The following is a 230,686-nucleotide window of genomic DNA, read 5'->3' on the forward strand; positions in this document are numbered from 1 at the left end:
CACCTGTGAATGATAAACCACAGCTTCCTTGTTCGCTATATAAATCTGCCACTTGTTCACGGTGAGATGTCGGAATAACGAAGCGATCTTTATATTTCGCGATGGCAAGAAGACGATACATATCTTCTACATCCTGTTTCGTTAAACCAAGTTCTTTTAATACAGCTTCATTTGGCTCTTTATTAATTTGAAGTGCTCTCATATGCGTTCGCATAACAGCCATTTTCTTCAATGTAAGACGAATGTGTGATTCATCCCCCGCAGTGAGTAAATTCGCTAAATATTGAATTGGAATACGCATATTATCAATAGCAGGGAAAATCTCTTCTGCTTGCCAGTTACTACCTTTTCCCTCCACCATATTCATAATCGGGCTAAGCGGCGGGATATACCAAACCATTGGCATTGTACGATACTCTGGGTGAAGAGGTAGAGCAATTTTCCAATCGATAATCATTTTATAAATTGGCGATTGTTGCGCCGCTTTAATCCATTCTTCAGGAATTCCTTGTTTTTTCGCTTCAGCTGCCACTTCTGGATCATTTGGATCTAGAAAAACAGTAAGCTGAGATTCATATAAATCTTTTTCGTCTTCAACAGAAGCTGCTTCTTTTACTTTGTCAGCGTCATATAGCATTACCCCAATATACCGAATACGTCCTACACATGTTTCCGAACAAATCGTTGGCATACCCGCTTCAATACGTGGGAAACACATTGTACATTTTTCAGCTTTATTCGTTTGCCAGTTAAAATACACTTTTTTATATGGACAAGATGATACGCAGAATCTCCATGCGCGACATGCATTTTGATCGACAAGAACAATCCCATCTTCTTCACGTTTATACATCGCACCAGATGGACAAGATGATACGCACGAGGGATTCATACAATGTTCGCATATGCGTGGTAAATACATCATAAAGACGTTTTCAAAATCTGTTTTAATTTCTTCTTCCATTTTCTTTACGTTCGGATCTTGCAATCCTGTTATATGTCCGCCTGCTAAATCATCTTCCCAGTTTGGACCCCATTCAATTTTGTCGATAAATTCGCCTGTAATTGCTGATTTCGGACGAGCAACTGGTTGATGCTTACGTTGCGGACTATTTGTTAACGTTTCATAATCATAATTCCAAGGTTCAAAATAATCATCAATTGTTGGTTGATCTGGATTGTGGAAAATGTTCATAAGACGTTTCATTTTCGAACCAGATTTCAGCTGAATTTCACCATTTTTCAATTCCCAACCGCCTTTATATTTCTCCTGATCTTCCCATTGTTTCGGATAACCAATTCCAGGCTTCGTTTCTACGTTATTGAAGTACATATATTCAGCACCTGGACGATTTGTCCAGGTGTTTTTGCACGTTACGCTACAAGTATGGCAGCCGATGCATTTATCTAGATTCATTATCATTCCGACTTGTGCTTTAATCTTCAAGCCAATCTACCTCCTTCAGTTTGCGAATTACAACGTTTAAGTCACGCTGGTTCCCAGTCGGACCGTAATAGTTAAATCCATAACTTAATTGACCATATCCACCAATCATATGTGTCGGTTTTACGTGAATTCGAGTTGGACTATTATGCGTTCCCCCGCGGTTACTTGTTAATTTCGTACCAGGTACGTTAATGTGACGATCTTGTGCATGGTGCATAAACGCCATTCCTCTCGGTATACGATGCGTTACAACAGCACGGGCTACAACAACACCGTTACGATTAAAGCACTCAATCCAATCATTATCTGCTACCCCAGCTTCTTCAGCATCCTCTTTATTCATCCAAACAGTTGGACCACCTCTAAACAGTGTTAACATCGGTAATGAATCGAAATACATACTATGAATGGACCACTTATTATGCGGCGTTAAATAATTTAACGTAATCTCTTTTCCTTCTACTTCAGGTCGTGATTTACGGAACGGTTTATGTTGCAGAATCGGTTTAAACGTTGCCATCGTTTCACCAAATTCTTTCATCATGTCATGATCTAAGTAGAAAGATTGTCGTCCAGTGATTGTTCTCCAAGGGATGAGGCGTTCCACATTTGTTGTAAACGGTGAGTAACGACGTCCACCTTTTTCAGAACCTGTAAAGGCCGGAGAAGTAATTACTGTTTTTGGCTGCGCTGTAATTTGTTCAAATGTGAAGCATTCTTCTTCACGTTCTTCTGCTAAATCACGTAATTTTAAATCCGTTTGTTTTTCAAGTGCTTCCCATGCTTTTACAGCCATATGACCATTTGTTGTAGAAGAAAGTGTTAATACCGCTTCAGCAGCATTGATTGCTTCTTTTATGTCTGGGCAACCTTTTGCAATAGAATCCGTTCGAACAACTCCTAATCGGCTCTTTAATTGCTCATACTCTTTTTCTGCGGACCAAGAAATCCCTTTCGTACCAATCGGTTGTTTTCCCGCATTTGGTCCTAGCGAAGTCATTTTGTCATAAATTGTTTTATAATCTCTTTCAACAACATGAATTTGTGGCATTGTTTTACCTGGTATTGGCTCACACTCACCTTTGCTCCAATCTTTAATCTTGCCAAGTGGTTGCGCTAATTCTTGCGGTGTATCGTGAAGAAGTGGCGTTGCAACAACTTCTTTCATTGGTTCAAGATCAATTTTCTTCGCTAAATCTGACACAGCTTTAGAAAGTGAAGTGAAAATATCCCAGTCAGAGCGCGCTTCCCACGGTGAACCGATTGCTGGATTAAATGGATGCACAAATGGATGCATATCTGTACTACTTAAATCATGTTTTTCGTACCAAGTTGAAGCAGGTAAGACGATATCAGAATAAAGCGCTGTTCCAGCCATACGGAAATCTAAGTTAATGAGTAAATCTAACTTCCCTTCTGGTGCTTCTTCATGCCATTTAATTTCTTCTGGTCGTAATGAATCACTATCGTCATTCATTAACCCGTTTGTTGTACCTAATAAATGTTTTAAGAAATATTCGTGTCCTTTACCAGAACTTGAAATTAAGTTCGCACGCCATACGAATAAGTTGCGCGGGAAGTTGTTTTTGTTATCTGGATCTTCAATCGCAAATTTTAGTCCTTTTTCTTTTAATCTTTGTGCAACATATTTTCCGATTTCTTCTTGCGTTGTTGCACCAGCAGCAACAGCTTCTTTATATAATTCAATCCCATTTTTCTCGAATGTCGGATACGAAGGTAGCCAGCCAAGTCGTGCCGCTAATACGTTGTAATCACCGTGATGTTGATAACGAGAGTTGCCTTCTACTGGTGATGCTAGATGTCCAACCGGTGTATCTTCATAGCGCCATTGATCTGTTACGAAATAGAAGAAAGATGTACCATTTTGTAATTTCGGTGGCCCTTGCCAATCTTTTGCCATCGCGATTGTTTGCCATCCTTCTGCTGGTCGTAATTTTTCTTGCCCAACATAATGCGCCCATCCCCCGCCGTTTACTCCTTGTGCTCCAACTAGAAGAACAAGATTTAAAACTGCGCGATAAATCGTATCAGAATTAAACCAATGGTTAATACCAGCTCCAACAATAATCATCGAGCGACCATTTGTATCAACGGCATTTTGTGCGAACTCACGAGCGATTTGAATAATTAGTTCTCGTTTCACTCCTGTCATTTTCTCTTGCCATGCAGGTGTAAACGGTACATCATCATTGAAGTCTTTCGGCTCTTGTCCGCCAAGCCCTCGGTTCACGCCGTAATTTGCTAACGTTAAGTCGTATACAGTTGTAACGAACACTTCGCCTTCTTCTGTCATAACCTTTTTCACTGGAATTGTACGTTCTAATACTTTGTTTCCATCATCAGAGAAGTACGGAATTTGTACAGTTCCAATCGATTCTTCCATTCCAAGTAAAGAAAGACGTGGGTCAATCTTTTCACCTGTTTCTTCATCTTCTAAACGCAAGTTCCATTTCTTTTCGTTATCCCAACGTGAGCCCATTGTGCCTTGAGGTGTTGCAAAATCATTCGTATTCTCGTTCCAAAGAACAGGCTTCCATTCTCCTAACTTCGTTTCGCGTCCAATATCAGAAGCGTTTAAGAAACGATCAGCAACGAATTGATCTCCTTTTTGTTTCAATGTGACAAAGAAAGGAAAATCAGTATATTGCTTCGCATACTTTGTGAAATATTCCACTTGATTATCTACGTAAAACTCTTGTAAGATCACATGCCCCATTGCCATCGCAAGTGCACCATCTGTACCTTGTTTTACACTAATCCAATCATCGGCAAACTTTGTAGATTCAGCGAGGTCAGGACTGACAGAAACGACTTTCGTTCCTTTATATCGAACCTCTGCTAAAAAGTGAGCATCTGGTGTTCTCGTCATCGGTACATTTGAACCCCATGTCATAATGTAACCAGAGTTATACCAGTCACTACTTTCTGGTACATCTGTTTGATCGCCCCAAATTTGAGGAGAAGCTGGTGGTAAATCTGCGTACCAATCATAGAAACTAAGCATTGGCCCGCCCATAAGTTGCATAAAACGACTACCAGCAGCATGACTTAACATCGACATAGCTGGAATTGGTGAAAAACCAACATTTCGGTCTGGACCGTATTTCATTACTGTGTAGAGTAATGAAGCAGAAACAAGTTGTAACACTTCATCCCAATTCGCACGAATGAATCCCCCTTTACCACGTGCCTGCTTATACTTGCGTGCTTTTTCAGGGTTTTCCACAATGCTTTTCCAAGCATCTAGTGGTGACTTGTTATTTTGTAATTCCTCTTGCCACATACTCCAAAGAACACCACGTACATACGGATATTTCACACGAAGTGGACTATAAATATACCAAGAAAAACTCGCTCCACGCGGACATCCTCGTGGTTCAAAATCAGGCATATCTGGACCTGTAGTTGGATAGTTAAGCTCCTGTCCTTCCCAAGTTACGATTCCATCTTTCACATATATATTCCAGCTACATGAACCAGTACAGTTCACACCATGTGTAGAACGAATTACTTTATCATGCTGCCAACGCTTTCTGTACACATTCTCCCATTCACGATCTTCATATGTTTCTTGAGTATGATTATCGTTATAACGATCTATTGGTGAAAAATATTTTAAACGTCTCATTAGTGCTGAAGGTTTCTTCTTCATACTGTTCACTCCTTTAATACGTCTCTCTTACATACCCTTACTATAAGAGAGGTTGTAAAATACAGATGTGACATTTCGCACAGTTCAAGAGATTGTCAAAAATTCAGTAGAAAATAAGTTTGTGAGAAAATCTTTTATTCCGTTTTGAAGGGTTATGATTAATCGTGATTATTAGGAGAATGGTATTTTGAGGTATCGACTATTTTGCAAAAGAAAAACGCAGGAGAAATTCCTACGTTTTTCTTTATAAATATATAAAAAAGAGTTTTGATATTATTTCAAAACTGCCATAAGAAAGAGTTTAGAAATTGTATATAAGGAATTTTTTCTTTAACAATACTATTTTATATCCAGACATATTTTACATAAAACTACAAATCATTATTTACTGTATTGCCCTTAGTTACGGAAACAATTATACTAGATGTAATCGAAATAAATATTCTGAATATTCTTAGAATTAATAACAAAATTTTTACTACCTGCAAATATAATTATAAATTTGTCCACTAAATAGATTAGAAAACGATAATAAAATTAGGAGGATTACGATGCCCCAGCTTGATTCATTACATCCCACTGTAGAAAAAATAATCAATAATATTGAAAAAATAATGGTCGGAAAACGAAAAGAAACAATCTTAGCTTTGACAGCTCTCTTAGCTGAAGGTCATGTGCTATTAGAAGATGTTCCTGGTGTCGGCAAAACAATGCTAGTACGTGCTCTTTCTAAATCCATTGATGCGGATTACAAGCGAATTCAATTTACACCTGATTTACTGCCATCAGATGTAACAGGAGTTTCTATTTATAATCCGAAAGAGCTCCAATTTGAGTTCAAGCCTGGACCAATTATGGGGAATTTTGTACTTGCTGATGAAATTAATCGTACATCTCCTAAGACACAATCTGCTTTACTTGAATGTATGGAAGAAGGCAATATTACAATAGATGGCATTACAAGGCCTTTACCAAAGCCGTTCTTTGTCATGGCTACACAAAATCCGGTCGAATATGAAGGAACATATTCTCTACCAGAAGCTCAGCTCGATCGTTTCTTATTGAAACTAAAAATGGGATATCCTACACCAGAAGAAGAATTTGAAATTTTAAACCGGATGGAAAAAACAAATCCACTCTCTCAATTACAGGCCATTACTACAATAGAAGAATTACTTTATTTACAACAAAGCGTACGGGTAGTAAGTATGGACAAAGCAATTAAGCATTACATTGTAAAGCTTGTTAATCAGACTCGTACGTATAGCTCTATACAGCTAGGAGCAAGTCCACGTGGCTCAATTGCTTTAATGAAAGCTTCACAAGCTTATGCATTTATCCATGGCAGAAATTATGTTATTCCAGACGATGTTAAATTTTTAGCTCCTTACGTTTTAGCGCATAGGCTCATTCTAAAAATGGAAGCAAAATTTGAAGGGATAACAGGAGAACAAGTTATCGCAAAAATCGTTGCACGAACTACCGTGCCGACTCAAAGGACGATGAACCCTTGATGAAACAAATGCTGCGAGCGCTATATCACGTTATGAAGTTATTGCTACTCCCTTTATGCCTAGTCTTAACATTTGTGTACGCTATGTTTCAAGGAGGGTTTGTAAGTTGGTTTTTATTTTACAGCACAATTCCCATTGCTCTTTATTCACTACTACTCCCCTTCTACGCTTTACGGGACGCTGAAGTAAAACGAACAACAAACCAAAATGGATATGTAGTAGGAGAACAATTTGTAAGCACGATTACAATAAAAAGAAAATTTCCTTTTCCCTTACTTTATTTAGTTATAGAAGATGAACTGCCACCACAATTTATAAGTTGTAAACAAACAAAGATGAATAAGGTAGTACTCTTCCCAGGATTGAAACGAAATATTTCGTTTCAATATGTTATTGACACAATCCCTAGAGGCGAGCACACTTTTTCAAGCGTCCGTGTCAAAACTGGCGATTTATTCGGCATGATGGAGAAAGAAGTAACTTTTTCAGTTCCAGATACATTTTTAGTCTATCCCCAGTATGTAGATATAGCGTATCGACAATTGGAAAATCATTTCGAACAAGGAGCGCTTTCAGCAAATATAAATTCTGCAAAAGACTCTACAATCTCTGTCGGTGTCAGAGACTATAAACCTGGAGATCGCTTTTCATGGATTGATTGGAAAGCAACTGCACGAACAAACAATATTATGACAAAAGAGTTTGAACAACAGCGCAGCCATAATATCATGATATTCATAGACAGAACCGAGTCTCCTCTATTCGAATCAGTCGTCACATTTACTGCCTCTATCGTAAGGGCTGTCTTGAAACAAAATTCACCAGCATCATTCGTGTCTATCGGAAAAGAACAAACTATTTTCCCTTTAGATAATGGAGATACGCAGTTACAACAAATCCTTTGTCATTTAGCAAAAGTACAAGCAGACAGTGTATTCCCGCTCTCCCAAAGTGTAGAAATAGAACTAAGAAAAATTTATGAGCCCGTCACGGTTATACTCGTGACAAGTAATCTTTCTCCCGATATTCAAAAGGCGGCTGATTGTGCTGCTATAAGAAATAGAAAATGTATGATTTTTGTCGTGAAAGAAAAAGCGAATCAACTTTCACACCGAGAACTCAGTATATTAGAAACTCTAAAAAAACGACAAATATTTGTAAACACGGTTTATGAAAACCGGTATACAAACGTGTTTTTTGAGGTGAGCAAATGATAACATTACAAGCAAAATACAAGTGGGATACGAACAAATTCTTCATGCATGCATGTGTATTTCTTCTTTTACTAGAATGGATAAGACCTCTTATAGGTATTACAAATGTAGGTAGATTAGATATTTTCGTAACATTTATAGGAATTTGCTTCGCTCTCTCTTTTTTTCAAACGAGGTGGCAGATTCCAATAAAAATTGTCACAGTCCTATTTATCATTCATTCCCTATATTATAAAAATGCTTTTATAAATCCATCTTGGCTAACAACACTCTTTTCTGATATGTCTCGAAATTCCTCCCTATTTTTCCAAGGGAATTTACTAGATATTTCTCCAGTTTTTCCGACGGTTTTATTTTTTCTCTCATTTTGGTTTTTGAGTTCTTTCACTTCATTTTGGATTATTCATAAAAAACGTGGGTTTTTATTTCTTGTATTGACTATTATTTATATCGCAACTTTTCATAACTTACATTTATACAATGCAAACTACGCTATTATTCGTACTGTTGTCATCGGCTTTTTTATGCTTAGTCTTCTTCAAGTAGAACGAATAAAAGAGCGCGAACACTTACAAAATTATGCTAGGGAAATCTCAAAATTACTTAGACCACTTACAATATTTATTGTATTATTAGCAACCATCGCATACTTTGCTCCAAAATTTGGCCCTCAATGGCCAAACCCAATGGATTTTTTAAAATTCAACACATCTGAAGCAAGTAAAGAACAAAAAGTTTCTACAATTGGTTATGGTTTAGATGACTCGCGATTAGGTGGTCCTTTTAAGGCGGATCCTACAATTGTTTTCACAGCACGAACGCAAAACAAACAATATTGGCGAGTAGAAACAAAAGATTTTTATACAGGAAAAGGCTGGGAAATTTCTGAAAATCCGAAAAAGGTTTCTTTTAAAAATAAAAACGACGTCGTAAGCTGGTACGAACAAAATACAAAAACGGAAACGACTGAGGCAACAATTACCATGCTAAAAAGTTATCCTCACCTTACCTATCCAGCAGGATTAGTATCAGTTGAGGCTTCTTCTGATGTATCATACAGTGTTAACTCGTTTTCAGAAAAAATTTATACAATGAATGGAGACTCTTCTACTACTTTACATTCGTATAAAGTAACATATGAGATCCCTGAGTTTTCCATAGAAAACTTGAAAGCTGTAAAAACAAATGAAGGTCAAGAAACAAATCCTTATTTTATGACAAAGTACACACAACTTCCCGAGTCATTACCACAGCGCGTAAAAGACTTGGCTGCCAATCTTACAAATGATAAAGACAACCGATATGATAAAGTATTAGCTATTGAAAATTACTTCACAGACAACTCTTTTACATACGAATCAACGAATGTCTTATTTCCTGCCAAAAGCCAAGATTATGTAGATCAATTCCTTTTCGATACAAAAAGCGGCTACTGTAATAATTTTTCGACGTCTATGATTGTACTACTTCGTTCTGCCGGGATTCCTGCTCGCTGGGTAAAAGGCTATACAGAAGGAACTCTTGACAATACACTTGCCTCTGCAGAAGGTGCGGATGTTTATACAATCACGAACGATAACGCACACTCTTGGGTCGAAGTATATTTCCCAGGATACGGATGGATTCCATTCGAACCAACAAAAGGATTTACCAATCCCTATAATTTTATAAATAATACGCCTGCTCCTATTTCACAAAATAGCGAAGCAAATAATTCTAATAACGAGCAAATACACCAACGAAATAATGAAGCAAAACTTAAAAGTTTAATAGAACATACAGAAGAAGCTTCTACTAAAAAGGTCACAAATTCTAAAACTAGTTTTTCTTGGTGGTACGTATTCCTCTCTACGATACTAATTAGTATTATGGGATACATTCTCTTCATCACTAGAATGAAATGGATGACATTTCTTATTATTCATTTCTATAGATACCGAAAAGATGATGCTGTTTATCAAAAAGCTTACGGTGCACTTTTAAAACAATTTGCGAGAATTGGCATACCACGGGGTGAAAGTCAAACATTCCGAGAATACGCTCTCCATATCGATACACTTTACAAATCGGCCGATATGCAACAACTTACTGCCAGTTATGAGAACGCTATATATCAACAGGGGCAGGCTGCAGCAGAATGGAAGACATCCGTACACTTATGGGAAGTGCTTATGAAAAAAGCAGGTTCTCTACCTAAATCAGATGGCTTTGATACAGTTATTTAATCTTGAAAATGTGAGTTTAAAGAAAACGTCTCAAAGAACTACATTGTTCTTTGAGACGTTTTTTAATAAAGTGAAACTCCTAATTATTCTCCAAGTACCTTCTCAATCTCAACCTCTAAATCTACCGGCTTCGTCTGCGGCGCAAAACGCCCTACTACTTTCCCGTCTTTTCCGATTAAAAACTTCGTAAAATTCCATTTCACTGCTTTCATACCGAGTAAACCTGGTGCTTGTTCTGTCATGTATGTATATAAAGGATGAGCCTTATCACCTTTCACATCAACCTTTGCAAACATTGGGAAGTTTACACCGTAGTTTAATTCACAAAAACTAGTAATGTCCGCTTCTGTACCTGGTTCTTGTCCCCCGAATTGGTTACAAGGAAACCCGAGTATTTCGAGTCCTTGGTCTTTATATTTATCATACACCTCTTGTAATCCTTTATATTGCGGTGTGAAACCACATTTACTAGCTACATTTACAATAAGAAGTGCTTTTCCTTCGTAATCTTTTAACGATTTTTCTTCACCTGTAATTGTTTTAGCTGAAAAATCATAAACTGTCATTGTCTTTGCCCCTCTCTTCACTATCATTCTATGTTTATACTATACTACATTCGTGAATATACAGCTCTTATTACGTACTTATACGCTATAATGATAGCGCTTTATTTCCGTTCGAAAATTCGGCACAAACTACTAGACTTTTATGATGGAAAGTTTTACAATCGAAATGTGAACAAAATGTGACAGTTTATATTCCATTATAAAAGAAAAGGATGGTGTTCATTATGAAAACTGCACAACATGAAACGATTTCAAATCGCGAGTTTTATTTCGTACTATATATGATGTTATTGTATGTTACTGGCTGGGTAATCGATGTAAATGGTTTATTCTTAAGCTCCTACTTTAATTTAGCAGGAGAAATTATGCTTCCATTAGTTGGTGGGATTGTTGGACTGTTCATTATGTCTATTAATAAACAACAAACGAAATAATAGTATTACAAAAGGCAGAAGACGAGCTTTCGTTTTCTGCCTTTTTTCTATTTTAGCGTATAATAGAAACATGTAATATATAAGGAGTGGTAAATATGAAAAAAGTAGAGCAATTATCTTCTCACCTATATCTTATTGATGATTTCGATTTACAGCATAATGAACGAACAGGTACGTACGTTTTATTAGGTGACGATATTACTTTAATTGAAACTTGTGCAGCCCCTTCTCTTCCGTATATTTTAGACGGCTTACAACAATTACATATTGATTTAAACGAAGTTAAAAACATTATCGTTACACATGTTCATTTAGATCACGCCGGTGCTGCTGGTTTAATGATGGAAAAATGCCCAAATGCTACGTTATATGTGCATTCTCGTGGTGCTCGTCATATGATTGATCCAACAAAACTTATTTTAGGTGCAAAAGCTGTGTACAAAGAAGATTTCGATAAACTCTTTGATCCAATTCTTCCAATTGAAGAAGAACGTGTTCATATTGTACAACATGGTGATACGTTAAAAATTGCAGAAGACCGCATCCTTACATTTTATGATACACCAGGGCATGCGAAGCACCATATTAGCATTCACGATTCATTAACAAACGGGATTTTTACTGGCGATACAATTGGAATTTATTATAGAGAACTCGCAGACGTTGATGTAGAGTTATATCTACCATCAACGTCCCCTTCACAATTCCAACCAGATGCGATGATTGCTTCTAAAAATCACATTCAAAGCATGAATGTAGATACTATTTATTTCGGTCATTACGGCGCATCCTCTCATGTTACAGAAATATATAATCAACTGGAACATTGGCTACCTATTTTCGTTCATACTGGTAAGGAAGTCTTTGAACAGTATAATGATTTCGATGAAGCGACTAAAGCTTTACAAACTTTATTAATGCATAAAATCTCTTCTCATCTTACAAAGTTAAACGTTCCAGCAGATCATTCCGTTTATAACATTTTACATCTAGATATAGAAATTAGTGCGATGGGCATTATTGATTATTTCACGAAGCAAGAAAAAGCAAACTCCACTATTAACTAACAGTAAAAGAAGAGATATACAACAGTAGTTATTGTATATCTCTTCTTTTTTTGAATATATTTTGAGTAAAGGATGGTGGAATATAATGCAAAGAGTAATGCTATACCTCTGCTTCACATTATTTATCGTCTTATTATTATTTGTTGGAGTGAAGATTCAATTTTATTTAGATACAGACGCGCAAGTGAACTTTAACGTTTATCCAAGATTATTCTACTTTACACTCTTTCCTCTTTTGGTCGGCATTTTATTACGATTCCTTCAATCCATTAATCACGAAACAAGTAAACAAAACTGGCGTTTTCAACCGGATAAGTTTATCGCTATTACAGTGCCTACAATATTAATTTCCTTTTCTCCAGCACTACTTTTCTCACCACTTGGCGAATACCTACCTTATTTAGCTAATGTTATTCTTATAAATACAACTTTTGTTACGATAATTAGTTTAATAGCTGGTTATTCACTATTAGATTGTTTTATACAAAAGGACAATGCAACGATGAAAAAATATAATTGAATGCTCTATTTAATCGTGCAAGTCAAGGATTGTACCTCCTTGGCTTGTTTTTAGAATAATTATATTCCTGTATAATACAGTTATCGAATAAAATTCGGAGGAATGATACAATGTTTTTTCAATTTTTTCTACTAGCAATCATTATGTCTTTTATTAGTGGTCGACTAATTGGTACAAAACTAAATCTTTTCAAACAAGCAAGTGCAGCAACTTTAGGTGTTTCACTTACGTCAGCTCTGTATTGGTTTTTATATTTACGATATCAAGATGAATCGGTTGTCGGTGTTGATAGATATTTTTGGCTAGGAAGCTCATTAATTGTATCCATGCTTTGTTACCTAGTTTTTGAATTATTTGATCCTATTAGACGGGGCGAAATGGATGACGTAGTAACGGAAAGCCGAAATCCTATTTCAAAATTCTTCGCAAAGGTTGGTAGACAAAAAAGATATATGCGTGTCTCTTCTATTGCAATAAAACACGGAATGGGTAAATATTTAGCTTTAAAGCGCTCGCCAGAAGCAGATCGTAAGCTCGCCACTTCACTTCGAAATACACTAGAAGAATGCGGCGGTGTATTTATTAAATTCGGACAAGTTTTATCAACTCGCTCTGATTTATTACCACCTGCTTTTATTCACGAGTTATCAAACCTTCAGGAAAATGTAACGCGTTTATCACAAAAACAAGTTGAAGAAATATTAAAAAAGGAACTACATATACCAAAAGATGAAATTTTCAGCTCCTTTGAAATGGAACCGTTAGCTGCCGCCTCTATTGGCCAAGTACATAAAGCGAAGTTGAAAGAAAACGACCAGGATGTCGTCGTTAAACTACTACGTCCTAATATTTCTGAGACAATTAAACGTGACTTAGATATTTTAATTCATTTTTCTTTATGGATTTCCAACAAATCAACTTGGGCTAAAAATATCGGATTTCTTGATTTAGCACATGGCTTCTCCATCGCAATGAAAGAAGAAATTGATTTCAAAATTGAGGCTCGTAACTTCGAACAAGTGTCTGATTCACTAAAAAATAGCGAAACGAAAGTAAAAATACCGAAAGTATATAAAGAATACAGTAATTCAAAAATACTTGTGCTTGAATTTTTAGATGGAGTAAGTGTTAAAAGTGGGTCAGCATTATTAAATGAATTACAAATTGATACGAAAAAAGTACAACGACAACTCTTTGATTGTATTTTAGAGCAAATTTTCTTTAAAGGTATTTTCCATGCAGACCCTCATCCAGGTAATGTGTATATTCTTCGTGATGGCACACCTGCATTACTTGATTTCGGTTCCGTCGGGCGATTAGGAACACTACAACAAGATGCATTCAAGCGACTACTTATCGGCTTTGAGCGCAAAAATTCTTATGTCTTGCTTGATGGACTGCTTCAATTAGTTGAAAAGAAGCCAAATGTTGATAAAGAGGCATTAGAACAATCTATCAGTCAATTATTAATCCAAAGTACGTATGGTTCTACAAATGGTTCTGAAGAATTCATTCAGGGGCTATTTCAAATAATCGCTGAGTTTGAATTAGCATTTTATCCAATGGTTGCAGGGGCTTTCCGTTCTCTAATTACGCTAGAAGGAACGATGCTGCAACTAAATCCCGAATTCAATTTAATGGACGAAGCGAAACGCTTTGCGAAAGATCATGCAGCTAGTTTCATGTCAGTTAACAATTATTCTAGTTTAAAAGAAGCTGCAACAAACGAATTACTCGCTATGTTACCTGCCATGCGACGCATTCCTAGAAAACTAGATGATTTAAGTTCAAAACTAGAAAACGGAGAACTATCCGTTAAGGTTGGCTTTTTCTCTGACGAAACAAATGCATCGTTTATTACTACATTTATCTCACAATTCCTCATTGCATTTATTGGAACTGCATTTGGTGGGATTTCGGTAGGCGTATTGCATTTAGCAAACAGTGCGACAGAGCCAAATGATCAATTTTTAAGTGTCGTTGGTTACGGTGGTTTATTTATAAGTGCGATATTACTTGTAAGAGTCGCTATTCATGCGGTAAGGAAATTTAAGTAATAATAAAATGAGTATACAATCACGTAGATTGTATACTCATTTTTTATTGTTTACATATTCAATATGTAATAGTTAAACGAAAGAAAGCTTTGAGCTTTTTTACTTATCTCACCTTTTCATCTACATACTCCATAAACTGCTCCGCTTTAATAAATCTTTCTTTGTACGCCTCAGGTACTTCTTCTACTGTTATCCCGCCACTCGATTTCGTTTTTACTAACACAGTTTGATATGACATTAATGCCTCCATATATTGTTCATACTCTTCAGGAGTTAGTACTTCTTTACTAGATTTATGGCCATTTAATTTATCAAAATACGGATGAAGCTCCATTACTACCTTTTTCAATTCCTCTTTTTTAGCTGGTGATAATTGATCGTAATCTATATTACCGTTCGAATCTCCGTACGCAAGCTTTGCACTAGTTAATTTTTTCATTTCTTTTGTAAACTCTTCATATTCCTTCGTACCCATTTCATCTTTCGCTTCTGATAATTTTGCATTAAAACGCATATACGTTTCTAATGTCATTGCTCCGGCATGTTTTTTTAAATTCTCAAAAGATCCGTATATACCATCCGCCATAATAGATTGATACGCAAAACCAGTCGTCGGGATTAAAAGAGCTGCTGCAAGCACTCCTGCAATAAGATGTTTCTTTCTCTTACGCCCTCCTTGATTCATTTTAATTTGAACGATTACTTTTTCTTTTAACTCCGGCGGGGCAACAATCCCCTTCGCTTCTTCTCGTATAGATTCTCTAACTCTACAATCTAAACTCATTTCACATTCCCTACCTCTCCTAAAAAGATTTCTTCTACTTGCTCTTTTTGACGTAGTTTCTTTAATGCCGAATGAATTCTAGATTTCACAGTACCAATTGGAATATGTAATATTTGTGCTACTTCTTCTTGTGAATAATCGTGTAAGTATCTTAAGATAATAACTTGTTTCAATTTATACGGTAATTTATGAATGAGTTCAATTAGTTTTTTGTTTGATATTTTACTTACAACATCGTTAGAAAAATCAATTTGTACTGGTTTTCTTTGCTCTTCTGCTTTTTTTATAATGCGTAGTCGCATCCACCTCTTTCTTCTATAAGAGTGAATTTGTTTAATCGCAAGTCCAATTAGCCAAGGACGAAATGGCTTCTCACTATCATACTTACGAAGCGATTCATATAGTTGTATGTATATTTCTTGAACGACATCATCTACATCTGTTTTATCTTCAATTAAAAAATGTGCTGTTTTATATACTTCTTGAATCGTTTTATCATACAATTCGCTATACGCTTCTTTATTTCCTGATAAAGTCAATTGGATTAAATTTGTATACACTGTTTCATCCTTCACATACCATCCCTCCTTTGTCCTACACTATATATTGGCAAGTAATTACTATTTCGTTCGATTTTTTAATTTTTTTATATAGATTAATATAATGATTCAATATGTACATAAGCTTCACTTATAAAGTCGCATAACTATTATATAATTTCCCAATTTCTAATGAACATTTAAAATGTTTTATATAGTCAAATTTAGGAGGACATATAATGAAAGCTATCGTTGTAACGTCGTTCGGTGGTCCTGAAGTGATGAAATATACAGATGTGGATATACCCGCTATTTCAGAAGATCAAGTTTTAATTCGTGTTGTTGCTACTAGTGTGAATTTCGCCGATATTAAATCCCGTTATGGTAAAAAAGGAAATAAAGCACTACCTTTTATACCAGGGATAGATGCCGCTGGTATTGTAGAACGTGTCGGTTCTCAAGTGAAAAATATTCATCCTGGACAACGTGTCATTGCTTTTCCTCAAAATGGATCTTACGCAGAATACGTTGTCGCAAACGAAAACCTTACTTTCGTTTTACCTGATGAAGTCGATTTTCAAACTGCAGCTGCTTGTCCGATTGTATCTTTTACAAGCTATAATTTACTCGCAAATGTTGCAAGGCTTCAACAAGGCGAGTCTGTACTCATTCATGCTGCGGCTGGCGGAATTGGTACAACAGCTATTCAACTTGCAAAACGATTAGGGGCTGGAACCGTTATTGGTACTGTCGGAAGTGAAGTAAAAAGAAAAATAGCTTTAAATGCTGGAGCTGATTATGTTATTTGTCACCAAGATGAGGATTTTGTAAAGAAAGTCAACGAACTGACAAACGGTGAAGGGGTTGATGTAATTTTAGACTCTATTTCTGGAACGGTTTCAGAAAAAAGTTTAAATTGTCTCGCTTATTATGGTCGCCTCATTCATTTCGGTAATGCTAGCGGTGAAATTGGTAATTTCCAAACGAAAGATTTACACGCAAGTTGTCGCTCTATACTCGGTTTTAGCTTTGGCACTACACGAAAAAAACGTCCTGAACTACTCCAAGAAACTGCAAATGAAGTTTTCCGTTATTTACGTGATGGCAGTCTAAAAGTAAAAGCAACGAAATCTTTTCCGCTTCAAGATGCAGGGAAAGCACATGAATGGGTCGAAAGTAGAAAAAGTACAGGGAAAGTAATACTAACTGTTCAGTCCTCTTCCTGAAATGAATACTTGAAACCGAGGTGTCATTCATGGGATCACGAATTATGCATGCTATTATCGCTATCAAGATTGCCGAAAAACTATATATCCAAGATAAAACTTCTTTCATACTTGGAGGTGTAGCCCCTGATGCGGTTCATTCAGCAGAAGAAAAAGGAACTTCACACTTTTACGCTGGTACAACGAAAAACTATACGAGAAGGATAGATTTCAATTCTTTTTTTCAAAAATATAAAGCTCATATGGATTCCCCTTTTCTCTTAGGCTATTACACCCATCTCATTGCCGATGACAATTGGCTAAGCGGCTTTTTTCTACCTTGGCTAAAAAATAGAATCGAAAATGACGAAACGATCGCACCCCTGTACTATAACGATTTTAAATTATTAAATGCAAAGTTGCTTCATCATTACGATACAGAACAGCAACTCTTCTCTCTTCTCAACCAAGAGGCTCACATCATGGATATTGAAGAAGTTTCTAAAGAAAACGTTTTTTCTTTTCGAAAGTATCTTTTTGAAGATATGTTGTATCCGGAGCAAAATTTGCATGAAGACTTACAAGTGTTTACGTTTGACCAAATCGTTGGTTATATTGAGACAGCCATTGAAAAAGGCGTATTTTATATTAATCAATTCTCTAATGAAAAATCCACTTCAAACATGTAATCCCCCTCAATATATTTGAGGGGGATTTTCACATAGTAATATTACTATTTGTTCTTTTCCATAACCGCAAAATAATTCCCTTCGCTATCAGCAAAGTTAAATACTTTACCAGAAGGCATAGTTACCATTTCTCCAACAGTAACATTTTTATTTTTTAAATCTGCATATAATTGATCCAGATTTTCTGAGAAGAACATTAAGGACGGTGTACCAAGATTTAATTCTGGGCTCATTTTCGAAATAACTTCTTTATTATGTAGTATAATGCTCGTTTCAGCACCATTAGTCGGAGCGATTTCAATCCATCTCATTCCTTGCTTGTTATCTTCCTCTGCTACTACATGAAACCCTACCTTTTCCGTCCAAAAATTTACTGCCTCATCTTGATTATTTACATACAGCATAATTTGTCCAACTTTATGGATCATTTCATTTCCCCCTAATGGTTTTTTATATTCTATGTAGGTTTCCACAGGTGCTATCGTTATTCCTTTTGAGTTGGTATGTACTTCTTTGCAAAATTTATCGACTGACTCATCCCATCCAGTTCGTCAAAATAATCATTTCTTTCAATCATGTTATATCCGTCGAATCCAATTTCATCTAATACTTTGAAAAATATATCGAAATCCACTTCACCATTTCCTACTGCTACTTCTATATACTTACTTGAACGATCGCTTTTCACTTCTTTACAATCTTTAATATGAGTTTGTACTATATAATCTTTTAATAGTAATAAACTTTCTTCCGGATTTTCATTTACATCACTTATTAAATTTGCTGGGTCAAAGTTAACAGCTAGTCCTTTCGAGTTTACAGTTTCTAAAAATTGTTTTAATACTATTGTTTTTTCAGATCCCGTCTCAATAGCAAAGACTCCCCCAAGTTTGAATGCTAATTCCCCTATCTCATAACAAACCCGTATCATTTTATCATAGTACTCACTTTTTTCATCATCTGGAACTTTCCCAATATGAGCTGTTATTATCTTTGCTCCCAGCTCCAAACCTCTGTCAGTAATATATTTAATCTGATCTATTGCACTGTCAACTTCTGTTCCTGTAATTCCATTTTCTCCAAAACTAATTGCTAATGATGGAATCTTTATTCCATTAAAAGATAAGCTTTTCTTTAAAGCAGTCCATTCTACCACTGGAATATTAGCTAAGTTGAAGTTTTTATTCATAGCATATAATTGAATATATTCTAAATCCCATTCCCTTGCTTTTTGTATTCCTTCGTTTACTTCAATATGTTTCGTATTCAAAAACATTCCTAATTTCCTATCCATATATGTACCTTCTTTTTATTATTTCGCATCAATTTAATATTCGACTTTTTTTATATTACTTCCTTTTACATATGTTGATTTAAAAAATGATGATAGATACATTTTAATAACCATTAATAAACCTCCTTGTATTATTCAATTGCAAATAAAAAAAGACGTAACTACAAATAGTTACGCCTTCCCCATTATTTATCTAGGCTTTTTCTTCCCAGTAAATGCTGGTTTCTTTTTCTTTGGTGCTTTCGGTTTCGTTTCTACGAATGATCCGTTGAACATTTCTTGCTTCGTAAATACGATGCCTAGTTTTTTCGCAAATTGCAGTAATTTACGTTCTTCTTGTTCTGTTACAAGAGAAACTACTGTTCCTTCTTTACCCATACGTCCAGTACGTCCTGAGCGGTGAATGTATTGGTCTACTGTGTCTGGTAACTCTAAGTGAATTACATGTGTTAAATCATCAATATCGATACCGCGTGCTGCAATATCAGTAGCAAGGAGAATCTCTAGTTTCCCACCACGGAATGCACGCATCGTCGCTTCACGCTCTTGCTTACTTGCTTCTGCATGAAGAGCTGCTGCTTTCATTTTACGGAATTGCAATTTCTGAGTAATTTCATCTAAACGGAATGGGTCATTTAAGAAAGCAACTGCTTTTACATCGCCCATATGCATAATTCTTCTTACGTAATCATTTTTTTCGCGTCGCTCACAAATGATATACGTATGTTCAACTAAGCTTTTTGACTCTGCACGTGTTATACGCACTAATTGTGGTTCAACTGCTAAATCGCGTGCAGCATCTTCTGCCGCTTTTGTAATTGTCGCCGAGAAGAATACTAATTGACGATCTCGCATTGTAGATTTAATTACATCTTGTACTGCGCCCATCATCTTTTGTTTTACAATTTGATCAAACTCATCAAATACAATCGTTTTTACTTCATGCATCTTTAACTTTTTCATTCGAATTAATTCTAAAATACGTCCTGGTGAACCGACAATTACTCTCGGGTGTTTCTTTAATTTTTCAACTTGGCGCTTAATATCTGCACCACCAATTAAAGATGCCCCTGAAATTTCAGTTCCTGCTGTAAACTTTTGAACCTCTTCATGAATTTGCATGACAAGTTCACGTGTTGGTGCTAAAACAACAACTTGTGGCTGTTTTACTTCAGGATTAATTTTATGTAAAAGGGGTAATAAGTACGCTAATGTTTTTCCTGTTCCAGTTGGAGATTCAGCTATAACGTCTTGTCCTTCTAAAATAGTTGGAATCGCTTGTTTTTGAATTTCAGTTAATTCTTTAAAACCAGCCTTCTCCCAAGCTTCTTGTAAAAATGGTTGCATATCTTTTATCATTTGTTTTTCTCCTTTATCTCTATTTTTGAAGAAAATGCTGTATTGTTCGCACCGTTTCTATCATGTGTGAAATAACAGCTATTAAATCATCAACATGGTCTTCTGTAATCGCTTTTTGAAATAGAACCTCTACCTTATTATGATATGAAATCGCTTGCTTATTATATTCGTATGAAACTTTCTGCATAATCATTCTTTCTTTTCCCCATATAGAACGCATTAAAGTTTCAATTTCTTCGCATCCTACTTCTGGTTGTTCTAACGGGAATGAAAATGCTAGCTTCATTTCACAACCTGGTGTAAACTGAGGCACTTCTAGTATTTCACCAGACAAGTTCTTTGCATCCACAGATAATGAAAATGTTGCTTCTACTAATGGTTCAAACGGTTCTGTTAATTGAAATGAGATATGATATATACGACTTAATGAAGCAAGGTCCATCATATCTTTTCGATCTGTTACAAGAATATCTCCATGTAGATCAAAATCATACACAGCACCTTCTACGATTACTTTTAAATTGTCAAAAGCAGTTGGATCAAACATAATTTCCTCCAAAAAACAGGCGCCTTTCGATGGAAAGGCGCCACTTGATGTATATATAGTTTACAGATAAACGAGATGAATTACAACCTTTTAGAATAAACCTACTGCTTTTCCATCTTCATTTACATCCATTTGAAGTGCTGCTGGTTGTTTTGGAAGACCTGGCATTGTTAACATTGTACCTGTTAACGCAACGATAAAGCCTGCACCGATAGATGGTTTTAACTCACGAATTGTAACGATAAAGTCAGATGGACGACCTAATTTTGTTGCATCGTCAGAAAGAGAGTATTGAGTTTTCGCCATACAAACTGGTAGGTTACTCCAACCTTCTCCTTCATATTGAGCTAATTGCTTACGTGCTTTCGGAGCAAATTCAATATCTTTTGCGCCATATACTTTTTGAGCAATTGTACGAATTTTTTCTTCTAAGGGTAATTCTAATTCATAAAGTGGTGCGTAGTTGTTTTCACCTTTTTCGATTTCTTTTAGTACTTTTTCAGCAAGATCAACTCCGCCTTGGCCACCTTTCTCCCAAACTTCTGTTAAGGATACTGCATAGCCACGCTCATTACACCACTCTTGTAAGTATGTAACTTCTGCATCTGTATCTGTAATGAATTTATTAATTGCAATTACGAAAGGCACACCGAAGCTTTGAATTGTTTCAACATGCTTCTGTAAGTTTTCCATACCTTTTGCTAATGCATCTACATTTTCTTCTTTTAATTGATCTTTTGCAACGCCGCCATGCATTTTAAGCGCACGAATAGTCGCAACAATAACAACTGCTTCTGGTTTAATACCAGCTGCACGGGCTTTAATATCTAAAAACTTTTCAGCGCCTAAATCAGCACCGAATCCAGCTTCTGTAATAACATAATCACCTAATTTTGCTGCCATTGTCGTAGCGATAACACTGTTACAACCGTGAGCAATATTCGCAAATGGTCCACCATGAATAATAGCTGGTGTATTTTCTAACGTTTGTACTAAGTTTGGCTTTAATGCGTCTTTTAATAATAGCGTTAACGCACCTTCTACACCTAAATCTTTAACCGTCACAGGTTGATTTGCAAAGTTATAAGCAACTACGATGCGAGATAGACGTGCTTTTAAGTCTTGAATATCTGTTGCAAGGCAGAACACGGCCATAATTTCAGATGCTACTGTAATGTCAAAACCGTCTTCACGTGGTACACCTTGTACAGGTCCACCAAGACCAATTACTACATTACGAAGGGCACGATCATTTAAGTCAACACAGCGTTTCCAAACGATTTTACGCGTATCAATTCCAAGTGTGTTTCCTTGTTGGATATGATTATCAATAAACGCTGCTAATGCGTTATTGGCAGTTGTGATCGCATGGATATCTCCAGTAAAGTGAAGGTTAATGTCTTCCATTGGTACGACTTGTGAAAAACCGCCACCTGCTGCTCCACCTTTTAATCCCATCGTTGGTCCAAGAGATGGTTCACGAAGTGCAATTACTGTTTTCTTACCAATTTTATTAAAAGCTTGACCTAAACCAACTGTTACTGTTGATTTACCTTCTCCAGCTGGAGTTGGGTTAATCGCTGTTACTAAAACAACTTTACCGTCTTTCTCATCTTGTAAGCGCTTAAAAATATCAAGAGATAACTTACCTTTATAATGCCCGTATGGCTCTAATTCATCTTCTAAAATATTTAAATCAGCTGCAATTTCTTGGATCTTCTTCATACTCGCTTCTTGTGCGATTTCAATATCGGATTTCACTGTTGTAGTAGTTGTCATATACCCTAGTCCCCCTTTAATTGGTTCTGATGATATTGTATCAGTTTTTTGTATTTTCTGCACTTATTTACCTCCTAAAAATTCTTTCATTTCTTTATACGTTTTTTAACATAAATACCCATAAGAATGTTAACGATTGTTGTAACTCTGTAGGTAGTTGACCTAGCATCTTCTCATTTACTCCGCGCTTATATACGCCGATGCCATCTACAACTTCAAAACCTTGTTCTTTCGCTAACTGTTCAAATTCCCAAGGCATCATCGTATTACAAACAACGTCTTTTCCATACAAGCGAGGATAACTGTTCTCTCGTGGCTTTGCTGTCGGTCCTAAAATTGCAATACATGCATATCCATCTTTCTTTAACACACGCTTTATTTCATTTAACGCTCGTAATGGCTCTTCCGTCCATTCTAAAGAATTAATTGCCATAATTGATTCAAATTGCTCATTTTCAAATGGTAATGCAGAAAGATCTCCTTTTATAAAAGATAAATTTGGTCCTTCTCCGCGCTCCTTACCTTTTTGAATCATCACTTCCGATAAATCTACTCCCACTGCTTTATAGCCTGCGCGACTTAATTTATATGTACCGTACCCATCACCACAACCAACATCGAGCACTTGTGCTTCTTTCTTCACGTATTGTTCAAAAAACGGAATAATTGTGCTCCTACTCCCGCTATCCCACATTTCCTGACTATTTTGATTCCAAAACTCCGCACTACTATCCCATTTCTTCTCTGCTGATTCATGCCAATTAAATGTTGTCATACATTCCCCTACCTTCACGTATTATCATTCATTTCATTCTACATCATTTTCCAAAATTCCTGTTTTATCCCGCTTGCAGTAAGACACCTACCCCAAAATTCAATGGATGCGGACCAGTTAATGGGAGAGAATTGCTCATAAAAATCCAATTGTCGCTGGCTGATAATCAGTCCTAGTGGAAAAAATTCCACACTTTATCTTCAATAGGAGATGGATATGTTAACGATGGAATGCGTATTCTCCAATTTTTGCTTTACTTGGGTTTAACTCATACTCATGCTCTTCTCATTTTGAAAGATACTATAGATACACCCAATTGAAAGAGAGGGATGTACATGCGAAGAAAGAGAAATCATCATTTTAAAAGTGGTGAAAAAAACGAAGAGTATGCTGCTGAAATATCACCAGCTGGCATTCCAATTAGACATAAGCGTAAAGAAATTGCAAATGAGATAGAAGGTACAAATACCGGCGCAATGGTAGGCTATGTCGCCTTATTTCTTTCGTTATTCTCCATTGCTTTTTATCCCGTTACGCTTGGCTCCCTAGCAATTTTAGTTGGCCTATTAGCTGTCAATTTCGGAGCAAGAACACTTGGATATACAGCAATTGGCTTTGGTAGTTTTTCTGTTTTATTTACTTTACTTTATCCGCTTGCTTTGTCAGCGTTTTAAAAAAACACACCAAGTTATACTTGGTGTGTTCATTCATGATACAACATAATATGACCGCATCCACAACAATGTTTCGCTGTAATTTCTTGAAACACTGGATAATTTTCTTCATCTCGATGCTCAATAAATACTTTTTCAAATCGATACATGTTTGGTGCATATGCCCAATCTTGTTTCGTACGTGCATATAACGTTGAGGAAAAAAACTCCTCACCACCGCAAACGATACATGTGTTCTTCATCGCTATCCCTCCTATGCTTGTCTTACTTCATCTATATGAACATAAGCATAAAAAAAAGACCTTCTATTACTAGAAAGTCTTCTCTGAAACAAAAAGAAATGTACCAAACATTCCTACTCCGCTATATTCTTTTGAAACACCAGCTTCTGTTTTAAATGTTTGCTTTACAGTCATAAAGAATACACCATTTCGTGCATCTGTACTTTCAAATTGTAGTTTTTCTTTTTTACCATCTACATTTTGCGTGCATTCAAAACTACTCTCATTACAATTCAGCGCATACTTATCCTCTACATACACTTTAAAATCTGATTCTTTCGGACAAGTTATAAGTAATATTGCCACGAGAATAATACTTATAATACCCACAATTGTATAATATTTCTTCATTTGTACTCCTTTCAAATGACAAGAAAACTTGACTTCATACGCCAAGTTTTCTTAGTCAACAACCCATTGCCACTCTTGTTCTTTCTTATCAAAAATGAGCCAACCTGTTTCTGTTGCTTCCTCTTTCAATTCATCGATATTATCTAACACCTCATCCGTACTTTCATACGAACCAACTACATATACCGGAATTTCAAGACCTCTTCTTGACTCAATCTTCCCTGCCAGATCTATGTAAAGACCATCTTCCATTAGTGGAATCAGCCCCATGATCAATTCTTTTGAAATTGCTGGGAAAATTTTTGATTTTTGGAAGAAAGAAAAACGTTTCTTACCGAAAGCACCGAGTTTATACGGAATGACTTTACTTAACATTCCTACAAAATCAGCAATTCTACGATAATACACTTTGTTGTACCATCCGTCATCATGTGAAAAATAAACAAATCGATTTTTCAACAGCGGAAAGAATGTTCTTGCAAGTGGTTCTTTTTTGTGAGCCAAATATAATAATTCTGCAATTTCTTTCGGCTCTAATTCATCTAAATCGCTTGCATCATCAAAATCTACCCAACAAAATTCATCAAATTCATCAATCTCTGCTTGAATTAACTTATGTATATTTTCTTCCTCAACATATTCAAATAAAGTATGATAATGAAAATCCGTCCATTCAAAGTTGTGCTTCAAAAGCAACACTTGATGAAGCGGTGAAGGGATGTTACTCGCAAACTCTTTAAACGTAATTCCTGATGTAATAAAACAATGACCTCGACGATTACCATTAATATATATCATATTCTTTACTTGGTCAGATCCTCCAGACAAAGCACCTAGCCACCTTCGTTTTATATGTTTCAATTCTATAGCATATTTTAACATGAAAAATTTTAGAAACATAGAAAAAACTTCAAAAACTATTTACAATTTCATGTGTTTTATTACATAGTGATTACAAGAAAAAACGCCTGCTCATAAGCAGGCGTTTTTAAAGGATTTCATCAGGGTTTTGAGGATGATGATTTCCCTCTTTCTTTTCTTCTTTTTGGAACATCGATTGAATTTTATCAATTGTTTGCGGAGCTAATTCAATCATTTTTTCTGCTAAATGTGTCGCATTTTGTAAATGAAGAATATTTACTCCATCTTTATTCACCACAAGAAATGCTACTGGTGTAATCGAAACACCACCCGCGCTACCGCCACCAAATGCAGCGTTACCGTTCGCTCTTTGTCCATCATTCGTTTGGAAATCAGAACCTCCTGCTCCAAAACCGAACGCTACTTTAGAAACCGTTAACACCACACCACCGTCAGCCGTTTGAACAGGCTCTCCAACAATCGTATTTACATCAACCATTTCTTTTAAATTTTCCATTGCTGCTTTCATTAACCCTTGAATTGGATGATCCACCGTTCATAACCTCCTTTGTCATATCTTTCCTAGTTTTTCCGAAAGTTTGTGAACTAAACATAAAATTTTATATTGATTTCAAAAAACTTAAGTTGTAATATTTAGAAAAATAAAAAAGAGGTCGATTCGTTATGATGCGAAAATTAACAAAGAAAGATCATGAACAAGTATTCGCTTATCTAAAAGAAGAAGCAGCCCTTAACTTGTTTATTATTGGAGATATTGAAGCTTTCGGTTATGACACAGATTTTCAAGAATTATGGGGAGTATTTAAAGAGAATGGAACATTAAAATCAATTCTACTCCGATTCCACGATTCATTTATACCCTATAGTAAAGAAGAATTTATTACCACTGATTATGAGGCACTTCTTTCCGCATATAAGCCACTTAAACTCTCTGGTAAGTCGACTATCGTAGAACAATTTGAAACTGCTTCAAATATACAACTAGGTACTAAAAATGAAATGTATTTTTGCGAATGTCTAAATGACAACAACTTACCTAGCACACCAATTCATGAAACAATTAAACTTGCCTCACTCGATGATATAGAACGAATTATGAAATTACGAAGTGACATCGCTGAATTCCCGACTGCTAATGAATCAGAGAAAATATTAAGACAAGCTCTCGAAACCAATACAGGACGTACATATTATATTGAAAAAGATGGCGCAATCATCGCATCCGCCTCAACTTCCGCTGAAAATTCATTATCCGCTATGGTAGTTGGCGTATGCACACATCCGAATTATCGCGGAAATGGATATGCTTCACTCATACTACAAAAAATGATTCAAGAATTTACGAAAGAAGGCCGAACACTTTGTTTATTTTATAACAATCCAGCTGCTGGACGAATTTATAAACGTCTAGGGTTTAAAGACATCGGGATGTGGACGATGTATCGATAATAAGAGGTACTCTATAAGCGAAAATAGTTGTAACTTTGCAATAAAAGCTGATTACACAAAACTTCACACCATTATTATGAAGATAAAGAAACTACTTGCGAACCATGACTTTAACTAAAAATTGTTATGTATTCAAACTAAATTTAGACAGATAAACGCCCCAATTGTTATATCTACTCTAGCAATTGGGGTGGCATGTTTATTCTCAAATCCTTTCCACTACTAATAGAAATATTTATCACACTTATGTCACTATTATGATAGTAATCATTTTAGAAACCCTTTTTTGTTCATTTCATCATCACACTACCCACTCTACATTTTCGATCAGATAACCTACTAATCACTTTAATCACCTTACATAATTAAATTTTCTTTTAGAAGTTAAAATACTCTCCTGTAAATTCTTACTTTTCTATCATCAAAACTTACAGTACTCACTTTCTATATGCCTTACGTTTCGATTTACTTTTTTTATTTTTCTTTTGATATCTTGGAGTTTCTCTTTTATGTTGCTCCCATGTTTTATTAAATGACGTAAATTTAAACCTGCAATATGCTAATAGCTGAAATTCAGCTGCTCCGATTGCTATCGTATACATTAAAAAGGTCCCTACTATATACATAAATAAATCATCAAACCCATAATCGTTATGAAAATATATCAAAATAAGAATAGTTACTGCGTATAGTGTAGCCCACTTCATCATCTTTCCTTTTGTTTCACTAAAGAAAGAAGTAGACCTTTCATCCATACTAAACGCACCTTTACTCGCTTGTTTAAATGTATCAATTGTTGTCAAAACATGAAAAATTACTGCTCCTAAAAGCAATAAACCCGCATACAGTATTGTAATCCAATCAATTGAATTATTAGCCATTTTAGTAACAGTCAAAGCAATAGGAGCTATTGTTGCCAATTGGAATGAACATAATAATACGACAAGGGTTTGTAGTTTTTGAAATTTAAATTGAGCTATCGGAAATGAATAAATGACGAAAAGAATTATTTGTATAATATATAAGAATACTTCTAACTTAACAATTCCTATATTAAAGAGAAGCATGCAGTAATCCCACCCAGCTGATAAAACAATAGAAAAAATTGTTATTGAACTAAATAGTATTCCTCCAAAGATAAACCCTGTAGCACCCTCAGGACTTAAACGATCATTACATGTCATCCTAAACTTATCTAAATCTTCTTCTTTTATATTCCACATCCTGGCCCTTCACCTTCTATACGTTTCAATTATTTTTCGAGCACTAAAATTCTATTAATATATTATTTATTTTTCGTTTTGAATTTCTTATTTCGCTTTCGAATTCTCCCACGCATTCTCTCATTCTCTTCCCACGTTATATTTAATGGCAGACATTTAAATTTATTCTGCCATTTCCCTTTATGCCTTACGTTTCGATTTACTTTTTTTATTTTTCTTTCGATATCTTGGAGTTTCTCTTTTATGTTGCTCCCACGTTTTATTAAATGACGGAAATTTAAACCTGCAATATGCTAATAGCTGAAATTCAGCTGCACCTATGGCTATCGTATACATTAAAACAGTACCTATTACATATCCAATAAAAGTATCAAACGCATAATCATTATGAAAATAAATCAAAATAAGAAGGATTAATGCGTATATTGAAGCAACTTTCATCATAGTTCCTTTTGCTTTACTAAAAAAGGAAGCGGATCTTTCATCCATACTAAATGCACCTTCACTTGCCAATTTAAATGTATCTATTGTTGCTACAATATGAAAAATTACTGCTCCTAAATATAGCAAACATACATAATTCAACGTAATACGATCCATTGAATTATTAGCTATTTCAGAAACAACTAAAACTGTAAGTAATATAGTAGCCATTTGAAATGCGTATAATAATACAACAATTGTTTGTAGCTTTTGAAATTTAAATTGAGCTTTTGGAAATAAATATAGAATGAAAAAAATTACTTGCAGAGCATATAACAACACTTCCAGCTTAACAATTCCTATATTAAGGAGAACCATACAGTAATCCCAATCACCTGATACAATAATAGAAAAAACGGCTATTGAACTATAAAGTATTCCTCCAAACATAAATCCTGTAGCACCTTCAGGACTTAAACGATCATTACATGTCATCCTAAACTTATCTAAATATTCTTCTTTTATATTCCACATCCTGGCTCTTCACCTTCTATACAGTTTAAATAATTTTCATTCACTAAATTCCCATTACATTCCTAATTTTCCAAGTACATTCATCTTTGTGTAACTAAATTTAGATAATCTTTTAAGTATATCATCGCTACATTAATTACCGTACATAATCAGAATGCTTTTGATAGTTCAAATAGCCTTCTTTCTCCTCAAAAGCTCTAAATATTCTTCTCTCTTTCACTTAAGCATATCCCTCATACTCTATTTTTGTTTCTCTGAAATTGCACTCACTTAGTAAAAACGTTACTGTTATCACAATTGTATCTTCAGAAAGTTGATAACCTCCCATCGACAATATGCTAGGAGGTTATTACAGTTATTTAAAATTTGTTTTTTATTTTAATGGATTCGATTTTTGCAAATAATAATGTTATTTAATTTGAGAGAAGCGAATACTAAAAACATACTGCTTAATAACTCGTAATTAAGTCTTCACCCTCATATCTAGGGTCTTTCTCAACTTTACCATCTTTTGTTTTGATGACTTTTAGTCTACCTAACCACTCTGCTCCGTTATATGTCTCTTCACTTACCCATACATTATGCTTTTTACCATCTACCTCAACTACTAGTGTGGGGTGTGTAAATATAAATTCCTCCTCTACGTGCCTACCTACAATTTCTGCATGTAACGATGTACCTTCTTCAACTAGTTTACTATTTTGATACCCTTCGATAATAGGTAATCCAATAAATACAAAGAATATGAGTCCAAATACGATTACTTTCTTCTTTGTACTCCATTTATTCTTTTCTTTCAATTCCTTCTGTCTCGCTTCTCTTTCTTCGCGTTCATCCAAACTCTCATTTAAAGCATCTTCCCATGCCTTAATTTCCGCTTCGATTTCTGCTTCAGCTCTTGCTAGTTTTTCTAATTGTTTATCGGTTGCTACCATCTCATATGACTTATCTCTAACCAAACGAATTTCAGCACCATTTTCTTTTACTTTTTGCAAGTCTTTTTCTGTACAATTAAACTCTCGAATGATTTCCCCTTGTATGTTTACCAATCTAACGTAAATGTTTTTTTTCTCCTTCTTCTTAAACATCTGAACTCCCCCTTATTTGTTTCCTATCATAGATAACCCTATTGTAATTAAGAGAAAGAAAACGATAATAAGGAAAGTCTTCCCTTTGCTTACTTGTGTTGTACAACCTTCCAAGACAGCCCATATAAGAATTGGAAAAAGAAGAATACCTAGGAGAATATCGACCAACTTGTTGCTACTCTTCTTTAGTGGTTTTTCTTCTACTATCGGTTTTATCTGAACAGCTTCTTTTCTTATTTGTTTCGGTTTCTTTTTCTTACGTCTATGATTCACCCAACTTACTCCTTTTAGAATAACTTTTTTCTAACTATAAAAATACCGAAATATCCCCATTTCCATTTTATAAACCTGTCCAGGTATTACAAAATCTGTGGCTTTAATGGCGCCATCCAAAGGACCATATTCATTTATAAGACTGCGGCAATTCTTCATATTGGTCCCGTATACGTACTTAACCACATCCTTATTTAAAACAGGCGCAGGATTTAAAGCTAATACGTTTATATTATCTTCTTGATGTCTTAATGCAACTGTATTCGCTGCTCCGCCACCTAAAGAGTGCCCTAGTAAAGTTATCTTCTTTCCTTTATTACCCGCCTTGACTTTTTCATAAAATTTTTCTGCTTGACTATACTGAAATTCCGCTAATGACCCCAATATAGGTGAATTAGTTAAATTATGCAGCCAAATTGCTCCATCGGTTGCAAATAGCCTATTTGGCTCGGTTGGTTTCCAACGTATACAATGAAAATTTCATACGTGTTTCTATCCTCTAAAGCATATGCCCCAAATCCAGTTACTGAATGAATATCATCAGAAACTATAAGATTAGCATTAAAGTTTTCTTGTAATTTCTATTTATTTATTATTGGATCAGAATTATTATATTTTTTCTTGTGCATTATAATCATAAATATCTCTTGCCGATAATCTTAATTTTACTACATCACTACTTAATTTATAATCTTCCTCGTTCGCCATATTCTCCCCCTTATATATATTAATGGCTTTCTTTAAATTTCTTTTCATATTGTAAATAATCTTTTTTTGATTTCCGATTATTTTCTTCTTTATTACGTAAATATGTTGTTATTTCTTGATCATGCCTAATCATATTATTTTCTTCATTTCTTTGTTTATAGCCTATCGAAATTGTTATCTCTGTTATTTTCATCGGATTTTCCTTTGTATCCTTAGCAGAATTAAATTCAATTAGTAGTGTTGCATAACTAAACTTCTCATACTTTAATTCTAAATTCCCATTAAATATCTCTTTAAATTGAGTTTCTGATAAATTATAGCTTATCGTAGTTGGTTGGCTGAAGCTTTTTTTATTCACATTTGGTTTCAATTCATTTATTCCTTGCACTCTATTGAGCATTAATTTTATATTAGACATATCTTTCCCTCGATTTGAAGCTTCTAGCTGTCCATTTTTGTATCTTATATCTGACTTGAATACAAATTCTTCTTTATATTGTGGGTTGTCACTATGTTTTTCATCCTCAACTGGAGTATTGACTTTCTTTTGTGTCTCACCAAAAAGAATATTATCTTTAATGCTATAAATACCTTGCGTTGTTTGATAAACTACTCCTATTTGCTTATTATTATCCTCAATAAAAGTACTATCCCTAACCTCTTCTTTCACATACGCATACCCTTCATCACTCGCAGACATAACCGTCTTCATATCACCTTCATCCAATGCCTTTACTAATCTCTCATACTCTATCTTCGTCTCCCCAAAACCACATCCACTTAACAAACTTAATATTATTGACAGAACTATCATCATCTTAGCTTTCTTCTTGAACTTCATACTGACACCCTTATTCAATCAAAATAAGCTTTCCTCTTTCCATTTTGGAAGAGGAAAGCTTATTTCCTTTTAAGTTTATTTTTTTCTCTTTATTTCTAACTCTTGTGCTTGTTGTTTCTTTTTATTTTTTTCAATTACTTTTTCAACAAACTCATTCCGCCACATTTTAAATTTAGCTGCAAATTGACCTTCAATTTTATTTCGATACCCTTCAAATTTAACCTCTGCAATATCCGCGTGATTAAATAATTTATATGTCTCTCCGGTTAAACCCACTGGATGCAACACTCCGCCATAATCATAGAATGTGTTTTCATCAAGTAATAAACCTCTCGTAGTGATTACATACTCCACATCTTCCTCTTCTTTAAGACCCAATCTCACAACACTGCCTAAAGGTAATACTTTATCCATATAGTCTTTCATATTAATTCACTGTCCCTTTTAGTACGCTAATTTTCTCTTCTATTTTTTGTCTTTTTTTCTCTAATTGACGGATCCGGTCAATAAATGCCTCACGTGTTTTTCCTTGTAATGTACTATCAATACTACTCTCTAACCTTCTAATTTCCCCTGTTAAAGATGCAGCTGCTTTTTCCAATTGCACTACAACGTTTATAATTTGTTCTCGTCCACCACTAGCTGGAAATGTACTATGAACCCTTGACATTATCGTATGTAAATCCACCTTCATACCCCTCTCTTTTAAATTTATAAACTTGGAGTTTTAATAATATGAAACTGCTCCTAATTCTTCGTCTTTTGCAAACATAGAAAATACCGCTTCTGAAACATCGTCGTTTAATTGCTTTAAATCTTTTGATAACTCCTTCACATCTTTAGCAATTTCACCTAATAAAGAACGGTTTATCCCCCTGCTGTTGTCATTCATAAAGAGATTTAACAATGAGTGACGATGACTCAATATATGTTCAGATACAATTGCAGCTACATTTGTATCAACTACAAAATCTCCTTTAAACAAATCTAGTAAATCTTGCACGTAAGAAGCTGCAACTTCTTTTGCAATTTCTAAAATTTCACTTGTAGCTAAATATACTACAACACTTCCAGCTAAAAAATTTATAGCAGTATTAAATACAGACTCTAATACTTCTAAAACTTTTTCCTTACATTTCGCTAAAGTTGTTTCAATCCATTCTACAGCGATATCTACCGCTCCTTTAATTTCAACTGTAGCCATTATACTAAATTGGATTGCTTCTGCTGTAATTTGAGATTTTAGTCCTTCATACTTTTTATTGAGGTTATAAATACTTTCTGTCACTTGACCCTTTATTTTTCTATACTCTCTCCCAGCTTGTACAGCATCTGAATAGGTAAGTGCCACCCATAAAATCGATGAAATCGGTGTTCCTTGTATGATAAAGTTTATTCCTATACCTGCGACTTGTTCTTCCGCTAAAGAAACTTTTCTATCAAATTTTTTATTTATAAGACCTGTATAAAAACCACCTGCCGATTGGGTAAACTCTACAAAACCTGGAATTATATCCCCTCCAGTATCATTAGTACTGGGTAATTTATCAAACCATATTAACTTGCCATTATTATCATAATCTTTCATAGAGAAAACGTAAGAATGCCATGCTTGGTTTGGAATTATATACATCCTCCCAGGTATTGTAAAATCCGCCATTTTTATTCCGAGATGTAATGGATCCTTTTCATTAATAACATTCCTAATATTTTTCATATCAAATCCATTACCAAATTTATCAACATCTCGATTTAATATAGGTGCTGGATTTAATGTTAATGATTCAATATTATCTTCTTGGTGCCTTAACGATACCGTATTAGCTAAACCACCACCTAATGAATGCCCTGTTACACTAATTTTGGCAGCAGGGTTATCATGTTTAACCTTCAAATAAAATTCTTCTCCTTGATCATACTGTTTGACTGTAAAATCGTGTTCCCAATTACCTAACACTATTTTATTTGCACCAGTTATATTATGTCCCCCAATTTCACCATCTGTTATTGCATCCGTTGCATCTTCCGTTCCTACGTATGTTATAACAATTTCTCCTGTAGAGTTATCTTTAAAAGCGTATGCAGCAAATCCTGTATTCTCATCAACTTGTCGATCTACAATTGTTGCATTAAATCTTTTTTCTAATCTCGTTATATTATCTATTTTTGATTTATCATATGGAGGCTTACCAGCTTTAAATTTATAGATATCCTCACCTGCTAGCTCTAATTTCCCCCAATCAGAACTTATTTTTAACTTATTATCTAGTTTCACTTCCTTACCCATTTTCTCCCTCTCTCCTAATCATTTATTATTTTGTGTAATCTTCCTTATAATTTAAATATTCTTTTTTCCCATCATGAATATTATTTTGTTTCTTATCAAAATATGTTATTATTTGGACCATATTTTTCACTATTTTTCCATCTTCATTTTTTGTTTTATAATCTATATCAATACTTAATTGTAATATCTGTTTGGGATTTTTTGCAGAGTCAAAACTTAGTGAAATTGTTGATCCATCATATTCATCATAATTTATTTTTAACTTACCATTAATAATACTCTGGAATTCGGATTCAGTTAGTCGATATCCCACTGAATTAGGTTGATCAAACTTTTTTATATCATCTCCAGGTTTTATCTTTAGTTTCCCTATTCCTTTTAAACGATCTACAATTAAGTTCACGTATGAAACATCTAGATTTGAATCCGGACTTTGCACCTTTTCATTTTTATACATAATATTTGTACTATAATTAACTTCTTCTTTATAATTTTTATCATCTACTTCCGAGGTAATTTCTTGTGTTGTATTCCCATATAAACTTTTATCTTTTATATTATATACGCCTGTCGAAGTTTGGTAGATTGTTTTACTATGCTCTCCATCTTCCTTTTGTTCAAATGTACTATATATACCTCTTTGGGTTACATACGCATACCCATCATCACTCGCAGACATAACAGTCTTCATGTCCCCTTCATCCAACGCCTTTACTAATCTCTCATACTCTATCTTCGTCTCCCCAAAACCACATCCACTTAATAAACTTGCCACTATTGACACGACTATCATCACCTTAACTTTCTTCTTTAATTTCATACTGTCACCTCGTTAGTTACTCTAGGCATTTTTAGTTTCATTATGTTCCCTTTTTGATAGTAATACACTTCATCTTTACCTAATGGCGCTTCGTTGCTTATATATTTTATGTTGAAGATACTTTGATCATTTAATGGCATTGCGATAATTGCTGCTGTTAGCTTACTTCTCATTTTCATAGGTAGAGCTTCACGATTTCGGTCCATGTAGTCGTGGTGACCTGCTAATACAAAGTAAATGCCTACTGTACGAGATAGATCAATTAAAGTTGCTGCATCTTCCATTTCTAAATAAACAAATTTACTAAACTCTTCAACATTTGTCATGATAATGAGTTGTTTTGTGAATGCAGGAATTTCTCTACCTTCTTGTCTTGCTTGTGCTAATTCAAGAGCTCGTTCACGAATTACTTCCATCCAATACTTTGCATGCATATTTATTTCATTTTCGTCTACAATGTAGTGCGTCACATCGTCTTTATATTGAACGAAACTATACTCTGCTGTATCCACCAACGTCACACTTTCAAAATAATCTTTATTCAATTGAGATAGGATGCTAGATACAATTTGTTTTCTCATACTATCATCTACACTATAAATCATTAAATGATCATTCACTGCAATATCATGAGCTACAACTTCTACGTTTGTAAAATCAAGCCCCATTGGAATTCTTGCTGCTTGTAGAGCTTTTGTAACGTCTTTATTTTTACGATAAGTAGCAATATCAATCACTTCTGGCATCATTGGAATTGCCTTCGGACGTTCTCCATCCCATTCTCGATCCATATCATTTGCTTCTTGTTGTAATAATTGAATTTGCTGTAATTCATCTTCTGCTTTCGTAGGTAATGCAACCTGGAATAATGTAGGAGATTCTAGTTTTATTAACGCTCTTCCTGCTGTTTCTTCCACTTTTATATCAGATCTCCCTACAATACTAGCTACTTCACTTTGATCAATCATATATAGGCAAGTTTGAATTTTAATATTATTGTACAATTGAATTCTAAGTGCATTTTGTCGCCCTGCACTAATTAAGGTATGAATTCCTAAACTTGCACCATCTCGGACAATTTGCATAATTAGCATTTCAAAGCTTTCATAGAACTTCGCTTCTTTTACTGCATCATAATTGTCGATCGCAATAATAATATGTGGTATTTCTTTCCCACTTGCCTTTTCATACATTTCAATATTTGCAACGTCATATTCACTTAATAATCGTTTACGATTTTTCATTTCTTGAGTTAATCTTTCAACAAACTTTAAACATTTTTCAGATTCATCAATCGTAATCGTATCCGCTACATGAGGTAATCCTTTCAAAGGTAGAAGACCATTTGTTCCAAGGTCCACTAAATACACATGCAAATGCTCCGGACTATGCTGACGAGCTACATCCATAATGACTGATTGTAAGAATGTTGATTTTCCGTAGCCTGGACTTGAGAAGACCGCTACGTGTCCGTCTTTACTAATATCTAGTGTTAATGGTGTTTGTGATTGTAATTCAGGCTGATCTAGTAGACCAATTGTTGCTTGTAATGGTTTCTTTTCTTTCGTCCATGCTTCTTTGAACTGAATAGCATGTAAGTCTTGTAAATATACGCTTTCTGGAAGTGGTGGTAACCACGGTCTTGCTAATGCTTCAATTTCATTTATTTCTGCGTAATCGTGAATGTAGTCAATAACAGCATCCAGTTCAGATGGTACGCTTATTACTTCTTTACTGCTACCAAGTCCACTTAAGTCTTCACTTAATATTTCATATTGTCCTAGATCATTTATTGCATAGATTGTTGCGTCTAAATGTTCTTTATCCTCTTTGTTTTCTACATAGTCTGCTCCGCTCCAAGCTGATTGGAATAGTTCATAAATTTCATTATTCCCAACTTGTAAGTAAGCACGTCCTGGTAATGTAATTTCAGCAGCATCCGGTGTTTTTAAAATTTCATTACTATCTGACGTATTTTGAACTTTTAGTGCTAGTTTGAATTTCGAGTTACTCCAAATTTGATCATCTACAACACCACTCGGTTTTTGCGTAGCTAATATTAAATGGATTCCGAGTGAACGACCGATACGCGCTGTTGAAACTAACTCTTTCATAAATTCTGGTTGTTCTGACTTCAGTTCCGCGAATTCATCACTAATTAAAAATAGATGTGGCATCGGTTCACTTACTAAGCCTTCTTTATACAGTTTTTGATACTGATTAATATGGTTTACATCATTTTCCCCAAATAATCGTTGTCTTTTTTGTAATTCAGCTTTAATTGATGCGAGCGCTCTCATACTTTGTGCTCCATCTAAGTTCGTAATTGTTCCTAATAAATGCGGTAAGTTTTTGAATAAATTCGCCATACCGCCGCCTTTATAGTCAATTAGTAAAAAGGCTACTTCGTACGGATGGAAATTAACTGCTAGAGATAAAATGTACGATTGTATAATTTCTGATTTACCTGAACCTGTTGTACCTGCTATTAACCCGTGTGGTCCGTGTGCTTTTTCGTGTAAGTTTAAGTTTACGATATCTTCTTTCCCACGTAATCCAAGTGGTACAGCTAAAGATTTATGCGCTGCATTTTTCTCCCAGCGACTTGTAATATTCAGTTCTTTTACTTTTTCAACGCCGTACATTTCTAAAAATGTTACGCTTTCTGGAATACTATTTTTTAAGTTTTGCAAATGATTTAATGGTGCTAATGCCCTTGAAATATCTTCTAAATTGAACCCTTTTGGCACATGATTTAGTTTAAATTGACGGTTAACAAGCTCTCCTTGCTCTAAGATGATGTTCCCTTGTTTTGCATCTCTTATATCTATTACCGTTTTCACATGCTCCGGTAAACTTTGCATAACATCTTGTACAAATACAAGTGATACACCTAATTGACTCGGATCATCATTAAAGAATTCCATAACAACATGGTCTAATATTAGTTTTTCATCTGTAATGAGAACGACATAGTGCGGTGCAAAGTACATTTTTTCATTAGTAGAACTTTTTTCATCTAGTTTTAATTTTCGTTCTTTCAATATTTGATACAAACTATTTAACACTTGATCACGGCTACGATCATGGTATACAAATCCACGTACATTTATATCGCGAACACTTCCATGAGGTAACCAGCGCATCCAATCCCATTTTTCTTTTTCTTCTTCCGGAAAAATAGTAATAAACTGCAAGTCATAATAACTATGGAATAAAGCCGTTTGTGCAACTAATAATTGTAATTGCTCTAACACTAAAGAGCGTTGACCAATATAACCGACTGGTCCATTCATTAAATCTGTTACAACTGGTACATCTTCCAATGATAGATAACGCTGTCTTAGTTCACGTGCTATATCAATTAATTCATCTTTCGTTTGACTAAATTCTTCTTCATTAAATTGAATTTCAAAACTCGTATTAGCTTGTCCTGTTCCAACGCTAAATGTTAAGAAATCATGATGTAACATTGTTTTTTCATAAATTCGAGGATTTACTTGAACTGCCATATTACGTATTACTTCTACATTTGGATTGTGATAATGTAATGCGTGACGCTGTTTTTCACTTTCTGCATGTAAATCTTTCGTTTTTTGTTTTATATACTCTCTATAGCTTTTATCTCGTTCAACAATGTCGACTTTATATTGCTTCAAATTTTTAATATACGATGTGACAGAAACAATGATTGTTACTAATGTCATCGCAATCGATGCGATAATAAACATTCCATATTTCATGAAAATAGCAAGTAATACAGTTACGACAATCATGACAAGTGAAGGTGCAATGATTCTTGCTAAATGCTCCGTTGGTTTTGATGGCATACTTGAAGGCTTTGCAATTGTCATTTTCTCTTCTGGTTCACGGTAAATAATACGTGGTGAACGATGATAGTCTGGATAACCACTTTGATAATTCGTTTCTGATTCTACTAAAATAGGTAACGCAGATTTCACTTTATCTTCTGAAGAAAGTACTTGAATGTCTTCACTACCAATCTCCAATAAAATACCATCAAAATATAATACGTCTCCTGATTCCAACATAACGCTATCTTTTAACTTCGTATAATTATGAAATACATCCCCGCCATACACGTTCACTTTAAAAGAATCGTACAACGTTTCGCGAGATAGCATTAAATCTACACTAGTCCCGGTAATAGAAATATCATCGTAATCGTTTCGACTCACTGTAAGAGAAAGTTTCGTTCCGATATCAAACACTTTAGTTGTGCCAATAATAGATATAAAGATTTTCAAGCTCACATCTCTTGTTTTTCCAATCTCAACTTCCTTATTGAATTCTATTAATTGATCCTGTACCATCCAAGCATTTACTTCATTATTCCACTTTAACTCTATTTCTTGTTCTAAACTTGGATTCGTAATATCATTTGTCCACTCTTTTCCAATCGACACTATTGATTGCTCATTTGGATGTAATGTGCACTTATATATTTTGTCTCCATAAGTCAATACTAATAGTTGCTCCATCCGTGTTCACTGCTCCTTTTCAACTGTCTCATCAAGTGCTTACTCTTTTTTCTCTGTGTCCGACAAATTTTTATCGCTTGATGAATTGCCATATTTCTTTTTATATTCATCTAATTGTTGCTCATATGTTTTTAACTTTTGATCACGTTCTTCTCCTGATAAATCCGGATTATTTTTCAGTGATTCAATTTGTTTAACAAGGCCGTACATAATAAGCTGAGGATCATCAAGTGTCTTAGCTAAATCTAATGATTTATCAAAATTACCTTTTCCGTTATACATCCAATACAGCAAATACTTTTCATCACTTTTCAAACTAATGTTTTTCATAATCGATTTCTTTTGAGCTTCACCTAGTTTTTCAGCTGTAATGTATGCAAATGCTAACTCATATTTAGATGCAATCGGTAATGATTCAAATTCCTCTTCATTTAATTGCGTAATGACTTTGTCATAATCAGTTGCTATGAAACTTGCATTTGCTTCTAACAATTTATTTTGATAAGGAAATTTTATAAAAGTGAAATATATTAAAGGAGCAGCTAAAATAACTGTCGCCGCTATGAAGGAAAAAGCTAAGTATTTAAACGATTTATAGCTTTTTTTAGGTACTAACTGCATATTTTTCTCTGTTTTTGTTTGTTCCTTCTCAAAGCTGTCATCAAGAAACTGCAGTAATGCATCTAAGCTTTCCATTTGAGCAACGGTCTGTTCAAATGTTGTTTCTTTTGCATCTTTTAGTAACCCAGCATACAAATCATCAAAGTTATGTTTTTGGGAGAATAAAGCAATAATTAGACACTTATATTGTGTTAAAAATTGCTCTTCTGATAACGGGGTTGGTGGAACAATATCTCGAATTCCTCTATGTATAATACTTGGTATTAAATTAGCATTAAAAACTATATTGTCTGGATGTAAAAAGAACGTGATTCGTTTATTTAAATATTTACGAAACTGCGCAACATTCCGAAGTAGTCTTAATTTCTCATTTCTTCCAAAACGGCTAAGATTGTCCCACTTATATAATTTTTTATCTACTTGATATAGAAACGTAAACATATCATCCGCTTCTTCTATTGTTAATGGTACAAATTCAGATGATACGCCCGTAATTATATCGAATTGACGGAAGTCTTTTATACGTGTTTGAGATTTGGTCATCTCCAATTTCCAATTTTCTTTTTCTATTTGAAATTGATAGTTCATTGCATCAATTTGAATTATTTTTTCCGTCATGTTTATCCTCTTCTCCTTTTCTTTATAACCCGTAATAACTTATTTTCAAATAACTAAAAGTAAAAAATATTCTTTATAAAACTTGCAAAATATCTCCATCTGTTATTTGGTGATCAATTAAACGATCATTATCTGTTAAAACAATTGACTTATTTTTCACTTTAATTACAAAATGTGAACCTTCATGATTATCAATCTTTAGCGTATCTAATAAGTTTTTCAATAAATATTTAATAGATTGGTGATTCGGAATACGCAAATCGTATGTATTTCCATTCCATTTATTAAAATCTACTGTGACATTAATATGTGTTTGTATTGCCATCGCTTTACCTCCAACTTTTACGAAGAACCGTATAAATACCGATGCAAATAAGTAGAATGCCACCGCCAAATAATAATATTATTGTTATACTAATTGGCTCTTCATTCATTGTTTCATTACTCGCTACTTCATCTGCACTTTTTCTGACAATGTATTCACTGCTAAACAAACTATTTTTCGTATCTTTAACACTATTATTCTCTTTTTGTTTTATAAAAAGAGAATCTCGCAGAGCTTCCATATCTTTTTGTTCTTTCTTTTTCTTTTTCTCAATTTCTTCTTCTATATCTTGGTTAAATAACTCAATTGATGCTTTATCTAATTCTGTTTCCTTATGTTCCTTTTTATTTTTTTCTTGGTCGCTTTCTTCAAGTCGATCCACTTTAAACTTAATCTTCCCATCATCACCAAGATAACTGTCAGCCGCGCTCCTTATCGGTAGCGCGACAAACAGTAAAAGGATAGAGAGAAATGATAACTTAGCCACTATGCTCCATTGTTTGATCATTTACTTCTTTTTCCTCCCATTTCTTATGCCATACAAATAGATTACTAACCAATCCAATAATGGCAATTACAAACAATACGACAAAAATAACTTTCCCAGTATCTTTACCACTAATAAAATCATTTAGAAAACTTTCTATATACTGAAGCGGTGAGAATTGACGTATCTTTCCGACAGAAGACATTTGATCTACTTTACTTCCAACTGCCTCAGTTAAAAATAGGTACATGCTTAAAAATACTAATAGTATAAACATTCCTACCATTTTTATTTGTCGTAATAAGTAGGTTGAGACCAATACAAACGCCATCATAATAAATGTGATGAACGCAATCCATAGTAAACTTTGATCCTGACCGAACTTTAAAAGACGCCCAGAAATGATACCTATACTAATTCCTTCCACAATTGATATACCGAAAGCTACTACTGTAGTTGGTACATTCATATCAATTAATGAGAATTTCTCTTCAAAATGATCCGATTGCATTCGTTTCTTTTCTTGATTCGCAATTGCGTATGCTGTAAATAATGCAACAATGAAACAAGTTAATACAATTAAGTACGGTGTAAAAGCATTACCTGCTACAATTACTCCATCATTTTGCTTTTGAACTGGACTAGCTAAAAAGTCATATAGCATTTCATTTTGACGATCTCCAATACGACTATTCGCTAAAATTTTCGTAAAGTTTTTGGAGAATGATTTATCATCTTCCATTTTCTTTGTAAAGTCATTTAATAATAAATCAGCTTTTGAAACAATTGTCGTTCCGCTGTCTTGAATTTCTTTTGCTTGTCCATTAATTTGATCAAATGTTTTATATACATCGTCTGAAGTTGCTAAACTATGCTTCGAACTTTCGACCAATGACTGACTTTGCATCATTAATGATTTAATACCAGAATCTAACGATAAAACAGCCGTTTGCTCACCAGCATGATTTGTTGTTACTACTTGCTGCTCTTCAACTAGCTTTAAGCTATTCTCACGCCATTTCGCTAAACCTTTTACATACTCTCCTAAATTTTCATTCATACTAGTTGCTTGTTGCGTCGTTCCATTTAATTTCTCCGCTAGTAGCATAGAATTTTGATCCGCACTAGTAATGGATTGTTGGTAAGAGTTTATTTTTTGTTTTAAACCTGACATATCTTGCTTTATTTCTGTAGTAATACTTGATGAAACAAGATTTGAAATTAAATCGATTAAGCTTTGTTTATTTAATACGTAGTACAAAGATTGGTCCGTCGCAATTGCATCTAAACTTCCCTCTTCTAACTTAGGACCTACATCTTTCGTTCTTAAATCAATCCCATAATACATTTCGTAAAGGCTCATTAAACCTTGATAACTTTCAACTGTATCTACTGCTTCTTTTATTAATACACTAGAAGTAATATCTGGTATTTTTTCTGTTTTTTGATGTATAACTTGATTCGTTGTACTTTCAATAACTTTACCGTTATCTGTTCCCGTTTCGCCTCCTGGATTTCCTCCGGTTCCGTTATCTGTTCCCGTTCCGCCTCCTGGGTTTCCTCCGGTTCCGTTGTCTGTTCCCGTTCCGCCTCCTGGGTTTCCTCCAGTTCCGTTATCTGTTCCCGTTCCGCCTCCTGGGTTTCCTCCAGTTCCGTTATCTGTTCCCGTTCCGCCTCCTGGGTTTCCTCCAGTTCCGTTATCTTTCCCTGTTCCGCCTCCTTGGCTTCCTTCATTATTGCCTGTTGTGTTTTCCATTTTTTTGATAATAGGTTTTTTAGCATTGTGTACTAACGGCATTATGCCATACTGTGATTTATGAACCACATTTTCCACCTTGCTATTTTCCGTTTGTGTTCCTTTATCTTCTTTATTAGGTTCTTCTTTATTAGGTTCTTCTTTCTCAGGACTAGTTTCTTTTGTATGAGTCCCACTCAATTCCCATTGCCACATTACAGGAGAGAAAACATCTATATTGATGTTTGGATCTTTTAACTTCACATGCAGATCAATCTTTATATCCCCTTCATTACGAGGAGCTATTGTAATTTCTCCTGCTTCGCTTTGTAGAAAGTCACTTGTACGATCCACATCATCAATATATAAAGCTTCTGTACTTCCATCTAATTTAAATTCTTCTGGAATCTTTATCTTCAAAATTTGCGGCGATTCCATTTTAATTACTTTCGCAGTATCACTAAATGTAATTCTCTCTGTATAAAGTCTATCCTTCACTTCTTTAATTGCGTTTCCTAAAGATATTTTATTTACAGGATCATAATAAAAATTATTTTCTTTATTATATTTTTTTGTAAATTGAATTACATTTTGCAGTTGTAATTTCGTTGCATCTGGTAAATCACTTTGACCGATTTCTTCCATGTTTAAACTAGGTAATTTCGCAATTAAATTCTCGATTTGTTTCTTTATTCGAGCATCTGGTTGTTTCATTAATGTATTTATGAAGATTTCTTGCTTTCCATCATTCGACATAGATTGCTTTAACTTCTTAATTACCGTCTCTTGAATATCACTTTCTAACTTTCCAGCAAGTTCTGTATCATATTCAGATACTTGTTTTTTTACATCTGCTAAATATTTTTGAACTGCTGAAGCATCAGTTAAAATATTTGGTTCTTTCTCTGAAAACGTAAATTGATTTGAAATACTTTTATTAGCTGATTCCAATGCACTTAATTGCTTTAAAGCATCGCCTGTATTCATATCATTCATATATTGATTGAATTGATTTGTGAAATTATTCGCTAACAAATTGTTATCAGTTTGCATTTTTTGAAAGTTATTAAAACCATCTAAGTACGTACTGTTAGATTTATTCCCTTCATCTAACGCTTGACCGAAACCTTTTAAAACATCCTGAAATCCTTTGAAACTATTAACAGAAACACCTGTATAATCTTGTACTGTTTTAAATTGATTTGTGTAATTTGCTAACGGACTATGTATATCTTTTTTATACATAGTTGTTTGAACGTTTCCTTTTTCAATTATTTTACCTATATTATCTTGTGCACCTTGTAGCTTACCGATAATACTCGCAAAATAAACGTCGATTATTTGCTTATTGAAATCTTCTAAAATAACAGAAGCTGTATTTTCTGCCTCAGCTTTCAAATCCTTATTCCCAGTTGCATTTACTTTGTAGTTTAACGTTAATTTCTCCGGAATCTCTGAATCAATCGCAACTGCTTTCCTAGAAAAATCATTTGGAATAACAATCATCATATTGTAATTATTATTTTTCAATCCATTTTCTGCTACCCCGCGACTAACTACGTACCATTCTTGTTTCGTATTTTTATTTACATTTTTAACAAATTGATCTCCAAACGCTATTTTATTGCCCTCAAAAACAGTGCCCTGATCTTCATTTACCAACGCAACTGTCATTTTTGGTGTAGTATTCTCATTAGCTTTCTTAACATTTTGATTTAATGCTAAATAGGAGACCCCTGTTGATAGTACAAGAGCTAAAATAATAAACAACAAGATGCTCCATTTGAACTTTTTCACAACTTATCACTCCTGCGACTGCGAGTCTATCTAATGAAAGACTTCGTATCTTACTCTAGTTTTAAAGTAATTTAGCCATACAACGTATGGTTGCATGGCTAAATTATATATTTCTTTTTATCTGTCTTATTGTAGACCGAAATTACGAGAAAGATCTTCGTCATGTCTAGCAACAGCTTCTGCAGTTTTATTAAGCTGCATATTAATTTCTTGTAATAACTGTGCGAAGTTTTGTACTTTTGGCTTTAATTGATTGAACTGTTGGTCAAAACCTTCGAAAGCACGACCTTCCCATTCTCCTCTTAATTCATTTTGTAAGTTTTGTAGTTGACGTAAAATGTCCTCAATTTGATTTGCACCCTGTCCATATCGAGTAGCTTTCGATTTAAGTTCCTCTGGTGACATACGAATTTGTCCTGCCATTATTAAATCCCCCTTAAAATTTAAAAATAGTAAAATTAACCAATAATCAATTCTACAAATTGATTATATCAATAATTTAAAAATTTCTAAACAAAAAAATGATATTTTTCCAAAATTTATCTTTTACTATAATAACGATATATTGTATAATAGTAATTTATTTATTTTTTAAGCATACTCTATCAATCTACTATAAAATAAAGGCAAACCATCTATTTTATATATTTATAAAGACTTATTGGCTTTAAATTCCAGCGATAAAGTAGCCACTAAATCATTATTTTCTCTTCTCCCATTCCGACTATAATACTCACTTCAAAGTCATAATTACCTGCCTTTCAACAAACCCAAACTCTTCGTACATCTCTTTTGCAAAATTCCCAGCAAATACATTCAACCTAATTTCTGAATACTTTTCCTTTAATTCCTTAATACCAGCTTCCATCAGTTCTCGCGATAATCCTCTCCCGCGATATTCTGGGAAAACGTACAATTCATATATAAATCCAAGTTTTTCACGAGAAAAATAGTCTGTATTTTCCCCTATTAATATCCATCCCATTACTTTATTTTCTTCTTTAATGATTAAATAGTATGCTCCTTTTTCTACAATCGGCTTTGTAATTTCAATCGCTTTCTCGGTACTTAATTGACAATTCCCTCTCGTCCCTTCAAAAAGCGATTGAGCCGCATATTTTAATATTTCATTGGTATCTTCTTGATTCGCCTTAATTATCATTTTTCACAACTCCCCTTGAATAATAGGCATTACTATCCCTTGTTCAAGATTCTCCGCTTCCATAACAATTGCCATTAATCCTTGTTCTGTACTTGTTTCATGAAGCTCTCCCTTCTCCCAAAACACAGCTTGTCCCGCCTCTATCTTTACCTTTTCCTTATTTGCCCCACACACATATCCTACTCCGTCCACAATAAGAAGCAGTTGAGATACAACTGCTTCATGACATCCGATTATTCCATTGGCTTGTAAATGCATAGCACCGATATGTACATTTCCTTGATGGTTTACTATTTTCGACATGATGAAATTAGATTGAAATACTGATAAGTGCTTTCCTACTTTTTCACTAAAATCAAAAGTTTTCATTACTAGTCCTCCTTATACGTATAAAACCATCCTTACTGTCTGCATCATATGTCCTTCAAAGTCTTCTTCAAATTGCTCTAATTCAGCAAAACCTTTCGCTTCATAAAAGCGTTTTCCTTTTTCATTTGCAGCTTCTACATGTATGTACAATTTCCGTATCCCATTTAATGCCTTAATCCCTCTTTGTAATAAAGCACTTCCGATCCCTTTTCCTTGCTGATCTGGTAACAAATAAATTGCCCCTAATTCTGCTTCGTTTTGTAGTCTAACAGGTGAAAAGTTCGCAAATCCTATTACTTCTCCCTCTTCTTCCGCAACGAATAAATGTGTATTTTTAAGGCGATATTTCATTTTTTCATCAGAATATGCCTCGTCTAAAAAACTATCTTGAATCTCTCTCGGGATAATGCCTTCATATGTATCATGCCAAGCTATTTTCGCTACTGATTGTACAGCCTGAATATCTTCTTGCTTCATTTCTCTAATTATATATGTCATCTCGATGTCTCCATTCTCTTTAAATTATATTCTGCTAATATACTAGAAGAAACGGCAGAACCATTTTCATAATTGACCTTAATTAATTTTAACTTTTCAATCGAAGCTGTTGTAACATCAAAATTCTCATATATATACTCCATCACACTTAAAAAATGAGTTGAATTCAAATGATTCGCAATCGTGCAATGCGGAACCCATTTTCCTGGTACATAATATGAATTTGAATTATCATGAAAAGTTTTGAAATGATCATGATAAAAATGATGAAGTCTCAATAAATCATCGGTAACAGTCGGCGCTAGAAAAACCGTACCGTTAGTAGGAAAAGTTCCAACAGAAGGAAAAGTGACTGCAGACATGTTTTCTTGAATAGCTACAAATTCCTTTAATTTTTCAATATACAAATTAACATCCAACTCATTATAATCCGCAATCGTTATATGAGGTTCTACTCCAGCTAATTGATTTGTTCCAATTACATTTGTTAATTTATTTTGTAATTCTGTAATTTTATTAGTAAACACACGATCAAATGTAGCAATGATAGCGTACAATCTTTCTCACCCCTTCGTTACACATAGCGCTTCCCATTCTTCACGAATCATGCCCATTCGAATAGAATCATAGTATGTTCCGTTATAATAACGACACTTTCGCATTCTACCTTCTAAGCTCATTCCTATTTTCTCTGCTACTTTCATCATTCGTTCATTGCCAGACCAAGTCGTGATTCCTACTCTACCAATCTCCATTTTTTCAAATAGCAAATCTCTATATAATTTCAATGCTTCTGTACCATATCCACCATTCCAGTATGTTGGCTCATAAATCACAACTCCCATCTCTAACCAACGCGTCATTTTATATTCCCAATAAAACCCGACTGTCCCAATGATTTGACCGTTATTTTCTATAATTAAATTTGACAGTGGTTCTTCTTTCAAACGATTTTGCATCTTCTCTTTATAAGAAGAGTATTCTTGCATTGAGAACGGGAAATATGGCGCATCCCATTTCTTCCATTCTGGGCTTTCTTCTTTAAATATGATATTCCATAATGTTTTTATATCCGATTCTTCTATTGTACGAATTGTAACTTTCTTCCCCTTTAATACAACGTTTTGCATAATTCCCTCCTGCATTCCTCTTTATTTCATATATAATTATAATGTTTTTTCAGAAAAATCAAAACTAATATCATATATTATATTGTATAATTTTGTTATTAGATACCAATTATTGATTTAGAAAGCTGGTGATTCAGTGAATAATCGATTTAGTATTGCTTTATTTCTCACTATTGTTACCACAAATATTATTCTATATTTCTTCTTACCATCAAATATTGTTACGAAATGGGACTTCAATGGAACGCCTACATCAACAATGGATAAAAGCACTTTTGTAATCGTAAATATAATTATATATTCCTTCTTATTCTTTATATTTTTAGCTTTATCTAAAGCAGCGAGTAACCAGAAATTTCTCCATTGGATCGGCAACACAATATTACTATTCTTATTTTTTGTCGATATTGTCATCGCCCTCATTGCTCTTGGCTTTTCACTCCCTCTTGATCATTTCATATTTTTAGCATTAGGGCTTTTATTTATATTAATAGGTTATTTCAGTTCCAAAATTGATACGACTAAATCAACCGTTTCATTAGAATGGAATGATAAGCACCTTGAAAAAAGAGCTTTAAATATTAGTAGTATTTCAATGATGATAGCAGGGATTTTTTTAGCGATACTTCCTTTTATCGTTTCTGCTCCCTATAGTGGTTATGGCATACTAGCAATTCTTTTAGGAATGACGCTTATCATTCTGCCGACTACGATTTATTTACTTATTAAAGACAGCAAGCAGTCCACTAATTTAAAAGGTTAATTGAAATATGTGATTGTAAAATAGGTAATAAAAAATAGGAGGTTATCCCCTCCTATTTCAGCTCAATATATTATTTCCCTTTTTATTCACCTCAAGCAAAATCCCTTTCTCTATCCAACCCTCTACGCCATCTTTTTTAATTAAATCATATCCTGAACAGCTATCATCAATGAGAGAAACGATATCTCCCTTCCTAACGCTTATTTGCGCACAAGAAATATCGGTTTTCACTGTATATTCACCTGACTCAAGTTGTTTCATATATTCATTTTTTACAGTGAGCAAATTATTCGTTTCCTTTTGCTTACATACGGTGTAATCTTGCATCTTCTCGATAGGCTCTATGTAATAATACGGATATGTCACTCCGCCCTGCATTTCTGAATTCGCATTAAAATCCGCTATTACTTCATACTGTGGGAAATAGTCTACATATGTATAAGAAAATGTATCGCCCGTTTGTTTCCTCTGAATAATAAATGCATTTAATTGTCCTGCTTCTTTAATTGCATTTCCTCCATCAATTGCAATAATTTTTTTCTCCTCATCAATAACTGGATTGTTAGACGGTGCTTCTTCAGAATAGTTCACGACTGGCCAATGACCAACTATTACATACTTATTTGCTTTATGTGATTTATAAAAAAACTCCGGCATTGCTATCGCATTTTTGCGCTCTGTTTCTTTCCAATCTACTCTATCTTCTAGCCCTGCATGCACAAAAATATAATCTTCTGTTTCAATCGCTGTTGGCAACTCCGTTAGCCAATATAGTTCTTGTGAAAATTCACTTAGCAATGCTTCTTTCACTTCACGAATTGAAGTACCTTCATGAACTGAAAAATCCAATTGCTCTAGCCATTCATTAAAAATTGAATGCTTCCTCGTACATAAATAATTAATAAGACGAGGATTTTCATTTAGAAGAGCATCAACTAAAACTTCACAATTCCCTTCAACAACGTGAACCTTTGAATTGTTCTTTACAAGATTCATAACGTAGTTTACTACACCTACGCTATCTCGTCCTTTCTCGCAAAGATCTCCATTAATAATTAAATAATCTTCATCTTTAAAGTTAACTTTATGTAGTGCTTCTTTTAAAAGATTTAATTCTCCATGAATATCCGATATGACAATAACTCTAGCATCATTAGGGATTGATAGTTTCTTTATTTTTTTCAAGTATAAGCGCTCCAATCATTCTCTTTATTATTACTTAAAACAATTCGATACAATAACACTATATAACCTTTTCAAATACATATACCATAACTTACAACCTATTTACGGTTCAATAATAACTTGAGAAATAATAATAAGAAGAAGCTGTTCCCAACTTTTCGAGACAGCTTCTTCTTATTATTTATAATTCTTTATGAAAAGAATAACTCACCTTATCATACCCTTCTCTTTCATAAAAACGATGAGCATCAATTCTTGAAAATGCTGACGTGAGGGTGATAGACTCACATCCGTTTTCCTTTCCCCAGTTCTCTATATACGAAAGTAATACATTTCCATGTCCTTTTGAACGATGTGCGTCTGCCGTTACAAGGTCATATACGAAAACGTGCTTCTTATTATAAAAGTTCGTACAAATCGCTACACCTGCAAGGCTAACAACTTCATCATCTTCATTACGCAGCGAGAATAGTTTATAATTTTCTTCTTTCATATTTCGAAATAAAGTGCCTGTTTCCTCTTTTGAAAGTTGTGTTCGTAATTGCTGTAAAACAGGTAATACTTCATGTAATTGCTCTTCTGTTACTACTTCTTTAACATTCATTTTTAACTCTCCCTTAACTATTTATTCAATTTTCTAAATGTTATATCATTATTATAGAAAGTGACTGCCCTTTACTTAAGTGGCAGTTTCAGTATTTTTTATAAGGTCAGTTTTAAAGGAGAGTTTTATATGGATTTTACTATCCCATTGCAATTACAAAGTAACACACCTATTTACTTGCAAATTTACGAATATATAAAAGCTGAAATTATACAAGGGACTATTTCTGTTGGCACACGTCTACCCTCACACAGAAATTTAGCATCACAACTTAATATTAGCCGCATTACTGTTGAATCAGCTTATCAACAATTATTAGCTGAAGGTTATGTAGAAAGTAAACCGAAACGTGGTATTTTTGTAGCAAATTTCGATATTGACGTTATCCCAAATAAAAAACGAAATGCAGCAAAGAAGACGAGCAATTTGATAGACGAAAAATTCGAATACGATTGTAGCCAAGGGCTTATTGATCAAAATAAATTTCCGATTACAAATTGGAAACGGGCATTACAAGAATCCATACTTACATACGAAAATGCACTATTTGCCAAAGAAGACCCTCAAGGTGAATTCGCTCTTCGAGAGCATATATCAACATATTTATATCATTCTCGCGGTGTACATTCTTCACCTGATCAAATTGTGATCGGTGCCGGAACGCAGCCACTTCTCTGGTTACTACTTCAACTGCTTGGCCCTACAAAAGAATACGGCATTGAAAACCCTGGATTTCACCGTATACACGCAATCATTAAAAGCTGTGATAGACAAATCCATCCCATACCATTGGATGAAAAAGGGATTAATATTTCTAGCTTATACAATACAAATGCCAATGTCGCATACGTTACACCATCACACCAATTTCCACTTGGGATTATTATGCCTTTACCTAGAAGGTTAGAATTGTTAAAGTGGGCTAATGATTGCAATGGATACATTATTGAAGATGACTATGACGGAGAGTTTCGCTACGCTGGTAAGCCGATTCCTTCTTTACAAAGTCTTGATTCAAATGAACGCGTTATTTATATGGGGACTTTCTCAAAATCTTTTTTACCTTCTTTACGAATGGGATATGTTGTTTTACCACCACATCTTTTAAAAATATATCAAGAACTGTATGGAATTTTTAAACAAACAGTGGCTACAATACAACAACTTGCTTTTGCTAACTTTATACAAAGCGGGAATTGGGAACGTCACCTTAATCGGAGTCGTACACTATATAAAAGAAAACATCATGCGTTAGTAAAATCCATTATGAAAGAAATGGGGGCTAATGTTCAAATTCTTGGCGAACAGTCCGGACTTCATATTGTTTTATGTGTACATAACAGTATGAATGAAAATGAACTGATTGAATCCGCTAAAAAACAAAGCGTTAAATTATACCCACTTTCTCCATATGATTTCATGAATGATTTACGCAAGGAATCATATGTATTACTCGGTTTTGGTAGTATTCCGGAAAATAAAATTGAGACGTTGGCTACATTATTGAAAGACGCTTGGTTCCCTAGTTGCAAGGAAACTTGTTAACAGTGGGTTTAACTTGTAACATACTAACAATTCAACAAAATAAAAAAGAAGGTTGTTCCAAAATAACTTTTTGGACAGCCTTCTTCTAGTTACTCACCTGACCTAGCTTTCCTTCCCGGACGTTTCACACCAGTCGTTTCTGTTGAATAGGAAGCTTCAATTATAGCGGTTGGATCTACAGAGAGAACGAGATCTTTCATTTTCGGATAAATGAATCGGTTTGTAATGCAATAAATGATTCTCTTATGCTCCCCTAAAAAACCACCTTCTCCATGTAGATACGTAACAGATAGTTGCAATTCTTTCATAAGTAAATCGCCTATTTCTTTATTCTTACCAGAAATAATCATAACGCTCTTACCTTGATTAATACCATCTAATATAAAATCAATCATCTTCGTAACAATATAGAAAATTGCTAATGAGAACATCGCTTGTTCGATTGAAAATAAAATTGCAACAAAGATGAAAATAACTGCATTTACTGCAAGTAAAAATGTACTAATTGGTACATTAAAGTGTTTATTCATCCAAACTGCTAACATTTCCGAACCGTCAATTGCTCCACCCATTTTAACAACAATCCCAACACCAATTCCGAACAGCACTCCACCATAAAGTACAATTAATAACTCAGAAGTCGTAATTGCTGGAAATGGTTTTAAATAAATTAATCCGAGTGTTGTAACTACATTCGCATAAGATGTACGGATAAAAAATTTCTTTCCCATTACTTTTGCAGTAAATAATAAAATTGGGATATTAATTCCTAAGAAAACGCCATAAAGCGGCAATCCTGCAACTTTATTTGCCATAATAGCAATAGCCGTTACCCCGCCATCTACTAATCCATTAGGTGCTAAAATAAGCTCTAATGAACCTGCTACTATAATTGAGCCAATTGTTAATAATACGTATTCAAATACTTTCTTCATTCATTACCCCCAAAGCTTATATATTTTCTTAGTATTATTTTAACGTAATTTTTCTGCTAAGACAAAGATATCAGTTTATATACACAAAAGTTTCACCTTTATCGCTATTTTTATGTAACACATTTAGCGCGTAATACTAGAAACACACTTACCAATTAAAAGTAAGTGTGTTTTTAACATCTATTTAATCTTTACGTACGGCTTCATTTTTAATTCAAGTATTTCCTCAACTGCCCTTTGATATCCACCAGCATTTCTAAGCGACTCTCCCACTTTACGACTATTTTCCTTAAACGTCACATCATCCATTACTTTCTTTACAGTCTCACATAACAATTCAGAAGTTAACTCGTTACGATTAAGTCTTATGCCTGCCCCTACTTCAGTCAATCGTTTTGCAACGAATGGCTGATCTCCTGTTACCGGAATTACAACTAATGGAACACCGTAATATAACGCTTCACTCGAACTATTCATACCACCATGTGTCACGAATACATCAGCATGCTGTAAAACTTCTAATTGCGGGACATAATTATACAACTTAAAGTTTTTCGGGATATTTTCAAATTGACTTATATTTATCTTCTTACCAACGACTAATACGACTGTGGCATCTACATCTTTAAACGCTTCAAAACACTTTTCATACAGAGCAGGTTGCTCATTAAAAACTGTTCCCATAGAAATGAAAATTACTTTTTCATTTTTTAAATCTTCAGTAGGAAAACTCCCCACTTCTTTTCGAGTAGCAATTGATGGACCTACAAATTTATACGATTCATCAAATACATCTGAACGCGGCTGATGTTCTTTTGAAGTATATACAATCGTAATATCACCAGGATGGTTCATAATATCATACATACTATTACATTTCATTCCATACTGCTTATTCCATCTTTCCATTCCCGCTAAACAAGATTGATATAATGGATTCATTTCATCTACTTGTCTCGATTCTTGCCCATCATGAAAATTAATGTACTGATTAACAGCAAACGTTGTACAAGATGAAACGCTTGGTAATTGTAAAATATTCGCTATAATACGTCCTACTGGAAAATGATTATCATATATTAAATAATCGTATTTTTCCTCTTTTGTTTCCTCTACAATTTGAGTAACAATACGCTCTGATGCTTCAATCATATGAGATAGCATCGTCAAAGGGCTCCCACCTTCATTTACTCGTTCCATAATATTAATTTGAGAGAGAAAATTCTCAAACACTCGGAATTCCGCACCTGTTGCTTCAACCTTCTTTCTATAATCTTCAATACAATAAGAAACAACTGTTTCCCCTCGCTGAATTAACTCACTTACAATAGCTAAAGTCGGATTAATATGACCTTCCCCAGGGAAATTTATTACGAGTACATTTGCCATAATATTCTCTCCTATCCATTTAATATAATAAAATTAACAATTAATTATATTAATTAATTTAAATCTATTATAAATGAATGCATTCTACTTCTTCATGCTTTTCTCTTCATTTTATTATTGAGAAATATTTTCAATAGTCTACATTATTATGATTCACAATCTTATAAACGAATGCTTAATTCTACTTTTACTCTTCATAGCTTTAAAGATACGAGCTTTACATTCAAATACTATCACTCTGTTTTTTTTGACAATTCACACAAAAATGGAGAAATATAATATTTTTAATAAGTTCTCACTATAAATGTAACTATGATTTCAATTTTTTATCTTTATCCCCATAACACATCACCTGTTATATAATAAATTTATAGAATTTACAGAAAAAGAGGTCTTTTCATGTTACAACAACTATTCAATTCACCTATTCTATCCGTTCAAGCCTTGCACCCAGGTTATGAAGATCATGCAAGTGATGTTTTTCTCGTTCAAACAGAAGATACAGAAGTTATCGTTCGTGCTTCTAAAATGAATGAAGAACCAAATAATGATTTTTGGTGGGGATGTAAAAATTTATTTGGAATTGATCCAAGGAACGTCCATCATTTAGAAACGGTACATACATTGCTGCAAGAACATACGAATCTTCCTATCCCAACAATATTAGAAAAACATGTTTTAAATGGCCGTGAATTTGTGGTGGTTGAAAAGTTAGTAGGTAACACAGTTCAATCTTTTATCGAGCAACCAGATTCTATTTTATTCAGCCTAGGAAAAGGACTTGCAGAAATACATAAATTTAAAGCCGATTTCATAGGAAATCCGTCAGGCACGTTCCAAGTTCCACTAGATGAATTCCAATCACATATTTTAAACGTAAGTAAAGAGCTTGTGAATATGTTTTATTCTGATGATGAAAGCATACAAAATGCATTCCCTACCTTTGAATCACAACTTTCTTCCCTGTCCGTACCAAAGGAATCTACACTCGTCTTAATTGATATGGATCCTACTCAATTTTTATCTGACGGTACAACTATTACGGGTTTAGTAGATACTGAAGCTTACGCTGTTGCTCCGCGAGAGCTTGATTTTATCGGACTAGAATATGTACTTACCGAAAAAGAAGCACATGCCTTTCAAAGTGGTTACGAAACAATTATGTCTATTCCTCACTTAGAAGAATATAGACAGCCTTATCGTTATTTATACCGACTGTTATCTGTGCAAGGTAATGTGGAATTAAAGAAATGGTTAAGTCACCCATCCTATTTTTAAATACGAATGAGAGGGATTATACAATGGATATTCGGAAAAAGCGTTCTGTAACAGAAAGTGAAATACAGCAAATGAAGGATTTGGCTTATATTTGTGGGCAACAAGACAACCTTGATTACTCTTCAGATTTACATATCAACTTTTTAAAAAATCGAAATGAAGATTATATAAACGATTTTCTTCTTTATAACAGCACTCAATTAATTGGCGCTTTAAATATGTATGATTTTGAAAGACCAACAAAGCTTGAACTAATAGGCTTTGTACATCCTCATTTTAGAAAACAACGTTTCGGAACTATCCTTTTACAAACTGCAATGAAAGAAATACAAAATAGAGAGACAGATGAAGCTCTTCTTATTATCAATGGGGATTCTATTTCTGGGAATGAATTTGTAAAACATATGAAGTTACCATATTTATATAGTGAATATAGTATGGAGTTCAAGACAAACGAACTTCAAAAAACAACAGATAATAATATACAGCTTACTCTTGCAACTTCAGAATCACTTCTTGATCTTATTGAAATTTCTAGTAAAGCTTTTGGTGATTCAGTAGAAAATACGGCTACATGGTTACAAAAAATGATGACTTCACCTTCTCATAAAGTTTACAGTGCTCTTGTCGATAAAAAAATGATAGGAACGATTACAGTTACTGAGCAAGATCATTCTACTATATTATCAGGATTCGCTGTCCACCCTTCCTATCAAGGTAAAGGCTACGGTAAAGCTATTTTAAACTATATGACACATAAGCTCTTCACAAATGGTGCTACAACAATTGAATTACAAGTTGAAACAAAGAATAACAATGCTTTGAAGCTTTATACACAATGCGGTTTTGAAATTATGATGAAGCATGATTATTATAATTTAATGAATAGCAAGGAGAATATTTATGTCTAAAAAACTTATTTATTCTAATTATGATATTTTCGCATCTATTTATAATAAACATTGGGGACATTTTTCTGAACACTCCTATCCAGCTTTTGAACAACTCGTTTTACAATATGCACAACCACGTTCTCATATTTTAGATCTTTGTTGCGGGACTGGTCATCTTACTAGGAAACTACTTGATCATAATTTTGTAGTAACTGGTATAGATGGTTCTACTCAAATGATTGAGTATGCACGTAAAAATGCGCCAGATGCAACCTTTATCGTCGATGACGCTCGCTATTTCAATATAAATGAGCAATTCCACTACGTCATCTCTGCCGGTGATAGTTTAAACCATATTATGAATTTAGATGAACTAAAAAGTGTGTTTCAGAAAGTTTACTCCGTATTACATAACGAGGGTATATTCGCATTTGATATGAATATGGAAAAAGGATTTCTTAAAAACTGGATTGCTTCGTTTCATATTTCAGAGAAAGAATATGTTTGTACGATTGATTCTACATATAATAATGAAAATAAAAAAGCAGAAATGAACTTTATACTATTTCACCATGACATAGATAATAATTGGACAAGAAGTGACTTTTCTTTTGAAGAAGCTTGTTATTCCAATGAAGAAATAATTTCTTCATTGGAATCTGTAGGTTTTAAGAACATTCAATTCCACGGTACAAATAGAGCATTTTTCACTTGCCAAAAATAAAAAAACTGAATCGAAATGATTCAGTTTTTTCTTAATATATTTACAACTGCAGTTGTTTCGTCATTTTCTTTATAGACACGCGGAATTCTTCTATCTAGCATACATGTAACTTCATAGTTTATTGTACCTAACATATCCGCTATTTCTTCTACTGCGATATTTTCTTCACCTTGTTTACCGTAGAATACTACTTCGTCTCCTACTTGTATTGGCATCGCTTTTGAAACATCCAGCATTAACTGATCCATACAAACACGGCCGATAACAGGTACTCGAATCCCGTTAATTAACGCATAGCCTTTATTAGATAATTGACGATTATAACCATCAGCATAACCAATTGGTACAGTCGCAATCCATTCTTCACCAGTTGTTACATACGTATTCCCATAACTTACACCGCGATTCTTCTTCGCATGTTTAATATGAGCTACTTTTGATTTTAACGACAACGCAGGCTGTAAAGAAACGATTGTATGATCCACTTCTTTTGACGGATACATACCGTATACTCCTATTCCAACGCGTACCATATTTTGAAATGTGTTACTTAATTCCATTGATCCTGCACTATTTGAACTATGAATATATGGTATTTGAATTCCTAATTCTCTCGCTGTATTAACAGCTTTTTCAAATAAACTTGTTTGCATATTCGTATATGATTTATCGATTTCATCTGCCGTAGAGTAATGCGTAAATATCCCTACTACCTCTACATACTCCATACGGTTTAATTCTTCTAAAAATGGTTTAACCTCTTCTTCTTGTAAACCGATACGACTCATTCCTGTATCAATTTTCACTTGAATTTGTACTTTCTTTTGAAGACGGTTTGCAATTTCATTTATACCATGTAAATCTTCTACTCTATAAACAGTCATCATAACGTCATATTGAATTACATCTTCTACAGCCGCAACTGGTGTGTATCCTAAAATTAAAATCGGCACAGTAATTCCTGCTTCTCTTAATTCTATCGCTTCATCTACAAATGCAACTGCAAGTTGATTTATTCCTGCTTCAATTGCAGCTTTGGCAACTTCAACTGCCCCATGGCCATACCCATTCGCTTTTACAGCAGCCATCATCTTAATTTTTTCATCATTTACATGTTTTTTAAATTCGTTTACATTATGTTTTACAGCATTTAAGTCAATTTCTACAATTGTATCTCTTCCATATTTCAAACTCATTGGTCTAACTCCTAACTCAATAATTGCATTCCATTCTATTTCACGTTTCATATGACCTTTTACAATATAATACTTTTCATTATGCTAGTCAAACTACTAGAATTTTCGGAATTTTGAGTATGATATAATATCCTCAAGAAACTATTATATACGGAGACGAGGAGAATTACAATGTTTGTTCAATCTGCATTACATCAACTAAAAGTTGCTATTGATACTTCTATTGATATGCTTAACCAATATAGTGAAAACGATTTAAAAATACAACCGATTCACTCAAAACGATCATTATTTGAAATGTATGCACATCTTTCTCTTATTTGTCATGCTGATTTACTCATTTTAAATGGTATTTCAGAAAAAGAATTACATACCTTTTATATAGAACATACGCCCGTAACAGTTGCTCACATGCAACAAACGATGATTGAAGGATACAACCTTCTCTCTAAAACATTTCTTTCCTACTCCCAAATAGAATTAGCAGAAGTTATGACTGCCTATTGGGGGATTTCTTATTCGCGCTTTGAATGGTTACTTGAAATCGTTGCACACTTTTATCATCATCGTGGACAAATTCATATTTTATTATGCGAGCATATGAAAGATCCTCGCATTCCTTTATTTGAGTGATTTTCCACTCATTCATTAATTATAAATAGAGAAGCTACAAAACCAATAAAAAGTATCATTCCTAATAAAATAAATGTTTGAGCATAACCTCCTATTTTCATAAGATAAATAGAAATGATAGGCCCTATACTAGTACCTAAAAATAAAATAAAAGTATAAATAGATACCGCTATTCCCCTTGCTTTCCCTCCTAATTGACCTACAAGAGAAACTAAAGACGGAACGGATATAGCAATACCTATTACAAAACAGACACTCATCATTACAAGTAGAAATAGATACGAAACAAAGCCCATTGAACTTAGACTAAAAATAGCAATCAACAATCCTCCTTGAAGAACTTTCCTTATTTCAAACCTCTTTGTTAAACGACCTGCAAGTGGTGACAGCAACATACCAAACAGCCCTGCTAAGCGAAAATAAAGGATTTGTTCCGCAGTTAAATTGTAAGTAGGAGAGCTCAAATAATTCCCTAAAACAGTATACATATTAACAAAAGCCATTAATAAAACGAATGCAATTATATAGCTTAATACTAAGCTTTTATTTGTAAAAACTTTACCCATCTGTTTAATTGGTCCCAAAATATCAGTATAGGATTGAGACGTCTCTCCTTTCGGAAGAGAATAATAAACCCATATAGCAGTACTTATATAGACAATGCTAAGAAGAAAGAAAACCATATGCCATCCAAAATGCTGACTAACAGCAGTACTTATTACCTGCCCTACAATTCCAGCTACTAAAAAACCGGTACTAACAAACCCTATTGTTGTAACCCTTTTTTCTACTGGGAACATTTCTACAACGTAGGCTAACGCTACTGGAGAAAATGTAGCTGCGGCTATCCCCTGTATACCTCTAAAAATAACAAGCCAAAATAAACTATCTACAAACCCTAAGCAAAAAGAAACTATCGACAGTGCAAGCAATCCAATAAAAATCACTTTTTTTCGTCCATATTTATCAGAGATTGCCCCAAATAACAAACACCCTATAGCAAAGCCAACAGAAAATATACTTCCTGTAGCTGCCGAGTGTGTTAATGACGTATTAAAAATGTTTGAAAATAGAGAGATTAAAGGTATTGTTACATATAGGCTAGACATAACTACCATACCCGACCAACATAATACAGCTGTCATTATTGTATAATTCTTTTCACTATTTACTTCCTTTCCTATTTCCATCATAAACTCTCTCCCTTATTACCATTTATTTTTATTAGTTTAAAACCTCTAGATCACTAAAATAGCATTCCTTTAACTCTTATTTATTTTAATTACATAGCAAAAATTATCACCGTACAAAAAGTTAGTTAAACATATAATAAGACAAGCTAATTATATGTCCAAATAAATAAGTTGATCTTCATAATCAACTTATTTACCTACCTTCTCCTAATTTCACCTGCATAGTTGCTTGCATTTTATTTAATAGCTTTTCTAAAACTTGACGCTCTTCTTGATTAAAGCCATCAACTAACGAAGCGCAAGATAACCAAAAAGTTGGTAAAGAATGTGTAACTAGTTCTTTTCCTTTCGGAGTAATTTTCACCTTTAATCTTCTTCGATCTTTAGAATGGTGGAATCTTACGATTAACTCTCGTTTCTCCATCCAATCTAATAAGCCAGTGACAGAAGCACGTGTAATCCCTAATCGACTCGCAATATCCGAAGGACTCATGTTCACTTCTTCCCCATTCGCTTCCATTTCACGCAAAATAAACAATAGTAAAAAATCTAATTTACTCTCTGAAATACCAAGTGGAGCTAAATCTACGTCAACAGCATCAAGAACATTATCAGACGTCCATAACATTAACAAACCAAGTTTTGCTGCGATTGGATCCGTTTCCGCTGATGCTGTCTTTTTGATTAACTCTGCGTACGGCTCAATCCCTAAAGGAAGAGAATCTTTTCTTGAATCCATTCATCTTCACTCTCCTTTCTCATTAAATAATTAGCTTACCTAATTACTTTCTCATTATACTCATATTTTTCCTTTTATCGCAAGCACATTGTTGAACAAAAAAATCCTATTATTAAAACAGGATTTTTCACACTGACTAGCTATCAGTTTTAAATAATGCGTAACTTCTTTAAGGCATAAGAAATTCCGCCTTCACTCGCCTTCGTTGTAACGAAATCAGCCCTTCTCTTCAACTCCTCTCCACCATTTCCCATCGCAACTCCTAATCCTACATACTGCAACATCTCAATATCATTTCCACCATCACCAAAAGCAATGGCTTCTGATTTACTAATATTTAAATGTTCCAATACTTTTTGAATTGCAGTTAGCTTCGATACTTTACTATCTTCCAATACATTTATAACGTAACCATGAAAACGGTCAAACGTAAGTGCTGGATATCTTTCAATGAATTTTTGAGCTTCTGCTTCATCGGCATACAGACATATGCAATACATCTCATCTGACAAGTTTTTAACTTTGTCAGGATACCGCTCTAAATTTAAAGTTTCATTTAACGCTCGTATGACACGTTCATCTTTGGAGGCAATATCATTCATTGCAAATTCTTCTGTAAAGTAAGAAACACTGTGACCATGTAATTAAGCAAAATTTGAAATATCATGAACGATTTCGCTTGAAAGTACTGATTTATGTATAACTTCTTCCCCACATTTTATATGTGCACCATTTGCAGAAATATACGTATTTATGCCTAACCCCTTAAATTGTGAGCATAAACTATATGGTCTCCCTGTTGTAACAACTACGTGAATCCCCTTATCTATTAATCTTTGTACCGCTTCTTTTGTACTTTCGTGCATACTTCTATCAATCTCGCTTAAAAGCGTACCGTCAACATCAAAAAATGCAACTTTGTACATAAGTCTTTACATCCCGTCCAAATGATTCGTATCATTAATGAAATGCACCGTTTTTTGTTCACCCTCAATTTCAATTAAACTTATTCCCGTATCTCCCATTTTGAAATAGTAGTCCATTGAAATTGGCATATTGAAAAATGCACGTAATAGACTATTAATTACGCCTCCATGGGCAACAATCGCAATTCGATCATATGTATTCTCTGTCACAATTTTAGAAAAAATCCCTTCTATTCTCATTCGAAACTCAATAAATGACTCTCCGTTTTCAAAACGGTCATGAAGAAACTTTGGTTCTGGATATTTCTTTGCTTCTTCAAATGATAAGCCAGCTTGTATTCCATTATTAAACTCCATTAATTCCTCTTCTAATTGAATTGGACAACCAATTACTTCTGCTAATGTTTCACCCGTTTCACGAGCGCGTTTTAATGTGCTTGCCCAAATGAAATCTGGTGCAAAATCTTTTTTCACTTTCTGTACAAGTTTTTGTACTTGTTGTCTCCCTTTTTCAGTTAACTCAAAATCAGCTCGTCCTTCATGCACATGTAAAATATCAGCTTCTGATTCTCCGTGGCGTATTAGTAGTATTTGCATGTTTCTCTCTCCCTTTATTTAACATTCATAAAATTCCATTATATCACATTTTAAGATTTCAAAATAAAAAAGGAACGGTCTCCCGTCCCTCATCCATTCACTTTTTCCGCATCATTCCAATAATATTTACTAAACGCTTCTGTTAACACATCAATTGTGTTATATAATTCATCTAACGTATTATCAACACCACCAACTTCAATTAACATCGCATTTTTCGATAAATCTTGGTTATAAACGCCATTTCCATCTTTTTTATACTTTGGAAAAATCCCTCTACTTAATCCGTAGTAGTTTTCATCTAAATAACTATTGATTGCTCTTGCAATTTTTTCATTTTCAGCACGCCTTTCATTTTCCATCCCAATTATAAAATATAATCTTGCATACGATTTCCCGTTAATTACTTTTGTTGTTACTTTCTTACGCTGGTCATCACGATGTATATCAATCGGAAACGCAATTTTATTATTTTGTGCTAATGCTTCTTTTACATATTCATGAGACGCTTTATATGACTGATACCATACCCACTTTTTACTCGCTAATAAATCACCCATATTCGTTTTATCGTGAATTACTGGAATTCCTTGCCCCTCAAGTTGTTCCTTCATACGTTTTCCTAGTAAGGACACATTTACATCTGGGCTAGATGGATCAGTTGCCCCTGGTAATAATGGAAAGAAGGATTCCCAGCTATGTGTATGATAAATATATACTGCACTCTCACCTTTTTTCGCTCCGTTCTTTTTCTGAACCGGATTATTCTTTTCCGCTTCTGTAACTTTATCTTTTGCTACTTTCCGCTCTTTCGTTACTTCTTCAATCGGTACACTAGATTCATTTGGGATATTCGTCAAGTTTGTCCCTTCCCCAGCTACGATAATGTTAGAATAATACTTTGACATACCAGGTACTTCTTTACCGACAAATGTTCTTAAATCTTTAATCTTCAAATCTGTCGCAATAGAGAACATTAAATTCCCAACTGACTCTCGTTTATTCTGCTTAAAATAATCAAATCCATAATAGCGATTCTCACTTTCTATCATTTGAACAAAACCTTGCATCGATACTTTTCCAAACCATTGATTTGCATAATTCGATTTCATTGTATGTAAAAGTGACGTCAGAATCGACGCTATCATAATTACTATTAGCGCATATAAAAGGAGTAACGAAATTAGTTTCTTCCCATGTATTCGAGTTGCATACTTTTTCACTGCATCACCTTCTTTATACATGGATATGTACAAGCTTTTCGGAATATACGCACAAAAAAAGAGAAATGGTATCCCATTTCTCTTCCTCACTTTTATTGTTCTTTTCCTGTATCATTTGAAGGTAGTTTCTTCGCTTGTTTTTCTTTAAATATTTCTCCAATTGCCCCAAGAGTACCAAGTGTTTCAATTGCATTAGACGGAATAAAGACTTTATTTGCTGGTCCTTTTGCAACTTCTTCTAATGATTCAAATGATTTATAAGCAAGTATACGTTCATCTATATTCGCTTCACGAAGCAATTCAATACGGTTTTGTTCTGCTTTTGCGATTTCTTCAATTGCTCTTGCTTCCCCTTGCGCTTCTAATTCTTTCGCTTCTTTTAAACCTTCAGCTTCGCGAATACGCGCTTCTTTATCCCCTTCAGCCATCAAGATTTTACTTTGCTTTTCCCCTTCAGCGCGAAGAACTTTATCTTGTTTTGCTGCTTCAGCTTCTAAAATAATCGCACGTTTATTACGCTCAGCCTTCATTTGTTTTTCCATTGATGCTTGCACATCTTTTGGCGGGTTAATATCAACAACTTCGACACGTTCAATACGTACGCCCCATTTTTCTGTTGCTTCATCAAGCGCTAAGCGGATTTCTGTTGAAATTTTTTCACGACCAGATAACGTTTCATCTAGTTCCATTTTACCGATGATTTGACGCATCGTTGCTGAAGTAATATTACGAACACCATATTCATAGTTTGAAATACCATATGTCGCAAGTTCTGGTTCAACAATTTGATAGAAAATAATTGTATCAATTTCTACTTGAACATTATCTTTCGTAATTACCTTTTGCGGTGGTACATTCGTTTGTTGAATACGTAAGTCATGATATACACGGACACGATCTACAATTGGTATTAAAATATTTAACCCAGGGTGCATGATACGTTGAAACTTACCAAATCTTTCAACAACCCCAACTTTTTGCTGAGGAATAATTTTAATTGTTAATGCGATAAATGTAACTACAATTAGTGCGAATATAATCGTTAACGTTAATGCTACCATATTTATTCACTCTCCTTTTTCACTTGTAATATAGTACTATGCCTCTTTATAACAACGACTTTTTCTCCAGCATCAATTGAAGAATCTGCAATAGCTGTCCAAGTATCTCCATCCACCTTTACAATACCATTCGCTTCATTTGTAATCGCTTGCATAACAATCCCTTTTTTACCAACAAGCATATCTACTGTATCAGTAAAACCTTTTGCTTCTCGAAAGTTTTTTGAAATTCTTTTCGTAAAGAATGTCAAAGTTAAACTTACAATTGCACCAACAGTAACTTGTAACAGTAGTGCATCAGGAGCAAACAAAGCAATAAGACCTCCGACAACAGCCCCAATTCCAAGCCAAAGCATGTAAAATGTAATCGACAACATTTCTGCGATAAATAAAATACCAGCTATTATAAACCAAATTACCCAAGCAGCCATATGCAACCCTCACTTTCTTTCTCATTTTCTATATGTATATGAAGAAAAGAATGGTTTATCCGCCCTTTCTTACACTTGGGCGTTTGCTACAAGCTATTGTACATACTCACTGTTACAATGATTATTAATATAATACTATATCAATATATTCTTCATTATACATGAAAATTCCTTTCAAAAAGTGACAAAAAATGAAATTCTTTAAAAATTTTAATTTTTAAACTACAATTATTCTAATTACTAAATACTATTTTTTAGAGGTGGTATTCTTATTGAAAAACCAGTCACTAACTTACTACTTAGGTTCCAAAATATGCATTACTCTTGCTGACATCGTATATGTAATGATTATTACAACTCATATTTATATAGCAACTAAATCAGCTACTATTACTGCTCTTTTTCCACTATTACAAGTTATCACAAATCTAATTGCTAACATCTCTGCACCTCTTATAGTAAATCGTTTTCCACCTTATACGTTGTTATATACGCTACAATGGCTAAAAACAGTCTTTTTACTATTATTAATGATTTTATTTCCGGTCTTATCCACAAATATTATAGCTCTATTAACTTTTATTTTTTTCATTTCATTATGTAGTGGATGGAGTGCTCCATTACTATACAGCATTCTTCCGCGCCTTACACCAAAAGAAAAATTAGTAAAAGTAAATAGTATCTTTTCCTTTTCAACACAAATTGCGCAAGCCGCCGCTTATTCATTTACGAGTGTTATCGTTCTTCTCATTGGCGCTACATCTACACTCATGATTAATAACATGTTGATGATTTTTGGATGCATTGCATTACACTTTTCATTACATACCATACATACTGAACGAATAGCAGACCCTCCCTCTTCAAAAAGTACTGCTTTATCGGAAGGTTGGAAACTCTTATTTCAAAATCCTTCTCTCCGTACCGTTACATATATGGACTTAATTGAAACTTTCGCAGGGACAATATGGATTGGTGCTATTACAATGGCATATGTTACGTCTATTCTTCATAAAAGCGAAGAATGGTGGGGATATATTAATACAAGTTATTATGTTGGTACGTTAATCGGTGGTCTATTAGCATGGAAAATGAGTTCCTATATTCAAAACAATTTAATACGATCCATGTCGATTGGCTCTCTTATGTTTAGCATTCTTACATTTTTATATGGTATGACGAGCAGCGGATTTATTGCGCTTTTTCTATGTGTTCTAATGGGACCATGTTATCAAATTAGAGATATTTCTCAAACGACAGTTTTACAATCAAGTGTCGCCCCTTCTTTATTATCAAAAATGTATACGGTACATGGCGCCCTTCTTTCAACAACTTCTGGTCTTTCTATGCTTAGCGTTGGCATTATTACTGATATGTTCGGTGTCCGTACAATTTATATAATCGCTTCTATTCTTATTTTATGTTCCGCTTGTTTATCTTTCAGTTTATTAAAATATTATAAACCAGAGTAGAATAATCTATCACTGTAGTCAACACAGCAAAAAGGACAGGAATTCCCTGTCCTTTTTGTTTATTCTGTTCATGACAAGTTCGGGATTTTTCTATGTTTTGTCGCCTGTTCAAAAGCGTAAGCTAGCTTAATTAATATCCCTTCACTAAAGGCAGTACTTGCAATCGTAATTCCAAAAGGTCTCCCGCTTTCCATATACCCTGCTGGTATTGCTATAGACGGATAACCCGCTTTCGCACATATAGTAGAACCTATATAGGAAGGAAACAGTATCGCATCAAGATTATATTTTTCCAATGCAAAATCAATGCCTTGTTCTTGAGAAAAATATATATCTTCTAATCTCGCATTTAAATATTCTGGATTTCGTAACGTATTAGGAAAATCTTTTCTTCCCTCTAACTTAGTTTGTCCATATTTTAAAGCTCTTTCTGCCATGTTTTTATTAAACTCCATTAACTCCGAAATAGAATGTACCGGAATAATAGAACGTAATTTAGAAAGATAGTTATCTAAACTATGCTTCAGTTCATAAAGCGGAACTCCCCAACTCCATTCTCTATGAAAAGAATGAATATCAATATTCTCTACTACTGCCGCTCCTTCATTACGTAATACTTGGATCGTTTCTTTAAACAATTTTTCATCATACTCACCATTTTCGTAATAATCTTTTGGTGCGTCGTTAAACACACCAATTTTCGCTCCATTTAAACCATTAGCATCAAGGTAAGATGTATAATCCTGATATGCCCTACCTTCACTTTTACGAGTTGCTACATCTTTCTCATCCACTCCAGTTAAGCTCCCTAGTAAAATAGCGGCATCTGTTACTGTTCTAGCAAATGGTCCAGCTGTATCTTGCGAATAAGTGAATGGAATAATTCCTCTACGACTAATTAGACCGACAGTCGGTTTAATGCCAACTACAGAGTTTTGAACAGCGGGGCTCAAAATAGAAGCATCGGTTTCTGTCCCAATAGATACTACTGTAAAGTTAGCGGCAACTGCTATCGCAGAGCCTGTACTTGAGCCCCCAACAAACATACCATCCTTACCCGTTCCGTATGGATTAATTGTTTGACCACCTCTTGCACTATATCCAGCCCACATTTTAAAAGACATTGCATTTGCTAATTCTGTCATATTCGTTTTTCCTATTATCACGGCCCCTGCTTCTCGCAGTTTAGTAACGAGAAATGCATCTTCACTACTTATATTTTGTTCTAGAGCAATCGTACCTGCACTTGTATGCATGGAGTCATTCGTTTCAATATTATCCTTAACCAAAACAGGTATACCATGTAGCGGACCCCTTACACCCTTTGTCTTTCTTTCATGATCTAACGCTTCTGCAATAAAAATAGCATCTGGATTGATTTCTAAAATTGAATTGATTTTCGGTCCGTCTTGATCATACTTTGCGATTCTATAGAGATAATACATCACTAGCTCTTTTGAAGTTAACTTTCCAGATTCCATTTCATTTTGAATATCTTGAATTGTTAGTTCCGTTTTTAAGATTGGATTAAACTGAATTTCCATTTATATTCTCCCTTATATGAACTTTTTTAGCGTATACCCCTTACTTTTTCATTTTTTCACCTCAACACATCCTAAATTAATATCCCTTTAAAGAAATTCAATTTCCTTATTTAAACACCTTTAATTTCCCGAAAAATAAAAAAAGTCTGAAACGGATTAACCTTCGCTTCAGACTCTTACATTACTGTGCGTATACTTCATCTAACAAATGTAAAAACTCACCTTGTTTCCCAGCTAATTCAGGGCATTTTGCAATATTAATCCATTCGTAGCAAAATACTAATCCTTTATCTTCCTCACCAGCACTTACAATATGTTCCCAAGTATCCTTTACATCTGTTAGTAAAGTTACATGGAAAAAGTGGCGTTTTTCATATTCCTGTTTTTCTTTCATATGTATAATGTAATCTGCTAAAAAACGCTCTATGCATAAATGACGCAATCCGGATTCTTCCTGTACTTCACGCAATATAGCCGCTTCTAACGTTTCACCTTCATCAACCGTTCCCCCTGGCACTTGAATACCAGCTTCATGTATATCACGATGTTTAAAAACAAGTAATTGCATAACCCCCTCTTTTTCTCTTGTAATATATGCATGTACTTTTTTCTTATATAACATCGTCATTGTACGCCTCTCCCCTCAATTGTTCACTCTGTTACTTCTTCAAGCGTCAGTTGATTATCATACAAATATGTAGCTTGTGGATTTCCCACATACCTTACGTGCCATGGTTCATACCGATAGCCCGTAATCGTCTCTTTCGCTTTTGTGTATCGAATCACAAAACCAAATTTATGGGCATTTTCAGAAAGCCACTGACCTTCTTTCGTTTCCCCAAAAACCGTCTCTAACTGAAATTTAGCAGATTGAGACGTAATATCCATAGCTAGTCCAGTTTGATGCTCACTTGTACCAGGAACCGCGCTAGACATTGCTGTTTTTGCTTCTCCATCTTGTTTTTTATACATCGTATTTAATGCTTTTTGTCGATCAAAAGATCTAAATCCAGAAACTGCAAACAGGAAAATACGCTCGTTGTCAGCCTGCTGAAACATATCCTCAAGCGCCCTCGCTGCCTCTTTTCTCATCTTTTTCTTTTCTTGATCACCTTCACTAGAGTAGCGCACTTTCGGAATAACTAAATCTGGCGGTCTATACCCATCTGGTAAACGCCTACTTTTATTCACAAGTACAAGCATTGAATTCGGATTATTAATTACCGCAATATCCCCATCCATATTAGCAATCGTTTCTTTTGCTTTCGGAAATATGCTATTTACACTTACTTCCCGCGCCTGCTTATCCTTATACATTTTATAATTGATTCCTGCTACTCCAACAATAATTATTGCAGCTATGATACCAAGTAGTGCCCATCTTTTTTTCATATAACGACCTCTTATTTTAATAATTTGGCCATTTCATACTCATCGATGCCCTTTCCATCGATAATAAGAGCAGCTTTTTTGACACCTTCTTTCTCAAATCCAGCTTTTTTATATAGTGCCTGAGCTCTTGTATTGTGGGCCATTACTGTTAATTCTAAACGCCATACATCATGTAATTTTGCCCACTTCTCAACCTCTTTAAACAATCTCGTCCCAATACCTCGCCCGTTATACTCTTGCAAAATACCAATTACAATGGTTGCTACATGCCTCTTTCTTTGAATGTTATTTCCATTCACTAATATAAAACCTACTATCCTCTCATCTTCAACTGCTACAAATATTGTTGCATATTCATTTTCTATAAAGCGATGGATCATTTTTTCTTGTTGCTCAGCTGTAGTTTTTCTTTCTCCTGGTTCATATAACATAAACTTCGTTTCTTCATCTAATTGCTTACTTAATTGCAAAAATGATGCTGCATCTTCTATTTCGATTTCCCTAATCACTTCAATCACCCTACCAGTTTCATAATAAAAAGTTTTCCTTATAAAAAGATTTTCTCTACTTTCCCGAAAATCCCTTTGTAAATCTCCTACTATAAATTGACAAATTTCGATATTACTATAACAACGACAAATTATGTCTATTCTGTGACGTCTCATCATTACAAAGAAAAAACGCAAGCATTACACTTACGTTTTTTCAAAAATACTGTGAACTCATCTTCATCAGGTGAGGTCTCTCACCAATTTAAATTTCACTTTATCCATTCACTTTTTCTGCCTGCCAAAAATATTCACCAAATGCTTTAGCAAGTGCATCAATTGATCGATTCAATTCTTCCTCTTTATTATCTACACCGCCAACTTCTATTAATATCGCTTGTCCTGATAGGTCTTGATTATAGATTCCATTTCCTGTCTGGAACCCTTTTTGAATGACCCCACGACTCACTCCTGGATATTTCTTATTAATCGCCTCATGTAAAGCTGTCGCTAATTGTAAGTTTTTTTCATAGTTTTTATTTCCTTTCCCTACTACAAATGCAAGCTTTGCATATGATTTATCTCCAATTGTTTTTGTCGTTACATTCTTTCGGGCACTATCACGATGCAAATCAAAAAAGTATTGAAGATCTTTATTTCCAGCCATAGCTTGCTGCACAATTTCTCGTGACATCTTATACGAACTATTACTGTTTAAACCTTTACTTATTAACTTTTGACCAACATCACTCTTATCGTTAGTGGCGCCAATTCCTTCACCTTCTAGTTGTTCACGGAAACGGTCTCCTAATATAGAAATATTCGATACAGAACTCGTTGCTTTATTCGGATTCGGGTCATTCGTTAAGTTAAGTAAAGGTAAATAGGATTCCCAGCTATGTGTATGATAAATAAACGCAACTTGTCTTTTCCCGGTCGTTTGGGACGGCTGTTTTTTCTCTTTACTCGTATCTTGTTTAGGTGCTTGTCCAGTTCCACTAGTCCGTTCCTTCACTACTTCTTCAAGAGGGACACTCGACTCTATCGGTAAGTTAGAATAATTTGTACCCTCACCCGCAATAACAATTTCTGTATCGTACTTACCAAACCCAGGGAGCTCTTTCCCGACAAAACTGCGTACATCATTAAAGCGAATATTTGTAGCCATAGAAAAGAGAAAAGAAGAAATTGAAAAATCTTGATTCAAATTTCGATACTCCTGTGTAAAATAATGATTCTCTTTTCCAAGTACATACATGTAACCATTCATCGATAACTCATTTAACCAATTATATAAATACGTTGACTTCGTCTCTTTCATAGAGGTTACCATCATACTAATAAGAAAAAAAGTCGCTAGCACTGTAGTAATAACAAATAAAACTAACTTACGCATGCTTGTAAACTTCATAAAAAAAAAGCCCCGATTCATACTATCACCTCTCTATTTCAAGTTATGTACAAGCCCTAGAGAATAGACCGTTAAAATTTCGGCTATATTGTTAATGAGGTGAAATGAATTGAAGCTATTAATAGGAATATTACCAATCGCTCTATCATTCATTTTTTATTTGTCCGCTAAGCATCCAAAAGTCTCTATTGTGCTACATATTTCTGCGTACTTGGCACTGTATGTACTCGGTACAATTATTTCCATTAATATATACGATGTTTTAATACAAGATTTAGTTTTCATGACAAGCATTCATGGAATTTTACTGAATCCATTTTTCCTTATTGCAGGAGCGTATATAGGAACATACACTTTGTACCTACTTTTGTCTCACATTATTATGAAAATAAAAAATGGAGGGTAATGAAATGCAACCACCATTTATCTGTCATACATGCAAAAAAAGAATTGTAAGAAAGAAAGATCTTATTATAGCCACATGGTGCTTCCGCTTTTATTTATTTCACAGTGATTGTTTTAAACGACAGCAAGTGTTCATCTCACGGTTTCTCCCTGTGAATACACTTTTCAATTTCTTTCTTATTGTATATGGACTTATTTTTGGCAGTATTCTTATGATTACAGAACCATCTATTATTTGGCTGACTTTCTTTTTCCCCATTTTTTATCGGTTTCTTTCTTATTATTATGTTGAACGTTTTTTCTCTACATAACGAGTTGACTGTCCTTTAGGAATGCTTAAACATAGCCACTCATTTTCTTTTAACATTTTACCGATGTAAATAATCTGTCCAATATGCAATGCATAATGAGAAATTTGCCTTTCAATTGCTTGCAGGACCGTATGAGCTTCACCACGAATGTATACCGTCTTCAATAGATGTTCCGGCAATATCGTATTCATCGTATTAAAAACGTATTCCCATCCTTCTTGCCACGCTGCAAGGGCTTCCTTCTTTGAAGAATAGCCTCCTTCAAATTCACCATCTCGGTCACGATCAACTTTTTCACCATCAGATGTTAAAAAATCCGTCCATCTAGAACGCATATTACCATGCAGATGCTTTATAATAATCGCTATACTATTTGTTTCTTCATGAGAAGACCATTGTATTTGTTCGTATGATAATTGAGAAAGTGCCCGTTCCCCTTGCTTCTTTGTTGCTTTAAAGTTCGAAATCGCACATTGTAAATATTCTCGTCCGATATCCATATTAGTCCCTGCCTTCACCCTAGCTAATTTTTGTTCCATTTGGCAATTCCATATTAGGCTGAAGCAACACAACATCATCAGCTTCAGGAACGCCGCCAAGCACAAGCACTTCTGATTTAAATCCAGCTACACGCTTTGGCGGAAAATTTACAACAGCAACAATTTGTTGACCGACTAAACCTTCTGGACTATACCTTTTCGTAATTTGAGCACTTGACTGCTTTATCCCAATTTCTCCAAAATCAATTTCTAGTTTAATCGCTGGAACTCTCGCTTCTTTAAATTCCTCTGCATGTATTACAGTTCCAATTCGCAAATCCAAATTTAAAAAATCTTCAAAATTAGCCATTTTATCATTCCTCCCAATTATTACTTAGACAAAATATAAAAATCCCCTTCAAAAAAAGAAAGGTGCCTAAGCACCTTTCTTTTGTAATTCACTTGATTCATTTGATTTATAGAGGAAGAAACCGAGAATCCCGCCAATACATGATGGAATTAACCATCCGATTCCTTCGTTATATAACGGTAACATTTGTAGTACATTAGAAATCACGTCAATTTTAATGTTCGCACTTTCTAAACCGTTAAAGAAACTAATTAACAATGCACCTAAAATAGCTCCAATATAAATTGTATTACGCTTCCCAATCCACTTATGGAAATACGAAAGTACGATTAATACAATTGCAACTGGATAAATGATCATTAACACAGGTAATGTTACGGCGATTAATTGTGTTAAACCTAGGTTAGATACAATTAAACTAAATACACATACCATTGTTACAATCGTTTTATGTGAAAGTTTTGGGAATAAGTTTGTAAAGAAACCCGCACACGCAGATGTTAACCCAACAGAAGTTGTTAAACAAGCGAGTATAATAACAAGCCCCAATAAAATTTTACCACTCGTCCCATATAGCTCATTTACAACATTCGTTAAAATAAGACCACCGTTTTCTGAGACACCAAGTGATGTACTTGTTGAACCAAGATAAGCAAGTGATAAATAAATTAACGTTAAACCAAGTACAGCAATAATACCTGATACGACTGTTATTTTTGCAATTTGACTACTCTCTTTTATCCCTTTAGAGCGAATAACTTGTACAACGACAATTCCAAATACGAGAGCACTAATTGCATCCATCGTTAAATATCCTTGAATAAATCCACCAAAGAAAGCATTTTCTTTGTAAGCAGCTAACGGCGCAGCCGGCTCTCCAATTGGATCAATAATTGCCTTTCCGACAATAACAGCGACAATTAATACCAATAGTGGTGTAAGAAACTTTCCGAACCAATCCACTAATTTAGATGGATTTAATGATAAATACCACGTTATTCCGAAGAAAACTATCGTGAAAAGAAATAGCATGTACCACTCTGAAACCATTGCCTCTGATAAAAAAGGCTTCATACCCATTTCAAACGAAACAGCTCCAGTACGCGGAATTGCGAAAAATGGTCCAATTGCTAAATAACTAATCAATGGGAAAATAAACGCAAATATAGGGTGGACTCTAGAAGACAGCGCTTTCAAGTCCCCCTCTACAAACGCGACAGCTGTTACAGCTAGTAGGGGTAATCCGACTCCCGTTACAAGGAATCCTATTGTAGCAATCCAAACATTCTCTCCTGCTTGTTGACCTAAAACTGGCGGAAAAATTAAATTTCCTGCTCCTAAAAATAATGCAAATAGCATTAAACCAATTGCTACCGTATCACCTGGCCTTAAACGTCCCTTCATGCTCTTCATTTGCATAGCACTTTTCCATTGTTTATCTCTATATTTTACAATATGCTATGCATCCTCCTCTCTGCTCAAGATGATAAAATATGCCCCTTACAAAGCAGTGTCTTTCTCCATAATTTCTCCATTCCCCTTATTTTTACTCTAATCATTAATACAATTGTTATTTTCGAATTTTGATTTTTTTGAATTTTCAAATCATTAGAGTGTTATTACGTGGAGTATAGTTGTCAGACCTCTTTGTTTTTATCACACATATAGTAACATATTTAGTTGCAAAATAAAAACATATTTTCAAATTGATTTTTTTGAAAATCGAAATTATCTACAATTTTTATTCTCTTACACAAATATTGTTACAATCTCTCCTATTATCCTATCGTTATTTTCAAATAACTTTACACACGTAACATAACAAAAGCCATCCAAGATAATTAGATGGCTTTTGTATGTTACTCTATCGTTTCAACTTCACGTGGATTTTTCATCTCTTCCACATACACAACTCTAAATCCGTGATCTTCTAAATCTTTCAATAATGTCTCTAATTCACCGTCGTTAAACTCTTCTCCTAATGTAAACATAATTCTACGAACTAATAAGGCATCATTATCAAAAGTCATCAAACTTTGAATACCAGTGTATTTCTTTAAAACTGTCGATAACTTTTGAATTGCTCCATTATAGTCTTGCGTTCCAATCATGACAGAGTATTTACTAGAGTGAACGCCCCATGCATCCTCTAATAACTCAAAAACTTTTTTATGCGTTAAAATTCCAAGGAAAATCCCTTTTTCGTCAACTACTGATAAATATGGCAATTTTTTTATTGTAAAAAATACTTTAAAGAAAGATGAATCTTCTCTCACAAATCCTTCTTTATCGTTTAATAATTGTATCACACTCTCATCAAGCGATCCTTTATATTCTAAAATATCTACTTTATATATATTCCCTAAAAATTTCTCTTTTTTTTCATCTAAAACTGGTACACAACGATACCCCGTTTTATTTAAATGCTCTAACGCTTCCCCTATCGTAATCGAACTTGAGCACAGTAAAACTTCCCTTTTCGGCACGTAATTCCCTTTAATCCTCATAAAAAACCTCCTTATGTTAAAATACTTTCTGTGCCATAACTATATTATATTTTCAGAAAAAAATAAATAATTTATTTTATTTTTCTGAAAATTATTCATTTTCTTGTCATAATTTATTCATGAATCCTTCACTTGCACTTTCTTCAGCATCTAAAACCCTTCCTCTGAATTCTAAATCACTTCAATGTATCATTTGTACGGACCTAGTTGCTTTTTAGAAAAGTAATGATTTGTCTCCTTACTTTTCATTAATATATTTCCTTTTATAATTAAAAAATAGGTAGCTATTAGAAAGTAGATCACCCCAAATAACCAATCCAAATTTGTAGCCAGATTGTGTAAAAGAATATATCTCATATATACATAACCAATTGGAACATGTAGTAATACAACCGCACCTAATCCCGGATTATATATTGTTTTAGCTTTTATATTCGCAAAAATACCATGCCATATGAATTGAAAAAATCCCATTAAAATAGGTGCCAACCCAAGCCATATTATATTTTGAAAGAAAACCGGGAGTAAATAAAAAACATACGTAATCAAAATATTTATTACCATAGCAGATTGCGTATTTAATGGATAGCGATCTGGTATATCACTTTTAAATATAACTACATTAAATAGACCAGCAAAATAACCTGGCCAACGATACTCTTCAAATTGATGCACTAAAATGGCCACAAAACTTAACCATAACAGTACTTTTATTTCACTCATTTCTCCCAAATTCGCGACTAAACAAACTACGACAACAATAGCGACCACTAATCCTATATCACACCAATGCTTTCTAAAGAAACTAGCCATCTCTATCACCCACTATCTCAATTTTTATAAAAATAGCGTTCAAATAGGAAATCAATCTGTTTTTCTACAGATGGTACTTTTATATCTGCCCCTGATTCGAGAATTGGCATCATTAATGTGGGAAGAAAAATAGATCCAAATATTTGTACTGTCATCATCATTAAAATTTCCTGATCCGTTTCATTCGTTATTTCGCTCAAAATATTCTTCACTTTACTAAAACCTAGCCTCTTCAAAAAATCCCCATATTCGTATTGAGATGTAAATGCCGTAGTTCCCATTGCAATAATCTTCCTAACTAACTCCGGATATTGCCGAATTACTAGTACATAATCCAATAAAAATATTTTTAATCTTTCTTTTGCTGGCACTGTAATATTATCTAAAATAGAAAAAGTGCCTTGAAAGCTAATTAATAAGACTCTAATCGTCTCACTAATCAACTTTTCTTTTGAACCAAAATGGTAATTTACAAGTGCGATATTTACATCTGACAATGCTGCAATTTTTCTTATCGTTACCTTTTCAAAACCTTCTTTTTTAATTAATTCCAATGTTGTATTTAAAATCTTTTCTTTCGTTGATACGTTTTCATTTCCCTCCAATTTATATCCCCCCTCTAGAATTTATTAGTTAAACAAAGATTTAAACACCGTTTAATTACATGGTATCACTTTCAAATTAAAAAAATCTATTTAATCCTTTCGACACTTCCCTACATTTCTCTTCATTCCATACAAAAAGTGTGAAAATGCAAAACTGTTCACGCTTTTTGTATTCGTACTGTTACATACCCGTTTCTGCTTTATATTTCATACATAAAATAGATTTCTAAAAAGAATTTAAAACTATCCATCTACCGATACTTAAAGAAAAATATATTGTAACTTGCTCCAAAAACGGCTAAAATAAGAATAAGAATTTTCTGAATATTCCAAGAGTAGGTGGTTATATGTCCTTATTACGCTCACATATATACAAATTAATAATTGGTATTATTGTTATTTTTGCCATAAGTCCAATTCCAGCTCTTTTTATTACACACAATTACTCTTATCAAAATGGATTTATTAGCATTTTTCAAAACTTCGCACAGCTTTCTTCTATATCAATTCCAAAGGTTGATTGGATGCATGAATCTATCTTTTTCTCAGCAAATCAAATGATACATACTTCTAATCATTCAACACCATTATTCCCTTACATATGGGAAATATATTTTATATCGATTGTTCGTTTTACTTTTACCCTTGCGATCGGATTTTTCATAAGTTTGGGTATCGGCCATTTATTTTTCAAAGTACCTAACTCGTTTAAAAAGTTTACTACTGTATTGAATTGGATACCTTACTCTTTTTGCACTGTAGTATTACAATGTTCAGTCTTATTACTACTTCTATACGTCGCACAATTTATAAACCTTCCTTACTACTCATCTTTTATCATCGTATGTAGTACTTCCATGATTATCGTTATGCAAGCAATAAAAAAATGGATTCCTTTCTTGAAAAACACAAATGAATATGAAATAAAACATGATTCTTTTCTTGTGGATACATTGTTTTTGGCGCTTACTTCGAATCATAAATCAATTTTAGGTTCCATTATTCTTTCATTCGTTTTTATGGAATGCGTTTTTCATACAAGTGGACTGTTACAATTTATCGTTCAATTTGGCGGAAATTCACCCATAATTGTTACAATAGGCTTATTACTACTCTATATCCCATATAGCATACTTTCTTTTCTTCAAACACTATGGACCACAAACTACTCCAAGCAACAGTCATATACTTTAACAAGAAGTGTTCCAAAACCTTAATTTGAAATTACCCTCTATAATCTAAAAGTAAGGGGTTATTCCTTTTGTATAGCGGACAAAATAACAGCAAATTCAAAAACTATTACAGAAACATACCAATATTTACCCTTTTCCTTTGACTATTCTTTTCATTTGGATTTATTATAAAAGTATAACATAATTGCAGGAGGTGACATCTTTATTCCAAACCTTGGAATAGAGAACACACTTGGACATATTAAATATTTTTCTCATATTTGTACTTATTCTTATTTCTGGCTTTTTCGTCGCATCAGAATTCGCTGTTGTAAAAGTACGTAAAAGTCGAATTGACCAACTTGCAAATGAAGGTAATAAACAAGCTTTAGCTGCAAGAAGTGTCCTATCTAATTTAGATGTTTATTTATCAGCTTGTCAACTCGGCATTACGATCACTTCTTTAGGGCTTGGTTGGCTTGGTGAACCGACTGTGGAGCATATACTACGACCGCTCTTTGAAAAAATTAATATTACTGGAACAATGGCTAACACTTTATCTTTTGTTATTGCTTTTAGTGTTATTACATTTTTCCACGTTGTATTAGGTGAGTTAGTTCCAAAGTCTTTCGCAATTCAAAAAGCAGAAGCAATCACACTCAAATTTGCAAGACCACTTATTTTATTTGATAAAATTATGTATCCATTCATTTGGCTACTAAATAGTGCAGCTATATTTTTCACAAAACTACTCGGATTAGAACCTGCGAAAGAAAATGAACTTGCTCATTCTGAAGAGGAATTGCGACTCATTTTAGGTGAAAGTTTTAAAAGCGGTGAAATAAACCAAACCGAATATAAATATGTAAATAACATTTTTGAATTTGATGATCGAGTTGCGAAAGAAATTATGGTTCCTCGTACCGAAATGATTTGCTTATCTACTGAAAATACGTTAGAAGAAAATATGGATATCGTCGCTACTGAGAAATATACACGCTATCCAATCATTGAAAAAGATAAAGATGATATCATTGGGATGATCAATACGAAAGAAGTATTCCATGATCAAACGAAAGGTATTTATAAACCACTTGAATCTTATATACATCCTGTTCTAACTGTATTTGAAACAGTTCCAATTCGTAAAACGTTAGTCCACCTTCAAAAAAATCGCGTTCAGATGGCAATCGTTATGGATGAATATGGTGGCACTGCCGGACTTTTAACGATGGAAGATATTCTTGAAGAAATCATTGGAGAAATTCAAGATGAATTCGATGCGGATGAACCACCTATGATTGAAAAACGTACACCTAAGCTTACTGTTGTAGATGGAAAGGTACTTATTTCTGAAGTAAATGATATGTTTGGCCTACATATTGATGATAGTGATTTAGATACAATCGGAGGGTGGATTCTCTCTCAAGCAGTTGACTTAAATATTGAAGCTGGCTATTCCATTGAATATGCTGGTTTTCAATTTAAAGTATTAGAACTTGATGGACATCAAGTCAAAAAAGTTGCTGTACATAAACTAGATATTAAAAAGGAGCTATAAAGTGACTGTTTTATTAACAATTTGTATCATTGCCTGTTTCATTGTTTCATTTCTCGCCTTTATTTATCCCATTATCCCTGGCATACTAGCTGTCTGGGCTGGATATTTGATTTACCATTTCGGTATAAATGGAGGAGAATTAACAACTTCTTTTTGGATTATTCAAGTCATTTTCACTCTTTTCATTTTCGTTGCTGATTTTATTGCAAATGGATATTTCTTAAAAAAATACGGTAGTTCTAAATGGGGCGAACGTGTCGGAATGATTTCTATCATTGTTGGATCGTTTTTCTTCCCACCATTCGGACTTATTATCATACCGTTCTTATCAGTATTTATAACAGAACTAGTGCATAAAAAAGCGCCAAAAGATGCCTTTCTAGTTGGAGTCGCTACTGTAGTTGGTTTTTTAAGCAGTACAGTAGCGAAAGCAATTCTCCAAATCATTATGATTATCATCTTCGTATGTTATATCATCTTTTAACCATCCCGACTTCGGGATGGTTTTTTAATATGCAATACCTACTCGGCTATTTTCATATATGTTTTTCTTACATAGATCCCATGCAAAGTGTGCCGTATCACCCACTGTAATTTTTGATCCACCTTCTGGCAATATATCTTTTTCAGTTCGATATACCTCTGTCGCCTCACCATCTATTAAATGTGTCGGACAAACAACTGTCCAACATAAATTATTACTATTACTTAGTACCTTATATGCAGCCAAATGATCTTCTGCTGCTGTTGTCGTTTTCCTTTTGGATTCCGTTGATTGGAAACGATATAAATTTGGATTTGTTCTTGCTTGTAAAATACCGGCTGTTCCTACTGTAATAATTTTATGAACCCCTGCTTCTTCCATTTGCTTTATAATTTGTGGCATACTCTTCGCTAATGTTCTATTTTGATCCGTTCCAAGTGCACTAATTACTATATCACTTCCTTCTATCGCTTTCTTTATATCCTTTTCGTTCAATACATTACCTTCTATAACTCGTAACCTTTCATGTTGTATTTCTATTCTATTTAAATCACGCGCTAATGCAGTCACTTCAGCTGAATCCTTTAATGCTAAATTAATTATATTTGAACCTACTCGTCCTGTTGCTCCCAATATACATACTTTCATTTGTTTTCCCCCTCTTTCATTCTCTTTCTATTTTTCAATAATCTCAATCAATTTACAACAAAAAAGCTTCCTCATATAAAAGAGGAAGCTCTATTATTACATTATTTCTTTTCTTTAGAATCCGTAGACTTCTCAGTTCCGCTTGTTTCTTTATCCTTTTTGTCCTCTTGTTGTGTAGTTGTTTCGTCTTCTTTCTTCTTGTCCTCACCTTTACTACAACCTACCATTAATAAAGAACTTGCAAGTGCCATAGCAGTTAATGATTTAACCCATTTATTCATTTGCGTTTCCCCCTTGTGATAGAATATGTACAACCTCATATTACTCTCTATTTTTAAAGAAGAGATTGAAAAACAGTAAATATACGGTAAATTTTTGTAAATTTTCTGATAACAAAACCTAATTTAAATTTATATATTTCATTTCCAATTGATACACAATAAAACTAGTTTTTCCCTCTCAATGGACGTAAAAAAACTAAGGCGCATACCATTCCGCCTTAGTTTCTCATGCAAACTTTTCATTTTCATATAGATGTGTAATCTTATATTCCTTCTTCATAACATATTGCCACACACTATAAGCGTAACGGTTCATTTTCAAGAAACAATTTTCCAAAAATGAGCGAAACTCCGGATTAGCAACCTCCACTGCAACTTGAGCAAACTTTAAAGCTAATCGTTTCAAGTGCGCAATATAACAGGTTGCAATATGAATATCCCCTGTATATTTACTAACTGTTTCCTTTTCCATTTCATGCAAACCAAACTCCGTTGTTTCACAGGTTATATGCTGCACATTCTCTCCTTCTTGAAAATTTACTTGTTCATTATATGCTTGTAACATATATGGTAAATGGTGCTGTAATAGATTTTTTAATTCTTCGTCTCTGACCTTTCCAGCATACTCTCCAACCTTGTATATTAGCATATAACTATATCTCATTAATTCTTTCATACAGTCCATTAAAGCGCCTCCCTTCTCTTTTGTCCATATGCTATAAATATGATGCTAAAACATTCGCTATTCTTGCTAAAAACCAATCCCATCCACTAATTTTCTCAAAATCTTCTTCAGAAAATCGTTTTGATTTATGAAAGTCTACCTGTAATCGACTCCATACTTCATCAACAACTGTTTTATCATATATGATACAGTTAGACTCGCAATTTAAATAAAAACTTCTATTATCAAAATTCGCTGTCCCAATATCAACAATTTCTCCATCAATGATTGTTACTTTCCCATGAAAGAATCCATTTCGATATTGATAAATCTCCGCTCCAGCATGTAACATATCTTTCAAATATGGATAGGCAGCTTGTTTTAACAATATGGCATCACTTTTAAATGGCACGAGAATTTTTACATTAACACCACGATTTAATGCAGCTTTTAACTCTTTCACCATTTCTTTACTTGGTACAAAATATGGTGTAGCGATAATTAAAGACTTTTTAGCCTTTTTTAAAAGTGCCCCATACTTTTCCCATAAGCCTTTTCCATTTGAAAATAAATATTGATATTTCACATTCCCTAATGTAGGTATACTTTCATGTATAGGCATTTTTTCTCCTGTATCTTCTTTCCAATCTTCGGCGAACTTTCTTTCCATATCCGCTGCACCATCACCATGGATGCGCACGTGATAATCACGCCATGGCCCAAACTTCGGATCTTGTCCAAGGTACTCCTTTCCGATATTAAAGCCACCGACGTATGATATCTTTCCATCTATGGTAACAATGCGTCTATGATTCCGTTGATGCAAAGAATAGAACACATTTTTCAGTTTCAGTTTTTTACTAAATGTAAACTTCACACCGTTTTCCTTTAATCGGCTAATTACCTTTTTCTTCAACTTATATCCGCCTATCCGATCGACTGACAATTTCACTTCTACTCCGCTAGATGCTTTTTTCTCTAATAACTGTAAAAACTCTTGGCTTATTTCATCTTTTCCTACAATATAAAAATGGATATATATATACTTTTCTGCATCGTTTATATCGTCAAATAATTTTCTATATAACTCTTCACCGTTCGTATATAGTTGAAATTCACCTAATCGAACTTGTCCTAATTCATATTCACTAGCCATTTCCTTCCCCATTTCCACATCGATGTTCATCCAAATGAATACACCTATTAAACAAAGAATTATAGCGAAAAAGTGCTTCATGGATAAATTCCTTTCTCCACTTACTGTTATTTCTATATCTTCCCTTTTTTATTACATTATCATTCAAGAAAATATGTCATTGCATGATATATGTCCATATCAAACAATAGCTCATTTGCATATTGTATGTTGTATCTTAAAATAAAAGGAGGAAATAACAATGGGCTTCGCACATGGTAATGGATTTGCGCTACTAGTCGTATTATTTATCCTCTTAATCATCGTCGGTGCTGCTTGCTTCTGCTAAGTAGCTACTGTCATATGATATGTGGATGAAAAAACTATAAAAGCGGACACCTATTTTTAGGTGTCCGCTTTTCATTTTAAAACCATTTCCGCCTACTATAGTAAATTAAATGGCTAAATATTCATCTCAAAAGGTTAACAATGTGGCTACTTTCTTACTCTCTGCCTTACGTATATGACGCTGTTCTGCACGTAACACAGCAATACGATGTAATTCTTTCTCTTCTTCTGTTTCAGGGATAACACGCGGTACAGGAACTGGATTATTTTCCTTACTAAGTGCCACAAAAGTAACGAATGACGTTGCCGCTATACGCTTCTCACCTGAGATTAAATCTTCAGCCACTACCTTCACAAACACTTCCATTGAAGTTCTTCCCGTCCAAATTACGAAAGATTCATAACTAACACAATCTGAAGAACGAACAGGATGTAAGAAATCGACCCAGTCCATAGATGCTGTGACACATTCCTTTCTCGAATGTCTGGATGCTGAAATAGAAGCAACCATATCCATCTCCGCTAATATCTTCCCACCAAATAGCGTGTTATGATCATTTAAATCTGTTGGGAATACTCGGCTCGTTTTGAACACCCTTGACTCATTGGCTGTTTTCCCCTTTACTTCTGTCATTGTTATCACCCCTTTAATGATTTATCCCTAATATTTCAATAATCACTATACGAAATGAACTACACGTTTAATATTAACAACATTCAGAACTTTTAGTCCACAAAAAAGAACCGATCTTATCAATCGGCCCCTCTAAATACATATTGTTCTTTCGGCTGTTCAACTTTATTCCATTTCGTTACTTCTAATACAGGAATATTCGCATGAAACGGCTGATAAAATTCAGTAGAAATTTCTCCCTCTATTTGAATCCAATCATCATTTTTCCATTCTACACCTTCTGGTTTTTTCACTAACATACCATACACACCAGAATCTGCTACACAATGTATAATACCGAAACGGAATAAGAAGTATTGTTCTTTTTTAGAAGAATCATCTCTAAAAACAAACCCTTTAAAAGATAATTTTTTCCCAGTAAACTCGCCAGGATAATTATAAATTGTTTCCATACCCTTTAGGAAGTCTTCATCTTTCAAATTAATATTGTCTTTCGTAACAAACTCTTTCTTCCCTTTTTCCATTACACCGCGGTATCCTTCTTTCCCGTAATAAATGCTCGTATCAGGTCTTAGAAATTGTCTTGTCATAAATGGATCCTTACTTTCTGCTTGTGCAACAGGAAAATGAAATCCTTTCGCCTTAACAATATCTGAATCTAACGTTGCAATCGGGAAAAATAAGCCTGAGATAATTGGAAAACAAAACAATGAGTACGAAAATGCTTTTTTCCACCATGTATTCTCATCTTTTGAATGATCATGCCCGCAATGGCTATGGTCACAACTGCAATCATTTTTCTCTTTTTCCTTTTGGTGCTCTTTTTGGAAAACGACGATAATTTGTACAATCGTTAAGAAACCTAAAATAATTGCTGCTGTTGTTGATAAATAAGCATACTTCATATTGATATACTTCGTAATGTTACCCGAAATATGAAGCTGCGCAATTAATATTGTAAAACCTAATAATATATACGCTCGAAACATAACCTACCACCCCATCGCATAAATGAGTAGTGAGCTTGCATAAACAACAAGTGTAACTGTAACTGTAACGACAATTACAAATTTCGTTTTAAATGTCGCAAGCATCATAAACATATTTTTAATATCCACCATCGGTCCGTAAACAAGGAACGCGACAAGTGATGCTGTTGAAAATGTACTTTGGAATGATGAAGCAATAAACGCATCCGCTTCTGAACAAAGTGATAATATGTAAGCAAGTCCCATCATAACAGCTGGTGAAGAGAACGGCCCTTGTCCTATAGCAAGAAGTGTTGAAGTTTGTACGAACGTTTGAACTGCAGCTGCAATTAACGCACCTAATACTAAATATTTTCCCATCGAGAAAAATTCCTCAACAGCATGCGTACATACATCCCACATTTTTTTACGTAATGGACGCTTATGATTCACTTCTGGGAAGTGATCATCTCTTAATTGATGTTCTCTAAACATAAATGATAATATAATTCCAACGATAATTGCTACGATAATCGCTACAATAGAACGATACCATACCATGTGCATACTACTTCCAAAGGCAACGTATGTTGCAAATAAAACAACTGGATTAATAATTGGCCCAGTTAACATAAATGCAATCCCCGCATATGGCGGAACCCCTTTTCCGATTAATCGTCTTACAATCGGAACAATTCCACATTCACAACCTGGAAACAACATCCCTAAAAAAGTAGCTACTAAAACAGACAGAAATCGGTTTTTCGGCATCCATTTTGCTACCATATCTTCTGTCACGAACATTTGAATGAATCCTGAAATAAATACACCAATGAGCACGAAAGGAAGTGCTTCGATCAATATGGAGATAAAAATTGTATTCATTTGCAGGAATGCTTTCGGTAATTGAAACAATTCCATGATGTATTTCCTCCAACTTTTCATTAACAATATGTAATTTTAACCCCATTTCATTAATTGGACAAGGTTTATATGGAATACATACCCTTTATATACATTACATTGTACAAGTTATATTCTATTCAAAATTTGAGATTTCATAGCAAAAAAGCTGCTCTAGCGTAGTTATATAACTATGCTAGAGCAGCTTTTTTATCGTTAAAAGTAACGTTTCTTCCAAAAAACAAAAGCTAACGTGAAAGATAGTGTTACACATATGATGAGTACAATTACAAAACCGTGGGCTTCCCCTTCAAACGGAACCTTTACGTTCATTCCAAAGAAACTAGAAACCATCGTCGGTAAAGATAAAATGATCGTAATTGACGTTAACAGTTTCATAACACTATTTAAATTATTTGATATAACGGAGCTAAAAGTATTCATCATTCCACTTAAAATGTGACTATATATTTCCGCCATTTCAATAGCCTGTTTATTTTCAATTAATACATCTTCTAATAAATCTTGATCGTCTTCATACATTTTTAAAAATGTACTATTACGCATTAACTTTTGAATCACAATTTTATTAGCCTTTAATGACGTTGTAAAGTATACTAAACTTTTCTCAAGGCCTAATAATGTGAAAATCTCTTTATTTTTCATTGACTGATTTAATTGATGCTCTAAATCAATTGTTTTTCGATTTATTTGCTTTAAGTATCTTAAATAATAAGTAGAAATCGTATATAAGAGCTGAAGTGCAAAGCGCGTCTTCTTAAACGTATAAAATTCTTTAATACGTTGATTAATAAAACGTTCAAAAATTGGGTTTTCTTCTAAACAAATTGTTACAAAGCAATCTGGCATCACAATCATACCTATTGGAATCGTGTCATAAATCGAATTTCCTTCTTCGTCATGTCTAACTGTCGGAATATCCACGATAATTAAAGTATTATTGTCTTCCTTTTCAATACGAGAGCGTTCTTCATCATCCAAAGGGTCTTTAATGAAATCTAAGTCTACATTTAAAGTTTGTACTAGATATTGAATTTCTTCTTCTGTTGGATGAAGTACATTAATCCAGCACCCCTTTTGCATTTCCTCAATCTCTTGTAGTTTTCCGTTTCGGTCTGTTAAATATATATTTAACATACTATCACCCCGATTCTTTTTACATGTAGGAATCTACCTCTCTTAAATCACAGTTTTTAAACCGCCATTCTCAGCATATGAAACATACGTTTAAATTTCAATAGAAAAATTATTTTGAAAACGTTTTTATAAGAAAAATATTATAAACATAGAAAAAGACAGAGTGCTCTCTGCCTTAAAAGCTTATGTTGCCTTTATAACATATTTAGAAAGCATCCACAAGTTAAACCCAACTGAAATCGTATAGCCCGCGTATGTTGAAATAATAAAACTTACATAATCGAAATACGGAAGCAATACAATATTTAAAACTATTTTCACAATAATTCCAATCACTAGTCCTAGCACCGTCTTCTGCTGTTGATTGATTCCTTGTAGCATAGCAGCCGTTACTGTAAAAAGAGAAAATAGTATGCAAGCAGGAGCATAATACTGTAAAATGATTCTCCCCATCTCTGGATCATTTCCAGCACCGAATAAAAGAGTATATACAGGCTTGGCTAACACAATCATTCCAATTGCAGCCGGCACCGTAATCGCTACTACTAATACATTTGTTCTCGTAAAATGTTTGTACAATAGCTTCGTATTTCCTGCTGTGTAAGCTTTCGTCATCTCTGGTACGAGAGACATACTAAAAGCTGTCGCAACGGATACCGGGATGAGCACAACCATTTGAACAAGACCAATTATCGCATTAATTTTTTCCGCTTCTCCTTGCATATACCCTATTTGTATAAGTAGTTTATTAATTGTAAATGTATCAATAGTCTGATACAACGGAATTGCTAAGCCCACCACAACAAAAGGAATAGAATATGTAAAGAGCTCCTTATACAATGAGAAAAAGGATTTTGTTGTTTGTGGTATACTTGCCATCTCTTTTTTCTTTAAGTGCCTTCTCCTTCTTATATAATATGCACTTAAAACAGTTAATCCACCTACAGCTCCCATAAATGCACCGAACGTTGAAATACCAACCGCTAATGAAACAGACGCTTTTAAAACATATAAAACGACAAAGCTTCCTATTAAAATGGTTAAAACCCGAAAAAATTGCTCTACAACTACACTTAATGCAGAAGGCCCCATCGATTGGAATCCTTGAAAGAAGCCCCTTAATAAACTCATTACTGGCACAAGTATTAACGCAAAACTTACAATTCGAATATTAGTAGTAACCGCTCCTACACTATTCCCCGTTTGATCATTTCCATCGATGACAAGCTTAGCTAAATGCGGAGCTAGCATATATAACGTAAAACACGAAATGACTCCCATTATAAACATAAACACGATTCCACTTTTCAACACTCTCTTAACCGTATGATAATCATTCAGTTGATCATATTTTGATACCATTTTTGAAACTGCAAGTGGTAATCCCATTGTCGCAATGCTGAGCATAATTGTATAGGGGCGATATGCATACGTATATAAAACGTACCCACTCGTACCGACCATTGCTGTAAATGGTATAACATATATAAACCCTAACATTTTTGATATCATCGTTGCCATCGTTAAAAATATCGTTCCACGTATAAACGGTGACCCTTTCATCACATTCCTCCGCTACGCTTTATTATTATACATTATGGACAACTCTTTTTTTTTAGAACCGAACCGAAACAAATAAAAAAAGCCAATGAATTATCATTGACTTTAGCGTGTTGTTTTTTTCTTTTTCAAATATTTTAAACCGAAGTATAGAGCAATAAAAAGAACAGCTCCTATAATTATGTAATGTGTGTAATCAGATGCATACTCTTTAATTTGTCGCCAATTCCCACCAAGTTTTTCACCTAAGTATATAAATAGAATTGACCATGGAATGATCGCTACAACCGTATAAAGCGTAAATAGTTTTAATGGCATCTTAGCTAGTCCTGCTGGAATAGAGATTGCATGACGTACTACTGGGATAAAGCGCGCAGAAAATATTACGCCAGCTCCATAACGCTTAAACCAACCTTCCGCTATGTCTAAATGGTGTTTATTAATAAGCAGATATTTCCCATATTTCTCTACAACCGGACGCCCTCCGTAGTATCCAAGCCAGTATAAAAAGATTTGGGCTAAAGTACCACCAATCGTTCCGGCGATAACTGCACCCACAAAACTAATTTTACCATCCGCTACTAAAAAGCCAGCATACGAAAGTACAATTTCACTTGGGATTACTTCAATCATTAAAGCAAGAGCTACTCCAAAGTAACCTAAGCTTGCAAAAAATTGCAATAACTGATCTATTATGTTTGCTAACATGTTCTTTTTTATCTCCTTTTTTCTTCACATACCATCCCATTATTACATAAAGGCTGCAATCTGCCAATATCTTCATTTTAACAATATGTACAATTCAAGCAGGATTAATCTATTAATTTCTCTTTCTGCGGGTCTTTCATGTAGGCAAACATCTCTTTAATTTGGTCTTCTGTATTTCTAGCAATTGATAAATTAGGCAATTCATTTTCACCAAAAAACTCCACCTCTTCTGTTTCAATGCTAGTTTTCTTTTCTCCACCAATAATCTCGCATCCAATGAAAATCTTATATACATGCGTCGCCGATGGAGATGGTTGATGTTTTTCTTTATCAAATATAGCTAGTAACTTAAAATGATCTACCTCATAACCCGTCTCTTCGACAACCTCTTTTGCTGCAACTTCGGTTGGCGTATAACCGACATCAGCCCATCCACCTGGCAATGCCCATTTCCCATCGCTTTTTTCTTTCACAAATAATAACTTTTCATTTTGAAAAACAACTGCTCTTATATCAACTTTAGGTGTTTGATAGCCTGTCTCACTTGCAAATAATTTCTCTACAACTTCCCAATCAGTTTTTGTGTAATGTGACATCATCGAAATCGAAATGTCTCGTAATTGTTGGAAGCGTTCTATATCGTACACATCCTTAGAATACGTTAAACCTGCTTGGGTTATAGATTGTATTTGTTTTACCCAATCAATCCATTTAATCGTCATATATCCGCATCCCCATTCTCTTTCAAATATATTACTTCACTTTTATTGATACATCTTTATTATACAAAAAAAAGAGATTGATAACGTTTCAATCTCTTTCAAAATTAATCCAATTCATATAAGTGGTCTTGTATATACTTTCTTCTTTTATTTATATATTCATAAATCATATCAGCCTCTTGATCAAATGTTTCTAATTTTTCTTTCATATATGGATCTTGTAGTAAATATGGACGAATCAATTCACACAATCCTTCTACTTTCGGCCTCATAAACGAAACTGTAAATTGGTCTTCTAATATTTCTTCTAAAATACTTCGATACTGCTTTCTAAACACAGGTATGTCTAACAATCTTGCACTTAGCGTGTTATACCCTTGAATGCGGATATATTCATGATTAAGCGGTCTCCCTTGTACATCTCGCCCCCAAGTCGCATCATAATCCCACGGTATAACTTCAAATAAATTTGTTTCATCGTTATGATATAGTGCATAGTTATGGACAAAACCATCAAAGTTTTGCGTAAAAATAACTCCTGCTAACCATCGTAAATATTTATCTACATGTAGAAACTTCCCAATCTCTTTTTCATAGGCTTCCCTCGTCAAAGTATTCGCTTGAAATACAAATTCACTCAGTTGTTCTTCACTATTTTCATTCGAATATTTAAATTCATAACCCGCAAAGAGCTCCGTCTTAACATCTTTATCTCGTTCACTCATTAATGAAAAATTCGCATCATCATCTATCGCATAATAAATAGAACCACTCGGTAATCCTCTATTTTTCAAAAAGTTTTCATCAACTGATTCTAACTGTAAATACACACCTTGAATTTGACCATTAATTTTTATAAATACATGTTGTGATTTTGGCGAAAGTACACCAATGTTATGAAAAAAGTCTAGCGATAGTTTATTTCGTATGAGAGACGGATCCATAAACTCAGAATTCAAATGAAACTCTTTCGCACCTTGAAATTTTTTTGGTTTATAAAACATAACATGATAAGATTTTTTCTCAAACTCACGAATATGAGCTCCTCGGTATACGATATCAATGTCATATTTCTTTTTTCCATAAGTTAATTTTGCTGGCACTGGACTATCTGACCAAATGTCTTTTTTCAATTCCACTAAGTACATTGGATGAACAAAAAAATCATATGAAGGTAACATATTTTCTCATCCCTTCTCAGTTCTCTTCATTCAATGTATGCGCCTTGTCTTGTCCATACATCCGCTATCATCTATTTATAGAAAATTACACTCTTGTCCTGTTCAGAAAGACGTCATCTCTCATATCATGTTAAGGAAAAAGAATACCTTTTCAACTTAATACATGATAAGGAGGATTTCTATGAAACGTGATATTAGAAAAGCTGTTGAAGAAATCAAAAGTGCTGGGATGGAGGATTTCTTACACCAAGATCCAAGCACATTCGAATGTGATGACGATTGCTCTTCAAAAATTGAGTGTAGCGACGATTGTAAATGCCCAAGAACAAGATGTACTCGTGTGAAACATTGTACATTTGTTACAAAATGTACTCACGTTAAAAAGTGGACATTTGTTACGAAATGTACTCGTGTACGCGTTCAAAAATGGACGTTCGTTACGAAAGTAACACGTAGAAAAGAATGCGTTTTAGTTACAAAACGTACGCGTAGAAAACATTGTACTTTCGTTACAAAATGTGTACGTTTTGAAAAGAAATTTTACTGGACTAAACGATGTTACTGTAAAAAATGCGAATTCTTCCCTCACGGACACGGCGGCTCTTGCGATGATTCATGTGATCGTGGTAAAGACTGTCACGATGATGGGCACAAATGGAATGATTGCAAAGGCGGACATAAATTCCCATCTTGCAAAAATAAGAAATTTGATCACTTCTGGTATAAAAAACGTAACTGCTAGTTTTTATACCACCAAAAAAAGGCCGTTTTGCGGCCTTTTTTACATTTATTGAAAGTGACTTATATCTGCAAATTGTTTCACTTTACCAATACCCTCTTCAAATTCTATTATGCTCAAACTAGCACTATGCATAAATGGATCATCCCACACATTTTCTATTTCAATTCCCGCGAAATGCCCTACAAGTAATTTTGCTGCTGCCGCATGAGAAACAATCAATATGCTTTGTCCCTTATGCTTCTCTAAAAGAAGCTGCATCCCTTCAATTACTCTTTCATAAACGGCCTCAAAATTTTCGCCTGATGTTGACTGAAAAAGATGTGGCTCATTCCAAAACAGATGTACTTCTTCTGGAAATTGCTTTTCTATATCCGCGATTGTTTGTCCTTCCCATATACCCATGTTGATTTCATAGAAATGCTCATCCGCTATAATAGGTATATCACGTTCCCCCTTTATTAACTCTGCCGTATGAAGTGTTCTTTCGCTCGGACTACTATAGATCGCATGGATTGGTAAATCTTTCATTCGATTCCCTAATTGTTTCGCCTGAACTATACCATTTTCAGTTAAAGCAGAATTTTTCCGTCCCTGCATTCGCTTCGCTACATTCCACTCTGTTTCACCATGCCTTGTTACATATATAGTTGTTTTCATTTCTTACTCCCCCTCACCATGTTGGTCGTAATTCCCACGGTTCAACTCTCCCTACAATCCACTCCGCTCGTTTACTTTCAATCCCTTTTATAACTCCATCAGCTATCTCTTCATGAGTAAGCCATCTTCCATATGTATCTTCTAAAATAAAACCTAAAATAATTCTATGATAAATACATCGCGTACTCCCTATTTTTTGTGCAGGCATACGTGATGCTTTACTACCTAAAATATGAAATAAACTATATGTTTTAGACGACAAATCTAGTTCTTTACAAATATTTGATAGTGCATGCTTTGCACTTGTGTGTACCCATGCAACAACTAATGTGATCGGGCCATTTTTCTTAATTGTACTTTTAATAGCTAGCTTTACATCTTCATCATTATGATAATCTAACGAAAGGCATGTAATATTTTCTGGTGCAGAACTCATTCGCTTAACATTTTCTAATTTCACTTCATCTCGCCCGATAATAGAAACATAAAATCCTTTCTCACAAAGCCACATAGAAACTTTCTTTAGCATTCCTGTTCCACCAATTACAAGTGCATGCAAATGCTATCCCTCCCTAATAAAATGTCATATGAGGTTTCTCATCTCTATAATAATTTAAACGGTCTTGCAGTGTCCCTGAGTGAAACTCAAATTTATGACCGTCAGGATCAACAAAGTATATAGATTCGCAATCTCTTACATCACGTTCTCTTCCTTGTAAAATATGAACATCATTTTCTTCTAATCGCTGTATTAGACATTTAAAGTCTTCTTGTTCAACAGAAAATGCAATGTGCGTATAAGATTGATGAATCTCATTTCTCGGAATATGCGTCTCTTCATTAAGCGCTATCCATACTCCACATATGTTAAAATAAGCTAATTTTCTTCCTTTAACTAGTAATTCTCCTTCTAATACTTTTTCATAAAACATAATAGAGTTTTCTAAATTAGATACCGAAAAACAAATGTGATTGATTCCCCTTAACAACTATAATTCCTCCTTATACAAATAAAAGATGAGCGAAAATTCACTCATCTTTTATTATACTATTTTTTTGTAATATATGCCCATTTATAACTGAAGTCCCCGCCAAACGTATGGTTAGCAATGCCTTTTACAAATGGCTTCTCTAAATAAGCTGTACTTTGTTGGTACGTAGGAGAAATTGCTGCGTCTTGACCAATTAAGATTTTTTCAGCTTCCGCAAGTGCATTCCAGCGTGCTTTATCATCTTTTAATAGCTCTCCTTTTGATTTCGCTACTAAATCATCATACTTCGGATTAGAATAATCCATTTCATTAAATGAGCTTCCAGTAACAAACATATCAATATAAGTCATTGGATCCGGATAATCAGGGCTCCATGCAGATAATGAGAATTCATATTGGAATTTCTTTTCTAAATCTAGCTTCTGCTTGTATGGTTGCTGTTTCAAATTCACTTTAATACCAGGCAAGTTTTTCTCTAGTTCTTCCTTAATAAAGTCGCCTACTTTTTTACGGCTACCGTTATCATCGTTTAGTAATTCAACCGTAATTGTATCTTGACCAAGCTCTTTCTTCGCTTCTTCCCATAATTTTTTTGCTTTCTCTGCGTTATCTTTACTATCACGGAAGTTTTTATTTACAGAGCGGAAATCTTTTCCATCCGGACCTGTCGTGAATTTTTCAGGTACTAAGAAATATGCTGGCAATGAACCGTCATTTAAAATGACATCAGCAATTCCTTTTTTATCGTATGCTAAATCAATCGCTTCACGTACTTTTTGGTTTTTAAATGTTGCATTTTTTTGGTTAAAACGTAAGAAATATATGCGTGGATCTAACTTCGTTTTAAATTCATCTGGTTTATTCTTTTTATATTTATCAACAAATTCAGAAGTTAAAATAACTCGATCTGCTTGATCACTATCATATAAATTTACTCCCGTGCTTGTTTCCTTCACAATACTTACATTAATTTCGTCTAACTTTACAGTATCTTTATCCCAATAATTAGGATTTTTCTTTAACTGATAATTTTGTTCATGTTTCCATTGACTCATTGTAAATGGTCCATTATATACTAATTTATCTGCTTCTAATCCGTATTTATCTCCTTGCTCTTTCACATATTTTTCATTTAATGGGAAAAATGTAGGGAACGACGTAAGCTCAAGAAAATAAGGTGCTGGTTGCTCTAATTCTACTACCAACGTTTTATCATCCTTCGCTTTAACACCCAATTGATCTGCTGGTAATTCACCTTTATTTACTTTCTGTGCATTTTTCACATCAAATAAAATGAATGCATATTCTGCCGCTATTGCTTTATCTAATGTACGTTGCCATGCATATACAAAATCTTGTGCTCGAACTGGATCACCATTTGACCATTTCGCATCACGTAATTCAAATGTATATGTCTTTTTATCTTCACTAATCTTCACATCTTTTGCCATACCTGGTGTTGGTTTATTATCTTTATCTAGACGATATAAACCTTCCATTGCATTTACAAATACACGGAAAGATACAGAATCCGTTGATTTAGATGTATCCATTGAAGGAATTTCAGCTGTTTCTAGCAAATTTAAAACTTGTTTATCGGCCATTCCCTTATTCGATTCTTTCTTCGTTGTCGAAGCCTTCTCACCATTCCCACATCCTGCAACCAATACACTCGTCGTTAACGCAAGTGCAGCAATTGTTGTTGTCTTTCTCTTCATTCTTCCTTCCCCCAATCTATATGTATAAGTTAAATCCTATATAATATATTTTATTATACAAAAGATTCTGATTATTTTAAATATTTATTTTAACAAACATAGAAAAAAGCGATCGGAAATTTCTTTCCAGCCGCTTCCTTGAATAGCATTTACTTGTAATCCATCCTCTATATCAAATGGATTTTGAACTTTAAATATTTCTTCCATCAGCTTCAAAAACTCTTCTTCAGTTTTAGATTCACCATTAACCATAAGTGAGTATGGTTCCACTTCACCTAATTTATAATCGACAACAAATTGAATCTTCACCTTTTGTCTTGGCGTTCCGGTGTTATATCCTTGGAATTCTACTAATTCTAACCCTTCCGTTCCACGATAATATATCCAACCTGAATTTTGAAAATAATTTTCGAAAGATTCACCTATTGAAAAGAAAGGATATTCATAAAGCGAGCTTGTACGAACCTTTTGAATAACGTCTCGATCAGTCGGAAAAAAGAAATGACTAAAAAATATGCTAGCAACTGCTAAAATAGTAACAATTGTCGCTCCCATTTTGCTCGTTCCGCCGCTATCATTGATTAGATAGTTTTCAACTGATTTATCTTTTATTTCTCTTGCTTTTATTCGGTATATACGTCTTTCCGCAAATTGATAGTATAATCCATTTGCAAAAATCCCCATTCCAAACAGAATAAAAATGAGTAATAAAAACGTAAGAGGTACCATATTAATGATTGGCAACGCTACATTAAATCCCATATAATACGAAAATGCATCACACGCTACTAATAACAACATAAATAAAGCAGCTGGTACATAATACTTACGATATCCTAGCCAGCCTATATTGAAAATAGCAGCCCAACCATTCCAACTCCACCTAGCAATCCGCTTATTCTCAAGTTCCCATTTCCTTTTGTAATACGGATATTGTCTCCCTACATATACTTCTAGTTCTTTATCTATTAACGAGCTACCTTCCTCTTGTTCATTATCCAAGTTTCGCTGACAACTTGCACAATTTAACTGTTCCTCCTCGCAAGATTGCCCACAATTTATACATTTCAAAACAATCCCTCTTCCCATACATACGTCATTTCAAAATACCTTCGTGTTTTAATAACCACTCTTTCCTCCATAAACCACCAGCATATCCAACAAGCTTCCCACTCTTTCCTATTACACGGTGACATGGAACAATTATTGAAATTGGATTCCGACTATTTGCCCCTCCTATTGCCCGTACAGCTTTTGTATTTCCAACTTTCTCTGCAATATCTAAATATGAAGCACTTACGCCGTATGGAATAGTATAAAGTGCATCCCATACATTTTTTTGAAATGCTGTTCCCTCCGCAGACAGCGGGACCGTAAACTCTTTTCTTTTCCCTTTAAAATATTCATCTAACTCATTTATACATTGTTCTATCATTTCATTTTTATTTTCTTCTTGTCGTTCATCAACAAATATAACAGACGTAATTCCTTCTTGATTCGCTGTAATTTCAAGCAAACCTACTTCGCTTTCATAATAAGCCTGGTACATATGCCATCCTCCAATTCAGTTCATATTAGTCATTGTAACACGAATATACAAAATTTTTCGTATAAGCGTTTTATTAGAGAAACAAAAAAGAGAATGATACAATGTAAGAAAATTCAATCTAGGAGGCTATTGGATGAATTCCGAACTTTTTTCACCTTATACAATTAAGGACGTTACATTAAAAAACCGGATTGTTATGTCACCTATGTGCATGTATTCATCGGAAAACGGGGATGGCCAAGTAACGAATTTCCATCTCATTCATTATGGAACAAGAGCTGCCGGTCAAGTTGGTTTAGTTATGATTGAAGCAACAGCCGTGTTACCTGAAGGTCGAATTTCAAATAAAGACTTAGGCATTTGGGATGACAACCTAATTGAAGGCTTACATAAAACGACTACTTTTATACATGATAACGGTGCAAAAGCTGCCATTCAACTCGCTCACGCCGGAAGAAAAGCTGAATTAGATACGAATGCTTTCGCTCCTTCTGCAATTCCTTTTAATGATACGATGAAAATACCAGTAGAAATGAATATACAGCAAATCAAAGAGACTATATTAGCTTTTCAGAGGGCCGCGTTACGTTCAAAACAAGCCGGATTTGATGTTATCGAACTACATGGCGCTCACGGTTACCTTATCAATGAATTCCTATCACCACTTACTAATAAACGAACGGATGAATACGGCGGCTCACCTGAAAACCGCTATCGCTTCTTACGCGAAATCATCGACTCTGTAAATAAAGTTTGGGACGGACCAATATTCGTTCGTATTTCAGCAAATGATTATCATCCTGACGGGTTAACAGTTCAAGATTATGTTCAGTATACAAAATGGATGAAAGAACAAGGAGTAGATTTAATTGATTGTAGCTCTGGGGCTGTTGTCCCTGCACGCATCGATGTTTATCCTGGGTATCAAGTACAATATGCTAAACATATTAAAGAGCATGCTAACATTGCAACTGGTGCAGTTGGATTGATTACGACTGGATCTCAAGCAGAGCAAATTTTAAATGATAACGAAGCAGATTTAATTTTCATCGGACGTGAGTTACTTCGCAACCCGTACTTCCCGAGAATAGCAGCCAATGAACTTGGCTTTGAATTGCAAGAACCTCACCAATATAAGCGAGCACCAGGAAAAATTCATACGAATAAATAAAACCGAGAAGTCATTCTTCTCGGTTTTATTTATTCTATCGTTGGAATTTCATTTGAATTATAAGTATGGATACCCGATTCTTCGCGCAGCGCGGTTATATACATCCCTTTCGCCACATCTTTAGCTGAAATTGGTTTATACTTTTTGAAAGCCCCTTTAAAGATAAAAGGAATAATACGAGATAACTTTTCAGCCATTCGTTCGCCGAAACGAAATTCTTGTCGATTTCCTACTAATAATGATGGTCTAAAAATGTGAATACCACCGATCACTAACTTTTGCAATTCTTCTTCCATTCTTCCTTTCACTTGTGAATAAAAGAAAAATGATTTAGGATTCGCTCCCATAGAAGACACAACAAGGAAATTTTGTACCCCTTGTTTTTCAGCTAAACAAGCAGCTCGTAACGTATATTCATAATCTACTTTTTTAAAATTTGCTTTTGTTTTTGCTTTTTTTATTGTTGTTCCTAAGCAACTAAAAACATCATCCACAGCAAAGAACTCTTTATATTCCTCTAATACCGAAAAATCAACTTGTTTCTGCTGTAACTTTTCATGTTGCCATTGCATTGGATCTCTTACAAAAATAGTAACCGAATCATAGTAATCTGATTCAAGTAATAGACGCGTTATCTCTTGTCCAACTAAACCACTTGCACCAAGTATTAACGCTGTTCGCTTATTCATATATGCATATACCTCTTATTTTACTTTTCTCTCCTTCAGTAAAATACAACCTTTAGGAGTTTCCTGATCTTATTTTACCACAAGTAAAACACTATGCGTACGCATAGTGTTTTACTTACTCTTTTTTCTCATCTCTCTCTTGTAATTTCGTTATTGTTGTAGCGTCCCCTAAATTACTTATTAATCTTCTTAAAAAAATTAATACAAAAGATAATGGCAATACTACCGCTAATATTAATAAAATAGCTTCCATTAAGTAACCCAAACGCTCACCCCCCTCTTTAACCTCCTTTTCAATATATGAAAACAGCGTTGTCACATATGCATGCATTTGCAAAAATAATACACTTATATTTGACAACTTTATAACAAAAACAAATCGGAATGATTATTATTTATTGCAACTTTATTAAAGATGTATTATACTAAGTTCGCAAACTAAAACGTAATTATTCCGTTTTGTATTAAAATGATATTTTTCTTCTATAATTGGGGAAAATATATCAGTAAAAAAGAAAAGAGGAGAACTTCATGCCTAAAAGATTGACTATATTTTCATTCTTACTTATTTTCACCTTAATTTTCGCTGGCTGCTCAAATAAAAAAGAAAGTAATGCCAAGAAAGATGGAAAGCTAACAGTTTATACAACGATTTTCCCACTTGCTGATTTCGCAAAGAAAATCGGTGGCGACTATGTAAATGTTGAAGCAATTTACCCACCTGGTGCAGATTCACATACATTTGAACCAAGTCAAAAACAAACAGTACAAGTTGCAAAAGCTAATTTATTCGTTTATAACGGCGCTGAATTAGAACCATTTGCTGAAAAAATGGAAAAAACATTACAAAAAGAAAATGTTAAAATTGTAAATGCATCTAAAGGTATTGAGCTTCGTGCTTCTACTGAAGAAGAGCATCATGATCATGGAGATGGCCATAAAGAAGATGAACATCATCACGATAAAGACCCGCATGTTTGGTTAGATCCTACTCTAGCAATGAAACAGGCGGAAAAAATTAAAAATGCACTTGTAGAATTACAACCTGAACATAAACAAGAATTCGAAAAAAACTTCGCCGCACTTCAAACTAAATTTACTGATTTAGACGATCAATTTAAGGCAGCTGTAGCGAACGCAAAAACGAAAGAAATTTTAGTTTCTCATGCTGCCTATGGTTACTGGGAACAACGATACGGCCTAAAACAAATTCCTATCGCTGGAATTTCAGCTTCTGATGAACCATCTCAAAAGCAGCTTGCTGACATTACAAAAACAGTAAAAGAACATAGTCTAAAATATATTTTATTCGAAACGTTCTCTACTCCAAAAGTAGCATCCGTAATTCAAAAAGAAACTGGTACAAAAGTTTTACGCTTAAATCACTTAGCTACTATTTCTGAAGATGATGCGAAAAATAATAAAGATTACTTCACTTTAATGGAAGAAAACGTAAACACATTGAAAGAAGCAACAAACTAATCCATTATATTTTCTAGGCAGCTGAATCTGGTATTCAGCTGCCTTTTTATGTATTTATCCTTGACTTGACCAAAATAACAAGTAAAATTATCCATATTAGCTTTAAAGCTATATTAATTTAGAAGGTGAGTTGGAATTATGAATCTTCACATTTGTGAAGTAACAGCAAAAAATTGGCGTTCAGTAGTTGCTTTAAACGTCACAAAAGATCAGCAACAATTTATTGAAAGTAACGCGTTTTCTTTAGCAGAATCATTATATGAAGGAAACGGAACGTCAGTAGGTTTATATGATGGAGAAACACTTGTAGGATACGCAATGTATGGATGGTATTCAGAAAAACATAAAAGCGTATGGCTCGATCGCTTTATGATTGACCAACAATATCAAGGAAAAGGATACGCAAAACGTTTCCTTCGCTTACTCATTCAATTCTTACAAGAAAAATTCGAATGTAAAATAATTTACTTAAGTTTACATCCAGACAACAAACTTGCAATGGGACTATATGAATCATTTGGTTTCCGCTTAAATGGTGATATTGATGATGAAGGTCCAGTTGTAGGTGTTGTAATGGAGTTACTAATAGACGAAAACATAAGCCTGTGAAAACAGGCTTTTTATTATACATTTATCCCGCTATTTGCGGACAGTAAGACCCCCATCTCAAAATTCAGCGGAAGCAAAGAAGTTAGGCCGGGGTCCCTGTTGCCCGTAAAAGCCCGATTGGTGAGGGCTGATAATCAGTTGGGGATGAACAAAACCCCCACTGATTAAAGTTTCACTTTATCAATTTTTAGTTTCTTTTCCTTATTTAATTCTGTTTTGCAATCTAATAGAATGTTCATAAAAAATAAGCCTGCAATTTACGCAGACTTATTTCACACACTCCTGAAAATGTTCTTGGAACCACTCTTTATTAATATCTCTTCCGATAAAAACTACTTCACTTACTCGCTCTTCGCCCTCTTGCCACTCTCTATCGTACGAAGCGGCAAATAAAGTATGTACACCTTGGAAAACGATACGTTTATCTACTCCATCTATCGATAAAATTCCTTTGTAACGATATAAATATTCCCCTAGCTCTTGAACGACAGCTGACATCCACTCATTAAGCTTTTGTAAATCTAGCGGACGTTCTTCACGTAATACAAATGATTTCACACCTTCTAAGTGGTTATGTTCTTTATGAGGGTAAATTTGCAACGTATCTTTCGTTTTAAACGTTTGAATTTGTAATAAAGATGGTATATCTACCTCACAGTTAGTCGCCTCGATTAACTTTGCAGTCGGATTAATTCCTTGAATTTCATGCAAGAGATTTTCTTTCTCACTCTCTTCAATTAAGTCTAATTTATTTACTAAAACGACATCAGCAAACGCAATTTGCTCTTTTGCTTCTAATCCTTTTTCAAAATGTTTATGTATATGATAACTATCTACCACCGTTACAACACCATTAATTTGGTATGCAGATTGAATGACTGGATCTAAAAAGAATGTTTGAATAATCGGCCCTGGATTTGCAAGGCCAGTCGTTTCAATTACTAAACCATCAAAATCCATTTTCCCTTCTGCTTTTACGTCCAGTAACTGTTTTAAAGCAACAAGTAAATCTTCACGTACAGTACAACATAGACAACCGTTTGTCATTTCCATAATTTCTTCTTCCACATTCATAATCAACTGATTATCAATGCCAATTTGTCCTATTTCATTTACAATCACCGCTAATTTCTTACCGTGATTTTCTGATAAAATACGATTTAATAAAGTCGTTTTCCCTGATCCAAGAAAACCAGTTAATATTGTTACTGGAATCATTCCTTACATCTCCTTATAGCTATATGTTTCTACATTATAGCATATAGAGAAAATCATTTTTTTAGCAAAACATATTTATTGTATGTACGCCCCCCAAACTATATAATAATACGTAGTAAGAAAGCCTTTTCAAAATAATAATCATTCATCAAGGGGGTACTTATAATGGAACGAGTTCAAATGAATGAAACGCTAGAATTCTCTCGTATTATTCAAGGATTTTGGCGTTTAGCAGAATGGAATATGACGAAACAAGAATTACTTTCTTTCATTGAAGATTGTATGGATATGGGAATTACTACTTTTGATCACGCTGACATTTACGGCGGATATACGTGTGAAGGGTTATTTGGCGAAGCTTTACAATTAAAGCCTTCCTTACGAGAAAACATGCAAATTATTACAAAGTGTGGAATCGCTCCCCCATCACCAAAATTTCCAGAGCGATATGTTGCTCACTACAATACTAGTGCAGAGCACATTATTCAAAGTGCAGAAGCATCACTAAAAAATTTACATACAGATTATATTGACGTATTACTTATTCATCGTCCCGACCCTTTTATGGATCCAAATGAAGTGGCAAAGGCATTTTCACAATTAAAACAAGAAGGAAAAGTTCGTCACTTCGGTGTATCTAACTTCTTACCTTCACAATTTAATATGTTAAGTTCTTACTTAGATTTCCCGCTTATTACGAACCAAATTGAAGTTTCTGCATTGCAGCTTGAGCACTTTGAAAAAGGGACAATTGATTTATGCCAAGAAAAACGAATCAATCCAATGATTTGGTCACCTCTTGCTGGTGGGGAAATCTTTACTGGTCAATCAGAACGCGCCGTACGTGTACGTGAAACTGTGCAAAAAGTTGCTACTGAGCTAGGTGTTACTAGTATCGATACGGTTATGTATGCTTGGTTACTTGCGCATCCAGCTAACATGATGCCAATCGTTGGATCTGGTAAATTAGATCGTGTAAAAACGGCCGCTCTTGCTACAAACGTTAAATTAGATCGTCAACAATGGTTTACAATTTTCGAAAGCTCTAATGGACATCCTGTACCATAATACACAAAAAGAAGAGCTGTTTCTTTACAGCTCTTCTTTTTCATATGTATTTCTAGTCATGGCAAATACACACATATCCCTTAATCCGTTTCCATCTACCGCAACACTCGCACTTTCTAACGTACCTTCTAACTTAAAGCCTAATTTCTCAGGTATCGCTCTACTCTTCTTATTGAAAGAATCACAACGAATTTCTACACGGTTTGCTTTCAATTCAGAAAAAGCGTAATCCGTTATACCTTTCGCAGCCTCTACCATATAGCCTTTTCCGCTAAACCTTGTATCAATCCAATATCCGATTTCAAATTGAGGTATATCCCAATTAATACGATGTAATCCGGCTGAAGCAATAAATTCACCTGTTTCTTTCGAAAATACTAGTAATCTTAAATCTTCACGTTGCAAAAATTGAATATGTGATTTTCTAATACTTTCTTCTATTTCTTGCTCTGTTTGCTCTTTTTGTGCAAACACCATCCAAGGTTTTAGTTCTTGTATTGAAGCCTGAATTGCATCATATACAACTTTACCATCTCCTGGTTTCGGCATTCGAATAAAAAGCCTGTCAGTATAAAATTCAGAAGGAAAATCGAATAATAACGGATTCACTGTAAACACTCCCCATAATTCTTTTATATATAATAATATCCATCTCAAGTTATATAGTAAAGAATTTTCTGAATTGAAAACCTTTTACTCATTCACTTCCGCCGCTACACGAATTCCAGATTCAATCGCACCTTGAATCCATCCGTGATATAGCGTTGTATGATCTCCAGCGAAGAATATTCTCCCCTCTGGTTTGACAATCGCTGGTTGTAGCTCAGATTCTTGACCTGCTTGAAAAAGCGCAAATCCTCCAAGCGCATACGGATCCAATGTCCAGCTTTTTGATATTCCAGATATGAACTCATCATACACTTGACCACCTAATATTGTTGCTAAGTTGTGTAAGGCGTAATAAATACGATCGCCTTTTGATAAACCATCCCATAACAATGCATCGTAAGACCATGTATAGCTACCTAACATCATAGCAGGTCCTTTTTCTCCAATTCCATGACTTGGATAATAGGCATAACGAATTGGCAAATCTGTTATAATTCTGCCACCTAATTGCCCTTGTTCTTCCCAAAATCTGCTTTTAAATTGAATTCCTATTTTCGTCGCAGGCATGTAATGCAATTCACGAATTGCTTTCCATTTTTCATGAGATATAGAATCAAACGGATCTACTTCTACAAAACGCATTGTCGAAAACGGGATAGTAACAATAACTAAATCTCCTGTAATACTACTATATTCAAAAGTTTCCTCGTTCCGATAGAAAGCTGTCACACCATTATCGTGTTGATGTAACTTCATTAATTTTTGATTATATATAATATTTTCTTCTAATTGCGGTAAAAATGACTTTGGTAATCTATCATTCCCGCCCATAATTTCACAAAATCCGCTCTCCTCTTGCATAATGTATAGAAATCGTAAAGTCTCTACAAACGACCGCTCTAAAAAACCTTCTAAATCTAATAGAACACCGATCATCTCAATTGTTACTGGCGAAAAGTAAGTATTATACTGATAAGGATGATACTTTAAAAATTGTCCTGTGGAATATCTCCCAAAATCCTTCACTACAACATCCCAATTTTTCTCTGGATTTCTTTTAATAAAATTTATTATCGGCTGTACTGCTAATAACAATAGTTCTTCAGACGTTTTTCCCACTTCGTTCATTTCCACAGGATACCTTAAAATACTCGGATCCTTTTCATATTGTTTCAACGTCATTTTCCGTCCATTTACATAAATAATATCCGTCTCATTCCTATTAATAAAAGGACTCACCTGTAGCCCAAATTTTCTTATATATGCCATCGTTAACCTATGTGTATACGGAATTCTCATTGCTCCCACATCTAAATATAATCCGGTATCTTCCATTCTAACTGTCTCTATACGGCCACCTACCCGGTTGTTTGCTTCAAAAATTTTCACATCATGTCCTGCAGCCTTTAATAAAGATGCTGAAACTAATCCAGCCATACCAGCTCCCACTACAATAATTTGTTTTGGACTTATCGTCTTCTTCAATCCTTTATCTATAACTTTTAACGCTTCATCCATTTCAGTGTTATACATTATATCTTTCTGCACAATTCCACCCCTTATTTCATCAAATGGACGTTAGTGGTTTAGTGCATTTTATTCATAGATCTCCATAAACATAACACCATTGCAATTTGAATATTCACTAAAAATACATAAGAGACAGATTTCATATTTCTTTATGCTTCGTATAATATAGCAACTGCAAAGAAGGAGTGGTTAAAAATGAAACATACTTATGACTACCATGCTACAAAAAAACATTTAGAATTAAAGAAACAAAACTTATGTAAAAAACTTAGCAATATGACACTATCTGCAAAAGAACGTGAACAGCTAAAACGTGAAATTGACAACTATGAATATATTTTAAATCTAGTCGAAATGAATCATTATGAACGCGGATTTTCTCATTAAAAGCGGAAATAAGATTATCCGCTTTTCATTTTGAGCATTTCGCTACGCATTTTTCATAAGTAAATATATAATAGGATGTACATTAAGATTGAGAGGTATATTCTATGATCAAGTTAAGTGTATTAGACCAATCACCTATTTCAGATGGTAGCACAGCAGCCCAAGCTTTTTCACATACAGTTACGCTTGCACAAGAAGTTGAAAAACTCGGATTCACACGTTTTTGGGTATCCGAACATCATAATTCCGTAGGCTTAGCTGGTTCAAGTCCAGAAATACTTATTTCTCATATTGCCGCAAAAACGGACCATATTAGAGTCGGTTCAGGTGGTGTTATGTTACCGCATTATAGCCCATATAAAGTCGCTGAGAATTTCCGTGTTTTAGAAGCACTGTATCCAAATCGTATCGATCTCGGTGTTGGTAGAGCCCCTGGTGGTATGCCAATAGCAACTCGCGCACTTCAAGAAGGGAAAATGGTCTCACTTGATCAATATCCAGAACAAATTGCAGACGTTGCAATGTACATACATGATCAAGTACCAGAAAACCATCACTATGCAAACTTAAAAGCCACTCCAGTTATCCCAACATCTCCTGAAATGTGGATGCTCGGTTCTAGTGGAGAGAGCGCTAAAATTGCTGCAAACAACGGAGCTTCTTTCGCATTTGCACAATTTATTAATGGCTTTGGAGGCCCTGAAGTTATGAGGGCTTACCAAGAACAATATCAGCCCTCATTTTTAGGAGATAAACCAAAGTCAATCGTTGCTATTTTTGTTATTTGCGGAGAAACAAATGAAGAAGCAGAAAAAATTGCTTCTAGTTTAGATTTATCAATCTTATTATTAGAGCAAGGAAAACGAACTACTGGTACACCTTCTATTGAAACTGCTCAAAATTATTCATACAGCGCTTATGATTTATTCCGTATAAAAGAAAATCGTCAACGTATGATTGTTGGTGATCCGTCTTCTGTAAAAGAAAAAATAATAAACTTAAGCAAAGCATACAATACTGACGAATTTATGATTGTCACGATTACTCATCAATTCGAACATAAATTAAAGTCTTATCGCTTACTAGCAAATGCTTTTAATTTATAATTCTAAAAAGAGATGCATCACATATGATGCATCTCTTTTTCTTACTACTTATTGTTTTCATTTCCTATATATTCAATAGCTTCTTTTAATAGCTCATCAAAGTTAATAGGATAATTATGATCTAAGTCAGGCACAACTTTATACTTATGTTCTATATTCTTATCTCTTAATAGTTGCACAAATTGCTGCACGGATTCGAAACAATCTTCATCTTGATCCCCGCATACTATATATCCTTTTATATGTTTATCCTGCAGCACACTCAACAACTCATCCCATTCTTCAATCTTGGGAAGCCAGGGTGCCATAAAAACAAAACCATCTACATCTATATCTTTTTGTAAAATCGTATATAAAGCTACTCTTGCTCCTGCAGAAAAACCACCAATTATTACATTTTCTACTGTATGATTTTCTATAAACTTATTGTAATGCTCTTTTAATTCCCCTTTCCCTCTCTCTAGATCATCCCAAACAAATCCATCTGAAAACTGAATTTGTGAAGACTGTGGTAAAGCTAACGTGTAATCTTGTGTCAAAACTGATTTCCAATATGGCTCTACTATTAGAATATTTTCTTGGTCACCATGTAATGTAAGTAGTAGATTTCCCTCTTTCTTGCTGTATATATATTTCACGTCTGGTCTTTCCGTTTTATGTGCTAATCCTTCTCTTTCTTTACATAATTGAACCATTGTATGAAATTCTTCAAATTTATGTAGTGATTTTAAATCATCGTCCGAAATTAAATACTCATTTCCATACCAGAATCCCTTTTCTATAATGGCCTCTCTCATTAAATGTAATGCTTCTTTTTCAAGTCCCGATGCACTTGCGAGCGCATACTTAAAATTATATATTTGCGCCTCATTCCCTATTACACCTGTAGCATTTTCCATTATATAATTGTACGCTTCAAAACTTCCTTTATTTGCATAACAACGTAACGTTTCATTTAATAATTGAATGTAAGTCATACTATTTTTCATGTACCAATTCCCCCGAAACCTTTTATAATATTTTTTTGCGAATCTTTATACCACTTTGTATAACCTACGCTAACAATATCTTATTCTCAGAATGATGCTTAATAGTTACTCTTCCCTGTCCAATGCATTTAGTATAAATGAAAATAGACTGAAAAATCAATATTTTAACAAACAAAAAAAGACAACAATATATGTATTGTTGTTTTCATTACATCTACCCGCTCTTTTGTTTTTTTCTATCTGGTTTACTTGAAACTAAATAATGTTTTTCTGAAATATATAAGTCTCTTTTTAAGCTACGATTTAAGTAAGGTCCTAGTTTCATTCCGCATATGAGGCGATCTTCGCTACCTTCAACAATTGGGAACATTTCTTTTTCTGTTACGTATTGATCTACTGCTTTTTGTACGACATCAATTTCTTTCACTAGGTTTAAATTTTCTGCTGTATGTTCAAATACCTCAAGCGTTTCCTTCGTTATGAGAAAATCATTTGTTGGAAATGCAGGTAAATACGGTTTTAACAAATCATAATTCACTGTATAATCGTCATTTACTAATACTGTATAAACAATATTAGCATTCGTTTCTAAAAACTGAGCCATCGCTTGTTCTAATTCATCTTTCGTAATTTCCCGCTCTTCTTTTCCAGTTCTGAAAAAGCGAAACATCGCATCGCCTCCTTTTTACTATATTATAGCATAAAAGAAAACTGAAAAATCATAAAAAAACCCATTGAAATAATTTTTCAATGGGCTTCTATATATTTATCGTTATTTTAAGAATGCACTTAGCATCCATACATGTTGTTCTAATGTTGTATGAATTGCTAACAACATGTCAGCTGATGTTTCATCGCCAGCTTCGCCCGCAACTTCCATACCTTCTTTTAATTCTTGAATAAGTGCAGAATAATCATTCACTAATGTTTGCACCATTTCTTCTGCAGATTCTTTGCTTGTCCCTTCGCTGACACTAGATGTTGCGAGATATTCTTTCATTGTCGCTAATGGTTTACCTTCTAAAGCTAAAATACGTTCTGCTAACTCATCAATATACGTTCCAGCTTCATTATAAAACTCTTCAAATTTCTCATGTAATGTAAAGAAGTGTGGCCCTGTCACATACCAGTGATAATTATGTAGTTTCACATATAACACATTCCAGTTTGCTACCTGCTTGTTTAATACTTCAACAACATTTGTTTTCGTACTCATACAACCCACTCCTCTTATCATTTTGTAATGTTTATCTTTTAATAACCTAATTACATTTTACCATACATTCCCTTTCCTTTCGAACAATCGGCTTATATGTAACAAAGTTTTAACACCTTTAATACTTCCCTAATATCATTTAATTCATGTATTTTTTCAAACACTTCATACGTCTAATTGTCCAAGCTCATACATATGCATAATAGTACATCAAGCTCATCATAGTAGAAAGAGGGATAACATGGACAATCAACAATGGCAAGTAGCAAAGAAAGTAGCTGCTACTTATATCGGAACTGTCGTTGGAGCTGGATTTGCTACTGGACGAGAAATTGTTGAATTTTTCACAGTGAATGGATTATATGGGACAATTGGCATATGTGTAAGTGGATTTTTTTTTATTTGGCTCGGCACAAAGATGATGTTACTTTCATCGCAAATTGGGGCATTTTCAGCGCAAGAATTTAACAAATATTTATTTGGGGATGTATTTGGGAATGTTGTAAACACATTATTATTACTCGTTTTATTCGGCGTAACGAGCGTTATGTTATCAGGGGCTGGTGCAGTATTTGAAGAGCAACTTCGCTTACCAAGACAACTCGGTATTCTCATTACAGTTATCGCTTGTCTCATTATAAGTAGCCGCGGATTACAAGGTGTTTTTGAAGTAAATACACTTGTCGTACCTATTATGATGATTTTTATTATCGGACTTGCTATTACAACCTTTTTTCACGGTACACCTTCCATTAATAACACTATTCCTGCAGAGAGTTGGAATATGAAATGGATTACTAGCCCTATTACATATGTCGCCTTAAATCTTTCTCTCGCCCAAAGTGTTCTCGTCCCATTAGCCAGTGAAGTTAAGGATCGAAAAGCCATTTTTTGGGGTGGGATTTTAGGTGGTGCTGGACTTTCTTTAATTTTATTATGCAGCCATTTAGCAATCTTATCAGTCGATCAATTTTATCAATATAACATCCCAATGGCTGAAGTCATAAGAAGATTTAATGCAACTTTTCACTTCTTCTTCGTTCTCATTATTTTCGGTGAAGTTTTCACAACTTTAGTTGGTAATGTGTTCGGAATGACAAAACAGATGCAATCTATTACTGGGTGGAAAAATAACAATATTATTTTCTTTATTTTACTAATTAGTTATTGCTTTAGTTACATCGGTTACAGTGACTTACTTCACATTCTATATCCTATCATCGGATGGGTAAGTATTGTTATACTTCCAATCATTGCATTTAAACAACTTCAAAAAACATAAAAAAGCATCCATGTTATTGGATGCTTTTTTATGTTCATTCACAATCATCACATACTTCCCAGTACGGCCCCATTTCTAATGCTAAATATGGCTTTAATTGCAACCGAATCATTCGACTAGGCATGCGCTCTAAAACAAATTGAATACCCTCTTCATCTTCGTCTAATTCAACTTTTGAAATCACAATTCTTTGCATAGTCGTAATGGGAATTCCATCTTTATATAAAGTGATTTTCACCTCATCGTATTCATTAAAATACAATTCGACACTCATTTGATTTTTCAGAATTTCATCAACAATTTTATATGTATCATTTTGTTCTTGGATTATATATTTCCATCCGCCTCTATCTTCTTTCGGAGCTGTTTGAAATAATGTCTCCAAATCCTCGTATAGCATAAGATAACCCCTCTCTTACTAAAAACGATGAGTATTTTATATACCCTTTATCTCTATCACTATCCATAGCTATTGTACCATATATCACCGTTCTTACCTTATTCATTTGCTTCATACATACTTATAAAACAACTAATTCTATCTCCATTATTATGTATATTACCTCATTACTCCATACTCTCTTACAAGTTCAAATAACATCAGACTTTAATCAATGCAAATATTCTCTACTGTCCGCTTTTATTAGCTTACAGCATTCACACTTTTACATATAGTAAGACTAACACAAATAAAAAAGGAGAGTGACTTATACCACTCCCCTTAAAAGAACTTCCCTATAGCTGCTAAAACTAATACGATTATTAAAATTGCGAATAATAATGAGACAATGAAACTAAAAATAGGTAACGCTTTCTTTTCATTCTTCTTAAATAGTAACTTTAAACTAAGAAAAATATTTACTGGTACAAGTATAAAATAAAAATATTTAACAATTTGCACCGAGCTATTCGAAAGTGTTTTTAATATAAACACTTCAATTAGAAAAACAATAAAAAATGAAATACTTAGCCAAAATGAAACGTAACTAAGCCAAGAATGTCTTTTTGTCCCCCAGTACACTCCCATAATACTCTCCTTTTATTTGTATTCTATAGGTTAACAATTATACACAAAGCTAACAAATACCTCTATTTTTCGACAAATATTATGCAAAATACCATTTTAAACGTCATAAGAGGACTCTACATCCCACATTTAAATTTACATAATAAAACAGACTCTCCCAATACATACTTCTATTTTAGGGACAGCCTGTTCTCTGTTAAACTTTAAATCTGTCAATTAGTCCTTGTAACTCTTCAGCCATTTGAGATAACGTGCCCGCTGCGGATCCAATTTCCTCCATCGAAGCTAGCTGTTCTTCAGCTGAAGCCGCAACATTTTGTGTGCTTGTTGCATTATTTTGTGCTGTCATTGCAATTTGTCCTACCGAAATAGATACTTCATTTGCCCCTTTTGACATTCCATTAGCCGTTTCAACCATCGTCTTAATTTGATTAGCTATTTCATTTGTAGATTGTAAAATTTCAGCAAAGTTTTGCTTCGTTTCATTTGCGATAACAAGTCCAGATTGAACTTCCTCATTTACATGATTCATAGATTTGACTGTCTTACCCATATCATCTTGTATTTCACATATTAATTTACTAATTTCACTAGAAGATACGCTAGACTGCTCTGCCAATTTACGTACTTCATCTGCAACAATCGCAAAACCTCTTCCATGCTCACCGGCTCTTGCAGCTTCAATCGCCGCATTTAGAGCTAGAAGGTTTGTTTGATCTGCAATATTTTGAATTACTTCTAAAATATCACCAATTTGTTTTGATTTATTATTTAGTAATTGTATAACTGTATCTGATTGTGACACAGATTCTGCAATAGACTGCATCTGGTTTACTGTTCTTCCTACTAGTTTCCCACCATCTTCTGCTTTTTCACGAGTATGTGCGGAAGCCGTATTAATAGATGATGAACTATTTGCTACATGCTGAATTCCTTCCGTTACATCAAATAGCAACATAGCACCATTTTCTACGCTTGTTGTTTGCGTCGTTGCCCCACTTGATATTTCATCCATTGCGATTGTGATTTGCTCAGTCGCTTCACTTGCTTGCCTTACACTTGCAGTTAGCTCTTCTGATGCCGCTGCAACATGCCCAGCTGAATCGTTAATTCTTCCGATTAACGTCCGTAACGAATTCGTCATCTCATTAAAGCCTTTAGCAAGTTGGCCGATTTCATCATTAGAATGAATTTCAATTGTTTGCGTTAAATCCCCTTCACTTATTTCTTTAGAGGTAACAACTAATCTCTTTAAAGGCTTCGTAATTGAAAGTGTTACAAAATAAATAAGTGCTCCACCTATTACTAATGAGATAAGCATAACAATTAACATATTATAAAATACAGGTTGAGCAGCTTCAATTACTTCACTTGAGTACATAGTCCCACCAATTTTCCAACCTGTTTTTACATTTGTAGCAAATACCATATTCTTTTCACTACCACCATAAGAATATGAAAAAGCACCGTGATTATCTTCATAAATTTTCTTTGCCCAAGAATCAGCCGCTTTTTCTCCTGATTTTTCTTGTGGATGAGCAATTATTTTTTGCTTTCCATCTAAAATGAAGGCATATCCTTTTTTACCAATATTAATTAACTTTGATGTTTTTAATAAATTATCTAAACTTAAATCTAGCGCAACAACCCCATTTTTATCTTCTGTTTGTTTTGCGATTGTTACGACAATATGTCCATTTCCTTTTGCCTTATACGGCTCAGTAACAACAATACCACCTTGTTTTGCCACTGCATCTTTATACCAAGGTCGTGCTGTTGGATCATAATCTGCTGCCATTTGTATATTTGGTTCTTGCACAAATTTTTTATCATTTCCGGCAACATATACTTGTTCAACATCTTTATTTAAATTTATATATTGAGATAATATTTTTCTTAATTCATCCTGATTATCTCCTTGATACATATTCCCCTGAATCACCCGTGCAAAATTATTCACATCATTAAATTTTGCATCAATCATTTGATTGATTAAATTATCCAGTATTTTTATATTGTCGTTGGCACTACTCTTAATTTGTGATTCAAAATTCTTTTTGGCTGTTTGATAAGACATGCCTCCGATAATAGACACAGCCGCAATTAAAATTACAAAGAATGAAATTAATAGCTTTTTTGCTACTTTCATATCACGAAACAAATTTAATAGTTTACCCATTATGAACCTCCTAATTTTCAAATTTAAAAGTTAAATTGAGTTAATTATTAATATTTCCCAATCCCTAATTATTATTTTCATAACCTATTATGATGAATACTTTGTAAAGTTTAAACAATTAATTTCTCTTTGTCTATATATATAAATAATATTATTATAAAATTTACAAATAGAAAAAACCAAAGGGCACCCTTTGGTTTTTACATTTTTTTATGTTGTTTAGAAAGCTTTTTCCACTTATCACGCTCTGCTCTGGCAAGGATTGCATCTTGTTTTCTCATAAAATACGCCAGTTCTCTTTGTAATTTTTTATAGCTTTTCAAACGATCTATCGTAATAAGTCCGTTATCAATTGCACTATGCACCGCGCATCCTGGTTCATTCTCATGCTTACAATCACGAAAACGGCATGTTGTCGCGAGTTTTTCAATATCAGAGAATGTTGTTTGAATCGCTTCGCTTCCTTCCCAAAGTTGCAATTCCCTCATGCCGGGAGTATCAATAACTAAACTACCACTCGATAATCGGAACAATTCACGATGAGTTGTCGTATGTCTTCCTTTACTATCTTCCTCACGAATATCTCCCGTTTTTGCTACTTCAATTCCTATAAGTGCATTTAACAAAGTGGATTTCCCAACACCGGATGATCCGACTAAAGCAATTGTTTTCCCTGAAGAAACAAATTGCTGCAACGATTCAATACCAGTATGCTCTAAACTATCAACGACGAAGATTGGAACACCAATTGCCACAGCTTCCGTTTCAACAATTTTCTGTTCCATGTCCTCACATAAACTACTCTTTGTTAAAACAATTACAGGCATTGCACCGCTTTCATACGCTAAAAGTAAATAACGTTCCATTCTTCTTACATTAAAATCATGGTTAAGTGCATTCACTAAAAATAGATAATCTACATTCGCTGCTATTACTTGTTCTTCCGTTCGAGTACCAGCCTCTTGTCTAGAAAAAGAGCTTCTTCTCGGAAAAATACTATGAATGATAGCTTTCTTTTCATTCTCTATTTTCTTTATATACACCCAATCACCAACAGCTGGATAATCTCCCTTCGTTACTGCTTCATGCCGAAACTTCCCAGACAGTTCTGCCATATATTCACCATCGTTACAAATAATGCGATATATATGCTTATGCTCAAGTAAAATACGACCTACTTCAAATTTCTCTACAGCTTGTTCCTCAAAAAAAGAATCCCAGCCATACGATTCTAAAATATTTTGATTCAAATTGATATCCTCCCTAGTTTTAGCTAAGTGGAAGGATAGTGCGCTCACTTATATCGTTTCGCCCTTTCCATCCACCTTTGTATTTGGTTTATTATTCATATAAGTTATTTTCGCCATAACACATCACCCCGTTCTTATTTTAATTACTCTCATTATATGGAATTCTCCTATAAAAAGCCACATCATTTAACGTAATTTTCAAATAACTTGTTTTTGAGCATTCTAATTTGTCCTCGGTGACTAATTTCATCTTCTAGCACATGAAACCAAAGATAGTGCTGGTTATATACTACACCGTTAGGCCACTTTCTTTCTGACATGAGCCACTTATCACCTTGTTCACTTAAATACTTCAGAGATTCTTCTCGAACACTTTGTAGAAGTTGTACATAATACTGTATTTCATGACCACGGATCGCTCTATCCGCTTCCCCTAAATACAGTGCATCTTCCCATATTTCTAATTCTTCTTTTGTAAAGTCACGATCTTGAAATGAAATAAGCTGATGAACTTTTTCAATAGCTGCTATATGTTTTAATAAGGCACCAATTGAATTCCCGCTACTCTGCATAATTAAATCTAATTGCTCAACTGATAAATTTCTTACTTCGCCTAATGTTACAGCTCTCGTATGCTCAAGCATGCTTACTAATTCCCCTATTTTTTTTGTATAACCATCTACACTTCTTATTCGATAATCTATATTCATATCACGCACCCCTTTCTGCATTCATATTATTGTAAAAATGATTCATATAATAGACTGAAATATATCTGAATTTTCCGTTATAATTAAATTGAATACAAAATATACCCAAACAAACTTTCTCAATATGCTTATATGAAATATTAAAAGGAATCAATATAAAATAATCGAATCTTATTCACTAAAAGGAGTGGATTCGATGGAAATGTATCAATGGCTAACCGCTGTTCTCGTTGGTGGCATTACTGGCTTCGTTTCCCATCTAATCAATAACCAAGGTAAGTTATTGCTTCCACGCCGTTTGAAAACATTTTTTCATTTTGGATTTTTAACTGATATTTTTACGGGTAGCCTAGCCGCACTTCTCGGACTCGTTTTATTCGATGTCACCGCAATAAAAGAAATTATAAAAGTATCCATTGTAACTGCTATTTCCGGTCAAACTTTCTTACTACATCAAGCTCTTGGTGGCGAACAGGCTAAAAATACGCAAATTGGGAAAGCTGATGAGAAGATTCAAGAAATTGACAAATTATTGCGACGTTAGTGTATACTTTCTTTTAAAATTATTGTTATAATGAGAAATAAATATTTTCTATTGCGTCGTTTGTCAGGAGAAAGGGTGTTTCGTATGACAAAAAAGAAAATAGAAGATTTCTTAACAAACTCCGAAAAAGAGGAACTGCTAGAAAACTATAAATGTTTACGAGAAGCCCGCACAAAAAGCGAAGCTAACTATTTTGGTGAAGCAGTGAACCATCTATTAAATAAAGCAAAACAACGAATTATTAAAGATGCAGGTATACATGATGAAAATGCAGCAACTGTTCAATCAAAAAGAAAAGCACTGTTTTAGTTACATTAGCTAAAACAGTGCTTTTTGTTACAATATTTTTCACATTACTTTCACATCTATTTCACAAATATAAGTACTTCTATATGTTAAACTAGGTATATCCTTTTCCGAGGAGCTATATGCCGATATATAAATCCCTATCACCATAGGGATTTTTTATTTCCCCATAATTTTATTACAATTCTTTTTCAATAATATAGCTGAACAACGAATTATTAAAGATGCAGGTATACATAATGAAAATGCAGCAACTATGCAATCAAAAAGAAAAGTACCTTTTAGACTTAACCAAAAAAGTGCTTTTTGATTTACTAAAACTTTATGATGCAATTCCTTTTTCATTATCTTTATTAATGTTTTCACTTTTTCTAAACAGAAATAAAGCTAAAACATATAATAACGCAGTAAAGCTACCTACTAATATAAAATTATGAGATGTTGCAAATAACATTCCTGCTATTGCCGCACCAATCATTTGGCCAATGTACATCGAGGCATTTGCAAGAGCAGCACCTGTTCCTCTTGCTATAGTAGACATGTTTTGTAAGTGTCCCATCATTAATACAAACAAAATTCCTGTCACAAAAAATAAAACAAAGAAAAATAATTCAACAAATATAATACTCTTTAAATAAGGGAGTATTACATATAACACTGCTGTAAATACAATTCCACCATAGAAAGAAAAATTGTAACCAATTTTATTTACGAGTCTAGGGCCCAAAATATTACCAGCTAAATTTCCTAATCCTAGTACAAGCATAGCCGTACCTACTTCATGAACCTGTAACCCAAATTGAACGAAAAGCCATACACCAAAGAATGAAAATGCAGCAAAATTTCCGGTTTGAAAAATAAAGTAGGCAAAATAGGAAAGTGAAACCTTTGAATCTGTAAGTAATTGTTTATAACGCTTTAAGATAGATTTTTTATTTCCACTTATATAAACAGAGGGTACTATCCCTCTGTTTCACTAATCTTCTAAAATAGATTGGATTTCTTTCATGACTCTTTTATTCAATGCAACGTCTACCGCTTTCACACTTTCTCTTATTTGCTCTGCCCGCTTTCCACCAGGTATAACTGTATCAATTCCTTCTTTATTTAATAACCATGCTAACGCTAAATGAGACACTTCAATATCATTTTCTTTAGCTAGCCCTTTTAACTTTTCCACTTTCTTAAAATTACTCTTATATGTATTTTCTTCAAATAGATTTACATTTTGGCGCCAATCGACTTCGTTCAATTTAAAATCTTCTGTATATTTTCCGCCTAATATTCCAAAAGCAAGAGGCCCATATGGAATAAATGAAATACCCGCTTCTATACAATACGGCAACAGTTCTTCCTCAGCCGTACGTTCTAACATATTGTACGGAGATTGTACAACATCTATATGACCATGTTGGTTCGCTTCTTTTAATTGTTCTATGTTTACGTTCGATATTCCAATTGAACGAATTTTCCCTTCTTCTTTTAAACGAGTAAGCTCTCCGATTGAATCTATGTAACTTGTTTCAGAATTTGTAAAATGCAAATAATATAAATCAATATAATCAGTCTGTAACCTTCTTAAGCTATTCTCCACAGCATTTCTTAAATAACTTGGTTCATTGTTAATATAAGTTTCTCCATTTAATAACGGTTGAATTCCACCTTTTGTAGCAAGTATAAGCTTATGGCGTTTTCCCTTTAATACTTCTCCTACCATTTCCTCAGATCTACCGACACCATATGAATCTGCTGTATCAAAAAATGTAATCCCTTGCTGAATAGCTTCTTCTACTAATTGCTTTCCTTCTTCTTCATTCACATCAGCATATAAATTATGTCCCCCTACTGCATTTGTACCTAAACCCAACTTTGAAATATTTAATCCTGCCTTTTGCAATTTTGTATACTTCATTTTTTCTCCCCCTATATTTCTATTATTCGAATATATTCGAACAATAGAAATATACCACTTTATATGTTATAGTGCAAATATCTCAACTTATACAAGCAGGTGAAATATGCGTACACTCTATCATCCAAATCGAGAAGAAATTCAATTTTCTTCTGTCTTATATGCACTTAGCGATCAAATTCGTTTACAAATTGTAAATATGTTACTAGAGAAAAACGAACAATCTTGTGGCGCTTTAAACATTCCTATTGCGAAATCAACTTTATCTCACCATTTCAAAGTTTTACGTGAGTCAGGTGTTATGTACACGCGCCTTGAAGGAACACAACGTTTCATTTCAATTCGTGAAGAAGATTTAAATGCTAGATTCCCAGGTTTGTTACAAGTTGTATTACATGCGACAGAGCCATATTAAAAAACATCTCATATGAATATGAGATGTTTTTTAATATGGCTATTCTTTTAATAAATCTATTAATCCATTTCCTTCAGATGTACGTTCGTACCCTAAAGGTACAGTTCTTTTAATGAGTTGTGCATATATTTCCGGCTCCGATAACTTTCGACCATATTCTTTCTCACACTGTTTAATGAGCAAGGCGAGCGCTCCAGCAACATGCGGCGTCGCCATGGAAGTTCCACTTAACACAGCATATTTCCCATCTGGATACGTAGATAATATTTCATCACCTGGCGCTACTAGATCAATTTCTTGATTTGAATTACTAAAACATGTAATCTTCCGCTCTAAATTAACAGCACCAACTTCAATTACCTCAGAATAAGCACCTGGGAAATCTAATTCCTCTGTTTCATCATCGCAATCTCCATTATTTCCAGCAGCACATACAACGAGAACATCCTGATTTACCGCATTTTGAATTGCTTCATGTAATTCTGGAACATCTTGCGGACCACCAAGTGACATTGAAATAATTCTCACTTTCTCTTGATTCGGCCCTCTCCAATTTACAGCATAATGAATTGCCTCAATAATTTGCTCATAACTTCCAGAACCATCTCCCGCTAAAACTTTTAATACTAACATTTTAGCAAGTGGTGCAACTCCTAATACACCGACACCATTTTCAGTCGCGGCAATCGTGCCCGCTACATGAGTACCATGTCCGTTATTATCAAGATACACATTTGGATCAGCTTCATAATCTTTTGTGAAATTTCTTCCGCCGATAATACGATCCTTTAAATCTATATGATTGGTATCACACCCTGTATCTAATACGGCAACGACTACATCTTGCCCCTTCACACTCTTTTCCCATACTTGTGGAGCGTGAATCAGTTGTACACCTGGTGGAATTTCATTTACTTGCTCTACCACCTTATTTACGGTAAACGGAATCAATTGTATACCTTTTTGCTTATTCACTGTACTACTCATCGTAATCCCTCCTGAAAATGTATTATTTTCATTTCAGACCACTTTTGAATACTTGTAAATGTAACATTCGTTTTATTCTTTTTGTTTTCCTTCTTTTCAAATATTTCTCAACATCATTAACTAACTCTATACTACTTTTTTATTTCCCCTATGATTTGTAGGAAGTAACAGCCCGTGTCGTTCAACTAATAACCAAAATAAGAGGACCAATTAATGGTCCTCTTACAGTCTTTTAAAAAAATGATATGTAATTTGAAAAATAATATAAATTAAGACTAAACCTCACTCTTGTTTAAAAACTTTTCTATTTCTTTTACTAAATATTCCGCTCCCTCTATCCCAACAGTAATATTTCCATTTGCTAATGATATGTTCTGTTCTGAAACATCACCTGTGATTTGGCAAGCATTATAAGGTTGATATTTTTGCAAAATGATTTTATCTGCTTCTACAAAAATTTCAAGCGGTGATTTGATTTGTATTCCCAATACATCGCGTAATTCTTTAGGGATAACAATTCGTCCTAATTCGTCTACTTTTCGAATAACTCCTGTTGCTTTCATAGTTCTCCCCCCTTACTCTCTATTAATTTTTCCACCTCGCTTTTTCCATTTTATCACTTTTTGACAATACTTGCCTCTTTTTAGAAAATTTTGTACTCGAGTTAAAAAAACACATTTAATGCATACGTAATCTCTCTTTCAATTGTTTTACATAACGGGATCTTATAAGTAAGAAGTATACAACTTGAATACCTATGAAAATACTTAATACAACTGTATTTTCTTTAAACAATGAGTACTCAAACATTTGCCCTAACGCCGTTAAGGCTACTGCCCCATGTAATGTTGCAACACCAATTGGAACGAAGAATAAAAGCGCCAATCGAATTGTAACTACCTTCGATAATTCCCCACTCGTCAATCCAACTTTTCGAATCATTTCGAACAAGCGAACATCATCCTCCAAATCGGAGAATAAACGGAAGTAAAGGAAACTTCCTGCGCAAACGAAAAATACTATACCAATAAAGAAACCTACAAATAAAATCGGTCCTGCAATTTGTAAACTTTGGTTTTGTTCGTACTCTTCCGCACTAAACGTTGAATGTTCTTGATGCGGTTTAATTTGATGCGTAAGCTCTTTACCAATTTCAATCTCATCTTTCATTCTTTCAGTTTTATACATATAATCTTTTGTCTCTATAAATCCATCTTGTAATGAATCATATTGATTATTAGAGATTACATAAACATTTCCTCTTAATATTTTCCCCAATGAAGATGAAGTAACTTTTTTCACCTTTAAATGTTCATTCATATTGGGTAAAGTAATTTCTTTTCTTTCTTTCATCGCCGGCCCTGGTATATTAGCTGACAAAAATACAACCTCTTTATTTGCTACAGTATTAAATGGTTCTCCTGTTAACTTTGCATATTCCTTATAGTCTGATTCTTTTATAAAAGTGGCGCTTCTTAACGACTGTTCCTCCGTTTTCTTTGTCGAAATATTAGTTTTTGAAGCTGCTATATTATGTTTCTTTAATCCTTTGTCAATCATTTGTATATGTTGTGATTCGTTACTATTCCCTTGCTTAGAATGGTAATGAAACGCAATTGGTCTCTCCATTATCCCTTTCGTCATGGATGCGAAGCCAACTAATGTCCCTATTGCTGAAAATGCTACAGTAGAAATAATGGTTACAATAAAGAACATTCTTGCGTTATCTCTCATGCGATACGCTAAATCTGATAACGTAATAATATTAGTCTGTGTCCAATAGAAACGTTTACTTTTTTTACATAATCGAATAATAAAGACACTCAGCTGCTTGTACAACAAATACGTCCCAATAGTAACTACCGTTGTAACAGGAATCATCATAATAAATACCATTGCGCCATGCGATAGAAGAGCTCCTACATAGCCAGCACTAAGCAACACTACTGCTAATATTGAAGAAATGATTGATGCTTTCGGTTCCGGTTTTGCCTCTGCTGATCCTCTAAACAACTTCATAATTTTATTTTTACGAATCATTCCTGCACTAAACAATGATATGATCATAAATAATATGAAAAACATAATACTCGTTACAACAATTGCTTTCATCGGTATGTAATAGGATAAGGAGATATCTAGTTTTAATATCATCGGGGCGGCAAATATTAATACCCCTGAAAATAACATACCTGAAAGAATACCAAAAATAATTGCCCCTATTCCAATCATAATATTTTCAAAAAAGATAAGACGCTTTAATTGATATTTCGTCATACCTAGCATCATTAAAATTCCTAGCTCACGCTTTCTCGTTTTTAAAAACATTCCCATCGAATATAAAATAAAGAAGAATGTAAATAAGTAAATAATAGACTGTGCAAAAGACATACTTACGAATACGTACTGCCCCAATTCTCCTGCACTTAATGCCGGATGAAACGCAAAAAATGAATACACAAAAAAGGCCATAATTGCAAATGCACTACTTAAAAAATAGGCTGAGTATGTCCGTCTATTTCGCGTTACATTCCGATATGCGAGTTCTCTAATGTTCATATTACTTCTCCGCCCTTCTTTCTACTAACTATGTTTTTATATTAGTAAAGTACGGAAATACCTTCCATCGATTCAAATGACAAAAACCTTACAGTTTTGAAAGGTTTAAAAAAATTGATTATGCGTAGTACTTTATTTATAATGACTACATTCATATTCATACACACATCCTATTGTATATTCGTTAGTTTTGCGAAATAATAAAGGATAGAAGTATGTACCAATATAATACATAATTTTTTTACCGCTTTAATATGAATAGGAGGAAAATATAATGACATTACAAGAACAGATTATGAAAGCATTACATGTTCAGCCTGTAATTGATCCAAAAGTTGAAATTCGTAAACGAGTTGATTTCTTAAAAGATTATGTAAAAAAAACAGGTGCAAAAGGATTTGTACTTGGGATTAGCGGCGGCCAAGACTCTACATTAGCAGGACGCTTAGCACAACTTGCAGTTGAAGAAATTCGTAACGAAGGTGGTAACGCAACGTTTATCGCTGTACGTCTTCCTTATAAAGTACAAAAGGATGAAGATGACGCACAATTAGCGTTACAATTTATTCAAGCTGATCAATCAACTGCATTTGATATCGCTTCAACCGTTGATGCTTTTTCAAATCAATACGAGAACTTATTAGGTGAATCATTAACTGATTTCAATAAAGGTAACGTGAAAGCTCGTATCCGTATGGTTACACAATATGCAATTGGTGGACAAAAAGGGCTACTTGTTATCGGAACAGATCACGCTGCAGAAGCTGTAACAGGGTTCTTTACAAAATTCGGAGATGGTGGTGCAGATTTATTACCATTAACGGGATTAACGAAGCGCCAGGGACGTGCATTATTACAAGAGTTAGGTGCAGACGAGCGACTGTACTTAAAAATGCCAACAGCTGATTTATTAGATGAAAAACCGGGTCAAGCTGATGAAACAGAGTTAGGTATTACTTATGATCAATTAGATGATTATTTAGAAGGTAAAGCAGTTCCAGCTGACGTTGCAGAGAAAATTGAAAAACGTTACACAGTAAGTGAGCATAAAAGACAAGTACCAGCGTCAATGTTTGATGATTGGTGGAAATAGAACATAAAAAAAGAAGCTAATCTTTTAGCTTCTTTTTTTATGTTAGCGATATACCCCTACTCTTTTCTCCAATAAATCTTGCAAGCAATCTTCATGTTGTTTACAAAATAACGGTGGCATGTCGTCTAACGGGAAAAACTTCAAATCTAACGTTTCATCACCATCTACTTTTTTGTCGCCTCCAACTATTGAGCATGAAAAACACATCACAATTGACTGTGCCTTATCTCCATTTGGATATGATTGAAAATATTTTGTATACACTCCAATAAGCTCATTTATTTCTACATCATACCCGGTTTCTTCTTTTATTTCTCGAATCGCAGTTTCCGCAGCCGATTCTCCTATCTCCATTGCGCCACCTGGAAATCCCCAAGCGTTAAAGTCTCCTCTTTTTTGCAATAATACTTCTCCCTCTTTATTAAATACACAACCACCGGCAAAATTTAAGAAAACATAATCATGCCCTACTTTTTCACGTAATTCTTTTATATAGTTGGCCATTCTCTTTCCCCTTTTCATACTTCTATCACTATTTCTTATCTTTTTCAAGCAACTCAATAATTCGATCTAGCTTCTGGTTCATATTAATTACATAGTGTTTCTTTGCAGCGCTGCTTTGTAATACTCTTCTAATAAACAAAGTAAATGATATGAAAAACAAAATGATAAGTCTGATTACTAAACAAGTATATATCAATGTAAATATATTACTTTCGAACAAGTTCATTCAGCATTCACATCTTCTCCTTTTTATTTTATCACATAATTAACAATTTTTTAAATTAAACAACAAATATAAAAAGAGCATCTTTTACAGATGCTCTTTCTCATTACTTAATACGTAAATGTAATTGTCGCTAATGAATAACCGGCCATTGCACTATATGGTGCTACTTGATAAGACACACGCTTTGCACCTTTTGGCCAATTTATTTCATTTAATACTTTCTTTATATCTTGCATCGCTCCATCCATGGACTGCTTATATCGTACTTCTACTTTTTCTGGTTTGGCTGCAAACTGTTGCTGTAACTTTTTCTTAAATTCATTATAATTTTCTGCTCCGTATTCCGCAGATAAGTATTGTAAATTTGTTTCTTTTAACATTTGCTCATATACGACAGTTTTTGAGCTACCAGCTTTTATTTTATTTGTTAATTCACCAAAATAACTTGTAGTTGCTGCTGGATATTTACTACGATCCCAGTCGTGATCTTTACTTAACTGTTCGTCAGACATATTAAAATATGAGTAAGTTACACGCCCTGCTTTATCTGGTACTGGATCATCAAATGTAGTATCTAGGTGATACCATTTGTTTTCAATGTTTACTAAATTCCACGCGTGAGCTTGTCCGTTTCCTGTGCCTGTTACAATATGATTTTGAATACCTGCCTCTTTTAACAACTCATACGTTAATAGTGTATATCCTTGGCAAACGGCAGAACGATTCGCTAATGCTTCATATGCCGTATACGCTTGATAAGACGTATCATAAGACACATGCTTAACAACGTAATCGTGAATAGCTTTTACTTTCTCATGCTCATCCATCCCTGGTTTTACAATTGATCCAACAATTGCTTTCGCCTGAGCTTTTACATATTGAGTTTGTTCTTTTGATTCACGGTATTTTACTTGCAGTGTAAACGTATAGTCCCCTGGCATTCCTTTAATAGAATATCTAGTAGACGCTACATTATATTTTACATACTCATCAGCATCTACAATTTTATTAAACTCACCATACAATTGATCCATAATATTTCTAGCATTTCTATCTTTTGTTTTATATGTGATTGTAATATTTTCTTCTCGATTATCAATCTGTTTTTTTAATTCTTTTCTGAAATCATCTAATAACTTTACATCTGATTGTGCTGTCACTGTAGTCGGATTTGTAGCTGCATAAGATACAGATGACGCTTGTAAGCCTCCCATTACTATAGTTGAACAAAGTGCGGCAGCTGTCACATACTTACTTGTCTTTCCCATCTTGTCACTCCTTATATTCTATAACTATACGAAAAAGTATCGTATAGTTTCAGAGTATACAATACTTTTTCGTATAGGTCATATGAGATTATGCATATTAACTAATTCACATAAAAAGGTTGTTCTTTTAAAAAGAACAACCTTTTTTCATTAGCAAGTTTGTAATACGCAGCATGTATTTTCAAAACGTCGATTTTTCAAATCTTCATTACTAATGCAGAAATATAGCATTCCTAGTTCTCCCCAAACCATATTACAATTTTTATGATCTGAATCAATTTGGAATAAAAGAGTCATTTGCTGCGGGTCTACTCCCATATATTCTCCTGTCTCATATAACACTTCTTCTTGTACAGAGAATGGCTCACCAAACATTTGATGGTTATCGTAGTTATCCGGAATTAGCTCTTCAAGTAATTGCAAGAAATGATCTGAATCAGCCTCATCTTCAATGAAAAGTTCTGGTAATTTGTATGTCAGTTCAAAAGTAATTGCACACTGGTTATATTTCGCTTGTATTTGATTTTCTCTTCGTAATTGCTCTACAGGAATATCATAATAAAGTACATGCCCAGCTTCTGTTAGGTTCACATTTTCTTCAAAATAATTTTCAATGCAAAAGAAATACAGCATCCCCGTTTTAGGAAGATTGTGATCCATACCAACATTTTGTAAATCACTTAAGTTAAATTGCGCGATAAATTGTAGTGGATTTCCTTTATGCTTTGGATATTCAAATAAAGCTGGTAAATCTGGAAATCCCCCCATTTTCGAACTACCTATCGCAACAGTTTCCTGCTGCTTTGGCACAACTTTTATACAAGGAAATATAGTATTAATAAGTTCCTCTTTCAAGTGTGTTAGTTCATATTTATCAATTAATACTTCAATTTTTTTATTCATAAATTCTCCTTACATTTACATACTTATTTGTATCTTAGTACAAAGATTATACTTCATTCTTTACAAAATCAACAAGCCTCCAAAAAACGGGCTTATCCTTCGTACGCGAACAAGTTTAAATAAGCATACTATACATTGTTCCTACAAACACGATAATTCTTTAGTTCTTCCAGTACATTTTCCCCTCGTTCATTTTTAAATATAAGGAGGAATTCCACATGGGTTACGGATATAGTTGCTGTGGTTACGGATACGGTGGTGGCGGCGGTTGTGGTTACGGAGGTTTCGCTTTATTAATCGTTTTATTTATCCTTCTAATCATCATCGGAGCTAGTTGTTGGGGCGGCTTTGTAGGCTGCTAGTAAACTTAAAAACTATTGCAAAAAAGCACGTACAATACGTGCTTTTTTGCAATTTCCAAATCTTTTATTCGAAAGGAAGTATGTTTAATGAAGATTGATGGTGTTTTTGAAGGAGGCGGTGTGCGCGGTATTGCGCATGTTGGGGCAATTTGCGCGTTAGCCGAAAAAGGTTATGAATGGGAACGTGTAGCTGGTACATCGGCTGGTTCGATTATTGCAGCGCTCCTAGCGGCAGGATATTCTTGTTCAGAGTTAAAAACGATTATAACTGATATTGATTATAATAAATTTATGAAAAGAACTTTTATTGATAGAATTCCTTTTATCGGTAAGGGACTAAGTGCATGGACTACTCTAGGTATATACTCTAATGTATTTATAGAAGAATGGATTGAAGAATTACTTCGAAAAAAAGGTGTTCATTTATTTACTGATTTACCAGATCTAAACAAACTCAAAATCATCGCCTCTGATATTAGTAATGGTAAAATGGTTGTCTTTCCTGACGACTTACCAAACTACGGATTTTTAAATTATCGCTTCTCTATTGCTAAAGCGGTAAGAATGAGTAGTACAATCCCCTTCTTCTTTGAACCCGTAAAATGGAGAACTCCAAAATGGAAGCAGCCTTGTTATATGGTTGATGGAGGAATTCTAAGTAATTATCCAATTTGGATCTTCGATTCACCTACCGCTCCTCGCTGGCCGACTTTCGGATTTCATTTTGTAAAGGATGAAATTCAAGCTGACCCTGCTCGCTATAACGAGCCTATTTCCATGTTCAAAGGATTATTTAAAACAATGATGCAAGCCCATGATTTACGTCATTTAGATAAGGAATCAAAAGCAAGAACCATTACAATTCCAACAGGAACGATTACAAGTACTAATTTTGAACTGACAAAGGAAGAAAAAGAATGGCTTTACAATTCTGGTTATAACTCTGCTAATAAATTTTTACAAGCTTGGAACTTTAGGCAATATATTGATGAATATAGAAAAGGGAATCAAGACCGAAAGACAAATCGATTTTTCCGTCAACTTGACTCATAATATTATTACTTTGCATATAAATACGAGAACGTTTAACAACCTAATAGTAAATAAGCCTAGTAATTTCTTATATTACTAGGCTTATTTACTTCCTATATAATCTCGTACATTGTTTAAGGATACGTTAACCCTTCGGCTTCTTCTGCAGTAATAACTATGTAACGATTTCCCGTTCTTAATCCTAACAGTTCTGCTTTTTCAATCGCCTCTTGCTTCGTCTCCGCATAAGCAGCTAAGTATTTATGTCCACCAATCATTTGGCAAATTACATATTGTTTCATGACTTTCTCCTCTTACTTTTTCATTAGTTGTGCAAGTTTTTTTATACCTATTTCAATTTCTTCTAACGTTGCATATGAATATGATAGGCGCAAAAATTGATTTGCACTTCTATCATACAAAGTACCTGGGTTTAATAAAACCTTTTCTCGCAGAGCTTTATCAAATAAACTACGATATGAAATGGGTACTTTTATATGTACCCATATATAAAACCCACCTGTTGGTTCATGCCAAGTTGCTATTTCACGAAGATATTTATCTAACATTAGTAACATAAAATCTCTTCGTTTTTTCAATTCACTTCTTACAAATCGTAAATGCTCATCATATAGACCATTTGTAAACCACTCTGCTGCAATTTGCTGGGATATAGAGCTTGAACCATAATCTGTTTGCATTTTTATGTCTGACAATCTTTGAATTACTGGCTCGGGTCCAACAATCCATCCAATTCTTAAACCTGGACTAATTACTTTGGACATGCTTCCAATATGTAATACGATTCCATTTTTATCATAGGCTTTTAAAGGTTTTGAACAAGGTGCATCAAACCATAAGTCTTGATACACTGCGTCCTCTATAATAGGTAATCCAATTTCATTACATACTTCCATTATTTCTTTTCGCCTCTTAGTATCCATACTAAAATTCGTCGGATTATGAAAAGACGGAATTGTATATAAAATAGAGGCATTAAATTGCTTCTTATATTTCTCAATAAATGATGGATGTAAGCCACTCTCATCCATTGGGATTCCAATTAAACGTATTCCTGCTGATTGAAAAACATTAAGTGAATATAAATAGGATGGTTTCTCTAATAAGATTGATGCCCCTTTCGAAAGAAGCCCCATAGAAATAAGTTGCAGCGCTTGAATTGCTCCCGAAACAATTAATATAGAGTCAGGAGATACATATACACCATGCCCCTTTAAGTATTCGGAAATCTTTTCCCTTAAATAAAGATTTCCTTTCGGCTCTTCATACCCAAGCGTCACATTTGACTTTAAAAGCTTATTCATAATTTCTTTCATCTTTGTCTCAGGTAAGAGACTCGGCGCGAGCTCACCTGTTCCTAACCGAATTACATGTGGATAAAATTCAGCTTGATTAATCTCTTGAATAGCTGGGAGATTCGGATAATGAACTCCTGTTTCTACATAAGACTGCCAATTAGGCGGAGGTGCGTAAGTTGAAGCATTCTCATTATTATTTACAACAATTGTTCCTTTCCTGCCATTCCCTTCAATATATCCCTTCGCAACTAGTTCATCGAAAGCCATTACAATTGTGCTTCGATTCACACCAAATGTATGGGCCAAATCTCTTTGTGAAGGTAATTTTGTTCCAACGGTCCATTCTCCATTAACGATCCTTTCTTTTATATACGTTTCTATTTGTTTATACAGCGGCGTCGCTAGAGACATATTCGGTTTCCAAACGAATCTTTCCATCATATCACCTTATATTCTTTTTGGTTGGTAACCTCCCCAACCATATGGATGGATACAAATTTTCATTTCTTCTATACAATATACACTATCATAATGAATTAAAATAGGAGGTAATATGATGAGTGAAGCAATTATTCATGGTATCATTCTTGCATTTGGACTTATCATTCCATTAGGTGTACAAAATGTTTTTGTCTTTAACCAAGGTGCGAGCCAACCAAACATTTGGAGGGCAGCCCCTGTAGTATTAACTGCCTCTATATGTGATACGTTACTCATATTGATTGCGGTGCAAGGTGTCTCCCTTGTACTCCTTACTTTTTCTTGGCTAACTAACTCGTTATATATAATTGGATTTTTCTTTCTCCTATATATGGGCTTTGTTATTTGGAGAAGTAACCCTTCCAACGATGTAAAACAAGAAAAAAGTATGCCCTTAAAAAAGCAAATCCTTTTCGCAGCATCAGTCTCATTATTAAATCCACATGCAATTTTAGACACAATCGGTGTAATTGGAACAAATTCTATTCAATACATAGGAAGTGAAAAATGGGCTTTCACACTTGCAACTATTATCGTTTCTTGGATTTGGTTTATAAGCTTAGCTTTAGCGGGGAAATTTCTAAAAAGACTAGACTCAACCGGAAAGGCAATCTTATTATTAAATAAATTTTCTGGTCTCATCATATGGGGTGTCGCGCTTTATATGTTAAAACAAGTTATTTATTCTTAATGAACGTAAGAGAATTGCATGTTACTGAAAACATCATGCAATTCTCTTATAAATTATGAAGTAGGTTCCGGTTTCTGTTTTACCGTCTTTTCATCTTTTGCTGGTTTAATCCAAATGATTGCTATAACAGCACCAATGGCAGCAAAAATACTTGTCAAATAAAACACTTCATGGTCCGCCCCTTTCATAAAAAAAGAATATAAAGGTGGTCCAGCTGCTACACCGATAAATCGCATTGAACTATAAAATGACGTAACCGTTCCCCTTTGCTCCTTTTCAATTCCTTGTGTAATGAGGGCATCTAAACATGGGAGTGCCATACCAATTCCTATCCCCATAATAACAAGACAAAGAAGTAGTAAATAAATCCCTTTTATAAATAAAGGAATGATGACTGATGCAGCTGCCATTAAAAAACCAATATAAATACACTTCTTCATAACATTTTGATTATCTCCAATTTTTTTACCGGCCATATATGAACTAAGTGACAGTACAAGTAACGGGATAGCAAGCACACACCCTTTCCATATACCATGAATGTCATACTTTGATTCCAGTATAGTCGACAAATAAAAGAGAATTCCGAATAAAATAAGCATAATAATTGCACCTAATGCAAAAATGGCAATTAACCATCTTCCCTTTTCTCGAAACGTAGAGATAATAGATTGAATAAACTCTTTTAGTGGTGGTACTTCCCCTTCTTGTTCTTTTGCCTTTACTAATACCAGCAATAAAACAATTGATACGACACATAAAACTGGAATCGCCCAAAATGGTAAGAACCATACAATGGCAGCAAGAGCAGATCCTAAAATAGGGCTCAGCACTTTTCCAAATGTATTGGATGTCTCAATGATTCCCAAACCTGTACTAACTTGTTTTTCATCTTTGTATAAATCACCAACACACGGTATAACAACCGGCATTGCACCAGCAGCACCAATACCTTGAATCGCTCTACCCATTAGTATCCAAATGTAGGGATTATCAACTTTCCAAGATACCCAGCCAGTTATCGCTCCTCCTATAGCCGCAATCAGCAAACTCGGAACCATTACCATCTTTCGTCCCCATCTATCTGATAAATAACCAGCAATCGGTATAAGTAAAATGGCTACGATAGAGTAAATTGTAATAATCATGGATACTTGAAACGATGAAATATGTAATTTCTTTTCAATTGTCGGCAAGATTGGAATAAGCATTGAATTCCCTAATGTCATGACAAGTGGAACTGATGCAAGCGCAATTAAACAACAGTTTTCTTTTTTTAACATGTTGATTTCGGAACCTTTCATCATATATTTCTTACCATATAATAGCCCTGCTGGAACATAATTTTCATTCCACCAGGGCTATTACATCTTTAATACTTCCCATTCACAACAAAAGAAATTGGGTAAAATATAGTATTACTTCTATTCTTTGAATTCTGTTCGCTATATATCCATACCAATTAATTGAAAAAAAAAGAAAGGAAGAATCCTTCCTTTCTCCTATAACCTTCTACATTTAGCGAGTATATCCGCCACCAAGCTGTTGTTCTGCCATCGCTACTAGGCGTTTTGTGATTTCACCGCCTACAGAACCGTTTGCACGTGAAGAAGTATCAGCTCCCAGTTGTACACCGAACTCTTGTGCAATTTCATACTTCATTTGATCTAAAGCCGCTTGTGCTCCATGTGATGCTAATTGATTAGAATTACGATTTCTAGCCATTACCAATCACCTCCTTATTTATATATAAATTGTGTAAAATTCAAATTAAAATACATGGAAATTTTTGGTTATTATTTCACGATAAAAAAAGAGCCTCTAAACGAGACTCTCACATCATTTCACATTATGAAGTTACTACTTCTAAATTTCTATTTATTAATACTTTCATTTCTTCTTTTAATATCTCCTTTGAGTTATGTCCAAACCATTCTAAAGAAGCAAAAAGATTCGTATCCCTCACTTCCTGAATAATCTCATCATAATTTACAATACCTTCAAATAACGGAACCATACCAATACGACTTCCTGCTGCAGCATATACATTATTAGGTTCAAACACATGCAAATAATTCGCTGAAGATATATTCTTAAAATGGTAATGTAATGTCCACGGCTTTAATTGATGGAAACTGTCTATTGGATCTGCGCCAGACTCCCATATATGAAGAAAATCAAGATTTATTTTTAAATTCGGATGATTTACTTCTTCTAATAGTTCTATAGTAGCAGGCAATGTGTCCGTTAGTGTATTGGGATGTGTTTCTAACAGCACATACATATTGTGCTGAGCAAACACATCACAAATCTTATGTATTCGCTTCACATACTCTTTTCTCTCTTGTTCCGAGAAGTCCTCGCTCCCTTTTTGCCCAGCAAACGTGCGAATTTTATTCGTATTAAACCAATTAGCTAGTACTACAAGTTGTTCACTTTTCTCTATCGTTTTTTCAAAATCTGCTGATAATGATATATCTAAGTAATCACTTATCATCGTAATTTCTAAGTTTTTATCCTTTAGAAAATTCAATTCTCGTTCTGTCGTTTCACGTTCTTGCATGTACAAATTTTGTGCATGCGTCCCCCATAATTCAATTCCTTCAAAACCGTTTTCATATGCAAATTGAACAATATCAGTAAATGAAATTAATTGATGACGAAATGAAATGGTACATAGCGAATATTTCATAGCATTAAACTCCCCTATCTTAAATTCAGTTAGCTTATTAAAGAGTTACGACAGACTGATTTGTTTTCATACCTTTCCATGATAGAAACTGTCTCTCTAATTCCTTCTTAATTTGCAGTTCAATTGCATTCATTTCATCCAGTTTTTCAATAATCGATACTAGCATACCTTTATTATTCGTCATTGCCATTTTAATTGCACGATACTGTACATTTGTAAATCCTTGTACAATATCCTCTACCCGATCACACCAATAATCAAATTCTTGCTCCGAATATTGCAACGTTTCACGGAAGTATGCAAAGGCATGCTCATAACTATATTTACGAATTGCAAGTACTGGTATTTGTTTTACTGCTGCTACAAGTCCAGAAAGCGTATACCCTTCTTCCTCATTTGCCATTTTTACAATTACATTTTTTAGTTCCATAGTCAGTTCATTGTCGTTCTTTTTGAATGTTTCTGTGAAATAACTAGCTACTGTTTCTTGCGTTGGCTCCCCAATTCTTTCTATATCAATGAAATACCCTCCACCAAATGGGTTATCTTGAACAGAGTGAAGTACTTTTTCTCTTTCCATACTCCCTTCCCAACGAAAATCAGGATCCAGCATGAACCACTCTTCTTCTTTCTCTGTTTTTGATATCATTAAATAATGCGGAAACGGTTTTTGATGAAATTTATTTTCCCTCTCTGGCAATAAAGACATATCAACCATTACAATGATATAACGATTTTCCGGCTTGTTTTCTACTAATTCTAAAAACATTTCTACATTGCTATCTTTATCTTTTGCATGATCATACCATTCGTTTACTTTAATACCGTACAATTTTTCAAACCAAAGTAAATAATGATCATGGTTAATGTTTTCAGAGTGATATGAAATAATTCCGCCTTCTGTTATATCAAAATCTCCATCCCATAGTCCAAAATAAAATGGACGAAAATCAATGTCGCTACGCCTTTTTATAATTTCACAAAAACAACTCACTAAACAGTGCACTTTAATTGAAGTCATACTCTCATCCACTTTCCTAAAGGTTAGTTATTCACATTTACTTCCTGTAACGGCTGTAACTCCTCCATAAAATCAAGCAAAGATCCTACAGTAAGAAATGCTTTTGGATCTACCTCATCCTCTGGAACGCATAGCTTTAAATCCATTTCTATGTATACAATAAGCTGTAACATCATTACCGAATCTATATATAAATCTTGATTTAAGCGCATCGTTTCTTCTAAATGCGTTACATTTTTCAGTTCCATTTTTTCTATCATAATTTTTAACACGGCATTCTTTAACGCTTCCCGTCTCATGTTGTAACCTCTCCCATCTCTAGTAACTTTCTACTTACTTTTCCCGTTTTATTTTTAGGAATTTCATTTACACTTTCAATTTCATGCGGAACTTTATAAGAAGGTAAGTGCTGAATACACCATCCTCTTATTTGCACTGGATCAACATGAGAGATCACTTTCGCTTTAACTATTTCGCCCATCACAGGATGTTTCCCTCGATATACAATTGCCTCTTGAACACCTTCCAATCGAAGCATTGTTTCTTCTATCTCTATAGGAAAGACTTTTAATCCTGAAACGTTAATTACATCATCCATACGCCCCATAAAATGAATGCCACGCTCAGATTTATACCCTAAATCTTTCGTGAAAATTTCCTTATCGTTCATTTTCACGACGATTTCTTCCGGTGCATTTTCATCTGAACCTATGCTTATACTCGCATGAGGTAGAGGGTTCCCTAAATCTAAATGGCTTGTCATATCATGACATATACTAATACAACCTGCTTCAGAACAACCATATTGCTGCATCATAAATGTTGTCATTTTTTTTAGTTTATAAAATAGTGCTTCTGGCAAAGGCGATCCGGATGTCATAATTTTATGAAACCGAAACGTTCCTAATGGAAAACTCCCCATAATGTGTAACATAAGTGGCACTGCATATATGATATGTTTTTCTGTATTACGAACTATATTTAATGCGAATTTAGGATTTTTGTTCGTAATGATTACAGGCTTGCTCCCCCTCTTAATTGCTGATAACGTACCACATATTAGTCCGTATGAATGTGAAACAGGAGCCATAACGATTGGCACTTCATCTACTCCACAGTTTAAAGCTTCATTATAAGCGGTAATTTCCGTATCAACTTCTGTCCATGCTCTACGAATCAATTTCGGTTCCCCTGTAGTTCCAGAACTATATTGCAATAAAGAAGGCTCTTCTAGTAAAAAGTTCCCTACTTCTAATTTTGTAAAATCCCCATATTCTCCATATAAAATTCCTACACAATTTGCACGCTTTGCCATTTCAATAGCTGTTTCTTTTGGCGTATCTTCATGTATAAGTAATACTGATGATTTCTTTTCTTTTAAGAAAAACACAAGCGTAATAATATCGAATGGATCTTTCAGACAAAGTGCAAATCTATTTCCTTCTGCTTTTTGAAATTGTTCCATTTCCGCATAAACTTGTAATCTCAATTCAAAATCACTTTTGCTATACTCTTGTTTATTAACGATTAGCATAATTTCCCCCTGTAACAACTGATTTTTGTTTCATAAGTTGTCTTACTCTATACAATGGATTTGGAACTTCATGAACAAGCGATTCCACATCCATATATAATCGACGTTTCGTTAATTGTTCAGCATAGAATGTAGGTGCATATAATTGAATATTTTCAAATCTACCTTTCAAATGTGGATATATTCTTAAATGATTTTCAATTTCTTCAACAACCATTATCCAAAAACGTTCTTCTTTCAATCCATATTCATCCGCAAGTACGAACGCTAATTCTCCTAAATTAAACAGGAAAAGTGCATCTAATACCATCTCTTGCAAACATTCGATGCGATCCATTTCAAAGAAATCATTCATTTTTCCATTCGCATATGTTCTATGCATTTTAGTAAAGTCGGGACATTTATCAACTTCTTTCAAATATGGACGATAAAACTCAAGCCCTTCATGAAAATCCTTTAACGCAATACGAACAGGCACCCCTTCTTTATGGACTAGAATCATATTTTGTCCATGTGATTCCAGTGCGATGCCATGCTCTACAACAAGATGTATAACTGGTATTATCGCTTTTTGAATAAGTAATTGTAGCCAATCCTTCATTCCATATTTGTTCAACCATGCATCAATAATTGGTGTACCATCTTTCTCTTTAGCGTATAAACCATTAAAAGGAATTGCGTCCTCTTGTGCATCTAAATACTTGTGAACGCTTTCGCGCCAAATACATCCTAATGAACCATATATAGCTTTCTTATTCGTGTCATACGTTACACTGGAAAACTCCTTTAACAAGATTAAACGTGCTTCATCGCTTAAATAGGCGTCATTACTTACAACATCACTTAACCAATTTGATATTGCTGGTGCACTCACAACAGAATACGGTTTCAACGTACGGAGTGTTGAAGTGTTGAGTAAATTCATCGATAATTTAACGTACGGTTTCTTTGGATTCGTAATATTTCTTACCGTTCTCATTGACTGTTGTGCGCAATACTCATCCTCTGATGTTCCTAAATAAATAATAAATTTACCCTGTATATGATCCGCATAATTTGAAATGATGAAATTCTCCCACTGCCAAGGATGAACAGGTATAAACACGTACTGTTTTGGATTACATCCCCGATTACAAATTCGCTCCATAAACTCTTCTAATTTACGCTCACCAATCTCCTCTATTAAAATTTCGTCATAAATTACTTCATTCTCATACCCTACACTGGAGTATTTTTTATGCGCTGCAATCCATATGAGTTTTATTGGCTGCATAAATTCATATCCATATTGAAAATTGTCACGATATTGAAATCCAATACGAGCTTTATAACTAGGGTGATATGGATGGCCGTCTATTAAATGGCTTTCAAACTCATCGTAAGATTTTTGATTGTATTCTTTCTTATTATTTCTTTCATATTGTGCAATCGTGTCTTTAAATATTGTTTGTTCTAATTCGTGCATAAAAGAATCTAATTTGGCTTGTTCTACACTAGCAACTCGAAAAACTTCTTCTAGAAATTGCGAGACAGATTGTATTTCTTGCTGTTCATCTTGGACTCTTACTATTAATGAGTCTAAAGAAATACGTCCAAATGTCATCCGTTCCCTGCCATAGCATTTGTACGTGACACTTTTGTCTTCTTCATCAAGTCCTTGTATTATAAAAAGAATTTGTTCTTCTTTTTCTATGCGAACCGGTGTAATAATCCCCTCATAAATTAACGATTCTACTAATTGACGTAGCACTCTTCTTCGTACTGAAATGTAATCTTCTGATTCGAGCGCCTTCAATACTTTCGTATGATACATGTCCACTCTCATAAAACCCTCCACCTTATGACAAAATACCATTATTTGTATTACGTGAAATTTTAACGCTATTTATGAACGAACAGCCACTTCTCTAACGAGCGGATTATGTACTTGCACATAAATTGCTTGCTCTAATGGATTACTTAACTCATCGACATCGAAAAATCTCGTTAGTAAATTTGCTTTACACGCTAACTTATCTTCGTCCAATAATTCTCTTAAAAATGTTGAAGGTTCCCGGTTATACGGAAGGAATGATTCAAGTACAGACCTTAATTCCGAGAGAAGAATTTCCTCCTTAATTAATCCTGCTGTGCCAAAACCATTAATGAGGCCAAACATATGATTGAAAATTAAGTAGTAACGAAATCTCTCATCCACAATATAGTCGTCATATAAATTTCCAGTACGTTCTCCAATACCAGCTAATTCATTATTAAGCATCTCTTTCATTGAATTACAGAAATAAAATCCTTGATTATCACGGAAATAATATTTGACCGGATAACCATCTTTTAGCTGAACAACGCTATTTTGCTGATGAGCTTCTAATGCAACACCATACTGTAAATACATCCATACCATTGGCTTTAAAGAAATATTCATATATCTTCTAAACCACTCTAAGCTTACTTCTTCACAGCTTTTACTTTCTAAATCTGCTAGGCGATGAATAATATTCGATAACCGCGTACGCTCCCCAGGTATAGCATCTTGAACTAGCCCAGCAATTAATGTTGCGTCGTTTGCATGTTCACTATAAAAAGGGTTCTCGCGAATAATCACTTCAAATCCAGATTCTTGTGTTCCATAATTTAATGTAATATAGGCTGGATCACAAATAAAATCAAAGCCTGGAAATCTTTCTCGTACTTCACCAATAGCCGTATTTAACATTTCCTTCCCTTCAAGACCACTCTCAAGTTCTTTCAGTTTATTAATACGCATTGAATTCGTTACTTTCACCGGAAATGAAAACTTAAGCATATACTTCGAATCGGGATGATACAGCGTCCTTAGTGATGATGTTGCCATAAAATACTTACCTACAGGTCCAATATACTCAAGCAATTCTTGAACTATCCAATCCTGTACGTAAGCTTGATGCAAGAGCCATTCTGCCTGAAGCGGATGAATTGGAATTAATGCATATTGATCTTCCTTACAGTACTTCGCTATAAATTCCTTACTAACCATCTCATCATTACTTAATTCTTCTTTTATAATCGTTGTTGTAGAAGCTGATAATAATGATTTTTCATTTACTATACTTTTATGTGCCCGAAAATAATGAAGCTGACATTCTCCTTTTAATTCTGGAGAATACATTTCACTTTTCCAATCCAATATCCCCTGTCTACTCTTTGGTGTAGGATGAGTTAAATGCCCAAATAATAAAGACTGCTCCGCTTCTATAAAAGTTGTATGGAAACCGTATAATGCGGATGTATCTTCTATTCTCTCTTTTATAAATTCCTCAATATTTTGACAACTACGAATGACTCGAAGCATAAGTTCCGCAGGATTCGTTCCTTCTCCGTAGTTGATAGACATCTCTTTTATTAAAAATGTAATAACTGTAACGTAATCTGCTTTAATAACAGAATTACTATCTCCAATTTGATAATAAAATTTTTCTCCAAACAAATGGCGATCTGTTGATGATTTATATATAACTTCTCCATACAAAGTAACGTTCTGTGCCGATAGCCGACAACATAAATATGTGGGGACTGTATCTCTATTCAACGTATTACTGAAGATACTCTTCATTCTTTCATCCTCTGTAATCCATTCTCCACTCCCTGTTTCTCTTAAATAACAGTTTAAAAAGCTTTGTAATGTTGCATGTTCTGCGATTTGTTTCGCATGCTGCATGTTGGTCCTCCTCTTTATATTAAAGCTATCGAAATTTTATATAATAAACGATAATTGAATGTCGTTATCAATTATGATTCTAATTGATAATGATATTCAATTCAAGAGTATATTTCAGAATTTTTTATCAAATAAAATTTTTCTTTTTTTCTTTCTTTTCTTTAATCTAGTTAAAAGTACACTAGAAAAATTCTTGTTTTCAAACTAATTACCTACTTTTATTAATCCATTTTTTGATGGATTAATAAAAAGGTACACCAAATGAGGTATACCTTTCCCTATGATATGTTTACATAATACTATGATATGTTTACATAATACTATTATATGCATCAATCTATATAGCTGTTTGTTTTTGTAACAAATTCAAATCTCTCCAACAATACGCTGTTTCTTCTACCTTTACTCTCTCTAAAAATTTCGTATCAATTTTTTCAGGGTTGAATTTTTCATAAAACTTTTTAGAAGGATTATTCGTAACGACCCAAACTAAAAGAGATTGCATATCATTCTTTACACATTCTGATAGTAACGCTTGAAATAACTTTTGGCCTATTTTCAATCCTTGATACTGTTGTAAAAGATAGATTGCATATAATTCCCCATCACAATTATATGCACCGCTTCTTTCAACTCCCCCATCAATAAATCCGACTATCGTTCCATTTAACGTCTCTGCTACAAATCTATATTGGCATGTATCTTCTTGTTGAAAAATGTTTTCCCATTGTTTTTCTCGTTGCTCATATGTTATATTTTCTAAAAATTCGTCAGCAAATATACCTTTATACGTTGTTTTCCAGCTATCAACATGCACCTTTGCTATACCTCGTATATCATCTTTTATAGCTCTTCTAATATGTATTTCCATCATTTCTCCCCCTTGTTATTCATCATTATATCAATTTATTTCCTTAAAAATCCAAATAAAAAAAAGAGCGAATGCACTTCACTCTTTTTTATCATAATTATCTACTTTCCACTTCCACTGAAACAACACGATCAATCTCTTTCAGGGAGCTATATAACTCTGTTGTATATAAATCTTCTGGAGCTAAAATAACCATTTCCAATTGCTGAAATGCTCCACTATCTATATCTTTAATTTTCACTCGTTTCACATGCATACCTAAATTTTTAATTTGCTTAAATATACCATCTAACTCATGATGCTCTTTTACAGTAATTTTTATAGATAAATCCTTTTGTCTTAATGAATACGGACCTGCAATTTTCACAAGTTGTGGAAGTACGTTAATTGCTAAAATAATTAAAATCATAGCAACCGTCGCTTGTAAATAAAAGCCTGCCCCAATTGCTATACCTAAAGCTGAAGCAGCCCACACCATAGAAGCTGTCGTTAATCCAGAAATAACATCATTACTTCTTCGTAAAATAACACCTGCCCCAAGAAAACCAATCCCACTCACAATTTGAGCAGCTAGACGCATTGGATCCATATTTGTATGCCCTGGAACAGAATATACATGTACGGCTTCAATTGAAACCATCGTAATTAAACAACTTGCTACAGAAATAACCATACTTGTTTTCACACCAAGCGGTTTATTCTTTAGCTGCCTATCTATCCCGATGAATAATCCTAAAAAGAGTGCTAAACCTAATTTGAGTAAAAATTCATATGACATATTTCCATTCTCCTTACTTTACAATATTTCCCTTGGAATAATTCACTATAACTCTTTTATGATATCAATTCCAGTCTTTTCTATTCATTCAACATAAAAAACCGAAAAAACATTTGTAACGATGTTTCTCCGGCTTTTTATTATGCTTAAGATTCTTCTTTATTTCTGATCTTTAATCTTAATCTCTGCATCTTTGTAGAATGCTAATTTACTGTCATTATACTCTTTTGTAAATTTGTTAAACTGCTCTTTCGATTTTTGTGCTTCCACATTTAATTCATTAACAGTTTTAACTTTTTCACCGATTTCTTTTAATTTCGTTTCTTTTACTTTTAATTTTTCATACAGTTCTTTTTCAGTCGCTAATACTTTCGTGTAATTTTCATTCATCTTTTTGAATGCATCATAACGATTTTTATACGACTCTTCTACTGCTTTTGCTTGTTTTTGTAACTTCTTATCTTCAATCTTCTCTATATTACTTTGAACAGATTTCGTTTCCTTCTGTGCTTTTTCTAGCATTTCTTTTTCACTTTTCAATACTTTTTCACGGTCATCTACATTTGCAGTAGCTTGCTCTATTTTCTTCACAACTGCTTCATTATGATCTTTACCTTCTTGCAAAATTTGAGCATATAATTCTTGCCCTTGTTTCTCTAACTGCTCTAATTTTTTTGCTTCATCCACTAAAGATTTTTCTTGTGTTGCTGCTGTTTCAAAAGCTGTATATAGATTTTCTTCTGGCTTTTCACCGAAACAACCTGTTAAAAGCCCTACTGATAATGCTCCAACTACTGCTACTTTTCCATACTTCAACGTTCATTCCTCCATTACATACGGTTATCATGCCAGAAGTTCACTGGAAAGTGACTCTCTTCATGATAAGCTTCAAACTCATAACCCTTTTCTTTTAGCCCCTTTAAAATTGCTGGCACAGCAGCAACTGATTGCGGGTGAATATCATGCATTAAAATTACTTCTTGTGGTTTTGTTGCGTTTGTTAAGACATTTTGAGCAATTTGTGCTGCAGCTGCATCAACTGGCATTTTATTGTATTTCCAATCTAATGAATCAATTGTCCAATCCCATACTTTAAATCCGCCTTCTACCACTTTATTTCGAAGACCTTCATTCAATCCAGGCATCGAACCATATGGAGGACGTGTTAATTTAGGTGATTTCCCAATAATATTAGCGATTAAACCTTGATCTTCTTTCATTTCATTTACATACTCGCCATTTTTATATAACTTTGCGAAATTATGTGTCATACTATGCATGCCTACATAATGACCCTCAGCATTTTCACGTTTCACTAAATCAGGAAATTCTTTTACATTCGCTCCAATTAAAAAGAACGTCGCCTTCGCATCATGTTGTTTTAGCGTATTTAATAATTCAGCCGTATATTTCCCTGGCCCATCGTCAAATGTAAGATAAGCAACTTTTCTTTCTTTTCCATTAAAACGACTTGGTGCCGTTTTATTCATTTCAACTTTCGGCTGTTCACTTGCAAGCTGCACTACATTTTCTTGTTTTGCAACAGCTTTTGCTGGTGAAGTAATTGATTGGAACATGTAATACCCAATAGCTACTGCGGCAATCGCTATTAAAACGACTACTATTTGTTTAATTTTTAAAGCTTTTTCCATTCTATCGAATTCCTCTCCCTATTAATCTTATATATAAATCGCCCAATATAATTATACATCTATTTATTTTTATTTCACCATGTAAACAGATTTTTTTGTATTATACTGGGAGTTTTATCAAAAGTATTGTTCCATGTGCTTATAAGACTCAACGTATCTCCATGAAGATCCACCATTTTTTGACGATAGCTAAACCATATTTTCACCTATTACATAATTATTAATCTGGCAAAATAGCTGGTCAATATATGATAAATGATCTTTCGCAATTACTATCTCTTCATCTTTCACCTTAATCGCTTCAATGTGTATGAATATGTAATTGCATTTTGAACAGTCTTTCTTTAACCTGTTTCAATTTCCACCAATTCAATTGTTCTATAAATAGTGATAAATTGAATTTCCTTTCCTTCAACTTTAGGAGCTAATTTCCAAATAGTTCCCTCTAGTATATCGTATAATTACACCTTTTGTTTATATAAATTAAAATGATTTTAGTATAATTTTTCTAGAACAAAAAAACGTTATTAAAAAGTTGCTAATCCACTTCAAAAAAAAGATTGGCAAAAGCCAATCTTTTTTTATTATTCGTTTCGAACTGATTTTGGCGTTACACCTAAATGATCATTTAATTTTTTTGAAATATCTTTTATATTTTTTTCATTTGGAATGTAATAATAAATACCACCGATACGTTTATCTGTACCTTCTATTTGCATTTTTTCCATTTCCAAATTAGTTCCTGCCATATTTTTTGTAATGGCAAGCATATCGTCAAATGTTAAGTTCGTTTTCATGTTTTTATCAACCGCATCTAGTAAAGAGCCCATTTTGCTAATTGATTGAACAGACATCGCTTTTTTGGCAATTGCTTCTATTACAAGTTGCTGTCTCTGTCCACGCATTGCGTCACTATCAATTTTACGCGTTCTTGCAAGTGCAAGTGCTTGTTCTCCATTTAAATGTTGGTAACCTTTTTCTAAATGGATCATACCAGCTTGGTCTTTACTATCTTGTTCAGTGAAAGTAACTGGTACATCAATATCAATACCACCAATTGAATCGACAATTTGTACGAATGATTCAAAGTTAAACTTCACATAATAATCAACAGGGACATTTAAAAATCTTTCCACTGTATCGCGTGTGCTTTCTACGCCACCAAATACGTGAGCATGAGTAATTTTATCTAATTTTTTTCTAGTTGGAATATAAACACGTGAATCACGTGGAATACTTACTAGCTTAACAGACTTATCATCTTTATTAATTGTTGCTAATAAAAGTGCATCTGTTCGAACTGCTTCGCCATATTGGCTTTTTCTCATTTCACTTCCATCTACACCCATGATTAATATTGAAATATTATCCTTTAAAGGTTCAACTTCTTTATCACGCTTTGATGACTTTTCAATTTTTGCATATGCATCATTTACAACTGCTTTTGCTTTATTATATATAAACGAACCATATCCTACTCCTCCAAAAATAAGTAGGAAAAATGGAATTAATATGAACCATTTTATTGACTTTCTTTTAGAACGCTTTTTATTACTTCTCGTATTTTGTTCTAATTCAGAGCTCATACCCATTCGCCTCTCTTTCTCTTTACCAAGTATAATGTAAGTCTATTTATCTTCATATTGAATTTCCTTTCATTAACCTTACAATTTTGTAAGGTTACTACTTAAACCCAATATGTATTCCATTTCACATTATACTCTCGTACTTATTTTTGGCAAGTCACTATTTACCAATTTCAAAAATTTAGCACTTCGCAACATGCAAATTTATAAATTCATTAACTCTTTCATTTTAAATTAGGATATCTTTTTCCAGATAAACGATATGAATAAAGAGTCCAGCTAATAATAAAACCTCTATGAATACAGTATATTTCACGTTATTATTTCTCAAACGGCGTATACATGCTTTTCTTCCCCTGATTATCAATAAAAGCCGACTTTGCTTTTATTTTCGTTTTTTCTACTTCCATGTCTTCATTTGAGAAGTTCACAATGATTTTAATATCTTTTCCATAAGAAACAGATTGTACTAGCTTATCTTCTGACAAATACGCAAAATTCGTCATCTCTTCTTTTACTGCTTTTTCATGAACTTCATTCCAAACTTTTAGATGCTCTGTAATTTCTTTTTTATGTTTATTCCACTCTACTTCATCTAAATGGTACAACGGAGGAACATTATACAATAATTCAGACAGCATTCGATTTCCAACTTCATCTTTTACCTTTAAACTTCCCCATTCCCAATGATGCGTTGTAATAACGGAATCATTGTATACTAATTTATATAATGGTACCGAATATACTGGATTTAAATATACTTGTTTATATTCTTCTTTCAATGGTACTTGTTTTGCATATTTTTCGGGAACATTTTGATTTGGTGACCAATATCCACCGACATAATACGGACTTGTTTTATTTTTCCGCATATCTTCATCGTCCCATTTAATAACAGGTGTTTCAATTCCGTGTGCAAATGCAATCGTACTACTAGCAAAATCATTTCCACCTTCAGAACCAACGACCATACCCTTTTCTTGTGCAATGTAGTCCATTCGTTTTAAACGTGCTTTTAAATCTTGCTCTTGTGTCGTTATATGTTTCGCTGAATAGTCATCGTAAATTTCACCTGTCGCATCACAATCAATAAACCATGAATTATATTTAGGACCATTTTGTAATATATCATTCATGCGTTCCTTTACACTAGGCAGCGATAAAGTCGGGTTTAACTTGCGACCTCTGCCTAAAAAGCCTTGCACCTTTTCTCCGTTTTTCTTCGTTACAGTAGCCTCTTCGTATAATGATGGGTCATTAAAGGATGCTGTGTTCCAATTTTTATCACTTTTTTCGTGAATGGAATGATATGAATCATACGGACCAACTAAATACCCCATTTCCTTCGCTTTTGCCACGAAATTCGGTTGCATAAATCCTTGTTCCCAGTTCGGCAGACCAATCCACGCTTTTTCTATTCCGGCCTCTGTCATTTCCTTTAGTATGTCCGTTCCATCTGCATTACCCCATTTACTTACCTCTTCAACCGCATCGCCAAGTAGCGACTTTAATAAATGCTTATTTAAGCTATACAATTCTGTATTCGTTAAGTGACCTACACCTTTCTTTAATAGCACACTAGCTTCCTGGTCAACGTTTTGAAAAATATCCTCTTTATAAAATTCCTTCATGGATAATACTTCGTTTATATAACGTAAAATAACATTTTTTTGATACTTATCAATGAAATCTTGTTTACTTACTTGATCTAATACATTCAGTTCCCCAGGCTCTGAACTATTCTTTTGAATAAGTTCTTTTATATGACTAAACAGCGGGCTATTTATTTGCTCCCTTAGTTTTGGCCAATTTATATTATTTTCTGATAAACCATTTTGATTCCAAAAATAAAAATGCGCCGCTCCATATAACTTTTCGATTTCTTTATTTTTTCTAGCCTTTTCTTGTAATGTTTTAAATTCACCTTTTCGAACAATATCATCCTTATACAGTTTAGCAATGCTTACCGCATCATTATTTGTCACATATAATTGAAATCCATATGTTTTATTTTTATTTATGCTCGGAAATTCATGTGTAAAATCAAATCCTATTTTCGGATCCGAATGAAATTTCAATTCATTATTAAACATATTGTTTGCAATATATACAATTGAATATTTCGAACCATTTAATGCGAAAAACTTCATAGAAAATGATTCAGCAAATGAATATGCATCATCCTTTAAAAACTTCTTCCAATTCTCATCATTGCTCGGAATTTGCTTACCCTCCCATAACGGAAGTGTATAATTTTCAGCTTCTACTTTCGGCCATGTAAAACTTTCTGCACCAGTCGATTCCACTTCAATGTTTAAGTGGTCTTTTTTCTTTTCTAATTTTATTTTTACTTTTTGATCTGGATATTCCCACGATGTACGATCCTTTTCTTTTTTTACATTCGATACCTTCATTTTCGGTAGGGGTTGTGATGCTTGTTCCTTTACACCGTCATGTTCTACAGTTACTGTGAATGTTTCTGGATTTACATCATAAGTAAAATCTTTATACGTCGCTTTCTTTATTTTAGACTCTTGTACAGCATTACTACCTTTTACGTCACAACCGACTAAAGTCGAAAATGGCATAGTTGTTAGAAGACATATCGCTATCATTTTTTTCATCCTCTGCACCTCCACCAATGAATATACAGGTGGTTTGTTACAGAAATGTGGCAAAAAATAATAGAGCTAGCATTTTGCTAGCTCTATTTGGAGTATTAAAAGTTGATATGAACAACTATAATTCGCTTAGAAGATATGTAATACAGTAACTGCATTTTTTCTCAACAATTATGAAACTAAACAAATCAAAATTTTAACAAGCATTCTTTAACTGAAAAAATAAGTGTATACAATGTATCCTAAAAGTAGTACTAAAATGATTATCCCTGTACCTTTCCAATTCATACCGCCGGCTATATCAACTAGACTACCTGCTTCCGCTCTATTGAGTCCGTCATGTAAAGAACCCGTAGGATTACTTTTTAATTCACTTTGTCTCATACGCTCTCTTTTTTCTTCTGGTGACTCTTTATTCATTTAATCACCTCCAAAATGAATGCACTCTTTACTTACATTATTCAAAATCAACATTTGTTTTATATTTTTTTCCGAAAAAACCCAATTTAAAATAGGTTTGCAACGTAAAGAAAGCTAGCCATGCCAGCTTTCTTTATAATCCAATATGCTCTTCCTTATTTACAATAATACCTTTATGGTCGATTTCAAGCTCACATACTTTCATATCTGTAAATACTCTCGCTAATTGCTCAGCGATTTCTTGACGTTTCTCATATGGCGTTAATATAAAAATAGATGGTCCCGCACCGCTAAGTGCTGTGCCGTACGCACCAAATTCTTTTGCGCATTTACGAATAGATGGTAATAACGGTACGAGTTCTAAACGATATGGCTCGTGAAAATGGTCTCTCTCCATCATTTCACCTACAACTTCCCACCGCTTTTGACATAATGCAGCTACTAATACGTTACTTATCGCACTAGCTTTAACTGCCTCATGAAACGGAAACATCTTTGGTAATACAGATCGACTTTCATCTGTATTTAATTCTTCATTCGGAATAAGAGAAATTACCCCTAATTCCTTGCTCTCAATTCTTACGACGGAAATATCCTTTCCATCAAGTGCTCCGATTACAGTTCCACCTAATATAGAAGCAGCAACATTATCAGGATGTCCTTCAAAATTTGTAGCAATTTGAACTTTTTGATCAGCAGTTAAGTTCAAATCACCTAGTTGATTCGCAACCTCTATCCCAGCTACAATCGCTGATGCACTACTTCCTAGCCCTCTCGTTAATGGGATATTGCTAGTAACTTCTATTATATGGGGTGATATAGAAGGACATACTTTACATGCCGTGCTAACGATTAAATTTTTATCGTCTGTCGGAATTGATTCTTCAAAGGAATGGATTACTTGCCACTTATCAGCTTTTTCTTTAACCACCACATCTAAATACAATGACAAAGCTATTCCAACTGAATCAAATCCAGGACCAACATTCGCCGTACTAGCAGGGACACGAACGCTTAATGGTATCACGACATAATCACCCCTTTAATATGATCTTTAATTTGTTCTATATTATTTGACAAACTTGCGATGTCTAGTTGATTTGAAGAAATAGCGATATCAGGATCCTTCAAACCATTTCCAGTTAATACTGCAACAACTGTTTCTCCCTCTTTGATTTTTCCAGATTGAACATGTTTAATTACGCCGGCTAATGAAGCATTTGATCCTGGTTCAGCGAAAACTCCTTCAGTTTTTGCTAATAACCTATACGCATATAAAATTTCTTCATCTGATACCATATCTATTTCACCACAAGACTGCTCGGCAGCCTCTACTGCATACGACCAACTTGCTGGGTTACCAATGCGAATTGCTGTTGCAATTGTTTCAGGCTCTTCAATTACATGCCCTTTTACAATTGCAGCTGCTCCTTCTGCTTCAAAGCCATGAATTCTTGGCTTCTTATAACCTTTTTCTTTCTCATATTCACAGAAACCTTTCCAATATGCTGTAATATTTCCTGCGTTCCCAACAGGGATAGCTAGAACATCTGGTGCATTTTGCAATTGGTCACAAATTTCAAATGCTGCCGTTTTTTGCCCCTCAATTCGATAAGGATTTACTGAGTTTACTAACGTAATCGGCTCTTCTGCAGCAATATTTCTTACAGCCTTAAGTGCATCATCGAAATTCCCTTCTATTGAAATAATTTCAGCTCCATAAGCGACCGCTTGCGCTAATTTCCCATGTGCAATCTTTCCTTCAGGTATGACGATTATACATTTCATCCCAAGACGTGCCGCATATGCTGCAGCTGATGCTGATGTATTACCTGTTGATGCACAAATGATTGCTTCTGAACCTTCTTCTTTCGCCTTAGCAACTGCCATCACCATACCACGATCTTTAAAAGAACCTGTCGGATTCGCTCCTTCGTACTTACCATATAGCTGAACCCCTAATTGCTTTGATATATTTAATAACGGAATAAGAGGTGTGTTTCCTTCCATTAAGCTCACATCAGGTGTTTTTTCATTCACCGGTAAATAAGAAGCATACTGTTTTAATAGTCCTTTATACATATTGTTTTTCCTCCTCAATAATGTAGTAACTGTTTATTTCACTTGCGACAGCTTCTATCGCTCCTAAAACTCGTTCGAATTGATACTTGGAAGTTCGATGTGTCACAACAACAACTTCTGCCAGTTCACGGTTTAAAGGTAATTGAATAACTTCTTTTAAACTTACAGAATAATTAACGAAACATTCTGTTATTTTTTGCAACATCCCAGGCTCATCTCGTAATGAAATACGCAAGAAATATTTCGAAACTACTTCTTCATCACCTTGTAATTCATAAGGAACTGGTTCTTTTAACGCACTTTTATTTTTCGGCACTTGATTCATATTTTTAACGATGGAAATAATATCACTTACTACAGCAGAACCAGTTGGCAACTTTCCAGCTCCAGGTCCGTAAAACATTACTTCTCCTACCGCTTGACCGTGAACATATACTGCATTAAATTCATTATTTACATTCGATAATGGATGACGACTTGGTAAAAGTGTCGGTTCTACACTTAAATGAATGGCTGATCCTTGTTTTTCTGCTTTCCCAATTAACTTCATAGTAAATCCTAACTTTTCAGCCATTTGTAAATCTTCTTTTTCGACCTTTCGAATCCCTCTTACTTGCACATCATCTAATGAAACATTCATCGAAAAACCTAAGTTTGCAAGAATTGCTACCTTTCTCGCCGCATCTAGTCCATCTACATCTGCTGTCGGATCCGATTCTGCAAAACCTAATTTTTGCGCTTCCTGTAAAGCCTCTTCATAAGACCACCCATTTTGACTCATTTTTGTTAACATATAATTTGTTGTACCATTTACAATTCCCATTATTTTTTCAATTTGATCTGATGCTAGCCCGTCAGTTAGTCCTCTTAACACTGGAATACCGCCTGCTACGCTCGCTTCATAACATAAATCACAATCATTATCATTTGCCAGTTGAAGAAGCTCTGCACCATATACAGCCATTAAATCTTTATTTGCTGTTACGACATGTTTTTTATTTTCTAAAGCCTTAACAATATGCTGTTTTGCTTCTTCAATTCCGCCCATTACCTCTACTACAATATCAATATTTGAATCATTTAGAACTTCATCTGCATGACTTGTGACTGCAATTCCGTCAATACAAACATCGCGTTCTTTTTCCAAATCACGTACAACGACTGTTTTCACTTTCACTTCGTATCCTGTATCAAGAGCGATTTTTTTATAATGTTCTTTCAAAATATGAACAACACCACTTCCGACCGTACCTAAACCTAATACCCCAACATTTATAACGTTATTCATCTTCTAATCTCCTCCTAAAAGTTTAATTGTTACACCTATAAATCACCTTATTCTGCTCTTTGGCCATGCAGGTGGTGGTTATTTCCGTACGTACAAATTGTTTCATGTTACAAGCACCTCCTTTCAAAGTAATAAAAAAACACACTCATCCCTAGGAAAGGGACGAATGTGTTTTCGTGGTTCCACCCTTGTTCCAATCTAGACGTATCTCCTTCTAGATTGCTCAAGTTCAGATAACGGCTGATACCGTCAATAATTACTAGATTACTCGTTCACTATTGAAGTTCAAAGGTGGTAAAATCATTTCTCGTGTTAGGAAGCTCACACCCTTGGCTTCCCTCTCTGTAAACCGTAAAAATGATTTCTTGTCCTTATCGTTACTTTTTCGTTCATGTCTATTTGTTAACTTATTATAGTTATCAACTTTTTAAAAAGCAAGCCTATTTTTACTAACTATTTTCAAGAACTTTTTTTATTATATTTTACAATAGCATTATGCAACCGCCACTCAATTTACCTATTTTGTTATTTCTCCAGTTTATAAATCAACGGTTCATATATAAAGTGAAACTTTAATCAGTGGGGATTTTGTTCATCCCCACTGATTATTAGTTGAACCAATCGGGCTTTTACGGGCAGTTGATACCCACCTAACTTCTTTACTTACGCTGAATTTTAAGGTAGGGGTCTTACTGCCCGTTAATGCGGGATAAGTTCCCCATTCTAAAACCCGTACATATCCACCTTACAAAACTATATCAATAAAATTTTCAATACAATCTTTTTGTATAACTTTCTTCTAAAGAACGTGCAACATCTTCTTCTGAAGTATTCACTTTCGCATGCTCCAGCAACATTTTTGCTGCTGAAGGTAACTCTTTTTTATTTAACCAAGATTCTGGATCCCACATCTTAGAACGAATAAAAGCTTTTGCACAATGAATATAACACTCTTCTATTTCAACAACAATTCCAAGCAACGGATTACGTCCATTCGCCTGCATTTCTTTCAAAACTTCTTCGTCGTTTGTAATATACGCTCGGCCATTTATCCGGAGTGTCTCCCCAAGACCTGGAATAAAAAAGATTAGTCCTACACGTGGATTTGAAATAATATTCAAAATGGAGTCTATACGAAGATTGCCCGGTCTTTCTGGAATGATAATTTTATTATTATTTAATACGTATACAAATCCAGGTGCATCTCCTCTCGGCGAAGCATCACACTCTCCTAATTTATTTGCAGTAGATAATACTAGAAAAGGAGATTTAGACAGAAAATCTACGCAATGGTGGTCTAATGATGAAATAACTTTCTTTAACGCTCGCTCACTTGGTTGCCCCAATATTTTCCGTAACTCTTCCTCTGTTGAAATAATCGATTTTATTTCCATACGCTCTATCTCCACTTATAACTACTCCTTTTTCTTTATTTTCCCAAAATTCAATACAAATATTGTATAATAAAATTTGAGGAAAGGGGAATTAAAATGACAGAGTGGTTAACAATATTTGATCCTGAAAGAAATACACTTGGGAAGAAATTACGTGACGAAGTGCATCGTGACGGTGATTGGCACGAAACATTTCATTGTTGGTTTGTAGAAAAAGATGCTGAAGATATGTTCTTATATTTCCAATTACGCTCTAAAAATAAAAAAGAAGCTCCATGTATATGGGATATTACTTCAGCTGGACATATTATGCATGATGAAGATGTACAAATTGGTGGCCTTCGTGAAATCGAAGAAGAATTGGGGCTTTCCTTTCAAACTACTGATTTAATATACAAAGGCATCTTTAAAATAGATTATGAAATTTCAAATCTTACTGATCGTGAATTTTGTCATATGTATTTTCACAATGTCAACAATCCACTTCCATTCGCACCAGGTGAAGAAGTAGACGATGTGATGAAAGTACATACAACTCCTTTTCTACAACTATTAAAAGGAGAGATTTCATCTTTAACGACGATTTCAGTCCTAAACAATAAACCGATTACGATAACATTTGAAGATATTTATCCGTATGATCTTGCATACTATGAATTTGTTGTTGAACAAGGAAAAGAACTACTAAAAAATAATAGTTTGTAAATATAATAGGACTCCTATCTATCGTTGACTGAGAGTCCTATTTTCCTTATCATCATTGTTCAATTGTCTTTAATCTCTTCTCTACTCGCCTAAATAAGTGAATGATTAACAATACCATGACCGCCATAATCACTGCTGTTGTATGTGGATATCTAAACAGTATACTAATAATACTTCCAATTAACATCATGATGAATCCGTTTTGCTTCATCACTTCTGCACTATACCTATTACCCGCATCCCATAATTCCTTATTTTTCATGGATCGTTTCGTACGATAACCATATGCTGCGTTAATATCCGTTGGTGGATTTTTTTGAAGGATAATTGCAGCAAGTATAAATATAACACCGATCAATATGCTTATTCCTACGTTTACTAATGCATAGATCAATTATACCCCCCCTAACTTACACCCTCATTATACGACACGACCCCTTTTTTTCCAATTTATAACGCATTCAATTTCTTTCTTTTGATGTCTGGAACATACTCGGAAGTGTTACAAAACGTGCCCCTTTCGTTTTTAACTGCGGAATGATTTTGTCTAGTGCATCTACAGATCCTTGTAGATGCCCACCCGGTGTTGAATGCTGAAGGATGACACTTCCTGGAAATGAATTCCCTAATACATTATTTGTAATCGTATCAGCGCTTACACCTTTCCAATCAACTGTATCAACACTCCACTGTACAATCATAAAATTTTGCTCTGTCGCCCACTTCAATTGATTTTCAAGTATTTCACCGTATGGCGGACGTATAAACTTTGGTGCATAACCAGCTAAACGATTTAATATTTCTTCTGTTTTTATAATTTGATTACGGTACTCATCCTCATTTACTTTCGCTAAATTTGGATGACTATACGTATGATTACCAATTACATGCCCTTCATTTGCAATACGCTTTACTACGTTCGGAAATTTTTCTGCGTTTTCACCAAGTAAGAAAAAAGTAGCTTTTACATTATGTTGTTTTAACTTATCTAATATTTTTGGCGTGAATTCTGAATCTGGTCCATCATCAAATGTAAGAGCTACTTCCGCTTTATTATACGGTCCTGAAAATGCGTACGCATATTTTTCAACCCATGAAAATGGTGTCCACGATCCACGATCATCTACTTTCATTTGTACTTCATAGCTTTGAGGGATATATGCGTATGGCAATGCGCTTATATATTTTCCATAATAAAGTGAGTTATATGGCATATAAGCATACGAAACATCTCGTTCTAGTCCCCATTGATATGGAGCAAACATTTCTGGCGAATAAAAATAATACATGATAAAAAACCTCCCTAAATTTTCATATGTGATTCATCTGCACTTTGTTAGAGAAATTGTTATTCATAAACAAAAATAAGACTGTCCTTAATTAGGACAGTCTTACTGCTTTATATTATTAATAAATTGATGTACTATCTTTTGGCAAAGCTTTCACATGTTTTAAATAGTTCGTCACTTTATCATCATCTTGCGGATATTGATATTCATATGTGTTAGCAATTTCGTTCGCCACTTCTCTAAATAAATCACCCATAACAAAGAATGACTCCCACATATTTTCATATTCTGCATTAGAAAATGTCCTTTTAAATTGCTCCCACATATCTTCTTCAATATATTGCTCGAAATGCTTTCCAAACTTCCCTGTATTAACTGTAAAGTCTGTTTTCATACCAATATACCATTCTAGCATTACGATGAACATATCTCGCACTGGTCCTTCAAGCATTCCTTTTGCATAAGAAAGTTCCTCTCGCCATAACCCTTTTGCGATATTCGTACTACACCACCAAAATTCATTACAACAATCTAAAAACTCTTTTTCTGTAGGCTTTTTTACTAAGTAATCTTTATCACTTGCTGGTGGGAATTCTTCCAGACAATTATCTTTATCAAGAAGCAGTTTACTTAAACTATCTTGTCCAACGAACTTTTTTATTAACTCAACTGGAACTAGCGTTAAATCAATCCGATTCCCATCCATGAACTGCATTAAATACGGAAACTTTCCATCTTCATCTGGTTGAACTAACGACATTTCTTCTGGCATTTGTACTATCATTATTTCTCCAAATCTATGAACCCAATTATGATTAGACGTAAAAGATTGTATATCATTTACAACATACATAATATCATAGTCTTGAAAACAATCTCTTTTCACATTTGGATTTACACGCGATCCATTCATGATAACTGCTCGAATTCTTTCATCCTCTATTGCTGTATTTATAATTACGTCTAACATTTCTTTTTCAGTTCTCATCTACTCACAACCTCCAATTTTTTAATATATAATATAGTGCTATACTGGAGGGCCACGAGCTAATCTCGTTATACACGATACATGTTATAATTTTTCAAACATCTTTTTCATTCCACCTGTCTCCTTACATCATTCTTTTACGATTGCCATTACAAATCCATCGTATCCCTTACTTCCGACAGTTTGAAGCGCTGTAGCACTAACACGTGGCTCTGCAGCTATTAATTCATAGAAACGACGTATCCCTTGTACACGAGGATCGTTACTAGTATCATTAATAACTTCTCCTTCACGTACTACATTATCTCCAATAATTACGGTACCAGGGCGTGATAGTTTCAGTGCCCATTCAAAAATAAGTCGGATTATTTTGTTTATCAGCATCTATGAAAATAAAGTGAAACTTTAATCAGTGGGGGGTTCATCCCCACTGATTATTAGTTGAACCAATCGGGCATTAACGGGCAGTTGATCTCCCACCTAACTTCTTTGCTCCAGCCGACCTTTGAGGTGGGAGTCTTACTGCCCGTTAATGCGGGATAAAATCAAAAGGTTCATGCTTCTCATTTTCTATTTGTTGTAAAGAATCTAACGCTAATCCTGTTCGTATTTCAATTTTATCATTCAAATTAGCACGTTCAATATTGCTACGTGCAATTTCTGCATGTTTTTCATTTGCTTCCAATGTAACAACTTGGCCTCCAGATGGTAAGCCCCTTGCAATCCATATCGTGCTATATCCGCCTGGAGTACCAATTTCCAAAATGTTTCGAGCTCCTTGAATTTGTACTAATAGTTGTAAAAACTTCCCTTGCGTTGGCGATACATCATGTGCCGGTAAATTAGCTGCAGCATTCGCTTGAAGGACCCTTTCTAATGTAGAATCTTTCGGTATTAATACATCACTCATATATTGATCAACAGCCGTCCATTTCTCAATTGTACTCATGTAAATACCATCCCTTTCAATTTCCCAACGCTTTCTACCATTCACTTTTAATTATACCGAAAATTCTGTCTCAAATACAAAAAATAAAGAAGGGACATCTCCCCCTTACAGAATAGATATCCCTTCTTTTAAAGTTAAATTTAATTCCTATGGATTAGTAGACCAAAGCCCAGCAGATTTAATAAATGTACGTTTATTTAATTTTAGCTGCGCTACGATAAATTCTGCAATATCTTCTGCTTGCATTACTTTATCAGGGTTTCCATCAGTTAATCCTAAATCTACAGCCATATCAGTTGCTACTGTACTTGGTGTTAAAGCTGTTACACGAATGTTATGCTTACGAACTTCCATCGCTAACGATTCAGTTAAACCAAGAACACCAAATTTAGAAGCACTATATGCACTTGTTACAGGTGCACCTTTTTGTCCTGCTGTAGATGAAATGTTAATGATATCACCAGATTGTTGTTCAATCATGCTCGGTAAAGCAGCACGAGTTGCATAGTATACACCCATTAAGTTTACTTGAATGATTTTTTCCCAATCAGCAACGTCTAGTTCTAAAAACTTACCAAACTTAGAAATACCAGCGTTATTAATTAAAATATCGATAGATCCTAAACCATTTTTTAACGTTTCAATCGCAGTAGTCACTTCTTCGTATGAAGAAACATCAGCAGTTGCAATAACAGCTTTTACGCCTTCTGCTTCTACTTCTTTCGCTACAGCTTTTAAGTTTTCTTCTGAACGAGCTAATAGGCCTACATTTACGCCTTCTTTCGCTAATGCAATTGCGACAGCGCGACCAATCCCTCTACCTGCTCCTGTAATTAAAGCATTTTTGCCTTGTAATAATTCTGCCAAGTATAACACTCCTTAATCATCTCAGTTATGTATTATATTAAAATTGTATCTATGTTTATGTAAAAAGGCAATGATGCACTTTCATGTGCGTAGGTTACTTGTAGGTAACTATAGAAAATTACTATGCATTCATTGCACGTATTTATCATTATTCATGCAAAATAAAGACACCCTCCTCATAAAAGAGTGTCTGCGTATGAAATAAAAAATGGTTCTTTATCACTACACTATTTTTCTTCATAATTAGGAATACGCACAATAAATTCAGTACCTTTTCCTTCCTCACTCTCCACTTTTATCTCTCCTTGATGAAGATCGAGTACTTTCTTTACAATAGCTAAACCTAAGCCACTTCCTCCAGAGGCACGATTTCGTGAAGAATCCGCTTTATAAAAACGCTCAAAAATATGTTGTTTCTGTTCTTCTGATATACCAATTCCTGAATCACAGATACGCACTTCCACTACTGTCTCATGTTCCTTTAACTGAATAGTAATTGTACCACCGCTTGGAGTAAATTTAATGCTATTATGAATTAAATTAATCCACACTTGACTCATACTTTCTTGGTCTGCAGTTACATGGACTTTCTCTAAATCAAGATCTAATTCAATTTCTTTTTCAGCCCAGAGTGGTTCACTATTTAACACAATTTGCTTTAACTGTTGATCTAATCTATAGCTCACTCTTTCTGGTGTATACTCTTCGGATTCTAAAAGAGTTAGCTTTAGTAAATTTTGACTTAGTTTAGATAATCTCGTTGTTTCAGTTTCAATAATTGTAAGATAATGCTTTCTTTTTTCCTCAGAAAGATTATCGTCTTGTAGTGCTCTAGCAAATCCTTTTATAGAAGTTAATGGTGACTGTATTTCATGAGAAACATTTGATACAAATTCTTGTCTCATTTTCTCCATCGTATTCAGTTCATCTGTCATATCATTTATACTTTTTACGAGCACGCCAATTTCTCCATCATACTTTTCTTCATTTCGTATTTTTACGGAGAAGTCTCCTTTTGCAATTTTTTGTATCGGTTCAATAATAGTCCAAATCATTGCCTCTCGTTTTGGCCTCATTAATATTCCAATTAATGTCCAAATAAGAATAATAAATACAAAACCGACCATATCACTAATTAGAAAGGCAACAAATGGCGATACGTTTACGTCAAAAGCATTCAATATACTAGTTGCTACATAAAATGCGATAGACCAAATGATAGTAAGAAAAGAAAAGAGCGCTAATACCGCTCCAAATACTTTCAGCATCTTCAACTTACTCATTCGTTTTCTTTTTCTCATTTACTTACCTCTAAGCGATACCCTAATCCTCTTATCGTTTTAATACTAAATTTCGACTGCTCTTCTTGAAACTTCTCACGTAACCGATTAATATGAACGTCTAGTGTACGTTCATTCCCTTCAAAATCATATCCCCATATTTCTTCAATTAATTGCTCTCTCGAACAAGTTCTTCCCGATTTAGACCCTAAAGTAAAGAGCAGCTCAAATTCTTTTAACGGTAACGTAACCGTTTGTTCTCCAGATGTAACTTCGAATGTTTTACGATTTAATAATACATTTCCAACTTGAATCGATTGTGAAACTGTAATTTGGTAACGTTTCAATAATGCCTTTACTCTCACTACTAGTTCTATAGGGTCAAATGGCTTTACAAGATAATCATCTGTCCCAAGGTGAAATCCTTTTACTTTTTGTGATGTTTCCCCTTTGGCAGTTAGCATCAGAACCGGGATATCATAGTATTTTCTTAATTCAAAACATACATCAAATCCATCCATATTTGGCATCATGATATCAAGAATAACCATATCGACTTTTACGTCATCCATTTTCCGAAGTGCATCTACTCCATCAATTGCCTCATATGTTTGAAAACCTTCTCGTTCTAAAAATACAGAAACGAGTTCCCTAATGTGTGGATCGTCGTCTACTATTAAAATTTTAGGTATCAAAGGAACCATTTCCTTTCTACTTAGCATCTAATATATTTTTTTAAAATGCACCCTCTTTAATTTTCAATTGTTGCGTTGCAAACTCACGATACATATCATGCGTCTGTAATAATTCATCATGCGTACCACTACCTGTAAGATTCCCTTTCTCAATAAAGATAATTTTATCTGCATCTACAACAGTAGAAAGTCTATGCGCAATCACTAACGTTGTTCTGCCTTTCATTAAGTTATTTAACGCTTTTTGAACGACAGACTCAGATTTACTATCTAAGCTTGAAGTTGCCTCATCTAGCATAAGAATTTGCGGATTTCGAAGTAACGCTCGGGCAATGGCAATTCGCTGTCTTTGTCCACCAGAAAGCTTCACACCGCGTTCTCCAACTTCTGTTGCATAACCGTTTGGTAAGTCATGAATAAATGCATCAACATATGCCATTGCTGCTACTTTTTCAATTTCTTCATCCGTTACTTCGCCTTCAACACCGTAACAAATATTATCACGAATCGTTCCATCGATTAACGGACTATCTTGTGATACGTAACCGATTTGACGTCGCCATGACTGTAATGAATAACTCGTAATTGATTCTTTTCCTAATTTAATGGCACCACTAGTTGGCTCATAAAAACGTTCCAGTAATGAGAATAACGTTGTTTTCCCACTACCACTTGGTCCTACAATCGCTGTCACTTTTCCAGATTCAATTATGAAATCAATATTTTTCAAAACTTGCTCTTCTTCGTTATACTCAAAATGTACATTTTCAAGAACGATCGGCTGCTTAGCATTTGCCACTTTCACACCAGTTTCATGATCTTCTACTTCATATTCTAAAATCGTACTAATTCTTTCCGTTGCACCGATTGCCTTTTGAAATTGTGTAAAGAACATAGATAATTGACTCATCGGCATTATAATTTGAACTAAATACAAAATAAACGCTACAAGTTCACCAGTTGTTAATGCACCGCTAGAAACTCGCATCCCGCCATATCCTACGATAATAACAAGTAGTGCCATTAAAACAAACGACATAACTGGCGAAATTAATGATTGCACTTTTCCTTCTTTCAAACCAAATTGTAATAACTTTTGTATACCTGTATTACCCGTTTCATATTCTCTTTTTTCTGTATTTGAAGATTTCACTAAACGAATTTCCGATAACACTTGCGTTAACACACTTGTAAAAGATGCCGTTTCATCTTGAAGCGCTTTTGAAATCTTATACATTTTTCGTCCAAGTGGAACTAAAATTAATACAGACAACGGAATAACCGTTAAAAGTAACGCAGTCATTTTCCAATCTAAAACAAATAATACAATTAACGATCCAACAATTGAAATACCACCTGTTAATAAGTTTGACAAATGCTCAGAAATTAACGTTTTCACAACACCTGTATCATTCGTCATACGGCTAATCGTATCACCTGTTCTATTTTGATCGTAATAAGATACCGGCAAGATAAGTACCTTTTTCCACAAACGTTCTCTTAGTCCCGCTACAATCTTCTGCCCAATATAATTTAGTAAATATATAGATAACCCTGCCGCAATAGTTTGCATTACAAAGAAAGCAACTAACCCAACAATTTGTCCTGCACTAATTGAAGAAAGCGAAAAATTATCTACTAATCCTTTTGTTAGCATGGGAATAAATAAACTCGCTCCCGTAGAAAGCAAACTCATTAATAATGCAAAAACTAAAATTCCTTTCGGAGGATTTGTATCTTGAATAAGGCGTAAAAACTGCCTCCAACTCCCTTTTTTCTTCATTTCATTTCTAACTTCCATTCCTGTTCATCTCCTCGTGTTAAACAAATCTGTTCTTTCTAAAATTAGAATACGATACAAATGTAAACTGAATGTAAACACACTTTTTCTATTTTTACAAAATATACATAAAAACTCATCTTTACAACAGATATAAACATCTGATATTATTACCTGGTACTTAATATTATTCTATGTAAATTATAAATAATTTACAACACGATATAAATCTCCAGTTAGTGAAAGGAGTATCCTTTTTGCAAACAAATATACATTCTGAAAAGGAAACAATTATTTTTATTCATGGGTTAGTTGGTAATCGTCGCGCCTTCAAAAAGGAGCAAAAACGATTTTCTGCCTCCTACAACATTATAACTTATGACTTATTAGGTCACGGTGATGATAAAGGAGAAGCAATCGACTTTTCATTACAGCGCCTCGTAGATCAATTATTAAACTTATATGAACAAGAAAATATTAAAAAAGCTCATATTTGTGCACTAAGTTACGGCTGTTACATCTCTACAATTTTTGCACAAATGCATCCAGAAAAAGTATTAAGTATTTGTCATATTGGAGGACATTACAATAACCCTTCTCGTTTATATAATGTATTTCAAAATTTTTGGGAGAAGCGAGGAGATGAATACTCTAAATGGCTCTCTCAATACGCAAATACTATTTTTCCAAGTGGTATACTAAAAGCAAATCCATTCGCAGTCATTTCAAGAAATATTTACTACCGTTTCGGATTACAATTACATTCATCCATAATTGCCCAGTCATTACGACATCGGTTAGAATTCGATTTAAAATCTAAATTAAAATCACTCCCTCACCCTATACTATGGGTAATGGGAGAGCATGATCATCTCTATAAATCTTGTCTATTTGATTTGAAATCTATTTTACCTAACGTTCTATACAAGGAAATACCTTTAGCAGGACATGCAGCGAACTTATTTCGTCCTAACTATTTCCACGACTTATATGATCGATTTTTAAATGGAAAGTTAAAATAAAAACTATTAAACTTCCAATTTATTCAACTATAAAAAGGCTTCCCAAGTTTCCTTGGAAAGCCTTTTCTCTATACGAAAAGTATATAAAACTACTTTTTCTTAGTATGCTTTTGTGTAACCTAAAATGTGCTTGCTCCAGTAAGAGTTACTTACAGAACTAATACGTACACCAGTTGCATCTGTTTCTGCACTAATGAACTGACCGTTTCCTAAGTAAACACCCATGTGAGAAGGACCTGATTTATAAGTATTTTGGAAGTATACTAAATCACCTGGTTGTGGATTGCTAGTTTTTGTTTTAGAGCTCCAGTATCCAGCAACTGTTTGACGAGCGCCTTTATGACCAGTTTGATTTAATACGTAGTGAATGAATCCACTGCAGTCAAAACCAGCAGGTGTTGTACCAGCAGTTCTGTATGGTGAACCATTTAAAGATCTAGCGAATCCAGCGATTGAAGATGTATCTCCACTTGTTGTTGGTTTTTGTACGTCTTTACCTGGTTGTTGAACGTTATTTGTAACGTTATTGTTATTGTTATTTGTAACGTTATTTACTCCGCCTTTTACAAACTTAACGAAGTCTGCACTTACGTAACCTGTGCGGCCGTTATGGTTAATTTTGTACCAACCATTTTCAGCGCCAGTAACGTTTAATACTTTACCATTTGTTACTCCACCGATTACAGCGTTGTATGTAGCTGGGCCTGTACGTACTTTTAAAGCACCAGTGTTAACAACATAAGAACCACCAGTTTGAACTGTTGTAGTATTGTTGTTTGTAGTTGGTTGTTGTGTTTCGTTAGATACAGCAGAACCACCTTTTGTTACGAAGTCTTTGCTTACGTATCCAGTTCCACCATTGAAGTTGATTTTAAACCAATCTTGTACTTCACCTACAACTTGTACTGTTTTACCTTTGTTTACAGAACCTAATACTGTATGAGATGTACTTGGGCCTGTACGTACGTTAAGTGAAGAAACGTTTACTGTGTAAGTACCTGTTCCTTGTTGAACAGTCGTTCCTGTTTTGCCACCAGTCGTTACGAAGTCACCACTTACATAACCTGTTTGACCATTTACGTTTACTTTGAACCAACCATTTTCTTGTCCAACTACTTGTAGCACTTGGCCTGATTTTACTTTAGAAATAACGTTATGTCCTGTACCAGCACCTGAACGAACATTTAATACATCAGCAGTTACTGTGTATTTTAATTCAGAAGTTGTTTCTACAGTTTTTGTTTCAGTTACAGTCGTTTGAGTTTGAGTTTGAGTTTGTCCATTAATTTCTTTTAGCGCTTCATTTGAAACTTGTGCATGAGCAGAATCCATTCCTGGAACTGCAACGCCAGCTACAGAAGCTGCTGCTAAACCTGCAATTACTTTTTTCATAAGTTGTCTTTACTTCCTTTCCCTACTATCCTCTTAAAAAAACTTAAAACTTTAATACTTTACAATATTATCAAAGTAAAATATTCATCCAGTTCCATTTTTTAGCAAGAGTTTTATTTTTCACACAGAGTTCATTTTAAATGAACAAAGTGAAATCCGTGTGAACTTCATGTGAACTTTATCATTAAACATAGTGTTTTTGCAATGATTTTTTCAAATTTCTTATATATCGCATAAAAATTCGACATTTCATTTAATATCTCAATATAAAATATCCCTTTTCTATCTTCTATAAAAAATTCTATTAACCTAATACAAACTACATTATGTATTTCCTTATAAAGCTCCTTACATAAAGTATACTTTCATCATGACAAAAATCACTCTATTAATCAATAGTATAATATTTTTAGAAAACTAATTTTCTATACTATCTACAATTTTGAAATAATTTGACGAATTGTAAGATTTATTTTATAAAAACCATTTCTCCTTTAAAGAAAGCACACACTATACCAATTGTTCTCTTTTTCTAATTATAGAATTTATAGGATAACCATAGTATTATATACATATCCTAATAAAAAGAGGAGGCATATTTGTGAGACATATAATAGATGATTCTATACAAAAAAATATAGAGATGTACTATGCTTTTATTCAATTCGTTTCAATGATAACATTACAAAAAGTATCAGTTGTTGAAACACGTAAAGATGAATTGAAAAATCAGATAAAAAATGAAGGACAAAAAAACCCTTATTACTTATAAAAAAAGGCGAACAGGTTATATTCCTGTTCACCTTTTATCAAATTATTTATAAATTTTCACACGGTTTTCTAACGGTTGGAATTCTTTTTCACCAGCTTGTACTACCGGTTTACCAAATGGCATTTGCGCAGTGAGTTTCCAATTTTCTGGAACATCCCACTCTTTTCTCACTTCTTCATCAATTAGCGGATTGTAATGCTGTAACGTAGCACCAAACCCTTCAATTTCTAAAGCTGTCCAAATTGCAAATTGTAACATTCCTGATGATTGCTGAGACCAAGTTGGGAAATTATCTTTATATAATGCAAAGTTTGCTTGAAGGCCTTCCACTACTTCACTGTCTTCAAAATATAAAACCGTTCCATAACCACTTTTAAATGCATTCATTTTTTCTTCAGTAGGTGCAAAGTTATTTTCAGGTACAATTTTTCTTAACGTTTCTTTCGTAATATCCCATAATTTATCATGTTGTTCTCCTAATAAAACAACAACACGAGCACTTTGAGAATTAAAAGCTGAAGGTGTATGTTTTACAGCATGATAAATCACTTCTTGAATTTTCTCATCAGAAACTACTTGCTCTTTACTAATTGCATAAATAGATCTTCTGTCTTCAATTGCTGAGTAAAAATCTTTTGCCATCATAATTCCCTCCAATTTTCAATTGAGGCTATTTCATATGTATACATCATATTACGCCCCTCAAGCTTATTATTAATAAGCTTATAACTTTATAATATCACAGCAATAAATAAACTCAAATGATAACACTTGTATTTAGAATCTTTTCCCTTTTTAAAGTTAAAATAAAAAGACTGTTTGTTGTTATCTAAAATTAGTAACAACAAACAGTCTTACTTATGTAGCGATCTAGATTGGTATTTTACTTACTTAATTAACTAATCCAAATGCATACGACATTAACTTATTCGTCTCTGTAAAACGTTTTGTTTTACTTGATGTCCCCATGACCACTGTAATAATTCGATTATCACCTTGCTTGGCAGTCCCAGTAAAACAGTATCCTGCACTATCTGTAAATCCAGTCTTTAGTCCGTCCATTCCTTCTATATATAAACTTTTATTATTTTTGTTTAACATGTCGTTTGTGCTTATAACATTAATATTATTAAATGCTAGCTGACTTTGGCGTAAGTGAGTCACTTCTAATATTTCCGGGTAATCTTTTATAAGATGATACGCCAATTGTGCTACATCAGCAGCCGTCATTTTTGTTTCACTTCCATCTGGCTCTTGTAATCCAGAAGCATTTGCAAATTTAGCATGTTCCGACATTTTTAACTGTTTCGCTTTTGCATCCATAAGCTGAACGAAATCTTTCTCCGATTTTGCCATATGTTCTGCTAAAGCCACAGCTGAATTATTAGCTGACTCAATCATTAATGCATGATATAAATCTTTAACAGTTAATGTGTCATTAACTTGTACTGGGATTCTCGCTCCCTCTGTTTGTGCCGCCTTCGCACTCATTTTAACTGGATCTTCCCAGCGAACTTTCCCGTTATGTATACTCTCTAGTAGGAGATACGCTGTCATCATCTTAGACATACTAGCCGGTGCAAAAGCTTCATTTTCATTATATTGATAAATAATATCTCCATCACTCGCATCGATAATCATAGCTGCTTTTGCATTAATTTCTGGTGGGATGTACTTTGGCGGGACTACTTTTTCAGAAAATCCTGCTTTAGGTAGTTCTGCCACTTGCAAAGGTTGTCCCTCTACATTTGCTACGCTCTTTTGATTTCCTTGGAATAAGAACCAACATACCCCTAAAATAATGACTAATAGGACTGTCATCCTTCCCCATTTTAACCGATTCATTTCAAAACTCCTTTAGCAAACCTTTTATACACTCACATTTAACCTTAACAACAATTCCTTTATACAGTCAAGGCAAAAAGGTATGTTTATTCATATACAGCAATGATTATTTTAATTTATTTATGGTAAACTTACAATATTGAAACGTAAGAATATTCAATAATAAATTCTCGTAAATAAAGGAAACTTTAATCAGCCCCACCAATCGGGCTTTTACGGGCAGCCCGCCCCCCACCTAACTTCTTCGCTTTCACTGAATTTTGAGGTGGGGATCTTACTGCACAGCAAATAGCGGGATAAACTATTTAATAGAAGGGATTCATTCAAATGCTACTTCCAAAATCATTGCAATACGGAGACACAATTGGGATCTATTCCCCTTCTTCACCAGTAACTTACACTTCTCTAAAAAGATTTGAACGAGCAAAATCTTACTTACAACAGAAAGGGTTTCATATATTAGAAGGTTCATTAACAGGTCGATATGATTTTTATCGTTCTGGTAGTATACAAGAGCGCGCTGAGGAACTAAATGCCTTGATAAGAAATCCTAATATTTCTTGTATTATGTCAACAATTGGTGGGATGAATTCAAATTCACTATTACCTTATATTGATTATGATGCTTTTCTAAATAACCCTAAAATAATGATTGGATATTCAGATGCAACTGCTTTATTACTAGGAATTTATGTTAAAACAGGAATTCCTACATTTTATGGGCCAGCTCTCGTCCCTTCCTTTGGTGAATTTGAACCTTTTGTTAATTGCACATACAAATATTTTGCAGAAACTTTACTACATGATCAATCTCTTCCTTATCATATAAAACAACCATTATTTTGGTCAGATGAATTTATTAATTGGGAAAAAAAGACGAAGGAGAAAGAACTTCGACCAAACAATTGGATTTCAGTAATTGATGGAAAAGCTACTGGGCGTATTATTGGCGGGAATTTAAACACGATACAAGGAATTTTTGGTAGCCCCTATATGCCACATATTCAAGAGGGCGATATTCTCTTTATTGAGGACAGTTCAAAAGATGCAGCTACTATCGAAAGAAGCTTTTCATTCCTTAAAATTAACGGTGTATTCGATAAAATTTCAGGTATCATTCTTGGAAAACATGAGCAATTTGATGATTGTGGTACAAATCGAAAACCTTTTGAAATACTATTAGAAGTACTTCAAAATCAAAGAATTCCTTTTCTAGCCGACTTCGATTGTTGTCATACACATCCAATGATTACCATGCCTATCGGTGTTCAAGTAGAGTTAGATGCAACAAATAAAACGATACATATTGTAGAACCTTGGAAAAAATGAATGCATGGCTTCTATTGTTTTACAATAAAAGCCATGATACTATATACTTTGGAATGTGAAAGATTAAACAAAATACGTTCCAATATCTATCATTAGAAAAATTAGGTATAAATATATATTTATATGCAAAAGAGAGTGAATAAATGAAACCAACTATTAAAAATTATGTATTTTTACATGTAGCTTTTTTGATATATTCTATCATTATGGTTTACATGAAATGGGCAGCTCAATTTCCAATTGCTTCAATCTCATTTTTTATTGCTTATTTCGGACTAGTTGTACTTTTATTCGGATATGCAATTTTATGGCAACAAGTAATTAAACATTTCGAAATTTCAAAAGCATATTCACATCGCGGGATTATTATACTATGGTCAATGCTTTGGTCAGTATTTCTATTTGGAGATACGATTCAGTGGAATCATTTACTTGGTGCAGCTATTATTATCGTCGGAATTGTGGTGGTGACAAAAGATGAATAGTTATATGTTATTATTTATTTTCGGGATAATTTTAGCTAATTACTCACAAATATTATTAAAAAAAGCTACTTTACAACAATACGATTCTAGAATAAAAGAATATGTGAATCCTTATGTTATTATCGGCTACTCTTTATTTGTACTTAACGCTGGATTAAATGTAATCGCCATGAAGGGCATGGAATTAAAACAAGCATCAGCATTAGAATCCTTAAGTTATATCATCATATTAATTTTCGGTTGGTATTTCCTAGGGGAAAAAATAACGAAACGTAAACTCATCGGTAACATGATTATTATCTTTGGTGTAATCGTTTATTGTATCCAATAGTAAAAAGCTCCGTTTATCACAAACGGAGCTTTTTACTATTGACCTAAATTTTGCACCTTATCTTTCAAATCTCGAACTTGATCTACCGTCTGCATAAGCTCTGAGTTTTTAAATTGCTCTACATCCACTTTCCCTTCTTCTATCTTTGTCATCGCCGTATCAATTAACGTATTTAACTTTTCGTTATATCCGACGATTTGTTGATGAAGATCCTTTGCTACATCAGGTGGCGTTAATTCATTGAATGCGGGTATATCTTGTTTAATTTCACTAAGCTTCGTTTCTAATTCTTTTCGAGCCTCACTATCATTAACGGCCTTTTCTGCTAATGCTGGTGCATCATTTGCAAATGCACTTATTTCATTTACATAGTCTGTCGCCTTTTGAGCATAATCTATCGAGTTCTTTCCTTCCTCCACTATTGAACATCCCATTAAACCAATTGAAACTATAAATACTAATAAAATTGATTTTATTTTCATTTTAGACTCCCTTCGTCTTTATAATTGTCTGTAGTTTTCTCTATACATAACTTCTAGCTAAATTGTTTATAACCTTTTTCAAATAGCTATTTATCCTCTTACATGCCCTATTATCGTTACAACATCTATTTCTATATGTACGCTTATAATATCTTCAATTATATCCATATATCCTTGTCCTATAGCTGTTCCATAGTGTAATGTAAGCCCCTTCTTTTCATACACTGACTTTGGCACTGAAAAAATAAATCTCCTCAAGTTTCTTTCATCAGCTGGTTCCATAATTAATACAATCCCATCCTCATCAAACATATACGCTCGCCCTCCAACTTTACATTCACTATGGCTCAGTATTGCCTTGGTCAGCAAAATTTAAAACATAATAAGTTAAGATACACTCTGCTCTATCATAAAGTGAAACTTTAATTAGCCCTCACCAGTCGAATCTTTACCGGCAAATAGCGGGATAAAAATAAAAAGCATTCATTCTTTTTTGTTAAGAATGAATGCTTTTTAAAAAATCAATTTCTAACTCTAGCATCTTTTTTTGACGAGGTTTTACTTTCCTTACGGGAACTCCAGCGTAAATATACCAATCATCTAAACTCTCTTTTACCATACTCATCGCGCCGACTGCCGTACCTTCTCCTACAGTTACATTTGGAAAAACAATAGAATTAGCACCAATAATCACATGTTTTTTTAAAATAACTTTTTCTGCTTTCACATCCCTATATTGATTCGGGACGGTTGGCCCCATTAATGTATTTCCACTGAAATCATCAAGTACTGCATATACAATTGTTTTAGCTGAGATGTTTGCAAAATCATGCATTTCAATCCCAACTTCCCCTCCATATAACGCTGTATACGCTGATATGTGCGAATAACTTCCAATTGTGATTTTGCCACTTAAAATGCAAAAATCATCAATTCTTACATGATTACCAATTGATATAGCACCCGGATTATATATACTTGCTTTTTTACTAATCAATACATTTTTCCCAACAGATAAAAACCCAATTTTCTTTAGTTCTTCTTGACTATAAAAACTATTCATCTACCAACACCACCTTCTGCTCTAAACAGATTACAATTTGCTCTACTAGTTCTTTCGTCATTCCTTCCCATAAAGGTAAACTTACGATTCGTTTAGCTATTTTATTCGTTTTTGTTAAATCTGTAGACTTATAGTTTTTAAAAAGAACTTGTTGGTGGCAAGATGGTGAAAAGTATAATCTAGCTTCTATTTTCTGTTTTTTCAGTTCTTCTATTACTTGTATGTTGCGAACTTCTTCTGGACAAATGATAGGCATAAATTGGTGAATAACTGCTTCTGTCTTTTGGACTTTCCACCCTTTTTTCATTAACCCAGTATTTTGTAACAACTGTTTATACCATTCAGAAATACGGGTGCGTTCTTTTAATTTTTGATCCCACTTTTTTATAGTCGCAATCCCAATAGCTGCTGCGTATTCAGACATTTTACAATTAAACCCCATCATCGTGCATTCACGATTTTTATCAAATCCGAAATTCCCCATTCTTTTAATACGTTGTATATCTTCTTCGTTTTTACTATATATGAGCCCTCCTTCACCAATTCCGAACGGCTTTGTTGCATGAAAGCTATATACGATCATTCCACTAAAATCTTGACCGTAATGCATCCCTCTATTCATTAATCCAAATCCCGGTGCCGCATCTACGACAACCGGAATCCCCTTCTTCTCTAATTCTTCATATTCTTCTAAGTTCATCCATGATCCAAAAGTGGCGTACGGGACAACAATCGCAACCTCTTCTTTTAATTCTTCTATCTTATCCAAAAGTACCGTTTTATCCATATACCAATCATCTATTGAAATATCAATAAAGTAAGGTTCCAATCCACACCAAATAGCGGCTAAGGCAGTCGCAGGGAATGTAAAGCTAGGCATGAGAGCATACTTTCCCTTTCTTCTTTTCTTTAGTTGAATAGCCGCCATTAACCCTAACGTTGCGTTTGCTACTGTTGTAACAGCTCCCCTGTTTTGAAAAAATACCGACATAATTGTTTCCTCAAAACGTTGATTTATAGGTCCATAATTCGTATATATGTGAGATGTATCAATTTCCTTCAATTCGTCCAAATACTCAATTACAGGTACAGTTGAAGCACGTAAAAAAGGAATATTCTCCATATCTATCTATTCCTTCCTATCATTTTCGGACAATATAGAGCATATCTGTTTCAGATAATCCAAATTTCCTAGCACTTTTCATTCCTTGTTTTTCCGCTATGTTATATAATTCCACCTTAAATCCTGCATTCATTAATCGTTGAATAAATCCCGATTGATTATAAATTCTCACATGATCTTCTTGACCAAAAGCTAATTTCCTCAATTGTGGTGTTACAATTAATTCATTCTCTACAATAAAATCTACATTCATTACGATTGGTACTTGAATAATTCCCCATCCATTTGGCTTTAACACTCTATATAACTCTCGCATTGCTTTGTCATCATCAGGAACGTGTTCTAACACATGGCTACATAATATTACATCAAAGGTATTACTATCATATGTAATCCTTGTAACATCAATTTCCTTCATTAATGGATCCTTTGGTTCTAAGTCACCACATACGTACGTAATATTTTTATACTCGTTAAACCAATCTCTTAACTTCGCTTCAGGTGCAATATGAAGCATAGTATAGTTTCTATTTAACAAGTCTGTTTCCGTTTCAATGTATGTACGATACAATCTTTCACGATCCATCGAATTACAAACTGGACATATCCCTGTATCTTTATTCCACATCTCAAATTTATATTTCGGAAAATCATAATGTGCTGGCCAAGGTGAAAATTTTTCAAATTGTTGATTGCAATATTGACAATAACAGAATTCTTTCTCAAACATGTGAGCAACTAATTTGTGTAACCCTTTTTTTATCTTTTCATTATAAATTTGATCTATTTCGCCGTTTCTTACTGCATCCTTAACTATAAATCCCGCATTTTCTAAACAATAAGATAAACTCTCTTTATACTCACTTTCAGAACTTAAAAATCCACTATTATATGCATCTATAATTAATTCAATCCACTCTTCAATTGTCATTAACATAAAATGCATTTGTTTTTGATTTTGTCCACTATGTTGTCTAAAATAACTAAGAGGTTCTTGTATATAAACTACTTTTCCTTTTCTCATCATATCTATCCAAGTTGCAATATCATTAATAGCAGAATAAGCCTTTCCTTTAAAATACCCAAACTTACCTTCAAACAAATCCCGATTAAACAAAACAGTTGTCGGCTCACCAACTATATTTTTTAAGTTTTTTAACATATAATTCCCTAATTCTTTTCCTTCAAAAAGTGTTGTTTCTTTCGCGATTTTCATATTCAATGTTGAAGGTGGTAATATCTCTCCATTCTCATCAATCAGTTCACGATATGACGTCACAAATGAAATGTTTTCTAATGCCAAAAAGTATTTCATCATTCTCTCGATCTTTTCATGATGAAATAAGTCATCATCTAATAAAAAGTTTATATAATCCCCATTCGCAAGTTCTATACACTTATTAAAGTTTTCAGCAACTAATGGCGTTTCATTTTTAACATATGTAATACACTCATATTCACGTAAGTACGGTTGAATCATAACATTGACTTCATTATTTGTACTGTCGTCAGAAATAATAATTTCTATATTTTCATATGTTTGATTCAGAGCACTGTTGAGCGCTAATTCCAAGTAATAAGGTCTATTGTATGCAGGAATAAGTATACTTACTTTCGGTAAAGAAGAATTATTATTTATATGCTGTTTTTTCTTTTCTATATTTATTTTCTTTCCTCTAATTTTTTGGTAATAGTCTAATGTATATAATATCGATGATGGAACTATCCTTCTTGCATAATCTAGAAAATTAGTTATCGCTTTGTCTAAATCTTTTTCGTTGGATAAGAAACCATATTTTTCTCCCGCTATAATACTGTGTGAAAAATCTTCTAACCCATCCATCATTTTATTAGATTCATTTAACTGTTGATCTGGATGTAATCGAAAGTAACTAAGTGTCTCTGCTATATATACTGCTTTTCCTTCACTTAATAAAGATAACCATGAAGCTATATCTACATTACATAAATACCGCCTCTTATCAAAAATCCCATACGGTTCTTGTAAATCATTTTTACGAAATAAAACTGTTGTTGGTTCTCCAATATAATTTTTTTGATCCACAATTACCTTATTTCCTAATTCTATTCCCTCTATAATCGTATCCTCTTCAAATAAACGGACAGTTGAATAAATATGTCGTAGTTCTTTCCCTTTATCATCAATTACTTGACGATGAGATGTTACTAGCTTAATTTCATTATCTAGATCATTGAAAAAATACTTCATCATCTTTTCAATTTTATTCACATGAAATATATCATCATCCATTAAAAAATTTATATACTCACCGTTCGCTTCATGAAATAACATTAGCGCATTTTCAAATTGTCCGAGAGTTGATCTGTTTTTTATATAAATAATATTTAAATGATCACATAAATATTTTTGTAACACCTTTTCTGTTTCGTCATTCGTGCTGTCATCTCCAACTATAATTTCTATATTAGGGTACGTTTGTTCTAACACACTACATAACGCCTTTTCAAAGTAGCGAGGACGATTATACGTAGGAATTAACACACTTACCAACGGAAGTTGCTCTACGACCTCTTCAATTCTTTCAATACGATTTCTCATTTTAACTCTCTCACCTCTTCGCATATTATTTATATACGCGACACAAAAATCACATTACTTTAACTGTATGGAGCCTATATACTTTTATGCAAACATGAAACAAAATATCATACTTTTCGTTCCTGAATAAACATATTTAATAACGCGGACATTTTATTTGCACCTTTTTTATTCATATGATCACTATCATAAAAATCATCCTCACAAAATAATGGCGAATCAAATAGATCTATGATTTGAAAAGAATATTGAGTTTGAAACTCATTTATAACTTTATAAAAATCTTCTTTTAATTTCTTACTACTACAATTGAAATAATGTGAAGTAACAGGGAATACAACAATTAATGGCTTTATATCGTTTTTTAATAGTAATTCTAAATATTTCTTAAAAATCATTTTATTTTCAACTAAAGTATGAGGATACGCCAATTTAGCGTGTGAAGCTGCTCTTATTTTCCCGTGTTCTTCAAAAGGAATGTGAAGAGGAGTGGTATTCCACTCAGCATTTATCCAAGGCAGTATCAATGATTCATCTTTTAGTTCGTCTAATAAAATATATTCAAAATGCAAATTAAAAATAGAAAAAAGTGGTTTCGGAGTATTTAGATGTAAGAATCCATCCGTGGGTAAAGGAGAATAAACTACAGTATGATGACCATCTTGAAACAATGGATAATATACTTTGTGAATTCTATATGATTCAGATGATAACGACATATCAAAGTAAAACGAGAAATAAGCTATTCCTATTAAACAATATTGAAATGAATGAGTGTTTGATAGAAGTTGTGACGCTATTAAATAATCATAGTATAGATCTTGAGATGGAAGTGTTAATTTTATTGACTTTTTTGAGAGGAGCTCCGTACTTATGCCACAATGTGGATAAGACAAACCGGTAGCAAACAATTCATACGTCGGATCACTCTTTGCTTTTTTTATAGAAATGTATAAAGACATAAGATCCGGATTTATTTGATAGATAGAAATTAATTTATCCTTCCATTCATACATGTATTTTGTTAAATTAATAATTTTTGAACTTTGTACGCCCCTATTTATCAAGTCATTTGTAAGTTTTTCTGCGTCCCCTCTCCAAATGACTATATATTGAAAAGAACTTTCTATACGAACAACATTTGAAACGTCTACAACATGAACTATTGTTTTACATTTATTTTTGTCTAACGTATTTCGAATCCTATCCCCTGATAATTCATCACTTAAAACAATGATTTTAAATTGCTCCTTCATGTACATCCCCTCCATTATATGTATAATATGAAATTCATTTTTAATTCGTAACAATCATATACACCTGCAATCTAACAAAAAAATAGCTCCACCATTAGGCGTAGCTATTTTTACAATTATTGCTTATTCAAATCATATTCCTTTATCTAACTCATAAAGTTTACGATACTTTTCATTTTCTTTCAGAAGTTGTTTATGGCTACCTTGCATGACAATTTGGCCACGATCAAGGAATATTACTTCGTCTACATGTTCTATTCCTACAAGATGGTGCGTAATCCAAATAACCGTCTTTTCTTCCGTTGCAGAAAACATTGTTTCAATTAAAGACAATTCTGTTTTTGGATCTAAACCGATAGTCGGTTCATCAAGTACAATAATTGGTGTTTCTTGCATAAGAGTTCTAGCAAAAGCAACCCTTTGTCTTTCCCCACCAGAAAACCGTTTTCCCATTTCATGCATTTTTGTTTGTAATCCGGCTGGAAGAGAAGTAATATGTGAAGCTAATTGTGCCTTCTCTAAAGCTTTCCATATCTCTTCATCCGTCGCCTCTGGTTTGCCGATTCTCACATTATTTCCAATTGTCGTATCAAACAAATGTGGCTTTTGATTTAATACAGAAATATATTTAGATAAAAGATTCGTATGAGCTCGTTTACCATTCAATACAACTTTGCCATTTACTGGGCTTAACGCACCTGTTAATAATTTTAGTAAAGTAGATTTCCCTGTCCCACTCCTGCCTAAAATAGCAATTTTCTTCCCTGCTTTTATTTGTAATGATACGTCTTTTAATACAATCTCGTTACTATCTGGATAACTATACGATACGTGATTCAGTTCAATATCTACATGTTTTGGTTCAATGTAATCTTTCTCCTCCTGCAAATCCATTTCATCATGTAAAACACTATCACTTTCTACGCGATTAAGACGATGAGTAGATTCTACATACGACGGGATTCGATCGATGGCATCTGCAATAGGAATAAGCGCGTTCGTTACAGATAAAGTCATTAATACGAAAGCTGCGATTACGGTTGGAGCAATTTGTTCGCTTGCCGCTTCATTCCCAGTCCATATAATCATCGAAATAACTACAATACCTACTACTAATTGAATGATACTGTCCCGAATATGATACCAGCGTTTCACTCTCTTTTCTATTTTTAACAACTGATCATTTTGTTTTACATACTCATTAATAAATTCACCTTTACGACCACTCGCCTGCCAATCAGATAATCCAAAAACAGCATCCGTCAGTTGTTGATACAAACGGCTTCTACCTTGCTTCAAAGTAACATGGTGTTTCTTCATTAAAAGTAATGATACAAACGGAAGAAGAAACACGATAATAGCTAACATACAACCTACAATAAGTGCAAACACAAGGTCAAATGCACCGATAACAAGTACGAAGATACTATAAACAACTAGCGCTAATATGCTAGGGAATATTGTACGTAAATATAGGTTTTGCAAATGCTCTATATCTTCGGATAACACTCCTAACATATCACCCGTTTGAAATCGAGAACGAAAAAATAACGCCTGTGGTTCTACTATTCTATATAGTTTCGTTCTCATTTTTTCTAATATACGTAGTACGACATCATGTCCGACTAAGCGCTCTATATAATGAAACACAGCTTGCCCTATACTAAACGCTCTTGTTGCAACAATAGGAACATATACAGCCATTACATTTTCTGGTCTAAGGGCAGATTTTGAGATCAAATAACCTGAAATAAAAAGTAACATCGCTCCTGAACTAACTCCAAGAAGACCAAGGAAAATAGTTAAAGTCATTCTACCTTTATTTTGTTTTATATAAGGTTTAACCCAGTTGCTCATTTCTCTCCCCTCTCTTCCCTATGAAAATGTAATGTCTCATTCTCTAAAAGTTCTTCATACGTCCCACTTTCTTTCATTTCCCCTTTATTTAAAATAAGGATATGGTCCATTTGTTTCATCCAATGTAGACGGTGGGTTGCTAAAAATACTAATTTTCCATTAAATAGACGTAACATCGCTTGCTTTATTTCAAATTCGGTTTCAATATCAAGATGTGCCGTAGGCTCATCTAATAAAATGATTGGTTTTTTACTTAAAAGTGCACGCGCCATAGCAACACGCTGTTCTTGTCCGCCACTTAGCATACGTCCACCTTCTCCAATTCTTTCGTGCATCCCATTTGGAAGTGATGTAACGAGTGAACGAAGGCCGACTTCATTAATAACTCTTTCAACTTCTTCATCTGTTGCATTTGTTTCATAAAAACGAATGTTATCCTTTAATGAAAGCGGAAAAATATAAGGTTGCTGCGGAATGTAAGCAATATTTTTTTGCCAATCTTCACGAGTAGATCCATCAACTTCTAGACCATTTACTAACATCTTTCCACTCGAAGGAGATAAAAACCCGGCTAATACGTCGATTAACGTCGATTTCCCCGCACCACTTTCACCAATAACACCAATAGCACCGTTACCTTCCCAAGTAACATTAATCCTTTCTAATATAGCCTTCTCAGATTCAGTATTATTAACTTTGATATCTTGTAATTTCAAGCTACTAGAGGCATTCCATACTATATCTTCATTTAAATCTTTCTTTTCTATTCCTTTTTGTTGTTGCAAAATCTCTTCTATTTGCTCCATCGCAATTTGTCCATCTAATGTCGCATGATAATTTGCTCCCACTTGTTTAATCGGCAGAAAATATTCCGGAGCTAAAATCAAAATTGTAAGGGCTGGTAATAGTATAATCGTTCCATCTATTAAGCGTATCCCTAATCCAACTGCCACAAACGCGATTGATAAACTCGTAAAGAAATCTAATGCAAAAGAAGAAAGAAAAGCAACTCGCAAAGTACGCATCGTTGCTTTTCTATATCTTTTACTTACTTTTTCAATCTTTCCTTCGTGCTGTTCACTTTTCCCTAAATACTTTAATGTTTCTAAACCTTTTAACGTATCTACAAAATGGTTCGAAAGTACACGATATATCTCATACTGACTATCTGCCATTTTTTGCGCTGCTAATCCGAGAAGAATCATAAATATGATCACGATAGGAATCGTTACAACTAAAATGATTCCAGACTCAATATCTAGCGTAAAAACATATAGTACAATTAGACCTGGAACGATACTGCTTCTAATCATTTTAGGAATCGTTAATTCAATATATGTTTTAAATTTCTCAATCCCCTCAATTGATAAGGTAACCAGATGACCAGTTCCAACCGTTTGAACATACCTTGGACCTAATGTGAAATATGCCTCTATCAATTGTTTTCTTAGTAACGACCCTGTTTTTTCGGCAAAACGTTCCACTAATATTTGTGATGTTCGAACTACTATGTTACGCGCTGCAAACGCGATACCAAAATAAACAATTTCACTTAATATTGTTTGTACTGTCTCTCCATGAAATAAAAACGTAATAGCTCGTGCTAAAAAGATTGTTTGCGCAATAATACTAAAAGCTTCTAAAATACTAATAATCGTTAACGCTACATATAAAATACGGCTACCGGGATAAGACGGAAGTCCTCTTTTTCTTTTCATTAGTACTCCAAATCGTTGTCTGACTTAACAGGTTGTCTAAATACATAATAACTCCATATTTGACTTCCGATAACGAAAGGCAAAATAGCAATCGCAAAGTAAGTCATAAGTTTTAATGCATAAGCTCCTGATGCTGCGTTGTAAATTGTCAAATCATTCATTGCTCCTAAAGAGCTAATCATAACACGTGGGAACATACCGATAAATACACTCGCACTTAGTAAAATGATTGTTAAACTCGTCATAAAGAAAGCCCAACCATCTCTTCTTCTTTTATTTAATAAAGTGGACACTAATAGTGCTACAAAAGCTCCGATTGGTACCATAATCCATTCTGTTCCATGAGCAGTGAAAATGTCGGTTTTCCATAACCCCACACCAGCAAAAACAAGAAGTGTAATTAATGAAAATGGTGCAATTTTTATTGCAGCAATTCGTGCACGTTCTCTCAATTTACCAGTTGTACGTATCGTAAGAAATTGTAATCCGTGAACAATACATAGTAGGAGAAACATTACTCCCCCAAGTAACGCAAATGGATGAAGTAATTGCAGGAATCCACCTACAACATTTTTACTCTCATCAATAGGTACACCTACCATAAAGTTTGCAATCGCAACTCCCCAAAGGATAGGAGGTAACATACTTCCAATAAACATCCCCCAATCCCACGCACTCTTCCATTTATGATTATCTATTTTCGCACGAAATTTAAAGGAAACACCTCTTAAAATTAAAGCAAGAAGCATAAATACAAACGGAATATAAAAACCACTAAATAAAGTTGCATACCAGTGCGGAAATGCCGCAAACATGGCTCCACCAGCACAAACAAGCCATACTTCATTCGCGTGCCAGAACGGTCCTATTGTATTTAAGTAAACTCGTTTTTCAAAATCATTCTTTCCTAAAAACCTCGAAACCATTCCTACCCCAAAGTCGAAACCTTCCAGTACGAAGAATCCAACAAATAAGATTGCAATAACTAAAAACCATAACTCATTAAGAGATAACATACTCTTCCTCCTTATCAAATGGATCATGGCTTTGATAATCCTTTTTCGTTTTCTTATTCGTGTGGCCCTTAATGGTACGAACAAATAAGTACACACAAATTCCACCCATAATTAAATACATTGATGTGAATGAAATAAGTGAGAATAATACTTCACCGAATGTTACATTTGGTGATACAGCATCTTCTGTTTTCATTACACCAAATACAACCCAAGGTTGACGACCCATTTCAGTCATAATCCACCCTACTGTATTACCGATGAATGGAAGAGAAATTGCATACACCATTAATTTTAAATACCACGTTTTTTCAGCTAAACGATCTTTTCTTGATAAGAACCATCCGTAAGCTCCTAGAAGAAGCATGAATGTTCCACTCATTACCATCGCTCTAAAACTCCAAAACATTGTATGCACTGGAGGAATATAATCCCCAGGTCCATATTTTTCTTCATATTGTTTTTGAATTTGATTCATCCCTTCAACTTGACCGCTAAACTTATCATACGATAATAGACTTAGCATATAAGGGATTTGAATTTCAAACGAATTTTCTTTCTTCTCTGTATCAATTTTCGAAAATACTGTAAATGGCGCTGGATCCTCACTTGTATTCCATAGTGCTTCAGCTGCCGCCATCTTCATTGGATGTGTCTTAATTAATTGTTGCGCTTGTGCATGACCGAAGAATAATACAAGCGCCGTTGTAATTGTTCCAACAATGATAGAAATTCGGAAAGATTTTTTAAATACTACAGTTTCTTGTCCTTTTGTAATTTTCCATGCACTTACACCCGCAATAAAGAATGCACCTGTTGCAATTGCTGCTGTAATTGTATGCGGGAATTGTACCCATAGTTGTGGGTTTTGAATAATGGCTAAGAAATCATTCATTTGTGCACGACCATCAGCTGCCATTTCATACCCGACAGGTGACTGCATAAATGCACTTGCAGTTAAAATCCAGAATGCTGATAACATCGTTCCAATTGAAAGGAGCCAAATACACATTAAGTGAATTCGCTTCGGTAATTTATCCTCACCGAATACCCATAAACCTAGGAATGTAGACTCAATGAAAAATGCCAGTAATCCTTCAATTGCAAGCGAGGGACCAAATACATCACCTACAAAACGTGAATACGTTGACCAGTTCATACCAAACTGAAATTCTTGTAAAATACCTGTTACTACACCTACTGCAAAGTTAATAAGGAATAATTGCGTCCAAAACTTTGCCATCTTCTTATATACTTCTTGCCCTTTTACCACATACAACGTTTGCATGATCGCAATAATAAAAGCTAAACCAATTGACAGCGGAACAAAAAAGTAATGGAAAATCGTTGTTGATGCGAACTGTATTCGTGCCAATTCGAGCGTTTCCATACTAAAATCACTTCCTTCATAGTTTTTATAATAAAAGTTAATTGAGCAATCTTATCAAACTCAATTATTAAGAAATACGAAAAGACAAAAACATTTTGTATGTATTGTCGAAAAATATGAAGTTTCAGTTTTTCAAACTATTGCAATGCTAATTTTTACCTTTTCACTATTTCTGTAGTGTTTTATTCGTTAATCGAATTGTATAATATACCTGCATAGTAAATTCAGGTTATTTTTGACGTATTATTGACATCATTTTGTCTGAAATATGTCTTTTGTCATTTTTTTGAATCAGATTTTTTTCATTAGCAAAATGTGTTTTTTCAATATACTTCTTACTTTTATATCTATAAAACAATCGTTTTTTCTTCATACACTTGACTTTCAACCGAAAAAATGTCCTCGAAACTATCCTCGATAAATGCTTATTTTTTGTCAAGAGAAAAATGTATTTTCAAAATTCAAACTCGAAATAATGTTATTCAAAAATAGAAAACAACTTCCCTCTCCCTCGACTAAAAGTTCATTTTTTTGTCATTTTTCCATAACAAATAAAAAACTGAGAGTCAATTAGACTCCCAGTTTTTTTATTTATTTTGCTGTATGTTTTCTAACGGCTGGTAATATTTCAGTAGCAATTAATTCAATATTTTTCTCAATTTTATCAAATGGTACACCGCCAAAATCAATTTGTGCCATAAAGCGTTGTTGGCCAAACAATTCATATTGGTAAAGCATTTTCTCAATGATTTGTTGTGGGCTACCAACCATTAAAGCATCACGGTAATCTATTGCATTTGTAAATTGCTGTTTCGGATACCCACCACCGCGCAGTGTAAGCATACCAGCATTAATGTGAGGATAATATTCACTAAGTGCATCTTGTGAATTTTTTGCCGTATAAAATAAACTCGTTGTCGCAACTGGTAAACTAGCTGGATCAAATCCACTTTGCTGAGCAGCCTCGCGGTAAGCATCTACTGACACTTTAAAGTTAATTGCTGGACCACCAAGTGTTGTTATCATCATTGGCACACCTGCACGTCCTGCTTTAATTGCACTAGCTGGTGGACCTCCAACTGCACGCCAAATTGGTAAGTTATTATTTTTCGCTCTTGGAATAACCGATGCATGTGCGAGCGGTGCTCTGAACTGTCCATTCCATGTTACATGTTCCTCGTTATTAATTTTTAATAAAAGATCCATCTTCTCTTCAAATAATTCTTCATAATCATTCACGTCATAACCAAGTAAACTATATCCTCCAATACGAGATCCACGACCAGCTACGATTTCAGCACGACCATTAGAAATCAAGTCAATGGTAGCGAAATCCTCATATACTCGAACTGGGTCAGATGTACTTAATATCGTTGCGGAACTTGCAATTTTTATATTTTTCGTAGCTTGCGCGACCGCACCTAAAATAACTGTATGAGCTTGCGTTGTAAAATGCGTTTGATGACTTTCACCTACAGCAAACACATCAAGCCCTGCCTCATCTGCTAACTTAGCTGTTTCAATTAGTTCGTGAATTCTTTTTTCTGGCGTAACTTTCTCCCCATTATGTGGATTTAATACATGATCGCCAATTGAATATAACCCAAACTCAATTCCTTTTCTTGTATCTATACGGTATTTTTCCATAGTTACTCTCCCCTTTAATAAAGTAGTATTAGTTTTTCTTCTAAAAACGTTGGTAAGTCAAGTATATCTCCGTATTACCTATCTCATCACTTGATTAGTCAATTGATGATGTAAAAAAAATTACTCTTGCGGTAATTCTTTTTTTTCGCTATGCTTATGAACTTTCGTCATCAGCTCGTATAATATTTTCTGCTCTTCTTCATTTAATACATCATCAAAAAACGAAGATTGAAATGCAAGTTGCTCTGGCAATGCTCTCTCTAAAGCTGCTTCTCCTTGCTCTGTAAGACTAATTGTTTTCGTTTTCCAATCTTGTTTTCGTACAATATATCCTTCTTTTTCAAGACGAGTTAACATTCGAGAAATGCCACCTTGTGTAACAGTTACCTTTTCAGCTAACTCCATTTGTGTTAGTGGTTGATACGTACGTATTTGCAAAAGCACATCAAATTGAGCTGTCGTTAAATCAAAACGTTTTAAAAACTCATTTGACATTTGATTACTTTGGTTCGTAAATCGTATTAAACGTAACCATATTAATGATCCTATCGTATTATCACGCATGTTTCATCACTTCCTAGCGTTCATCTTACTATCAATTTACTACGCAAGTGATAAAAAAGCAAGATAAAATGTAATAAATATAGCGATAGAGTATTGCATAAATAATGATAAGTAAGAATTCATATAAACATGAATTCTTACTTATCATTATTCTTAACTTTTCATTTCATTCATTACTATATTTAAAGCTGTTACTGCTTTGGGCCAGCCAACATAAAAAGCCATATGCGTTATTAATGCAATCATTTCATTTTCTGCAATTCCATTTTGTTTGGCCAACTGCAAATGAAATAATAATTGTTCTGTATGACCAAGACTGATTAATGCCGACACTGTACATAAACTTCTTTCTCTTAATGTTAAAGTATCATCCCGCCACACTTCCTCAAACAATATCTCTTCACTATAATGAGCAAATGCAGGTGCCTTTTCTCTCATTTTCTCTTGAATACAATATTCAATTGATTCATTCATCATTTCATTCACCCTTCACTTTTACCAATTGTGCCAATCCTTGACCAAATGACCAATTTTCAGCAGATGTCTCATTTAGCGTAATAAAAATATCTGCACTTTTTATCCTCGAACATTTAGAAACCTTCAAGGATATCGACTGATATAAATTCCTTTTTTGTTTTATCGTTCTTTCCGGTCCACATGTAATAGAAACATAAATCATATTCTCCGTTCTCTTTTCTCCTCTTTCTAATAAATAATATGGATTATATAAAAAGTGATTTTGTTGATAAGGTAAAAACATTTGAAAAAAATCATTTTCAGGGATGTTAAAATGTTCAATTAATGACAGATGAATACATTCACCTATCTTTTTCAACTCTTCTTTATTTAATATATTTTCATGATAATAAACGTTCACAAAAGGCATACATTTTCATTCCTTTTTCTTAATTTAATTTCAACAAGTTTTCATCGTGAAATGTGCAAAATCTCATATACTGTAACACCTTTATTTGTTACCATTTCAGGCTTCTCTTCATAAAACTCAAACCTACTGTATCCCCATTTATCCGGATTATAAACGATTACATTCCCTAAACACTTTTCATTGTTTTGTACATTTTCATTTATCGTGTTTAATTGAGTCCCAATCAACGTTTTACTTTGAGAAATACTTCCTGCATATTCAACAACATATCTACTTTTCTTAAATCCATCACTTAGATTAACCACTAATGGAACACCTATATGTATTTGTTGCCATCCAAAAGATTGTAAAATGTTATCGTAATACCCTTCAAAGATAAATTTATTCATCCCTTCATGACCATTCCAAATATATAAAGGTGCATAGCAGTTATAAAAATTCCCGTCTTTCTCCGTTTCCGTAATTAAATAAGCTTTAAAATTTAGTTCTTGGAAACCATCAGTTTTATAGCCATTATCCTTTACCCTTTTCTTAATAATTTCCATGTCATAATCCTTTGGAAGAATGACCTTATATTGCATTCCAATCATGTTTATCACTCGCTTTCAATCTTATATACATTATGATAAATCGATAAGCGGCTAACGTAAAATAGGTATAAATTATGTTTGGTATCATTTATAATGATAGTGCATAAGGGGCTGAGATACATGGAAATAAATGATCTTATTATATTCAAAACTGTGGCCAGTGAGGGTTCTATTAGTAAAGCTGCTAAAGAGTTAGGATATGTTCAACCGAACGTAACTGAGCGAATCAAAAAATTAGAACAAGAATTAGAAACGCCTTTACTACATAGAGATAACAAAGGTGTTTCCTTGTTACCTGCTGGTGACATTTTATTAGATTACACGAATAAAATATTAACTCTATTAGAAGAAGTAAAAGATGAAATTAAAACGAGTGGTTCTTCTTATATAATAGCGACGTCACAATCTATTTTGACAAATTATTTAAGTAAGCGTATTAAAGTAAATTTCAGAAATTATCAAATATATGTAGAAAGTAGTAGTCATTTGCAAAAATTACTGCAGCAACAAAAAGTTGATATGGTCATAACTTATGAGGATTATCCTGACGCATCGTTTAAAAAAGTGTTCACAACCTCAATTTCTGTAGGCTTATTAAAAGCGAAAGAAAAATGTACCATTGATTATTCAAAAGAAATTTTCTTCGTTAGCAATGACAAAAAGTGCCCTTTTAGGAATAAGACAATACAATTTCTAAAAGAAAACAATCTATCTCAGCGACAACTTCAACAGTTGGATTCTTATTCGCTTATGGAAGAGTTTATTGCTGATGGAAAAGGAATAGCTTTTTTACCGATTAAAAATGATACATTAGTAATAATTGAAGATGTTCCCCTTGAGAATTTAGCTGTTCATTTTTTTACGAATCAAACCTTTATAAAGCATATCCCTGATGAACTATTTGATTAATAAAATGACTTTGATTACAAACTTTTTTCAAAATAAAAATCCCTCTTTAACGAATATACAAGAGGGATTTTTATTTTGTATACAATTGATTTTTCACACGTTTTGCTCCACTTCTGTACTTTTCTCCTTTTTATTCCTTTTAAAACTCTTCAATTTCTTAACCGTCCCAACCAATCCTTTCGGAAAAACGAGTAGCACGATAATATACAATAAACCTAGAATAATCGTCCATCTTTCAAAAATCGGATATTCCGTCGCTAGTTCTGATAAATAATATTTTAGTGATTCAATAATCCCAGACCCAGCAATAGCTCCAATTAATGTTCCGACTCCTCCAATCATTGTCATTAAGAGTGCATTTAGTGTCATTTCAATTGAAAATACAGTCGTATTGACAAAGCGTAATGTAATAACAAATAAACCACCGCTAATTGCAGCTACTATTCCTGCGACTACACTTGCGATTATTTTATAATGGAGGACTTTATATCCAAGTGCTTCAACACGTTGTTCATTTTGTGAAATTGCTTTTAATACTTTCCCAATAGAAGACTTTGTAAAAAGACGTAATAGAATAAAAATGAAGAGTAAACATATAAGTGATACATAATAAAAAGTAAAACGATCACGGAATATTTCTGGTACCCCAAATGTAAAACCATCTCCTCCGTGAGTAAGCCCACGCCATTTTTCAGCAAGTACGAAAAACAACTGTGAAATAGCAAGTGTTAACATTGCATAAAAATGACTTTTCAACCGTAAAGAAAGCAAACCAATTATATAACTAACGATTGCTGAAACAATAATTGCAGCTACTATCCCTATTAAAAAATTCGTTATTGATACGCCTTGCCGATCAAATAAAAGCGCTACCCCATATGCTCCTATCCCAAAGAACATACAATGACCGAACGATACAATTCCTGTATACCCAAGCAATACATCAAAACTCATTGCAAAAATAGCAAAGATGAAGATTTGAGTGAACAAAATTAACAGGCTCCGTGAATCATTTACGAACGGAAATACACTTAAACAAATTAGCATACATACTCCGAAGTATACTTTAATTCGGTCCGATGTGTTGTTCACCATTTCACCCCTTTTCACCAACAAGCCCAGTTGGCTTTACTATTAAGAAAAATAGTAACATTAGCATATTAATTGCAAGTGATAAATCTGGTATAAAATACGCTGTAAAAGCACCAGCTAATCCGACAATTAAAGACGCAAGAGCTGAACCTTGTACGCTTCCTAATCCTCCGATAATTACTACTATAAAAGCTAAAATTGCATACTGCATGCCCATCTCGGCGAAAATAACACCCGAATACGGTGCTAATAAGAAACCTCCCAAAGCTGCCATCCCTGCTCCTAATAAAAAGACGAAAGAAAATATCGCTTTTACATTAATACCAAGCGCTTGAACCATTTCTTTATCCATTACACCTGCACGGATCATAAGACCTATCTTCGTCTTTTGGAGTAATAGTTGTAGTGCAATGTAAATAATTATTCCAATTAAAATAACGAATAGACGATATTTAATTAATATAATTCCTTCGAATGTAAAACTTCCTTGTAACCATAACGGTAATTTTGCACTAATAGGGTTTGGCCCCCAAAATATTTTAATACACTCACTAAGAACGAGCATTCCTCCAAGCGTAACGAGCAGCTGTCGAACATGATTTCCATATACTGGTCTAATAAGAAACCTTTCTAAAATAAATCCTAGGAACATTCCCATAGCTACTGCTCCAACTAAAGCTAATATATAACTTCCTGTCATATTAAATAACCAAACACCTGTAAATGCTCCCCACGCAAATAAACCACCGTGTGCAAAGTTTAAAACGCTCATTAGACCGAAAATAAGTGAAAGACCTGATGCTAACAAAAAAATGAGCATCCCTGTTGAAATCCCATTTACAAATAAATTTATTAACACATCCATCCTTTTCACCTCGGGTTCATGTTAAGAGATTCCTAAATATTTATGACACATTTCCTTATCCTTTTTTAATTCATTCATAAAACCGTTATGAACAATTCGTCCGTTATCCATAATGTAAAAATAATCGCCAATTTGACTAGCCATCATAAAATTTTGCTCAACAAGTAAAACTGTTGTTTTCTCTTTCATCTTCAAAATAGCTACCATTAATTTCTCCACCATTATCGGGGATAGCCCTTTGCTCGGTTCATCAATAAGTAATAATCCATCACTATTAATAAACGCTCTTGAAATAGCCAACATTTGCTTTTGCCCTCCGCTCAAGAGCCCACTTTTCTTATTCCAAAACTGCTTTAAATCCGGAAATAGTTCCAGCATCCACTCTATTTTCCCTTCTACTTCTTCACCTTTCCCCCTAGCAAGAGCGAATGTTTCTTCTACTGTCAAATCATGAAAAATACCTTGATTTTCTGGTACATACCCTATTCCTTTCCTTGAAATTAAATGTGTAGGTAATCCACTTACTTTTGCACTATCATAATAAATTTCACCATCTGCAATCCGGTGAAACCCCATAACTGAACGTAATGTCGTTGTTTTCCCTGCCCCGTTTCTACCAAACAGTACAGTAATCGTCCCTTTCTCAACAGTAAGAGATACTCCTTGCAAAATATGAAACTGATCTAAATACGTTTCTATATTATTCACTTGTAATAGTGCCACTATATAATCCCCCTAAATAAGCACTTTGTACACGCTCATCTTTCATAATTTCTTCTGGCAATCCTTCAGCCAATAACTCTCCATGAAATAAAACGATAAGATGATCTGACAAACCTAGTATCATATCCATTTTGTGTTCGATAAGTACAATTGTGCTCTCTGGATGTTTCTTAATATTTTCAATCACTTGTAATATAGCAGGGACTTCCTCAACCGAAATACCTGCCGTCGGCTCATCAAGTAATAACACATCCGTTTTTAAAGCTAATAACATCGCAAGTTCTAGCTTTCTTTTCTCTCCATGTGCCAAATCTTTCGCTAATACGTTCTCTTTCTCGTGAAGTAATACTGTTTTTAAGAAACGTCTCGCCTCTCCAACTTGTTGCTTTAATTTTGCTGGACTCGGGAAAAAACTATAGTAATCTTGTACGAATGATTGAACACTTAAACGGACATTTTCAAGTACCGTTAATTCTGGGAATATGTTTGTAAGCTGAAAAGAGCGACCGATTCCTAAGCGTGTTCGATCTGAAATCGATAGTTTTGTAATATCTTGCCCTTTAAAATACACTTCACCTGTTGTGGGTGAAATCTGTCCACTTAGTAAATTAAATAATGTTGTCTTCCCCGCACCATTTGGCCCGATAATAGAAATGAGTTTTCCTTTTTGGACAGTTAAATTTACATCTTTAATAACATGATCTTCACCAAAAGATACGCTAAGATTTTTCGTCTCTAACAAATGTGTCACGAAATCCCCTCCCTTTAAAGCCGTGAGTATGAAAGAAATATGTATAAAGAGGGTCCCCCCTCTTTATACAAAAACAACAGAAAATTCAGTCTATTTATTTTGAACTGGTGGTTCTGTTTCTTTCATCGTTAATTCTCGCTCTAACACTGGCACCGGATAATCAACACCGTCTTGCTTTTTCAATGTGATAGAATACAGTGTCTGCATCGCTTGGTGATCCTTCTCTCTAAACTTCATCTTTCCTTTTGGTGTATCAAATTCCATTCCTTCCATTTTCTTAATCAAGGTATCTACATCTGTATCACCTTTTGTTTTCTTTAAGGCTTCTACAATAGAAATTGCTGCTGACATTCCTCCCGCTGTAAACAAATCTGGCACTGCACCATTAAAACGTTTTTTATGCTCTTCAACTAGCCAATCATTCACTTTATTTTTTGGAAGTGTGTGATAATATACAGAAAAACCTTGCATACCTACTAATGCATCCATTGTTTTTAATGCTAGTATATCTGGCGCACCTGTAGAAATTTTAATACCCTGCGCTTCCACATTCATATCTTTCAACTGTTTCCAAGGTGAATTTGCCCCTGCCCAAACGATAAATAAATAATCTGGTTTTGAACTAATGATATTTTGAATATTCGCTGTAAAATCTGTTGAATTTGTATCCGCGTATTGCTCATTCACAATGTTCGCACCTAATTTTTTCGCACCCGCTTTAAATGCAGCAATCCCTTCACGACCAAAAGCGTTATCTGGGGCAAATGTCGCAATCTTTACATCTTTTTTCGCAATTGCTGCTGCTCCTGCAATCGCATCTTGTGAGGAACTTCTTCCAGTTCTAAAAATATATTTATTCCAGTTCTTCCCGGTAATACTATCCGCAACTGCCGGTTCTACAACCATAATCTTTTCATATTCTTCTGCCAGTGGTAAAACCGCTAACGTATCACTTGAACTAGACGATCCAACTAAAAAATCAACTTTCTCTTCTTCTAATAACTTCGTAGCTTTCTTCACTGCTACATCCGCTTTCGTTTCTGTATCTTCTACAACAAACTTAATCTTTTTCCCATCTACTTTCCCAGTCCCACCAGTTGCATAGTCTAACCCTAATTCAAATCCGTTCACTGTTTGTTTTCCATACGATTCTAGCGGTCCTGTTAAAGAAGCAAGGACTCCTACCTTAATCGTTTTTTCATCCTCTGTACTTGTTTTCTTTCCTGAACAAGCTGCCGTTATTAATAATGAACCTAAAACACAACCAGTAAACATTGTCTTTAGCCACTTACGTTTTTTCATCGACATTGTGATCCTCCCCATACTTTACTTTCTGATAGAATCAAACACGCCAAAATCCCCTGTCCGTAATCATGACTAACTAATACGATAGATAATGGAAAACTCTTGTAGTACCCTCTACATTCGGCACAAATATATAATCACCTTCCTATGTAATGGAAACGGACATACAATCAATATATATTCTGCAATCCAATTGAAAATACTGTTTCATTTTAGTAATGGCCATACAAAAAGACTAACTTATTTTTTAAGTTAGTCTTTTCACCTTAATTAGAGTTAAGTTCTACTTTCTCTAACCCTTCAGCCAATCGTTTCTTATCTATTCCTTCTCCAATTACTACTAAGTTTGTTGGGAAACCGAAATCTTGTTCCAGTAAAGTCGGTACTCCGAACGAATATTGGAATAGGTGAGGGTATTTATCTCCATGGAATTTCACAAAGCCTTTCACTCGATAAATACTATCTGGTAAATTCGAAAGCCATTCATATAATTTGTCTTGATCAATCGGTTTCGTAAATTGATACGTCATCGTTTGTATATGTAAATGCTGTTTAACGTGTAGTGTCTCATGTTCCTCATCATTTGGAAATTCTGCTTCTTCTATATCTTTTAAAGATATATTACAATACTTTGTCTCATACATTTTCGCATGATCATTTATTGTCTTTACTTCTTCAAGTACTATGTTCTTATCTTCATCTGTTAGTAAATCTGCTTTATTAACAAGAATGTGACTACCAAATTTCAGTTGCTCATGCAATAGCTGTTGTACATTTGCACTTAATATACTTTTGTTTAACCACCTTACTGCATCTAAAACGACTACAATTGATTTCACTTCCAGGAAAGGAGCTAAAATTGGCGAGACACACGCGTCTAACACTTCAATTGGATGCGCAACACCTGTCGTTTCTATATAAATGACATCTGGTCTTTCTTGTTGGTATAACGAATGTAATTGTATTTCAAGCTCTTCTTTTAACGTACAACAAATACAGCCTTTAAGAAGTTCTCTTAAAACATTCTCTTTTCCAATAATATCTGTATCTACCGAGTATTCACCAATTTCATTCATTAATACTGCAACTTTTCTATTCTTCTTTTTCTCTGCTAACAATAAATTTTGTAATAATGTTGATTTTCCACTACCTAAAAAACCACCTAATATATGAATCTCCACTTTATTCATTCAACCGACCATCCATTTCTTTACTTCAAATGTATTCAAAGCGTAATAATTACGATTTATATTTATCATTTTATTAAAAGAATGACCATTTGTAAATATAAGAGATTCACTGTTCATTTACTTCATATGCAACTCTTACTCCAGACTCAATTGCCCCTTGCATCCATCCATGTGTTAATGTCGTATGCTCTCCTGCAAAATGTACTTTTCCAGATGGTGGTGTAATATACGGAAATAACTCGAGCTCTTGGCCTGGTTCGAAAGCTGTAAATGCACCGCAAGAATACGGATTTTTACTCCAGCTAAAAGATGTTCCAGTGACAAACTCACTATAGACGATGTCACCGTATATTTCCGCTAAATTTTTTAATGCGTAACGAATACGATCTCTTTGCGGGAGACTATCCCATGTTAACGCCTCATCTGCCCACGTATAACTTGCTATTACGATAGCTGGTCCTGGAGTATGAATGCCATAACTCGGATAGTATGTAAACCGTATCTGTAAATCAGTAATAGATTTACCGCCACACTGTCCCGCTTTCTCCCAAAATCTACTTTTAAACTCTATTGCAATTTTAGTTGCAGCAATATAATTTAATTCACGAATTGCTCTTTTTTTAAAATAAGAGAATAAATAGTATGGCTGAACTTCTACAAATCTTAACGCTGAAAATGGAATTGTAATAATAGCAAAATCACTTGTTATTGTAAATTGCTCTAACGTTTGTTCATGATTTCCTTGTAACATTACTTTATTATCTTCTTGTATAATTTTATCAACCTTATATGGCATTAAAATATGTTCTCTTAATTGTGGTAAGAATGCATTCGATAACTTATCCATTCCACCAGTTATTTCATAATATTTCGTCGTTGAAGTAAAGAAAATCATTTCACGTAATACTTCAATTAAGGACATTCCCATATAAGCTTCCATATCAAGAAGTACCCCAATCATATCTATTGCACCATCTGAATAATACTCCATTAAAAATAAACCAAGCGAATACGTTTTATACTTTTTTTCAACGATAAGCCAGTTTTTATCAGGATCCTTCTTAATATAATTTAGTATTGGTTCTAATACCTCAATCATTAGCTCTTCTGCCGTTTTTCCTCTTTCTTTATCCAAAACCGGATATTCAAGTACACTTGGATCATTTTCAAACACATTCAATCTCGTTTGAATGTTATTCGTATAAATGATATCTGCAAAAGTTTTATTTATAAAAAGGTTTAAAGGTAGTTTAAATTTATGAATATACGCTAAGGTTAACTTATGGGTGTCAGGGATTCTCATCGGTCCCGCATTAAAATATAAACCCACACTAAATGGTTCCCGAATCGTATACACCCTGCCACCTATTCTGTTATTTGCTTCTATAATCGTTACTTCGTGCCCAGCCTCTTTTAATAAAGAACCTGCAACTAATCCAGAAATCCCTGCACCTGCAATCGTAATCCGTTTTGGGTTATTCTTTTTGACAAGCCCTGCATGAATAATATGAAGCATTTCTTCCATTGCTAATGGGTTCCCCATGCCATTTCCCCTTTTACAAAGGATTTTACTGAATTATATTCGGTTCACTGAATTCCTATGTTTTGTTCGCGGATTTGCACGGATACATTTTCAAATACTTGAATATCTTTTATAAAATGTAATAAACTAGATATGACTCTATAGAAGTAAGACGTATTATCTTACATAATAAAATCAATGAAATTGCGAGGAATTTTGAAATGAAAAAAGGTATTAACCGTGTTGTATTAGTAGGAACAGGAGCAGTTGGATGTAGTTATGCTTACTGCATGATTAACCAAGCCGTAGCTGAAGAATTTGTTTTAGTCGATGTAAATGAGGCAAAAGCTGAAGGGGAGGCAATGGATTTAAGTCATGCTGTTCCATTCGCACCAGCTCCAACTAGAGTATGGAAAGGCAGCTACGAAGATTGTAAAGATGCTGACCTTGTAGTTATTACAGCTGGATTACCACAAAAACCAGGCGAAACACGTTTAGATTTAGTTGAGAAAAACGCTAAAATCTTTAAACAAATCGTTCGCAGTATTATGGATAGCGGATTTGATGGCATCTTCTTAATCGCAACAAACCCTGTAGATATTTTAACTTACGTAACTTGGAAAGAATCTGGTTTACCGAAAGAACGTGTAATCGGTTCTGGTACAACGCTTGATTCTGCTCGTTTCCGCTATATGTTAGGTGAGTACTTCGATATTGGTCCACACAACATTCACGCTTATATTATCGGAGAACACGGCGATACTGAACTTCCTGTTTGGAGTCATGTTTCCGTTGGTATCCAAAAACTACAAACACTGCTTGAAAAAGACAACACGTATAATCAAGAAGATTTAGACAAAATTTTCATAAACGTCCGTGATGCAGCTTACCATATTATTGAGCGTAAAGGCGCAACTTATTATGGTATCGGTATGTCACTTCTACGTGTTACAAAAGCAATTTTAAACGACGAAAATAGTGTATTAACTGTATCAGCTTACTTAGAAGGTCAATATGGTCAAAAAGATGTTTATATCGGGGTGCCTGCTGTTTTAAATCGCGGCGGTGTTCGTGAAATTTTAGAGGTTGAATTAAGTGAAGAAGAAGAATTAAAATTCGATCACTCTGTTCAAGTATTAAAAGAAACAATGGCTCCGGTTCTTTAATTAAGATAAAAAAGCAATCCAATTTATTTTGGATTGCTTTTTTATCTTAATTATCCCCTATGACCTTTTAATGATTTTCTATCATTTCTTATTTTTTAGTCGCATCCTCATTATTTATATCAAGTACATCTAATAAAAAGATAAAGATTGGTATCCCGATAATAAGCCCCCATATTCCGAGGAAATGCTCTGAGAAGATGAGAATCATAAATGTATAAAAGATTGGTAAATTTGTTTTTGCAGACATAAACTTCGGATTTAAAAAATAACTTTCAAGAGCGTGGATTACTGTTATGAACACGAGTATGTATACTACGTACATAACTCCGCCTACGTTGTAAGCAATGATACAAAGTGGAAACAAAGAAATAATCACACCTGCAACAGGAATCAACCCTAGTAAGAAAACCATAACAGCTAATACAAGTAGCTGTGGAAATCCTAAAACAATTAATGCAATGACAGTAAGAATACAATTTACAACGGCAATTAAAAACTGAGCTTCAATTACTTTTCCGAACGATCTTGCAAATCTTTCACCAAAATATGCAATTTCCTCATAAAAGATTTTTAACTTACTATCTTTAAACTTAGATGTAAATGTAATAATACGCTCTTTTTCTAATAAGAAAAATAAGCTTAAAATTAGAGATAATAATATTTGTAAACTTACCTTCCCTATATTTGCTATTGATTGATATATAACATCTACACCTTGTTCTATATATTTTGATACTTCCATCCCATTAATTGTCGAAAGTACATATTTAACGATTTCATTATCAGGTGGATTTTGAAAAAATAGTTTAAATTGATAAATTAATTGTGAAATTTGTATCGTCAGCACAGGTAAATATTTATATAACGTTGTGCCTATAAAGGAAACTAGTATTATATACAAACATGCAATAACAATTTTCCGGTTTACTTTCAATTTCCTTGAAATAAAACGTTGAAATCGATCCATTAAAAACGTCAGTATAAACGTAATTAATATTAAATTGATCATACTTTTTAATGCATATAATACAAGCGCTACTATTATTAAAACGAGAAACCGTTGAAACCCTCTACTTCGAAAAAAACTCTTTACTTCATTCATTAAGAATTAACCTCCCCCTCCAATGGATGGAAATTGAATCTATTACATTTTATGAACTCCTATAGACAATCTTTCTTACTAATTGAGAAGAATCCTTTTTTTCTTTTCATATTGTTAGATTCGTTTAACTGGAATCCACCAACATATTTCGGTGGACTCCAGTTATTTTTCATATAATCTTTTTATAAACTAGGTGATTTTCTATTTTTAGACTGCTGTTCATACGCATATCCCATATTGAAAAGCTCTCTTTCACCAAACTGTTTCCCTACAAACACTACACCGATTGGTTCTCCATTTTTATCATATCCAGCAGGAACCGCTAATTCCGGATAACCAGCTACAGCTGATAGAAGAACTTCATCGTTATTAATCATAACTAGAGCATCCAAACCTTTTTCTACTAAATACCTATCTAGCTCTTTTTTTGCATTTGCTTGACTCGTTTGTACTACGTTTTCGAACTCTTCTTTCGTTATAGCAGATTTTTCAGACCCCTCAATTAATGTTTGTCCGTATTTTATTCGTCTTTTACTATCCTTTTTATTAAACGCTATAATCTCTTCTAACGATTTTACCGGTATATTTTTTTGCTGTGAAAAATAGTCGTTTACATTATGCTTGAACTCATATTCTAATGTTTGCAAATTATCTACACCCTCAGCACTTAACTGGATATTATCAGCTAATATCGCACCTGCATCTTGAAGGTCTTTTCTAATTTTTTCTGCTACTGTTTTTCTATTTTCATCTTGTTGGTCTACAGAAAAAAGAAGCCCTATCTTTTTCCCTTTTAATCCATCTATTGATAAATCCTTTGTATAATCAATTCTTTCTTTATCTTTCATTTTTTCTGTCATAACATCTTTTTCGTCATAACCTATCATTGCATTAAATAACGTTGCTGCATCTTTTACTGTTCTTGCCATAGGTCCTGCTGTATCAAGAGTTTCAGCTAATGGAATAATTCCTGTTCTACTTACCATACCTAAAGATGGACGTAACCCAACTACTGATTGCTGCGCCGCTGGTGCAACAATCGATCCCGTCGTTTCTGTTCCAATTGCAAGCGGCGCAAAATCTGCCGCAACTACTGTAGCAGATCCTGAACTTGATCCTGAAGTATCGAATGTAATCGGACCGTACGGGTTTAAATTTTGTCCTTTCTTCCCGCTATACCCACTTGGCATTGTAAAAGATAAATAGTTCGCCCACTCAGACATATTCGCTTTTCCTAAAACAAATGCTCCTTCTTCTTTCAACTGCTTCACAATTGTTGCGTCTTGATCTGCAATCCAATCTTTTAATACATAAGTTCCTGCACTAGTCGGCATCACTTTTTCCGTCTGTACATTATCTTTTACAACGACAGGAATACCATATAAATTCGAATTTTTGTTTCTACCCCGCTCTTGATCTAACTTTCTTGCTTCTTCCATCGCATTAGGATTTATCTCTGTAACAGAATTTAATGTTATTCCATTTTGATCATGTTCTTGTATTCTAAAGAGATAAATGCTCGTTAATTCTTCATATGACAACTTTCCATCATCAATCATTTTTTGAAGCTCATCTACAGTCGCATTTACGACTTCTTTTTCTTTTATTTTTACATTTTCTATATTGATTCCTTTAAGCTGATTATGTATCGGTTGTAGCACTCTTTCTTTATCATATACAATACGCTCAGGTTCCTTTGGAAAATAATTTTTATACACGTAATATCCGCCGACACACGCTAATAAGACAATGCCTCCAGCGATAGACAACGTTACCTTTACCCATTTCTTCATGTTGCTTCCTCCACTCTATAAGGTGCTTCGTTACACGAAAAAGAGAGTTACCTTTTACTTAACTCTCTTCAATCAAAATGCTAAATGAAAAAATGAAAGATTTCAATCTAATTACTTCTTTTTTGCATTTGCTTTGCTAACATTTCTTTCACTTGATTATACGTTAACCCTGAATTTTTATTTAAACGCTTTACTTCCTCAACATCAGTACCTACCACTGTATATTTTTTCTCATCATTCATTTTTCTAATTCCCTTCTCACCGGATTATTTCTTATATTTCTTCCCTAAATGCACATAAATTAACACCACTACAAAAAAGGAAGCTGTTTTTAAGCACAGCTTCCTTCTCGTTACATATTGTATTTCTTAATAAAATTTCACTACATCTTCAGTAGGCAAGAACGTTCTTTCTGCTGGTTGTTCGTTTGGTTCACCAAATGGCATTTGACCTACTAAGCTCCACTCTGCTGGAATGTTCCAAGTTTCTTTCACTTCAGCATCTACGATTGGGTTGTAATGTTGTAATGACGCTCCAATTCCTTCAGCAGATAATAGCATCCACACAGTATGTTGTAACATCGCATTTCCTTGATGAGACCAGAATGGGAACTGATCTTTATATAATGGCGCATTTTCTTGCATTTTTTGTACAGTTGCTTGATCTTCAAAGAATAGAACTGTTCCTACACCTGCATGGAAGCCTTTTAGTCTTTCTACAGTCGCTTCAAAGTTTTCTGCTGGTACGCGAGCTCTTAGTGTTTCTTTAACAATATCCCAAAACTTTTCATGCTCTCCATCCATTAATACAACCATACGACCACTTTGCATATTGAAAGATGTTGGTGCGTGTAAAGCTGTTTTTAACACTTCTTCAATTCTTTCTTTCGTAATTGCATCGTTTTTTGCTACTTTACGAATTGAACGGCGATTCACAATTGCTTCTTTTAAGTTTGTTGTAGTTGCTGACATTTTAATTCCTCCAAATGTTTGTTTTATAATTTATTTTGTTATTTCATAACAAGCGAATTAGCAATATCCATCGGTATTACATTGCATACCTTCAAATGAATTTGTTTTATCCTTTTCAATTTCTTTATCAATGACCCTTTCTAGTGTTTCTTTACTAGCAAGCCCTTGAATGACTTCATCTCCAATCATGACAGTTGGAACAGCCATAATATTCGCTTCATCATATGCGTGTTGAATTGCTTCTTGATGCTTTTCTTTATATTTACGAGTTACTAAAGCATCTTTAAATTCCGCCTCAGGAAGTCCTACTTCTACCGCTAATTTTGTTAACACATCAATATCTTCAATGTTTTGCTCTTCTTGGAAAAATGCTGTGAATACGCGGTGATGATACTCATTACCTAGTCCACGTTCTTTCGCAAATTGACATCCTTCGAAAGCTAAATGTGTATATGGATGTGGTGAAACACGTGGCAAGCGCATATCAATTCCTAACTTCTTCGCTGTCGGAAGAATGAAAGCATCCCATGAACCTAATTTTTCTGGTTCATTCCATGGATCTATTTTTGAATATGGACTTGGACGTAATTCAAATGGCATCCATTCAATCTCTACATCTTTCTCTTTCGCTACCTCATCTAATGGACCTTTTGCTAAAAAACAAAACGGACATATAAAATCTGAGTATACTTTCATTTTTACAGTCATAACTTTTACACCTTACCTTTATCATTGTAATCAAATCAGTTACATTAATGACAAAAAAATATAAATAGGATTTAAGCATTCATTTTTTCTTGCAAAGTTTCAAACAACTGCCCCATTGTAATATTTCTCAAAACTTCTTCCATCGCGGATTGTGCTTGAATTAAAATAATTTCTAACACCGCTTGAATATTCGCCCCAATTGGACAATCTGGATTCGGTTGCTCGTGAATATGAAATAGCTTGTCTTCTTCGACTACGTTCACTGCATGATACACATCTAACAATGTGATTTCATATAAATCCTTTAGTAATCCCGCGCCACCCGGTCCACGATTTACGTAAACAAAGCCAGCTTGTTTCAAGTACGACATGATTTTACGAATGACTACTGGATTTGTATTGACACTCTCAGCCATATAGTCTGAAGTACAAAGTGAAGATGGATTGTTTTTCAAAATAGATAAAATATGAACAGCTATGGAAAAGCGGCTACTAATTTTCATCGTAATCACCACCTCGATGTAATCATTATAGTTACAACTAAAAAATAAGTCAATCCTTTTCATAGATTTTTTATAAGTAAATTAAAAAGTGTCCCATTATGATATATGAGACACCTCTTTTTATTCTGCAAATAGCGATTGAAATTCTTCAATAAATAGCTGCACAGCGATTGAAGAATCCTTTAATGAAGGAACAGCTAAAGCAATTTCTCTCCATACTTGTGGTTCCAATTCTCTCGTTTGCACATTTTTTGGTAAATTCGTTAAAGATAATTCAGCTAATATTGCAATACCCAATCCTTCTTGAATCATATTTAAAGCTGTAGTAACTGTCGAAATTACATATTCAGCCCGAAGTGGTACGTTTGCTTGTTTAAACATATCAATAATGGGTGGTTCGTATCCACCCTTACATAATATGATCGGTTCATTCTCTAAATCACAAATTGTAAGAGCGTCCTTCTTACAGAGAGGATGATCCTCTCTTAAGATAGCAACCATTTTCCCCTTCGTTAATGGAACAATCTCCATATCTTTATTAGGCAAAATAACAATTCCTATATCAATAACCCTCGATACTAACCAATCTTCAACTTCTTTAATCGTTCCTTCACAAAGAACGACTTCTAAGTTCGGATACTTCTCCTTAAAAAGGTTTATCATTTTGGGTAAGAAATGTGCAGAAGCGCTCGGAAAACTCCCAATTCGAATCGTCCCAACTTCGTGCCCTTTCTCCATCGCAACTTCTTGTTCAATCTTCTCTACACCGTTCAAAATCTCTCTAATATGTACAAGAATTCTGTTTCCTACATCCGTAACAATTAATCCTTTTCGTTTATCACGTATAAGAATCGTAACTCCTATCTCTGACTCAATACTTGAAATCGCATGACTAACAGCTGGCTGCGTCATATTTAACACCCGAGCTGCCTTCGTAAAACTACCTAACTCAACGGTTTTTATTAATACTTGCAGTTGTGTAATGGTCATAACTAATCACTTATACTCCCCATAAAAAAGATTCATTTTATTTATTACAGTCGATATCATATCATAGTGAAATGAATAACAACAAGGAGGTCTTACCGTGACACAGCTTTCTCGAACTAAGACGGCCATAATCCTTACCTTTCTCGTTTTCATGTGGGGAATCAATTGGCCTTTATCTAAGTTTGCCCTGCATTATACACCACCCGTTTTATTTGCAGGCGTTCGAACTTTAATTGGAGGATTCATTTTACTCCTTTTCGCATTACCGAAATACAAAGAGTTACACTTAAAAGAAACTTGGCATTTATACGTTATTTCTTCTTTACTTAACATCATTATATTTTACGGATTACAAACTGTAGGCCTTCAATATATGCCAGCTGGGTTATTTTCCGCCATTGTATTTCTACAACCTGTTTTACTCGGCGTTTTCTCATGGATTTGGCTTGAAGAATCTATGTACGGCTTAAAAATTTTTGGGCTTGTTCTTGGATTTATTGGCGTGGGTGTCATTAGCTCTAGTAGTTTAACTGGACATATCTCTATTATCGGAATCCTTCTCGCGATAGGATGCGCTATTGGCTGGGCACTTGGAACAGTATTTATTAAGAAGACTGGGCACCGCGTTAATTCCATTTGGATGGTAACACTTCAGCTCATTATTGGCGGGCTTTGCTTAATTGGATTTGGTTCAGAGTTTGAAAGCTGGTCTAGTATCGCTTGGAGTATACCATTTGTTAGCGTACTTCTCTTTATTTCGTTCTTCGTTATTGCAATGGGGTGGCTTGCATACTTCACACTTGTTGGAGCTGGTGAAGCAAGTAAAGTTGGGGCTTATACATTCCTCATTCCACTAATCGCTATTATTGTAAGTTCAATTTTCTTACATGAGGCCATTACAATGAGCTTATTTATTGGGCTATTATTTATTGTTGTGAGCATTTGTTTTGTAAATATAAAACCAAAAGCACTTGCTATAAGGCAGCAAGTTGAATTGAAATAAACGTAAGAAAGAGCCTACTGTTTGTAGGCTCTTTCTTACGTCTTACTTTTTACGACGTACTACAAAAACACACGCACCAACCGACGATACAATCGCCAAAATAGATAAGACAATCGCTATTACTTGCATATTACTAGTGCCTTCATTCTTTTCTACACTAGACACTTCACCATGTTCTCCTGTTAATGACGTACCTTTTGCAATTGTAGTAAGTGAATGTGGTTTTTCAGCTTTTTCATCGCCTGTCCATTCAACAATTTCTCCATCTTTATATTGTTGATATGCGTCCCAAGCTATTTTTTGCTCTTTATCCGGATTTTTAGCGACGAAAGTAAATCGTTGGAATTGACCGGTTAAAATCCCTTCTCCTGTCGCTTCCCATACTACAGTTTTCACTTTTCCAGCACTATCTTTTTGCGCTTCCACTTTCCACCCTGGCACTGGCTCATACTGTTGAAACTCAACGCCAGACGGTATTTTTAGTGTGACTTTTGTTGTTGCTATATTTTTTTCAACTGGTACCTTTATTGTGTAAGTCTCCCATGAATTAACATCAGAAGTTTCTGGCTTTACCGTCACATGAGCACTAACAGGTAACGAAAAGATTCCCATTGCAATTATTGTTGCGATCATTGTTGTTCCTAATTTTTTTATACGTTTCATTTTCTATTAACTCCCTTTCATCTATAACGCCTCTTTATCTGCCACCTACAATAAATTTATAATCTGTATCGAAGCTATCCAGAGATTTTGTTAATCCATGAACATGTATATTCCAGTTTCCTGTCATGTTAATATACATACCTTCTGCTTCATATTCTCCCGGTGAAACTGCTGAAACTTTAAATGAACCTTTTCCCATATTCATATCTAATGATTGAGTAGTTAAAATAATTTGCTCCATATCAGTAACAGGTTGTCCGTTTTCATCCTTTAAAGTAATATGAAATGTATTTTGTCCTACTTTATTAGGACTTACATGTAAAGTAAGTTCATACCCATTATCCAGTTGCTTACTTTCTGTAAAAGGTCCCGTAGGAGGCATCGGTGGTGTTTGTACGTTTGTCATAAAAGCTACGATGACAAAAATGATAATTCCGATGATAAACTCTACTTTCACCGTAGCGCCTAATCCCTTCTGCGCTCTCATTTTCCCTTTCACATAATGTACAATTCCCAATATCCCCATGAAAATGAATAAAAGTATTTTTGCTAATAAAGCTAATCCATACTTCGTATCAAATAAAGAGTGGATTGTTGGAATAAAAAATGTACTGTTAAAAAGACCTGTTATTAAAATCACGATGACAGCACCTGTTGCCCACGGTGAAAAACGCTTAATCATATCCCAATACATACTCCACTTGTCATCCTCTTTACGTAAAAGAAGAATAATGGATGATAGACCGCCAATCCATAATGAAGCTGCAAATAAATGCAGAAAATCCATAACGACAGCAATCTCTTTAAACTTCAAACCATATGCATGACTATTAAAGGCTTTCATAACAAGTATCCCGATAAACAATACTATTGGAATACTCCATACTTTAAACGACGATAGCTTCCCACACTTCATCGCAAAATACGTAACAATTATAAGTGAACTAATAAGAACCATTTGAGTAATCCATACATATCCAAAAACAGAAAGCTGTAACGTTTCTTTTAAGAGTAAAGGATTGAATGCTTCTAGCCATGAAACATCTGCATTTATTTTTGCTTGTAGTGGTAGATTGAATAACAAGCTAATAAATATCCCAAATAAGGAAATCCATATTATGTTCTTACTCCTTGATCGAACCGAGGTTGCATTCCCTTTATACATAATAAGATTAAAGAATAGCACTCCTATAAATAGTGAGAAACTTGTATATAGAACCCCACGTTCCATAATCATATCTATTTGCGGGACATACCCCATCTCTTCTACTTGTACATCATCTGCTCCCGCTTCCGCTGACCCAATTCGGAACGGAATAACTCCTTGAATTGGATGTCCATCAGCTGAAATCACTTTCCACTGAATAGAGTAGAGTCCGTTTTTCAGATTTTCTTTTAACCCTGCTTCTAATAGTTTTTTGTTTTTTTTATCAATATGAGCATCTTTCAAATCGACCCTTTTACCTGATGTATCCCTCACGTACAATGTATTAAAACTTGAAACTTGTATGTCCTCATCGAATTCGATTTTCACAACAGATGGTGCCTTCTTCAAAGTTTCATTTTCAACAGGGTTTGATTTCACAACGTACGCATGAGCAGATGTACTTTTCGGTATCGATATGATAAGCACACATGCAATTAATAACCATGTCCCTAACTTTCTCATTACTTTCACAATCACTTCACTTCTTTCTTACTCATCGCTATACTTCCATTCCTTTAACTTTCCAAGTTTGATTATCGGGCGAAATATTAACCTTATTAAATATAATCTTCTATACAGTATAACTATTTATTTCTCTCTCACCTCTAAACTTCCAATATAATAGTAACTACCTTCATAGATACTACTTACATTTTTAAAGTTGATTGTTATTATATCATAAAATATATTTACGTAAGTTCCTGAAGAAGAAAAGTTATCGTGAATCATTTGTGAAGAAAGTGTGAAATACATAAATAAAAAGGTATTACGTTATTACGTAACACCTTTAAAAAAATATCCCTCTTCTATTTCTCTTCCGGATAATCACAATACTCTATGATTGTTCCCTCTGTATCCGCTGGGTTAAGATAGATTAATCTTCTGCCGTGTTTATTAATTCGAAGTGTATGCTTTAACGTTCGAATACCTTGTTCTTTCAATTCCTCTAAAGCCACATCTAAATCATCTACTCGATACGCAACGTGATGAACACCTTTACCTTTTTGTTTAATAAAACGGGCAATTGGAGATGTCGTATTATTCGTCGGTGCAAGTAATTCAATTCTATCTCCATCCACTTCAAGAATGGCTACTTCGCTTTCCACACCAGGAGCTTCACTTACGTAACGATCTATTAAAGTTCCTAGTAACACATTTTCATAAAAACGTATCGTACTATCTATATCACGAACTGCGATTCCGATATGATCAATTGTTTTTTTCATTTTATTTCCCCTACTACTTTATTTTTTCTCATTATTAATAGTAACAAAAAAAGCTATAGAAACAAGTCTATAACTTTTTTTATTTAACCTATTTTCTTATCTGCTCTAGTTGCTGGTTGAACTTGGTTTTTCACTTTTAAAATGCTAATGCCATATCCGATAAATCCACCGATAATCGCTGGGAAGATCCAGCCTAGTCCTACTTCCTGCATCGGAAGGAATTTAGTGAACACTTGGCTTACTACTTCAATGTTAACTCCAGCTGCACTTAATCCATCGAATAAGCTGATGATAAATGTTACGATCAAGCTTACTTGATAAACTTCCGCTCTTCCTTTAAATAATGAATGGAAGAATGTTAAGAAAATCAATACGATTGCTAGTGGATAAATTGCTGTTAATACTGGAACAGAAACTGCGATTAATTGTGTTAATCCTACGTTTGCAACAATGGCACTAAATACACAGAGCGTGATTGCAATTGCTTTGTAAGGAACATTTGGGAATAACTTATGGAAGAATGAAGAACATGCTGATACAAGTCCCACACTAGTTGTTAAACACGCTACTGTAATCATTAATCCTAATAATACTCCGCCGTATGATCCAAAATAGTAGTTAGAAACTTTCGCTAATACTTCTCCACCGTTCTCTAAATGTCCAAGCTTTGCAACACTTGAAGCACCCATATAAGAAAGAGCTGTATAGATAATTGCTAAAATAGATGCTGCAATTATGGTCGCTTTTGCACAAACGACCATAATTTGTGTTTTCGTTTTTGCACCTTTTTCTTTAATTGCATTAATGATAATAATCCCGAATACGAATGATGCGAGCGTATCCATCGTTAAGTATCCTTCTTGGAATCCTTTAAAGAATGCATGTGATGTATAAGCTTCCACTGGTGCTTGCATATCTCCAATCGGATGTATAAAAGCAACGATTACTAAAATACCGATGAAAGTCAACTTAATTGGCGTTAAAATTTTTCCAACAATATCGACAATTTTCGCGGGATTTAGCGAAAAAAAACAAGTGATGCTAAAGAATATAATTGTGAAAAGAATTAAAGGTGTAGAACCTACTCCCTCTGGCATAAACGGCTTAAGACCAATTTCATAAGATACATTTCCTGTTCTCGGTATTGCAAATAACGGACCGATCGCTAAGTATAAAACTGTTGTAAACACAATCCCGAACACTGGGTGAGCGCGACTTGCTAATGACTGCAAATCATCTTTACCTGAAAAACCAAATGCTAGTACACCTAGTAATGGTAGTCCAACACCAGTTACTAAAAATCCAGCGTTAGCAATCCATACATTCTCTCCTGCTGATTGACCAAGCATCGCTGGGAAAATTAAATTTCCCGCTCCAAAAAATAGTGCAAATAACATTAATCCAATAACTACTATGAACGAAAACGGTACTTTATTCGCCATAATATAACCCCCATTCAAATTTCCTTATCTCATTTTCCAATTTTAACTAATTGAATTTTCTGAATATTTAATTTAAGTATCAACTATTCTTGAACTCATTATAGTTTGCTATATAATATTTTGCAATACTATTTTCGAACTTTTCTTTTATTTTATAAATATACATTTTTTAACATGAAAAATAGACTAAAAAACCAACATGGTCATCCATGTTGGTTTTTCCATTTACTATCATGAATTAAAATTTCGCTGCTACTTTTTTAACGTTTTCTAGACCTTCTTCAACAATTTGTTGTGAACGATCTGGATATTGATTGTGCCCTTCAATTACAACTGTCTCTGGATTTGTAATTCCCCAGAATCCAAGTACAGTTGTTACGTAATTAACTGCCATTTCCATAGGAGCCATTTGTTCTGAAGAGTAATCTGAACCACGAGCACCTAACACAACTACTTTTTTACCACCAACTAAACCTTCTGGGCCATTTGCTGTATATTTAAACGTTTTTCCAGCTTGAGATAAGTATGAAATATATGTGATTAATGGTGCTGGTACTGTAAAGTTCCATAATGGGAATGCAAATACAACCTTATCAGCTTCTAAAAACTGATTTAAATATTGATCTACTGTAGCAACTGCCTTCTCTTCTTCAGCTGTTAACTCCATGCCTTGGCTACGTTTATATCCACCTGAAATCGCGATATTTCCGTAATAAGGAAGATCTAATGCAAATAAATCTAATTCCGTAATTTCTGTATTTGGATTTGCTTCTTTATAAGTACTTACAAATGTTTCATACATTTTTGAACTAACTGCTTGCTCCGCTGGACGATCGTTTGCTTTTACAAATAATACTTTTGACATTTTTTTATTCCCCTCTACATTCTTATTTTCTTCTTTTTTACCAAATAACGAGCTAAATAATCCCATTTTCTTCACCTAAACTTTCTTATCATATTCATTATTCATCATCATAAAAATTCTTATTCTAATAAAAAGTTCCAATTGATACCTTAAGTAAAGCCAATCAAAACTTTTTGTTATTTAATTACCTTATGTAAGTGATTGTAATATAGCAACTTACTTTAGTCAAGTAACTTTTAATAAAAAACAAAATCTCAATTTAAAAATATTAACTAAAATACAATTGAACACCAAATACATCTTTATTACTTGTATAATAAAATTAGAGAGGAAAATTCATATATAGAAAGGATTTATTCATGAGCACTATAGAAAAGATTCAAACTTTTATTATTCTTTTTGCTGTTACATGCGGCATCGTACTCGGACAATTTAATATGATACATACGTATTCAGACAAGTTTATTGTTCCCTTCTTATTTTTTATGCTATATGGATTATTCCTCAGCATCCCATTAAAAGAAATAAAAAACGGATTTCGCAATTTAAAATTTGCTGGAACAAGTCTTACTATTAACTTCTTATGGACACCTTTACTCGCTTGGGGGTTAGGGGCACTATTTCTTTCAGATCATCCAGCACTTTGGGTTGGATTTATAATGTTAATGGTTACTCCATGCACAGATTGGTACTTAATCTTTACTGAAATAGCGAAAGGAAATGTAGCACTTTCTACTGCAATTTTACCTGTAAATTTAATTTTGCAAGTTCTACTCCTTCCAATTTATTTATTTTTATTTGCTGGTGTCATGAAAACTGTAGCGGTTTTTGTTTTAGTAGAAAGTATTGTTATCGTAATCGTCTTACCATTTATACTTGCACACGCTACAAAATTCATTATGAATAAAATGAAAAAAGCTGAAACTCTCGAGAATAAACTCATTCCGTTTTTCAGCTCTGCTCAAATTGTATTTTTAAGTTTAGCAATAGTAGCGATGTTTGCATCACAAGGTAAATATTTACTGCAAAATATGAATGTCGTTTTATTATTACTCGTTCCTGTTCTATTGTTCTTCATCATTAATTTTTTACTAGGACAATTTATCGGGCGCATGATGCATTTATCTTACAAAGATACAGTAAGTCTAAGCTTAACAACGTTAGCAAGAAACTCACCTGTTGCACTCGCTATCGCTGTGACCGCTTTTCCAGATGAGCCTCTTATCGCACTTGCACTCGTTATTGGACCATTGATTGAGTTACCAGTACTAGCTTGTGTGTCACAAGTTTTGTTGCTTATTAAGAAAAAACGGCAATACGCATAATAAAAAACGTCCCATTTTGGGACGTTTTTTATTATGGAAAGATTACATACAACACTTATTTCTTATTTATCATTACAAATGAAATTACCGAAACTACAAACGTAATAATACCAATTATAATAAAGTGAAACTTTAATCATTGGGGGTTTTGTTCATCCCCCAATGATTATTAGCCCTCACCACTCCCGCATTAACAGATCCTTTCTAATTAAAAATGATAGGAAACGTAAATATGACGAAAGCTGCCCAAAGTCCGTATATTGGCAAATACTTCGTAACGGCATCTTGGATAGCTTTTGGTCCTGATTTATTTTGCAAGAAACGCATATAGGAAAACATAATCCAAATTAGATTTGCCCAGATCAGTATGTTTACACCTAAAACAGCTAGTCTATTAGGTGTAATCCCGTAAGAAGAAAGTCTAAATACGATGGCTGACAATGCAACAGTATCAATAATAAGTGCCAGAACAATTAAGGCAAAATTTATATAATCTGAAATACTCTTTTTCTCGTCTGAGTCACTCTCAACGATAGAAAATATAGTAACAGCCAATACACCAAGCAGTATTCCGTTGAAGGCCATTAGGAAATTGCGATCCAAGAATGGATTTTTCCCGACCAAAATTACCGTTATAAGATAGATAAGCAAGGTAATCAGGACGAGAGGACTAAAAATTTTAGATATGTATGGTGTAATATTTTTAGCAAGCTTAAGATTCATTGATACTAAGTATGCAGTCACAATAGCGAGAGCCGCTGCTCCAAATAAAACAACATTACTAAAATAGAATTCTCCTATATCTAAGTCAACAAAGCTAAATAAACGCATGGTGAATATTGCTAGTATCATTCCGCTCACTGCCATGCTCCCGTAGAGAAGACAATATTCTAAATTAAATTTAATATAGGCTAATCTTGTACTGCCTTTTGAATATTCATTTCCTGTAAATGCAAGCCCTACTAAGACCCATAAAAATATAGGAAGATGTAAATACGCAAGGATGGTACTGTCTTTATAATTTATTGGCAACGTATTAAGATACACCCCGGAAACTAGGAATAACGCTATAAGGGAATAAATAATACTTTTTTTCGGCTTATTATTGTAAACAAAATAAGCAGCAATAAAGGGAATTACACCAAAAGCCAAATTAATTGGAGCAATTGCTTCCTGCTCAACAAAGTGGAAAATGATTCTAGTGCTTATGCCGGCCAGAATAGCTAAAAGGCCCATGAATAAGAAACCTTTTTGAAACAAAGATGTTTTTTCTTTATTTACTTTCTCCTTAAAATGCAACCTTTCATACCAAGCACCTAGAATTTGAGAATCAGGGTTTTGGTCCCATGCTTGTGAGAATGCTTTTTTAAAAGCTTTCGGATCTTTTCTATACATCTTCTCCAACTCATGGGGGTTATCCATATGTTTAACAATCAAATTGTTACTGTTCATAGTTATACCTCCTCTAATTTTAAAAATAAGGTTGTTACCTTTTAACAAAAGCACCTCACTCATTTATTATGATTTTGATTTTAATACAAAATTTATCGTTTTACAATAAAAAATTATTATTTAAAGGATTTTTTTTATCGTTAAATTTTATATAAAAGAAAAAACAAAAGAGCATGACAGTTTTATGTCATGCTCTTTTAACAAATTAATTCTCAAATACAAAATTAATCTTATTATCTTTCCACTCTAATTTCGCATCAAACGTTTTCTCGCCCTTTTTAAAGCCTTTAATTAAATCAGTCTTTTCACCTTTTAAGAGCTTTGTCATATTCTTTTGCGAAATTGTTTTACTTAATATCTTCTTTGAAATGGTGAAATCACATTGCGTTGTATTATAGTTAGAACAACCGTAAAACGTTGACTTATCAATTACATCGCCATCACATTTTTTACAGCTACCAACCTTTTTACCCGTTGTAAATTTCGATCCTTTTCGTTCAATCGATTCAACATGTAGTCCCGTGAAATCCCACTTCTCAGACATTTCCACTGCGTCTTCAATAATTTTAGCTGATAGCTTTTTCGTCTGTTCCATAAATGTAGCTGGTGAAGCTGTACCTTCCCCGATTTCCGCAAGGCGTTGCTCCCATTTTGCAGTCATTTCTGGTGAAGCGAGTATTTTATCACCAATTGCGGTAATTAATACTTTTCCTTTATCGGTCGCATACACTTGGTTTTTCTGCACATCTATATATTTACGGTCTTTCAGCATCGTAATAATACCTGCACGAGTTGCCTCAGTACCTAAACCTTCTGTTTTCTTTAATACTTTCTCAAGCTCTTCATTCTCTAAATACTTACCTGCCGTTTTCATTAACGTAATAAGTTGTCCTTCTGTATAACGCTTCGGCGGCTGTGTTTTTCCTTCTTTCACTTTCACCTTTACAACTTTTCCTTCTTCGCCTTCAGCAACAATTGGAAGAATTGTTTCGTCATCTTTATCATCTTGGAAAATAACTTTACGCCAACCTTCTTGAATTTGCTGTTTTCCTTTCGAAATGAACGCAGCACGTTCGTCTACAAGAGTTGTAATCGTTGTATAGTCAAAAATCGCTACTTCATAATGCACCGCGATTAGTCTTCTTACGATCATATCGTAAATTTTCTTTTCATCACCTGATAGTTTGCTTGGATTTGTAACTTGCTCTGTCGGAATAATCGCGTAGTGATCTGTTACTTTCTTTTCATTTACATAACGCTTATTGTTCATAATGGATTCAACCGGAGCCGGTAATAAACCTTTATATTCATCAAACTGACTTAACTTCTGTAAAATATCAGGGAAAGTCGCTGCTTCTCCTTGAGTAACATAGTTAGAATCTGAACGTGGATAAGAAACAATCCCTTTTTGATAGAGTGCTTGCGTTATATCAAGCGTCTTTTTCGGTGAAAACTTAAAGGCTTTATTTGCCGTTGCTTGCAGTGATGATAAGTTGAATAAAAGCGGCGGCTGAAACTCTTTACGCTCCGTTTTCATTTCCTTCACAACAGCCGGTTTCCCTTGGCAAAATGCCGCAATTTTATTCGCCATATCAGGGTCTTTTAAGCGGGATTCATTATCCTTCTCCCATTTCCCGTCATATTTCTTTCCTTCTATATTAAAGGTTGCAAACACTTCCCAGAAAGGCTCTGACTTAAAGTTTTCAATTTCTTTCTCACGCTTTACAATCAATGCTAACGTTGGTGTTTGGACACGACCAGCAGAAAATACATCATTCATTCCTTTTTTCTTTAACAAAATACTAAACACACGTGATGCATTCATGCCAACAACCCAGTCAGCACAAGATCTTGTGTATGCTTCGTAATACGTATTAATTGTATCTGATTCATCAAGTAAATTTTTAAACCCTTGATAAATAGCTTGCTTCGTTAAAGACGAAATCCATAGACGCTTCATAGGCTTTTGCACGTTACAAAGATTAATAATATTTCGTACGATTAGTTCCCCTTCACGCCCAGCATCGCCTGCGTGAATAATTTCTGTTACCTGTGGATTATGTAACAGCTGTTTCACAACGTTAAATTGCTTATACTTTGACTTTGTTACTTCAAATTGAAAACGCTCTGGAATCATCGGTAATGTATTAAGTGACCATTTTTTCCACTCTGCGTGATAATGCTCTGGATTACATAACTGCGTCAAATGACCAATTGCCCATGTACAGTACGCTCCATTTGGAAATAACTCATTTGCTTCTACTTCTAAATATCCATCTTTCCGGCGATATTTAAACTGTGAAACAAGAGCCAACCCTTGATCTGGTTTCTCGGCAATAATTAATTTCATTTTATAACTCCCTATCTGTATTCCAGTGTTACTTTCATTGTCTATATGTTTAGAAGCGATGATAAAACAACAATCTTATTTATCATTCGCGGTTTGTCTCGCAAATGTGAGACCTATAATATTATACGCTTATTCTTTATGGCTTCACAATAGAAACTCATAATATAACAATTTCTTTCACATGCTTACAATTAAAAAAGACGCCCTAAAAAATCAAGCGTTCCTTTGCTTACATCTATGAAATTGTGCAGATAATATGCAGATATAAATTATCATAAGTACACATATGATGAAATGAACGATAGGACAAGGAGGTATCATAATGTTTGCTTATACGTTAACTACCTTAACACTTTGCTGTACCTCAATTCTTATTGCATCCAATATTTCCAAACGTAAGGGTACCCTAATGGAGTATATGGTATTTATTATGTCTTTTAGTATGAGTATCGGTTTAAGTATTGGTTTTTATTTAGGCATTCTCTTTAAGGGGGAATTACTATATTCTACTTTACTTGCTATTTTAATTAGTGGTTTTATCGGTTTTTTAGTGGGTCTACGTTTTCACCTATATACTGCTTTAGAAGGAATGTTCTCTGGATTAATGGCAAGTATGATGGGAGCAATGATTACAGAAATGTTAAATGCTCAACAAGCTCATAGTATATTGTTCATTAGCCTTTTACTTACTATAACGATTACTATGTCCTGTATAATTCAATTGTTATCGGAGAACTTTTCTACTTTTATCCAACAGCGTTTTTTGTTATTACTTTCAATTAGTGTAGTAATTATCGTTGCCGTATTCGCGACATTCCCAGATCATACTCCTGCACCTGCACCTTCACCTGGGCATAATCAACATATACATTAGTACTTGCAACAAAAATGAATAAGCAGCTATCCATAGGATAACTGCTTCCTATTATTCTGGCTTATTAGGAATGTTTTGGTTTGGAACATAGTCAGATTTATAATCTGTATAGTTCACTTCCGTTACCATCCCTGCTGAAGCATGATGTAGGTCGTGACAGTGGAACATCCACTCACCGGGATTGTCTGCTACAAAGGCTACTTCATATTCTTCTCCTGGTTTTAAGTTCAATGTATCTTTTACAATTGGAGAACCTTTTATCGGTTTTCCATCTTTACTCAACACCTGAAAGAAGTGCCCGTGTAAATGCATTGGGTGATCATCCATTTTAGAACGATTTACCAACTTCACTTTTACTAAATCACCCTTTTTTACTTGAATTGGGTCAATATCCGGAAATACCTTTCCGTTAATTGTATATACCATTTCATTTCCATTCATTTGCGTATTTAAGTCCATATTATATGTGGCAGTATACTCTTGATTTAACGTGAAACTACCTAATTTTTTAGTACCATATTTCATTATATCTACTTTCGGTAATTTTTCTTTTTCGTCTGCTTTATCTTTCATCTCTTTGCTGCCATCATATTCAATAACAGCTTTCATTCCTTTTGCACCTTTATTTTTCGAATGGTCTTCAACATACCATTTCCCAGTTTTATTAGCAGTAAATTCAATATCATAACGTTCGCCCGGTGCGATTGAAATTACTTTATCCTTTATAACTTTTGGATCGTTTATTGGTTGACCATCTGTCGCAATTACTTTTATATCATGACCGTGAACATGTATATCATGTGATAGATAACCAGCATTAACGAGTCGAAAACGAACTTTATCTCCCTTATTCACTTTCAATGGCACTACTAAATCACCGCTTTTTCCATTGATTGTGAATAAATCATACATACTCATATCATGACCTTCCATCTTCATATTTCCATGGTCCATTCCTTCCATATTACTAGAGTCTTTTTGATCACTGCCCACGTCCATACCAGAATGATCCATGCCGTTCTTATCATCATTCTTTTCCTCATTTTCATTACCTTTAGATTTATTACCTATTTGCCCTTTTGTCATTTCTTTTAACTGCTTATTCATTTCTTCTTTATCTGTAACCCATTCATCCAACATTAATGTGTAATCTTTATCATATTTTTCCTTTGTATCTTCTACAATGAGCGCTCCATACAAACCTCTATCTAATTGATTTACAGAATCTTGATGCGAGTGATACCAGTACGTTCCTGGTACGTTCGCTTCAAATTCGTAAGTGAAACTTTTTCCTGGTTCAACTGCATCTTGTGTCACGCCTGGAATTCCATCCATGTTATTTGGGACAGGATATCCATGCCAATGAATAGATACTGGTGCAGATAATTCATTTTTTAATGTCACTTTCACCTTTTCACCTTTTTTCACCCGAATTTCTGGACCAGGAGATGATCCATTAAATGTCCAGACTGGAACAATAACACCGTTACTTAACTTTTGCTTTTCTTCTTTCGCTATTAAAGTAACTTCTGGTCCTTTTTCAACCTTCAATGGTTTTGTAGCTGTTTCAGTCTGTATTGTTTTTTTATCTTTCATATTTTTATGATCATTTGTTGTATTTGTGGCCAAAGAACATGCAGCAATTAAAAATATTACAGAGACCGTAACAGCTTTTAATACAAATCGCTTCATGGAAAATCCCTCCTTTTTCAAAATCATTATAGAAGTTGATTTTCAAGAAAATAAGGAGATGTAACTAGATTTTACGTAAGCTAATTGGAAGATTACTAAAAGTGGAGACATTACAAGAGGCGAATATTTTAGAAATACAAAATGCTTTCCTTGTAGCGACTATATTAGCCGTTCTCGTATTTGTTTTGACGTTATTTCTTAAGAAACAATAACACTTCTATTATTAAATAAGAAAAATGTAGCTAAAATGCTCTTCACAAAAGAACTTAGATTTTTGTATAATAAGAACTAATGTTCTTCACAGACAATAGACTCAAATTACACAAATATATCAAATAGAAGAGGATTGATATACGATGAAAATTGATAGACCAAAAATTTCACCAGAGTTATCTTCAAAGAATTTTCAAGATATTTTTTATGAAGAAGATCCAACATTGGAAGTGTGTGAAATTATAGACTCCACTTTCGAAAATGAATCTGTAGATAGAGTACGATTATATGATGCGGTGATAAAAAACTGTAAGTTTACTAATACAGACTTTAGCAATATTGATATTACAGATGTTTGTTTTGAAAACTGTGATTTATCAAATGTTAATTTAAGCAATTCTTCTGTTCACAGAGTCGAATTTAAAAACAGTAAATTAATCGGAGTAAATTTCACAGAATCTAGCTTAGGAAATGTTAAATTTGAGAATTCAATTTTGAATTTAGCGGCATTTGGAAATTCCAAACTAGAAAAAATCATCTTCAATGAAACTTCATTAAATATTGCAGATTTTTTTGACTGTAAACTTAAAAAAGTTGAATTCCAATTATGTAGTCTTGATGAAGCTAATTTTGATCAGACATCACTGAAGGGGATAGATATTAGTTCTTCTAGCTTTGATACGCTTACAGTTTCAGTGAACGATTTAAGAGGATGTAAAGTATCAACATATCAAGCTGTTCAGTTTGCAACTTTATTAGGATTAATAATTAAAGATTAGTATTTCGAAGATAAAAGAACCCTATCCCGAATCATGGATTTTTTAATTGTCCGCGATTCGAGATAAAGTTCAAATAAATTAGTGATGACTTTTTATTATTTAACTACAGCTTGGTTTCCTTTTACATGTTCATTATTTATACTCATAAATTCTTCAATTTCTTCAACTTCTCTAATGATATCTTTTGACAAGTTTTCATACCCGTCTTTCGTTACAAGAATATCATCTTCTATTCGAATACCAATTGACTCTTCCTCAATATAAAGACCTGGTTCTATCGTAATAACCATACCTTCTTCTAACACTCTATCTTTATATGTTCCTACATCATGTGTATCTAAACCAAGGAAATGGCTGACACCATGATAATAGTATTTTGATAACTCTTCATCTTCTTGAATTAAACCAATTGCTTTACACTCTTCTGCCAGTACCTTTTTTGTATGCTCATTTAATGCAGCGAACTTTAATCCTGGCTTAATAATCTCTGTTGTTTCTTTTAATGCTTTTAATACAATATTATAAATTTGTTTTTGGCGACTAGAGAATGTTCCATTTGCCGGGAATGTATAACTAATATCAGCGTTATAGTAGTCTTTTTGAGCGCCTAAATCTAGCAATACTAAATCACCATTTTGAATTTGTGCATCATTATCTTCATAATGAAGAACTGTAGCATTTTTCCCACTCGCCAAAATTGTATTGAATGCATGGTGCTTAATGCCAGATGATTTCAGTGTAAAATCAAATTGTGCTTCTAATTCATACTCCATCATGCCTGCTTTTGCATGCTTAAGTACGTTGTAAATACCGTCTTTCGTTATAGCAATCGCTTCTTTAATAATTTCAATTTCTTCTTCTGTTTTAAATACTCGTAATTCACAAATGTTCGGATATACATTACCAATTGTTACGTGTGGGTATTTTTCTCTTACATGTTTAGCAAATGCTAATGTTTTTGTCTCCATACCATTCCACTCACGACTTTCTATATCTAAATATAGATGCTTCGCATTTTCTGTAAAAAGTATATTTGACATTGTCTTTTCAAAGCTATCTAAATATACAAATTTCTTTATACCTGAAATTCCCTCTGCTTCTTCGCTAGAAACTGTTTTCCCAACCCATTTTTCCATTACTGGATCTGATTTTTCAATGAAAAGTGTCTCTTCTACACTATTCCCAAACTTTTTCAGCATAAAAATAACATTTGGTTCACCGATTCCCGTTAAGTAGTAAAAATTACGATTCGGTACAAATTTATAATGTGCATCGGCTGACATATGAGGTGCTTGTCCAGCAAATAAAATCGTAATGGATTCCTCTGGTAATGTGTTTGCTAATCGTTCTCTATTTTGAGCAAAAAATGTTGATTTCATAATAATCCCCCTAGCGTTTTATGTATAATTGTGAAACTAATTATTCAATACACTTCATTCTATTATTGTTATAATTTTTCGTCAATTTTTAACTAAATTTTAGATAGTATTGACACAGACAACTAAACAAGTTACAATAACTATAAATTAGTAAGTTACTAATTTAAATTTAAATAAGAGGTGAACAAAATGCAAAACATTTTATTCCGTATTAATGAATTATCAAAAAAAGAAAGAACATCTGGATTAACAGTTGATGAAAAACAAGAACAACAAATGTTGCGTCAAAACTATACAGAAACATTTCGTGGAAGCCTAGATTCCATTTTATTAAATACAAAAATTGTTGATCCTAATGGTCTTAACGTTACACCAGTTGCATTACAAGATGCTCAAATACGTTTAAAATTAAGCAAATGAGTTCCGCGCTAAAGAATTTCAATAAAACATAAACAGAGCTGGATTTCCTATATAGAAATTCCAGCTCTGTTTATTGTCTTTTCTAATTTAGTAAACGAGCGATACATCGCAATTCTCCACGACACAATCATCGCAAATGCAAGTAAGAAAAACATTCCGCTTAACTCTGCCAAATCAATTGATTGGCTTAAATATGACTTTAATGCCACGCGTACAGCTAATAAGCCTACTAAAATAAATATGAATGCTTTTGACGGTTTCATAAATATATGTTCGCCTTTTATTTCGAACTTAGTTGTTTTAATAAGAAAAATAGAGAAAATAAGCCCTATACTAATTGCCTCGACTATTTCTAACGATGTTAATCGAAACTCTAGTAAAAAGTACATCATCGCGCCTGTACTCATAAAAATTGGTGGTAATATAATTTTCTTTTTCGTTACCGGCTTTTTCGCTGCTTTAAAACGTAGAAACATTACTCCAACAGTCATACAAAACGCTATGACACTTGATAAAAGTGCTATCATACTCTTCTCACTCCTATCTATTTAAAAGACTTTTTGAGCAAAATCATAAACCAAACGAGCCCGATACTTATAATAACATGACCTAATCCAGCCATATGGCTTAAACCGTAAAAGTCAGTTCCATTTACTTGTAAAAGACCTCTCCATAGCATTGTAGCAATAGTAAAGATTACTCCTACATTATAAACAACAAACCATGCACAAAAGCTCTTTGTTTCTTGTACATGAAACACTTTACATAAAGCGAAAGCAATTAAAAAGAATACAAAACCGAGCACTAATACATGTGTATGCACTAATTGCAACATTGTGGATCCTTTAATTCCTTGTGCTTTCGTATACTCTCTTGCAAATACACCTGATAATAAACCAATAATTAAGTAAATAAATGCCGCATTATATAATTTCTTCATTCTATTCCTCCTGTTGCAAACTTTCTATATTCGCTACAATCATTTTACGGAAAGTTTATGAACGGAATATGAATAAAATATTACATCCTATTTTCAAATAAAAAGCCATTTTGTTTATATTGGTTTACCCATTTCAAAATTGCGGTGTCTCTTATACCAATAGCTTTACTAATTTCTCGGTAACTTTCATTTCCGTTCAAATAACGTTGAACGATGTATATTTTTTCATCAGTTGTGAATTTAACCATAGAAAAACTGCACCCCAATTGTTAGACTGTGTCTAACAATTGGGGTGCAGTTCAGTTTTTAATGGTGGGATGCTCTTTTATAATTTATTCATTATTGATTATTTTCCATCCTGTAAGTTTCTAGCTTAATTTAAACCATTGCTTCAGTTTCTATAATTACTAAAATTACCCTTTTCTCATAACCGTCTAATATTCCTAGAATTTCCGGGATTTTTGAGTTCATGCGGTTAAGCCCTCTCAATTATTTTAGAACTTAACTAATCTTAGTTTGTAACTCCATTCCAAACATCGACATCATTATCATCTAAAATGGCTTTGATTTTATCTTTCTCAAAAACTACCAGATATTCATAAGGTAAGGCTAAAACTTGAATAATTGAAGGTCTAATTTTTAGTAGCTGATATGCGTAATATGCTTCTAATTCACCGTCAGTTTCTTCTGTTTCATCGACAGGACCGATATACCAACCAGAATCACCTTTGTCACAATCCCTAGCTCTTTGTAAATAAACCTCATCTAGTTGTAACACATTTTTTGAAGTCACTATTTTATCGCTAAACTTTATTGTTTCACCGTCAATATTTAACTGACGTAAACAATGCACTTGTTCTAATTGCACCCATAAAGCAATTGTTAGATCATCTGTAGTATCCTTAAATGGATTTTTTGTATAATCTGGGGCAATAATATGATACCCATCTTCACGTTTGGATAGAACAAAAATAGACCAACCAACTTGCATAGAAAATCTATCAACTAATTTGTTATCTTCTACTTTAGTTAGCAAATACAATAACTTTTCTATCTGGGGGCCTAAATGTTTTTCTGCTGTAGCTATTATCTTTTTACCACCTATATTTTTAACTATTGTTTTCAATGGATTGTAACCTCTCTTTTATTGATTTTTTCAAAGCTTCTCTAGCCACTGCTTCACGTTCTAACATTTCTAGTCTTATAATTTCCGCCGTATTTAGGGTGCCCCGGCCATGTACTCCAATCTTTTGCATTCTTAGAAGCATTTGTTGGTTTTCCAAGTCCAACAAAGTTTACATCCATATTAAGCACTTCTATTTGTTGTTCTCTCGGTAATAGGTCAAAACCTTCCATGTCCGTTATTTCTTTCATTGAAACAATGTGGTCAGCTTCAAGTTTTTCCACTTCATAACCATATACAGGATCAATTTTGGGTACGTCTGTATTTACGCTTTTTCTTATCCTATTATTGGGTGTTCTCTTCCTTAAATCTTTATATTCCTCTTTTGAAACCGCAAATTGATTTAATAAGTCTTTCGCTTCTTGGTATGCCCCACCAAGTTCATATTTTATAGAACTTCCTCCAACATCAGCATAAGCCAAACGGTTTCCAGTGTTCAACTTAAAATCAGTTAATACATTTCTATATGCAGCAGAATTAGTCATAAACGACTTTCCTTTTGCTAGGTTGCCAGCGATTGCTAACTTCCCTGCTTGTCCTGCTTTACTAAGACCTTTATCACCAATAAAACCTGTTAATAATGATGCTACACCATAGGCAGCATAGTGCTCTCTACTTTCCATATCTCCGTTCCAGAAATCATTAATGAATGAATCTGATAAAGTATTCCATGCAGCAGGAAGTGTTTCTTTATAATTAATAATTGCATCTCGCATGTTTAACCACGTTTCTTTATCGCCTAAAGCTACGAATCCTTCCCATGCATCTACAGCACCATCTACAAAACCTGTAGAAATACCAGTCCATGCATCACTTAGATCCTTTTTCTCTCTTTCCCAAGCCTTCTCGAAGTCAGATTTAGGCGAAATTTTACCGCACATTGCACCTTCTTCAATTGAATTATCAGCCTGACGATTCCTATCTTCTGTAATCGCCTGGATAGAAGTCGTCCACTCCATATTCAATACTTGTGTACTAAATGTACCACTTGCAGGACTAAAACCTTTTCCACTTTGTACTTCTGCAAGACCTGTAGCAATACTATTAGCTAATTGAATTGCTGTAGCATAGTTATTGCTAGACGTTTGATTAAATTCATGTAGATGGTCTAACTTTTCTTGAAGTTTTTTCCTCATGACAGTAAAAAGATTTGCCATAGCGTCTATACCTGGTATTGGCATAGTTTGAGTGATGGCTTCCATACTTGCTTTCATTCGGTCAATCTCTCGAATTTGTTCTAATATTTCTTGTTCAATTACATCTGCCTGAGCTACTTGTGATTGAAATTGACTTGGAAATGCATCGTTCTGACGGATTAATTCTTCACATAAGTATATGATTCCTTGTGCTAAAGGGCGAAAGGTTTCTGCGAAAAATGCTTTTGCACTATCGTAAGTTTGCCCTTATAGAACGGTATCACTTGTAAAAGCATCAATCGATTGAATGGCTTGTTCCATACCTTGAATGGTAGCTGTACATACAGCATTCATGCTTTGAGTTTGGCTTTGTACTTCTCCCAAATACATATTTAAACTCATGCATTGACCTCCCTTGCTAATTGTTGTTGCTGGTAGGATAGGTCGTTTTCTGAATCACTAAGGTCTCGTCTTTCTTTAAGTAATGTTTCTTTTTGATTTTCTAATTCAAATGTAAGTTTTCGCTCAATGTGTTGTGCTTCTTGACGGATATTTATAAAGAAATGAGATAACTCTTTATCGTTGTGCCAAGTTTCTAAAATACGGTTAAATAAGCGGTTGCTTCGATTTTTCAATTCGTGAAAATCAGCTTCCGCTTGTTCCTGAGTTCGAAGCGCGGATTGATTTCGGTCCTGTTCTTCAAATACACTTCGTAATTTTTGATTTAACTGTTTAATTTGTTTTTTGATATCTCGATCCATTTTTTTCCTCCTAAAGTTTTATCTTTACGAAGGTGGTCATATTAGCGGAAAGCATTGTGAAGCTCGTGATCCATTCTCTCAAACTCTTTGGCTACCGAATGAATATTATCGACCGCTTGTTGAAAGGCGGTGGAAAATTGTTTCGTCAAATCTAAAACTTGTTGGTTCGCTTCTTGTGCTTTTGAATTAACTGAAAGCGTAGTACGTGTCGCCTTTTTTATAGAACGATTTGTTGCGCTTTGGATTGTATCTGAAGCTGCCCTCATTTGCGTTGCGATTTGTGTAGCGCTTTGAAAATTACTTTGAAATTGTCCCATCGTATAAACCCCTTCTATACTTAATAGAGCATGAAAATTATACCATATTAGTATAGATTTTTATATTGATAGAGAACCTTTGTTGGTAGGGCGTTTTTTAGAGTACGAAAGGTAATTCAATTATAAAAATAGCCTATCATCTTTTAATATTAATTGGGAATTTATATTGTACTTACACTACATTAATATTTAATATTTAATATTTATTTTTTAAAATTTCACATGTGGTAAAATAATAAATTGATGAAAAAGAGGACGAAATATCAGTAAATAATTCACCGCAATATAAAGTAAAAAACTGCACCTCCAATTGTTATTCGTGTCTAACAACTGGAGGTGCAGTTCACTTTTCAACTTATTTTAAATCTTCTATTGAGAAAGCACCTGGAAGTAATTGCTCAACAGTCACTTCTTTTTCATCACCTTTTACATTCGTTAATAATACAGGCATTTTCGGATCACAGAATTCAGCAATTACTTGTCTACACGCACCACATGGTGAAATCGGTCCATCAGTTTCTCCTGTAATAACTAAGTAACTAAAATCGCGCTCCCCTTCTGATACCGCTTTAAATATTGCTGTTCTTTCTGCACAGTTACATAAACCATAAGAAGCATTTTCTATATTACAACCAGTATAGATTTTCCCTTCTTTCGTAACTAACGCTGCGCCAACAGGAAATTTAGAATACGGAATATACGCTTTCGATAACATCTTGTTTGCTTCTTCAATATATTTTTTCTTATCCATATTATTTCCCCCTCAAAGTAAATGAAATGATGATTAGTCAGTAATAACTGTATGAACTAATTTAGGAGCCACTGCTGTTTCAGCGATAGAGATGTTCTCATAAATTTTTGCTTTTACATCTTCTACATTTTCACGATTTGCGTAGATTGTTACGAATGGCTCGCCTTCTTTTACTGCATCGCCAACTTTTTTACGTAACATTAATCCTACTGCTAAATCGATTTCATCTTCCTTCGTTGCACGACCTGCACCAAGTAACATAGCTGCAATACCAATCTCATCTGCAACAATGTTAGAAATAACACCTGAAGTTTTTGCAGGTACATCAATTACATACTTCGCTTGTGGCATTTTTTCTGGATTGTCTACAATTGAGCTATCTCCGCCTTGATTGCTTAAGAACTCTTTAAATTTCTCAGTTGCTTTTCCGTTTTTCATCACTTCAATTAGCATTTCACGAGCTTCTTCTAACGTATTTGCTTTTTTCGCAAGTACGACCATTTGGCTACCTAATACAAGTACTAATTCTGTTAAATCTTCTGGACCTTCACCTTTTAACGTGTCAATCGCTTCTTTTACTTCTAGAGCGTTACCAATCGCAAAACCAAGCGGTTGTGACATGTCCGAAATAACAGCCATAGTTTGACGTCCTACATTATTTCCGATACGTACCATTGCATGTGCTAATTCTTTTGCATCTTCTTCTGTTTTCATAAATGCACCAGCACCTGTTTTTACATCAAGTACAATTGCGTCAGCACCAGCTGCAATTTTTTTACTCATAATTGAACTTGCGATTAAAGGAATTGAGTTAACAGTTCCTGTTACGTCGCGTAATGCATAAATCTTTTTATCTGCAGGTGTTAAGTTTCCTGTTTGTCCAATAACAGCTACTTTGTCACGGTTTACAATATCAATGAATTGTTCTTTCGTAATTTCAACGTGGAATCCTTCTACCGCTTCTAATTTATCAATTGTTCCGCCTGTATGTCCTAAACCACGACCAGACATTTTTGCTACTGGTACATCTAAAGCAGCAACTAATGGTCCTAATACTAAAGTTGTTGTATCACCAACACCGCCAGTTGAATGTTTGTCTACTTTAATTCCTTCAATTGCTGATAAGTCGATCGTTTCTCCAGACTCAACCATCGCCATCGTTAAATCTGCACGTTCGCGATCTGTCATATCTTTAAAGAAGATTGCCATTGCAAGCGCACTCACTTGATAATCAGGAATACTTCCGTCTGTATATCCATTAATAAAGAATTTGATTTCTTCAGTCGTTAGTTCTTTGCCGTCACGTTTTTTTGCGATAATATCTACCATTCTCATTACAATCACCATTCCTTTTTATATTATATGAATCTATTAAAATAATAAGCCAACGATTGTTGCTGATAAGAAACTTACTAACGTTGCACCGAATAGTAATTTCAAACCAAATCTTGCGACTACATTCCCTTGCTTTTCATTTAAGCTCTTAACTGCACCTGCAATAATTCCAATTGAAGAGAAGTTTGCAAATGAAACTAAGAATACAGATATAATTGCTGTCGTTCTATCTGAGAAATTAAAGTTTCCTTGTGCTAAATCTGTCATTGCGACAAATTCATTTGATACTAATTTTGTTGCCATAATATTTCCGGCATTAACTGCTTCATGCCAAGGTACACCCATAATAAATGCAAATGGTGCAAATGCATAACCAAGAATTTCTTGGAATGAAATACCGATTACACCTTTAAATACTGCATTAATGAATGCGATAAGAGCAACGAAACCGACTAACATAGCTGCTACTGTAATCGCAACTTTAAATCCATCAATAATGTATTCCCCTAATACTTCAAAGAAGGTCTTTTTCTCTTCTTCTTGTACTTCTAACATATCTTCTTCCTCAGTAACTTCATACGGGTTAATGATAGAAGCGATGATGAAGCCACCGAATAAGTTAAGCACTAAAGCGGTTACAACATATTGTGGTTTTAATAACACCATATATGATCCAACGATAGACATAGAAACTGTAGACATTGCCGATGCACATAATGTATACATTCTTTTCTCTGGCAATAACCCTAGTTGTTTCTTAACTGATATAAATACTTCAGATTGTCCTAAAATCGCAGAAGCAACAGCATTATATGATTCTAGTTTCCCCATTCCATTTACTTTACTTAATGCTAGACCGATAGATTTCACAATAATAGGTAATACTTTAATATGTTGCAAAATACCGATTAAGGCTGATATAAATACGATTGGCATTAATACACTTAAAAAGAACGAAAACTCTTTTTGATTTACTAATCCACCAAATACGAAATTCACACCGTCAGCGGCATATTTTAATAACTCTCCAAAACCATCTGCTATTCCGCTAATTAATATATTCCCTATACTTGTATTTAATAATAGAAACCCCAAAATGAATTGTAATATAACCATCGTTATGATTGGACGATATTTGACTTTCTTTCTATCATTACTAGCAAGCCAAGCGATACCTAAAATCAATACGAGGCCAAAAACACCGATTAAGTATTTCATAAGCCGTTTCCTCCCATTCGTATCCGCTTACATTTTTTTAATTGTTAAAGCAATAGATATACTTTAAACGTATATCTATTGCTTTAACCTTTTATCGATTAGTAGTTATCTGTAGCACCTTTTGCATCATTTAATACGATTGCAACACTAGCACTTGCTCCAACGCGAGAAGCTCCAGCAGCTACCATTTTATCTGCATCTTCACGTGTACGAACACCGCCAGATGCTTTTACACCAACGTTTGGTCCTACTGTTTTACGCATTAATGCGATATCTTCAGCAGTTGCTCCGCCAGTTGAGAATCCAGTTGAAGTTTTTACGAAGTCAGCACCAGCTTTTACTGATAATTCACAAGCGCGTACTTTTTCTTCATCTGTTAATAGACAAGTTTCAATGATTACTTTTACAAGAGCTTTTCCTTTTGCTGCTTGTACTACTTCATAAATATCTTTTTCAACAAGTTCGTTGTCGCCATCTTTTAAAGCGCCTACGTTGATTACCATATCAACTTCAGTTGCACCTTTTGCGATAGCATCTTTTGTTTCAAATGCTTTTGTTTCAGTAGTGCTTGCTCCTAATGGGAAACCGATTACAGTACAAACGTCTACATCATGTCCAGCTAGTTCATCAGCCGCTAATTTTACCCATGTTGGGTTAATACAAACAGAAGCGAATTTATATTCCTTTGCTTCTTCGATTACTTTCATAACATCTTCTTTAGTAGTATTAGCTTTTAAAATTGTATGGTCAATTAACTTTGCAATGTTCATTATCTTCACTCCTCATATCTTTTAACAACTTCATTCTAACTCTTAGTTGAACAAATGTAAATACACTTTTGAAATTTTGTTCATTCTTTTTTAAAAGGAATTTTCTTGTAGTAAATAAAGCGCATTCTAACTAAGAAACAATTCCTATTTAAAATCAAAACTTTTATATTAACAATGGTAGTATGTATCTCCATATCCATAATTATTTTTAAAAAGGCAATTTGTGTTCAAAAAAACACCTATCATTCATACATAACAAAATAAAAGGCGTTCTCAAAATTAACATTTTGAGAACGCCTTTTATTTCTAATCTTTTTGATAATGTAACAATTCTTTTGCTGTATGCTGATCGATAATTAATACATTTGCATACCCGCCACGTAACGCACCATCAATTGCTTTTATTTTTCTATTACCACCTGCAACTAAAATAGAGCGTTTCTTTAATTTCAGTTCCTCTAACTCAATTCCAATGGTCCGCTTATTAATTTCTTCACTACTAATATTTCCGTCTCCATCAAAGAAACGTGAACAAATGTCACCGACCGATTGTTTTTTGAGTAAACTTGTTTCCTCCTTATCGAAATAACCTAATCGGAATAATAGCGCTTCATCTCGCACTGTTCCTACAGTAAAAATTGCAATATTCGCTTGCTTCCCCATTTCGATAATGTGATGAATATGTCGATCCTGCTCTACTAATTCTTTTGTCACTGCATTATCAAATATAACTGGAAGAGGTAGATTTCTTGGCGTCGTTTGAAAAGCATCTGCAAATAAAGCTATCGTTTCATTCGCATATGTATTTACACTTGAATGACTAATACCACCTTTTAGCTGGACAACCTCTACCCCTTTTACATGTTGCGGTACGATTTTTCTAGCGATTTCATACATAGTCATTCCCCAGCTTACACCAACAATATCACCATTTTTAACTGTCTTTTCCATATACTCAGCAGCATATTTACTTATATACTCTGTAATCGTTGCATATTCCGGTACTGGAGAAAATACAACATGTGCCTCTAACAAGTTGTATTTTTCTTTCAGTAAATTCCCAACGTTATCTAAATCCGCAAATGGATCGGCGATGCTAATTTGAACAAACCCTTTTTCTTTCGCGTACTTTAACAATCTAGAAATCGTCGGTCTTGAAATATTTAATTTGTTAGCAATTTCTTGCTGACTATAATCTGATTGATAATATAATCTTGCAACTTCAACGCTTAATTGTTGTTTATCTTTTTCCATAGTAACTCATTACAAATCCCTTCCTGTATTTCCCTTTCGTTACAAGCATTATACAGCTTTATGCAAAAAAATTCGACTACCGAATTTTATCTAACTGAACTTATATTCCACTTATTATATACAATGAAACCGTTCAATAAGAAACATAAACCATCGTCTAAAAACTATTCAAATACCCCTTATAAACAGAAGATACTGGTTATAAGGGGTATGTATTCAATTTAATTTTATAAAAATTGGATGAAAACAATGCAAGTTCCCACTTATTTAGAATAAGTGAAAAGATGATGTTTTATTTGTTCAATAAAATAATGATGGTGTATATTATCGTTAGATACTCGACTTGCCATAATAGCCCCCTCCATTGAAGATGCAAGAAAGGAAGCAAGTGATATAACCTCTATATCTTCTTTAAGTTCTTGTTTCTCTATTCCTTCTTTTATGAGAGAAGCCATTAACATTACTGTATCATCATAACCTTTTGCTGCTGCTTTTTGTAATTCTGGAAATACTCCAGTACTTTCAATTGCGCTATTAAGTAATGGACAGCCTCCAGCAATAGGAGGATTATTAGCTGCATCTTGATATACAAGGAAAATTGCAAGGATTTTATCGATTGCTGTCTTTTTATTTTCCATTGCTTTATGAAAATGACTCCACATAATCTCACCACTTTTGTCGTAGGCAGCAAGGACAATTTCTTCTTTACTTTTGAATCTACGATAAATAGATCCTTTAGGTAGTTCAGTAGCTGTCATTATATCCTGGATGGATGTGCGAGTTATCCCATTAGTATTAAATAAATATAAAGATGTTTCAATAATTTTTTCTTTAACCTTATCAACTTTAGTCATGCTTTGTAATCCTCCTAATAAAAACGAGCTTAATATTCCAGGTGATATTTACCATCTATTTTCTTGAATTTTTTTGTAAGTATAAAGAAGTTTGGAGCGAAAATATCTTATCAACCCCTATATTATGTGAACCTCAAACAATACAGTTTGAAAAGAGATTAATCAAATTGTATTATCTATATCATTCAAATGAATTTTCTGTCAAAATTAACATGACCAATTATTTAATTCAGTCATGTTATACAACTAATTTCACCTAACTTCGTAGTAGGTGTAAAAATATATAGTTAAATTTAACGTATAGACATATGATTATTATATATAATTTTGATTAATATGTTTAGCTAAAGTGTTTGAACTATCCCCACTTTCACTTCATTCTATAAAAGGGTAATCATTAATGATTACTGGAATTAAATTGTACCAAAGAAACTGAGATATAAATATATTTGCTTTTTTTCCATTTGGATTTTGTTAATACTTTATAAAAAGGGTTTAAAAAACTAGAAACTTATAGTATCATTAGGTTCCGGACCGAACCGTCCGGTTTATGATCTTATATAAATATATTTAGAAGGAGAACGTTATGCAGAGAGAAAAATCAAAAATTATAGGTAATTTAATTATGGGGGCAATACAGTGAACTTTATAAAAATGAATAAAAAAGAAATCATTATGCTCATAATCTTTACAATGTTTGTACCATTTCAAATTGGCTTGTACATATTATTTGGCATATCACTTTTAGCTAATGTCAATTTAGTTGAATCAGAATTTGTTCTTAGTGCCATCGGTTTTACTGTACCTGCTATTGTAGGAATCATTTTCTTTAGGAAAGAAATTATTGAAAGTTTTACTTATTTTAAAGAGAAGACAATTTTGAAAATAGTAAGTATTCCTATGGTAGTTTTATTTACGGTAATTGTGGAACAGTGTGTTATGCGTTTTCTAGCAACTGGTCAACCAGAGAACCAAGAGCAGCTCCTTGAAACGGGTGCGGAGGTACCTCTTGTATTTACATTGCTTGTATTTGGTATTCTGGGTCCAATACTTGAAGAAATTGTGTTTCGTCACATATTAATAAATCGTTTTTCTTACCATATTGGTACTGCTATTGCATCTATCATTTCGATTATGATTTTTACACTTCTTCATACGAACCAACTTTCGGATATTGCTATTTATTTACCTGGATCGTTGATACTTACTGCGGCTTATCTTATTTCTAAAAGATCCATTGCATATGTTATAGCGATACACATGTTAAACAATTGCCTTGGTTTCATTCTGTAAGAAACTAGACTTGTTTCTGGTGCCAAAAATACTTTTTCTATGGCATAAGAAAGCTAATCAAAAATTATAAGATATTAGGAGAGTGTCAGTCATGATTGTAACAACAACTTCTGGAATTCAAGGTAAAGAGATTATTGAGTATATTGATATTGTAAATGGTGAAGCTATTATGGGTGCAAATATTGTCCGCGATGTATTCGCTTCCGTTCGTGATGTTGTCGGTGGCCGTGTTGGTGCTTATGAAAGTAAGCTAAAAGACGCTCGTGATATTGCAATGGGCGAAATGAAAGAACTTGCAAAAGAAAAAGGTGCGAACGCTATCGTTGGTATTGACGTAGATTACGAAGTTGTTCGTGATGGAATGTTAATGGTTGCTGTCAGTGGTACAGCTGTACGTATATAAGTAAATAAAAAAAACGGTTCCCCTTGGAATTTATACTTTGAGGGGAAATCCTGGTTCTGTTGCAGATTTTAAAGAATAATAAGAGATGTTGATAAATCATTGTACGTCGAAAAACACAGTTTGAGTGTAAACTGTGTTTTTTTATATAGAGGCCCCATCCCATCACTATCAAGCTAAAATTTTTTAGTGCCTCCAGAACGAAATTTTGTATTAACTTGTAACAAAAAGTTCATTTTTATTTTGTTGATAATTCAGAATATTTCGGTTGATAGGTATGTGGCAGTACCCTGATACGGTACAAATTTTTTATAAACGGTTGTAAGATTCTACGTTTTTGACCATTCTGTACAACGATAACTTTGGTTTATTAATTTCGCCTGTAATCTGGTAGCCTATCCTCTGATACAATTTAATGGCAAGTTGATTCTCTTTCTTTACCGTCAGAGAGCATTTGGCAAAGCCTTGCAGGGAAGCTTGTTCCTCGGCAAACTTAAGTAGTCTGGTACCTATCCCTAGTCCTCGACTTTCGGGCAATAAGGCAATTGTTCCGATGTGAAACTCGTCATCTTCTCCCTCCTTCAAGGTAAACATGGAATAAAGCATTTTGATATTCAAAATGTTATAAATAACAAAACCCAGCTTTCGGAATGAAAGCAGCTGTTTAAAAGTGGACCAGGCAAGACGGTTTAAAACGGGTATGGGATAGCAAGTAATCATCCCTAAAGTTTTCCCGTCCATTTGAGCTTCATAAGCGTATTGATGACTAAAACGGTTGTTCTCCTGCCGCCAGAGCTTACAAAATGTCCCTTCGACTGTGTTCTTCTCCTCAGATCCTGCAAGTGGAAACGCCATGTATTCCAATGCCATTACATTTAACTGGGCGCCGACCATGGATTGATGAACAGCCTTTACAATAGAGATTTGATTCATTTCCCAGTCCTCCTTTTCGCTTTCTGTATTATTGATATTAATTATCATGGATTTGAATCAGTTCACTTACCTCTCAAATCATCCTTAGCTTTAAAACCATAATAAAATGTATTTAAAACAAGCTCTGCAGCAGATTTTTTAGCCACATTTCCTTCATGTACCTGTTCCCAAGTATGGAAAAGCAGAGCATAAAGCGTATTCAAAATCCATTCGCTGCTAACCGTTTGCTGAAAATAACCTCTTTGTTGTAACAGCTCAATAACGCGTCGTAAGGGTTCCCTCAGCTTCTCTTCTGCTTCACCTAATTCTTTGTTGTTAAATACAGATGCATCATGACCTAGAAAATAGATTTTGTCACCTAAAGGGATTAACGCTTCAATGAGTTCCGGGATATAGTTTTCGCTTCTTTCCTCATCCAGTGGAATCTGGTTTACAGTATCACTTACCAGTTGTATAGCCCGATGGCCTAAGAACAGCATCAATTTCTCCCTGCTTTCGACGTAGCGATGGAGTGTAGCAATTCCAATTCCCGCATATTCCGCAATTTCATTCATCGAAGCAGTAGGATTTTCAACAAGCAATATAGTAGCCGAATCAAGAATTGCATTAAATCTCGCTTCCTTCAACGCTGACAAGTCTTTCTTCATCGTCAATCTCTCCCTTTTTCTGTATAAATTCGTCATTTTTGATAGAAAAATATATCATTTGATATTATAATAAACAATCTCAAATAAAGTGTC

General features: G+C 34.1%; 232 protein-coding genes, 7 pseudogenes and 1 other annotated feature (1 of these 240 cut by a window edge). Of the genes and pseudogenes, 54 read left to right on the forward strand and 185 right to left on the reverse strand.

Annotated elements, in window-relative coordinates:
* Positions 1-1,447 carry the 5' portion of a nitrate reductase subunit beta gene (gene narH, locus N2V92_RS24530; RefSeq protein ID WP_000692656.1) on the reverse strand. The gene continues 29 nt to the left of window position 1, outside the view, so only the first 1,447 of its 1,476 coding nucleotides appear in the window; it begins with the start codon at positions 1,445-1,447; the stop codon falls past the left edge of the window.
* On the reverse strand, positions 1,437-5,120 hold the full coding sequence (locus N2V92_RS24535; RefSeq protein WP_016077803.1) for a nitrate reductase subunit alpha: 3,684 nt from the start codon (positions 5,118-5,120) through the stop codon (positions 1,437-1,439). The genes narH and N2V92_RS24535 overlap by 11 nt, the downstream gene beginning before the upstream one ends.
* Positions 5,121-5,671: 551 nt before the next feature.
* Between N2V92_RS24535 and N2V92_RS24540 the strand changes: the two genes are divergently transcribed.
* Genes N2V92_RS24540 through N2V92_RS24550 form a run of 3 tightly spaced genes read left to right on the forward strand, consistent with a single transcriptional unit; the run spans position 5,672 to position 10,073 of the window.
* Complete coding sequence (locus N2V92_RS24540) at positions 5,672-6,634, forward strand: AAA family ATPase (protein WP_001135803.1); 963 nt, start codon at positions 5,672-5,674, stop codon at positions 6,632-6,634.
* Positions 6,634-7,848 (forward strand): DUF58 domain-containing protein, encoded by a 1,215-nt coding sequence (locus N2V92_RS24545; RefSeq protein ID WP_000812152.1) that lies wholly within the window; start codon positions 6,634-6,636, stop codon positions 7,846-7,848. The genes N2V92_RS24540 and N2V92_RS24545 overlap by 1 nt, the downstream gene beginning before the upstream one ends.
* The gene (locus N2V92_RS24550) at positions 7,845-10,073 is read left to right on the forward strand and encodes a transglutaminase TgpA family protein (protein ID WP_000631745.1); all 2,229 of its coding nucleotides are present in this window, start codon (positions 7,845-7,847) and stop codon (positions 10,071-10,073) included. The genes N2V92_RS24545 and N2V92_RS24550 overlap by 4 nt, the downstream gene beginning before the upstream one ends.
* Positions 10,074-10,156: 83 nt before the next feature.
* Here N2V92_RS24550 and bsaA read toward each other — a convergent pair whose 3' ends face one another.
* A complete protein-coding gene (bsaA, locus tag N2V92_RS24555; RefSeq protein ID WP_000219434.1) occupies positions 10,157-10,639 on the reverse strand; it encodes a glutathione peroxidase in 483 nt (160 codons plus the stop codon).
* 224 nt (positions 10,640-10,863) lie between these two features.
* Between bsaA and N2V92_RS24560 the strand changes: the two genes are divergently transcribed.
* The 4 genes from N2V92_RS24560 to N2V92_RS24575 all read left to right on the forward strand — a co-directional run bounded on the left by N2V92_RS24560 (position 10,864) and on the right by N2V92_RS24575 (position 14,717).
* A complete protein-coding gene (locus tag N2V92_RS24560) occupies positions 10,864-11,073 on the forward strand; it encodes a DUF3925 domain-containing protein (protein ID WP_000844984.1) in 210 nt (69 codons plus the stop codon).
* 95 nt (positions 11,074-11,168) lie between these two features.
* Positions 11,169-12,140 (forward strand): MBL fold metallo-hydrolase, encoded by a 972-nt coding sequence (locus N2V92_RS24565; protein ID WP_016077804.1) that lies wholly within the window; start codon positions 11,169-11,171, stop codon positions 12,138-12,140.
* A gap of 85 nt (positions 12,141-12,225) precedes the next feature.
* The gene (locus N2V92_RS24570; RefSeq protein WP_001190001.1) at positions 12,226-12,660 is read left to right on the forward strand and encodes a hypothetical protein; all 435 of its coding nucleotides are present in this window, start codon (positions 12,226-12,228) and stop codon (positions 12,658-12,660) included.
* A 110-nt stretch (positions 12,661-12,770) separates the two neighbouring features.
* The gene (locus N2V92_RS24575; protein ID WP_000465998.1) at positions 12,771-14,717 is read left to right on the forward strand and encodes an ABC1 kinase family protein; all 1,947 of its coding nucleotides are present in this window, start codon (positions 12,771-12,773) and stop codon (positions 14,715-14,717) included.
* A 103-nt stretch (positions 14,718-14,820) separates the two neighbouring features.
* Here N2V92_RS24575 and N2V92_RS24580 read toward each other — a convergent pair whose 3' ends face one another.
* Both N2V92_RS24580 and N2V92_RS24585 read right to left on the reverse strand, forming a co-directional pair.
* Complete coding sequence (locus N2V92_RS24580) at positions 14,821-15,501, reverse strand: DUF3600 domain-containing protein (protein WP_000050700.1); 681 nt, start codon at positions 15,499-15,501, stop codon at positions 14,821-14,823.
* Positions 15,498-16,076, reverse strand: coding sequence for a sigma-70 family RNA polymerase sigma factor (locus tag N2V92_RS24585; protein WP_000651123.1), 579 nt, complete (start codon positions 16,074-16,076; stop codon positions 15,498-15,500). Before N2V92_RS24585 ends, N2V92_RS24580 begins: the two co-directional genes overlap by 4 nt.
* A gap of 203 nt (positions 16,077-16,279) precedes the next feature.
* Here N2V92_RS24585 and N2V92_RS24590 point away from each other — a divergent pair, with 203 nt between their 5' ends.
* Both N2V92_RS24590 and N2V92_RS24595 read left to right on the forward strand, forming a co-directional pair.
* Entirely contained in the window at positions 16,280-17,266 is a 987-nt protein-coding gene (locus N2V92_RS24590; protein WP_000644643.1) for a quinone oxidoreductase family protein, read from the forward strand.
* Positions 17,267-17,295: 29 nt separating this feature from the next.
* Positions 17,296-17,934, forward strand: a complete 639-nt coding sequence (locus N2V92_RS24595) for a zinc dependent phospholipase C family protein (RefSeq protein WP_000535582.1) — start codon at positions 17,296-17,298, stop codon at positions 17,932-17,934.
* Positions 17,935-17,978: 44 nt separating this feature from the next.
* Here the strand turns inward: N2V92_RS24595 and N2V92_RS24600 are convergent, their stop codons facing one another.
* From N2V92_RS24600 to N2V92_RS24625, 6 genes are all read right to left on the reverse strand, one after another.
* The gene (locus N2V92_RS24600; protein WP_000581472.1) at positions 17,979-18,362 is read right to left on the reverse strand and encodes a VOC family protein; all 384 of its coding nucleotides are present in this window, start codon (positions 18,360-18,362) and stop codon (positions 17,979-17,981) included.
* A gap of 56 nt (positions 18,363-18,418) precedes the next feature.
* Complete coding sequence (locus tag N2V92_RS24605; protein ID WP_000375201.1) at positions 18,419-19,228, reverse strand: sugar phosphate isomerase/epimerase family protein; 810 nt, start codon at positions 19,226-19,228, stop codon at positions 18,419-18,421.
* Positions 19,229-19,417: 189 nt separating this feature from the next.
* On the reverse strand, positions 19,418-20,587 hold the full coding sequence (locus N2V92_RS24610; protein ID WP_000588599.1) for a DEAD/DEAH box helicase: 1,170 nt from the start codon (positions 20,585-20,587) through the stop codon (positions 19,418-19,420).
* 19 nt (positions 20,588-20,606) lie between these two features.
* On the reverse strand, positions 20,607-21,134 hold the full coding sequence (locus N2V92_RS24615; protein WP_000460216.1) for a hypothetical protein: 528 nt from the start codon (positions 21,132-21,134) through the stop codon (positions 20,607-20,609).
* Between the two features lie 90 nt (positions 21,135-21,224).
* The gene (locus N2V92_RS24620; RefSeq protein WP_014482011.1) at positions 21,225-22,913 is read right to left on the reverse strand and encodes a formate--tetrahydrofolate ligase; all 1,689 of its coding nucleotides are present in this window, start codon (positions 22,911-22,913) and stop codon (positions 21,225-21,227) included.
* A gap of 94 nt (positions 22,914-23,007) precedes the next feature.
* The gene (locus tag N2V92_RS24625; RefSeq protein ID WP_000206579.1) at positions 23,008-23,688 is read right to left on the reverse strand and encodes a class I SAM-dependent methyltransferase; all 681 of its coding nucleotides are present in this window, start codon (positions 23,686-23,688) and stop codon (positions 23,008-23,010) included.
* A 335-nt stretch (positions 23,689-24,023) separates the two neighbouring features.
* Between N2V92_RS24625 and N2V92_RS24630 the strand changes: the two genes are divergently transcribed.
* The gene (locus N2V92_RS24630) at positions 24,024-24,362 is read left to right on the forward strand and encodes a hypothetical protein (protein ID WP_001253201.1); all 339 of its coding nucleotides are present in this window, start codon (positions 24,024-24,026) and stop codon (positions 24,360-24,362) included.
* A gap of 29 nt (positions 24,363-24,391) precedes the next feature.
* On the opposite strand, the gene N2V92_RS24635 is transcribed toward N2V92_RS24630, so the two are convergent.
* The 4 genes from N2V92_RS24635 to ytfJ all read right to left on the reverse strand — a co-directional run bounded on the left by N2V92_RS24635 (position 24,392) and on the right by ytfJ (position 26,408).
* Positions 24,392-24,604: a hypothetical protein gene (locus N2V92_RS24635; RefSeq protein WP_000798747.1), complete on the reverse strand. Its 213-nt coding sequence runs from the start codon at positions 24,602-24,604 to the stop codon at positions 24,392-24,394.
* 69 nt (positions 24,605-24,673) lie between these two features.
* Positions 24,674-24,994, reverse strand: a complete 321-nt coding sequence (locus N2V92_RS24640) for a hypothetical protein (protein WP_000761171.1) — start codon at positions 24,992-24,994, stop codon at positions 24,674-24,676.
* Between the two features lie 51 nt (positions 24,995-25,045).
* Positions 25,046-25,822 (reverse strand): oxalate:formate antiporter, encoded by a 777-nt coding sequence (locus N2V92_RS24645; protein ID WP_000014087.1) that lies wholly within the window; start codon positions 25,820-25,822, stop codon positions 25,046-25,048.
* A gap of 160 nt (positions 25,823-25,982) precedes the next feature.
* Entirely contained in the window at positions 25,983-26,408 is a 426-nt protein-coding gene (gene ytfJ, locus N2V92_RS24650; RefSeq protein ID WP_000349986.1) for a GerW family sporulation protein, read from the reverse strand.
* Positions 26,409-26,539: 131 nt separating this feature from the next.
* Between ytfJ and N2V92_RS24655 the strand changes: the two genes are divergently transcribed.
* A complete protein-coding gene (locus N2V92_RS24655) occupies positions 26,540-27,325 on the forward strand; it encodes a GNAT family N-acetyltransferase (protein ID WP_016077805.1) in 786 nt (261 codons plus the stop codon).
* Positions 27,326-27,762: 437 nt separating this feature from the next.
* Here N2V92_RS24655 and N2V92_RS24660 read toward each other — a convergent pair whose 3' ends face one another.
* The 21 genes and pseudogenes from N2V92_RS24660 to N2V92_RS24760 all read right to left on the reverse strand — a co-directional run bounded on the left by N2V92_RS24660 (position 27,763) and on the right by N2V92_RS24760 (position 48,766).
* Positions 27,763-28,548 carry a hypothetical protein gene (locus tag N2V92_RS24660; RefSeq protein WP_016077806.1) on the reverse strand — a complete coding sequence of 262 codons (786 nt, stop codon included), beginning with the start codon at positions 28,546-28,548 and terminating at the stop codon, positions 27,763-27,765.
* Between the two features lie 180 nt (positions 28,549-28,728).
* Positions 28,729-29,505, reverse strand: a complete 777-nt coding sequence (locus N2V92_RS24665; protein WP_016077807.1) for a hypothetical protein — start codon at positions 29,503-29,505, stop codon at positions 28,729-28,731.
* 449 nt (positions 29,506-29,954) lie between these two features.
* Positions 29,955-30,593: a hypothetical protein gene (locus tag N2V92_RS24670; protein WP_044797949.1), complete on the reverse strand. Its 639-nt coding sequence runs from the start codon at positions 30,591-30,593 to the stop codon at positions 29,955-29,957.
* A gap of 12 nt (positions 30,594-30,605) precedes the next feature.
* Positions 30,606-30,866, reverse strand: coding sequence for a hypothetical protein (locus N2V92_RS24675; RefSeq protein ID WP_002083293.1), 261 nt, complete (start codon positions 30,864-30,866; stop codon positions 30,606-30,608).
* Between the two features lie 54 nt (positions 30,867-30,920).
* Positions 30,921-31,574, reverse strand: a pseudogene (locus tag N2V92_RS24680) (lipase); the annotation flags it as partial.
* A gap of 19 nt (positions 31,575-31,593) precedes the next feature.
* The gene (locus tag N2V92_RS24685) at positions 31,594-32,415 is read right to left on the reverse strand and encodes a DUF3952 domain-containing protein (RefSeq protein ID WP_016077811.1); all 822 of its coding nucleotides are present in this window, start codon (positions 32,413-32,415) and stop codon (positions 31,594-31,596) included.
* 75 nt (positions 32,416-32,490) lie between these two features.
* The gene (locus N2V92_RS24690) at positions 32,491-32,841 is read right to left on the reverse strand and encodes a DUF4176 domain-containing protein (RefSeq protein ID WP_016077812.1); all 351 of its coding nucleotides are present in this window, start codon (positions 32,839-32,841) and stop codon (positions 32,491-32,493) included.
* Between the two features lies 1 nt (position 32,842).
* A complete protein-coding gene (locus tag N2V92_RS24695; RefSeq protein WP_016077813.1) occupies positions 32,843-33,103 on the reverse strand; it encodes a hypothetical protein in 261 nt (86 codons plus the stop codon).
* A gap of 39 nt (positions 33,104-33,142) precedes the next feature.
* Positions 33,143-34,702, reverse strand: a complete 1,560-nt coding sequence (locus tag N2V92_RS24700; RefSeq protein ID WP_016077814.1) for a lipase family protein — start codon at positions 34,700-34,702, stop codon at positions 33,143-33,145.
* A 25-nt stretch (positions 34,703-34,727) separates the two neighbouring features.
* On the reverse strand, positions 34,728-35,522 hold the full coding sequence (locus N2V92_RS24705) for a DUF3952 domain-containing protein (RefSeq protein ID WP_016077815.1): 795 nt from the start codon (positions 35,520-35,522) through the stop codon (positions 34,728-34,730).
* The gene (gene essC / locus N2V92_RS24710) at positions 35,519-40,024 is read right to left on the reverse strand and encodes a type VII secretion protein EssC (protein ID WP_042597931.1); all 4,506 of its coding nucleotides are present in this window, start codon (positions 40,022-40,024) and stop codon (positions 35,519-35,521) included. The genes N2V92_RS24705 and essC overlap by 4 nt, the downstream gene beginning before the upstream one ends.
* 39 nt (positions 40,025-40,063) lie before the next feature.
* Entirely contained in the window at positions 40,064-41,263 is a 1,200-nt protein-coding gene (gene essB, locus N2V92_RS24715; RefSeq protein ID WP_000136616.1) for a type VII secretion protein EssB, read from the reverse strand.
* Between the two features lie 73 nt (positions 41,264-41,336).
* Entirely contained in the window at positions 41,337-41,588 is a 252-nt protein-coding gene (locus tag N2V92_RS24720; protein WP_001007566.1) for an EsaB/YukD family protein, read from the reverse strand.
* A gap of 4 nt (positions 41,589-41,592) precedes the next feature.
* Complete coding sequence (gene essA / locus N2V92_RS24725) at positions 41,593-42,096, reverse strand: type VII secretion protein EssA (protein WP_000595661.1); 504 nt, start codon at positions 42,094-42,096, stop codon at positions 41,593-41,595.
* Entirely contained in the window at positions 42,068-45,607 is a 3,540-nt protein-coding gene (esaA, locus tag N2V92_RS24730) for a type VII secretion protein EsaA (RefSeq protein WP_080775487.1), read from the reverse strand. The genes essA and esaA overlap by 29 nt, the downstream gene beginning before the upstream one ends.
* A gap of 126 nt (positions 45,608-45,733) precedes the next feature.
* Positions 45,734-46,030 (reverse strand): WXG100 family type VII secretion target, encoded by a 297-nt coding sequence (locus N2V92_RS24735; RefSeq protein WP_000918601.1) that lies wholly within the window; start codon positions 46,028-46,030, stop codon positions 45,734-45,736.
* Positions 46,031-46,340: 310 nt separating this feature from the next.
* Positions 46,341-46,769: a GNAT family N-acetyltransferase gene (locus tag N2V92_RS24740; RefSeq protein ID WP_000584237.1), complete on the reverse strand. Its 429-nt coding sequence runs from the start codon at positions 46,767-46,769 to the stop codon at positions 46,341-46,343.
* A gap of 3 nt (positions 46,770-46,772) precedes the next feature.
* Positions 46,773-47,138: a hypothetical protein gene (locus tag N2V92_RS24745; protein ID WP_016077819.1), complete on the reverse strand. Its 366-nt coding sequence runs from the start codon at positions 47,136-47,138 to the stop codon at positions 46,773-46,775.
* A 12-nt stretch (positions 47,139-47,150) separates the two neighbouring features.
* On the reverse strand, positions 47,151-47,636 hold the full coding sequence (locus N2V92_RS24750) for a GNAT family N-acetyltransferase (RefSeq protein WP_000221053.1): 486 nt from the start codon (positions 47,634-47,636) through the stop codon (positions 47,151-47,153).
* Complete coding sequence (locus N2V92_RS24755) at positions 47,633-48,193, reverse strand: 2'-5' RNA ligase family protein (RefSeq protein ID WP_000270898.1); 561 nt, start codon at positions 48,191-48,193, stop codon at positions 47,633-47,635. Before N2V92_RS24755 ends, N2V92_RS24750 begins: the two co-directional genes overlap by 4 nt.
* 6 nt (positions 48,194-48,199) lie before the next feature.
* Positions 48,200-48,766: a GNAT family N-acetyltransferase gene (locus N2V92_RS24760; RefSeq protein WP_001181851.1), complete on the reverse strand. Its 567-nt coding sequence runs from the start codon at positions 48,764-48,766 to the stop codon at positions 48,200-48,202.
* 136 nt (positions 48,767-48,902) lie between these two features.
* Between N2V92_RS24760 and N2V92_RS24765 the strand changes: the two genes are divergently transcribed.
* Positions 48,903-49,529: a DUF1648 domain-containing protein gene (locus N2V92_RS24765; protein WP_001065177.1), complete on the forward strand. Its 627-nt coding sequence runs from the start codon at positions 48,903-48,905 to the stop codon at positions 49,527-49,529.
* A gap of 57 nt (positions 49,530-49,586) precedes the next feature.
* Here N2V92_RS24765 and N2V92_RS24770 read toward each other — a convergent pair whose 3' ends face one another.
* Both N2V92_RS24770 and N2V92_RS24775 read right to left on the reverse strand, forming a co-directional pair.
* On the reverse strand, positions 49,587-50,714 hold the full coding sequence (locus tag N2V92_RS24770) for a metallophosphoesterase (protein WP_000721389.1): 1,128 nt from the start codon (positions 50,712-50,714) through the stop codon (positions 49,587-49,589).
* A 181-nt stretch (positions 50,715-50,895) separates the two neighbouring features.
* Positions 50,896-51,318 carry a GNAT family N-acetyltransferase gene (locus N2V92_RS24775; RefSeq protein ID WP_001101124.1) on the reverse strand — a complete coding sequence of 141 codons (423 nt, stop codon included), beginning with the start codon at positions 51,316-51,318 and terminating at the stop codon, positions 50,896-50,898.
* 129 nt (positions 51,319-51,447) lie between these two features.
* On the opposite strand from N2V92_RS24775, the gene pdxR reads away from it, so the two are divergent.
* A complete protein-coding gene (gene pdxR, locus N2V92_RS24780) occupies positions 51,448-52,863 on the forward strand; it encodes a MocR-like pyridoxine biosynthesis transcription factor PdxR (protein WP_016077821.1) in 1,416 nt (471 codons plus the stop codon).
* Between the two features lie 89 nt (positions 52,864-52,952).
* Here pdxR and N2V92_RS24785 read toward each other — a convergent pair whose 3' ends face one another.
* A complete protein-coding gene (locus N2V92_RS24785) occupies positions 52,953-53,798 on the reverse strand; it encodes a YitT family protein (protein WP_000755126.1) in 846 nt (281 codons plus the stop codon).
* Between the two features lie 180 nt (positions 53,799-53,978).
* Positions 53,979-55,187, reverse strand: a complete 1,209-nt coding sequence (locus N2V92_RS24790) for a macrolide family glycosyltransferase (protein ID WP_000024468.1) — start codon at positions 55,185-55,187, stop codon at positions 53,979-53,981.
* A gap of 399 nt (positions 55,188-55,586) precedes the next feature.
* Between N2V92_RS24790 and N2V92_RS24795 the strand changes: the two genes are divergently transcribed.
* Genes N2V92_RS24795 through N2V92_RS24805 form a run of 3 tightly spaced genes read left to right on the forward strand, consistent with a single transcriptional unit; the run spans position 55,587 to position 58,082 of the window.
* A complete protein-coding gene (locus N2V92_RS24795) occupies positions 55,587-56,465 on the forward strand; it encodes a nitrate reductase (RefSeq protein WP_000941370.1) in 879 nt (292 codons plus the stop codon).
* 23 nt (positions 56,466-56,488) lie between these two features.
* Complete coding sequence (locus N2V92_RS24800; protein WP_000354634.1) at positions 56,489-57,376, forward strand: GNAT family N-acetyltransferase; 888 nt, start codon at positions 56,489-56,491, stop codon at positions 57,374-57,376.
* Complete coding sequence (locus tag N2V92_RS24805; protein WP_000038499.1) at positions 57,369-58,082, forward strand: class I SAM-dependent methyltransferase; 714 nt, start codon at positions 57,369-57,371, stop codon at positions 58,080-58,082. The genes N2V92_RS24800 and N2V92_RS24805 overlap by 8 nt, the downstream gene beginning before the upstream one ends.
* Positions 58,083-58,102: 20 nt before the next feature.
* Here N2V92_RS24805 and alr read toward each other — a convergent pair whose 3' ends face one another.
* Complete coding sequence (alr, locus tag N2V92_RS24810) at positions 58,103-59,278, reverse strand: alanine racemase (protein ID WP_042598669.1); 1,176 nt, start codon at positions 59,276-59,278, stop codon at positions 58,103-58,105.
* A gap of 171 nt (positions 59,279-59,449) precedes the next feature.
* Between alr and N2V92_RS24815 the strand changes: the two genes are divergently transcribed.
* On the forward strand, positions 59,450-59,911 hold the full coding sequence (locus N2V92_RS24815) for a DinB family protein (protein WP_000497993.1): 462 nt from the start codon (positions 59,450-59,452) through the stop codon (positions 59,909-59,911).
* An 8-nt stretch (positions 59,912-59,919) separates the two neighbouring features.
* Here the strand turns inward: N2V92_RS24815 and N2V92_RS24820 are convergent, their stop codons facing one another.
* The 7 genes and pseudogenes from N2V92_RS24820 to N2V92_RS24850 form a co-directional block, all read right to left on the reverse strand.
* Entirely contained in the window at positions 59,920-61,101 is a 1,182-nt protein-coding gene (locus N2V92_RS24820) for an MFS transporter (RefSeq protein WP_033668968.1), read from the reverse strand.
* Between the two features lie 196 nt (positions 61,102-61,297).
* Positions 61,298-61,843 (reverse strand): MarR family winged helix-turn-helix transcriptional regulator, encoded by a 546-nt coding sequence (locus tag N2V92_RS24825; RefSeq protein WP_000378334.1) that lies wholly within the window; start codon positions 61,841-61,843, stop codon positions 61,298-61,300.
* Between the two features lie 149 nt (positions 61,844-61,992).
* Positions 61,993-62,769: pseudogene (locus N2V92_RS24830) on the reverse strand (Cof-type HAD-IIB family hydrolase).
* Between the two features lie 6 nt (positions 62,770-62,775).
* Positions 62,776-63,366, reverse strand: coding sequence for a histidine phosphatase family protein (locus N2V92_RS24835; protein ID WP_001166447.1), 591 nt, complete (start codon positions 63,364-63,366; stop codon positions 62,776-62,778).
* Between the two features lie 89 nt (positions 63,367-63,455).
* Complete coding sequence (gene spoIIP, locus N2V92_RS24840; protein ID WP_374058747.1) at positions 63,456-64,661, reverse strand: stage II sporulation protein P; 1,206 nt, start codon at positions 64,659-64,661, stop codon at positions 63,456-63,458.
* A gap of 20 nt (positions 64,662-64,681) precedes the next feature.
* Positions 64,682-65,650: an SPFH domain-containing protein gene (locus tag N2V92_RS24845; RefSeq protein WP_000226256.1), complete on the reverse strand. Its 969-nt coding sequence runs from the start codon at positions 65,648-65,650 to the stop codon at positions 64,682-64,684.
* Positions 65,651-65,652: 2 nt separating this feature from the next.
* Positions 65,653-66,081 carry an NfeD family protein gene (locus tag N2V92_RS24850; protein ID WP_000741974.1) on the reverse strand — a complete coding sequence of 143 codons (429 nt, stop codon included), beginning with the start codon at positions 66,079-66,081 and terminating at the stop codon, positions 65,653-65,655.
* A 272-nt stretch (positions 66,082-66,353) separates the two neighbouring features.
* On the opposite strand from N2V92_RS24850, the gene N2V92_RS24855 reads away from it, so the two are divergent.
* A complete protein-coding gene (locus N2V92_RS24855; protein ID WP_016077824.1) occupies positions 66,354-67,553 on the forward strand; it encodes an MFS transporter in 1,200 nt (399 codons plus the stop codon).
* Positions 67,554-67,621: 68 nt separating this feature from the next.
* Here N2V92_RS24855 and N2V92_RS24860 read toward each other — a convergent pair whose 3' ends face one another.
* The 5 genes from N2V92_RS24860 to spoIIP (N2V92_RS24880) all read right to left on the reverse strand — a co-directional run bounded on the left by N2V92_RS24860 (position 67,622) and on the right by spoIIP (N2V92_RS24880) (position 72,409).
* On the reverse strand, positions 67,622-69,097 hold the full coding sequence (locus N2V92_RS24860) for an amidase family protein (protein ID WP_000405403.1): 1,476 nt from the start codon (positions 69,095-69,097) through the stop codon (positions 67,622-67,624).
* A 181-nt stretch (positions 69,098-69,278) separates the two neighbouring features.
* A complete protein-coding gene (locus tag N2V92_RS24865; RefSeq protein WP_000178282.1) occupies positions 69,279-69,725 on the reverse strand; it encodes an NUDIX hydrolase in 447 nt (148 codons plus the stop codon).
* Positions 69,726-69,748: 23 nt separating this feature from the next.
* Positions 69,749-70,489, reverse strand: a complete 741-nt coding sequence (locus tag N2V92_RS24870) for a M15 family metallopeptidase (RefSeq protein WP_000747643.1) — start codon at positions 70,487-70,489, stop codon at positions 69,749-69,751.
* 11 nt (positions 70,490-70,500) lie between these two features.
* On the reverse strand, positions 70,501-70,998 hold the full coding sequence (locus N2V92_RS24875) for a GNAT family N-acetyltransferase (protein ID WP_000617571.1): 498 nt from the start codon (positions 70,996-70,998) through the stop codon (positions 70,501-70,503).
* A gap of 256 nt (positions 70,999-71,254) precedes the next feature.
* Positions 71,255-72,409, reverse strand: a complete 1,155-nt coding sequence (spoIIP, locus tag N2V92_RS24880; protein WP_016077825.1) for a stage II sporulation protein P — start codon at positions 72,407-72,409, stop codon at positions 71,255-71,257.
* 88 nt (positions 72,410-72,497) lie between these two features.
* Between spoIIP (N2V92_RS24880) and N2V92_RS24885 the strand changes: the two genes are divergently transcribed.
* Positions 72,498-72,794: a hypothetical protein gene (locus N2V92_RS24885; RefSeq protein ID WP_016077826.1), complete on the forward strand. Its 297-nt coding sequence runs from the start codon at positions 72,498-72,500 to the stop codon at positions 72,792-72,794.
* A gap of 4 nt (positions 72,795-72,798) precedes the next feature.
* Positions 72,799-73,104, forward strand: coding sequence for a hypothetical protein (locus N2V92_RS24890; protein WP_016100102.1), 306 nt, complete (start codon positions 72,799-72,801; stop codon positions 73,102-73,104).
* Here N2V92_RS24890 and N2V92_RS24895 read toward each other — a convergent pair.
* From N2V92_RS24895 to N2V92_RS24920, 6 genes are all read right to left on the reverse strand, one after another.
* On the reverse strand, positions 73,077-73,643 hold the full coding sequence (locus tag N2V92_RS24895; RefSeq protein WP_016077827.1) for a DUF1572 domain-containing protein: 567 nt from the start codon (positions 73,641-73,643) through the stop codon (positions 73,077-73,079). The two genes, N2V92_RS24890 and N2V92_RS24895, sit on opposite strands and share 28 nt — an antisense overlap.
* Positions 73,624-73,953, reverse strand: a complete 330-nt coding sequence (gene csaA / locus N2V92_RS24900) for a chaperone CsaA (RefSeq protein ID WP_001263021.1) — start codon at positions 73,951-73,953, stop codon at positions 73,624-73,626. Before csaA ends, N2V92_RS24895 begins: the two co-directional genes overlap by 20 nt.
* 66 nt (positions 73,954-74,019) lie before the next feature.
* Positions 74,020-75,357 carry a branched-chain amino acid transport system II carrier protein BrnQ4 gene (gene brnQ4, locus N2V92_RS24905; protein WP_396135568.1) on the reverse strand — a complete coding sequence of 446 codons (1,338 nt, stop codon included), beginning with the start codon at positions 75,355-75,357 and terminating at the stop codon, positions 74,020-74,022.
* 455 nt (positions 75,358-75,812) lie between these two features.
* Positions 75,813-76,460 carry a cyclic di-AMP binding protein CbpA gene (gene cbpA, locus N2V92_RS24910; RefSeq protein WP_001220522.1) on the reverse strand — a complete coding sequence of 216 codons (648 nt, stop codon included), beginning with the start codon at positions 76,458-76,460 and terminating at the stop codon, positions 75,813-75,815.
* Positions 76,461-76,649: 189 nt separating this feature from the next.
* Positions 76,650-77,273, reverse strand: a complete 624-nt coding sequence (locus N2V92_RS24915) for an HXXEE domain-containing protein (RefSeq protein WP_153599244.1) — start codon at positions 77,271-77,273, stop codon at positions 76,650-76,652.
* 17 nt (positions 77,274-77,290) lie between these two features.
* Positions 77,291-77,878, reverse strand: a complete 588-nt coding sequence (locus N2V92_RS24920) for a TetR/AcrR family transcriptional regulator (protein WP_016077829.1) — start codon at positions 77,876-77,878, stop codon at positions 77,291-77,293.
* A 347-nt stretch (positions 77,879-78,225) separates the two neighbouring features.
* Between N2V92_RS24920 and N2V92_RS24925 the strand changes: the two genes are divergently transcribed.
* The 3 genes from N2V92_RS24925 to N2V92_RS24935 all read left to right on the forward strand — a co-directional run bounded on the left by N2V92_RS24925 (position 78,226) and on the right by N2V92_RS24935 (position 81,095).
* A complete protein-coding gene (locus N2V92_RS24925; RefSeq protein ID WP_016077830.1) occupies positions 78,226-79,095 on the forward strand; it encodes a hypothetical protein in 870 nt (289 codons plus the stop codon).
* A gap of 208 nt (positions 79,096-79,303) precedes the next feature.
* Entirely contained in the window at positions 79,304-80,611 is a 1,308-nt protein-coding gene (locus tag N2V92_RS24930; protein ID WP_000353734.1) for a hemolysin family protein, read from the forward strand.
* Between the two features lies 1 nt (position 80,612).
* The gene (locus N2V92_RS24935; protein WP_000217335.1) at positions 80,613-81,095 is read left to right on the forward strand and encodes a DUF456 domain-containing protein; all 483 of its coding nucleotides are present in this window, start codon (positions 80,613-80,615) and stop codon (positions 81,093-81,095) included.
* 24 nt (positions 81,096-81,119) lie between these two features.
* On the opposite strand, the gene N2V92_RS24940 is transcribed toward N2V92_RS24935, so the two are convergent.
* The 4 genes from N2V92_RS24940 to cls form a co-directional block, all read right to left on the reverse strand.
* Complete coding sequence (locus N2V92_RS24940) at positions 81,120-81,743, reverse strand: NAD(P)-dependent oxidoreductase (protein WP_000861642.1); 624 nt, start codon at positions 81,741-81,743, stop codon at positions 81,120-81,122.
* 101 nt (positions 81,744-81,844) lie between these two features.
* On the reverse strand, positions 81,845-82,024 hold the full coding sequence (locus N2V92_RS24945) for a hypothetical protein (protein ID WP_001045962.1): 180 nt from the start codon (positions 82,022-82,024) through the stop codon (positions 81,845-81,847).
* Positions 82,025-82,250: 226 nt separating this feature from the next.
* Positions 82,251-82,709, reverse strand: a complete 459-nt coding sequence (locus N2V92_RS24950; RefSeq protein WP_000340543.1) for a spore coat protein — start codon at positions 82,707-82,709, stop codon at positions 82,251-82,253.
* A 31-nt stretch (positions 82,710-82,740) separates the two neighbouring features.
* The gene (gene cls, locus N2V92_RS24955) at positions 82,741-83,925 is read right to left on the reverse strand and encodes a cardiolipin synthase (RefSeq protein ID WP_002083284.1); all 1,185 of its coding nucleotides are present in this window, start codon (positions 83,923-83,925) and stop codon (positions 82,741-82,743) included.
* Between the two features lie 160 nt (positions 83,926-84,085).
* On the opposite strand from cls, the gene N2V92_RS24960 reads away from it, so the two are divergent.
* Positions 84,086-84,172 carry a YjcZ family sporulation protein gene (locus N2V92_RS24960; RefSeq protein WP_000505094.1) on the forward strand — a complete coding sequence of 29 codons (87 nt, stop codon included), beginning with the start codon at positions 84,086-84,088 and terminating at the stop codon, positions 84,170-84,172.
* Positions 84,173-84,298: 126 nt separating this feature from the next.
* Here N2V92_RS24960 and N2V92_RS24965 read toward each other — a convergent pair whose 3' ends face one another.
* From N2V92_RS24965 to cotH, 8 genes are all read right to left on the reverse strand, one after another.
* On the reverse strand, positions 84,299-84,805 hold the full coding sequence (locus tag N2V92_RS24965) for an acyl-CoA thioesterase (RefSeq protein WP_000141164.1): 507 nt from the start codon (positions 84,803-84,805) through the stop codon (positions 84,299-84,301).
* Between the two features lie 119 nt (positions 84,806-84,924).
* Positions 84,925-85,794: a TIGR03943 family putative permease subunit gene (locus tag N2V92_RS24970; protein ID WP_000488058.1), complete on the reverse strand. Its 870-nt coding sequence runs from the start codon at positions 85,792-85,794 to the stop codon at positions 84,925-84,927.
* A 3-nt stretch (positions 85,795-85,797) separates the two neighbouring features.
* Positions 85,798-86,694 (reverse strand): permease, encoded by an 897-nt coding sequence (locus tag N2V92_RS24975; protein WP_000418726.1) that lies wholly within the window; start codon positions 86,692-86,694, stop codon positions 85,798-85,800.
* A gap of 198 nt (positions 86,695-86,892) precedes the next feature.
* Positions 86,893-87,834: a magnesium transporter CorA family protein gene (locus tag N2V92_RS24980; RefSeq protein WP_000932389.1), complete on the reverse strand. Its 942-nt coding sequence runs from the start codon at positions 87,832-87,834 to the stop codon at positions 86,893-86,895.
* A 183-nt stretch (positions 87,835-88,017) separates the two neighbouring features.
* Positions 88,018-89,397 (reverse strand): putative polysaccharide biosynthesis protein, encoded by a 1,380-nt coding sequence (locus N2V92_RS24985; RefSeq protein WP_000678844.1) that lies wholly within the window; start codon positions 89,395-89,397, stop codon positions 88,018-88,020.
* Positions 89,398-89,499: 102 nt separating this feature from the next.
* Positions 89,500-90,102, reverse strand: a complete 603-nt coding sequence (locus tag N2V92_RS24990; protein ID WP_000880690.1) for a DedA family protein — start codon at positions 90,100-90,102, stop codon at positions 89,500-89,502.
* Positions 90,103-90,206: 104 nt separating this feature from the next.
* Entirely contained in the window at positions 90,207-90,824 is a 618-nt protein-coding gene (locus tag N2V92_RS24995) for an NUDIX hydrolase N-terminal domain-containing protein (RefSeq protein ID WP_000153595.1), read from the reverse strand.
* Between the two features lie 104 nt (positions 90,825-90,928).
* Positions 90,929-92,005: a spore coat protein CotH gene (gene cotH / locus N2V92_RS25000; protein ID WP_000938005.1), complete on the reverse strand. Its 1,077-nt coding sequence runs from the start codon at positions 92,003-92,005 to the stop codon at positions 90,929-90,931.
* A gap of 181 nt (positions 92,006-92,186) precedes the next feature.
* On the opposite strand from cotH, the gene exsB reads away from it, so the two are divergent.
* Complete coding sequence (exsB, locus tag N2V92_RS25005; protein ID WP_000817481.1) at positions 92,187-92,747, forward strand: exosporium protein ExsB; 561 nt, start codon at positions 92,187-92,189, stop codon at positions 92,745-92,747.
* A gap of 45 nt (positions 92,748-92,792) precedes the next feature.
* On the opposite strand, the gene N2V92_RS25010 is transcribed toward exsB, so the two are convergent.
* From N2V92_RS25010 to N2V92_RS25035, 6 genes are all read right to left on the reverse strand, one after another.
* Positions 92,793-93,404 (reverse strand): phosphoserine phosphatase 1, encoded by a 612-nt coding sequence (locus tag N2V92_RS25010; protein ID WP_000858828.1) that lies wholly within the window; start codon positions 93,402-93,404, stop codon positions 92,793-92,795.
* 13 nt (positions 93,405-93,417) lie between these two features.
* Positions 93,418-93,963, reverse strand: coding sequence for a short-chain dehydrogenase (locus N2V92_RS25015; protein WP_000543118.1), 546 nt, complete (start codon positions 93,961-93,963; stop codon positions 93,418-93,420).
* A 13-nt stretch (positions 93,964-93,976) separates the two neighbouring features.
* Positions 93,977-94,393 (reverse strand): FosBx1 family fosfomycin resistance bacillithiol transferase, encoded by a 417-nt coding sequence (fosB, locus tag N2V92_RS25020; RefSeq protein ID WP_000943769.1) that lies wholly within the window; start codon positions 94,391-94,393, stop codon positions 93,977-93,979.
* A 59-nt stretch (positions 94,394-94,452) separates the two neighbouring features.
* Positions 94,453-96,114, reverse strand: a complete 1,662-nt coding sequence (locus N2V92_RS25025) for a peptide ABC transporter substrate-binding protein (RefSeq protein WP_000824273.1) — start codon at positions 96,112-96,114, stop codon at positions 94,453-94,455.
* An 84-nt stretch (positions 96,115-96,198) separates the two neighbouring features.
* A complete protein-coding gene (locus tag N2V92_RS25030) occupies positions 96,199-97,203 on the reverse strand; it encodes a DUF2628 domain-containing protein (RefSeq protein WP_080117667.1) in 1,005 nt (334 codons plus the stop codon).
* A 7-nt stretch (positions 97,204-97,210) separates the two neighbouring features.
* Positions 97,211-97,663 (reverse strand): methylated-DNA--[protein]-cysteine S-methyltransferase, encoded by a 453-nt coding sequence (locus N2V92_RS25035; RefSeq protein ID WP_000283913.1) that lies wholly within the window; start codon positions 97,661-97,663, stop codon positions 97,211-97,213.
* Positions 97,664-97,796: 133 nt separating this feature from the next.
* On the opposite strand from N2V92_RS25035, the gene namA reads away from it, so the two are divergent.
* Positions 97,797-98,834 (forward strand): NADPH dehydrogenase NamA, encoded by a 1,038-nt coding sequence (gene namA, locus N2V92_RS25040; RefSeq protein WP_016077831.1) that lies wholly within the window; start codon positions 97,797-97,799, stop codon positions 98,832-98,834.
* Between the two features lie 29 nt (positions 98,835-98,863).
* Here the strand turns inward: namA and N2V92_RS25045 are convergent, their stop codons facing one another.
* Positions 98,864-99,523 (reverse strand): oxidoreductase, encoded by a 660-nt coding sequence (locus N2V92_RS25045; protein ID WP_001042731.1) that lies wholly within the window; start codon positions 99,521-99,523, stop codon positions 98,864-98,866.
* A 115-nt stretch (positions 99,524-99,638) separates the two neighbouring features.
* A complete protein-coding gene (locus N2V92_RS25050; protein ID WP_000540932.1) occupies positions 99,639-99,788 on the reverse strand; it encodes a hypothetical protein in 150 nt (49 codons plus the stop codon).
* 266 nt (positions 99,789-100,054) lie between these two features.
* On the opposite strand from N2V92_RS25050, the gene N2V92_RS25055 reads away from it, so the two are divergent.
* Positions 100,055-101,005: a metal ABC transporter substrate-binding protein gene (locus N2V92_RS25055; RefSeq protein ID WP_001126157.1), complete on the forward strand. Its 951-nt coding sequence runs from the start codon at positions 100,055-100,057 to the stop codon at positions 101,003-101,005.
* Between the two features lie 138 nt (positions 101,006-101,143).
* On the forward strand, positions 101,144-101,614 hold the full coding sequence (locus tag N2V92_RS25060; RefSeq protein WP_001048683.1) for a GNAT family N-acetyltransferase: 471 nt from the start codon (positions 101,144-101,146) through the stop codon (positions 101,612-101,614).
* Positions 101,615-101,881: 267 nt separating this feature from the next.
* Here the strand turns inward: N2V92_RS25060 and N2V92_RS25065 are convergent, their stop codons facing one another.
* Entirely contained in the window at positions 101,882-102,832 is a 951-nt protein-coding gene (locus tag N2V92_RS25065; protein WP_000613427.1) for a CobW family GTP-binding protein, read from the reverse strand.
* A gap of 165 nt (positions 102,833-102,997) precedes the next feature.
* Between N2V92_RS25065 and N2V92_RS25070 the strand changes: the two genes are divergently transcribed.
* Positions 102,998-103,900 carry an aldo/keto reductase gene (locus N2V92_RS25070; protein WP_000442822.1) on the forward strand — a complete coding sequence of 301 codons (903 nt, stop codon included), beginning with the start codon at positions 102,998-103,000 and terminating at the stop codon, positions 103,898-103,900.
* A gap of 24 nt (positions 103,901-103,924) precedes the next feature.
* Here N2V92_RS25070 and N2V92_RS25075 read toward each other — a convergent pair whose 3' ends face one another.
* On the reverse strand, positions 103,925-104,509 hold the full coding sequence (locus N2V92_RS25075) for a GNAT family N-acetyltransferase (RefSeq protein ID WP_016077832.1): 585 nt from the start codon (positions 104,507-104,509) through the stop codon (positions 103,925-103,927).
* Positions 104,510-104,593: 84 nt separating this feature from the next.
* Positions 104,594-106,057 carry a flavin monoamine oxidase family protein gene (locus tag N2V92_RS25080; RefSeq protein ID WP_042597868.1) on the reverse strand — a complete coding sequence of 488 codons (1,464 nt, stop codon included), beginning with the start codon at positions 106,055-106,057 and terminating at the stop codon, positions 104,594-104,596.
* A 177-nt stretch (positions 106,058-106,234) separates the two neighbouring features.
* On the opposite strand from N2V92_RS25080, the gene N2V92_RS25085 reads away from it, so the two are divergent.
* Positions 106,235-106,426 (forward strand): DUF3896 domain-containing protein, encoded by a 192-nt coding sequence (locus N2V92_RS25085; protein ID WP_000683363.1) that lies wholly within the window; start codon positions 106,235-106,237, stop codon positions 106,424-106,426.
* Positions 106,427-106,530: 104 nt separating this feature from the next.
* On the forward strand, positions 106,531-107,532 hold the full coding sequence (locus N2V92_RS25090; protein ID WP_000594036.1) for an LLM class flavin-dependent oxidoreductase: 1,002 nt from the start codon (positions 106,531-106,533) through the stop codon (positions 107,530-107,532).
* Between the two features lie 44 nt (positions 107,533-107,576).
* Here N2V92_RS25090 and N2V92_RS25095 read toward each other — a convergent pair whose 3' ends face one another.
* From N2V92_RS25095 to N2V92_RS25105, 3 genes are all read right to left on the reverse strand, one after another.
* Complete coding sequence (locus N2V92_RS25095; RefSeq protein WP_016077834.1) at positions 107,577-108,521, reverse strand: alpha/beta hydrolase; 945 nt, start codon at positions 108,519-108,521, stop codon at positions 107,577-107,579.
* A gap of 214 nt (positions 108,522-108,735) precedes the next feature.
* Positions 108,736-109,191 (reverse strand): DUF3939 domain-containing protein, encoded by a 456-nt coding sequence (locus N2V92_RS25100; RefSeq protein ID WP_000488205.1) that lies wholly within the window; start codon positions 109,189-109,191, stop codon positions 108,736-108,738.
* Positions 109,192-109,293: 102 nt separating this feature from the next.
* A complete protein-coding gene (locus N2V92_RS25105) occupies positions 109,294-109,737 on the reverse strand; it encodes a Dps family protein (protein ID WP_000105199.1) in 444 nt (147 codons plus the stop codon).
* Positions 109,738-109,978: 241 nt separating this feature from the next.
* On the opposite strand from N2V92_RS25105, the gene N2V92_RS25110 reads away from it, so the two are divergent.
* On the forward strand, positions 109,979-111,019 hold the full coding sequence (locus N2V92_RS25110) for a YkvI family membrane protein (protein ID WP_000370209.1): 1,041 nt from the start codon (positions 109,979-109,981) through the stop codon (positions 111,017-111,019).
* 34 nt (positions 111,020-111,053) lie between these two features.
* Here N2V92_RS25110 and N2V92_RS25115 read toward each other — a convergent pair whose 3' ends face one another.
* The 5 genes from N2V92_RS25115 to N2V92_RS25135 form a co-directional block, all read right to left on the reverse strand.
* The gene (locus N2V92_RS25115; protein WP_016077835.1) at positions 111,054-111,419 is read right to left on the reverse strand and encodes a DUF3979 family protein; all 366 of its coding nucleotides are present in this window, start codon (positions 111,417-111,419) and stop codon (positions 111,054-111,056) included.
* Positions 111,420-111,740: 321 nt separating this feature from the next.
* Entirely contained in the window at positions 111,741-112,046 is a 306-nt protein-coding gene (locus N2V92_RS25120; RefSeq protein WP_000539571.1) for a hypothetical protein, read from the reverse strand.
* A 196-nt stretch (positions 112,047-112,242) separates the two neighbouring features.
* The gene (locus N2V92_RS25125; protein WP_016077836.1) at positions 112,243-114,225 is read right to left on the reverse strand and encodes a HAMP domain-containing methyl-accepting chemotaxis protein; all 1,983 of its coding nucleotides are present in this window, start codon (positions 114,223-114,225) and stop codon (positions 112,243-112,245) included.
* Positions 114,226-114,425: 200 nt separating this feature from the next.
* Positions 114,426-115,475, reverse strand: coding sequence for a ribosome small subunit-dependent GTPase A (gene rsgA, locus N2V92_RS25130; RefSeq protein WP_016077837.1), 1,050 nt, complete (start codon positions 115,473-115,475; stop codon positions 114,426-114,428).
* A 182-nt stretch (positions 115,476-115,657) separates the two neighbouring features.
* Positions 115,658-116,185: a DinB family protein gene (locus N2V92_RS25135; RefSeq protein ID WP_016077838.1), complete on the reverse strand. Its 528-nt coding sequence runs from the start codon at positions 116,183-116,185 to the stop codon at positions 115,658-115,660.
* Between the two features lie 196 nt (positions 116,186-116,381).
* Here N2V92_RS25135 and N2V92_RS25140 point away from each other — a divergent pair, with 196 nt between their 5' ends.
* Both N2V92_RS25140 and N2V92_RS25145 read left to right on the forward strand, forming a co-directional pair.
* On the forward strand, positions 116,382-116,729 hold the full coding sequence (locus N2V92_RS25140) for a DUF4257 domain-containing protein (protein WP_000426317.1): 348 nt from the start codon (positions 116,382-116,384) through the stop codon (positions 116,727-116,729).
* A gap of 84 nt (positions 116,730-116,813) precedes the next feature.
* The gene (locus N2V92_RS25145) at positions 116,814-117,038 is read left to right on the forward strand and encodes a hypothetical protein (protein WP_000162602.1); all 225 of its coding nucleotides are present in this window, start codon (positions 116,814-116,816) and stop codon (positions 117,036-117,038) included.
* Positions 117,039-117,357: 319 nt separating this feature from the next.
* Here N2V92_RS25145 and N2V92_RS25150 read toward each other — a convergent pair.
* Together N2V92_RS25150 and N2V92_RS25155 are read right to left on the reverse strand one after the other, a co-directional pair.
* Positions 117,358-117,996, reverse strand: a pseudogene (locus N2V92_RS25150) (MFS transporter); the annotation flags it as partial.
* Positions 117,997-118,011: 15 nt separating this feature from the next.
* Positions 118,012-118,947: an aldo/keto reductase gene (locus N2V92_RS25155; RefSeq protein WP_000877950.1), complete on the reverse strand. Its 936-nt coding sequence runs from the start codon at positions 118,945-118,947 to the stop codon at positions 118,012-118,014.
* 106 nt (positions 118,948-119,053) lie between these two features.
* Here N2V92_RS25155 and N2V92_RS25160 point away from each other — a divergent pair, with 106 nt between their 5' ends.
* Complete coding sequence (locus N2V92_RS25160) at positions 119,054-119,362, forward strand: ArsR/SmtB family transcription factor (protein WP_001259903.1); 309 nt, start codon at positions 119,054-119,056, stop codon at positions 119,360-119,362.
* 39 nt (positions 119,363-119,401) lie between these two features.
* On the opposite strand, the gene N2V92_RS25165 is transcribed toward N2V92_RS25160, so the two are convergent.
* The 3 genes from N2V92_RS25165 to N2V92_RS25175 all read right to left on the reverse strand — a co-directional run bounded on the left by N2V92_RS25165 (position 119,402) and on the right by N2V92_RS25175 (position 122,908).
* Complete coding sequence (locus N2V92_RS25165) at positions 119,402-120,349, reverse strand: serine protease (protein ID WP_000099758.1); 948 nt, start codon at positions 120,347-120,349, stop codon at positions 119,402-119,404.
* Positions 120,350-120,624: 275 nt separating this feature from the next.
* Entirely contained in the window at positions 120,625-120,912 is a 288-nt protein-coding gene (locus N2V92_RS25170; protein ID WP_000648324.1) for an AbrB/MazE/SpoVT family DNA-binding domain-containing protein, read from the reverse strand.
* A 115-nt stretch (positions 120,913-121,027) separates the two neighbouring features.
* Positions 121,028-122,908: an ABC transporter permease gene (locus tag N2V92_RS25175; RefSeq protein ID WP_001025981.1), complete on the reverse strand. Its 1,881-nt coding sequence runs from the start codon at positions 122,906-122,908 to the stop codon at positions 121,028-121,030.
* Between the two features lie 274 nt (positions 122,909-123,182).
* Here N2V92_RS25175 and nadE point away from each other — a divergent pair, with 274 nt between their 5' ends.
* Positions 123,183-124,001, forward strand: a complete 819-nt coding sequence (gene nadE / locus N2V92_RS25180) for an ammonia-dependent NAD(+) synthetase (RefSeq protein WP_000174897.1) — start codon at positions 123,183-123,185, stop codon at positions 123,999-124,001.
* Between the two features lie 42 nt (positions 124,002-124,043).
* Here the strand turns inward: nadE and N2V92_RS25185 are convergent, their stop codons facing one another.
* The 4 genes from N2V92_RS25185 to N2V92_RS25200 form a co-directional block, all read right to left on the reverse strand.
* Positions 124,044-124,505 carry an NUDIX hydrolase gene (locus N2V92_RS25185; protein WP_000024996.1) on the reverse strand — a complete coding sequence of 154 codons (462 nt, stop codon included), beginning with the start codon at positions 124,503-124,505 and terminating at the stop codon, positions 124,044-124,046.
* A 28-nt stretch (positions 124,506-124,533) separates the two neighbouring features.
* Positions 124,534-124,731, reverse strand: coding sequence for a DUF4083 domain-containing protein (locus tag N2V92_RS25190; RefSeq protein ID WP_042597862.1), 198 nt, complete (start codon positions 124,729-124,731; stop codon positions 124,534-124,536).
* A 107-nt stretch (positions 124,732-124,838) separates the two neighbouring features.
* Positions 124,839-125,999 carry a transglutaminase domain-containing protein gene (locus N2V92_RS25195; protein WP_000520849.1) on the reverse strand — a complete coding sequence of 387 codons (1,161 nt, stop codon included), beginning with the start codon at positions 125,997-125,999 and terminating at the stop codon, positions 124,839-124,841.
* Between the two features lie 150 nt (positions 126,000-126,149).
* Positions 126,150-126,902 (reverse strand): YwqG family protein, encoded by a 753-nt coding sequence (locus tag N2V92_RS25200; RefSeq protein ID WP_001034829.1) that lies wholly within the window; start codon positions 126,900-126,902, stop codon positions 126,150-126,152.
* 218 nt (positions 126,903-127,120) lie between these two features.
* Here N2V92_RS25200 and N2V92_RS25205 point away from each other — a divergent pair, with 218 nt between their 5' ends.
* Complete coding sequence (locus tag N2V92_RS25205) at positions 127,121-127,264, forward strand: YjcZ family sporulation protein (RefSeq protein WP_000540420.1); 144 nt, start codon at positions 127,121-127,123, stop codon at positions 127,262-127,264.
* Between the two features lie 87 nt (positions 127,265-127,351).
* A complete protein-coding gene (locus N2V92_RS25210; RefSeq protein ID WP_000686798.1) occupies positions 127,352-128,317 on the forward strand; it encodes a patatin-like phospholipase family protein in 966 nt (321 codons plus the stop codon).
* Positions 128,318-128,430: 113 nt separating this feature from the next.
* On the opposite strand, the gene N2V92_RS25215 is transcribed toward N2V92_RS25210, so the two are convergent.
* Entirely contained in the window at positions 128,431-128,598 is a 168-nt protein-coding gene (locus N2V92_RS25215) for a DUF3933 family protein (RefSeq protein ID WP_000816388.1), read from the reverse strand.
* A gap of 12 nt (positions 128,599-128,610) precedes the next feature.
* A complete protein-coding gene (locus N2V92_RS25220) occupies positions 128,611-130,053 on the reverse strand; it encodes an aminotransferase-like domain-containing protein (protein WP_000439418.1) in 1,443 nt (480 codons plus the stop codon).
* A 118-nt stretch (positions 130,054-130,171) separates the two neighbouring features.
* Here N2V92_RS25220 and N2V92_RS25225 point away from each other — a divergent pair, with 118 nt between their 5' ends.
* On the forward strand, positions 130,172-130,786 hold the full coding sequence (locus tag N2V92_RS25225) for a LysE/ArgO family amino acid transporter (RefSeq protein ID WP_001287302.1): 615 nt from the start codon (positions 130,172-130,174) through the stop codon (positions 130,784-130,786).
* 53 nt (positions 130,787-130,839) lie between these two features.
* Here N2V92_RS25225 and N2V92_RS25230 read toward each other — a convergent pair whose 3' ends face one another.
* The 19 genes from N2V92_RS25230 to N2V92_RS25320 all read right to left on the reverse strand — a co-directional run bounded on the left by N2V92_RS25230 (position 130,840) and on the right by N2V92_RS25320 (position 152,434).
* On the reverse strand, positions 130,840-132,069 hold the full coding sequence (locus N2V92_RS25230; protein WP_016077839.1) for an MFS transporter: 1,230 nt from the start codon (positions 132,067-132,069) through the stop codon (positions 130,840-130,842).
* A 235-nt stretch (positions 132,070-132,304) separates the two neighbouring features.
* Positions 132,305-132,511 (reverse strand): alpha/beta-type small acid-soluble spore protein, encoded by a 207-nt coding sequence (locus N2V92_RS25235; protein ID WP_000113545.1) that lies wholly within the window; start codon positions 132,509-132,511, stop codon positions 132,305-132,307.
* A gap of 124 nt (positions 132,512-132,635) precedes the next feature.
* On the reverse strand, positions 132,636-133,478 hold the full coding sequence (locus N2V92_RS25240; RefSeq protein ID WP_000877677.1) for a sugar phosphate isomerase/epimerase family protein: 843 nt from the start codon (positions 133,476-133,478) through the stop codon (positions 132,636-132,638).
* Between the two features lie 37 nt (positions 133,479-133,515).
* Positions 133,516-134,499, reverse strand: coding sequence for a DUF6005 family protein (locus N2V92_RS25245; protein ID WP_000200701.1), 984 nt, complete (start codon positions 134,497-134,499; stop codon positions 133,516-133,518).
* A 23-nt stretch (positions 134,500-134,522) separates the two neighbouring features.
* The gene (asbD, locus tag N2V92_RS25250; RefSeq protein WP_001250559.1) at positions 134,523-134,798 is read right to left on the reverse strand and encodes a petrobactin biosynthesis protein AsbD; all 276 of its coding nucleotides are present in this window, start codon (positions 134,796-134,798) and stop codon (positions 134,523-134,525) included.
* On the reverse strand, positions 134,795-136,033 hold the full coding sequence (locus N2V92_RS25255) for an AMP-binding protein (RefSeq protein ID WP_016077840.1): 1,239 nt from the start codon (positions 136,031-136,033) through the stop codon (positions 134,795-134,797). Before N2V92_RS25255 ends, asbD begins: the two co-directional genes overlap by 4 nt.
* Entirely contained in the window at positions 136,020-137,858 is a 1,839-nt protein-coding gene (locus N2V92_RS25260) for an IucA/IucC family protein (protein WP_001261817.1), read from the reverse strand. The genes N2V92_RS25255 and N2V92_RS25260 overlap by 14 nt, the downstream gene beginning before the upstream one ends.
* 60 nt (positions 137,859-137,918) lie before the next feature.
* Entirely contained in the window at positions 137,919-139,727 is a 1,809-nt protein-coding gene (locus N2V92_RS25265; protein WP_001163341.1) for an IucA/IucC family protein, read from the reverse strand.
* 337 nt (positions 139,728-140,064) lie between these two features.
* The gene (locus N2V92_RS25270) at positions 140,065-140,598 is read right to left on the reverse strand and encodes a GNAT family N-acetyltransferase (RefSeq protein WP_000402427.1); all 534 of its coding nucleotides are present in this window, start codon (positions 140,596-140,598) and stop codon (positions 140,065-140,067) included.
* 97 nt (positions 140,599-140,695) lie between these two features.
* On the reverse strand, positions 140,696-141,376 hold the full coding sequence (locus tag N2V92_RS25275; protein ID WP_000119503.1) for an MgtC/SapB family protein: 681 nt from the start codon (positions 141,374-141,376) through the stop codon (positions 140,696-140,698).
* Between the two features lie 159 nt (positions 141,377-141,535).
* Positions 141,536-142,192 carry a YkyA family protein gene (locus N2V92_RS25280; protein WP_000873563.1) on the reverse strand — a complete coding sequence of 219 codons (657 nt, stop codon included), beginning with the start codon at positions 142,190-142,192 and terminating at the stop codon, positions 141,536-141,538.
* A gap of 14 nt (positions 142,193-142,206) precedes the next feature.
* Positions 142,207-143,028, reverse strand: a complete 822-nt coding sequence (locus tag N2V92_RS25285; protein ID WP_000409482.1) for a peptidoglycan-N-acetylglucosamine deacetylase — start codon at positions 143,026-143,028, stop codon at positions 142,207-142,209.
* A 584-nt stretch (positions 143,029-143,612) separates the two neighbouring features.
* Positions 143,613-144,614 (reverse strand): LCP family protein, encoded by a 1,002-nt coding sequence (locus N2V92_RS25290; RefSeq protein WP_002083270.1) that lies wholly within the window; start codon positions 144,612-144,614, stop codon positions 143,613-143,615.
* 320 nt (positions 144,615-144,934) lie between these two features.
* Complete coding sequence (locus tag N2V92_RS25295; RefSeq protein WP_000738097.1) at positions 144,935-147,238, reverse strand: glycoside hydrolase; 2,304 nt, start codon at positions 147,236-147,238, stop codon at positions 144,935-144,937.
* 207 nt (positions 147,239-147,445) lie between these two features.
* On the reverse strand, positions 147,446-147,655 hold the full coding sequence (locus N2V92_RS25300; protein WP_001031477.1) for a DUF6366 family protein: 210 nt from the start codon (positions 147,653-147,655) through the stop codon (positions 147,446-147,448).
* Between the two features lie 133 nt (positions 147,656-147,788).
* On the reverse strand, positions 147,789-148,682 hold the full coding sequence (gene thrB, locus N2V92_RS25305; protein WP_000612685.1) for a homoserine kinase: 894 nt from the start codon (positions 148,680-148,682) through the stop codon (positions 147,789-147,791).
* A complete protein-coding gene (gene thrC / locus N2V92_RS25310; RefSeq protein WP_000276426.1) occupies positions 148,679-149,737 on the reverse strand; it encodes a threonine synthase in 1,059 nt (352 codons plus the stop codon). Before thrC ends, thrB begins: the two co-directional genes overlap by 4 nt.
* Positions 149,730-151,025, reverse strand: a complete 1,296-nt coding sequence (locus N2V92_RS25315; RefSeq protein ID WP_001066894.1) for a homoserine dehydrogenase — start codon at positions 151,023-151,025, stop codon at positions 149,730-149,732. The genes thrC and N2V92_RS25315 overlap by 8 nt, the downstream gene beginning before the upstream one ends.
* Positions 151,026-151,180: 155 nt before the next feature.
* Positions 151,181-151,412: a binding site (T-box leader), on the reverse strand.
* Positions 151,413-151,795: 383 nt separating this feature from the next.
* Positions 151,796-152,434 (reverse strand): pyridoxamine 5'-phosphate oxidase family protein, encoded by a 639-nt coding sequence (locus tag N2V92_RS25320; RefSeq protein WP_033668872.1) that lies wholly within the window; start codon positions 152,432-152,434, stop codon positions 151,796-151,798.
* A gap of 81 nt (positions 152,435-152,515) precedes the next feature.
* Here N2V92_RS25320 and N2V92_RS25325 point away from each other — a divergent pair, with 81 nt between their 5' ends.
* A complete protein-coding gene (locus N2V92_RS25325; RefSeq protein WP_000141348.1) occupies positions 152,516-153,124 on the forward strand; it encodes an NUDIX hydrolase in 609 nt (202 codons plus the stop codon).
* A gap of 52 nt (positions 153,125-153,176) precedes the next feature.
* Here N2V92_RS25325 and N2V92_RS25330 read toward each other — a convergent pair whose 3' ends face one another.
* The 9 genes and pseudogenes from N2V92_RS25330 to N2V92_RS25370 all read right to left on the reverse strand — a co-directional run bounded on the left by N2V92_RS25330 (position 153,177) and on the right by N2V92_RS25370 (position 160,993).
* The gene (locus N2V92_RS25330) at positions 153,177-153,515 is read right to left on the reverse strand and encodes an SdpI family protein (RefSeq protein WP_025989011.1); all 339 of its coding nucleotides are present in this window, start codon (positions 153,513-153,515) and stop codon (positions 153,177-153,179) included.
* 70 nt (positions 153,516-153,585) lie between these two features.
* Positions 153,586-154,413 carry a peptidoglycan-N-acetylglucosamine deacetylase gene (locus N2V92_RS25335; protein WP_016077843.1) on the reverse strand — a complete coding sequence of 276 codons (828 nt, stop codon included), beginning with the start codon at positions 154,411-154,413 and terminating at the stop codon, positions 153,586-153,588.
* Between the two features lie 118 nt (positions 154,414-154,531).
* Positions 154,532-155,401, reverse strand: a complete 870-nt coding sequence (locus tag N2V92_RS25340) for an aminoglycoside 6-adenylyltransferase (protein WP_001258547.1) — start codon at positions 155,399-155,401, stop codon at positions 154,532-154,534.
* A gap of 129 nt (positions 155,402-155,530) precedes the next feature.
* Positions 155,531-155,798 (reverse strand): annotated as a pseudogene (locus N2V92_RS25345) (O-methyltransferase); the annotation flags it as partial.
* A 147-nt stretch (positions 155,799-155,945) separates the two neighbouring features.
* Positions 155,946-156,350: pseudogene (locus tag N2V92_RS25350) on the reverse strand (O-methyltransferase); the annotation flags it as partial.
* 147 nt (positions 156,351-156,497) lie between these two features.
* Entirely contained in the window at positions 156,498-157,217 is a 720-nt protein-coding gene (locus tag N2V92_RS25355) for a 3-ketoacyl-ACP reductase (RefSeq protein ID WP_000818985.1), read from the reverse strand.
* 227 nt (positions 157,218-157,444) lie between these two features.
* On the reverse strand, positions 157,445-158,518 hold the full coding sequence (gene hitS, locus N2V92_RS25360) for an envelope stress sensor histidine kinase HitS (protein WP_016077844.1): 1,074 nt from the start codon (positions 158,516-158,518) through the stop codon (positions 157,445-157,447).
* The gene (gene hitR / locus N2V92_RS25365) at positions 158,515-159,192 is read right to left on the reverse strand and encodes an envelope stress response regulator transcription factor HitR (RefSeq protein WP_000612415.1); all 678 of its coding nucleotides are present in this window, start codon (positions 159,190-159,192) and stop codon (positions 158,515-158,517) included. Before hitR ends, hitS begins: the two co-directional genes overlap by 4 nt.
* A gap of 40 nt (positions 159,193-159,232) precedes the next feature.
* Positions 159,233-160,993, reverse strand: a complete 1,761-nt coding sequence (locus tag N2V92_RS25370) for an ABC transporter ATP-binding protein (protein WP_016077845.1) — start codon at positions 160,991-160,993, stop codon at positions 159,233-159,235.
* A 236-nt stretch (positions 160,994-161,229) separates the two neighbouring features.
* Here N2V92_RS25370 and N2V92_RS25375 point away from each other — a divergent pair, with 236 nt between their 5' ends.
* Entirely contained in the window at positions 161,230-161,994 is a 765-nt protein-coding gene (locus N2V92_RS25375) for an alpha/beta fold hydrolase (protein ID WP_001194308.1), read from the forward strand.
* 99 nt (positions 161,995-162,093) lie between these two features.
* Here the strand turns inward: N2V92_RS25375 and entFM are convergent, their stop codons facing one another.
* A complete protein-coding gene (entFM, locus tag N2V92_RS25380) occupies positions 162,094-163,386 on the reverse strand; it encodes an enterotoxin EntFM (protein WP_000755512.1) in 1,293 nt (430 codons plus the stop codon).
* Between the two features lie 601 nt (positions 163,387-163,987).
* On the opposite strand from entFM, the gene N2V92_RS25385 reads away from it, so the two are divergent.
* Positions 163,988-164,158: a hypothetical protein gene (locus tag N2V92_RS25385; protein WP_001215914.1), complete on the forward strand. Its 171-nt coding sequence runs from the start codon at positions 163,988-163,990 to the stop codon at positions 164,156-164,158.
* Between the two features lie 42 nt (positions 164,159-164,200).
* On the opposite strand, the gene N2V92_RS25390 is transcribed toward N2V92_RS25385, so the two are convergent.
* Positions 164,201-164,803, reverse strand: a complete 603-nt coding sequence (locus N2V92_RS25390) for a nitroreductase family protein (protein WP_016077846.1) — start codon at positions 164,801-164,803, stop codon at positions 164,201-164,203.
* A gap of 246 nt (positions 164,804-165,049) precedes the next feature.
* Positions 165,050-166,003 carry a D-alanyl-D-alanine carboxypeptidase family protein gene (locus N2V92_RS25395; RefSeq protein ID WP_001080883.1) on the reverse strand — a complete coding sequence of 318 codons (954 nt, stop codon included), beginning with the start codon at positions 166,001-166,003 and terminating at the stop codon, positions 165,050-165,052.
* A gap of 327 nt (positions 166,004-166,330) precedes the next feature.
* Between N2V92_RS25395 and N2V92_RS25400 the strand changes: the two genes are divergently transcribed.
* The 3 genes from N2V92_RS25400 (at position 166,331) to N2V92_RS25410 (ending at position 168,148) form a co-directional block, all read left to right on the forward strand.
* Positions 166,331-167,332, forward strand: coding sequence for a S66 family peptidase (locus tag N2V92_RS25400; protein ID WP_000926336.1), 1,002 nt, complete (start codon positions 166,331-166,333; stop codon positions 167,330-167,332).
* A gap of 143 nt (positions 167,333-167,475) precedes the next feature.
* A complete protein-coding gene (locus tag N2V92_RS25405) occupies positions 167,476-167,817 on the forward strand; it encodes an EamA family transporter (RefSeq protein ID WP_000805128.1) in 342 nt (113 codons plus the stop codon).
* Positions 167,810-168,148, forward strand: coding sequence for an EamA family transporter (locus tag N2V92_RS25410; protein WP_001089871.1), 339 nt, complete (start codon positions 167,810-167,812; stop codon positions 168,146-168,148). Before N2V92_RS25405 ends, N2V92_RS25410 begins: the two co-directional genes overlap by 8 nt.
* A 35-nt stretch (positions 168,149-168,183) precedes the next feature.
* Here the strand turns inward: N2V92_RS25410 and N2V92_RS25415 are convergent, their stop codons facing one another.
* The 15 genes from N2V92_RS25415 to N2V92_RS25485 form a co-directional block, all read right to left on the reverse strand.
* Positions 168,184-168,630, reverse strand: coding sequence for a DUF6376 family protein (locus N2V92_RS25415; RefSeq protein ID WP_000695203.1), 447 nt, complete (start codon positions 168,628-168,630; stop codon positions 168,184-168,186).
* 90 nt (positions 168,631-168,720) lie between these two features.
* Positions 168,721-168,942 carry a hypothetical protein gene (locus tag N2V92_RS25420; RefSeq protein ID WP_000459099.1) on the reverse strand — a complete coding sequence of 74 codons (222 nt, stop codon included), beginning with the start codon at positions 168,940-168,942 and terminating at the stop codon, positions 168,721-168,723.
* A gap of 184 nt (positions 168,943-169,126) precedes the next feature.
* Entirely contained in the window at positions 169,127-169,693 is a 567-nt protein-coding gene (locus N2V92_RS25425) for an acyltransferase (RefSeq protein ID WP_001084172.1), read from the reverse strand.
* Positions 169,686-170,816, reverse strand: a complete 1,131-nt coding sequence (locus tag N2V92_RS25430; RefSeq protein ID WP_000427951.1) for a DegT/DnrJ/EryC1/StrS aminotransferase family protein — start codon at positions 170,814-170,816, stop codon at positions 169,686-169,688. The genes N2V92_RS25425 and N2V92_RS25430 overlap by 8 nt, the downstream gene beginning before the upstream one ends.
* Before the next feature lie 19 nt (positions 170,817-170,835).
* Complete coding sequence (locus tag N2V92_RS25435) at positions 170,836-173,397, reverse strand: glycosyltransferase (protein WP_016077847.1); 2,562 nt, start codon at positions 173,395-173,397, stop codon at positions 170,836-170,838.
* 107 nt (positions 173,398-173,504) lie between these two features.
* Complete coding sequence (locus N2V92_RS25440) at positions 173,505-174,653, reverse strand: hypothetical protein (protein WP_000662898.1); 1,149 nt, start codon at positions 174,651-174,653, stop codon at positions 173,505-173,507.
* Positions 174,654-174,785: 132 nt separating this feature from the next.
* Positions 174,786-176,510 carry a thiol reductant ABC exporter subunit CydC gene (cydC, locus tag N2V92_RS25445; protein ID WP_016077848.1) on the reverse strand — a complete coding sequence of 575 codons (1,725 nt, stop codon included), beginning with the start codon at positions 176,508-176,510 and terminating at the stop codon, positions 174,786-174,788.
* On the reverse strand, positions 176,507-178,228 hold the full coding sequence (gene cydD, locus N2V92_RS25450) for a thiol reductant ABC exporter subunit CydD (protein WP_000824030.1): 1,722 nt from the start codon (positions 178,226-178,228) through the stop codon (positions 176,507-176,509). Before cydD ends, cydC begins: the two co-directional genes overlap by 4 nt.
* A complete protein-coding gene (gene cydB, locus N2V92_RS25455) occupies positions 178,228-179,244 on the reverse strand; it encodes a cytochrome d ubiquinol oxidase subunit II (RefSeq protein WP_000950083.1) in 1,017 nt (338 codons plus the stop codon). Before cydB ends, cydD begins: the two co-directional genes overlap by 1 nt.
* The gene (gene cydA, locus N2V92_RS25460; RefSeq protein WP_000448870.1) at positions 179,231-180,634 is read right to left on the reverse strand and encodes a cytochrome ubiquinol oxidase subunit I; all 1,404 of its coding nucleotides are present in this window, start codon (positions 180,632-180,634) and stop codon (positions 179,231-179,233) included. The genes cydB and cydA overlap by 14 nt, the downstream gene beginning before the upstream one ends.
* Positions 180,635-181,225: 591 nt before the next feature.
* Positions 181,226-182,281, reverse strand: a complete 1,056-nt coding sequence (locus N2V92_RS25465; RefSeq protein ID WP_000417553.1) for an LLM class flavin-dependent oxidoreductase — start codon at positions 182,279-182,281, stop codon at positions 181,226-181,228.
* Positions 182,282-182,401: 120 nt separating this feature from the next.
* Positions 182,402-182,845 carry a MarR family winged helix-turn-helix transcriptional regulator gene (locus N2V92_RS25470; RefSeq protein ID WP_001205523.1) on the reverse strand — a complete coding sequence of 148 codons (444 nt, stop codon included), beginning with the start codon at positions 182,843-182,845 and terminating at the stop codon, positions 182,402-182,404.
* Between the two features lie 153 nt (positions 182,846-182,998).
* Positions 182,999-183,322: a carboxymuconolactone decarboxylase family protein gene (locus N2V92_RS25475; RefSeq protein WP_000980843.1), complete on the reverse strand. Its 324-nt coding sequence runs from the start codon at positions 183,320-183,322 to the stop codon at positions 182,999-183,001.
* A gap of 1 nt (position 183,323) precedes the next feature.
* Entirely contained in the window at positions 183,324-183,731 is a 408-nt protein-coding gene (locus N2V92_RS25480; RefSeq protein ID WP_042597851.1) for a tautomerase family protein, read from the reverse strand.
* 41 nt (positions 183,732-183,772) lie between these two features.
* Positions 183,773-184,321 (reverse strand): DUF4865 family protein, encoded by a 549-nt coding sequence (locus tag N2V92_RS25485; RefSeq protein WP_000579906.1) that lies wholly within the window; start codon positions 184,319-184,321, stop codon positions 183,773-183,775.
* A gap of 120 nt (positions 184,322-184,441) precedes the next feature.
* Between N2V92_RS25485 and N2V92_RS25490 the strand changes: the two genes are divergently transcribed.
* Positions 184,442-185,230 carry a LysR family transcriptional regulator gene (locus tag N2V92_RS25490; RefSeq protein WP_000404994.1) on the forward strand — a complete coding sequence of 263 codons (789 nt, stop codon included), beginning with the start codon at positions 184,442-184,444 and terminating at the stop codon, positions 185,228-185,230.
* Positions 185,231-185,323: 93 nt separating this feature from the next.
* Here the strand turns inward: N2V92_RS25490 and N2V92_RS25495 are convergent, their stop codons facing one another.
* The 7 genes from N2V92_RS25495 to N2V92_RS25525 form a co-directional block, all read right to left on the reverse strand.
* Positions 185,324-186,277: a branched-chain amino acid ABC transporter permease gene (locus tag N2V92_RS25495; protein ID WP_016077850.1), complete on the reverse strand. Its 954-nt coding sequence runs from the start codon at positions 186,275-186,277 to the stop codon at positions 185,324-185,326.
* Between the two features lie 49 nt (positions 186,278-186,326).
* Positions 186,327-187,187, reverse strand: a complete 861-nt coding sequence (locus tag N2V92_RS25500; RefSeq protein ID WP_016077851.1) for a branched-chain amino acid ABC transporter permease — start codon at positions 187,185-187,187, stop codon at positions 186,327-186,329.
* A 21-nt stretch (positions 187,188-187,208) separates the two neighbouring features.
* A complete protein-coding gene (locus N2V92_RS25505; RefSeq protein ID WP_001196709.1) occupies positions 187,209-187,910 on the reverse strand; it encodes an ABC transporter ATP-binding protein in 702 nt (233 codons plus the stop codon).
* Positions 187,888-188,661, reverse strand: a complete 774-nt coding sequence (locus N2V92_RS25510) for an ABC transporter ATP-binding protein (protein ID WP_016077852.1) — start codon at positions 188,659-188,661, stop codon at positions 187,888-187,890. The genes N2V92_RS25505 and N2V92_RS25510 overlap by 23 nt, the downstream gene beginning before the upstream one ends.
* A gap of 90 nt (positions 188,662-188,751) precedes the next feature.
* Positions 188,752-189,969, reverse strand: coding sequence for a substrate-binding domain-containing protein (locus tag N2V92_RS25515; RefSeq protein ID WP_016077853.1), 1,218 nt, complete (start codon positions 189,967-189,969; stop codon positions 188,752-188,754).
* A 263-nt stretch (positions 189,970-190,232) separates the two neighbouring features.
* A complete protein-coding gene (locus tag N2V92_RS25520) occupies positions 190,233-191,156 on the reverse strand; it encodes a CobW family GTP-binding protein (RefSeq protein ID WP_001044926.1) in 924 nt (307 codons plus the stop codon).
* Positions 191,157-191,262: 106 nt separating this feature from the next.
* On the reverse strand, positions 191,263-192,699 hold the full coding sequence (locus N2V92_RS25525; RefSeq protein WP_016077854.1) for a flavin monoamine oxidase family protein: 1,437 nt from the start codon (positions 192,697-192,699) through the stop codon (positions 191,263-191,265).
* A gap of 200 nt (positions 192,700-192,899) precedes the next feature.
* On the opposite strand from N2V92_RS25525, the gene N2V92_RS25530 reads away from it, so the two are divergent.
* Positions 192,900-193,844, forward strand: a complete 945-nt coding sequence (locus tag N2V92_RS25530) for an L-lactate dehydrogenase (protein WP_000715322.1) — start codon at positions 192,900-192,902, stop codon at positions 193,842-193,844.
* Between the two features lie 88 nt (positions 193,845-193,932).
* Here the strand turns inward: N2V92_RS25530 and N2V92_RS25535 are convergent, their stop codons facing one another.
* The 7 genes from N2V92_RS25535 to N2V92_RS25565 form a co-directional block, all read right to left on the reverse strand.
* The gene (locus N2V92_RS25535; protein ID WP_001006602.1) at positions 193,933-194,946 is read right to left on the reverse strand and encodes an AI-2E family transporter; all 1,014 of its coding nucleotides are present in this window, start codon (positions 194,944-194,946) and stop codon (positions 193,933-193,935) included.
* Between the two features lie 182 nt (positions 194,947-195,128).
* Positions 195,129-196,739, reverse strand: a complete 1,611-nt coding sequence (locus tag N2V92_RS25540) for an amidase family protein (protein ID WP_000759452.1) — start codon at positions 196,737-196,739, stop codon at positions 195,129-195,131.
* A gap of 107 nt (positions 196,740-196,846) precedes the next feature.
* Positions 196,847-196,981 carry a hypothetical protein gene (locus N2V92_RS25545; protein ID WP_000997346.1) on the reverse strand — a complete coding sequence of 45 codons (135 nt, stop codon included), beginning with the start codon at positions 196,979-196,981 and terminating at the stop codon, positions 196,847-196,849.
* Positions 196,982-197,107: 126 nt separating this feature from the next.
* The gene (locus N2V92_RS25550) at positions 197,108-197,710 is read right to left on the reverse strand and encodes a nitroreductase family protein (RefSeq protein ID WP_001277013.1); all 603 of its coding nucleotides are present in this window, start codon (positions 197,708-197,710) and stop codon (positions 197,108-197,110) included.
* A 57-nt stretch (positions 197,711-197,767) separates the two neighbouring features.
* Entirely contained in the window at positions 197,768-198,418 is a 651-nt protein-coding gene (locus N2V92_RS25555) for a DsbA family oxidoreductase (RefSeq protein WP_000216673.1), read from the reverse strand.
* Between the two features lie 71 nt (positions 198,419-198,489).
* Positions 198,490-198,921, reverse strand: coding sequence for an Rrf2 family transcriptional regulator (locus N2V92_RS25560; protein ID WP_000704085.1), 432 nt, complete (start codon positions 198,919-198,921; stop codon positions 198,490-198,492).
* A gap of 120 nt (positions 198,922-199,041) precedes the next feature.
* Positions 199,042-199,911 (reverse strand): LysR family transcriptional regulator, encoded by an 870-nt coding sequence (locus N2V92_RS25565; protein ID WP_000156761.1) that lies wholly within the window; start codon positions 199,909-199,911, stop codon positions 199,042-199,044.
* 97 nt (positions 199,912-200,008) lie between these two features.
* Between N2V92_RS25565 and N2V92_RS25570 the strand changes: the two genes are divergently transcribed.
* Entirely contained in the window at positions 200,009-200,914 is a 906-nt protein-coding gene (locus tag N2V92_RS25570; RefSeq protein ID WP_000192819.1) for a DMT family transporter, read from the forward strand.
* Between the two features lie 42 nt (positions 200,915-200,956).
* On the opposite strand, the gene N2V92_RS25575 is transcribed toward N2V92_RS25570, so the two are convergent.
* The 5 genes from N2V92_RS25575 to N2V92_RS25595 form a co-directional block, all read right to left on the reverse strand.
* On the reverse strand, positions 200,957-201,577 hold the full coding sequence (locus tag N2V92_RS25575) for a YcnI family copper-binding membrane protein (RefSeq protein ID WP_000821388.1): 621 nt from the start codon (positions 201,575-201,577) through the stop codon (positions 200,957-200,959).
* Positions 201,578-201,611: 34 nt separating this feature from the next.
* On the reverse strand, positions 201,612-203,261 hold the full coding sequence (locus tag N2V92_RS25580; protein ID WP_002083252.1) for a copper resistance CopC/CopD family protein: 1,650 nt from the start codon (positions 203,259-203,261) through the stop codon (positions 201,612-201,614).
* A 329-nt stretch (positions 203,262-203,590) separates the two neighbouring features.
* Positions 203,591-204,010 carry a VOC family protein gene (locus N2V92_RS25585; RefSeq protein ID WP_000750851.1) on the reverse strand — a complete coding sequence of 140 codons (420 nt, stop codon included), beginning with the start codon at positions 204,008-204,010 and terminating at the stop codon, positions 203,591-203,593.
* A gap of 83 nt (positions 204,011-204,093) precedes the next feature.
* Positions 204,094-205,452, reverse strand: coding sequence for a branched-chain amino acid transport system II carrier protein (gene brnQ, locus N2V92_RS25590; protein ID WP_001284783.1), 1,359 nt, complete (start codon positions 205,450-205,452; stop codon positions 204,094-204,096).
* 238 nt (positions 205,453-205,690) lie between these two features.
* Entirely contained in the window at positions 205,691-206,383 is a 693-nt protein-coding gene (locus N2V92_RS25595; protein ID WP_000522502.1) for an FMN-dependent NADH-azoreductase, read from the reverse strand.
* A 293-nt stretch (positions 206,384-206,676) separates the two neighbouring features.
* Between N2V92_RS25595 and N2V92_RS25600 the strand changes: the two genes are divergently transcribed.
* A complete protein-coding gene (locus N2V92_RS25600; protein WP_000103812.1) occupies positions 206,677-207,642 on the forward strand; it encodes an arsenic resistance protein in 966 nt (321 codons plus the stop codon).
* 204 nt (positions 207,643-207,846) lie between these two features.
* On the opposite strand, the gene N2V92_RS25605 is transcribed toward N2V92_RS25600, so the two are convergent.
* Together N2V92_RS25605 and topB are read right to left on the reverse strand one after the other, a co-directional pair.
* On the reverse strand, positions 207,847-209,094 hold the full coding sequence (locus N2V92_RS25605; protein WP_001087655.1) for a DUF4153 domain-containing protein: 1,248 nt from the start codon (positions 209,092-209,094) through the stop codon (positions 207,847-207,849).
* A gap of 205 nt (positions 209,095-209,299) precedes the next feature.
* Entirely contained in the window at positions 209,300-211,444 is a 2,145-nt protein-coding gene (topB, locus tag N2V92_RS25610; protein ID WP_016077855.1) for a DNA topoisomerase III, read from the reverse strand.
* 322 nt (positions 211,445-211,766) lie between these two features.
* Here topB and N2V92_RS25615 point away from each other — a divergent pair, with 322 nt between their 5' ends.
* Positions 211,767-212,318 (forward strand): hypothetical protein, encoded by a 552-nt coding sequence (locus tag N2V92_RS25615; protein ID WP_016077856.1) that lies wholly within the window; start codon positions 211,767-211,769, stop codon positions 212,316-212,318.
* 51 nt (positions 212,319-212,369) lie between these two features.
* On the opposite strand, the gene N2V92_RS25620 is transcribed toward N2V92_RS25615, so the two are convergent.
* A complete protein-coding gene (locus tag N2V92_RS25620; RefSeq protein WP_000820011.1) occupies positions 212,370-214,010 on the reverse strand; it encodes a multicopper oxidase family protein in 1,641 nt (546 codons plus the stop codon).
* A 356-nt stretch (positions 214,011-214,366) separates the two neighbouring features.
* Between N2V92_RS25620 and N2V92_RS25625 the strand changes: the two genes are divergently transcribed.
* Positions 214,367-215,002, forward strand: coding sequence for a pentapeptide repeat-containing protein (locus N2V92_RS25625; RefSeq protein ID WP_000687269.1), 636 nt, complete (start codon positions 214,367-214,369; stop codon positions 215,000-215,002).
* 95 nt (positions 215,003-215,097) lie between these two features.
* Here the strand turns inward: N2V92_RS25625 and N2V92_RS25630 are convergent, their stop codons facing one another.
* The gene (locus N2V92_RS25630; protein WP_016077857.1) at positions 215,098-216,381 is read right to left on the reverse strand and encodes an aminopeptidase P family protein; all 1,284 of its coding nucleotides are present in this window, start codon (positions 216,379-216,381) and stop codon (positions 215,098-215,100) included.
* Positions 216,382-216,570: 189 nt separating this feature from the next.
* Here N2V92_RS25630 and N2V92_RS25635 point away from each other — a divergent pair, with 189 nt between their 5' ends.
* Positions 216,571-216,801 carry a DUF896 domain-containing protein gene (locus N2V92_RS25635; RefSeq protein WP_001179616.1) on the forward strand — a complete coding sequence of 77 codons (231 nt, stop codon included), beginning with the start codon at positions 216,571-216,573 and terminating at the stop codon, positions 216,799-216,801.
* 47 nt (positions 216,802-216,848) lie between these two features.
* Here the strand turns inward: N2V92_RS25635 and N2V92_RS25640 are convergent, their stop codons facing one another.
* From N2V92_RS25640 to N2V92_RS25700, 13 genes and pseudogenes are all read right to left on the reverse strand, one after another.
* Positions 216,849-217,328, reverse strand: coding sequence for a CcdC family protein (locus tag N2V92_RS25640; protein ID WP_016077858.1), 480 nt, complete (start codon positions 217,326-217,328; stop codon positions 216,849-216,851).
* A 17-nt stretch (positions 217,329-217,345) separates the two neighbouring features.
* On the reverse strand, positions 217,346-217,741 hold the full coding sequence (locus N2V92_RS25645; RefSeq protein WP_016077859.1) for a DUF2871 domain-containing protein: 396 nt from the start codon (positions 217,739-217,741) through the stop codon (positions 217,346-217,348).
* 104 nt (positions 217,742-217,845) lie between these two features.
* Positions 217,846-217,989 (reverse strand): annotated as a pseudogene (locus N2V92_RS25650) (transposase); the annotation flags it as partial.
* A 263-nt stretch (positions 217,990-218,252) separates the two neighbouring features.
* Entirely contained in the window at positions 218,253-218,867 is a 615-nt protein-coding gene (locus N2V92_RS25655; protein ID WP_016077860.1) for an immunity protein Imm33 domain-containing protein, read from the reverse strand.
* A gap of 554 nt (positions 218,868-219,421) precedes the next feature.
* Positions 219,422-220,462, reverse strand: a pseudogene (locus N2V92_RS25660) (T7SS effector LXG polymorphic toxin); the annotation flags it as partial.
* On the reverse strand, positions 220,459-220,821 hold the full coding sequence (locus tag N2V92_RS25665) for a DUF3958 family protein (RefSeq protein WP_000373354.1): 363 nt from the start codon (positions 220,819-220,821) through the stop codon (positions 220,459-220,461). The gene N2V92_RS25665 and the pseudogene N2V92_RS25660, both read right to left, overlap by 4 nt.
* Positions 220,822-220,862: 41 nt before the next feature.
* On the reverse strand, positions 220,863-221,138 hold the full coding sequence (locus N2V92_RS25670; protein WP_016077862.1) for a TIGR04197 family type VII secretion effector: 276 nt from the start codon (positions 221,136-221,138) through the stop codon (positions 220,863-220,865).
* 355 nt (positions 221,139-221,493) lie between these two features.
* Complete coding sequence (locus N2V92_RS25675) at positions 221,494-221,889, reverse strand: cytidine deaminase (RefSeq protein ID WP_000358532.1); 396 nt, start codon at positions 221,887-221,889, stop codon at positions 221,494-221,496.
* 33 nt (positions 221,890-221,922) lie between these two features.
* Positions 221,923-223,224, reverse strand: a complete 1,302-nt coding sequence (locus N2V92_RS25680) for a pyrimidine-nucleoside phosphorylase (protein ID WP_001983022.1) — start codon at positions 223,222-223,224, stop codon at positions 221,923-221,925.
* A 36-nt stretch (positions 223,225-223,260) separates the two neighbouring features.
* Entirely contained in the window at positions 223,261-224,442 is a 1,182-nt protein-coding gene (locus N2V92_RS25685) for a NupC/NupG family nucleoside CNT transporter (RefSeq protein ID WP_000876177.1), read from the reverse strand.
* A gap of 98 nt (positions 224,443-224,540) precedes the next feature.
* The gene (gene deoC, locus N2V92_RS25690; RefSeq protein WP_001017441.1) at positions 224,541-225,212 is read right to left on the reverse strand and encodes a deoxyribose-phosphate aldolase; all 672 of its coding nucleotides are present in this window, start codon (positions 225,210-225,212) and stop codon (positions 224,541-224,543) included.
* Between the two features lie 306 nt (positions 225,213-225,518).
* Positions 225,519-226,466, reverse strand: a complete 948-nt coding sequence (locus tag N2V92_RS25695) for a sugar-binding transcriptional regulator (protein WP_000409784.1) — start codon at positions 226,464-226,466, stop codon at positions 225,519-225,521.
* A 263-nt stretch (positions 226,467-226,729) separates the two neighbouring features.
* A complete protein-coding gene (locus tag N2V92_RS25700) occupies positions 226,730-227,320 on the reverse strand; it encodes a TetR/AcrR family transcriptional regulator (protein WP_000169651.1) in 591 nt (196 codons plus the stop codon).
* Positions 227,321-227,959: 639 nt separating this feature from the next.
* Here N2V92_RS25700 and N2V92_RS25705 point away from each other — a divergent pair.
* Both N2V92_RS25705 and N2V92_RS25710 read left to right on the forward strand, forming a co-directional pair.
* A complete protein-coding gene (locus tag N2V92_RS25705; RefSeq protein ID WP_001009305.1) occupies positions 227,960-228,613 on the forward strand; it encodes a CPBP family intramembrane glutamic endopeptidase in 654 nt (217 codons plus the stop codon).
* Positions 228,614-228,704: 91 nt separating this feature from the next.
* A complete protein-coding gene (locus tag N2V92_RS25710) occupies positions 228,705-229,016 on the forward strand; it encodes a heavy metal-binding domain-containing protein (RefSeq protein WP_000637518.1) in 312 nt (103 codons plus the stop codon).
* 306 nt (positions 229,017-229,322) lie between these two features.
* Here N2V92_RS25710 and N2V92_RS25715 read toward each other — a convergent pair whose 3' ends face one another.
* A complete protein-coding gene (locus N2V92_RS25715) occupies positions 229,323-229,946 on the reverse strand; it encodes a GNAT family N-acetyltransferase (protein WP_001071938.1) in 624 nt (207 codons plus the stop codon).
* A gap of 62 nt (positions 229,947-230,008) precedes the next feature.
* Positions 230,009-230,593, reverse strand: a complete 585-nt coding sequence (locus N2V92_RS25720) for a TetR/AcrR family transcriptional regulator (protein WP_000710979.1) — start codon at positions 230,591-230,593, stop codon at positions 230,009-230,011.
* Positions 230,594-230,686: the final 93 nt, after the last annotated feature.

It is taken from the genome of Bacillus sp. CH_48, from assembly GCF_038008465.1.
GTDB classification, from domain to species: domain Bacteria; phylum Bacillota; class Bacilli; order Bacillales; family Bacillaceae_G; genus Bacillus_A; species Bacillus_A thuringiensis_S.

What these genes read in the sequence shown, in the direction of transcription:
- N2V92_RS25410 (WP_001089871.1), top strand. Translation starts at nt 167,810, where the DNA reads ATGAATAGTTATATGTTATTATTTATTTTCGGGATAATTTTAGCTAAT.
- N2V92_RS25165 (WP_000099758.1), bottom strand. Translation starts at nt 120,349, where the DNA reads ATGAGTAGTACAGTGAATAAGCAAAAAGGTATACAATTGATTCCGTTT.
- bsaA (WP_000219434.1), bottom strand. Translation starts at nt 10,639, where the DNA reads ATGACAGTTTATGATTTTTCAGCTAAAACAATTACAGGTGAAGAAAAA.
- N2V92_RS25125 (WP_016077836.1), bottom strand. Translation starts at nt 114,225, where the DNA reads ATGGGTAAACTATTAAATTTGTTTCGTGATATGAAAGTAGCAAAAAAG.
- N2V92_RS24925 (WP_016077830.1), top strand. Translation starts at nt 78,226, where the DNA reads ATGTCCTTATTACGCTCACATATATACAAATTAATAATTGGTATTATT.
- N2V92_RS25195 (WP_000520849.1), bottom strand. Translation starts at nt 125,999, where the DNA reads ATGGGAAAGACAAGTAAGTATGTGACAGCTGCCGCACTTTGTTCAACT.
- N2V92_RS24635 (WP_000798747.1), bottom strand. Translation starts at nt 24,604, where the DNA reads ATGAAGAACACATGTATCGTTTGCGGTGGTGAGGAGTTTTTTTCCTCA.
- N2V92_RS25010 (WP_000858828.1), bottom strand. Translation starts at nt 93,404, where the DNA reads ATGAAAACAACTATATATGTAACAAGGCATGGTGAAACAGAGTGGAAT.
- N2V92_RS25215 (WP_000816388.1), bottom strand. Translation starts at nt 128,598, where the DNA reads ATGAAACAATATGTAATTTGCCAAATGATTGGTGGACATAAATACTTA.
- N2V92_RS24775 (WP_001101124.1), bottom strand. Translation starts at nt 51,318, where the DNA reads ATGAATGTTAAAGAAGTAGTAACAGAAGAGCAATTACATGAAGTATTA.
- N2V92_RS24575 (WP_000465998.1), top strand. Translation starts at nt 12,771, where the DNA reads ATGTTTTTTCAATTTTTTCTACTAGCAATCATTATGTCTTTTATTAGT.
- N2V92_RS24670 (WP_044797949.1), bottom strand. Translation starts at nt 30,593, where the DNA reads ATGTTTAAGAAGAAGGAGAAAAAAAACATTTACGTTAGATTGGTAAAC.
- N2V92_RS24605 (WP_000375201.1), bottom strand. Translation starts at nt 19,228, where the DNA reads ATGGATAGGAAATTAGGAATGTTTTTGAATACGAAACATATTGAAGTA.
- N2V92_RS25715 (WP_001071938.1), bottom strand. Translation starts at nt 229,946, where the DNA reads ATGAATCAAATCTCTATTGTAAAGGCTGTTCATCAATCCATGGTCGGC.
- N2V92_RS25260 (WP_001261817.1), bottom strand. Translation starts at nt 137,858, where the DNA reads ATGAGAGTGGACATGTATCATACGAAAGTATTGAAGGCGCTCGAATCA.
- N2V92_RS25555 (WP_000216673.1), bottom strand. Translation starts at nt 198,418, where the DNA reads ATGACTGTAAAAATGAAAGTATACTCAGATTTTATATGTCCGTTTTGT.
- N2V92_RS25695 (WP_000409784.1), bottom strand. Translation starts at nt 226,466, where the DNA reads ATGGAAAAAGATAAACAACAATTAAGCGTTGAAGTTGCAAGATTATAT.
- N2V92_RS25630 (WP_016077857.1), bottom strand. Translation starts at nt 216,381, where the DNA reads ATGAAATCAACATTTTTTGCTCAAAATAGAGAACGATTAGCAAACACA.
- csaA (WP_001263021.1), bottom strand. Translation starts at nt 73,953, where the DNA reads ATGGCTAATTTTGAAGATTTTTTAAATTTGGATTTGCGAATTGGAACT.
- N2V92_RS25625 (WP_000687269.1), top strand. Translation starts at nt 214,367, where the DNA reads ATGAAAATTGATAGACCAAAAATTTCACCAGAGTTATCTTCAAAGAAT.
- N2V92_RS25100 (WP_000488205.1), bottom strand. Translation starts at nt 109,191, where the DNA reads ATGTTTCGCTTTTTCAGAACTGGAAAAGAAGAGCGGGAAATTACGAAA.
- N2V92_RS25235 (WP_000113545.1), bottom strand. Translation starts at nt 132,511, where the DNA reads ATGGCTAGAAATCGTAATTCTAATCAATTAGCATCACATGGAGCACAA.
- N2V92_RS25395 (WP_001080883.1), bottom strand. Translation starts at nt 166,003, where the DNA reads ATGAATCGGTTAAAATGGGGAAGGATGACAGTCCTATTAGTCATTATT.
- N2V92_RS25340 (WP_001258547.1), bottom strand. Translation starts at nt 155,401, where the DNA reads ATGAGAACTGAAAAAGAAATGTTAGACGTAATTATAAATACAGCAATA.
- N2V92_RS25135 (WP_016077838.1), bottom strand. Translation starts at nt 116,185, where the DNA reads ATGAATATAGATTATCGAATAAGAAGTGTAGATGGTTATACAAAAAAA.
- N2V92_RS24915 (WP_153599244.1), bottom strand. Translation starts at nt 77,273, where the DNA reads ATGGCTAGTTTCTTTAGAAAGCATTGGTGTGATATAGGATTAGTGGTC.
- essC (WP_042597931.1), bottom strand. Translation starts at nt 40,024, where the DNA reads ATGGAGCAACTATTAGTATTGACTTATGGAGACAAAATATATAAGTGC.
- brnQ (WP_001284783.1), bottom strand. Translation starts at nt 205,452, where the DNA reads ATGGCGAATAAAGTACCGTTTTCGTTCATAGTAGTTATTGGATTAATG.
- N2V92_RS25025 (WP_000824273.1), bottom strand. Translation starts at nt 96,114, where the DNA reads ATGAAGAGAAAGACAACAACAATTGCTGCACTTGCGTTAACGACGAGT.
- N2V92_RS25265 (WP_001163341.1), bottom strand. Translation starts at nt 139,727, where the DNA reads ATGCAGCATGCGAAACAAATCGCAGAACATGCAACATTACAAAGCTTT.
- N2V92_RS25635 (WP_001179616.1), top strand. Translation starts at nt 216,571, where the DNA reads ATGCAAAACATTTTATTCCGTATTAATGAATTATCAAAAAAAGAAAGA.
- N2V92_RS25085 (WP_000683363.1), top strand. Translation starts at nt 106,235, where the DNA reads ATGAAACATACTTATGACTACCATGCTACAAAAAAACATTTAGAATTA.
- N2V92_RS25540 (WP_000759452.1), bottom strand. Translation starts at nt 196,739, where the DNA reads ATGAAGAAATGGGTAAAGGTAACGTTGTCTATCGCTGGAGGCATTGTC.
- N2V92_RS24595 (WP_000535582.1), top strand. Translation starts at nt 17,296, where the DNA reads ATGGGATCACGAATTATGCATGCTATTATCGCTATCAAGATTGCCGAA.
- N2V92_RS25680 (WP_001983022.1), bottom strand. Translation starts at nt 223,224, where the DNA reads ATGAGAATGGTAGATATTATCGCAAAAAAACGTGACGGCAAAGAACTA.
- N2V92_RS25535 (WP_001006602.1), bottom strand. Translation starts at nt 194,946, where the DNA reads ATGAATGAAGTAAAGAGTTTTTTTCGAAGTAGAGGGTTTCAACGGTTT.
- N2V92_RS24805 (WP_000038499.1), top strand. Translation starts at nt 57,369, where the DNA reads ATGTCTAAAAAACTTATTTATTCTAATTATGATATTTTCGCATCTATT.
- N2V92_RS24660 (WP_016077806.1), bottom strand. Translation starts at nt 28,548, where the DNA reads ATGTGGAATATAAAAGAAGAAGATTTAGATAAGTTTAGGATGACATGT.
- N2V92_RS24745 (WP_016077819.1), bottom strand. Translation starts at nt 47,138, where the DNA reads ATGAAAACTTTTGATTTTAGTGAAAAAGTAGGAAAGCACTTATCAGTA.
- N2V92_RS25415 (WP_000695203.1), bottom strand. Translation starts at nt 168,630, where the DNA reads ATGAAAATAAAATCAATTTTATTAGTATTTATAGTTTCAATTGGTTTA.
- N2V92_RS24625 (WP_000206579.1), bottom strand. Translation starts at nt 23,688, where the DNA reads ATGACAACATTTAATTGGCATGAATCAGCAGAGAAGAAATGGGATAGT.
- N2V92_RS24700 (WP_016077814.1), bottom strand. Translation starts at nt 34,702, where the DNA reads ATGGGTAAGGAAGTGAAACTAGATAATAAGTTAAAAATAAGTTCTGAT.
- N2V92_RS24860 (WP_000405403.1), bottom strand. Translation starts at nt 69,097, where the DNA reads ATGGAAATTCAGTTTAATCCAATCTTAAAAACGGAACTAACAATTCAA.
- cbpA (WP_001220522.1), bottom strand. Translation starts at nt 76,460, where the DNA reads ATGAGGATTAAAGGGAATTACGTGCCGAAAAGGGAAGTTTTACTGTGC.
- N2V92_RS24565 (WP_016077804.1), top strand. Translation starts at nt 11,169, where the DNA reads ATGAAAAAAGTAGAGCAATTATCTTCTCACCTATATCTTATTGATGAT.
- N2V92_RS25290 (WP_002083270.1), bottom strand. Translation starts at nt 144,614, where the DNA reads ATGAGCTCTGAATTAGAACAAAATACGAGAAGTAATAAAAAGCGTTCT.
- N2V92_RS25160 (WP_001259903.1), top strand. Translation starts at nt 119,054, where the DNA reads ATGCGTACACTCTATCATCCAAATCGAGAAGAAATTCAATTTTCTTCT.
- N2V92_RS25615 (WP_016077856.1), top strand. Translation starts at nt 211,767, where the DNA reads ATGTTTGCTTATACGTTAACTACCTTAACACTTTGCTGTACCTCAATT.
- N2V92_RS24790 (WP_000024468.1), bottom strand. Translation starts at nt 55,187, where the DNA reads ATGGCAAATGTACTCGTAATAAATTTCCCTGGGGAAGGTCATATTAAT.
- N2V92_RS25295 (WP_000738097.1), bottom strand. Translation starts at nt 147,238, where the DNA reads ATGAAAAAAATGATAGCGATATGTCTTCTAACAACTATGCCATTTTCG.
- N2V92_RS24940 (WP_000861642.1), bottom strand. Translation starts at nt 81,743, where the DNA reads ATGAAAGTATGTATATTGGGAGCAACAGGACGAGTAGGTTCAAATATA.
- N2V92_RS25405 (WP_000805128.1), top strand. Translation starts at nt 167,476, where the DNA reads ATGAAACCAACTATTAAAAATTATGTATTTTTACATGTAGCTTTTTTG.
- N2V92_RS24580 (WP_000050700.1), bottom strand. Translation starts at nt 15,501, where the DNA reads ATGAGTTTAGATTGTAGAGTTAGAGAATCTATACGAGAAGAAGCGAAG.
- N2V92_RS25030 (WP_080117667.1), bottom strand. Translation starts at nt 97,203, where the DNA reads ATGGGAAGAGGGATTGTTTTGAAATGTATAAATTGTGGGCAATCTTGC.
- N2V92_RS25475 (WP_000980843.1), bottom strand. Translation starts at nt 183,322, where the DNA reads ATGATGAATGAATCAATTGAATATTGTATTCAAGAGAAAATGAGAGAA.
- N2V92_RS25105 (WP_000105199.1), bottom strand. Translation starts at nt 109,737, where the DNA reads ATGAGTACGAAAACAAATGTTGTTGAAGTATTAAACAAGCAGGTAGCA.
- N2V92_RS24870 (WP_000747643.1), bottom strand. Translation starts at nt 70,489, where the DNA reads ATGAAAAAAAGATGGGCACTACTTGGTATCATAGCTGCAATAATTATT.
- nadE (WP_000174897.1), top strand. Translation starts at nt 123,183, where the DNA reads ATGACATTACAAGAACAGATTATGAAAGCATTACATGTTCAGCCTGTA.
- N2V92_RS24800 (WP_000354634.1), top strand. Translation starts at nt 56,489, where the DNA reads ATGGATATTCGGAAAAAGCGTTCTGTAACAGAAAGTGAAATACAGCAA.
- N2V92_RS25390 (WP_016077846.1), bottom strand. Translation starts at nt 164,803, where the DNA reads ATGATGGCAAAAGATTTTTACTCAGCAATTGAAGACAGAAGATCTATT.
- N2V92_RS24795 (WP_000941370.1), top strand. Translation starts at nt 55,587, where the DNA reads ATGTTACAACAACTATTCAATTCACCTATTCTATCCGTTCAAGCCTTG.
- namA (WP_016077831.1), top strand. Translation starts at nt 97,797, where the DNA reads ATGAATTCCGAACTTTTTTCACCTTATACAATTAAGGACGTTACATTA.
- N2V92_RS25550 (WP_001277013.1), bottom strand. Translation starts at nt 197,710, where the DNA reads ATGTCAGCAACTACAACAAACTTAAAAGAAGCAATTGTGAATCGCCGT.
- N2V92_RS24750 (WP_000221053.1), bottom strand. Translation starts at nt 47,636, where the DNA reads ATGACATATATAATTAGAGAAATGAAGCAAGAAGATATTCAGGCTGTA.
- N2V92_RS24570 (WP_001190001.1), top strand. Translation starts at nt 12,226, where the DNA reads ATGCAAAGAGTAATGCTATACCTCTGCTTCACATTATTTATCGTCTTA.
- N2V92_RS25560 (WP_000704085.1), bottom strand. Translation starts at nt 198,921, where the DNA reads ATGAAAATTAGTAGCCGCTTTTCCATAGCTGTTCATATTTTATCTATT.
- brnQ4 (WP_396135568.1), bottom strand. Translation starts at nt 75,357, where the DNA reads ATGAAGGGACGTTTAAGGCCAGGTGATACGGTAGCAATTGGTTTAATG.
- N2V92_RS25640 (WP_016077858.1), bottom strand. Translation starts at nt 217,328, where the DNA reads ATGATAGCACTTTTATCAAGTGTCATAGCGTTTTGTATGACTGTTGGA.
- N2V92_RS25325 (WP_000141348.1), top strand. Translation starts at nt 152,516, where the DNA reads ATGACAGAGTGGTTAACAATATTTGATCCTGAAAGAAATACACTTGGG.
- N2V92_RS24640 (WP_000761171.1), bottom strand. Translation starts at nt 24,994, where the DNA reads ATGAAGAAATATTATACAATTGTGGGTATTATAAGTATTATTCTCGTG.
- N2V92_RS25585 (WP_000750851.1), bottom strand. Translation starts at nt 204,010, where the DNA reads ATGAAAAAAACAATTGATCATATCGGAATCGCAGTTCGTGATATAGAT.
- N2V92_RS24630 (WP_001253201.1), top strand. Translation starts at nt 24,024, where the DNA reads ATGCGAAGAAAGAGAAATCATCATTTTAAAAGTGGTGAAAAAAACGAA.
- N2V92_RS24970 (WP_000488058.1), bottom strand. Translation starts at nt 85,794, where the DNA reads ATGTTTCGAGCGTATATATTATTAGGTTTTACAATATTAATTGCGCAG.
- N2V92_RS24690 (WP_016077812.1), bottom strand. Translation starts at nt 32,841, where the DNA reads ATGAAAGACTATATGGATAAAGTATTACCTTTAGGCAGTGTTGTGAGA.
- spoIIP (WP_016077825.1), bottom strand. Translation starts at nt 72,409, where the DNA reads ATGAATCGGGGCTTTTTTTTTATGAAGTTTACAAGCATGCGTAAGTTA.
- N2V92_RS24975 (WP_000418726.1), bottom strand. Translation starts at nt 86,694, where the DNA reads ATGGAATTGTTTCAATTACCGAAAGCATTCCTGCAAATGAATACAATT.
- N2V92_RS25720 (WP_000710979.1), bottom strand. Translation starts at nt 230,593, where the DNA reads ATGAAGAAAGACTTGTCAGCGTTGAAGGAAGCGAGATTTAATGCAATT.
- N2V92_RS25515 (WP_016077853.1), bottom strand. Translation starts at nt 189,969, where the DNA reads ATGTCGATGAAAAAACGTAAGTGGCTAAAGACAATGTTTACTGGTTGT.
- hitS (WP_016077844.1), bottom strand. Translation starts at nt 158,518, where the DNA reads ATGAGAAAAAGAAAACGAATGAGTAAGTTGAAGATGCTGAAAGTATTT.
- N2V92_RS25575 (WP_000821388.1), bottom strand. Translation starts at nt 201,577, where the DNA reads ATGAAACGTATAAAAAAATTAGGAACAACAATGATCGCAACAATAATT.
- alr (WP_042598669.1), bottom strand. Translation starts at nt 59,278, where the DNA reads ATGAGTTTGAAATATGGAAGAGATACAATTGTAGAAATTGACTTAAAT.
- N2V92_RS24760 (WP_001181851.1), bottom strand. Translation starts at nt 48,766, where the DNA reads ATGCAAAACGTTGTATTAAAGGGGAAGAAAGTTACAATTCGTACAATA.
- N2V92_RS25035 (WP_000283913.1), bottom strand. Translation starts at nt 97,663, where the DNA reads ATGTACCAGGCTTATTATGAAAGCGAAGTAGGTTTGCTTGAAATTACA.
- N2V92_RS25045 (WP_001042731.1), bottom strand. Translation starts at nt 99,523, where the DNA reads ATGAATAAGCGAACAGCGTTAATACTTGGTGCAAGTGGTTTAGTTGGA.
- N2V92_RS24705 (WP_016077815.1), bottom strand. Translation starts at nt 35,522, where the DNA reads ATGAAATTAAAGAAGAAAGTTAAGGTGATGATAGTCGTGTCAATAGTG.
- N2V92_RS24960 (WP_000505094.1), top strand. Translation starts at nt 84,086, where the DNA reads ATGGGCTTCGCACATGGTAATGGATTTGCGCTACTAGTCGTATTATTT.
- N2V92_RS24600 (WP_000581472.1), bottom strand. Translation starts at nt 18,362, where the DNA reads ATGATCCATAAAGTTGGACAAATTATGCTGTATGTAAATAATCAAGAT.
- N2V92_RS25175 (WP_001025981.1), bottom strand. Translation starts at nt 122,908, where the DNA reads ATGAACATTAGAGAACTCGCATATCGGAATGTAACGCGAAATAGACGG.
- exsB (WP_000817481.1), top strand. Translation starts at nt 92,187, where the DNA reads ATGAAACGTGATATTAGAAAAGCTGTTGAAGAAATCAAAAGTGCTGGG.
- N2V92_RS25605 (WP_001087655.1), bottom strand. Translation starts at nt 209,094, where the DNA reads ATGAACAGTAACAATTTGATTGTTAAACATATGGATAACCCCCATGAG.
- topB (WP_016077855.1), bottom strand. Translation starts at nt 211,444, where the DNA reads ATGAAATTAATTATTGCCGAGAAACCAGATCAAGGGTTGGCTCTTGTT.
- N2V92_RS25155 (WP_000877950.1), bottom strand. Translation starts at nt 118,947, where the DNA reads ATGAAGTATACAAAATTGCAAAAGGCAGGATTAAATATTTCAAAGTTG.
- N2V92_RS25055 (WP_001126157.1), top strand. Translation starts at nt 100,055, where the DNA reads ATGCCTAAAAGATTGACTATATTTTCATTCTTACTTATTTTCACCTTA.
- N2V92_RS25200 (WP_001034829.1), bottom strand. Translation starts at nt 126,902, where the DNA reads ATGAATAAAAAAATTGAAGTATTAATTGATAAATATGAACTAACACAC.
- N2V92_RS24895 (WP_016077827.1), bottom strand. Translation starts at nt 73,643, where the DNA reads ATGGAACAAAAATTAGCTAGGGTGAAGGCAGGGACTAATATGGATATC.
- N2V92_RS25140 (WP_000426317.1), top strand. Translation starts at nt 116,382, where the DNA reads ATGGAAATGTATCAATGGCTAACCGCTGTTCTCGTTGGTGGCATTACT.
- pdxR (WP_016077821.1), top strand. Translation starts at nt 51,448, where the DNA reads ATGGATTTTACTATCCCATTGCAATTACAAAGTAACACACCTATTTAC.
- N2V92_RS24990 (WP_000880690.1), bottom strand. Translation starts at nt 90,102, where the DNA reads ATGTTAGCAAACATAATAGATCAGTTATTGCAATTTTTTGCAAGCTTA.
- cls (WP_002083284.1), bottom strand. Translation starts at nt 83,925, where the DNA reads ATGAAGCACTTTTTCGCTATAATTCTTTGTTTAATAGGTGTATTCATT.
- N2V92_RS25300 (WP_001031477.1), bottom strand. Translation starts at nt 147,655, where the DNA reads ATGAATAAAGAGTCACCAGAAGAAAAAAGAGAGCGTATGAGACAAAGT.
- N2V92_RS25240 (WP_000877677.1), bottom strand. Translation starts at nt 133,478, where the DNA reads ATGAAATATTCGCTATGTACCATTTCATTTCGTCATCAATTAATTTCA.
- cydD (WP_000824030.1), bottom strand. Translation starts at nt 178,228, where the DNA reads ATGAAAAGAAAAAGAGGACTTCCGTCTTATCCCGGTAGCCGTATTTTA.
- N2V92_RS25275 (WP_000119503.1), bottom strand. Translation starts at nt 141,376, where the DNA reads ATGTCATATGAATTTTTACTCAAATTAGGTTTAGCACTCTTTTTAGGA.
- N2V92_RS24550 (WP_000631745.1), top strand. Translation starts at nt 7,845, where the DNA reads ATGATAACATTACAAGCAAAATACAAGTGGGATACGAACAAATTCTTC.
- N2V92_RS25090 (WP_000594036.1), top strand. Translation starts at nt 106,531, where the DNA reads ATGATCAAGTTAAGTGTATTAGACCAATCACCTATTTCAGATGGTAGC.
- thrC (WP_000276426.1), bottom strand. Translation starts at nt 149,737, where the DNA reads ATGTATAAAGGACTATTAAAACAGTATGCTTCTTATTTACCGGTGAAT.
- essB (WP_000136616.1), bottom strand. Translation starts at nt 41,263, where the DNA reads ATGACGGAAAAAATAATTCAAATTGATGCAATGAACTATCAATTTCAA.
- N2V92_RS25485 (WP_000579906.1), bottom strand. Translation starts at nt 184,321, where the DNA reads ATGATTGGAATGCAATATAAGGTCATTCTTCCAAAGGATTATGACATG.
- cydC (WP_016077848.1), bottom strand. Translation starts at nt 176,510, where the DNA reads ATGAGCAACTGGGTTAAACCTTATATAAAACAAAATAAAGGTAGAATG.
- N2V92_RS25230 (WP_016077839.1), bottom strand. Translation starts at nt 132,069, where the DNA reads ATGTTAAAAAAAGAAAACTGTTGTTTAATTGCGCTTGCATCAGTTCCA.
- N2V92_RS25120 (WP_000539571.1), bottom strand. Translation starts at nt 112,046, where the DNA reads ATGGGAGTGTACTGGGGGACAAAAAGACATTCTTGGCTTAGTTACGTT.
- N2V92_RS24850 (WP_000741974.1), bottom strand. Translation starts at nt 66,081, where the DNA reads ATGGCTGCTTGGGTAATTTGGTTTATAATAGCTGGTATTTTATTTATC.
- N2V92_RS25095 (WP_016077834.1), bottom strand. Translation starts at nt 108,521, where the DNA reads ATGAAAAATAGTATGACTTACATTCAATTATTAAATGAAACGTTACGT.
- N2V92_RS25370 (WP_016077845.1), bottom strand. Translation starts at nt 160,993, where the DNA reads ATGGAAGTTAGAAATGAAATGAAGAAAAAAGGGAGTTGGAGGCAGTTT.
- N2V92_RS24965 (WP_000141164.1), bottom strand. Translation starts at nt 84,805, where the DNA reads ATGACAGAAGTAAAGGGGAAAACAGCCAATGAGTCAAGGGTGTTCAAA.
- N2V92_RS25225 (WP_001287302.1), top strand. Translation starts at nt 130,172, where the DNA reads ATGAGTGAAGCAATTATTCATGGTATCATTCTTGCATTTGGACTTATC.
- N2V92_RS25490 (WP_000404994.1), top strand. Translation starts at nt 184,442, where the DNA reads ATGGAAATAAATGATCTTATTATATTCAAAACTGTGGCCAGTGAGGGT.
- N2V92_RS24950 (WP_000340543.1), bottom strand. Translation starts at nt 82,709, where the DNA reads ATGGACTGTATGAAAGAATTAATGAGATATAGTTATATGCTAATATAC.
- N2V92_RS25220 (WP_000439418.1), bottom strand. Translation starts at nt 130,053, where the DNA reads ATGGAAAGATTCGTTTGGAAACCGAATATGTCTCTAGCGACGCCGCTG.
- N2V92_RS25620 (WP_000820011.1), bottom strand. Translation starts at nt 214,010, where the DNA reads ATGAAGCGATTTGTATTAAAAGCTGTTACGGTCTCTGTAATATTTTTA.
- N2V92_RS25685 (WP_000876177.1), bottom strand. Translation starts at nt 224,442, where the DNA reads ATGAAATACTTAATCGGTGTTTTTGGCCTCGTATTGATTTTAGGTATC.
- N2V92_RS24655 (WP_016077805.1), top strand. Translation starts at nt 26,540, where the DNA reads ATGATGCGAAAATTAACAAAGAAAGATCATGAACAAGTATTCGCTTAT.
- N2V92_RS24785 (WP_000755126.1), bottom strand. Translation starts at nt 53,798, where the DNA reads ATGAAGAAAGTATTTGAATACGTATTATTAACAATTGGCTCAATTATA.
- N2V92_RS25110 (WP_000370209.1), top strand. Translation starts at nt 109,979, where the DNA reads ATGGACAATCAACAATGGCAAGTAGCAAAGAAAGTAGCTGCTACTTAT.
- N2V92_RS24545 (WP_000812152.1), top strand. Translation starts at nt 6,634, where the DNA reads ATGAAACAAATGCTGCGAGCGCTATATCACGTTATGAAGTTATTGCTA.
- N2V92_RS24720 (WP_001007566.1), bottom strand. Translation starts at nt 41,588, where the DNA reads ATGGCAATACAAACACATATTAATGTCACAGTAGATTTTAATAAATGG.
- N2V92_RS24845 (WP_000226256.1), bottom strand. Translation starts at nt 65,650, where the DNA reads ATGGTAGCATTAACGTTAACGATTATATTCGCACTAATTGTAGTTACA.
- cydA (WP_000448870.1), bottom strand. Translation starts at nt 180,634, where the DNA reads ATGGAAACGCTCGAATTGGCACGAATACAGTTCGCATCAACAACGATT.
- N2V92_RS25400 (WP_000926336.1), top strand. Translation starts at nt 166,331, where the DNA reads ATGCTACTTCCAAAATCATTGCAATACGGAGACACAATTGGGATCTAT.
- N2V92_RS25070 (WP_000442822.1), top strand. Translation starts at nt 102,998, where the DNA reads ATGGAACGAGTTCAAATGAATGAAACGCTAGAATTCTCTCGTATTATT.
- N2V92_RS25665 (WP_000373354.1), bottom strand. Translation starts at nt 220,821, where the DNA reads ATGGATCGAGATATCAAAAAACAAATTAAACAGTTAAATCAAAAATTA.
- N2V92_RS25470 (WP_001205523.1), bottom strand. Translation starts at nt 182,845, where the DNA reads ATGCGTGATAATACGATAGGATCATTAATATGGTTACGTTTAATACGA.
- N2V92_RS24890 (WP_016100102.1), top strand. Translation starts at nt 72,799, where the DNA reads ATGCAACCACCATTTATCTGTCATACATGCAAAAAAAGAATTGTAAGA.
- N2V92_RS25065 (WP_000613427.1), bottom strand. Translation starts at nt 102,832, where the DNA reads ATGATTCCAGTAACAATATTAACTGGTTTTCTTGGATCAGGGAAAACG.
- N2V92_RS24865 (WP_000178282.1), bottom strand. Translation starts at nt 69,725, where the DNA reads ATGACGATGTTATATAAGAAAAAAGTACATGCATATATTACAAGAGAA.
- N2V92_RS24815 (WP_000497993.1), top strand. Translation starts at nt 59,450, where the DNA reads ATGTTTGTTCAATCTGCATTACATCAACTAAAAGTTGCTATTGATACT.
- N2V92_RS25190 (WP_042597862.1), bottom strand. Translation starts at nt 124,731, where the DNA reads ATGAACTTGTTCGAAAGTAATATATTTACATTGATATATACTTGTTTA.
- deoC (WP_001017441.1), bottom strand. Translation starts at nt 225,212, where the DNA reads ATGAACATTGCAAAGTTAATTGACCATACAATTTTAAAAGCTAATACT.
- cydB (WP_000950083.1), bottom strand. Translation starts at nt 179,244, where the DNA reads ATGTTATCTCTTAATGAGTTATGGTTTTTAGTTATTGCAATCTTATTT.
- N2V92_RS25675 (WP_000358532.1), bottom strand. Translation starts at nt 221,889, where the DNA reads ATGGATAAGAAAAAATATATTGAAGAAGCAAACAAGATGTTATCGAAA.
- N2V92_RS24980 (WP_000932389.1), bottom strand. Translation starts at nt 87,834, where the DNA reads ATGTTAAATATATATTTAACAGACCGAAACGGAAAACTACAAGAGATT.
- N2V92_RS25710 (WP_000637518.1), top strand. Translation starts at nt 228,705, where the DNA reads ATGATTGTAACAACAACTTCTGGAATTCAAGGTAAAGAGATTATTGAG.
- N2V92_RS25525 (WP_016077854.1), bottom strand. Translation starts at nt 192,699, where the DNA reads ATGGGGAACCCATTAGCAATGGAAGAAATGCTTCATATTATTCATGCA.
- N2V92_RS24560 (WP_000844984.1), top strand. Translation starts at nt 10,864, where the DNA reads ATGAAAACTGCACAACATGAAACGATTTCAAATCGCGAGTTTTATTTC.
- N2V92_RS24740 (WP_000584237.1), bottom strand. Translation starts at nt 46,769, where the DNA reads ATGATAATTAAGGCGAATCAAGAAGATACCAATGAAATATTAAAATAT.
- N2V92_RS25315 (WP_001066894.1), bottom strand. Translation starts at nt 151,025, where the DNA reads ATGAATAACGTTATAAATGTTGGGGTATTAGGTTTAGGTACGGTCGGA.
- N2V92_RS25185 (WP_000024996.1), bottom strand. Translation starts at nt 124,505, where the DNA reads ATGGCCAACTATATAAAAGAATTACGTGAAAAAGTAGGGCATGATTAT.
- N2V92_RS25205 (WP_000540420.1), top strand. Translation starts at nt 127,121, where the DNA reads ATGGGTTACGGATATAGTTGCTGTGGTTACGGATACGGTGGTGGCGGC.
- N2V92_RS25145 (WP_000162602.1), top strand. Translation starts at nt 116,814, where the DNA reads ATGACAAAAAAGAAAATAGAAGATTTCTTAACAAACTCCGAAAAAGAG.
- N2V92_RS24610 (WP_000588599.1), bottom strand. Translation starts at nt 20,587, where the DNA reads ATGATAAAAGATATGCAACCATTTTTACAAGAAGCTTGGGAGAAGGCT.
- N2V92_RS25270 (WP_000402427.1), bottom strand. Translation starts at nt 140,598, where the DNA reads ATGGAAATACATATTAGAAGAGCTATAAAAGATGATATACGAGGTATA.
- N2V92_RS24735 (WP_000918601.1), bottom strand. Translation starts at nt 46,030, where the DNA reads ATGGCAGGACAAATTCGTATGTCACCAGAGGAACTTAAATCGAAAGCT.
- N2V92_RS24590 (WP_000644643.1), top strand. Translation starts at nt 16,280, where the DNA reads ATGAAAGCTATCGTTGTAACGTCGTTCGGTGGTCCTGAAGTGATGAAA.
- N2V92_RS24945 (WP_001045962.1), bottom strand. Translation starts at nt 82,024, where the DNA reads ATGAATAAATGGGTTAAATCATTAACTGCTATGGCACTTGCAAGTTCT.
- N2V92_RS24685 (WP_016077811.1), bottom strand. Translation starts at nt 32,415, where the DNA reads ATGAAGTTCAAGAAGAAAGCTAAGATGATGATAGTTCTGTCAATAATA.
- N2V92_RS24615 (WP_000460216.1), bottom strand. Translation starts at nt 21,134, where the DNA reads ATGTTTGATCCAACTGCTTTTGACAATTTAAAAGTAATCGTAGAAGGT.
- N2V92_RS25425 (WP_001084172.1), bottom strand. Translation starts at nt 169,693, where the DNA reads ATGAATAGTTTTTATAGTCAAGAAGAACTAAAGAAAATTGGGTTTTTA.
- N2V92_RS25670 (WP_016077862.1), bottom strand. Translation starts at nt 221,138, where the DNA reads ATGGGACAATTTCAAAGTAATTTTCAAAGCGCTACACAAATCGCAACG.
- N2V92_RS25700 (WP_000169651.1), bottom strand. Translation starts at nt 227,320, where the DNA reads ATGACTAAAGTTGATAAGGTTAAAGAAAAAATTATTGAAACATCTTTA.
- N2V92_RS25170 (WP_000648324.1), bottom strand. Translation starts at nt 120,912, where the DNA reads ATGAAAGCAACAGGAGTTATTCGAAAAGTAGACGAATTAGGACGAATT.
- N2V92_RS25520 (WP_001044926.1), bottom strand. Translation starts at nt 191,156, where the DNA reads ATGAATAAAGTGGAGATTCATATATTAGGTGGTTTTTTAGGTAGTGGA.
- N2V92_RS25430 (WP_000427951.1), bottom strand. Translation starts at nt 170,816, where the DNA reads ATGGAGAATATTCCTTTTTTACGTGCTTCAACTGTACCTGTAATTGAG.
- N2V92_RS25210 (WP_000686798.1), top strand. Translation starts at nt 127,352, where the DNA reads ATGAAGATTGATGGTGTTTTTGAAGGAGGCGGTGTGCGCGGTATTGCG.
- N2V92_RS25565 (WP_000156761.1), bottom strand. Translation starts at nt 199,911, where the DNA reads ATGACCATTACACAACTGCAAGTATTAATAAAAACCGTTGAGTTAGGT.
- N2V92_RS25645 (WP_016077859.1), bottom strand. Translation starts at nt 217,741, where the DNA reads ATGAAGAAATTATATAATGCGGCATTTATTTACTTAATTATTGGTTTA.
- N2V92_RS25545 (WP_000997346.1), bottom strand. Translation starts at nt 196,981, where the DNA reads ATGAATGATGAGAAAAAATATACAGTGGTAGGTACTGATGTTGAGGAA.
- N2V92_RS25440 (WP_000662898.1), bottom strand. Translation starts at nt 174,653, where the DNA reads ATGAAGGAGCAATTTAAAATCATTGTTTTAAGTGATGAATTATCAGGG.
- cotH (WP_000938005.1), bottom strand. Translation starts at nt 92,005, where the DNA reads ATGTTACCTTCATATGATTTTTTTGTTCATCCAATGTACTTAGTGGAA.
- N2V92_RS24540 (WP_001135803.1), top strand. Translation starts at nt 5,672, where the DNA reads ATGCCCCAGCTTGATTCATTACATCCCACTGTAGAAAAAATAATCAAT.
- N2V92_RS24835 (WP_001166447.1), bottom strand. Translation starts at nt 63,366, where the DNA reads ATGCAAATACTACTAATACGCCACGGAGAATCAGAAGCTGATATTTTA.
- N2V92_RS25115 (WP_016077835.1), bottom strand. Translation starts at nt 111,419, where the DNA reads ATGCTATACGAGGATTTGGAGACATTATTTCAAACAGCTCCGAAAGAA.
- essA (WP_000595661.1), bottom strand. Translation starts at nt 42,096, where the DNA reads ATGATCAAACAATGGAGCATAGTGGCTAAGTTATCATTTCTCTCTATC.
- N2V92_RS24535 (WP_016077803.1), bottom strand. Translation starts at nt 5,120, where the DNA reads ATGAAGAAGAAACCTTCAGCACTAATGAGACGTTTAAAATATTTTTCA.
- N2V92_RS25060 (WP_001048683.1), top strand. Translation starts at nt 101,144, where the DNA reads ATGAATCTTCACATTTGTGAAGTAACAGCAAAAAATTGGCGTTCAGTA.
- N2V92_RS25530 (WP_000715322.1), top strand. Translation starts at nt 192,900, where the DNA reads ATGAAAAAAGGTATTAACCGTGTTGTATTAGTAGGAACAGGAGCAGTT.
- N2V92_RS25435 (WP_016077847.1), bottom strand. Translation starts at nt 173,397, where the DNA reads ATGAGAAATCGTATTGAAAGAATTGAAGAGGTCGTAGAGCAACTTCCG.
- N2V92_RS24820 (WP_033668968.1), bottom strand. Translation starts at nt 61,101, where the DNA reads ATGGAAATAGGAAAGGAAGTAAATAGTGAAAAGAATTATACAATAATG.
- N2V92_RS25285 (WP_000409482.1), bottom strand. Translation starts at nt 143,028, where the DNA reads ATGGAAAAAGCTTTAAAAATTAAACAAATAGTAGTCGTTTTAATAGCG.
- N2V92_RS25480 (WP_042597851.1), bottom strand. Translation starts at nt 183,731, where the DNA reads ATGCCTTTTGTGAACGTTTATTATCATGAAAATATATTAAATAAAGAA.
- entFM (WP_000755512.1), bottom strand. Translation starts at nt 163,386, where the DNA reads ATGAAAAAAGTAATTGCAGGTTTAGCAGCAGCTTCTGTAGCTGGCGTT.
- N2V92_RS24985 (WP_000678844.1), bottom strand. Translation starts at nt 89,397, where the DNA reads ATGAAAGGGTCACCGTTTATACGTGGAACGATATTTTTAACGATGGCA.
- N2V92_RS25335 (WP_016077843.1), bottom strand. Translation starts at nt 154,413, where the DNA reads ATGTATTATTTTTATTCGCCAGAAATGTTTGCTCCATATCAATGGGGA.
- N2V92_RS25420 (WP_000459099.1), bottom strand. Translation starts at nt 168,942, where the DNA reads ATGTTTGATGAGGATGGGATTGTATTAATTATGGAACCAGCTGATGAA.
- N2V92_RS25255 (WP_016077840.1), bottom strand. Translation starts at nt 136,033, where the DNA reads ATGCTAATCGTTAATAAACAAGAGTATAGCAAAAGTGATTTTGAATTG.
- N2V92_RS25500 (WP_016077851.1), bottom strand. Translation starts at nt 187,187, where the DNA reads ATGGATGTGTTAATAAATTTATTTGTAAATGGGATTTCAACAGGGATG.
- N2V92_RS25595 (WP_000522502.1), bottom strand. Translation starts at nt 206,383, where the DNA reads ATGGGATTATTTAGCTCGTTATTTGGTAAAAAAGAAGAAAATAAGAAT.
- N2V92_RS25495 (WP_016077850.1), bottom strand. Translation starts at nt 186,277, where the DNA reads ATGCTAATTTGTTTAAGTGTATTTCCGTTCGTAAATGATTCACGGAGC.
- N2V92_RS24665 (WP_016077807.1), bottom strand. Translation starts at nt 29,505, where the DNA reads ATGTGGAATATAAAAGAAGAATATTTAGATAAGTTTAGGATGACATGT.
- N2V92_RS25465 (WP_000417553.1), bottom strand. Translation starts at nt 182,281, where the DNA reads ATGGAAAAATACCGTATAGATACAAGAAAAGGAATTGAGTTTGGGTTA.
- N2V92_RS24825 (WP_000378334.1), bottom strand. Translation starts at nt 61,843, where the DNA reads ATGGATTCAAGAAAAGATTCTCTTCCTTTAGGGATTGAGCCGTACGCA.
- N2V92_RS24995 (WP_000153595.1), bottom strand. Translation starts at nt 90,824, where the DNA reads ATGACGATTAAATGGATTGATTGGGTAAAACAAATACAATCTATAACC.
- N2V92_RS25245 (WP_000200701.1), bottom strand. Translation starts at nt 134,499, where the DNA reads ATGACTTCAATTAAAGTGCACTGTTTAGTGAGTTGTTTTTGTGAAATT.
- N2V92_RS25600 (WP_000103812.1), top strand. Translation starts at nt 206,677, where the DNA reads ATGAGCACTATAGAAAAGATTCAAACTTTTATTATTCTTTTTGCTGTT.
- asbD (WP_001250559.1), bottom strand. Translation starts at nt 134,798, where the DNA reads ATGAGACGGGAAGCGTTAAAGAATGCCGTGTTAAAAATTATGATAGAA.
- N2V92_RS24620 (WP_014482011.1), bottom strand. Translation starts at nt 22,913, where the DNA reads ATGACAACTACTACAACAGTGAAATCCGATATTGAAATCGCACAAGAA.